Below are 230686 nucleotides of genomic sequence, written 5' to 3' on the forward strand. Positions count from 1 at the left end.
AGTGCGCCAAGGCCCGCGCCACCGCCGCCGATCAGCCCCGAAACCGCGCCGCGATACTTCGGCGCGACGGATTCCGTGCCGATGGTATGCGTCGAAGCCACCACGCCGCCGACAAACACGCCCTGCACGAGGCGCAGCAGCATAAACAGGACCGGCGCGACGAGGCCCACCTGCGCGACCGTCGGCAGCATGCCGAAGGCCGCCGTCGAGAGGCCAACGCCAACGACCGCGACGATCATCGCCCCCTTGCGGCCATGACGGTCCGCGTAGGAGCCGAAAAGCGCGGAACCGAGCGGGCGCATCAGCAGCGTCACCGCGAACGACGCATAGACCGCCGCGAGCGAGAGCATCGCGTGCTCGGATGGGAAGAACAGACGCCCGACCACCGGTGCCACGTACAACAACACGAACAGGTCGAACAGATCGAGCGCCCAACCCATGCACGAGGCCACGACTGCGCCCATGACCTGGCGCTGATTGACGTGAAGCGCGGCGGCACCTTCTTGCGCTGCTACGGACATTTGCATCTCCTTGTATGTCACTGGGCCGTCTTTCGATCGCCCCCGTGTCGCAGGCACGTTGGTCTTTTGGCGTGCTCTTGTTGAGGTTAAAAAATCGTCAGTGCGCGGCGGCGAGCGGCGGCGCAGCGGAGTCGCTGGATGCGCCCGATGCCAAGCTCGCGCGTCGCTGCGCGACCATCGCGTGGGCGATCTTCTCGGCGATCATGATGGTCGGTATGTTGGTGTTGGCCGAAGGCAGTCTCGGCATCAGCGATGCATCGACCACGCGCAGTCCCTGCGCGCCGTGCACGCGCCCTTCGGTATCCGTGACGGCGTCGCGATCCTGCGCGCCGCCCATGCGGCATGTGCCGCTCGCATGCCACACGCCGAACACGTTCGCGCGGATGAAGTCGGCAAGCGCGCGGTCGTCGGCCAGGAGCGCGGCCATGTCCAGCCCGCGCGTGAAGAAGCGTTCGATCAGAAAACGACGCAGCGGCGCGGGCGTATCGAGCAGCGTGCCGAGCATCGAAGTCAAAAGCGCGTTGCGCTCGCCGACCTGGCTCAACGCCTTGACGCGCGGAGAAAACGCCGCTGGAAAGAAGTCGCGCGGATCGCGTCCGAGCCCCGACGCCTCGACCACGCTCGCGAGCATCCGCACGCCGGTAGCGAGCCGTTGCAGATCGCGTTCGTCGTCGAGCAGATTCAGGTCGACACGCGCAGCGGCGGCGGTATCGGCGGATACGAGCTGCACGCGGCCGCGCGAGTACGGCCGGTTGCACCACAGGAAGAAAAGGCCCAGCCGGTTGCCCAGCTCGTGCCATGCCGCGCGCGTCGCGCTCGACAGATACAGGTCCGACTCGTCGCAGCCCGCGACGCCGGAGCTCATGCGCGCGGCCATCATGCTGGCGCGGCGTCGCGCGAGCGGCATGCGAAAGCGCGGTTCGAGAAAATGACAGAACGTGAGCGACGGATGATCCTGCAGATTGCGCCCGACGCCCGGCCGATCCACCGCACACGCGATGCCGAGCGCCGCGAGTTCGCGGGCATCGCCGATACCCGCGCGCATCAGCAGCGCAGGCGACTGAAGCGCGCCCGCGCTCAGCACGACTTCGCCCGCCTCGAAACGCACGCGCTCGCCGCTTTGCGCCAGCGCGATCACGCCGCGCGCCGCCGCGCCTTCCATCACGATGTGCTCGACGCGAAGGTTCGAATACACCGTGAGATTCGGGCGCTTGCGCGTGGCTTCGTCGAGATAGGCGATGGCCGTGGACACGCGCTTGTCGTCGATGTTCGAGAACGCGCCGGGGAAAAAGCCGTCGCCAAATTCGCCGTTCTGATCCTGCAATTGCGCGACGCCATTCGCGCGCAAGCCCTTGGCGAACGCATCGCAGAACGGCGGCCAGTCTTTCGGCATGATGCGGCGAATCGGCACGGGGCCGTCGCTGCCGTGCAGTTCGCCGCCCGGAAAGTTGACGTCGCGTTCCAGCTTGCGAAAGTACGGCAGCACGTCACGCCACGCCCAGCCATCGGCGCCGTTCGCAGCCCACTCGTCGTAGTCGCGCGGCAGGCCGCGATTGGCCGATTGCACGTTGATGCTCGACCCGCCGCCCATCACGCGGCCCTGCTCGTAGACGCGCGGCGCGGCGTCCCTGGTGGCTTTCGCCTTCAGGTCCGGCCAGATGTAGGTCTCGCCACAGAAGACGGGCATCGGATAGCTGTCGAGGATGGCGGCGGGCACCGCGCCCGGCGGCGTATCGGCGCCTGCTTCGATCAGCGCGACGCGCAGCGACGGCACGGCCGACAGCCTATGCGCCAACACGCATCCCGCAGAGCCGCCGCCCACGATTACGTAATCGAAGCGTTCCATCCTCTGTCTCCTGTTCTTCTGTGACGCTGCTTATCAACTTCCGCGAAACACCGGCTTGCGCTTGCCATGGAACGCCTCGACGCCCTCGCGGAAATCGTCCGATGTGCGCAGCCGGCTATAGCAATGCCCTTCAAGTTCAATAGCAATGGAAAGCGGCGCATCTTCCGAATCGTTCAGCAGCTTCTTCGCGGTGCGCTGAGCGAGCGGTGAGAACGCGCGCAGTTCGTCGACGAGCGCATCGGTGGCGGTTTCCAGTTCCGTGTCGGCCACGCAGTCCACCGCAATGCCCCACTCGTAAGCCTGCTTCCCCGGAATGCGGCGCGAGCGCATCACGATGTCCTTCGTCCGGCCGATGCCGACCATCGCCTGAAGACGAGCCGAGCCGCCCGAGCCGGGAATCTGCCCGAGCTTTTGCTCCGGCAGCGCATAGAAGGTCGTTTCGGTGACGATGCGGAAATCGCAAGCCAGCGACAGCTCGAACCCCACGCCGAAGCAGAAGCCGCGATTGGCCGCGATCACCGGCTTCGAGCAACGGGCGGGCGCCGCGATATTCCACGCGAGCTTCGACACGTGCTCCGGCGACGCTTCCAGAAAGCCCTTGATGTCACCGCCGCTCGAAAAGTGCTCGCCCGTCGCGCGCACGACGATCACGCGCACGCGCTCGTCGTCGTCCAGCGCCTCGAAGACGAGGCGCAACTGGTCGCGCGCGCGCATCGAAATGACATTCAACGGCGGCCGATGCAGGATGATGTCGGCGCGCTCGCGTTCGGCGTCGATCTCGACCGAGAAGCCGTCGAGTCCTTGCAGCAGCGTCTGGCCGCGATGGTTCAAATCGCTCATATCGGGTTACTCCTTTGTGGTCTGTGTGGGTTGAACGTTGCCGTCGGATGCGTATTCGCCCGCCGAGAGCTTGCGGCGCAGAATCTTGCCGACCGGCGACTTCGGAATATCGTCGACGAACACGTAGTCGCGCGGGCGCTTGAAGTTGACGAGGTCGGACTGGCGGCACCAGGCGTCGAGCGCCTCGGCATCGACGTATTCGCGGCGCTTGATGAACGCGACCACGCGCTGGCCCCAGCGCTCGTCCTTGACGCCCGCGACCGCGACTTCATCGACGGCCGGATGCAGCGAGAGCACCGATTCGATATCCACCGGCGAGATGTTTTCGCCGCCGCTGATGATCATGTCGTCGACGCGGCCGGTCACGTACAAATCGCCGTCGCGGTCGAAATAGCCGGTGTCGCCGGTGAAATACCAGCCCTCGCGCAGCGACTTCGCGTTCGCGTCCGGGCGGTTCCAGTAGCCTTCGAATGCTTCGTCGCCGAGCAGGTCCGCGATGATCTGGCCTTCCTCGCCGGCCTGTGCGATCTCATCGGGCGACACGGCGTCGAGCTTCACGACGCGCAGCCGCGTGTTCACGCCCGCGCGCCCGGCGCTGCCCGGCTTGCGCGTCGCGTCCTGATCGATGCTGACCGTGTAGACCTCGGACGAACCGTAGTGATTGACGAAGATCTCCGGCTCGAACGCAGCCGACAGGCGCTTGAGCAAACCATCGTTCATCGGCGCACCCGCGAAGCCTAGCTTTCTGACCGACGACGTATCGGTGCTGGCGAACGCGCTGTCCGCGAGCAGATCGTGATAAAGCGTCGGCACGAGATAGAGGCACGTGAGCGCGTACTTCGCGATGGATTCGAGCGCGAGCTTCGCGTTCCAGCGACGCACGCAGACGAAGACACCATCGACGAGCGCCATCGAAAGCAGCGAGCGCACGCCCATCGTGTGATAAAGCGGCATCACGCCGAGCGTGCGTTCGCCGCGCCGGTACAGGTTCTGCGCGACGTGCGCGAGCGCGCCCGCGCGTTCATGCCGATGACGGCGCGGGACACCCTTCGGCTTGCCGGTCGTGCCGGAGGTGTAGAGGATCAGCGAGATATCGTCGGCGGTGGCGTGCGTCGTCTCGCCGGTGCGCGTGCGTTCCGCGAGCAGCGCGTCGAAGGCCATCGTGCGGCCGGGGGCGTCGTCCAGACCGATGCGCGGCACGTGCTGCGCGGCGGCGCTTTCCACGACGGCATCGGCGCAAACGGGTTCGTAGACGATCGCCTTCACGCCCGCATCCGTCACGCAGTACTCGACTTCCTCCGGCTTCGCGCGCCAGTTGAGCGGCACGATCACGATGCCCGAGAATTGCCCCGCCCAGTGCAGCGTCGCCATTTCCCAGCGGTTTTGCAGCACGACGAGCAACCGGTCGCCGCGTTGCAGCCCGAGTTCGCGCAGGGCATCGGCGACATTCAGAATCATGCGATGCCACTGCGCATAGGTCAGTTGCATGTCGCCATCGACGAGCGCGAGCGCGTTCGGGCTGCGCTCGACGCTTTGCAGAAACGTGCGGCCGAGATCAAGCATGTTCGGCCTCCTTCTTGCCGCGCGCCTCGACCTGACGACGCGCTGCCACATCGAGCACGGCCGCGACGATCGGCGTATAGCCGGTACAGCGGCAGATATGGCCCGAGAGCATGTCGCGCACCTGATCCTCGGTCGGATTCGGCACGCGCTGCAGATAGTCCGCACATGACATCAGAATGCCCGCCGTGCAGAAGCCACATTGCAGCGCGTGATGGCGCTGGAACGCCTGCTGCAAATCGCCGAGCGTCTGGTCGGGCGCAAGACCTTCGACTGTGTCGATGCGCCGCGCATCGGCCTGCACCGCGAGCATCAGGCACGAGCGCGCCGCGACGCCATCCACGTGCACCGTGCATGCGCCGCACACGCCATGCTCGCAGCCGACATGCGTGCCGGTCGCGCCCAGTTCGTGGCGGATGAAATCCGACAGCAGTTCGCGCGGCTCGCAATGGCCGCTGCGTTCGCGGCCATTGAGCGTCAGCGTGATGCGCCGCTGCTCCCCTTGCCGCATGATGTTGTCCGATGTGTTGCTGCTCACGTAGCCTCCTCGATCACGCGCCATCCCAGTTGCCGGACGAGATTGCGTCGATATTTCGCGCTGATGTGCGCGTCGTCCTGCGCGTTCAGTTTCCAGCTCAGGTCGTTCAATGCGCCGCGCAGGTCGTCGCCTGTCAGACGCGGCCAGCTTTCCGCCACCGGCCGGTCCGCGACGCCGCCGACCGCGATACGGATCGAATCGTCCGTCACCACCGCCGCGCACGCGACGATCGCGAAATCGCCGTGCCGCGCCGAGAACTCGGTGAACGCATAGCGTTCGCCGGGCTTCCTGAGCGGAAAGCGCACGGCTTCCACGAGTTCGTTTGGCTCGCGCGCGGTCATCAGCATTCCCTGAAAAAAGTCCTGCGCGGCGAGCGTGCGGCGCTTCTTTTTCGAGCGCAGCATCACGTCGCCGCCGAGCGCGGCCAGCACGAGCGGCAGTTCTGCGCTCGGGTCCGCATGCGCGACGGAGCCGCACACCGTCCCGCGATTGCGAATCTGAAAATGCGAGATATGCGGGAACGCCATCGCGAGCATCGGCACTTCGTCGCGCAGCGTGGGACGCCATTCGACGCTGCCTTGCGTCGCCGCCGCGCTCACGACGAGATGGCCTGCTTTGTCATCCACGCGCACGGCGTCGAGTTCGGCGGTGCGCGAGATATCGACCAACACGCGCGGCTGCGCGAGCCGCATGTTGAGCACGGCCATCAGCGATTGACCGCCCGCCAGCACGCGCGCGTCGTCGCCGGTTTGCGCGAGGGCGTCGAGCGCGTCTTGCGTCGTCATGGCGCGCAGATAATCGAACGGCGCGGGCTTCATACGTGCCTCCTGAAGCGGGCCAAAATCCGCGCAATCCACGACTTGCGCTGCTCGACGGGCTGGCCCGCCGCCTGCCGTCCGAGCGATTCGAACAATTGCTTGAGCACGACCTTCGCCGCGCCTTCGAGCATGCGTGCGCCGACCGCCGCCACCTTGCCCGACACCTGCGCTTCATAGTCATAAGTGAGGCGCGTGCCGGTTCCCTGCGGCGTCAGTTCGACGAGACCGTTGCCGCGCGCGCTGCCGAGCGGCGAGATGCCCGCGCCCGCGAGCCGCAGCCGGTGCGGCGCGTCGATCTCCGACAAGCCGATGCGCGCCTCGAAGCGCGCCTTGATCATGCCGACGCCCACCGTCACGTCCGCGCGATACTGATTCGGCGCGGTCTCGTCGAGCGCATGGCAGCCGGGAATAACCTTCGCGAGCGCCTTCGGGTCGAGCAGCACGCCGAACACGGCTTCGGGCGTCGCGGGCAAATCGACCGTGCCGCGCGCCGTCAACGCCTTGCCGCCCGGCGTCGCGGGCTTCGCAGCCGGTGCTTCGCGCAGTTCGGGCCGCGACGGTTCGGGATCGTCGATGCCGATCAGCGCCATCACTTTGGGCGGCGTGAGCGGCAGGCGGATATCGTCGACGCCGAGGGCATCGGCCACCGCATTCGCGATGCACGGCGGCGTGCTCATGTTGTTGCCTTCGCCGAGCCCCTTCGCGCCGAGCGGCGTGAAGGGCGACGGCGTCTCCAGATGTACGATCACCGGGTCGGGCACTTCGCAGGTCGTCGGCATCAGATAGTCGGCGAGCGTGCCGGACTGGAAACTGCCGTCCGCGCCGTAGCGGAACTCTTCCATCAGCGCCGCGCCGACGCCTTGCGCGAACGCGCCGCGAATCTGGCCATCGGCGAGTGCGGGATTGAGTAGCGTGCCGGCGTCGTGCGTCGTCACATAACGGTCGATGCGCACGCGCCCCGTCACGCGGTCTACTTCCACGCCGCACATGTCGAACGCGAAGCCATACGCCGCCGACGTGTTGATGCGATCCTGCTCGTCGGGCGCGTCCATGTGCGGCGGCGACCAGAAGACGCTCTCGCGCAGACCCGGCTCCTCGCCTTCCGGTAACAGCGCGGGCGCCCAGTGCGGCGCATTGCTTGCGGCGCGCGCGAACGGCAACGCGCGCTCTTCGGCACCGTTCGGAAAGACGCGCGCGCCTTCGAAGCGCACGTCGCCGGGCGCGCAGTCGAACTGCTTCGCGAGAATGCGCGCGAGCTTTTCGCGCACGCGGGTCGCGGCCAGATGCACCGTGCCGGCCACCGCGCCCGCGAATCGGCTCGAATAATTGCCCGCCGCGACGGACCACGCGTCCTTGTGCGTATCGAATTCGACGTTCACGACGATGTCCTTCGGGTCGAGCCCGAGCACATCCGCGACGACTTGCGCGCACACCGTCATGTGGCCCTGGCCCGCTGGCGTCGACGCGATGGTGACGACCACGCCGCCGAGCAGATCGACGCTCACCGTCGCGCTGGCGATCGCGCCGTTCTTCGGCCCGGCTTTCTTGCGGGCGTCGGGCGGCATCACAGTCGTGATGTATCCCATGTTCGATACCGACGGCTCCACGATCGCCGCGAAGCCGATGCCATATAGACGCCCAACTTTGCGCGCCGCGTCGCGTCGCGCGACGAGTTCGTCGTAGCCGCCTTCGGTCATCGAGCGGCGCAGCGCTTCCTGATAGTTGCCGGAGTCGAGCAGCGCGCCCGCCGTCGCGCGATACGGAAAGGCATCGGCGGGAACGAAGTTGCGGCGGTACACATCGAGCACATCGAGCCTCAGTTCGACGGCGATACGCTGAATGAGCCGCTCCAGCGCGAAGTAGACCTGCGGTCCGCCGAAGCCGCGCACGAGGCCGGTCGGCGTCTTGTTCGTGAGCACGACGCGGTTGCGCACGACGAGATTCGGAATGGCATATGCGCCCGTCAGGCAGCCGTGCATCCGGTAGAAGGTCGCGGGTTCGGGCGCGCGCACGTAGCCGCCGATATCTTCCAGTTGATCGTAGGAAAGCGCGACGATGCGGCCATCGCTTTCAACGGCCGCTTCGATGGTCGAAAGGCGCGCGGTCGCGGAAGTCGCCGCGCTCAGGTGTTCGAGCCGGTCCTCGACCCATTTCACCGGCGCGCCGGCCCGGCGCGAGGCGAGGCACATCAGCACGACATACGGAAACACCGCCTGCTTGACGCCGAAGCTGCCGCCTGAATCGCGCGGGGCCTTATGACGCAGACGGTTCGCGGGAACGTTGAGCGCCATCGCCATGACGGCGTGCAGCGAAAACGGTCCCATGAAATTGGATGTGACGTCATAGCCTTCGCCGCCCGACAGATACTCGGCGATGACCACGCCGCATTCGATCGGCGCGCACGTGTTGCGCGGATAGTGCGCGACGAGCTTCACGCGATGCGGCGCGTTTTCGAACGCGGCTTCCGGTTCGCCATAGCGGAAACGCCGGTCGCTGATCACGTTGCTGCCGACGCGCTCGTGCAGCACCGGCGCATCGCCCCGCACCGATTGTTCGATGGACGTGACCGGATCGAGCATCGCGTAGTCGACCTTGATGAGGTCGAGCGCGTCTTCCGCTAGCGCGCGGGATTCCGCCATCACCACCGCCACCGGCTCGCCGACGTAGCGCACGCGGTCCATCGCGAGCGCCCACTGCTCCATCGGCGACTTCACGCCGACGACGAAGGGTCGCGACCACGCACGCAGATCGTCGCGCGTGAGCACGGCGTGCACGCCGTGCAGCTTCGATGCGGCTTCGGTATCGATGGAAACGAGTTCCGCATGCGCGTGCGGCGAGCGCAGAATCGCTGCGTGCAGCGTGCCGGGCTTCACGGCGATATCGTCGCCGTAGCGGCCGCGGCCCGTGAGAATCGCGGGGTCTTCGAAGCGCTGCAGCGGCTGGCCGACGTGGCGCTGCGGCTTCGCGGCATCGCTGTCGGCCACGCGCGCGTTGATATCGGCAAATCCGGTTTCGCGCTGATTCATGGCGTCACTCCGTCATCTTCGCCGCGGCTGCCGAATTCATCGGCGAGACCGCTCCAGCGGCGCGCAATCTCGCCGTGCTCGATGCCGAGCAGATCCAGAATGCGCCCGACCGTGTGATCGACGACATCGTCGATGGTCTTCGGATGCGCATAGAACGCCGGCACCGGCGGCATTACGATGGCGCCCATTTCGGTCGCGAGCGTCATGTTGCGCAGATGCGCGAGATTGAGCGGCGTCTCGCGCGCGACCAGCACGAGGCGGCGGCGCTCCTTGAGCATCACGTCGGCGGCGCGAGTCAGCAGATTGTCCGCGAAGCCGTTCGCGACACCCGCGAGCGTTTTCATCGAACACGGTGCAATCACCATGCCTTCGCTGAGGAACGAACCGCTCGCCACGGCCGCGCCGATATCGCGCACGTTATGCACGACGTCCGCGAGTTGGTCGACGTCGCCGCGCGTGAGGCCGAGCTCCTGCGCCGCCGTCACTGCACCCGACGCCGACACGATCAGATGCGTCTCGTGCGTGCCGAGGCGCCGCAGCGCAGCGAGCAGCCGCACGCCGATGACCGCGCCGCTCGCGCCCGATATGCCCACGACGATGCGCTTCTTCCGCTCAGCCATGATCGCGCGCGAGGTAGGCGTCGAGCGCGCTGTTGTCGGCGGCGACGAGCGCGGTCAGATCCGCGGTGTCCTGACCCGGGATGCGCACGCGTGTGAAGACATGCGCCGGATAGACGACCGGGCGCGTCGCGTCGAGTCCCATCTTCGCGCTGATGCCTTGCAGATGCGCGGGGGCGTCGTCGGGCTGGCCGACCGTCGTCGAGGGATCGAGCGGCGAGCCTTGCGCGCCCGCGATGACGACGAGATCGCGGTCGGCCTGAAAGCGCGTCGCAATCGCCCATTCGATTTCTGCGGGATCGTGCACGTTCACGTCCGTATCCACGACGACGACCAGCTTGATGTCGTAATGCGCGCCGAACGCGCAGAGAATCACGTTCTTCGCTTCGCCTTCGCGTTTCTTGTCGAACTGCACCCACAGGTGATAGCGGCACACACCGCCTACCGACAGATGCACGTCCTTCACCGCCGGATGGCTGCGCTGAAGGTGCGCGAGGAGCGTCGCTTCGCGCGGAATCGCGCCGAGCAGCAGATGCTCCATTTCGGCCGGCACGATCGTATGAAAAATCGGGTCGCGCCGGTGCGTCACCGCCGTCACTTCAATGACTTCGCGCGCTTCCTTCGCGCTGTAGTACTTTGGGAACTCGCCGAATGGGCCTTCCGGCTCGCGCACGTTCGGCAGAATGCGTCCTTCTATGACGATCTCCGCGAACGCGGGCACATGCACACCGCTCGTCACGCATTGCGCGACCGGCAGCGGCGCGCCGTGGAGCGCGCCAGCGATTTCGAGTTCGTCGTTATCGATGGGCGTGATCGCTTGCGAAGCGAGCATCGTCAGCGGATCGACGCCAATGGCGACGGCCACGTCGAGCGCATCGCCCGCTTCCTCGGCGGCGCGCTGGAACGCGTAGAGATGGCGCGGCAGCAGCAGTATCGCCATGCGATCGCGGCCATGCACCTGAATGCGGTTGATCGACACGTTCTGCACGCCGGTGCGCGGATTGCGCGCAATCACGAGACCCGCGGTGATGTACGGGCCGTTGTCATGCTCGCTATGCGTGGGAATAGGCAGAAGCGCGTGCAGATCGATTCCGCTCGTATGCGCCACTTGCTGGCACGGCGCGTCCTCACGCGCAATGACTTTCGACGCGAGCGGCTCGGCGGCAGCGGCGGAAAAACGTGCGAGCAAAGCGGCTTCGTCGACGCCCATTGCTTCGGCAATCCACGCCCGCTTCGACATGAATCCGCTCACGACCGGAACCGCATGGCCGCCGGGGCGCGTGAAAAACGCCGCTTGCGTGCCGTCGAGGCGTTTGGCGATAGCGGCGAGTTCGTGTTCGAGCGCAACCGGCTTGTCGATGGTCGCGAGGCGTCCCGTCTTCGCGAGATGCGCGAGCCAGTCGCGCAGCGAGAGCGAGCCCGCCTCCGAGCCTTCCGGGGCCCACGAGAATGAGGAAATGCCGTTCTTTGCGGCATCGCGTATGTTCATCAGCGTCTCCATCTGTGCTGTGCCCGGCAAAGTGATGCCGCAGCGATCGATGGGGTCAAGCGTAGCGATATCGCGCCATAACTTCTAATAGTGTTTTCTGATGCGCTGGATCATTCACTCTTATATCAGTGTTAGCCCCGATGACAGCGTTCTTACGGTTACGTATCAATAGATCCGTCCCGCAACCCGTACTGGCGGGCGCGGGCGGCAACGGCGCGCGGCAGGCACGCACCGTTCGACGTGATAATGCAGGTGGTGGCTATTAGCATCGCTGATGCACGAGGGGTGAGATGGACCTCAAGCAAATTCAGTACTTCATCGCGCTGTTCGAGGACGGCTCGGTTACGCGGGCGGCCAAGCGCCTGAATATCGTGCAGCCCGCGCTCAGCATGCAGATCGCGAAGCTCGAGGACGAACTGCATCAGCAACTCTTCGAGCGCGGCGCGCACGGCATGGCGCCGACCGCGGCGGGGCGGCTGATGTATCGCCTGTTTCTGCCGATCATGCGCGACCTCGCACACGCGCGGCAGCAGATCGTTCAGCGCGATGAAGTCGTGACGGGACACGTCGGCATCGGGCTGATTGCGTCCGTCACGGAGAGCGTGCTCGCGGATTCGCTCTCGCGCTTTCATGCGCAATATCCGGATGTCGAAGTCACGGTCGCCGACGGCTACAGCGCGACTTTCATCGACTGGGTGGCGGGCGGTCAGTTGGAAGCCGCGATCATCAACAAGCCGCGCGCGCGTCTGTCGCTCGACTCCCGCGCGCTGCTCGACGAAGAGATGGTGCTCGCAACCAGCGCCGCGCACGGCCCCGATCTGCCGCACGCCATTGAACTCGCGCAGCTGCCCGAACTGGAACTCGTGCTGCCGACCAAGCGCCACGGCCTGCGCGGCGTGCTCGACAGCGCCGCGCAGCATGAAGACGTGCTGCTCGCGCCGCGCTTCGAAATCGACGTGCTCTCGACCATCCTCAAGCTCGTCGAAAACACGCGCTTTGCGACGATCCTGCCGCGCATCGTGGTCGAGCGCGCCGCGCGGCATGGCACCTTGCGCGCGTGCCCGATTCTCGCGCCGCGCATCGTGCGGCATGTCGTCTGCGTGAGCCATCCGCGAAGGCCGTTGAGCGCGGCGGCCGAAGCGCTGATCGCGATCATCGGCGACGAGCTGCATCAAGCCTCGAATATTTCGTGTAACGAACCATCCCATTCTTTGAAGGAACGCTCCGCATGAACGCATCACGCCGGATTGCCGGCGAATGGACCGGCACGCCTACGTTCGACAGCATCGATCCCGCCACGGGGGAGGCCATCGGCGAGTTCGCCGACGGCGGCGCGGATGAAGCCGATGCCGCCATCGCCGCCGCGCGCCATGTGTTCGATCGCACGACGTGGGCGCAGGATGCACGTCTGCGTTAGGACGTGCTGCGCGGCGCGGGCTCCGGCCATGCGTTTCTGTCGCCGACGCTCGTCGAGCATGGCGATCCGAAGGCGTTCTTCTGTCAGGACGAGATTTTCGGGCTGTTCGTCGCGCTCGAAGTTTTTGAAAGCGAGCAGGAAGCACTTGAGAAGGCCAACGATACGGTCTTCGGCCTGTCGGCCAGCGTGTGGACGCACGACGGCGCGCGCGTTGCGCACCGCGCGGGCGCTGCGCAACGGGACAGTGTGGATCAACGATCACAACAAGCTGTTCGCGGAAGCGGAAACGGGCGGCTACCGGCAAAGCGGGCTCGGGCGTCTGCACGGTTACGACGCGCTCGCCGACTTCACCGAGATCAAGCACATCTGCATGCCGGCGGGCATCGTGGAAGGCGTGGCTCCGCTTCGTTGATGCGCCAAAGGCGCGTCTCGCGTCCGCCGCTATGCGGCATCAACGCGGCAAGCCAGATCGCGACCGCCACCGCGCCGCCGTCGGGCCAACCCACCGCACGCGCGCCGAGATAGCTCGCGCGTCCGGCGCGTGGCGCCATGCTCGCGGTTTCGTCCGCGCCCTTAGCCGTCGAGGCCGCATTCCAGCCCGGAGTAAAAAACCCCGCGATAAGCCGAAAGCAGAGTTGTCGGTCCTTCTGGCGCAGAGATGGGTCATCGCCCGCCTACGCAATCAGCGCTTCTTCAGCCTGGACGACGCGCTCGGTGACTATCTGCCCGATCTCCGGCGACCCGTGCCTCCGCTCGATCCGACGATCGATTTCGCATTCAAATCAGTGGCTTAGGTCGAGATGGGAGATGCGGGATACGGCGGATTTTTTGCGAATCCCGGCCGACCCTCCGCCTCGCTCAAAATACCGGAAGCCGAATCAGCGCGCTGAAAACCTGGCGCTCTCGTTACAACGTAATGGCGGGAATGTTCTATGACGCCGACTTTTGGTCCCTTCTACTCACTACCGATCCTCACTTTTTGAAGCGCGATCGATTACGCATGTGGGTGATGCTTTCACGGCACGCTCACAGCAACTACGGGAGTATCGAATGTCTAAGGCACCGTCCCCTGAAGTCGATATTAGAACACTGCGCAAAGTCATCATGGCTGCCTCGATTGGTAACTTTGTTGAATGGTTCGATTTCGCAGCGTATGGTTTCCTCGCAACTATCCTCACTAGCGAGTTTTTTCCGAGCAGCGATCCATCCGCGGGCCTCCTGAAGACTTTCGCGGTGTTTGCAGTGGCTTTCGCATTTCGTCCGGTCGGTGGCATAGTGTTTGGCGTAATTGGAGATAGGATTGGGCGCAAACGCACGCTGGCGCTGACCATCTTGATGATGGCCGGGGCGACCACACTGATCGGCCTGCTGCCGACCTACGCCGCCATCGGTGCTCTCGCGCCGTTGTTGCTAACCGTGATTCGCTGCGTGCAGGGCTTTTCGGCCGGTGGTGAGTATGCTGGCGCCTGTGCCTACGTAATGGAGCACGCCCCGCAAAACAAACGCGGCTGGTACGGCAGCTTTATTCCCGTGTCGACTTTTTCTTCATTTGCGATCGCGGCCGTCGTCGCGTATGCGCTTGATGCAACGCTTTCGGCTGATGCAATGCGCGCGTGGGGATGGCGCGTGCCGTTCCTCGCGTCCGCACCCATCGGGCTCATCGGGCTGTACCTGCGCATCAGTCTCAATGAAACACCCGCCTTCCGCGCTCTTGAAGGCGAGCACCAGGTGGCGCATGCGCCGTTGCGCGAAACGTTCCGTACGCAGGCGGGCGGCATTCTGAAGCTCGGTGCATTTATTTCAGTGACAGCATTGTCCTTCTATACCTTTACTACCTATTTCGCGACATATCTGCAGGTCGTAGGACACATGAGTCGCGCAACTTCGCTGCTGATCACCGTTGTGGCACTTTTGTTTGCTGCGGCCATTTGTCCGCTTGCCGGCCTGTATTCTGATTTCGCCGGGCGCCGCATGACATTATTCACCACGTGCGCGCTGTTGATTGTAATCGTCTATCCCTCGTTCTCGCTCGCGGGCTCGGGACAATTTCTGTCAGCACTGATCGGCGTGGCAATGCTCGCGACAGGCGCGGTGTTGTCGGGCGTGGTGACGGCTGCGTTGTTGTCGGAAGTGTTCCCAACCAGGATGCGCTATACCGGGTCGGCCATTACCTATAACCTCGCCTACACGATCTTCGGGGGCACCGCGCCGTTGGTCGCTACCTGGTTGATCGGCACGACCGGAAACAATCTGTCGCCCGCTTTGTATCTGATCGCCGTATCTTTCATGGGCCTGATCGGCGGGATGATGCTTCCAGAAACTTCACGAATGTCCTTGCAAGATGTGGGCACTGACAACGACCCAGCTATAGGCGAGATGCTCGGAGCGCAGCGACCGCTCAGGTAGCCCGGATCGTTCGAAGCTTTCCCGAGACTGCCGGCCGGCACGACGCGCGGCTTTGGCGTCGGCGAATTCCGCGAGGTTGGCCGCCTGATCCTCGAAGTGTTCGATGCGCTGGGCCGCCATCCGGATGGGGATGCGGCCACTGAACAGCGCGTACGCCGTGAGATTTTCGCGCTGTGCGAACGCTTTCCGATTTACTGATTCGCCGAATCGCCAAGCTTGCGCACAGCCATAGCGACCCCACACGCCAGAAGCCTATACGGAGGATCGAATGAGCAATCTGCATGAGAACAGCATCATCATCGACGGCCTGAACATTTCGAAATTCGACCGCTCGGTGTTCGAGGACATGAGGAAGGGCGGCATCACCGCGGCCAACTGTACGGTGTCGGTGTGGGAGAGCTTTACGAAGACCGTCGACAACATCTCGTTGATGAAGCAGCAGATCCGCGCAAACAGTGAGTTGCTGACGCTCGTGCGCACCACCGAAGACATCGCGCGTGCGAAGAAGGAAAACCGCACTGGGGTGATCCTGGGCTTCCAGAACGCGCATGCGTTCGAGGACAACCTCGGCTATATCGAAGCCTTCGCCGACATGGGCGTGCGCGTCGTGCAGCTTTGCTACAACACGCAGAACCTGGTCGGCACCGGTTGCTATGAGCGCGACGGTGGGCTGTCGGATTTCGGCCGCGAAGTGATTACCGAAATGAACCGCGTCGGGATCATGGTCGATCTGTCGCACGTTGGTGGCAATACGTCGTCGGAGGCCATTGCGTTCTCGAAGAAGCCGGTCTGCTATTCGCATTGCCTGCCGTCGGGTCTCAAGGAGCACCCGCGCAACAAGTCCGATGAACAGCTGAAGGAAATCGCCGAGGCCGGCGGCTTCATCGGCGTGACGATGTTTGCGCCGTTCCTCAAGCGCGGAATCGATGCGACGGTCGAGGACTACATCGAAGCCATCGACTATGTCGTCAACCTGGCCGGCGAAGATACTGTGGGCATCGGCACCGATTTCACGCAGGGCTACAGCGTCGACTTCTTCGACTGGCTCACGCACGACAAGGGCCGCTATCGCCGTCTGACGAACTTCGGCAAGGTCGTGAACCCGGAAGGCATCCGCACGATCGGCGAGTTCCCGAACCTCACCGCGGCCATGCAGCGCGCAGGCTGGCGCGAGACGCGCATCCGCAAGATCATGGGCGAAAACTGGGTGCGCGTGTTCCGCGATGTCTGGGGCGCATAAGCACCGAAGACCGATCCTCATTCATCGAAACGCGACGGGCGCCGTGACGAGCGCTCGCGCGAACCGAAACTCACCCCTCGGAGCACCCTCGCGATGCAACCGCAACTGCCGATCGACGTCGATCCGAACACTGGCGTCTGGACCTCTGACGCACTGCCGATGCTGTACGTCCCGCGCCATTTCTTCACGAACAATCACACGGCTGTCGAAGAGGCGCTCGGGCGTGATGCCTACGCGGAGATCCTCTACAAGGCGGGTTACAAGTCGGCCTATCACTGGTGCGACAAGGAAGCAAAGCAGCACGGCATCAGTGGCATAGCCGTATTCGAGCATTACGTGAAGCGTCTTTCGCAACGAGGATGGGGCATCTTCACGATCGTCGAAGTCGATCCGGTGAGCGCGCGTGCGCGCGTCGAACTCCGTCACTCATCCTTCGTGCTGGCGCAACCGGGCAAGCACGGCAAGCTTTGCTACATGTTCGCGGGCTGGTTCGCCGGCGCTATGGACTGGGTGAACGACACTACTGAAGCTGGCGAGGGCGCTCCGCGCTCGCAGTCGAAGGAAGTGCAATGCGCAGCGGAAGGCCACGACCACTGCGTGTTCGAAGTGTCGCCAGTCGCGCAATAAACCGTTTTCTCGCAATAAGCTGACCTGAGATGCTGAGAGACGGCGCCGGAGCGTAGGCCATTGCAGTACGCGAGAACGGACATCGTGTCCCTGACGCGACGTACAAGTGCGTATTCGACGGCAAGTCGAGCGCAGATTCCACGCTTGCCCGAGCGCAGATTCCACGCTTGCCCGAGCATGAATTTCACGTGAAGTCGAGCGCTGGAATGTGAGGTAACCACGCGGGTAACCCATGGCACCCTCGACGTTTTTGCGTCGGGAGTGCGAATGCCGAACAACAGGTTATCCATGCGTCAGATCAAGGAAGTCTTACGGCTCTATTAGGTCTATTAGGGGGGCCCCGGTAGGCGCGATTTCCTGTCATAAGCGCCGGGGTTATGTACCATTAGCGACTCCCCCGCAAAAGTGTCATAGCGTGACATATAAAATCCGCTGTGCGAGTAGGGCCGACAGGGTCACGGGAACGAAATCCGGCCCCCGCATTCGCCTCCCTACGGAGCGGTCCGAATTCAAAGCAGATATCCGCGTCGCTACTGAGCACCCTGGGGACTGACCGCTTAGGCCGACAACGTGCTGGCCAATCTGACCGAGCGAATGGCCGTTGCACCTGGCGGATGCCGCCGATCGCCGTCCTTTCCACTCCGCCGTAAAATAGCTTCGCCTGTGACAGCGGAGAGTACAAGGCGCTATGAAAATCCGTACGCGGTTCGTCACCGCAATATTGGCGGTGCTCGTCGCCATCGCGGTGCTCTTTATCCCGTTGCCGCAGCGAATTGCGCTCGACACGCGCATCATTTCGGTTGCGTCGATACAACGCCCTCCCACGGTCGTGTTCGACTATGTCACGACGCCGGCTCACTGGCCAATCTGGCATCCGTCATCGCTCGCGGTCAGCGGTTCGGTGGAACATTCGCTCGATGTGGGCGAGCAGGTAACGGAGGAATTCAGGGTGGCGGGCAGGCGTGGCCGCGTTGTGTGGACAGTCGCGGCACGTGTGCGTCCGAGCAAGTGGGTGATAGCAGGAAAGATTGACGGCAGATCGGCCGGCACCGTCACTTATTCGCTGACATCGACCGTGAGCGGAACCCGTTTCGAACGTGAATTCACCTATCGCGCGCCGTCGTTGTGGTTCGCGATATTGAACTGGTCCGTGCTGCGCGCGCGGATTCAATCTGAATCGGATACGGCAGTCTTGCGACTTAAGAGCCTTGTGGAAGCGTCACCGCAGCATTAGCAACGTCGCTCGGCTGGCGTTGTGACTTGGCGTTTTCACGACCAGACTGAATCCTTGGGTACAAGTCTGCTAGTGGCCATTCGTGAGGGCAATCGAAGCGCAAGAGGGTGCCATATGCGGTCGTTCGCCATTGCCACGATTTGGACATTTGAGTGTCCGTTCACACAGGTTGAATCCGCTATTCATTGGAAAGTCCGCTTCGGATCGCGGGCCTAGACCGCTCGCGCGGCAGGGGCTCCGATAGACGGTGGCGCAATGGAGAGGAAACCGACTCTGTCTTCATGTCGTCGGGCGGGGAAATCCGCCTCGTCTTCCATCGTGGGAAGCATCGACGGCCACATGTCGCCGAGATCGGTGGGGCAGGAGGTGAGCAGAACTTCCTAGCGCCAATCGTCGAGGACGAAGTCGTTAGGGCGGCTGTAGGCAGGCTCGTTAGGCCGATGCATGGTCACCACCTGCATTTGGCTGCGGAAACCGCGTGCCATCATCTGGCGATAGGCTTGCTCGCGCCCGGTATTGACCCCAACCAGGACCCTCGCCATCCCCAATGCGGTGGCGAGCGCGCCGGCGGCGTCGAGCAGCGCGCCGAACCGATCGGAGGCACCCGGACCGGGGCGCACCGCGCCGAATTTGATGAAGAGACAATCGGCACCGGCCTCGCTCGCCGGTCCCCAATGGCAAACCGCGAAGCCGCCCAGCTGGCCCGAACGCTCCCATAACAGCAGGGCGTCGCCGAGGCCGCGCGCGGCGACGGTGCGGATCTCAGCGGAGAGATCGAGGCCGTCGAGGATCTCGTCGCTGAGCGCGCGGCTCGCTTCTTCCGCCGCCCGCCGCTCGCCGGCCGCGAGCGCCGTATAGCGCGCGTCCTGCGGCAGCGGGCCGGACGCCGCCGCCGGCGCCGCCATGATCGCGGTGAGAAAGCGCGGATAGAAGCCGAACTTCTGATAGAGCCAAATGTGCTTCGTGCTTTGGGCGAACGTGCACAGGCCGGCATGGCGCGTGCCCCAGTCCGCGAATTGTTCCGAGACCGCTGCGACCAGCGGCTGGGCGATGCCCTTGTCCCACAGATCAGGGCGAACCGAGAGTGGGCCGAAAAAGCCGACACTGCCCCAGTTGGTGGCGAAGTTGACGCCGGCGAGCGTGCCGTCGTGGTCGGCAGCGAAGGCGGCGGTATGCTCGCATCCGAAGCGGCCATAGACGTAGTCGAAATCGGTCCAGAAATTATCGGGATCGGCGACGCCGAAGAAGGTACCGAAGGCGCGCCGCACGATGCGCTGCCCCTCCGGCAGGTCGCGCTCTTCAAGTGGACGAACGTTGAGCATGTTGGCAATCCCCCGTCCTCGGCCATGACCTGCAACGATCGTAGCATACGGTCGGGTCCTCGCGAATAGGCGGGGCGGAGGTCTGTTGAGGTTTACGGGCGCCCCCGTCAGGCCGAGGTCGTTAAGGTTTATTCGATGCCTGCCATCGGCCGCAGGAATGTGCATGCCTCCGCGCATGTCGGCAGGCGTCGAATAAGCCCGATGGAGGAAACCGCGGAGTGCTCCGATGCGCTCGGAGCTTCACGGCTATGGCGATTGATAGACCGGGATGCTGAGTGGCGTCGGATGCGGCACGGTCAGGCGAGGTGCCAAGCGGGCGCTGACGCCGTGGCGGAGCGGTGCAGTCGTGCATGCGCGAGGATGACGCGCGCGGGCGAAGCGCTTCGCGAAGCGACACGCGCAAACGTCCGCCCCTGGGCCGCGTTGCCGCAGAGCGAACGTTCGACAGGCAGGTCGAGGAACCGTGGAGTTCATGTCTGATCCCGGCGCATTGGCGGTGCACGGATCGGGGCGCTGCGCGCGAGGATGTCGATGACGATCATCGGTGCGCCGCAGTGCCGGCAGATGAAGACGGGGCGGGTTGCGACGATGGCCTCGTCCGGTGACGGGCTGATCTCGGGTGCGACGTGCAGCAGATTGCGCACCCTCGCGAGACTGGTACGGCGCACCGGGTTGGCGAGCAGTCCGTAATGACCGATCCGATGGAAGCCGCCGGGTAGCACATGGAGCAGGAAGCGGCGTATGAATTCGCCGGTTTCGAGGGTCAGGGTCTTGTAGCGGGTGCGTCCCTTCGCACGGTAGTCCTTCCAGCGGAACGTCACGCCACGCTCATCGAAGGTGACCAGGCGCTGGTTGGAGATGGCGACGCGGTGCGTGTAGCGTGAGAGGTACTCGAGCACCGCCTTCGGTCCGGCGAACGGGCGCTTGGCGTAGACCACCCATTCGCAGGTACGTAGCGGCGCAAGCCACCGGGCAAAGGTGGCGGGGTCAGCGAGCCCGGTGTACTCGCCGAAGAACTGCAGGTCGCCACGGTGGTGAACCGACTGGAGTGCCTCGAGGAAGCGGCGCCGGAACAGGCGTGACAGGACGCGCACGGGCAGGAAGAAGCCGGGCCGGCAGGCGATCCAGCGCTCACCGTCAGGCGACAGCCCGCCACCGGGCACGATGCCGTGCACATGCGGGTGATGCGTGAGCGCCGAGCCCCAGGTGTGCAGTACGAGCGTGGCGCCGACCCGGGCGCCGAGGTTCCTGGGATCCGCGGCGATGGTACGCAGCGTGTCAGCGGCGATGTCGAGCAGCAGGCCGTAGATGATCCGTTTGTTGTACCAGGCGATCGCACTGACGGGCGCGGGCAGCGTGAAGACGACGTGGAAGTATTCGACGGGTAGCAGAGCGGCCTGGCGTGCCTCCAGCCAGCGGTGTGCGGCGCTGGCCTGGCACTTCGGGCAATGCCGGTCACGGCACGAGTTGAAGGACACCTCTGTGCTTGCGCAGCCTGAACAGCGCAGCACATGTCCGCCCAGTGCCGCCGTGCGGCACCGTTCGATGGCCGACATGACCTTCAGCTGCCCCAGGCTCAGGTGTGTCGTGGTTTGCCACGCTGGTCCATGGCTGCGGAAGATGTCCGCAACCTCCAGCATGAGGCGTTACAGCGCGCGGGCCTACCCGGCAGGCAGGCGGTCCAGCGGACTGGTGACCTCGTGCAGCAGGTCGGTGGCCACCTGGACGCAGAGCGCGGTGTTCTCAAGCTTCGCATGGCCGGGCAGCACCTGGATCACGCGGATGTCCACCTTCTGTTCAAGCAGGTGTGTCGCAAAGCTATGCCGCAGCGTGTGCATGGACACGCGCTTGTCGATGTTCGCAGCCTCGGCGGCGGCATGAATGGCACGGTTCAACTGTCGCGTGCTTAACGGATCGAGCCCGGGAAACAGCCACCCGCCATCGAGCATCCTGCCCTGCGCACGGGCCACGCGCCACCACACACGCAGACGCTCGAGCAGCACCGGCGAGAGCATGGCGTAGCGGTGACGGCGCCCCTTGCCCTGCTCGATGCGCAGTGTCATGCGTTCGCTGTCGACGTCGGTGACCTTCAGCGTTACCACTTCGCTGGCGCGTAGCCCCGCGCCGTACGCGACCGACAGCGTGGTCTGGTGCTTCAGGTTGCCGGCCGCCTCGATCAGTCGCCGCACTTCATCGGGACTGAGCACGACGGGCAATATGCGGGGCACGCGCACCGGTTGCATCCTGACCATCAGCTCGGGCCGGTCGAGCGTGACTGTGAAGAAGAACTTCAGGCCCCGTTACGCCGCCATTTTCTTCGCTCGATTAAACGGAGCCAGGAGCAGAGACTACACCGGACAGTGTCCGAAACGATCATGCGAGATCAAGGGTACGCACGAACTTCAGCAGTTGATCGCTGACATCGGCGGCGGCCTCATGCTGAACCCAATGCCCCACGTTATCGAGTTCGAGTCCTCCTACAAGGCCCGGTAAGCCGGCGCGAAGGTCGTCGAGGCTAAGCGGATATAGCTCTTTCAGACCGTCCGCCTTGCCCCAGATAAAAAACGACGGCTGAACGATCTTCGCGCCCTTCCACGGAGCGGACAAGGCGAAATACGGCTCCGCCGCGCGGTAGTAATTCAACCCTCCGTGGAAACCGGTACGCTGAAATTCCGCGATGTTATGCGCTACATAGTCTGTTGGGGCCCACGAAGGCAACGGTCCAGGGGCAGTACGATGAAGGCTTCGAGCCGGATCCAGTGGACTCCACTGCTGGCCAGCTGGCGCGGTACCCGATGCCCAATACAGAATGCCGGGAATGGTCACCGCTGCGTTGGCCCAGATTTCGTCGGCGTCGGCCCGAATTTGCTCGAACATATAGAACTTGTCTTGAAGCCCCGCCTTTCGCATTCTGTCGAAAACACTAGCGTCTCCGCGCGGCACGAAAGGGACACTGAGGCAGAACACCGCCGGAAATCTGTCCGGGCGCATCAACGCCGCGTTCCATGCATGGGTCGCCCCCCAGTCATGTCCGACGAGGACGGCGCGGGGAATCGCTAGCGCATCGAGCAGGCCAATCAGGTCGCCTGCCGTGTGCAACGGTGTGTAGAGGTTTGCGTCGACTGGAGCCGAGCTTCGCCCATAACCGCGCATATCCGGGGCAATCGCACGAAAACCCGCCGCCGCAATGGCCTTCATCTGCCGCCGCCACGTATAGGCGGTGTCCGGGAAACCGTGGCAGAACAGCACTGCTGGCCCCTCACCTTGCTCCGTTACGTGCAAGGTAATGCCGTTGGTCGCAATGTCGTATTGTTTGATGCCATCGCTCAAATCTGAAATCACTTCATCGCTGTTCGATGCGCTCATTTCATTCAACTCCTTTAGTCGACCTGCAGGACCCTATCCGGGTCAGGATGTGACCGTGATGGCTACGACAGCCTTTTCGCCTCGAGCCAGGCGCGGATTACCTGGACGAGTTCAGCCTTGCGTTCGAGCGGAAGCCAGTGGCCTGCGCCCAGCGTCGCCACAGACAGATCCGTGCAGGCGTTTCGCATGGGCTCGCCGAGAGCGCTGCGGGTGATATCGCAGATGCCATCAAATTCGCCGTTCACGAACAGCACAGGCTGGCTCAGGCGGCCGCTGTCGGGCGCAATTCGAGCGTAGGCGATGTTGGCGTCATCGTTCAGATACCAGGCGTTACCCGGACGAAAACCGGTCACACGGAACACATTAACCAGCGCGTCGAAGTCAGCCGACGGCCAGAGCGCCGCGTCCGGCGCCACCGTCGGCGCGCGACGTGCCGACCCGAACCAGCCTCCATTGCGCGAGACCAGCGCAGAGCGATAGATGTGGTCCACGGATTTCGGGTCTCCAGACCGATAGATCGCCGCCAGTGTCGCCGCTATGTCGGCATTGAAGTCGGTAACGGTCTGATCGAAATGAGTCAGATAGAAGCGGTAGTAGTCCCATTGCCCGTCCGGATACTGGTCGGCGGGATAGAGCGTGCGATCGACCAGGGGCAGCAGACTGCGCAACCCGAAGCTCTCGGGCATATACGGAACGGAGACGAACACAACGGCACGGCTGCGCTTCGCGTGATGCGCAGCCAGCGCCCCGGCCACCGGGCTTCCGAGGTCGTGGCCGACCCATATTGCCGGACTTGCGCCCAGATGGTCATGAAGCTCGACCATATCGTCAACGATCTCTTTGAGTGCATAGGCATCGGGCGCGCCTGGTGTCGATGAGCCGCCGTATCCGCGCATGTCCGGTGCAATGCAGCGCCAGCCCTCCGACGCGAAAGCCTCGATCTGCGCGCGCCACATCAGACCGAGCCCGGGCCAGCCGTGAAGGAGGATCATCAGTGGCCCCTCGGCGGGCCCGGCCTCCCAATAGCGCGTGGAATGGCGGGGTGAGGCGAACGTGTGGGCGATCATGGCAGGAGCATTCTCCGGTGGTCGGTCGTCCAGAAAGGACGCGGTTTTCGATTCCATTTGCAGCGTGAGTTCGCAAGCGCAGCGTGACTCACTTGCCGCCCGCCTCGAGAACGGCATTCCGCAAAAGACTAGTACGGAATTCTCATCTATCGCCGTTCAGGATTATGACTATACTCCAGCTCAGATCCGGTGACTGAAACGTTCATCACCCTCCCAATTAACGAATGGAGCGGAGCTTTCAAATGGCTTTTCGTAAATTTTTTATCGCAGGCGCGACTGGTGACACGGGCGGAGCAGCGACAACGGCCCTTTTAGCTGCAGGCGAACAGGTACGAACCCTGGTGCGACGCGAGGACGCTCGCTCAGAGCGGCTGCGCGCACAGGGCGTCGAGGTGCTGGTTGGCGATCTCTCGGATATCGACGATGTCGCACGCGCTCTTCAAGGCATCTCATCGGCCTATTTCGTTTATCCGATCGAGGCTGGTGGGATAGCGGCCAGCGCTTCGTTTGCACAGGCCGCCCGTGAGACCGGAATCGAATCGATTGTGAACATGTCGCAGATTTCGGCTCGCCGTGAAGCGAAAAGCCATGCCGCGCGAGACCACTGGATCTCGGAACAGGTGTTCGACTGGGCCGGCACGTCGGTAACGCATCTGCGCCCCACGTTCTTCGCTCAATGGTTGACCTACCCGGGTCAAGTCGCGTCCGTCAAAAAGGACGGGATGCTGCGTCTGCCTTTTGGCGAAGGGCGCCATGCGCCGATTGCAGCCGAGGATCAGGGTCGCGTGATTGCCGCGATCCTTCGCGATCCGGCGTCGCACGCGGGCAAGGTCTATCCGCTCTACGGGCCGGTCGAGATGAATCACCATGAGATTGCGGCGGAGATGAGCAAGGCGTTGGGTAGGACGGTCTCGTACCAACCAGTCGATCTCGATCTGTTCAAACAGCGCCTGAATACGGATGCAAAATTCAGCGACACCTTCACGCAGCATCTCCTGTCGGTTGCCGTCGATTACCAGGAAGGCGTTTTCGCCGGCACCAATTCCTTCATTGAGGATTTGACCGGTACTCCGCCGATGACGGTCCAGGCTTTTATCAGGAAGCACGCGGCACGGTTCGCCTGACCGCGATTCCACAGCAGAGAAGACGAACAAAACAGGAGCTTGTCATGCAGTCCTCCCGCATTGATGCAGCCAGTGAGATCGGGACCGAGGAATACCTCGCCAATCCCGTATGGATCGCTCTGAGCGAAGCGCCTCCGGCCTTCATCGAGCGCCGCGAAGGCGGTGCCCGGTATCGCCCGGAATTTGCGCCGTTCGGGGCCGCGCAAAATTACACCGCGCAAAGCGTCTCTCAAGTTGCAGCAATGCTCCAGCCGGGACAGCGCCTTTCATTCTTCACGGCGGCCAAACCGGACTTGCCGCCCGGCTTCGAAGTGGTGCGCGAGGCTGTTGCAAATCAGATGGTTGCCGCCAACAGGTTCACCGTATCGTCCGATGAGCGGATCATGCGACTCGGTGTCTACGACACACCTGATATGCTCCGACTCGCCGAAATGACGGAGCCTGGACCATTCAACGCCCGGACCAACGAATTGGGTCACTTCTTTGGCGTTAGGGAGAGCGGCCAGCTGGTGGCGATGGCGGGCGAACGAATGACTGCCGGCAAGTACGTCGAAATCAGCGCCGTGTGCACGCACCCCGAGTGGCGCGGCCGAGGGTTGGGTCGACTGTTGATGGAGCACCTGGCGGCAACCATCCAGGAACGCGACAGAATACCGTTCCTTCATGTGTTCACGAATAATGTTTCCGCCGTTCGTCTGTATCGGGAGCTCGGTTTTCGCATTGCCAGGACTTTGCAACTGACGGCAATTGTGAGGTCGTCGGGCGAGAGCTAACCGCTGCTGCGGGAGCACCGGGCGAACGGCATTGCCTCAGGTTGACTCGTAGCACAATGCATCTTTGAGACTGGAAAATGGGGCACTCACAAGCTGGCAAACTGGCCACGCATCAGCGGATTGTGCAGGTCGCCACACGGCGTTTGCGCGAGCGCGGCATTGAGGGAATCAGTGTCGGCGACATCATGAAAGAAGCCGGCTTAACCGTCGGCGGCTTCTACAAGCATTTCGAGTCACGCGATGCGCTCGTGACGGAGGCTTTCATCATGGCATTGCAGGACATCGAGCATATTCAGGCCGCGCTCAAGACGGCGCCTGAGCGCGCGATAAGCACATATGTGTCGGAAAGCCATCGGAACAACCTCGGCAGAGGTTGTCCAATTTCAGCGCTAGTCAACGACGTACCGCGCGCGCCCGAAGCAACCCGCGAGGCATTCACCGAACGTGTCAGTGAGATCATCGCTTTGCTCGCACAGTCTTTGCCGGATACAGAAGACGCCCATGCTAAAGCGGTGATGATCTTCAGCACCTGCGTTGGTTCAATAGCGCTCGCTCGCGCCGTGAATGACCCGAGTCTGTCGAACAGGATAATCGAAGGAGCGCTGGCGGAGATGCTCAAGATGTACGAATGATGTCGATCAGCGGAAAAGGATAATTCGCTGGCTTCGATCATAAGCCGGTTGATGGAGCAGAGCGGACGCTCGAATGTCTGCGCGGATCAGCGGCCGGAGGGCCGCAGTTGGCCGACTGCTGACTCATAAGCCTGCGTGTCGTCCAGTTGAAGCGTACTTCAGCCGGACGTCAGAGCCCGGCGGGGAACGCGTCAGATTAAGGTATTTCCAACGTAAATTGACACCCTCGCTGCAAAGTCTCAGGACCAAATCTGACAGTTTCGCCGTTGACGTACGTAAACGTCCGAATCTTGACGGTACCCCGATTACGAAACGGTCGCCTTTGCCGATCGGCGCGGCTATGACGGCATCGGGCTATGACGGCATCGCCGTGGCGCGGGGGATGGTGGAGCGCGGCCGGCAGATCCTCGGCCAGCTCGAGAAGCGCCTAGAACGCGCGAAGGAGGCCGTGCGCGAGCGGTTCGGCACTGCCGACAACCGCTCGCGCTGCGTCTTCGCCATGAACCTCAACTACGACCCCGACGTCGTGCCCGAGATCGTCGAGGCCGACGCGATCTTGCGCCGCGACCATCAGAAGCTGGCTCCGTTCCGGTGCTATGCCCGCTTATGGCTCGAGCGCGACTACGACGCGGCGGCCGGCAAGGGCGAGGTCATCGTCCAGGGGGACTCAGCCGTAGCGGCGGATCGTTTCCTGCACGCTCGACAGACCTTTGCGCAGGTCATCGGCATTCATGACCGGCACGAGTTCGATCTTGGCGTTCAAACCAAAGAAGAGCCGCTCGGCGGTATCGGCAATCTGCGATGATTCCGCCATGTTCACGATGAAGAAGCCGCCCCGGTCGCCATTCTCGGCGTGGAAATAAGCGGCTTCGGGCTTCAGATCCTCGGTTAGCTGTTGGAAGACTTTTTCTAATTTGCCGGCGCGGATGGCGGAGTTGCCGGCATCAGCGGAAAACGAGAACTTCACCATAACACGCATGACTTACCTCCCTGACGGTTGCCGGGTCGCCCGGCGACGGGCACCCTCGGTGGATCATTCTTAGCCTACGCTCACCCGCCCGCAACTTGGATCGGCGGCAACCCCAGGCGGGGGATTTCGATCGCGGCGCAGCGGTTCATCACCTAAACGGACTTTTCGTACGCTAAGCGCGCTACGCTGGGCGTCTCGAACGTCTCTGCGCGACCCGTTGCCGCCACTCTGTCTCGTGGAGGCTCTACGGCAGATATCCAAGGGACAACTGACAGTGAGCAGAGCACACACGTGCCGACAAGGGGCGCAAAACGCGTAGATTTAGGCGCATCCCGACAACGTCTCCCGCTATTCTTCATACACGGGTCGCGCAGTTCGCGCCCTTTCCTCGCGCGTGCCGACCGTCTTGCGCTTACACGGGGGACGTATGAGCCCTGCTGCTAGATTGTCGCGTCTACGGCGCGCACCTGGAAGCTGTCGGTCGTCGCGAAACATCCCGCTGGTCATCGCGCTTGCACTGACTGAACTGTTTTCTGGGCAACAGGCCTTCGCGGCAGGACCGCTGCCGCAAGGCGGCCGCTTCGTAGGCGGCTCAGGAAGCATTGCTCAGAACGGCACGAACCTGAACATCACGCAAACGGGCTCGCGGGGGATCATCGAATGGGACAGTTTCTCGATCGGACCGCACGGCACGGTTTCGATCAACAACGGCACGGGCGCGACACTCAATCGCGTGACGGGTAACGACTTCTCCGCGATCCTCGGCACGCTGAGCGGCACCGGCAGTATTTACCTTGTCAACCCGCATGGGGTTCTAATCGGGCGAAACGGCGTGGTCTCGACGGGCGGGCGCTTCGTCGCTTCGACGCTCGACATCCCCAACGACACATTTTTGAATCCGCCCGCGATCGGTGGGTCGGTCTACACGGGCAGCTCCACGGCGAATGTGATCAATCTCGGCAGACTCATCTCGTCGGGCGGGGACGTGTTCCTCATATCGGCTAACAAGGTCACGAACGCAGGGACAATCGATGCGCCAACCGGCAATGCCGAACTTGCCGTGGGGCGTCAGGTCCGTCTGCTTGACGGCACGGATCAGCAAGTTTTCGTGGACGTCGGAAGCGGCGGCACGGTGACGAACACGGGCTCGGTGCAGGCGGCTATCATCAATTTGCAGGCGGCCGACGGCAACATTTTCGCGCTCGCGGGTCATTCGGGAGCGCTGCGCGCCACCGGCACTGCGTCACGCGCCGGCCACGTGTGGCTCGTCGCGAACACCGATACCGCCACTTCAGTTATCAACACCGGTAGCGTCGACGCGCGCGGGGCGCAGATCAGCGCACGCAATGCGGACGGCAGCGGCGGCGCGGTCGATATGTCCGGCAAGGAGGTCGAGGTCGGCGGCGCGGACGTTCAGGCGAAAACCTGGAACATCACAACGGGGGACTTCATCACGGACGCCTCCACCGCTCGCACGCTGAGTGCAAGCCTGAGCCACGGTGCCTCGATCAACGTGGACGCGAACGGCGGCGACGGCCTGCTAGGGGCGACCGGCGAGGGAGACATCGCTATCGACGCGAGCATTCGCTGGCACGGCGCCGCGTCGCTGACGCTCGACGCGGCGCACTCGCTGACCATTGCGCCGAACGCGACCATCGCCAATCGCGGCACAGGCTCGCTGATTCTCAATGCCGACTGGCATGGCTTCGACAACGGCGGCAGCGTGACCAACCTGGGCACCATCGACTGGTCGCGAAGCACGGGCATCGTCACGGCGCTCTACGACATGAACGGCAGATACACGCCCGGTACGTTGCGCAGCAATCCTTCCTGGAGTGCCGCGCCGTTTAGTGGCCTGGTGACGCAGATCACCGCCTATCAGCTAATTAACTACCTGGCGGACCTTAATGCGGTGAATAACAATCTCGCGGGCAACTATGCGTTGGGCAACCTGTCAATCGATTTCCTGGATCCGGTGAATTTCGGCGGCATCGGCACCGCTGCCACACCGTTCACGGGTCAGTTCGACGGTATGGGCCATGTCGTCACGGGACTCAACATCTCCGGCGACGCCGATACCGGGCTTTTCGGCGTGATCGGCAAAACCGGCGTCGTGCGCAATTTTGATCTCACACAAAGCTCAGCGACCTCCTCCGCAGGACCGGTCGGCTTGCTCGCCGGCACCAACTATGGGCTCATTGTGCAGGTCGGCGTCTTCGGTAGCGTCCAATCCACGGGCGACACAAGCAGCGTGGCCGGAGGGATCGTCGGCGAAAATCGCGGCCTCGTCGAACAGTCGTTCGCTGCGGTGCAAGTCAGCGGCGCGGGCATGGTCGGTGGCCTTGCCGGTACGAACGATGGTTGCATCGAACAGTCTGTGGCCGAACATAGGGCGGGTGCCGGTGCGAAAGCCACGATCGGGGGACTCGTCGGCACGAATCATGGCGGCATTAACCAATCGAACGCAATCGAAATCTTGACGGGCGGCGCTGTGGTCGGCGGACTGGTCGGCAGCAATGCGGGCGTTATTCGCGAGTCCTATGCCAAGTCGACACTCGCGCCTGATCCGGGTGCAACGACAGGCGGTATCGCGGGCACGAATAGCGGCCGGATCGCCGCGGACGTGTTCTGGAACAGCGAGTCGTCCGGGGCGACGGCAGGCGTCGGCTCGGGCACACCGGTGGCGAGCTCAAGCGGACTCACGGACGAACAACTGACCGAGCCGGCGAGCTTCGGCCCGACGTGGGACTTCAGCGCGAACGGTGTTTGGGTCGTCGGATTTCCCTACCCGACGCTCCGCTGGTTGAGCGGATCCTGATATCCGGGCACTCGACTACAGTTCTGTGTAAGGCTTAGTGCCAGTTTCGAGCGACTCCGTTTCGTGGACTGGCAACCATATCTCGACTGGGCGTCACCGGCAAAGCGCGCAGCCGGCGCGGTTGGCGCAAGTCGACCCGATACGGCCCTTCAAGCTGCCTGGCAGCGGTCGTTCAATCGCTGGGAAAGCGGACGTCATATACTGGCTGCAGGAGAAGCCGATGAAACGCACATGGACAATCATTGGTGTTGCTGATGTGGCCCGCAGCTTCAAGTGGTATCAGTCGCTGTTCGGACAACCGGAAACGCTGCCAGCGCATGACTACTTCGGGCAAATCGTCGACACGGATGGAACGGTCTTGCTATGCCTTCACCAGTGGGGCGCGCACGAGCATCCTCCGCTGGCTAGTCGCTACCGTGCGGAACCTGGCAACGGATTGCTTTTGTTCTTTCGTATCGATGATTTCGACGATGCGCTGCCGAGAGCCCGCGCGCTTGTCGCCGGACTCGAAGAGGAGCCCAACGTGAACCCCAACACCGGAACCAAAGAGTTTGCGCTCCGCGATCCTGACGGGTACTACGTCATGGTGAGTGCGCTCGACCCGCCCTAACACTTCCATCAGGCGGTCGCGCGGCCAATGGCTACTATCGAGCATTTGCGCCTTCGCTGCGCAGGTCCGCAACCGGCCGTTCAGTGCCTCATGCAAGCGGCATAGCACGCCAAGGCAGCGCGATGCAGCGATCGACAGCAGCCGGACCCGCTCCGGCCAGTCAATCCCCTCCGAAGCAGCCGTTCAACGTTTCACATGAGTCGCGTGCGCGGCTTGTCCGCGACTCGCCGCTCGATGAAGCGATGAAGAAGAAATCGGATTGCCATACGTGGAGCCGGCGAGCGGCGTGGTGCCGCTTGTTCCTGGAGAGCGCTGCCTAGTTCAAGACAAGCCATCCGCAGCCCATTATGAGATCGCGGAATTCTCAATCCGCTCCGTGGGATCTTCCTGCTCAACGTACAAAGGCCGGTCTGGACGAACTCGGTAAACAGTGTGCGTGAGGAGCAGCCGGTGAAGCTGGTTACGTACCTGCCAATCCGGCCGCCGAACTCATACGGTGCCAGTCGCAAGGCGAAGTTACTTCAGGTGAATGAGGACTGATCCCTCCGATATTTCCGGCGCGGCTGCGCCCGTGTTTCCGGCGTTTTTCGCGATCCAGTCCTTCGCCTTTTGCACGCTTTCATCAATGCCTGCCTTGTCCTGGCAAACAGTTACCGAGAATCCGCCATCGCCGCTGCGCGCGAGGGTGTAGCCGACAAAGCCTTTGACCGAACGCAGCAGTTCTTCGACGTCAGTCGCTCGGTTCTCCAGCAGATCGAATAATTCCTTTGCACCCTTCCCGGAATATGTCCTTATAACAGTTTGCATGATTGGATCCTCCTGTTTGATGGACCAACGAGACGAGCACGCCGCACAAAATAATGTGGAGGCTCGATCTGCTCTTTCCGACAGCGTGTAGTGCGTGCAACTAATTGAGAAGGCCGCCCCACCTGATATCCGCGACCCTTACCTATCAGTGTAGTAACTGTGCCGTCGTAGTAAACGCAACGCCCGCAAATGGCCGTTTACTGCACCATGCACGCGGCCACACCCCCGAACCGCGCAGGGCAGCGGTCGACAGCCCTCGACCCCTAGTTGCCGTCGGACCCGGCACCAAGTCAACGGCAGATTTTAGGATCCAACGGCCATCCATGAGCCTGGTGCGGCCGGCAGGTTCTCAGCTTTTTGCTGGTTGGCGAGCGCACGGTTTTCGGTGACTCGACTATGATGAACTGGTAATGGCCTCGATTCCGCAGTAATACAGCAAGATCTCGAAACGGCGATTGTGGGAGGCGCAATGAGCGAGCAACAAAATGTTCAATTGGTGCAGCAAGCATACGATGCTTTCAGCAAGGCCGACATCGGGGGCGTCCTGAAAACGCTCGCCGAAAATGTCGACTGGTTCATACCTGGGCCTACGGAGATCATCCCATTCGCTGGTGGAAGGCACGGCCCTCAGGAGGTCGCGGAATTCTTCAGTGCGCTTGCGGCGACTCAGACTGCCGAACGGTTCGAACCTCTCAATTTTATTGCCAGCGAAGACAAGGTCGTCGTGCTTGGGGTGCAGCGCTGGCGCGTAAATTCAACTGGCATTACGTATGAGGATGAGTGGGCTCACGTCTTCACGATCGAAAACGGAAGAATCACGAAATTCAAGGAATACCATGACACTGCGGCTGAAGCGGCGGCCCATCGGCGATAGAAACATTGGTCTACCTTGATTAAAGCCGAGGCAACGTTCAGCGACCGCGAGTTTGGCCCTCATGTCGATTTTCTTCGGTAATTTTCTTCGGTACCACCAGCGGCGGCGTGCATCGATCCGCAACATCGTCCCCTCCCGCACGCGCCTGGATGCCTCGTGTGGGTCACCGCAACGCTTCGCTTGACGAATAACGCGCTCGGGGCATTCTCTTTCGTCAAAGGCCCGCCCCGTTGCGCCACTAGCCCGCTTTTCGCGTGGGACGGATCTGGGCGCCGGATTCGGCCCTGTCCCGGCGTTTCAGCGCACCGGAGAAGGCTATCCGCCTGCGCCTCCTGCATCGCACGACAGGCCTTGTAAGCATGTCTTTATGCTGAAGTCCAGTTATCGAATATCGCCAAGAGAGCTGGCAAGATCCCTCTTGGGCTCGCATCACGAATGACAGCCTGAGTTTGTCGTCAAGCCGTCATTAGGCCATCCTCGAACGATTCGATAAGATCGGCGGGGACGACACGATAGACCGCAGCTCAGGGACCGGCTCGGACAGTGCTTTAAGATCCGGCGCAGGTCGCCGCAGCGCGTCGTCCGTAGCAAATGCCGCTTCGAGCGCCTCCGAAATGTCCAGCAACCGCCCGTCTCCACGCGCTGGGCCGACCAACTGCACACCAAACGGCATGCCGGCATGATCGACCCCGCACGGCAGCGACAACGCCGGATTGGTCATCAGCGAAACGAGGTAAGTCAGTCCCAGCCAGCGATAGTACGTATCGAGCGGCTTGCCATTGATCGCTTCGAGATGCCATTGGGACCACGGAAATGGCGTGACGGACACCGTCGGCGAAACGATCACGTCATAGTGCTGCACGAGCGACTGGAAGCGTCGATACAGCGTCGTTTGCATCTTGTGCGCCCAAACGGCGTCGCCGAGCGTCATCGATGCGCCCAGCTCGAAGTTCGCGCGCGTATTGGGTCCAAGCTGCGACGGATCGCGCTCATAGATTTCCGCGAACTGCGCAACGAAGTTCTGCGCGCGCACTACGTCGAAGCATCGGTCGATGCCGCTCATGTCGATGCATACCGGTTCGCACACCGCCACGTGCCGTGCGATCTTGTCGACCTTCGCGCGGAACGTCGCGCGGGATGCGTCGTCGAGCGCGCATACCCCGAAGTCATCGGTAAAGCCGATGCGCAGCCCCGACGCATCGATCGGACGGCGCTGCGCAAGCGCGGCCGAATCGACGTCGTAAGATAGCGGATCGCGCGCGTCGAAGCCAGCCTGCGCGGCAAGCAGCAACCGCACATCGCCGACGGTACGTGCCATCGGGCCGCTCACGGTAATCGGCGCCCACCCGAGTTCGCGCCGGTCGCCCGGCACGAGTCCCGGCGATGGCCGCAGTCCCACAATCCCGCAGACCGCGGCTGGAATGCGCAGCGATCCGCCCGTGTCCGAGCCGGTGCAGAGCGGGAGCATGCCGGTTGCGAGCGCTGCGGCCGATCCGCCCGACGACCCCCCCGCGTTCAGCAGCGGCGCAAAGGGGTTGCCCGTCGCGCCCCAGACGTCGTTGCGGGTGTTCGCACCCGCGCCCATTTCGGGCGTGTTGGTCTTGGTTGTCACGATGGCGCCCGCCGCCCGAATGCGTGCGACCATCCCGTTGTCCTCGTCCGGAACGTTTGCGCGGAAGAGCTTCGAGCCATACGTCGTGAGTACGCCGGCGGTCTCTTCCAGATCTTTCACGCCGATGGGCACGCCATGCAGCAAGCCGAGCGGCTCGCCACGCATCACCGCCGCTTCCGCGCGACGCGCTTCGTCGCGCGCACGTTCGAAACACGTCGCCGCCATCGCGTTGACGGCAGGGTTAATCGCTTCGATGCGCGCGATGCACGCGTCAAGCAGTTCGACTGGCGAGACACTGCGATCGCCGATCAGTCGGCGCGCATCGACGGCGGAGAGGGAGACGAGAGAGTCGTGCGTCATGGGCATCGAGGAGGAATCGGATAAGAGCTCAAGCCGCCGCTGGCGAAGGCAAGGCCTGCTCGACACAGGCGATGATCGCATCGCGCGTGTTCTCGAGATGCGCGTACGTCTGCTCATGCACGGCGCGCATATCGCGGGCGCGGTAGGCGTCGAGGAGATCGGCATGCTCGCGGTTGTTGCTGTCGAGGATATCGCTTTTGACGTGCATCGAGAGGGACACGTAAGGCCGCGCGACCAGCGACAGCCCTTCGACCAGTTCAAAGAGACGCGTGCCGGCGGCGCTCGCCATCAGATGCTTGTGGAACTCCTCATTGAGGATGGCCCACCTCTCGGACGACAATGTCGCGCACATTTCATCATGCACCTTTTCGGCGGAGGCGAGCTCGCCATCGGTGGCATGCGTGCAGGCGCGTTGGGACAGCATCGGCTCGAGCACCATGCGCAGTTCGTAGATTTCGCTGACGTCCGCGGCCGTGAGCGCGCGTGTGACGACGCCCTTGTTGGGATCGATCGAGACCAGCCCTTCCGCGCGCAGGTCGCGGAACGCTTCGCGCACCGGCGTCGTACTGACGCTGAGGCGTTTGGCGATCTCTTCCTGCCGCAGCCGCGTGTTCGGTGGATACACGCCGTTGAGAATCTCGGCGCGCAACGTGCCGAGCACGTATTGCTGAATCGTACGAAAGGGCTGGCTCATGTTCGTCTCCGTGAGCGGTTGTTATCGTATGTTGCGCATTTCGTCGATCAAATGGTGACGGCGCGTCTTTCGAACTTCAGCATGCTTTCGATGCGCGCGGCAACGCGCAGCAGCTTCGCATCATCGCCGAAAGCGCCGACGATCTGGAAGCCGAGCGGCAGATTTGCATCGCTCCAGCCGGAAGGCACATTGACGGCGGGCGCCCCCATCAGGCTCCAGGGTGCACAGAAACGGGCGTCGCCCGTATCGGCTTGTCCGTGGGGCGCTTCACCGCTGGCGGGCAAGGTCACGAGCGCGTCGCAGCCTTGCAGCAGCGCGGCAGACTGCGAGCGCACGTGCGCCTGCAACAGCAAGGCTTGCTGATAGCGCTCGAGCGGCATCGCCTGGCCTTCGGACAACAGCACGCGCATGTGTTCGCTCATCAGCGCGGGCGCGCGTGCGGCTACATCGCCGACGGCGCGATACGCCTCGACCGCGAGAATCGTCAGTGTCGCTTCGCGCATTTGCGGCAGGTCCGCGCCGTAGTCCAACTCGACGATGCGCGCGCCGCCTTCGCTCAGCGTCCGCAGCGATGCATCGAAATTGGCGCGTTGATGCGGCGCGATGAGTTCGTCCCAGAACGGCGTGCGAACGACGCCCAGCGTGAGCGCGGAGGTGCCGCGCGGAAAGTGATCGCGCCACGCCGCTTCGCTTTCGACCGCCTGAAGAGCGCCTTCGACGAACAACGCATGCGCGACGGCGACATCGTCGACGGATCGCCCGAAGAATCCGACGTGATCGAGCGACGCAGCCAGCGGATGCACGCCTTCGCTCGGCACCGCGCGATACGACGGCTTGTAGCCGACGATGCCGCAATACGCGGCCGGGCGAATGATCGATCCGACCGTCTGCGTGCCGATGGCGAGCGGCACGATGCCCGCTGCGACGGCCGCCGCCGATCCGCTCGACGAGCCGCCCGGCGTGTGCGCACGGTTCCACGGGTTGACGGTCGCAGCCGGTCCGCGCCAGGCGAATTCGGTCGTCGCGGTCTTGCCGAAGACCGTCCCGCCGAGCGCGCGGATCATCGACACGATGCGCGCGTCGCGCTCGGGCCGATGCCCGTCGTAAGCCGGCGAGCCGTAGCCCGTGGGCATGTCGGCGGTATCGGCGAGATCCTTGACTCCGATGGGCACGCCCACGAGCGCACGCGCCACGGCGCCGCGCACGGCGTACGTATCCGGCCGATGCACGAAGGCCCGAAGCCACGGCTCCAGCGCATCGGCGCGGGCCTGCGCGTCCAGCAGCGTCGCGCGCGCGGCGGCTTCGTCGTGACGATTAGCGAGCAGTGTCGTGAGCAATGATTGATCTGATCGATTCATCGTTACTTGCTCGCGGCTGCGGCGAACGTGTTGTCGACGCCATTGGCATAAGTGATTGCGCCGGGTTTGATGTTGCCGATCGACTCCTGCAGATCGAGCGCATTGCGGAAGGCCTGCTCGGAAATATCGGGCGTGGCCGCATAGATCTTCTGATCGATGAGACGCTGCACCGCCGAATCGACGATCTTCGGATCGAGCGATGGGAATTCGGCGCGCGCGACGCTCTTCGCCGTGTCGTGCGATTGCTGAATCAGAGCTTCGGCTTCACCGATCGACTTCACGAACGCGGCTACCATCTTCGGCTTGCTCTTGACGGTGAGAGAGAGCGTGTCGATGGTCGAGAATGCATAGCCGCCCGGATACGCCTTCGGGAACGCATACACGATGCGATAACCCTGCGCGAGCCCCGTTTCCGCTTGCGGCATATAGAGCGCGGCGGCTTCCGAGCGCCCCGCCATCACCGGCGCGAGTTCGGTGCCGATCTGCACGGTGTTCATCTTCACGTCCGCGAGCTTCTGTTCGCTGATGAGCCGTTGCAGCAGATACGTGCTCGTCGACGGCGGCAGTGCGGTCGAGACGCTTTTGCCTGCGAGATCGCCGACGCCCTTGACCGTCGAATCCTTCGGCGCGATCACCCACACCGGCACGCCGGCGACCACGTTGGCCACGTTCACGAGCGATGCGCCCTTGAGGTTGGCGAGCATGGCGGTCATCGGGTCTTGCAGCGAGAAGTCCGCATGACCGCCGATCACCGCTGCAACGCCCGCCGCGCCGCTGCCCGCAGTGACCTTCTGCACGGCAAGGCCGTTCTTCTCGAAGATGCCTTTGTCGATAGCCACATAGAGCGGCAGGTACTGGATCGACTGAAATGCCTGATAGATGACCACCGGCTCGGCGGCCTGAGCGCTCGTCGCGCCGATTCCGGATGCGACCAGACATGCGGCCGCGATACTATTGAGCAGAGCGTGTGTCTTCTTCATTTTTTCTTCCAGGAAATGATCTTCGCTTCCGCGAGTTGAACGATCCAGCTGAGAACCGAGGCCATCAAGGTCAGCACGATGATGCCGAGCCAGACGGTATTGAGATCGAAGAGCGAGCCCGCGACGAACACCGCGTGACCGAGCCCCGACTGCGATGCAATGTATTCGCCGACGACCGCGCCGATCAACGCGAAGCCGATGTTCACGCGCAGCGTCGAGAAGATCCACGGCAGCGCGCTCGGAACGATGAGCTTGGTGAAGATCATCGACGGCTTCGCCTTGAACGAATGGAAGAGATTGAGCAGGTCCTTGTCGACTTCACGCGCGGCGGCGCAGGACGAGATCATCGCGACGGCGAATGTGGAGATGCCGGCGAGCCATATCTTCGACGAGGCGTCGGAACCGAACCAGATCACGATGAGCGGTCCGAGCGCAATCTTCGGAATACTGTTGAGGATGACGGACAATCCTTCGGCGACACCCGAGACTGTCGGCAGGAACCACAGCAGCAGGCCGAGACCGATCCCGAGGCCGCTGCCGATGGCGAGACCCGCCAGCGTTTCATAGAGCGTGACCCAGGTGTCGGACACGAGCGTGCCCTGCGTCAGCCCGATGACGGCGGCCTCATAGATGCCGGACGGCGAGCCCAGCAGCTTGCCGTTGATCCAGCCCGCGCTAACGGCAAGTTGCCAGGCAAGGACCAGCGCAACGACGATACCGAAGACGGCGCCCGTCGTGCCGAACTTGCGGCGCGTACGGCGTACGGCTTTCCTTGGCGTGACGTTGGTGGACAGAACGGCTTCAGTCATGGACGGCTCCTGCAAGGATGCTCGATGGAGCGACTTCATCTGCGTCGCGCGAGGTGACGTGTCCGCGCAAACCGTTCCAGACACGCGCGTGATAGCCGCGGAACTCGGGCGCCTCGCGCGCGGAGACGGCATTGCGCGGTCCGTGCGTCGTCAGTTCGATGTCGATCTGGTCTTCGATGCGTGCGGGACGCCCGCCAAGCAGGATCACGCGATCGCTCATCGCGATGGCTTCTTCGATGTCGTGCGTGACGAGCACGACACTCGTGCCGCTTTGCGTACGCAGCGCGATGATGTCGTCCTCGAGTGCGAGACGCGTTTCGTAGTCGAGCGCGGAGAAGGGTTCGTCGAGCAGCACGAGCGTCGGATCGACGAGCAGTGTGCGCGTGAGCGCAACGCGCTGTCTCATGCCGCCTGAGAGCGAATGCGGATAGGCATCGGCGACGGCGCCCAGCCCGTAGCGCGCGAGCATCTGCCGCGCACGGGCGACATCATCGGGCCGGACCTTGCGATACAACTCAATGCCGAGCAGCGCGTTTTGCAGCACTGTGCGCCACGGCATCATCAGGTCCTTCTGCAACATATAAGCGATGCGGCCCGCTTCCCCATCTGCGCGTCTGCCGACCGATATCTCGCCTGACTGCGGCGTGAGCAGGCCTGAAATGAGATTGAAGAGGGTGCTCTTGCCCGCGCCGCTTCGTCCGACGATGGACACGATCTCGCCATGTCCCACGGAGAAGTCGAGCCGGTCGAAGATGGTCACGGTCGAGCGATCGGGCGATTGAAATCCGTGACTGAGCTGCCGCACGCGCAGCGGTTCCGCGAACGTGTTGACTGTTGCGTTCGATCCCTTCATGTCGTTCCTCGCAAGGTCTCGTACTGGTGAAGTAGTTGCTGCAATGCATAATGCACAATCAAAAATCGGAAGCTGTCCTCGTCAAAAAAGTTTTTTCTCGGTGGACTCGCATGGGATGCGTCGGTGCGCAAACTTGGTGCCGCTGCGCCTCTGCAGTGCGCGTCGCTGTGCGAATCGGTGCATGTTGCGATGAAACTGTGCGGGGCGAGGCGTGAATTCAATGGCACATTAATCGCTTCGTGCAAGTCTCTTGAACGACGTTCATTCCGTTGGAAAGCCACTGCAAAGAGCGATTGCAAAGACAGGAAGTGTTCGATCCGTGCACGAGCGATCAGCCGATAGCCGCCCGAATCGTCAGCTTGCTCGACGGCGACAGCCTTGATGCTGTCTATCGCGACTGGCCGCGTTCGGACGCCGCACCGATGGCGCGTGTCTCGAGAAGCGCTGACACCGCGAGATCGCGGCTGGGAGACTTACGTCGACGATTGCGCGAACCTGTTCTTTCGTCGCAACTGTCTCGAGGATCTGCCACCGGTCCTGACCGGCAATCGATACACAGCCCGCAGGCGGACGCCTGGACGGCGCTTACGGCGGGCTGGCAGGGCTCGAAGTGCTTCGCGCGCTGGATCGAGCGGGCATCGCGACACGGCATCCTGTCGAGGTCGTCGCGTGGACGAACGAGGAAGGCAGTCGTTTTGCGCCCGGCGCGGGGGTTCGAGTGCGTTCTCGATCCCGCATTGCTCGCGGGCTACCGCGAATCGCGCGACGCCGGAGGCATCCGGTTTGGAGATGCGCTGGATGAAGCGCTTGCGGCAACGCCCGTCATTGCGGTTACGTGAAGACCCGCTATCGTGGTCTGATGAAGAACATCGCCCAGATCACCACGCTTCGGGGAAGTCGAAGGACGCGATCGGACAGCAGCTCGCCGGTGAGAAATGCGACGGGAATAACGCCTGCCCACGCGAAATGACGCCTAATGCTATCAGCAACCTCCTTGCCAGTGGCTCCGTCGCGCCGCCGGATATCGGTGACGATGAGATCGGGAATGCGGCTGTCATCGGCGAGGATGACGTCAAATCCATCCATCGATTCTGCGGCGTGCACGAACGCGCCCGCGCTCGCGGCACGTTTCAGTGGAATGGTGACGAGCAAACCGACGACATACATCATCGGCACCATCGTGGCGTGCGCAATCACCGACTCCACGCGCGCGTCGACGCTCTGGCCGCTGGGCTTGAAATAGAGCATGACCAGGTAACTGACAACGCATAGCCCGATCAGCCACGCCGCCGTGATCCCTCGGAGCCGGAATGCCATGAATATCATGAAAAGGGAAAACGTCAGGATCGGATAGGCTTGCCGCCAAGCCAGGTCGCCCGGATAGATCTGCACCATTCTCAGGACCGCGCACCAGCAACTGATCGTCCAGACACTGAGCAGCTCGACGGCCCTCCGCTCGACGAAATAGCATCGTTGAGATCCAGAACTGAGGGATCTATACACGCCGACGACGGTGAAGGTGACGGTTCGATAGTCGAAACATCCTTCTGGCCCGCGCCCCTCACCTAGCTGCCTCGGTAAAGCTCGACCATCTTCGCTGCTTCGCCATTTTTCTGGAAATCCTCCAGCTCGCGCATCACCTGCTCGCGTGTTTTTCCGGGGAGAACAGGATCTGCCGATGTGGCAGCCGGAACCGCGACCGCCGGAGCCTGCTGGGTGCTGCCAGCCGCTACGGACTCCTGCTGGTTGGTCGCTGATTGGGCGAAGCATCCATCTGCTGTCACTCCAGCCACCACGACAAGACAGACGGTAACCGATTGATAAAGTTTCATGAGAGTACTCCTTCGAAGTTTAAGAGATCGGCGTGTTCACTCTCTCGCCGACCCACAGCATTCTTCGCACGAGCCAACGCAGATTCGGCCTCCTTGCGACGATCAGCCGATCCAGGTGCACTCGATGACTGCCCTGTCAGCGTTGCTGTCATATTCATTCTTGGCCAGCCGAAACGCCATCGCAACGCACATGCGTAGGCGATGAACAACCACCGTCGGCGAAAGATGTATGCACTGTCGATGTCCGATCCCAATCCCGATCCCGATGACGTGTCGGACATTCGCCTCCCGACGGCGGTCCTTCCTGAACGGTCCAGCTGCGGGCACGTCACGTCGCTGATACATTTGTGGCTGATGGTAGGGATGGCGACCTGCTATTCTGTTTTTATCGCACCGCGGCTACGGACGAGGGCGTTGTGCATCCGTGGCCTTCGACATCGCTTTCGCTGCAATTCGCCGCATTGCTCCGTTAGCCACGATCGGTGGAGATCTTTCCAGCCAGTGTTGCGGCGATAAAGCTCATCGATGTGGAGCACTATCCCACGGTGATTTTTCTGGTCCGGCAGGCCTTATGAAATTGTCAGGCTTCGTGGTACGCAAGTTTGCCTCGGCAGATCTCGAGCGCGCGTTCCGTACTGACTATGCGCGCCGCTACGCCGGCCAACGCAGGCTGGCTGGCGCCGCCAGCCTCCTGCTGTGGATCCTGTTTGCTCGCCGCGATTGGTGGCTGCTGACCCGGGTCGATCCCAGCATCATCTTTCACGTTGGCTATCTGCGGCTCGCAGGTGCCGTGGGTATGGCTGTGCCGATATGTTTGATGTGGGGACCGCGTGCCTTCGACGAACGCTGGGTGGTCGGATTGCTTTGCGTATGGATGCTGAGCTGCTGGTTCACCCTCTTGCAGTTGATGGAGCTTTACCCGGCGGCCTTGGCTTTCCGGGAAGTATTCCCCGAATTTTTACTTGTCCTTTTCACGATATTCACATTGCTCCGACTTCGAGCAATCACGGCAGCGTGGTTAGTCGGGCTGGGCGTTGTAAGCTTTCACCTTACCCTTTCTCTCTGGCCACGGACGGGCGCTTCCACGGTGGGCGCTGGCTGGGCGTCCCGTGGGTCTGTGTTGGCCATCATGTATTTTATGGGCGTTGTCATCTGCATTCAGTTTGAACGCGCTGCCCGCCGTGAATTTATGTTCAGGCGGACATTGCGCGCAGCAAACGCACGCGTTCAGGCGGCGTCCTCCGCTGTCAAACGGCAGAATGAACGCATGAGAGAGCTGGTCAGAGAGAAGGAACGGTTCTTTTCATCGGCCTATCACGACATCCAGCAGCCGCTCGCCGCAATCAACCTCTTCATCCGCAGCGCGCGGACAAAGCTCGAAGCTGGTCACGCCGCAACGCATGATCTCGACGTCATCGAGGAGACGGCAGGCGACATCCTCGACATGTTCAAGAACATTCAGGACTACAGCGAACTAGGTTCGTACGTTCCAAGCCTGTCGCCGATCGATACACAAGCCGTGCTGGCCGATGTTTTTGAACAATATCTTGAACCGGCGAGATCGCAGGGCATCGAAATCAGAAGCACCATGCGCTTGCGCCGCCCGCCGCCCATTGAAAGCGACCGCTCGCTGTTCAAGCGGGTATTGTCCAACCTCGTATCGAACGCGATCAAGAACACCCGCATGGGAGGCGTCGTTATCGGGTGGGTGGAGGTCGGCGAACGGCTTCGTATCGACGTCTGGGATACGGGCGTCGGTATCTCGCCCGCACATCGGGATGCGATATTCGCCGAGTACTATCAGATTGACAACCCGGGCCGCGATCGCTCGAAAGGCTTGGGGCTCGGGCTGTCCATCGTCCAACGGGTCATTGGGATTCTGCCGGGGCACAGCTTGAGGTTCTATTCGGTCGAAGGGCGCGGGTCGCACTTTTCCCTGTACGCTCCAATTTCGATAATGACGCCGGTCATCGGGACGGAGGACCGAAAGGATGATGCATACACGTCCGTGCTCAAGGGCAAATACGTCCTGCTTTGCGACGACGAACCGACCGTTCTCGAAGGTCTGCGGCGGCTGTTTATCAGCGCGGGCGCACTCGTGGATACTGCCGGGTCAATGACGGGCTTCGAAGCGATTCTGGCCGATGAAGGCCGCGCACCCGACGTCCTCGTCACCGATATACGGCTGCGCGAAGGGCCAAACGGCATTGAGCTTGCCGAACGGATCAGGCGGCGTTTCGACTGGGCGGGCGCGCTGCCCGTTGCGTTCATCACGGGCGAGCTGATTTCCCCGCCCTCACTTCGCGATTTTTCCCAGCCTTTCGTGTTGCTGCGCAAGTCTTCCGCGCCAGAAAACACGCTCGTTGAAGTCAGCCGGTTCGTTGCCGCCCAACAGCCGGCAGACTTTTGTCATGTGCGGGATCCGTGACTGGCGGAACGCCAAGTTTGATCCCTCTATCTGCAAGCATCACGATCAGTTCCGTACGGCGCCGCAGATTGAAATGCGCGAGCAGATGACTGATGTATTTCCGTACGGTAATGTCCTCGAGCCCCATTTTCAGCGCGATGACCTTGGATGGAAGCCCGCGCACCAGCCACGCCAAGGTTTCGAACTCTCTCGGAGTCAGTCCCAGTTCAGATGCGGTGCTCATTTCTGAGTTGCCTCCCGACTGGTGGTGCCGAGGTTCATCCGCGGGGGCGTCGTCTGTGCTCATGTCACGCCTGAGCGTCGCGATGCTTGACGCAGGCAGGAATACGCCGCCGGCCAGCACCGCGCTTATCGCCGCATGGAGCGCTTCAGGAGATGACGATTTGGGCACGTATCCCATGGCGCGAAGTTCGATGCATCGGCCAATGGTTTCCACGCTACCGTCGGCCGAGATCACAATCACCGGTAAAGACGGGCGCGACTCCTTCAATTCGGCAAGCGCGTCGCAACCGTGACCATCGGGAAGGTCGAGGTCGAGAAAAACGATGTTCAGGAATTCGCCGAGCGCATGATTCAAACCTTGTGACAACGTACTCGCGTGCAGCAACTCGATGTCCGGAAAGATCTGTCTCAGCAGAAGCGCCAGTCCGGCTCTGAACAGTTCGTGATCGTCGACGATCAGTACGCGCATTCCATCGTCTCCCTGAACCGCTTTCGAAGCGGGCCGCAATGACGCAGCGGATGATGCTACATCCGTGGCGGTCTTGCGTTGTGTCAGACCAATAGTACATGCAGTGTACCGATGCCCCGGACGGCGACGGCTGACCAATAGGACATTTCCTCGAATGTGGCGGTTTTTGCCCGTCGTCCGGCGATTCAAGCCTACCGGAATGGGGATAAACTCACGAGCGGACGCTTCAACTTGACCTGCTCGCGCAGCGGTTGGCGCAAGAAATCTCCCTCTGGCACCGGCGTCTTCGGGCCAATCCCCACTTCGTCAAAATTTGCAGGATTCGTGCGGCAATATGCACGCACCATGTAAATCACGCAACTCCATTTCCGCATCGGATTCTTGCTGCGTAAGCCGCTGAGAGTTGTTCGGGAACGCCTACTTGGGCAGAGCGATGTTGGCACTCAATTGCGCGAATTCAGTTTTGCTCATCGATAATTAGCCGTTAGGCGGCGAAGACGGTCAGGTTCACGGCGGGGCAAGGCGTTCAAGGATGCCGTGAACGGCGCCTGACAGCGGGCTGACAGCCGGCCATGATCTGTTCGCGCGGCAGACCGCGGTGACGGATGGCTCGTCGCCGTCCGGCGTCGCCGGAGAACGTTTTCCGCATCTTTCGTTTGGCCATGCGCAGTCGACCACCTGGACCGGTCGCCTCGGACCTGGCAGGACCGCCGGCCGAAAGTCAATCCGGCCAGCGGCGTGGCAACTGCCTGAACACCAGTTCGCTAAGCAAAAGGAACGATCAGGAGTCCGCCGGCAAGCGCCGCCGATCGGCACGCTGCTGCGCTACCAGGCGCGCATCGTCCGGGTCGTCGCCGGCGCAAGGCCAGCGCGCGATGATCGAATCATGCGAACTTGGGGTCGTAACTCCGGTGCTAGTCCGAACTGCTCCAGGAACCCGGCAGCAGTTGGCGTTCGCGATGAATGCTAGCGAAGTCCATTAGCACCAGTCGCTAGCTCCGGCATCAATCGACGTGCTGGTCAGCACGGTGGACTGCGTCGTTTGGGAGAGATTCTTGGTATGTAACGAAAGAGGAACGGCGATGGGGAGCCACGCTGGAGAGGCTGCCATCGCCGACTCTTTGCGTCAATAAATATGGAATGCGTAGCAAAAGTCTCCAGTGCTGCGGCACAGTGCATCAATGACCGATCAGTGCCGGACCGGCGCGGCCGCGTCATCGGCCGCCTCGTGGGTATTGCCCAACTCATGCAACGAAATGCCGCCGTAAAGAGAAGCAAACTTATCTTGACAGTCCGGTTCCTGATACGTTTTTTGCAAATGCATCCGTCGCTCACACAACTAAATCTGTTAATAGGGTTCAACTATTTTTGTTAGCGCTCGCGCCTCTTGCCATCGCGTGCATGCCTTCCATGCGTATGCGCCAGAAGAGGGCTTTCGGCTTGTGCGCCATGATCGCATCTGGCCGCCCATTCCTTTACAACATTGGTTGAAATCGTTCAGCGAATAATAATCTAATTGCCGGCGCGACTGCGATGCTTACAAATCTAGTTGAAGTCGGATCTGCGTTCCGGGCCTCATGCAGCGGTATGCAGGCGATGCTGCGGTCGCGCAAGGATGATTACAAAATCAGTTGCGGGAGCGGCCACTTCAGTCTTGTCGCATGCGCGCAACCAATGCGAGCAAGCGCGAATTCATTTGCTCGGCCGGCAATTGCGCGAACCAACTGTGACCGGGAAGCAACCAACCATTCGAAGCGATACATGGCCAGCCTGCTCAGCGAATCGGTGAGCTCCGTCCATGAGTACCAGCACGCGTCCCTGAACGCGACGAGGTCCTTCTTGAGTGGGCTCCAGGCAAGTGAATCACCCGAGAACATCACGCGATCATCAAGCAGGTACACGACGCTACCCCGAGTGTGTCCGGGTACAGGGATCGCGCGAACGTTGATCGCAATGTTCGTTGCTGACCCGTCGTCGAGCAGATCCGTAGCATATGGGGCAGCCGACGCGTCCTCCCGATGAATCCAGACGCGAGCACCGAATCGACGCGCGTATTGGTCAGCGTCTGCGACGTCGTCACTATGCGACAGCAGAATGTGCGCAATACCGCCGGCGCCGTCAAACCATTCCACCAGCTCCGCCGCATAGCGAGGGGAGTCGATCAGCAGATTGCCTTCCGGACGCGATGCAAAATAAGAATGTGTGTAGATTGTCAATTACGATGGCCGCCCGCCAAGGTAATTGTCGTTCTCTAAATGTGCTCCGAACGACGTCCGCGCGTTGAATCCACAGCGCCACACGTCCGAGGTGAACGGCTGTGGAAAAATCGCGGCGTTCGGGCGAGGCTGTTTTGTTTCACTGCGTACCGATGCCGTAGGACACACAAGCATCGCACGCCAGGCATTAAGTTGCTCTTCTGGCGTCGCCGGCTGCCGAACGAAGACACTCTTGTCGTTTCGTTCAACAATCAGCTCTGGCGCGACGTGACGCGATGCACCGCAATTGATGCACGCAGTATCGATGTACCACTCGCCTGAAACAGAGTCGCTATTACGTATGGGCTTCATTTGGTGCTCCCTGGCCGATGTGCACATCAGCCGGCTCGACGATCGTCCGCGTGTCGCGGTCCTCGGAGGGTTGTTGCGACCATTAGACTACGATGACCCGCATGGTCCATGCCTAGTTTCTGCAGCCGTGTTGGTGTTCCCCAGCCTGACGCGCGCTCTTTCGGTAGTCAAACGGCACTTACCGCGCCCGATGCCTGAATCCAGCCTTCAGCGCGTCCACGAAGAGTTGCACCGCTCGTGACGATTTGCGCCGGCTCGGATAGCAGACGTGATGCCCGACAAAGGTCGGAAAACGGTCTGCGAGGACCCAACTCAGCCGGCCAGCCTTGACGTGACCGTCGATGAGATCCTTGGGCACGTATGCAAGCCCGAAGCCGCCCAGCGCTGCGTCAGACCATCTGATAAACGTTATTGAACGTGAGCTGGCCATCGACTCGGACCTGCAATTCTCGCTGTCCTTTACAAAGTTGCCAAGAAAACAGCGAATCCCGCGTCGGCAGTCGCAGATTGATGCAGTTGTGCAGGGTCAGATCATGTGGCGTCTTCGCAGCAGGTCTTGACTGCAGGTAGTCTGGCGATCCTACGATCGCCATCGTCATGTCCGGCGCAATGCGTACAGCGACCATGTCTTTGCCCACCTGGTCGCCAAGCCGTACGCCGATGTCATAGCGATCCGCGCGGGCGGTTCGCTGCAGGCCGGCTGGGCTGTCGGATACGGCGTCGCGGTGCTGCTTTCGACGCTCATCTTCAGCACGCTCGAGCCGTCGCTCGCGTGGCGTGTATGCGGCAATGCCGGCCGCGCGTTCGCATCGTTGGCTGGCGTGTATCAGGGTCAACGCAGACGGACTCTGTGCTTGACGCGCTGAACCGGGCTTTGCATGAACGTAGGCGATCCGACAGCCGAATTTTGTGTAGCGTACACCACAGGCTTTTGGAAACGGTGCCAGCGTCCGTATTCCGGCTATCGAATCACCTCGATGCCGCGCATCGTGCGATCAGCCGTTACCGCGAAAAACGCCTGTCGCGGGGTGCCGGCCACCTGCGCTAGCAAAATTAACGGACAACACTAGCGCCCTAATGGACACCGCTAGCAAAATTAACGATCTTCAACAGCAAACGCGGCAACCAGACAAATGCCGAATGTGAGACAGCCAATCTTCAACGGGATGTTGGTGGACCCCGGGGGCGCGACGGCGACAAAAAGCGACGGCAGCAAGGCACACACAGTCGTCCCTACGTTCTGTCCAATCGCCATGCCGGTGACACGCACGCGCGTGCGGAACAGTTCGGGGAAAAGACTCGGGAAGACGCCGTTGAAGCCTTGGTAAGCGACGCCCCACATGAGCACCGAGAAGACCAGTGAGAGCAAGATACTGTGGATGCTGATGGCGTACAGGTAGCCGAAAGCGAAGCTCCCGGAGCTCACAACGCCGACGATAACGGGGGGCCTGCGACCGATCTTGTCCGAGAGGTTGCCGACGAGCGGGATCAGTATTACCGAGCAAAGGTTGCCGAGGACCGGCACCCACAGAAAGACGCCGGCAGGAAAGCCAATACCGTACGCCGGCTGGACGGCATAGGTCGCGCCGAAGACGGTCGCCAAAAGCGCGGTGACCGCGGCAAGTGCCATGCAGACAACGCGCAAAACGTCGCTCCAACTTTGGCGAAGGACCTCGATGACCGGGGAAGGAGGAACTTTTCCGTGTGCCTGCTCTTCGGAAAAAGCTGACCTCCGACACACGCAGGCCAGCGGCGTATGCAGTCATCAGGATGGCACGCTGCCTCAGGCTGGGAATCGACTCGAAGAAACGTGTGACTTCATCGAAGCTGAGGATGACCGGAAGCTTCACGGGCCGCCTGGGCAAGGGAAAGTCCTCGTCGCTCCAGTCGCGTCTGAGCGAGGTTCGTTACAGGAAACGCAACGCGCCGACGGCCAGTTGCACACTCGCTGGCGCAAGCTTGCGTTCGTTGGTCAGGTGGATGATCCAGGCGCGAATCTCGTCGGGGCCGAGCGCCTCCGGTGAACGCTGGAAGTGTCGGGCAAAACGGGAAACCTGCTGGAGATAGGTCTTCTGCGTGTTCAGCGCAAGGTTGCGGAGCTGCATGTCGTGCAGCATGCGTTGGCGCAGCGGCGTCATGGCGAGCCTCCTGGAACAGTGGATGGAATACCCGGTCGGGCATCTCCATCCTGTTCCTGGTGGCCTTCCCGCCAGTTCGCTGTGGTTCGGCATCAGGCAACCGCACGAGGCGAACGCGAGGCACTGACTCCTGCTCTCCCCCCACTACCGCCTCAGCGGTTTAGTACAACGACCCCTATGCTCAGGTCGCAACAATGCGCAGATGGCCGGTCGCTGACTACGCCGACCCAAGCATGGCAAAGCTCGAGCAAGGCGGGCGAGTAAGGAACTGGACATAGTTCTCATCTGTAGATGCAGTGGTGGTCCCACTTCTGGAGATCACCATGGGCATCGTTCGCCGCTCCCACCGCACTGACAAAGACGGTTTCGCCGACGGGCCGATCGGACCATACGTTGGTGCATCCAAGCAGTACGTGAGCCAACGCCGGATCCCTGCGAAGATGCTCGATGTATGAGGATCGTGGCAGTTGCGCAGGGCGTTGTGCTCCGTTGTGAATTCGAACCCAGCAGCCTCGACTTCCAGCCGAACGGTATCGGGATCGATCCGGTGCGACTCCTTCGTTGCTCCGGCAGACGCGACGTCATCGACGATCACATAGGCGGTGCCGGACTGGAAGGCTACGGGTCCCGTCCATGAACTGGCCGTCATCGACGCTTTCGCACGCCGCGGTCGGCGCCGCCCCGCGAAGCTTGCAGGAATCCGCGACGCCGAAAGTGGATGGATGAACTCGTAGCGGCGTCCGCCTGGCCGAAGCGGGTCAGGGCATCTCCAGCGCCAGTGCCAGCCATTTTTCTTTCACGGGCGCCTTCAATATCGACGGATGGTCCTGACCGAACCGCGAGCGTCGCAGAAAAACCATCAGTCCTTGCCAGTGCGAGTAGATGAAGGCGCCGCGAATCCGTGTCTCCTCGACGGTGAGTTTTGGATTGATCTGTCCGACCAGATCGCTGAACAGCGAGTGATAGGTCTCGCTCACTTTTTCCATAAGCTCGCGCATCCATTCGTGCCGCTCTGCCAGCGACCAGCATTCGAACGCGAACGGACTGACGAGCGATTCAGGCGCGGTAAAGGTGTCGAACGTGTGATCGATGAACGCCTCGAGCCGGCCGGTCGGTGATAGCTTCGAGTGCAGCACGATCTCGTGCGAAATGGCCATGTATCGACGTGAGCTCTCTTCGATGGTCGCCTTGAGCAGCGCCTCACGACTGTCGAAGTAATGCTGCAAGGTGCCGAGCTGAGTGCCCGCTTCAGTCGCAATCCTCCGCTGCGTGAATCCGATATCGCCGCTTGTGGCGAAGACCTGTATCGCCGCGTCAAGAATCGCGGGCACCCGCGTCGTGCGGTTGCCACGGCGTTTGGTCGAATACGCCCGTTCTCTTGGTCGAGCCTGACCGTCGATGTTCGGTGTATCGGTGCTCATAGTGCTCCCTGATCGCCAAATAACAAGTCACGTGAACGATTATAAACCACCCGCTGCTCAAGGGAAATCGACTCCTGAGTCCCATGTTTGCGCCCTCGACAGCGTTTCCGCGCGTTTTCCCTGATCCTTTCGTCATTGATAACAAGTCAACCGACCTGCTATTATTGGTCGCCTGACTTGTTACTTGCCAGAATCGGAGAGATCACCATGTCAGTAGACAACCTCTGGAACCGTGAAGTCGATGTACTCGTCCTAGGAGCCGGAGCGGGCGGCATGACGGCTGCGCTCATCGCTTCGATCGAAGGTCTTCAACCCCTGGTGGTGGAGAAGACCGATCTGGTGGGCGGCACTGCCTCGACTTCCGCCGGTTCGATCTGGATCCCGGGCAATAAGCAGAGCCTCGACGCCGGCTTCAAAGACGATCCGAAGGATGCCGAATGCTACATGCGCGCCTTAGCGGGAACAGACGAGCGTGACCCGATCCGCGATGCTTATCTCGCCACCGGTCCGCGCGTCGTGGACTATTTGCGCGAACGCTCCGAAGTGCGCTTCGTCCCCTGCGGCAAGCATCCGGACTATCGCGACATGCCGGGTTCGGCCGTGTATGGCAGAGCTTTGGTCCCCGAAACCTTCGACGGCCGCTTGCTTGGCTCGGCGTTCGAAAAGGTTCGCCCGCCCATTCCCGAGTTTCTAGTGCTCGGTGGAATGATGGTCGGCAAGGCGGACTTGCCTCCGCTACTCGGCCGCTTTCGCTCGATCAAAAACTTCGTTTATTCGGGACGTCTGGTTTCGCGATACCTGCTCGATCGAATGCGCTTCAGTCGCGGCACGCGTCTGGTGATGGGCAATGCACTCGTCGCGCGCCTGTTTCATAGCCTTCGTAAGCGGGACGTTCCGTTCCTGTTCAACGCTCACGCGACACGCCTGATCATGGATGGCAATGCCGTAATCGGAGCGGTCGTGGAGTCCAGCGGCGCAACCGAGCGGATTCGTACACGAAAGGGCGTGGTCATCGCCACGGGCGGCTTCGGTCACAGCGCGGCCTTGCGCTCGGAGCTTATGCCGACGAACCCCGCAGACTATTCGCTCGCCTGCGCGGCCAATACGGGCGATGGCATAGAACTCGCGCGCAAGTCAGGTGCTTCGATTGCCGCCAAGGAACATGGCCGGGGCGGATTCTGGACGCCGATGTCGGTGGTGAAGCGTGCCGACGGAAGCTCGGGCCTGTTCCCCCATCTGCTGCTCGATCGTGCGAAGCCGGGGTTGATCGCCATCAATGGAAAGGGACGGCGCTTCGTGAACGAGGCCTGTTCTTACCACGATTTCGTCGATGCCATGCTCTCCGACAACGGCCCCGCACGCGGCACGCCAGCCTATCTCATCTGCGAAGCCGAATTTGTCGAGAAGTACGGTCTCGGCGCGATCTATCCTGAAACGCGCAACCTCAAGCCGTTCGAACGCAGCGGATATCTTCACATTGCAAATTCGATTGAAGAACTCGCGCTCAAGCTCAAGGTGAGCGCATCCGAGTTGACAAACACCATCGGCCGCTACAACGAACTTGCGCGACAGGGAAAGGACAGCGACTTCGGTAAGGGCGAGACCGAACTCAATCGATTCAACGGCGACGCTGCCGTGAAGCCAAACCCGTGTCTCGCCGAAATCAAACAGGGACCGTTCGTCGCGCTCGCCGTTTGGCCCGGTGACATCGGAACCAGCGCGGGCGTGCGCACGAACGCGGACGCGCAGGTGATCGACGAGAACGGCGAGGTGGTAACGGGCCTTTATGCCTGTGGCAACGACATGGCTTCGGTGATGCTCGGCACCTATCCCGGGCCCGGCACGACCTTGGGGCCCGCGCTGACCTTCGCCTATCGCGCGGTCATGCATGCGGCGGGCAAGTCGGACGTCGCGCTCTTCGCCAACGCCGCTTCAAGCCTGAATCAGCTCGGCTGATACCCGATCGCTTCCACGATTCGTCGCGTAAACCACAAAGGACGCAACATATGTTCAACCCGATGCCAATGATGTTCCATCCAACCGTGCTCGTCGATAGTCTGAACCAGACGACCGAGTGGTTTGCTCGCGTGTTCAATCGCCCGCCGGTGCGCTGGGAAGAGAAGTGGAATGTCGAATGGCTCAACCCGACGTATCCGCTGAACTACTCGTATTTCTATGTGATCGCGGACGTGTGCCTGGATGCATTGTGCCCGCCGCTTCTGAAGCTGCCCAATGGAAAAAAGGCGGTGTATCCGGAGGTTCGCCAGCTCGTCGATATCGCGTGGTACACGGACGACATCAAAGCGGTTTCCATCCAGCTCGAAAAACACGGTTTTCGCACGCGCAATCAGGAAGGCGCTGTCATCCGCAACGGCGAGGTGCCGCCGTCGAACATGGTCGCGGATTGCCCGATGATCTGGTCCATTCCCGAAGATACAGGCCTGACCTACGAGTTCTTCGAAATGGGCCGCAGGCACTGGGACTATTACTCGGAGAAGGGCGATCCGCGTCTCGCTGCGAACTGGGAAGACGGCTGCGTGGACGCGAACGATCCGCTGGGCATCGTGCGATCCGCGTATCACCACATCCTGACGCAAGACCGCTGCCGCGCCATTCGCCTGTATGTCGATGTGCTCGGCGGCAAGATCGTCGATGAAGGTCACGACGAATCGTTCGACTCCGACTACGTGACGATCGCTTACGCGAAATCGAATCTGCGATTCGCTACACCGCGCAGCGGCAGCATCGTGGATATCGATGGCGCAGCGGCCAAGAGCGATCGCTACGTCGGCCTCACCTTCGAAGTCGAAGACCTGGTAAAGACCGCAGCGCATCTCGAAGCGCAGCGCGTGCCGTTCGAGCGCGCAAAAGAGGGCTTGTTTACTGATGCCGCCCAAACCCTCGGCATCCGCTGGGGATTCTGCCCAGCCAAACCTTAAGCCTTAAAACGAAAAGAGTGAGGAGACGTCCATGGAGACAACATCGGCAAGCGCCGCTGCAATCGGACAGACATGCAAGCTTCGCCCCTGGCTGTATGTGCTGACAGGATTCGTTGCGCTGATCTTCGGCGTCAACGTGGTCAACGTGCTGTTCAACGTGCTCACGCCTTCGCTGGTGAGCACCTTTGGGTGGAATCGCCTGCAGATTTCATCGGGGCTGTCTATCTTCACGGTGTGCGACGGCATCGGGTTGCTGGCGCTGGGCTTTCTCGTCGACCGATACGGCATTCGCATTGCCACACCCATGGCAATTCTGTTCGGCGTTGGCATCATGGTGCTGTCGCTGCTGCCGCCCAGCCTGATGGTGCTCTATGTCATCTGCGCCTTCATCGGCCTCGGTGCGGGCGCGGTGACGCCGACGGTCTATTCGATCGTGGTCACCGCGTGGTTCGAAAACAATCGCGGTCTTGCGCTCGGTATCCTGAACGTCGGGCTCGGGCTTTGTGGAACGCTGACGCCGTTCATCATCTCCTTCATATTGAAGGAGCACGGATGGCGCACCGTCTTCGTGGCGATGGGCGCGATCGGCGCCGTGCTTCCCGCGCTGGCTTACATCTTCGTATTGCGCATGCCGAAGGCATGGGAACGCGAGCGGCTCGCGGCGAAAGCGCAAGGCCATTCCGCGGGCGTGCCGATGCGCACCGTATTGAGCCATCGCGCGTTCTGGCTCATCTGCTTTGCAGTTTTCTTCGTATCGGCGTCCACCTACGGAATGATGTCGCAGATGGTCTCAATGACCATTGATCGCGGCTTCGTGCCGGCGACGGCCGTGGCGGTGCTTTCTGCCGTGAGTCTCAGTTCGATCGCATCGCGTTTCGTGGTCGGCGCGCTGCTGGACCGCATGTTCGCACCAGTGCTAACAGGGGTCATCTTTGCGATCTGCGCCGCAGGCGTGATCGTGCTCAATACCACGAATTCGCTGAACATGCTCTATGTCGGCGCGTTGTGCATCGGGTTGGGTCTGGGCGCGGAGGGCGATATCGTGGCGTACATCACTAGCCGCTATATCCCCAGGCAATTATATGCACGCGTGCTCGGCGTCGCGATGTTTCTCTTCGCGCAGGGCGGGGCGTTCGGCATCTTCGCATTGAGTTCCTCGTTCACGTTGACTGGGTCGTACAAGGTTGCCATCGTGGGCATCGCGATTTCAGTGGTGATCGCGGGCGTGCTCGTGCTTTGTCTCGGGCCGTACAAGTACGAGTCGGACGGAAGCAAGATGCACGGATAGAAGCGCCATTCCGCAACATTCAAATCACCTTGATTCAATTTCCTGAGGTTGCCGATGACTCGTCCGCCATTGACACATGAACTTCCAGCCGCATTGCAGTCACTTAAAGCCGCACCCTTGTTTATCATTCAATTAGCGGTGAAACCGCCCATTGTCGTGGGCCAGACAGTCGGGCCGGATCGCCGTATCGGCGTGGTGTCCTCGGGTGCGTTCAAAGGCGAGCGCATCGCCGGCGAAGTTCTGGACGGTTCGAGCGACCTGCTTTCGGTGCGCAGCGACGGCAGCACGACGCTCGATGCGCGCCTCATTCTGAAGACGGACGACGGCGAGCATATCGCAATGTCGTATTACGGTATCCGCCATATGCCGGATAAGATCAGGACCCTCATGGATCAGGGCGACGATGTCGATCCCGCGAGCTATTACTTCCGAATTGGGCCTACGTTTGAAGCGCCGCGTGGAAAGTATGAGTGGTTGAATCACTTGCTTGCTGTCGGCGTGGGTCACCGCCTGAGCACGGGGCCGGTGTACAGCGTGTTCGAAATATTGTGAAAGCGGAGACTACGATGAAACTCACCGGAAAGGTCGCAATTGTCACGGGCGGAGCGCGGGGCCTGGGGCGTTCTTATGCGCTATGCCTCGCAAAACTCGGCGCCGATATCGCGGTGGTAGATATCGATCTCAATGCCGCCCGCGAATTCGGCGAGACGTTAAGCGCGGCATCAGTGATGGATGAAGTGAAAGCGATCGGATGAAGAAGCATCGGTATTGCTGCCGATTTGACCGATCGCAGGCAGGTCGACGCAATGGTGCAGAATGTCCTCGCCGAATTCGGCAGCATCGATATCCTTGTCAACAACGCGGGCGGCGCAGTTACACCCGCCGAACGCAGCGCCGCAAGCGAAATCCCTGAAGAAGACACGCGCTTTCTTATCGATCTGAACTACATGAGCGCGGTGTTTTGTTGTCAAGCCGTCGCTCAGGTCATGAAGCGGCGGGCGTCCGGAGTCATCGTCAATACATCGGCGCAAAGCGGAATCACGACGTACAAGGGCGGCAAGCTCTCGGGATACGGTGCAAGCAAGGCCGCTGTCACGACCTACACGCGTTATCTCGCCGCCGAACTTGGTCCGTTCGGCATTCGCGCCAATTGCATCTCGCCCGGCCTGATGATGACGGCGCGCATCGCTGCAAAAGCGCTGGAGCGCGGCGTGGGGACCGCGGACGAGATGGCTGGCATTCCGTTGCGGCGCTTCGGCGTGGCGGAAGATTGCGCCAACGTGCTGGAGTTCCTTGCGACCGATCTGTCTCAGTATGTGACCGGGCAGGTGATTTCGGTGTGCGGCGGCGCAGTGCTGACGCCTTACTGATGAATTTCCCGGATCGCGAGGCGTGGGTATTTTCGGCTAAAACCTACGGTGCCGCGCTGCTCGCCATGTTCATTGCGCTCGCTGCCGGACTCGACCGACCCGGATGAGCCGTGACCACGGTGTACGTCGTGTCGCAGCCTTTCGCCGGCGCGACCGCGTCGAAGTCGCTGTATCGCGTGGCCGGAACGATACTCGGTGCGGGGGCGGCAGTTGTGATGGTTCCGGCCCTGGTGCAGACGCGCGAGTTGCTTTGTCTCGCGCTCGCGCTGTGGGTGGCGGGCTGCCTGTACATTTCGTTGCAGGATCGCTCGCCGCGCAGCTATGTTTTCATGCTCGCCGGTTACAGCGTGGCGTTCATCGCTTTTCCTGGTGTCGATCAACCCGAGAATATCTTCAACACCGCCATCGTGCGTGTCGAGGAAATCACACTGGCGGTGGTATGCAGCGCGTTGGTACATGGCCTCGTGTTTCCAAAAAGCGTAATCGATGCAGTACGCTTGCGTGTCGATGCGTGGCTACATGACAGCAAGCGCTGGGCGGCCGATGTGCTTCGACAGTCGGCTTTTTTATCAGCAGGTGCTGCGCCGACTATGAGTTCGATTGCGAAGCATCCGGTCGATCTCGATTCGCTTCTGTCGAACCTCGCGTATGACAGCTCGGAATGGCGCGACAAGGAGACGACGCTTCGTTCGCTGCAATGGAACCTCGAGCGGCTGCATCCGATTCTGGCATCCATCGACGATCGCCTCGCTTTCCTGCGCGCGCAAGATCTGGAACTTCCCGTCAGGCTGTCCGTCTTTATCGGCTCACTGAACGCGTATCTGGACGAGGAGACGGGCTCACCGACGCTCAAACGCCTGTACGAAGAGGTAATGGAGATTCGCAGTGACGAGTTGGCGGCCGACGCACACAGTCGGCTGCCGTTCCTCGGTCTCATCGAGCGATTTCGCGAACTGCTCGAAGCCATGCGAGCCTGCGAGTCGTATCGCGAGCGTCTGTTGCAACCCGACGATAGAGGCAAGCAGTTCAAGCAACACAGGGACTTCCGATTCCAGCGTCACATTGATCGCAGACTAGCCCTTCTTTCCTGTGCAACGGCCGTGGTGTCGATTCTTGCCGGGTGCCTCGTGTGGATTTGCACCGGTTGGGCCGACGGTGCCTCTCGGTTCCGATGATTGCCGCCGTCGCATGTTCGTTCTTCGCGACTCAGGACAGCCCCTTGCCGTCGATGATGAAGTTTGGCAAGTTCGCGCTCGTCGCGGTGATCATTAGCCTCGTCTACTCAACCGCGATACTCCCGGCGGCCACGACATTTGAAATGGCCGCGCTCTTCATGGCACCCGCGTTTCTTTGGCTCGGTCTGCTGATCGCCAGCCCGTCCACGAATTTCGTCGGCATGGTCACCTCAACGAACGTGTCGACGCTCGTCGAATTAAATAATGAATATGTCGGTGATTTCGCCTCCACGCTCAGTTCCGGGCTAGCCCTTCTGGTCGGCGTCTTTCTGACCGCCTTCATCATGAGCATCATGCGGGCGCGATCTTCGCACTGGAGCGCGAGCCGGATCGAGCAAGCTGCCAGACAGGACCTGATTCGCGTGCTGCAAGCCTCGGGCCGCGCGGCCTATTCCACGAAGGCTCGGACGGATTTCGTTCGAAGGATGCTCGACCGCTTTTATCTCGTGTCGTCGCGGCTTTCGAACATCGATGAGGCACATGCGTATCGACTAGACAAAAGCGTGCTTCAGGCGCTGCGCGTAGGCGCCAATGCCATCGATAACCGGCGGCTATCGCGAACTCTTCCGCCGTCATCGGCCGAAAAATTGAAGCGGATATTGTCGGATGTCGAGCACGCATTCGCGAACCCGGATGCCCAGTCGAACGCCATGCCTTCAGCGGTTCGCCATCAGCTCGACGACATCCTGTCCGAACTATTGGCGTTCTCGGAAGGACGCGCCAGCGCGCTTAGCCCGGCACTGTCCGGCGTGCGCCTCGCGATGTTCCCCGAGGACGATACGCCGCCTTAGTCGATAGCTGTTCTTCCCCTGAATGGACGTCCATCCATGTGCGAACTTGATTGTTGGTCTTCGATGTCAAGCAGCGTTGGCATGGACGCAACAATCGTGACGCGGCCGACCGGTGGCTGAGCGGTCTTCCGGCGGATTTGTTTCTAGAAAACTACTAGTGATGTTCGGGATCACCGGACGAAATTTCGTCCGGTGATTCGTGACGATCAGAACTTGTGCCGGATGCCGATTCGAACCAGCACAGTCTTGTTGTTGGATGAGTCGGCCTGATTGTCGATGTTCGCCACTGCCCGCGTTCCCACTGACGAGGTGCCGGATGCACGTTGCCATCCTGCGCCGCCATAAATATCGGTACGCTTCGAGAGGAAGTAATCGACGAGAAAGCCGATTTGATTGTAGTGCTGATTTCCGACGATACTGCCGCTCGATGTGGTCACCGCGCGCGCATTCATGTAGTCGTATGCGATGCCTGCGAACAAAAAAGGGGTGAAACGGTAGCTGATGCCGAGATCGTAGTTATTGAAGACCGCGGTGCCGTTGTTGAATGAAGCGCCCAGATTCGCATATTGCACGTTCGAGTATGAAGCGGCGACGGTGAAGCTGCCGATCGCATAGTTCGCGCCGACGACTGCGGACTGGTAAGCCTGCGCGGTGACGTACGCCTTGTTTAGTGAAAAGGCGAGCGGAGACGCGCCATTTGCATTCGCCGTAAAAAATCCCGTGCCGGGTGTCGACGTGGGATTTTTGAAATAGTCGAAAGCCGCCGCGATCTTGAATGGACCGTTCGCGTATCCCGCGCCGACCGAGTAGCCACTCTTGGACGTAAAATCACCGGCCACCCCTCCCAAGCTGTATTCCGCTCCGAACGTGACTCCGCGGAGGTCTGGGCTCATGTAGCGCACGGCGTTGTTGAAGCGTATGGTATTGCCTGCGTTGTCGAAGTCGCCCGGGTGGGCCGTGACCGATGCACCCACGAGTGCGTTGGCCGTCAGCGGCTCGGGGAAGTACCAGATCATGTCGTACTGCCGACCCAACGTCAGCTGGCCATAATCCTTGCTGCCCAAGCCGACGAACGCTTGTCGGCCGAACTCCGTTCCGCCCTGACCGAACTGCCCATTTCCGAGACTGATACCTGATTCGAGCGTGAAAAGCGCCTTGATGCCGCCGCCGAGATACTCTTCGCCTGTCATGCCCCATCGGCTGCCGACGATGCCGGACAGCGAATCGAACCACACGCGCTTCCCGGGCCCTGCATTAGTCTGATACTGAATACCTTGATCGAGCACTCCATACAAGGTGACACTATTCTGTGCCTGCGATGTCGAACAGACCGTCCCCAGCATTGTGCCCATGAGGAGGGCGCGTTTGCGATTCATACTGTCTCCGATTTCTATTGATTGCTTCGTTTGATTGATCTTCGAATGATCTGGGCTTGTTAAGTTATCGGGCAAGCCGATTCGTTAAGGCATTGCTATTCGAGCGAAATCATGTATCGCAGTTGATGCAACCGGTTCGATAATCCAATTCGATTTCATCGATACTGTAGTTGCGACTGCACAACGTGAAATTTCTTTAGTGTTGTTGGTCGACGGAATATTTATAAGGCCCGACTACGGCAATCAACAACGCTGCCACGAGAACCAACGCAACGATCAGATACAATGCCGCCGTGTACGAACCGAGCGCGCCATATGACTTTCCAAGCACAAAGACTCCGAGGCCGCCGCCTTGCGCAAACAGGAACATGACGAGGCCGAAGGCGCGGCCATAGCTCGCCTTGGGAACATATCTGCTCAGGATATAGGCCGCGATATCGCCCTCGGCGCCGAGGCCCACGCCCACGAGCAAAGCAGCCAGATAGATACCCCAGACGTCGTTCGTGTGATTCAGCAGCATTACGCCGGCCGCGGTAAATACAAAGATAGCCGCCGCGAGAAACGGCGCGAAGACTCGGTCGAGCAGGGCGCCGACGACGATCCGCGAACAGACCGAGCTGAGGCTGATGGTCGATAAGGCGGTCAACGCAACCGACATGACGATACCCTTATCGACCGTGACCAGGACCATTTGCGACAGCAGGCCGTAGGTGGCAGCCGAAACGAAAAAGATCGAAAGCGCGATCAACCATAAGTGCTTCGATTTCGCTAGCGTCCAGAGCGAAGCGCCCGCGAGCTTGCCGTGGCTGCGCGCATTGCGTCGCTCGCCCTCCCACCCGGCCGGCATGCGAAGCACGAAAACAAGGTTGATCAGCGAAAGAGCCATCGATATACCGCCGACAGTGATGACGGTGCCACGCCAGCCTCCGTTCTTGAGCAGATAGGAGAGGAAGAACGGTATCAACGTGCCGCACAGCCCGAGGCCTACGTTCAAGATGCCGAGTGCGAGACCGCGCTTCGCATCGAACCATGCGGTGATGACGATGGAATAGACCGTCGGCGCAACCGCGCCCGCACCGAAGCCGATGATCGCGCACAGCACATACATCCACTCAATCTGTGGCGGCGTGAACGCAAGCAAAATGAGGCCGCCGCCGAAAGCGAAGGCCATCGGCACCACGGACTTGATGCCCTTCCTGTCGACGAGCGCGCCGACGGCAAGCATGCTCAGGCCGTCGCAGAAGGTGAACACCGCGAGCCCGGTCGAAATCTGCGGACGCGTCCAGCCAAATTCCGCTGTCAGCGGCGCGCCTAGCAGATTGAACATCACCGGCACGATGTTGACGCCAAATACCAGTGCGAAGAATCCGGCAATAACATAGCGCCACGGACTGCCTGCCGGATTGCCTGCCGTGTCTGATGCGGTTAACGGAGTGGTCATGCTTGTCCCCTTGTGGCCTTCTTGATCTTTGCAACACTGGATATGAAACGACCCGTCCGTTTTTGGCAGACGGGTCGGATGCAGGGGTGGAACGACTTACTTGCCCGCGAAGGTGCTGAGAACGTAAGTGGGCATGCTGAGGGCGCCGTCGATGACGATATCCTGGCCCGTTACGTAGGCTGCTTCGTCCGATGCGAGATATAGCGAGAGGTGAGCGACCTCGTCCGAGGAGCCGGCGCGGCCCATCGGAACGCTTTCGCGCAGGGCTTCCAGATAAGGTTGCCCCTCGTTAAACTCGTTCTGGATGAAACCCGGGCAAACCGTGTTGACGCGAATTTTGTCGCCGACGAACTCGCGGGCCGCGATCTTTCCCAGTCCTCGCATCGCCCATTTGCTGGAACTATAGGCGGCGTAGGGCGTGCCGGTAACGCTCGACGTCGAGCCGATATTGATGATGGAACCGCCGCCTGCCCGACGCATAAGCGGTACAACTGAACGAATGCCGAGGAACATCGTGGTCGCGTTCGTTTCAAGCGTGTTGTTCCAGTCAGCCAGTGTGGTGGCCATGATCGAGTTTCGATCGTTGATGCCGACGTTGTTCACCAGCACATCGAGCTTGCCCTTGGCAACGTCGATATGGCTGATTGCTTGGGTCCAGTCCTCCTCGCGTCGCGCATCGAGGTGAAAGTAATGCGCTTCGCCGCCTTCCTCGACAATGCTCCGTGCCAGCGCTTCACCGCGTTCATCAAGTATGTCGGCGATGAACACGATCGCGCCTTCACTCGCGAAGAGCTTCGATTCGGCCGCGCCGATTCCGCGCGCGCCGCCGACGTTGAGAACTATTTTGCCTTGCAGTCGTTTTGTCATGATTAGGTATCCTATTTGCTGCCTATACAGTGCGCTGTCCTATCCAATGGAGCAGGTTCAACCCATGAACGCGCCGCCGTTCACATCCACGGTCACACCCGTGATGTACGCGGCTCCGTCCGAGCACAGGAAGGCGACCGTTTCGGCGATTTCCTGCGGCGTTCCCACCCGCCCGAGCGGAATATTCTTCATGGATTCCGCGATGATTTCCGGCGATTGGCGATCGGCCAGCGGAGACGTGATGCGCCCGGGTGCGACGCAGTTCGCGGTGATGCCAAACGGCCCGCATTCGCCCGCGAGCATCCGCGTCATGCCGATAAGCCCGGCCTTCGACGCCGAGTAGTGTGCGTTGCTCGCCGGAATGTAGGTGCGACCCGCGCGGGACGCGATATTCACGATGCGGCCCCAACCGCGCTCCTTCATGCCTTGAATGAAGCCGCGGCACAGCAGGAACGGCGCGCGCAGATTCACGTTCATCATGAGGTCCCAGCTAGCGTTGTCGATGTCCTCGGTGAACATCTTCGAGCCGTCCGGATTGTCGAGATTGATGCCCGCGTTGTTGACCAGCACATCGCACGGGCCGAACTCGGTGATTGCCGTCGCTATGAACTGCTCGACCTGCTCGCGGCTCGACAGATCGACCTGAAATCCCCTCGAGCTTTTCGTCGCGCCGCCCAGTTCGGCGGCCAGTTCCTCGACTCGGGAATCCTTGTCGAGCAAGAGCACGGTCATTCCCGTCTCGTGCAATCGCTTTGCGATGGCAAAGCCCATTGCTCCGGCACCGCCCGTTACAACGGCTGTTTTGGGGGCGCGATTTACAGCACTGCCAGCGTTCATTTAGAAGTCTCCAAGAGTCGTGGTGATGTTGCTCTCGTCGTCGCTGCCGCATGTGAAACCTATTCGGTTCACTTCCCCGCGCGGACGACATCATTAGCGGGACGGCAAAACCAAGTCACGTGACCGATAATATAAGTCACGTGACTTGGATTCAAGCGTTTGTTGGTTGGGGAAAACACTAAGAGGGCATATGCGCACCCAAAGCCGCGACCACGAAGCCGGGTCAGGATGCGCTTACGCTCGGAGTAAGCGCTGACGACTGACGACGGATTGAACTCCAACCTTGAATCGGTCGTTTGACTTGCTAATTTAATAAAGAGGCGGCGATCCCGGGTCTTGGCCAGACGAGTGCCCGACAGATCGAGATTTTCTTCGAGGCCCATCCGCGATTGACGGAACGAGCGCGCGCTAATCGCTACGGCCTCTCCAAGCCTGGTCGTGTCGTGGGAGCGGTTGCGTGCAGCACATCGCCCAGCTATTTGACCGCAATCACTCGTCAGTACAGGGAATTCTGGCGCAAACTGGAGGAATCCAGCCTGCGCCACGCCGATGATCGAGGCTGGCGCTGACGCTTGCCGAACGCGAGGAGATTTCGCGAGGCCTCGTCGCGGGCGATTCGATTCAGTCAATCGCCCGGCGACTGTCGCGATCACCGTCCACGATCTGTCGCGAGATCAAGCGCAACAGTGGGCAGGCCGGCTATCGGGCCAGCCACGCCGACCAGCTTGCATGGGATCGGTCGCTGCGCCCGAAAGTCTGCAAACTGGTCGAGCACCGGATGCTGGCTCATATCGTGGCCAACAAGCTCCGGTTGCAGTGGTCGCCCCAGCAGATTGCTGGATGGCTCAAACGCGCCTGGCCAGGCAGCGAGGACTACCACGTGTCACACGAGACCATCTATCGCAGTCTTTTCATTCAGGCACGGGGTGCACTGAAGAAGGAGTTGCTGGAGCATTTACGGCGCACCCGGGCCATGCGGCGCTCGCGCCATCACACGCAGAAAACGGACGATCACGGCAGGATCCGTGACGCGGTATCAATCCGTGAGCGCCCCGCCACTGTGGAAGACCGAGCGGTGCCGGGGCACTGGGAGGGAGACCTCCTGTGTGGCAGCGGCGGCAGCCAGATTGCAACGCTTGTAGAGCGTCAGACACGCTATGTAATGCTGGTGAAGATCGCGGCCGGCGCTGACGGGCTTGCCGCCCTCGCGATCGACGTAGAAGGCGACGGCACCTCCGACGATATCGAACGAGCGGATATGGATCGGCTGATCCGCGGTCGTCGCCGGCTGGTTCACGAGATCACGACGACGCCTGAATTCCAGCGCGTTGTAAGTGATCGGATAGTCGATCATCTGCGTATCGGCCTGAACCACAAGACGGATGCAGTCGTGGCGCACGCCCGTCAGTTCCACTCCAATGATCTTGTTCAGAATGACGTCCAGAGCGTTCAGAAACTCGGTGCGCTGCGGCCGCGTGGGCTCGTTGGCTATGAGGTGAACGATCGCGCGGACCAGCCTGGAATTTTTCGTGAGCGCTATGCGGTATCGCGTGACGCGGGGTCCCGGTTCTGCGCCGGGTAGATGATGTCCTTGAGCGCGCTTTTATAGATCATGGCTGAGTCCCGGAAAGGTGGCCGTACCCCGTGTACGGTTCTAACACCAGGCTACTCGTCGGTGGCCAAAGTCAAGGAACCGCCCCGGACGTACGCAGCCTATGCGGCGCTTCCGACCTCGTCCTCTCTCTCTGCTGACCGCCCATCTCACCGGCATTGGAAATAGTCTCGCGCAACCGCGTAGCCGTCCTGTGGCTGGACAGGCCCATCAGGTTACTCACCTGTTCGTTGGTCTTGCCTTCAAGGAGATGCCTGCGACCATACGTATTACGCAGCAACCGGGGACTTTCGTCGGCCGCCGCAGCGCCGGCAGCGCGTAACGCACTCCGAACGCACTGCCCGAGGGTGGCGGGCTTCATGGGCTTGCCGCCTGCCGTTGCCATGAATAGGAGACCGTCCGGCGCCGGCAGCGCAGCGCGCGCTTTCGCGTACTTCCGCACGATCTCGAGCGCGAACGCGTCGACGGGCACGCGGCGCGCGATGCGCGGCCCGCGTTTTCTGACGAAGGCACTGGCTCTTGATCGTCCTGTGTCGAGATCGTCCACGGTCAGCGCGCTGAGTTCGGCCGCCGTGATGCCAGTGGCAAGCAGCAGCGCGACGATCGCCCGATTACGCAGTTCCTTGAACGACTCGAACGTCGCCGCGCGGCAGACGTCCTGAAGGCGCGCATCTTCGTCCGGCCAGAGAAATACCGGCAACGGTTCATCGTCTGGCCAATGCTCGCGTGGCAGGAGGTTTGCAGCAGGGTTGTCGGTGCGCAGACCGAGCAACAAGAGGTGGCGCGAGAGCCGGTCCATCAGCTTCAGATAGCGCAGGCGCGTCGACGTACCCGGCTCGCAGTCGCGAGCGAGGTCAGCGAAGAAGCCGCCGACGTGGTCAGTGCTGAAGTCCATCACCGTGATGCCACGGCTCCCGAGATACCGATGGAAGCGGGCGAACATCGAACGGTGCTGAACGATGGAGCGCTCGGCAAACGCGCGCCTGTCGTCCATCACACTGGACAAGGTGTCGTGCAGCAGTTGTGCCACCGTCATGTAATCCTGCCGGTGGCGCTTCAAATGGTCTCTGGCGATGAGATGTCTGAAAGCATGGGGCCTGATACCGTCGCCTTCTGGCAGATAGCGAGCCGTGACCACCTCTACCCGCCTTGCCAGACAGTCTGCAGTCCAGTTTCCGGCCGGGTCAATTTCAAGCTTTGCGTACCCGGCTCCCCTTTTATGTCCTTGAACGCAGGGCAGAAACAAATAATCCGTCTCTCCGTCGCGCTCAGTGGCGTTCTTGGCCCCCTGGTCGAGCGCCTCGTGTCTCCTCTATACATCGGAGGCGCGCTTCAGATTGCCTCTCGGCCTTTTCGACGTTTTTGATTTCGTTGAGGGCTGACGCTTGGCCTTTGCTGGAGTCGAAATTGACGTCAATACCGGTGCCGTGAGCATTCCGACCATGGAATCGACGAAATTCCCGAAGGGGTCAACCTTGTGCCAGACCGATTCTGAGTTCGCCTCTGAGTCGACGTATGCCTCGTACGCTGTCAAGAATCCCGTGAGCGACCAGAAAAAGAAGATGACTCGCTGTGCGATGACGTCTTCCGGCAGGTCTTTGAGGAACCGTCGGATATAGAGAATTGCGCGGTCGTATTCCTTGTATTGCATCTCGCGCGTCAGCGAACGAACCATTTGACTTCGCGTCTGAACTGCCATCGCGAGGAATCGAGCGGTATGAGATACGCTGCCGTCGAGCGGCTCGGAGAGTGGCCAGGTCACAAGCGCCTCGACGATTTCGCGCAAGGCCGTAGGACCACCCCGGTCCTCGATGGCCTTGAGCCGCATTCCCCAGATTTCGTTGGCCTGACCCATCGCGTCGACTATGACCTGACGAATCAGTTCCTCTTTCGAGCGAAAGTAGTAATTCAGCGAGCCTGGGTTCTTAAGTTCTGCTGCCGCAACAATGTCACGGACCGTCACGGCTTCAACGCCAAGTCGCGCGAAGAGCCGCACAGCAGCAAGTTTGATTCGGTCACTGGTTTCCATCAAGCCAATCTGTTTAACAAAGTTATGGGCCACAGGCACCGCGGAACAAGCGACGTAGTAAATAGGGCGGTCCATCTGCTGGGCGCCTAATGTGCAGCGCCTGAGTCGGTTGCAGGATTCTACTGCACCGCAGCGAGCCCCACGAAACAAGAGAGTGAGCGGTTTCGCATCGCCGTGCAAATAGGGGTTTATAGGAACATGTGATTTAGTCATTTGTTCTTGACGCTTGTTTTAACGATGCCTATATTGACCTACAGCAGGAGCAATGATGAAAACAGCCCCAACATGAAGACACGGATGAAAAATCATGATTTCTTTCGAACTTACTGAAGAGCAGACAATCGCGCAGTCGACTGCTCGCGAGTTCGCGGCCGAGGTGCTCGCGCCGAAAGCTCGGCAGGCGGACGATGCTACGCAGTTCGCGCCTGAAACCCTGGAGCAGGTGTGGTCGCTCGGCGTCGTGCAATCGCGTCTGGAATCGGATGACGAAGAGGGTGGCGCGCTGATGGGCGCACTTATCCTTGAAGAACTGGCGCGCGGCGATGCATCTGCTGCCGCGGCCGTTGCTTCGTCGCTTGGCTTCGCGGCGGCCATCCGTGAGTTCGGTTCGCCTGAACAGGTCGAGCGTTTTCGTTCGCTGTTCGGTGACGACAGGTTCCATGCGGCGAGCGTCCTGCTCGTCGAACCGACCCCAGCTTTTGACCGTACCAAGCTGCGTATGAAAGCCGAGAAGGCGACCGACGGCTACGTGCTCACTGGCGTCAAGAGCTTCGTGCCATTCGCCGAGACCAGCCAGCACTTTCTCGTCGTCGCGTTGCTGCGTGGTCAAGAAGAGGCTTTCATCATTGATGCTGGTTGTGCCGGGCTCGAGGTGAAGAAGCGCCATGCGACGCTGGGATTGCGCGGGCTGGCCGCGGGCGAAATCGCTTTCAACAACGTGTGGATTCCCGAGAGCAACCGGCTGCCAGGAGCTGCCGGCGAAATCGTGAATCGCCTTGTTGATTCATCCCGGGCGTCACTCTCCGCAATCCTGACCGGCGTTAGCGGCTCGGTGCTGGACTACGTCATTTCCTACACGAAAGAGCGCGTTGCCCACGGTTCGGAACTTGCCAAGAAGCAGGTCATCGCGTTCCGAATCGCCGAGATGCACATGAAGCTCGAATGCATGCGGTGGATGTACTGGCGGGCGGCATCGACCCTCGACCGTCGGAATTCTGCCACGCGCTTCTCGTGCCTTTCGCAAATCTACGCGAACAAGCACGCGATGTGGGTTGCCGACGAGGGCCTTCAGATGCTCGGGGGACACGGGTTCACGAGAGATTTTCCGCTGGAGATGTGGTATCGCAATGTCAGGACCCTCTCGGTCCTGGACGGCATGGTCGGTATCTAGGCGCAAAACAGCAACGTACACGGATGGTTGAGATGATTGACTTTGAATTGTCAGACGGCGACAAAATGCTCGTCAACGAGGCGAGGGAACAGGCGCTTCTCGCTCGCAACTATGCGCGTTACTATGACCACAACGAGAACGAGGTTCCCCCGCGCGAACTGAAGGAAGCGGCCGGCCGCCCCGACCCGTTCATGCAGCGCCTCGAAATGGGTGAGCAGATTAGTGGCAAGGCGATTGTCGAAGCGCTCCTTCACATGGAGTTTTTCCGCGGCGACGTGGTGCCGCTGCGCGTGCCGCAAATCAGTCTCGGAAATTATGTGCTCGAGAGCGTCGGCTCCCCTGAACAGCTCGAGCGCTGGGGCAAAGCGCGGATTGCCATCGGCATCACAGAACCCGGTGCAGGTTCGGACCCTGCACGAGTGACGACGAATGCGGTCTACGACGCGGAGCGAGACGAGTGGGTCATCAACGGCGAGAAAATTTTCATCACCTACGCAGAGGACGCTGACGCAGTCATGCTGTTCGCGCGGGCCAAGGATGCGACCGGAGATTTGGGTCTGACGACCTTCCTGGTCGAGAAGGGCACGCCTGGCTTTACGGTCGGCCCGCAGGTCAAGAAAATGGGCATTCGTGCTGAAGACACGGCAGGCCTGGTTTTTCAGGATTGTCGCCTTCCGGCGTTCAATCATGTAAAGGCCAATTTCAAGACCGTCTTCGAGGTCTTCAACTTTTCTCGCCCCATCGTCGCCGCTTTCGGCTTGGGGACCTCCCGTGCATTGCTGGACTTCACGATAGAAAAGCTCGCCGAGGTCGGCGTCACGCCAGACTACCGCGGCGGCATGGGGAACCAATCCGCTCTCGTAGAGCGTTTGCTGGACCTCGAGGCGGAGTACGAGGCTGCATGGCTTAGCGTAGTGCGCGCAAAATGGCTTGAGGACAAAACGGGCGGCGTGAAGGTTGAAGCGTCGACCGCTAAGGCGATGGGCGGCATGGCCGCGCGCAACATCACCCAGGGTTGCCTCAAGCTACTCGGGAATTGCTCGCTGACCGAAGCCGACCTGGCGGAGAAGTGGTTCCGCGATGCTCGCATCTCCGACATCTACGAAGGACCGGGTGAAGTACAACGCCTCATCATCGCTCGTCACCTGCTGGGGTACGGCCAGAAGGACTTGCGTTAAGCATTTGCCTTCCTCGCGCCGACGGCGCGCGCCCCCTTGCAGAAAACAATGATGAGGCTGAGGAGACAGTAAATGAGTGGTATTCCACTTGATGAGCATTTGCTTCTTTCGAGCGTGCTCTCCTATGCATCACGATGCCACGGCGATACCGAGGTCGTAGCTCGGGAGATATCTGGCGAAATTCGTCGCGAAACGTATGCTGAAGCTGAGCTGCGCTCACGCCGTTTGGCGTCGGCATTGGTGGCGCGTGGTTTCGGACCTGAGTCCCGACTGGCAGCGCTCGCATGGAACACGATTCGGTATTTCGAATTGTTCTACGCAGTTCCGGGGACGGGTGCCGCCCTGCACACCGTCAACCCGCGACTCTTTGCGTCGCAGGTCGAATACATCATCAACGACGCAAACGACACAGTGCTGTTTTTTGACAGCGAGACGCTTGCGCTCGTGGAGGAAATCGCGCCGCGACTGAGAAGCGTGCAGGTCTACGTTGCGATGGGGCAAAAGGGTGACGTACCCGACGCGAAGCTGCCCAATGTGCTTTACTACGAGGATCTCGTCAACGAAGGGGACCAGACCTTTGTGTGGCCGGTTTTCGATGAACGCGCGCCGGCGGTGATTTGCTACACCTCGGGTACCACAGGCGACCCCAAGGGCGTCACCTACACCAATCGGTCGTTGCTGCTTTCCTCGCTCATTGGCACGTCAGCGAACATGCCCGGCGGCCCCAACGGTGAGCAGCAAGTTCTCCTGTCGCTCGCGCCGATGTTCCACGCGAATGCGTGGAATTTCCCCTTCATGGGCCCGCTGACGGGTTCGAAGGTGGTGTTTCCTGGCCGCGACATGCAGCCAGCGAGTCTCTACGAGCTTATCGAGTCCGAACGCGTCACGCGTGTCGCCGGTGTGCCTTCAATCTGGCAAATCCTTGTCGATTGGCTCGACCAGAACGACAAGCGATTCTTCACGCTACGTCACGCGTTCTCTGCGGGCTCACCTCTCCCCGCGAAGCTGCTGAGCGCACTCATGCTCCGCTATGGCCTGGACGTGGCCCAGTCATGGGGTATGACCGAAGTGCCGAATGCGAGTAGCGGGACGCTCAAGCCAGGTCATGACAAATTGCCCGAGCAGGAAAAGATGGCCTATCGCACCAAGACGGGTCGCGAAATATTCGGCATGCACCTGCGCATTGTCGACGAACATGGTCGAGAGTTACCCCGCGATGGGAAGACGGCTGGGCATCTGCGCGTGAGTGGTTTGTGGGCGCCCCACACGTACATCAACCAACCCGACCGCGCCGCATTGGATGCTGACGGTTGGCTGGTGACCGGCGACATCGCGACGATTGACCAATACGGTTATGTCCAAATCGTCGACCGCGCGAAGGACGTCATCAAGTCTGGTGGGGAATGGATTAGCTCCGCCAAGCTTGAGGCCGTGGCCATGCGCCATCCGGACGTTGAACGCGCGGCTGCAATCGCCGTGACCGATGAGCGTTGGGGCGAACGGCCGATGCTGCTAGTCGCTCTGCGTCCTGGCGCCACGCTGCAAGGCAAGGAGATTATCGAATTCATGCGTCCCCACATCGCACGTTGGTCGCTCCCGGAGACGGTGAGAATCGTCGAAGATATTCCGACGACGGCCACGGGCAAGGTCAATAAGGTCGCACTAAGGAAGCAGTTTTTGTAACGGGAAGGCGGGGACAGACTTTCTGTCGTTTCTGATTAATTAGAAATGCTTAAGGAAATGAAATGAAGATATTGGTTGCCGTGAAGCGAGTTGTGGACTCGAACGTGAAGGTTATGGTGAAAACGGACCAGACCGGTGTCGAGCTGGGTAACGTGAAGATATCGATGAATCCGTTCGACGAGATTGCCGTCGAAGAGGCTGTGCGCCTGAAGGAAGCGGGCGTAGCGACGGAAGTCATCGCCGTGTCGGCGGGCGTAACGCAATGTCAGGAAACGCTGCGTACGGCGCTGGCTATCGGCGCGGACCGCGCGGTTCTCATCGAGTCGAACGAAGACCTGCAGCCGCTCTCGGTCGCGAAGTTGCTCAAGGCGATGGTCGACAAGGAGCAGCCGCAGTTGGTGATTCTGGGTAAACAGGCCATCGACGACGATTCGAACCAGACGGGTCAGATGCTCGCCGCCTTGGCAAATCTGCCGCAGGCGACCTTCGCTTCGAAGATTTCCATCTCCGATGGCAAGGTTACCGTCGCGCGTGAAGTCGACGGCGGAGCAGAAACCCTGTCGCTGAGGCTCCCCGGCGTGGTCACGACGGACCTGCGCCTGAACGAGCCGCGTTATGTGACGCTGCCGAACATCATGAAGGCGAAGAAGAAGCCGATGGAGACCATCAAGCCCGAGGACCTTGGAGTCGACGTTACGCCGCGCCTGATGACTTTGAAGGTGGCAGAGCCGCCGAAGCGAGTCGCGGGGAGCAAGGTTCCGGACGTGAAGACGCTGGTCGAGAAGCTGAATACTGAAGCGAAGGTGCTGTAAGGAGCGAATGAAACATGACGAATCTCGTAATCGCCGAACACGACAACGTGTCCATCAAGGCAGCGACGCTTAACGCCGTCGCGGCTGCGCAGAAGATTGGCGGCGACGTGCACGTGTTGATCGCGGGCCACAATGCGCAGGCCGCTGCGGACGCGGCCGCCAAGCTTGTTGGCATCTCGAAGGTACTTCTTGCCGACGCGCCGCAGCTCGAAGCGGGTCTCGCTGAAAACGTGGAAGCGACGGTGCTCTCCATCGCGGGCGCGTACTCGCACATCCTGGCGCCGGCGACGGCCGCGGGCAAGAACGTCACGCCGCGTATCGCAGCAAAGCTCGATGTCGCGCAAATCAGCGAAATCACAGCCGTGCACAGCGCCGATACGTTCGAACGACCGATATATGCGGGCAACGCCATTGCGACGGTACAGTCTGCTGACCAGGTCAAGGTCATCACGGTGCGCATGACTGCATTCGACGCGGTCGCTTCAGAGGGCGGGACCGCTCAGATCGAGAAGATTGAAGCGGCCGCCGATAGTGGCCTTTCGAAGTTTGTCAGCCGCGAAGTGACGAAGCTCGACCGTCCGGAACTCACGAGCGCGAGGACTATCGTCGCCGGCGGACGCGGCCTGGGCAGCGCAGAGAACTACACCAAGGTCCTCGAGCCTCTCGCGGACAAGCTCAACGCCGCACTGGGCGCCTCGCGCGCGGCGGTCGATGCAGGTTACGTGCCGAACGATTACCAGGTAGGTCAGACCGGCAAGATTGTCGCGCCCCAACTGTACATTGCGGTGGGCATCTCGGGCGCAATCCAGCACCTTGCCGGTATGAAGGACTCGAAGGTCATCGTCGCAATCAACAAGGATGAGGAAGCTCCCATCTTTGCCGTCGCTGACTATGGTCTCGTGGGTGACCTGTTCACCGCAGTGCCAGAGATAGTCGCCGCAATTTCTGCCCGTTGACGGCAATGTCGAGGCCTGACCAATTCAGCCTCTCCCTACAGTGCAACACAATTCCAATCGAATTCCCCAAATCCGGGAAGGTCAAGAGATATGACGAGGCAGAAACGACAAGGTGAGGAAGAGCACGCATACCCGCATTGGTCTACCGACACGGTGCGTTGGTCCGACACGGACCAGCTTGGGCATGTCAATCACCTTGCAATCGGCGCTTATTTCGAGACAGGACGTTCACGATTCGTGTCGGAAATCGAGGAGAGAGGCCAAATCTTCGTCACAGCATCACTGACGATAGATTTTCTCCGGGAACTGCACTGGCCAGACCCGGTGACAGTCGGGACGGCAGTTCTTGATGTTGGGAAGACGTCATGCAAGCTGATACAAGGCCTTTTCTCGGATGGAATATGTGTCGCAGTCGCTGCCGTGATTCTGGTTCTGATTGACGGCGAAAGCCGGAATCCGGTTGAAATTCCGCACCCGCAGCGTGCGCGAATGACCGAGCGTCGGCTTCGTTGACCGACCCTCTTTGGGAAATGGTAGATAGCGGGACACGGTGCTGGTCGACGGAAGTGCTTAACCGATCTCGGATATCAACCCGAAACCCTGACGATGAAGTGGTGTAGACGATGGAATATGCTGAAAATCGCGAGTTCATGGAATACGACGTGGTCGTCGTCGTCGGCGCCGGGCCGGCCGGCCTGTCCGCGGCAATCCGCCTGAAGCAGCTTGCACAAAAGCGAGGTGTCGAGACCAGCGTTTGCGTGCTGGAAAAGGGCTCGGAAGTCGGCGCGCATATCCTCTCGGGCGCAGTCATGGACCCACGGGCGCTCAATGAACTCGTCCCTGACTGGAAGGAGCTGGGCGCGCCGCTGAACGTGCCCGTTACCGAAGACAAGTTCCTATTCCTTACCCAAACTAGCGCGAGACCCATCCCGAACTGGGCCCTTCCGGATAACTTCAAGAACCACGGGAACTATGTGGTCAACCTCGCGAATGTCACGCGCTGGCTCGGCCAGCAGGCCGAAGCGTTGGGCGTCGAAATCTTTCCGGGCTTTCCTGCGACCGAAATCCTCTGGAATGGTGATGGCACGGTCAAGGGTGTTGCTACCGGAAACATGGGTGTCGGAAAGGACGGCGAGCCAACCGAGAACTTCCAGCTCGGTATGGAGCTACATGCGAAGTACACGCTCTTCTGTGAGGGCGCACGTGGTCATCTCGGGCGTCAACTCAACGAGAAGCTCGCGCTTGGCGAGGACGCTGACCCGCAGGTCTATGGCATTGGAATCAAAGAGGTTTGGGAGATTGAACCAGAGAAGCATCGCCCGGGCCTCGTCATTCACACCGCAGGCTGGCCGCTCGACAATAACACCTATGGCGGCTCGTTCCTCTATCACATGGACAACAATCAGGTGATGGTTGGCTTCGTCGTGGGGCTCGCCTACTCGAATCCGTATCTGTCGCCATTCGAGGAGTTCCAACGCTACAAGACACATCCGGCGATCCGCGAGTACCTTGAAGGTGGCAAGCGGGTGTCATACGGTGCGCGCGCGACTACCGCAGGTGGGCTGATATCTCTGCCGAAACTCGTGTTCCATGGTGGCGCACTCGTCGGCGACGATGCAGGCTTTTTGAACGCATCGCGCATCAAGGGTAGCCACGCCGCTATCAAGTCCGGCATGCTCGCCGCCGAAGCAGCATTCGAGGCGGTCCATGCCGGGCGAAAGAGCGACGAACTCACGGCATACCCTGAAGCGTTCAAGGACTCGTGGTTACATAAGGAACTGTATAGGGCGCGCAACTTTAAGCAGTGGATGAGCAAGGGTTTGTATATAGGCACTCCGATGGTGTTCATCGAACAGAAGCTGCTCAAGGGCAAGGTGCCGTGGACGCTGCATCACAAACATCGTGACCATGAGATGCTCAAACCAGCGTCGCTATGCAAGCCCATCGACTATCCGAAGCCTGATGGGAAGCTCACGTTCGACCGCCTCTCCTCGGTCTTTATTTCAAACACTAATCACGGGGAGAATCAGCCCGTACATCTGACGTTGAAAGACGCGAGCTTGCCTGTCAAGGTGAACTTGAGTACTTATGCCGGTCCAGAGGCGCGCTTCTGCCCGGCAGCGGTCTACGGGTTCGTGAAGAGCGACGACGGCAGTGACTGCCTGCAAATCAACGCGCAGAACTGCGTGCACTGCAAGACTTGCGACATTAAGGACCCTTCGCAAAATATCGTGTGGGTTCCTCCAGAGGGTGGAGGAGGGCCAAACTACGCGAACATGTAGATACGGAAGGTCACGGTATCGTGCTGAGAAAGTGCTCGCGGAGCTTCTCGGTTCGGTAGCTTTCAAACTGTCGTTCGAGCTGCAGTAATTGTCGGTCAGAGGACCACTGCGATATCCGGCAATCAAGGCAATAAACGTAGTACTACATATTAATAATCTACTGAGAATCCGGGTGATACGCTACCAGCGTAGCTGGGGCTGTGCAATTTATACAACGGAGGAGACGATGTTCAATAACGCTCATAACAGGTGGTGGAGCGTAGCTGGCGGGACACTGGCAATGTTGCTGGGGTCGAGTACTATCGCGGCCTTTATGTTTGGCATCTTCGCTAAAGCGATAGGACAGGAATTTGGATGGTCGAGGACATCCGTTGCGCTCGGTCTTACTGCCTATACCATCGGCAACGGATTTGGCATCGGTTTTATTGGAGCCGCAATAGACAAATGGGGCGCCCGATGGACGACCGGGTTGATGATTTCGCTTTTTGGACTGTCCATAGCCGCAGTGTCGCTCATTCCGCCAAGTTTCCCGATTTTTCTAGCCATCTTCGTAGTTATTGGGTTCTTCGGCTCGGCGGCTGTCATGGTTCCATACGCTGTCGCCGTCTGTGCCCAGTTCGACAAACAGCGCGGCTTGGCTCTCGGAATTATCAACTCCGGAAACGGAATTGGTGGCATGCTTGTTCCGATTATTGCCGTTCCGTTGCTCGAGAAATTCGGCTGGCGAACCGGGTACGTGTCGTTTGGATTGATGGCAGCTCTCATTCCGGTGTTTTGCCTGCTTCTGCTGGTGCGCGTTCCGGAGGGATTTGAGGCCGAACGCAAGAGCAAAAGCGCAATCGACGCGAGTCAGTCTTTTCAGTTCCTTCGCAACCGGAACTTCTGGCTCCTCTTCACTGCAATCGGGCTTATCTCGTTCTCAACGTTCGGCGTGACGTCGCAGATTCTCCCAATTCTCACTGACCGGGGCTACGCTCCCGCGGTCGCAGGCGGGGTTCTCTCAACGGTCGGTTTCAGTTCCGTGTGTGCACGCCTTGGGACTGGCTTCTTCGTCGACCGCATCTTTGCTCCGTTCGTCACATCCGTAATTTTCGTTGCGGCCATGGTTGGCATCTGGTTGATAGTCCATGGCGGAGCGCTGCCAATCATCACGACTGGAGCAGTGCTACTGGGCATAGGACTGGGCGCCGAAGGCGATGTCATCACCTACCTCGTAAGCCGCTATTTCCCTATCCATTCGTTCGGGCGCGTGACCGGCTCCGTATGGATGACTTTCGCATGGGGCGGGGCCGCTGGCACGTTGCTCATCAGCAAGAGCTACGACACGTTCAAATCGTATGACGGCGTGGTCCTCGTGCTCATGGGGCTCATCGCTGCAGGAATTGTCTGCGTGTTGAGTCTCGGTTCCTACATATTCCCTCCTACTCATGGGGCCAGGGCGCCAATCAATGCGGCGCGCGAGCAAGCGGTGGCTCTCCATGGAGAGCGCCCATAGAGCGCGTCGCCGCGATGAAGAAGAAACTGCTGCCTGCTGCAGGCAGCAGCCCTCAATCACTTTCAAGAGACGTTATCGACGTGAGGGGTCGCAGTTATATGCCGTAGTAGTGCGAGCCCACGAGACGACTCGAGGCATACATTTGCATCGAGGATGGTCACGGTTTGACTATTCAGCAACCCATATTGTCGATGTTCGCTTCCAGAGAAATCGTCGTCTGTAAATGGCTCGAACGTTATCGAGAAAATCGAATGTGTATATCGAAGCGGTTGTATGGACTCGCATTCATGGATACGGTCAAATTGGTGTGATGCATCTTCGATTCGGTGCATCCGTTGGAGACCAAAAACTGTACCGCTGATCGCGTAGCTGTCCAGAAGATACAGCGCATCAAGTCGGTGGGGACTGCGGAAATTCGACCGAATAGGTCTAACCCATAGCCGTCAACGAAACAACCGATGCTAACCAGCGTGACAGATGGTGAGAGAATCGGCAGAGCGTCACGCTCGGCGCGGCGACGGTATTAGAAATCGGAGACGAAATGAAAAGGAAAGTAGCGCTCTTGGTAGGCACACTGGTTTGTACAGTGTGTTCATCGGCGCATGCTCAGAGCAGCGTCACTCTGTATGGCTGGCTCGACCAGGGCATCCAGTATCAAACCAATTACAATGGCGGGAGAAGAGTCTGGTTCGACTCGGCCTCCGGTATTGTCGGTAGTCGATGGGGTCTTACCGGCAAAGAAGATTTGGGCGCAGGGTTGAGCGCAGTCTTCACCCTTGAGTCCGGCATTAATCTTCAAAATGGCTCGTCTGGCCAAGGCGGTCTCTTGTTCGGACGTCAGGCTTTCGTAGGGCTCAGCAGTGTTGACTACGGTGCCGTGACGTTTGGTCGCCAGTACGACATGATTTGGTACTTCCCCGAATTCCTCACGGCAAACGCTGTTGTAGGTGCTTCGGTGTCGGCCCACCCGGGCGACTTCGATAACGCAGGAAACTCGGTACGTCTTAACAATGCTGCACGGTACATGAGTCCCGACTTTAGGGGCTTCACCTTTGGTGCGGAATACAGCTTCGGTGGCGTCCCTGGAAACTTCACCTCGACTTCGGGGTACTCGGTCGGCGCCGGCTATACGCACGGACCCTTCAAGATTGCGGCTGCGTTCGACTATTTCAAAAACCCCACATCAACGGCCGGGAGCGGGTTCTTTACAGCATACGGAAACGGTGCGAGTCCACTCGCGTTCTCGCTAAACAAAGCCTACTCAGTTGCTCAAGCTTACCAGTCGGCAGTCGTTGGCGCGAACTATGTAATCGGTAACCTGACGTTAGCGGCATCGTATTCCAACGCGCAATACGCCAACCTTGGCGCTGAGTTCTCCAATGGGACAGCCATATTCAATAACTTCGACATTGGATTCAACTATCGATTCACGCCCGCTCTGTCGGCCGGCATTGCGTATGACTATCTCAATGCTCGAGCCGTGACGACTTCCAAAGGTAGTATCGTCGGCAATCAGCACTACAATCAGGTCGCATTCCTGGTGGACTACCTCCTTTCAAAGCGGACCGACCTATATGGCGGTGCTGGATGGCAACGGGCATCCGGGACATCTTCGCTCGGCACGCCAGCAGTTGCTAACATCGACAACCAAGGCGATTCCTCGAACAATCACACCATGCTCGTTCGCATCGGTATTCGCCACAAGTTCTAATGTCATACCTTGGACTGCACGAGGGTGCAATGTACCGCTGCTCATGCGGTCAGGCTGTAATAGCAGCTAGTAAGGCATATGGTTCCGATATCGCCCAAGAGAGCGTCACCTGCTGGCGCCGTCGAGGAAAAGCTTGGCGAGAAGTGCCCGCGTCCAGCGATGCGCCGGGTCATGATGGTTCCGTGCATGCCAATGCTGCTTGACATCAAACCTCGGCGCATCGACGGGTGGGCATCAAGGTACGATTTCAGAGTCATCCTTGCGCGTCCCCGTCCACGATTCGATGACGCCAAGACAACATAACGCTGTGCGAAAAACTTCTGCTGATAGAACCCCGCCTCCAGTTGAGGCATGAATCCGACAGCAAGTTCCAGTTCGCCTTTCGCTAAAAGTTGCGGTGTTTCAGCTGAGATGTGGGAAATCTGAACCCGGGCATTGGGTGCTGTGGTTCGAAGCTTGTTCAGTAGCGTTGGAACCCGCTCATCAAGTTCAAGACCAGCACGCAAGTTCGCACCTTCGACCAGACGGCGTCAGGTGTTGTCGTCATCGACCAGCATGGTGAGCGCTATCAGGCCGACGCTGTCATTGGTTGCGACGGAGTCAAGTCCGTCATCCGACAAGCACTCGTTGGCGACCCCCACCGCGTCACGAGACATGTCGTCGATCGTGCCGTGGTCGACGTTCAGAACATGCCAAAGAACCTTCAGATTAACCTGTCGTATGGTGCGGGTCGAATTGCCACTTGGTGCACCACCCACTCCGCGGCGGTCAGCAATACAACGAGCTAACGTCAAGAGTAATGGGATGGACGCGCCTACCCGAAGCGGCATCAATGTGCCAAAACGGACCCGAAATACGCGTGCCGCAGATTAAGGGGGCGGTGTGACCGCCGGATCGCTTCGGGTCGCGTTGTTAACAACATTTGTTGAAGGAGACTTCGTCCTTCATCGGCTCACTGCTTCGGCCTCGTCAAACGGGTCGTTGACAACGGAGGAATCCAAGGCAACGTCTCGATCAAAAATTCGCGAAACCAACGATTGGCCTCGTCCTTCTCGAAGGCCGCGTGCCAGTACACCCTTGACGTGATTTCCGGAAGGTCGACTGGTAGAGGATATATCCTGAATTGCCCGGATTGATTCAGCGCTCGTGCGACGCCGCGCGGCAATGTCACGATCCAGTCCGTATGTTGAAGAATCTGGGGAATCACGGTGAAGTGCGGCACGCGCAAAGCGATGGTCCGGTGCAAGCCATGGGCGTGCAATGAGTCGTTAATTTCGACGTGGCTCCTGTCGGTCGAATCGACAGCGACATGTGATAGCTCAAGAAATTTTTCTCGTGAAAGTTGGCGAGCGGGCAACCCAGGGCGCTTGCGCGTCATGCATACGTACTGTTCGCGAAATAGCAGTGCCGAATTCGCGACGGGCTTCAGCGCAGACAGGTTCCCAATAGCAAAGTCAAGGTGACCTAGCCGCAGACGTTCTTCGACTTCATCCACCGGGACCAGTTGCGCCGCAATCCTGAGTCTGGGCGCCACAACCTGCAACTTCTCACAGATAGGCGGCACGAAGACCTGCACGCCAATATCCGACATTGCCAGCCGGAATTCGCGCGAACTCGTTAGTGGATCGAATTGCTCCCTTTGACTGAGCGTCTCCCGGATTGCCGCGATTGCGTCCCCAAGGGGGAGCGCGAGTCGCGACGCTTTGGCGGTAGGCATCATGCCACCGGGTGTCCGAACAAATAGTGGATCGTCGAACAGCGCTCGCAAGCGCCCCAATGAGTAGCTGACCGAGGGTTGCGACAAACCGAGTTTCTCCCCGGCGCGCGTCAGACTGCGCTCGTCGAGTATCACGCTGAACACCCTGAGCAGATTCAGATCGATTCTTTCAAAATCATTCATATCTATGGGGGACTGCAAATTGATCAATTTGACCGATATTTTACCCACTCCTAGACTGCGTTACATGCATAGGAGACAGTTGTGGAAACGGCAATTATTGATACGACAGATGCCCAGCAAAGCTTTCAGGAGTCGGCGTTTGCGACAGACCGTACCCTCCCGGCGCTGCTCGCCGCGAGGGTGGCGCGGGACGGAAGTCGCCCCCTCTTTTCCGACAGGAGAACAACGTGGACCGGTGACGATGCCATAGCCATTGCCGCGCGCCGAGCCGGATCGCTTGCGGCGCATGGTGTCAAACGTGGCGACCACGTTGCACTGCTCTGCGGCAATCGCACGGAGTTCCTGGAGATCGTCCTTGGCTGCGGCTGGCTTGGGGCTGTCGTGGTTCCAATTAACACGGCTTCTCGAGGGTTTCAACTCGAACACATTCTGCGCAATTGTGGTGCGCGGCTCCTGGTGGCGGAGTCGAGTCTGGTTGACGCCGTTCAAGCCCTCGACGTGCAGGACCTTCCTTTAGAAGCAATTTGGCTGGTTGGAGCTACGGAGCCAGCCGAATCCGTGCCAGCACGAATCAGTGCGAGCCCGATGCCACCGGCTGGCGAACCCGTCGATGCTGCGGACCTTTCAGATGGCGATCCTTTTGCCGTGCTCTATACATCCGGCACCTCCGGACTATCGAAAGGTGTGATCTGTCCGCATGCGCAGTTCTACTGGTGGGGACGGTATACGGCGCGCGACCTTGGCGTTGCTTCGGGCGATGTCTTATACACGTGCCTTCCACTGTTCCACACGAATGCATTGAACAGCTTTTTCCAGGCGTTGATCCACGACGCCGAGCTTGTCGTCGACCGTCGCTTCTCCGCAAGTGGATTCTTCGACGCGCTGGTTGAGACACGGGCGACCGTCACATTCGTTCTCGGCGCGATGGTGCCAATTCTTCTCGGGCGTACCGCAACGACGAACGAGCAGGCACATCGCGTACGTGTCGCGTTAGCTCCCGGCGTTCCGGCGCACTTCCAGTCGGAATTCACCACGCGCTGCGGAATTGGCCTGGTCGACGGATACGGATCGACAGAGACGAACTGCGTGATCAGTGGAGGTATGGGAAACCAAAGGCCCGGTTATATGGGCAAACTCGCGACGGGCTTTGATGCGCGTGTGGTCGACGAGAACGACCAAGAGGTTCCAGATGGAGAGGCTGGCGAACTGATTCTGCGAGCCGACGCTCCATTTGCGTTTGCGAGCGGTTACCTCGGCATGGCTGAAAAAACCGTTGAAGCCTGGCGAAACCTCTGGTTCCACACGGGTGATCGCGTCGTGCGCGACGCTGAGGGTTACTACCGGTTCGTTGATCGTCAAAAGGATGCCATCCGTAGACGCGGTGAAAACGTGTCTTCGTTCGAAGTCGAGCAGGTTTTGCTCAGCCATCCATCTGTCGAAACGGCGGCAGTCTTTGCTGTGGCGTCTCCGCTTGCGGAGGACGACGTGATGGCGGTGGTCGTCCTGAGGGCAGGCGAAGCGCTGGAGCCGCTTGATCTGATTCGATATTGCGAGCCGCGCTTGCCGTATTTCGCAGTGCCGCGTTTTCTCGCGTTTGTGGAGGACATGCCGAAGACTGAGAACGGCAAGATCCAAAAATTCAAGCTTCGGGAAATAGGTGTGACCGAAACGACATGGGATCTCGAGACATCGGGATACCGCTTGAAACGTCCTTGATCCGAGCCGGCTTCTCATCAACTGTCTTCGGTGTGGTTTCGATATCGCTGCAGCATTTGCGAGTCTCAACGCACTAACGATGTACATCTGGAGAATTAGATGGCAACCCCGCATACGTTTTCCGCAGCGACCACTCACCCCGCGAATGCTGCCGATGCGCTCCCTGATCAGGTCGACGCCAAGTCGCTGAAGCGCATCGTTTTTGCGTCCGTCATGGGCAATGCTCTCGAATGGTACGACTTCTTTCTGTATAGCACGGCCGCGGCGTTGGTATTTGGATCGCTATTTTTCCCGAAGGGTACTGATCCACTGCTCGGCACCCTTGCTGCGTTCGCGGGCTTTGCCGTGGGGTTCGCCGCACGGCCGTTCGGAGGCGCGCTGTTTGGTCATATCGGGGACAGGTACGGTCGTAAGACGGCGTTGGTATGGACATTGTCCATAATGGGCGGTGCTACGTTCATGATCGGTGTTTTGCCGACGTACGCACAGATCGGACTTTGGTCACCTGCGCTGCTGCTTGTCTTGCGTTTGTTGCAAGGCGTAGCCGCAGGCGGCGAATGGGGCGGCGGCGTGCTGATGATCAGCGAATCGGCACCCCAGGAGAAACGAGGCTTTTACGCAGCCTGGAGCCAAATTGGTGTCGGCGGTGGTTTCGTGTTGTCGGCGGCTGTGTTCTTTCTCGTGCAGTTGCTGCCGAAAGATGCCTTCATGAGTTGGGGATGGCGCATCCCTTTCCTGCTGTCGATCATGATATTTGGTGTCGGCGTGTATGTCCGCTCCAGGCTGCCGGAGAGCGCCGAATTCGCGAAGGCCGAAGCCGCCGGCAAAAAGGCTCGTATGCCCGTGTTCGAGGTCATTCGCAAGCACCCGAAGGAAATCCTCATGGCCATGGGCCTGCGGGTCGCGGAGAACGGGGGGTCGTACATCGTGCTCGCATTCTCGCTCGTGTACGGCAAGTTCATCGGCATATCCAACAAGGTCATGCTCGCTGGCGTCATCGTGTCCATGAGCCTCGAACTGGTGACGATGCTCCTGTGGGGACGCCTGTCGGACCGGATTGGCCGCAAGCCGGTCTACATGATCGGTGCTGCTGGATTCGTGGTTATCGCATTTCCTTTCTTCTGGCTCATCGACACGCAAATTCCAGCGCTGATCTGGCTTGCGTTTCTGCTCGGCAACGCGGTCTGCCACGGCGCGATGATAGGCACCCAGCCCAGTCTGATGGGTGAACTTTTCAGCACTGAAGTCCGGTACTCGGGTATGGCATTAGGCCACGAAATCGCTTCGGTCTTTGCCGGTGGGTTGTCTCCGCTGGTAGCGACTGCGTTGCTTGCGCACTACCACGCTGCATGGCCGGTCGCGCTGCTGATGATAGGGCTGTCCATGGTGACTGTGGTCTCGCTGCTTTTCACTCGGGAAACACGGCCCAGCGTGTCTGCCAACAAGTGACCTTAAGGATACGTCCATGCAACCCAGCGATTTTGACGACGTTTTGCTCACGGCTGGCGTGGAGATCCAGTACCAGCGTCAAGCGACCACAGAGTCGACCGCGGATCTGCTTGCACAGGCGTTTGCTGCGGCGCTCGGACAGTCGGGATTCTCGGCGAAAGACGTCGATGGTTTGGGCGTGGCGTCTTTCACCCTTGGGCCGGATCATGCCATTGACATGGCATGGCGGCTGGGATTGAGCCCACGCTGGTGCATGGACGACTGCCATGGTGGTGCGAGCGCCATTAACCTGCTTCAGCATGCGATTCGAGCGATACAGCATGGCGACGCGAACGTCGTTGCGCTGGTATCTGGCGATCGCTTCGAGCCGGCCGACTTCAAGCAACTTGTGGAGCATTACAACCTGACGACGCGCAACCTGTTGCGGCCGCTCCAGAATGGAGGTCCAAACAGTCTTTTCTCGATGCTGACGCAGCGCCACGCGAAGCAACACGATTTGACTCGACGGGACTACGGCGCCCTATGTGTAGCACAGCGCGAGTGGGCGACATTGAATCCGCTGGCAGTCTATCGCTCCCGGTTAACGATCGACGATTACCTCGAAGCGCCAATGGTCGCCGATCCCCTATGCCGGTTCGATTGCGTTCCGGTTGTGTGCGGCGCTAATGCAGTGATCGTCTCGCGCGCCGACCTTGTACGTCAATCGGTGAACGTGCGAGTGCGGGGTCTGCAATGCCTCTACAACGCAGACCATCAGGCGGGCGATGGATGCGAGACATCACTTAAAGTGATCGCCGAACGGCTGTGGCAGCAATCGCTCGCAGCGCCCGAAAAGATGGATTTGGTGTCGGTCTACGACGACTACCCCGTCATGGTCCTTGCGCAGCTTGCGGATCTCGGTTTCGCTCCAGACGGGGATCTGCGCTCGTTGATCTCCCGCATCGCGTCGCGCGAGCTTGCTGTCAATACCTCGGGCGGCCAGTTATCAGCGGGTCAAGCTGGCGCCGCGGGCGGCATGCACGGTCTCGTCGAGGCTATTGGGCAGCTACGTGGCGCCGCGGGATCACGGCAGATTCCAGATGCCAGATTGGCGGTCGTGAGCGGGTACGGAATGGTCGAATACCGTTATGGCATGTGTGCCAACGCGGTCGTACTTGAGCGCGAGCTACGAGGTGTGCGATGACACTTAAAGTATTTCAGTGCGAGACGTGTGGATCGACGCTGTTCCCTTCGCGATATTTCTGCCCTACGTGTGGCGGCAGTGACTGGTCTGAACGCGTGGTCCTCGACGGCACCGTAGGAGAGTCGACCGTTGTGCGTCACCGCGTCGGAGCAGACGATGTTCGTGAAGTCTATCTCGCCAGCGTTATAACGAGCGCCGGTCCGGTCGTTGTGGCTCGCCTGGAGCATCCGCTGGAATCTGGCAATTCGGTGCGGCTTGAAATGGACGGCGAGAATCGCATTCTGGCGCATGCGTCGTGAGGTTGGCCGCTATCCGTCTCAAGCGCTGGAACGTGAAGAGAAGGTTTGGAGATAGACATGAAGATTGAGGGATCGGTGGCATTCGTTACTGGCGCAAATCGGGGTCTAGGAGCGTGCTTTGTAAAAAGCCTGCTCCACGAAGGCGCGCGCAAGGTCTACGCAGCAGCCAGAGACATTTCGATGGTCACGCTGCAGGACGCGCGTGTTGTGCCGGTCACGCTGGATATTACGAATCTGGCGCAGGTGGAGCAAGCGGCAACTCTTGCCAGCGATGTCACGTTGCTTGTCAACAACGCGGGCATCAATCACGTCGAGCCGCTACTTGGCGCGCGCGATTTGAATGCCGCGCGGCGCGAGATGGAAGTCAACTATTTTGGAACGCTCAACATGATCCGGGCGTTTGCGCCGGCCATGAAGCGCGAGGGAGGCGCGATTATCAATGTGTCGTCAATCCTCGCTCGGGTTGCATTGCCGTCCATGGCGTCACTGTGTGCATCTAAGGCTGCCGTACTGCGCATGACGGAAGGCGTGCGAGCTGAGCTGACGCCTTATGGTGTGCGCGTGCTCGCGCTTTTGCCGGGTGCGATTGACACTGATATGAGTCGAGATTTTCCGCCTCCGAAGATTCCGGCCGAGCAGGCCATCGAAGAGGCCCTGGCTGCGTTGCGGGACGGTCCCGACGAAGTCTACATTGGGAGCATGGCGCAGCAAGTAGCAGCGGGTTTGGCGGCGGACCGCCGAGCCTTGCAGGAAAGCCTGTCAGGATTTTGAATCCCCACAAATATGGACGTAAAAATACCCCAGACCAAAAGGAAAGCATCATGAACGGCGAATATATCCAGATTAGCGCAGAGGATGGGCAAGCGTTTTCCGCTTACCTTGCAAAGCCCAAAAATGGCTCCGGGCCCGGATTGATCCTGCTGCAGGAAATCTTCGGCATCAACGGCTATATGAAGTCCATGGCCGACCGATTCGCTGAAGAAGGGTATGTAGTCGTGGTGCCCGACCTGTTCTGGCGGATGAAACCCGGTGTCGTGCTCGGCTATAGCGACGAGGACTTTGCAGCAGCGCTTGACTACAACGAGCGACTATCCATTGACCTCGCGGTCGCCGATATCCAGTCCACCGCCAAGGCGTTGCGCGCACTATCGCAACATGGCAGCAAGATTGGGGCTCTAGGCTACTGTCTCGGAGGAAAACTGGCGATGCTTGCGGCGTCAAGAACAGATGTGGACTGTGCCGTCAGCTACTACGGCGTAGGGCTGGACGCCTACCTGCACGAGGTGCCGTCGATCCGCTGTCCGATGGTGTTTCACTTTGCTGGCGAGGACGCCTTTTGTCCCCAGGAAACCCGCGAGAAGATTCAGGCCGCGCTTAGCTCAAACGCTGCGATCGAACAATATGTCTATGCCGGTTGCGATCACGCGTTTGCGACTTCTGAGCGCGAGCATTTCGACAAGCCCGCCGCAATGATGGCGTACTCGCGCAGCCTCTCAATGTTGCGCAGGATACTAGGGCCTATATATGACCTGGATTCGCTATGGGAATCGCACTGTCACTACGAATTTGCCACTCGTGACGTGAACGCCATCATGCCAACGATGATCGCCTCGCCCTACGTCAACCACATTCCGACCATGACGGGTGGCGTAGGCCATGACCAACTGAAGCGGTTTTATAAATACCACTTCGTCGATGCTAACCCGGCTGACACGCGACTCATTCCGGTCTCGCGAACGATCGGTACCGATCGGATCGTGGATGAGTTCGTATTCTGCGCGACGCATGATCGCGAAATCGACTGGTTGCTCCCGGGGCTGTCGCCTACCGGAAAATACTTCGAAATTCCAATGCTCGCGGTTGTGCACTTCCGGGGCGACAAGCTCTACAACGAGCATATCTATTGGGATCAGGCATCCGTGCTCGTGCAGATCGGGTTGCTTGACCCCACGGGGCTCCCGGTTGCCGGCATTGCAACGGCGAAGAAATTGATCGACGAGAGTCTGCCGAGCAATTCGCTGATGCGAAATTGGCAAACCAGCGCAAATAAGCCGATCTAATACCGAGCAAGTATCCGCGCACAAGAATCAAAAAAAATCGATCAGAGAGTCTCCTGGACGATTGCGGTTTCGGCGGATCAAGGTTCGTTCAGCCTCAGTGATTTTCAAACTCACGGTTGAGAAATGGATGCCTATCTGTTGTCCAAAATCTATTAAATGAACTTCGGCGTCCGAACCGTATTTTGGCAAAATTTAAAAAGGGAATAGTCGTGAACAAACGGCTCATTGTTCTTCTAGGTATGTCGCTTGTGAGCAGCGCGGCTTTTGCTCAGAGTAGTGTGACTCTGTACGGGATTATCGACAACGGGCTCACGTGGACGAGCAATCAGGGTGGCAAGAGCGCTGTCCAGATGCAAGGCAGCATTTCCCAGGGCAATCGCTGGGGCCTTAGGGGGGCTGAGGATCTGGGTGGCGGGACGTCGGCCATTTTTCGCCTGGAGAACGGATTCAACGTCAATACCGGTACGCTCAGTCAAGGCGGACGCCTGTTTGGTCGGCTGGCCTATGTCGGGCTGTCGAACGATCGTTACGGTACGTTCACATTAGGCCGGCAGGGCGAAGCGGTGGGCGATTATATCGGAGCACTGTCCGCAAACGGAACGTTGCCGGGCGGCATTCTGTTTCCCCACCCGGGCGACCTGGACAATAACGGCATCGACTTTCGCCTCAACAATGCGGTCAAGTATGTGTCGCCGAAGATTGCTGGTTTGACCGGTGTTGCGATGTATAGCTTCGGCGGTGTTCCAGGTGACTTTAAAAAGACCAGCGCGAAATCTTTTGCTCTTCAATACGTAGGCGGGAGTCTGCAACTGGTCGGAGCCTACACGTCGATCGACCATCCAGCAGTGGCCGTACCTGAAGGCGTATGGACGCCGAATAACACAGTCAATGGCAATTACGGTCTCGCGGCTAGTAGCTACAAGGTGCTTGCTCTTGCGGCCGCCTATACGATCGGCTCCGCCCGATTTACCGCTGATTGGACGCACACGCAATTCGGCGGCCTTGATCCCACACTCGGAGCCAAGATCAATGGCCACGTGACATTCAATATTGCTGAGTTTGTGGCCAGCTATATGGTCACACCAACGCTTCAATTGGGCGCTGCATACAGTTACACACTAGGCAATGTATCGGCAACGGGGAAATCGCCGCACTATAACGAGGTCGATGCCAGCGTCGATTACCTTCTTTCGAAAGCAACGGACGTCTACGCGTCCGCAACATACATGCGCGCGGGTGGCGGCGCCGTAGCCGATCTCGCCCCGGTCCTTTCCCCTTCGAGTTCGCAGAATCAGCTCGCTCTGCGGCTTGGCATCCGGAAGAGATTCTAGCCGAGCCGATAGCCTGAGCTCGTCGCTTGATCAAGAACTTCTGGGGAATCCCACTCCCTCAAACTGGAGAAGCCACCATGGAAATGGTTGAATCACGCCTGCTTCCGCTGGGCATGCCTGAGTCTGACTTTGTCAAGTTTCCGCGCGAAGATGGTTCCCGGGTACCTTACAAGGTATTTAGCTCGCGAGCCGTCTACGACCGCGAGCAGGAACGCGTCTTTCGAGGCCCGACGTGGAATTTCGTTGCACTCGAAGCTGAAATCCCGAACCCAGGTGACTACAAGAGCACCTTCGTCGGCGACACACCGGTGGTCGTCACCCGCCTCGAAGAGGGCAGCCTGTCGGCATGGGTGAACCGCTGCGCACATCGCGGCGCATCAGTGTGCCGCAAGGCGCGCGGCAACGCTACGTCGCACACTTGCGTCTATCACCAATGGAGTTTCGACAACAGCGGTAACCTGCTCGGTGTGCCGTTCCGGCGCGGACAGAAGGGGATGACGGGCATGCCGGCGGATTTCGATCCGAAGAATCATAGCCTTAAAAAGCTGCGTGTCGACAGCTATCGCGGCCTCGTATTCGCCTCGTTCAGCGACGAGGTCGCGCCGCTGCCGGAATATCTCGGTGCGGAAATGCGCCCGTGGATCGACCGTATTTTTCATAAGCCGATCGAGTATCTCGGCTGCACGCGTCAATTCTCGAAATCGAACTGGAAGCTGTATTTCGAGAACGTGAAGGACCCGTATCACGCGAGCATGTTGCATCTGTTCCACACGACCTTCAATATTTTCCGGGTCGGCATGAAGGCACGGTCGATTCCTGATGCAACGCACGGCCTTCACAGCATTATCACAGTGACGAAGACCGGTGAAGATACATCGGCCGCATACAAGCAGCAGAACATTCGATCATTTGACGAAGGATTCGCGCTCGAAGACGACTCGATTCTCGGTCTTGTGTCCGAATACGAAGAAGACACGACGAATCACATCCAACCGATCTTCCCGCAACTGGTGATCCAGCAGATTCACAACACGCTGGTCGCCCGTCAGTTGCTGGCGAAAGGCCCGAACAACTTCGAATTGATTTTCCATTTCTTCGGCTACACCGACGACACCCCCGAGCTGCGCGAGTTGCGGCTCAAGCAGGCGAACCTTGTCGGCCCCGCGGGCTATATCTCGATGGAAGACACGGAAGCCACCGAACTCGTTCAGCGAGGCACGATTCGCGACGCGGACGCCACGTCGGTCATCGAAATGTCGCGCGGCAATCCCGACCAGCAGGACACGGTGATTACAGAGAGCCTGATCCGCAAGTTCTGGGTGGGTTACCAGAAGCTGATGGGCTATTGAACGTCGACGGAGAACACATCATGGATGCAATGAAGCTGTGGTTCGAACTGCACAGGCTGCAGGACCAGTACATCAACAATCTCGACAACGACCGTCTCGAAGCATGGCCGGCGCTGTTTACCGAAGACTGCCTGTACGAGATCGTTCCGAAGGAAAACGCGGACCTGGGTCTGCCAGTTGGCATCATCTATTGCACAAACCAACGCATGCTGCGGGACCGTGTGGTGTCGCTGCGCAATGCGAACATCTATGAAGAACACAGCTACCGCCACATGACATCGGGTCTCACAGTGACCGGTGAGAAAGACGGTGTGATCGAAACGGAAAGCAACTACGTGGTAATCCAGACGCTTTCCAACGGCGAGTCGGGTGTGTATCAGGCGGGCAAATATTACGACCGCGTGGTGCATACACCCGATGGTTTGCGCTACAAGGCGAAGCGCGCGATTTACGATACGTCGCGTGTGCAGACCTTGCTCGCGACGCCGATCTGAGGAGGTTGCAATGGATCAGTTGGTCAACGTTTGGCAGACCCTCGGCGCGCTCGACGACTATACGGAAGGTGAGCCCGTTGCGATTGTCTCTGGCTCGAAGCAGATCGCAATTTTCAGGCTCGGCGAAGAAGTGTTCGCGCTGAACGATCTGTGCACGCACGGTCATGCGCGTTTGTCGGAAGGCTATGTGGAAGATGGTTGTGTCGAATGTCCGCTGCATCAAGGGCTAATCGACATTCGCAGCGGGGCGCCGCGTTGTGCGCCGGTGACGGAAGCCGTGCGCAGTTTCCCAATCCGGATAGTCGACGGCCGGGTGGAAATTCATGTCGAATAAACCTTATGTGATCGTCGGCGGAGGGCATGCGGCGCGGCGCGCAGCGGAATCGCTGCGAGAGCGTAACGCCGACGTGCGGATCGTGATGATCGGTGCAGAGCCGGAGTTGCCGTACGACCGGCCAGTATTGTCGAAAGACGTGCTTACCAGTGGCGAAGGGGAGCGTCGTGCTTTTATCCGCGACGAAGCGTTTTATAGAGATCATCGAATCGAATTGCGACTAGGCTTGAGCGTCGAGTCGATCAATCGGACGCGAAAAGAAGTGACTCTGGCTGAGGGAACCACGCTCGAGTACGAGTGCCTACTGCTTGCAACGGGCTCTCGCGTACGACGCTTCAGCGGGCCAGTCGAGGAGGGCGTAACGCTACACTACGTTCGCACTGTGGCCGATGCTCGCGCGTTGCGTGCAGATCTTGCGCCGCGCCGGCGCGTCGTGGTTTTGGGCGGCGGCTTTATAGGTCTCGAAGTCGCAGCGTCGGCGGCAACGCTTGGATGTACGGCTGTCGTGATCGAGCCGGCTGGCGCGCTGTTGCAGCGATCGATGCCGGCTGCAATCGGGGATTTTGTACTGTCGATGCATCGGGAAAAGGGCGTCGATATCCGGCTGAACGTAAAGCCTCTCGGGATTCGACGTAGTGCGAATGGTGATGGTGCGGTCATCGAAACCGACAACGGCGATATTGAGGCCGATGTGGTGGTGATCGGCATTGGCGTTGTGCCGAATGTGGAACTTGCTGCGCAAGCGGAGTTGGACGTCGAAAACGGCATTGTCGTCGATGCGCAATGCAGAACGAGCGACCCGGCGATTTTCGCGGCTGGCGAAGTAACAATGCACTTTAATCCGCTGATGGCGCGGCACGTGCGCATCGAGTCGTGGCAGGTCGCTGAGAATCAACCGGCGATTGCGGCTGCAAACATGCTTGGCGGTGCGGACAGCTATGCGGAAATACCTTGGCTGTGGTCCGATCAGCACGATTGTAATCTGCAAACGCTAGGTGTTTTTACTGACAGTCAGAGGTTGGTGACGCGAGGCACAGCCGGTGATCGCGCGTTCAGCCTGATGGCGTTGGGCGAGTCTGGGGAGTTACAGGCGGTGGCCGCGGTGAACTCCGGTCGCGACATCAGCGCATGCAAACGACTGATAACCACGCGTAAGCCGCTAGACCCAACAAAACTGGCTGACCCGACTGTTCCCTTGCGCTCATTGCTTTAGGCTATTTCGACGACCCGAAAAGTCTAATTGTGCAAATCATCACGCGTGTGGTTCACAGACATCATCCTCGTTGGTCTCAGTCTCGTACGTGTCTGCACCTTATTCGCGGTGCGTCGATAAAGATGGAGAACGGTGCTGGGTCGGGAAGGATCTGCAGCGTATCCGCTGCGCATCACCTTCATGGGCCTGTTCGATACGGTAGCGTCGGTCGGCGGCCCGGCCCTGCATCTGGACTGGGCGTCCGAACTGGCGATTCCACCAGAGGTCGAGCGGTGCGTGCATTACGTGGCCGCCCACGAGGTCCGGAACGCGTTCCAGCCCTTCGCATTGCCCTTCACCATCGAGTCGACAATGTTCTGCAAAGCGGAGTACGCGATCTTGTCCTTGATGTTGACCGTCGTGCTCGATGCTCAAGGGGCGTGGCGCGTGGTGCCGCACAACCTCAAACTGCGCCAGGAGATCCGCAAGCACGGGGGCAAACGGCGTGGACATGTCGGGGGCGAGGCCAATCCGATCGGAACGTACGTACAGGAAAAGCTCGCGCAGGCGAAAAAGACACGTAAGGCTGCCACACAACTTGCCCATGCCATGCGGCTGCTGGGTTCTGCCCCAACTGTGCGTGCGCCCCGCGCCCCGGTGCGTCCAAAGAAACTTTCCATCGGTACCGGCCAGGTCTTTTAACCCTGTCGTTTGCATGGGAGGCATCATGTCGCTTCAGAAACCACGCCCCATTGATCCGTCGCTGCAGCCACTGGCGTCTGGCAACTACCGCATCGCCACGCCCGCGATCGAGGCGCTCTACGAGCTGGTCGTCCGGTGTCTACGCTACCGGATCATGGAGGCACTGATCTACGGGCCAGCGCGGATCGGCATGACCCGCGCGATTGAGTATGTGCGTCTGCTGCTCGCGCGCAATTATCCGAAGATGACAAGCTATCACGCGCAGTGCGAACACAAGCCGCGGCACGCCGAAGGCCCATTCTTCGCAAACCTGCTCGAGGCCGTCGGCGACCCGGACCCGAACGCCGGATCGAATCCCTCGAAACGCATGCGTCTGTCGCTGAGAATCCGCGAGGCGGCGGCCCGGGCCGGCAGCGGCACCGTGCTCCTCTTTTGCGACGAAGCACAGCGTTACAACGAGAACGAATACGAGTGGCTGCGTGACGTTCACGACGCACTCGACCGGCAGAATATCAAGCTATTCACGTTTCTGGTGGGCCAGCAGGAGCTCCTCGCGCAGAAGACCGCGATGCAGGTCGCCGGCAAGACACAGATCGTCGCGCGACTGATGGTCGAGGAGCTGGCGTTTTACGGCATCCGCAACGCCGAGGACGTGGCGACGTGTCTGAACAGGTACGACCAGACCGGTTACCCGGAAGGCAGCGATTGGAGTTTTACGCGCTTTTATATTCCGCAGGGTTTCGATGCAGGGTATCGGCTGGTCAGTGACGCGGACGCGCTGTGGCGCGCGTTCGAGGCTGCGCACAACAAGGCGAACCTGCCGGGCCGGCTGGAAATCCCCATGGAATCATTTGCGCGCGTTGTCGAGATCGTGCTGAAGGAAAGAGAAGTCAAGGACAGTCTGCAATACTGTCCGGAACCCGCGCTGTGGACTCACGCCGTACAGCACTGCGGCTATGTGCAGTCACGTCATGCAACCGGACGCGTGCTCGTCGCCACCGTGTAACAATCCGGTGCTGCGAGCGCCGAGCTTTCCGATCCTCACGCTCGACGAACGCAGGCTGACGCCCTCGCTGGGTTACGTCTTCAACAGGAAGTGGCTCCATCCCTGCGAATCGCTCATCTCGATCGTCTGGAACTTCGAGAAGGCGGATGCGCTGCCCGGGCACGTCGTCGCGCGTCTGATGGGACCGGATATCGATCCGTACGAAGGCATCGTTCCGCAATTGGGTACGGTCGATATCCAGCGACTACGCGACACGCTCGCCGTGCCGATGAAAACGCTGCGGACATCTCTGTTGCTGCCGTCACATCGACGCCGTTACAGTGGACTGTTTCGCTACTGTCACCGCTGCGTAGCGCGTGGCTACCATAGCGTACTCCATCAGATGGACGGCGTAGGCATGTGCCCGGCGCATCGCCAGCCGCTGGAAACGGCATGTCGCCGCTGTGGTTACGAGGCGCAGTGTCTCGCCAGCGTCCGGCTTCTGGAGGCGCCGTATCGCTGCGCATACTGCCGCGCAAGTTACGGGGTCAGGGGGGCGTTGTCACGTTGACTTGCTGATGGCGCAAAACAGCAGAGCACGCGTGTTGGCTCAGACAGCTGACGGATTTTGGGCGAGCTCGGTGAAACGATGCCATGCGGCAAAGCGTTGGGCGAGTTGCTTGCGAAAGAGCGAAGCGCGCAGCAGATGTCGCTTGAGCGCGAAGTGCTGCCGGATCGGACCGAAGCTTGACAGGAACGCCTGAGTCCGTTTCGGCTCGCGGAAGCCACGCATGCGGCGCTCGCGTTCGCGCGTGGGTTGGTGACTGTTTTCGGCCCGATTATTTACGCGTGCGGCAGCCTTGACGAACACGTGTTTCACGTGCGCCAGTTCGGGGATGTCGGCCTTGGCGGCCGGATAGCTGCGTAATTGATCGGTAACGATCTTGCGCGGGCACAGGACATGAAAGAAGCACTCGCCTGAAGAACCGTTTGGCGGCCGCCTTGTCCCGCCGTTTCTGCAATAGGACGTCGAGTTCTGCGCCGTGCTCGTCAACCGCACGCCATAGCAGGTAAGGCTCGCCGCGCAAGGTCACAAACACTTCGTCCAGATGCCACGTGGTGCCGGGCTTGCGGCGAGCAGCCTTGACGCGAGATGCGAAGTCCGCGCCAAATTTGTCGCACCAGCGGCGAATAGTCTCGTAGCTGACGACAACACCACGCTCGAACAGCAGTTCTTCGATGTCGCGTAGGCTCAGCTGGAACCGGAAGTACCAGCGCACGGCGCAACTGATGACGACCGCCGGAAAGCGATGACCGTAATATAGCGATTTCGTCTTGTTCGTCACGGCATCTTACTCGAGCGCGTCGCCAATGTGACAGTGCCTTATTGATCAATGGACAATCAGACCCGTTCCGAGACGACCCGCAAGAAGGCTATTGAGGCCGCATTCACAATCCTTGCGCGAGAAGGCGTGGGTGGCCTTACATTCGATTCGCTGTCGCGCGAGAGTGGCGTGAGCAAGGGGGGGCGGCTGCATCCGCACCAAGCATGGTGTGCTTACAGCGCTGCTTGATTATCAGCGGCAACAGTTTGAACAGATCCGGCTCGACTACCTGGCGAAGGAAGCAGGCAAGAAAGCCGAACCGAATCTCGCGGCGCATATAGCCGTCTATCGGGAGTCCATCAAGCAGCCGCATTCGGTCGCGCGAGCCGTGCTGGCAGCGTTGGTCGAGAGTCCGGAACTGCTCGACGACTCGAAAGCGGCGGATGCAGACAGGATGAAAGCACTCCAGCGCGAGTCGGGCGACCTCGAGCTTTCATTGCTTCGCTATTTCGCTGCAAGCGGCATAGCGTTCAATTCATTGCTTGGACTGGCGCCATTGCCCCAAACGATGATCAATCGCCTGTTTGACCGGTTGCTCGACGACGACAGCTGGCAGTCCCAGAAGCAGCAGCCGAAAACGCCAAAGCGGGCTGCGCGATAAGGGGTGACCGCCCTGCGTCTAGTTTCGATACGACGGGTCCCGTCGATCGAGAAACCGCAGCATCGCGGGCCACTCCATTTCGCCATAGGGGCGTCGCGTTTCCGGCTTGTACAGATGCGCGGTCTTGTCGATCACATGCTGAGGCGGCAAATGCAGCTCGGTATTGCATGCCATCGCGTCGACTTGCGCGCGGCATGCGTTCTCGAGCCAGTAGATCGCATTGAAGGCTTGCGGAATCGATGCACTCGCAACCAGCAGCCCATGATTGCGCAGGATCATCGCCTCGGCATGGCCCAGGTCTTCCTCGAGCGTCTTGCGTTCTTTGAGGTCGATCGCGACGCCCTGATAGTCGTGATACGCGACAGGGCCAAAGCGCATCGCTGTTTGCGTGAGCGGCAACAACCCACACGAAAGCGCCGAAACAGCGAGTCCGCCACGACTGTGCGTGTGGATCACGCAGTTCACGTCGTGCCGCGCGCTATGCACGGCGCTATGAATCACGTAACCGGCAGCGTTGACACCGTATGTGCCTTCGTTCGGATTGAAAAGAACGTTGCCGTCGATATCGATCGTGATCAGACTCGACGCCGTGATCTCCTCGTACATGTAGCCATACGGATTGATCAGCAGCCGCGTGTCGTCGCCAGGGATGCGCGCCGTGATGTGGTTGTATACGAGATCGCTCAATCCGAAATACGGCATCAGCCGATAACACGCGGCAAGATCGACACGCGTGTTCCACTCGGCTTCGGAAACCATCGACTTCGCATTCGACGGCATCTGTTGTTCCATCAGCATGTTCGTCTCCAGTACTCAACGGATCGCGCGCTCATTGCGGGTCGAACCCGTAGAGCGCGGCAGGGTTGTCCACGAGAATGCGTTGTTGCGCCTGTGCTGAAGGCGCCCATCGCATCAATGCATCGAGCAGCTCGCCGTCGTCGGGCATCGTGCCTTCGAAATTCGGATGCGGCCAGTCCGTGCCCCACACGCACCGTTCCGTCGCGACGCGCGCCAGCAGCGTCGCGAGTGCGTCGACATCGCGAAACGGATAGCCTACGCTCGAACAGCGATAGCCGCACAGCTTCAACCACGCGCGTCCGCCGTCGAGCAGCGCGCGCAACGCCGTGATCGCGGGATGCGCGATGCCCCACGCGGCGGGTATCTGTCCCATGTGATCGATGACGACATCGGTGGGCAGGCGGCGCAGGATCGGCAGCAAATCGGGCAGATCTTCGCCGTTCGCGTAGATCTGCGTGTGCCAGCCGAACGGCGCGATCTTGTCGGCGAGTTGCATCAGATGATCGACGGGCGGGCCGCCCGGCGTCACCAGATTGACGCGCACGCCGCGCGCGCCCGTTTCGTGCATTTGCCGCAGTTGCGCATCGCCGATCTGCGGAGCGACCACCACAACGGCACGGCTGCGTTGCACGCCGAAGTGCGCGACGGCATCCAGCGTGCAGCCGTTGTCGGTGGCGTAGAAACTGGGCTGCACGATCACTACGCGTTGCGTTCCGAGGACGTCCTGCACGTGTTCGTACTGGGCCAGCGTTGCCTCGGGCGGCGTATAGGCGCGGCGCTCGCTCAGCGGGAAACGCTCGAACGGACCGGTGACATGAATATGGCAATCGCACGCGCCGGGCGGTGCCTTCTGGTCGGGCGTCTTGATGGCCGTGCGTGGAGCCTGGCAAGTTGCGGACATGTGTCGGTGGCGTTGGCGGAACGTGTCGGTATCATGATGGCGTATAGCTGTTTGCAGCGCCGCCCTCGGTCTGCAGCGGCGTTTCGGCATCGTCGGGCAACGGTCGGCCGAGCGTTTCGGGCAACAGCAGCACGGCGAGCAGCATGACGGCGTAAGCCGCGATACCGAACGCCGCAATCGCATTGCCCAGTCCCATCACGCTCGTCAGCTTGCCCACCAGCGCGGGAAAGAGTGCGCCGATACCGCGGCCGAAGTTGTAGCAAAAGCCTTGGCCCGCCGCGCGCATGCGCGTCGGGAACAGCTCGGTCATGTACGGGCCCATCGGCGAAAACATCATGAATGCGCAGAGGCCGAGCGGAAAACCGAGCACGAGCATCGCGCCGTTGCTGATCGGCATCAACATGTAGGCGGCGAGAATCACGGCTGAACCGATTGCGCTGACCATGAACGTTCGTTTGCGCCCTATCGAGTCGGCCAGATACGCACCGAGGATAAAGCCGACAAACGCGCCGAGAATCATCACGGTCGTATAGCCCGTGGTGCCGATGATCGACAGGCCGCGTGTCGTCTTGAGGTAGGTCGGCAGCCAGATCAGGAATGTGTAAGAGCCGCCGATCGATCCTGTCGCCAGCGCCGAGACCCTGAGCGTCGTCGCCAGATAGTCGAGGCGGAAGATCGCGAGCAACTGGCGCAGCATGCCGCGGTTGCGCCGCTCGCGTCGGCCCTTCGTGAAGACAGCTGATTCAGGCACGTGCCGGCGCACCCAGAACACCAGCAGCGCGGGTGCGAGGCCGACCCAGAACAGCGCGCGCCACGCGAGTTGCTCCGGCATGATCGAAAAGAACAGGCCGAACAGCAGCGCGGCCATGCCCCAGCCCACGGCCCAGCCGCTCTGCACGATACCGACGGCGCGGCCCCGGTACGCGCCGCGCACCGTCTCGCCGACCAGCACCGCGCCCGCCGCCCATTCGCCGCCGAAGCCGAAGCCTTGCAGCGCGCGGCAGATGAAGAGCTGCTCGTAGTTCTGCGTGAAACCGCACGCGAACGTGAAGACCGCGTACCAGAGAATCGTCGCCTGCAAGACGGCGACGCGCCCGAAGCGGTCGGCGGCCAGCCCGCTCAACCATCCGCCGACCGCCGACGCCAGCAGCGTCACCGTGCCGAGCACGCCTGCTTCGGCAGCCGTGATGTGCCAGCCGACCATCAGCGCCGGAATCACGAAGCTGTAGACCTGCACGTCGAGCGCGTCGAGTGTCCAGCCAAGGAAGCAGCCGGCCATGGTGCGCCGCTCAGTCTTGTCGAGCTCCGTCATCCACATATCTGTCTTATATGGACGCCTCCCGGTTTGCCAGGTGATATTCGGTGTGTGACGGACAGGATGAGGTTGCAGACTTATATCCGGCCTGTGGTGCGGATGGTGATCCGCTGGCCCTGATGGAATCTGCCGGGGAAGTCCTCATCTCCTGCGAGTCCTCGAAGGACAGGACAGAATTCAGGTTTGCTTCCCCGCGGTCCGACCTGTTTCGCCATCACATGTATATCAACCTGCGCAACCTATTAGCGACCACGTCTCCATAGTTAGTTGATCTTCTACGCAGCGTGAGCCACGTAACCAGATTGGTACGTTCGAGCGTGGGCAAGCAGCGCCCAGATCGTGCGTGCCGTTTTGTTTGCGAGCGCGACGACCACTACATTGAACGGTCGTCGCGCGAGCAAACGTTGCAGCGCGTCGCTCAGGTGCTTCGGATGCGAGAGCACTGCGCGCGCGCCGTGAATCAGCAAGGTACGCAAGTACACGTCGCCTCTTTTGCTGATGCCCAGCAGCTTGACGCGACCTCCCGTGCCGCTTTGCCGTGGCACCAGACCGAGGAACGCGGCGAACTCGCGCCCGGAGCGAAACGTACTCGCCTCGCCGATGGTGGCAATGGCGGCAGTCGCCGTGAGCAGGCCCACACCCGGAATGGCGGCGAGCCGCGTGGCCCCTTCATCCTGACGCAACCATGCTGCGAGCCGGTGTTCAATGGCACGGATGTCGCGCGTGAGCGCTTCGATACGCTGCAGTTGTTCGCGAAGCGTGTCGATGACCATGGCAGGCAAAGCGTCGGCCAGCTCGCCGAGCATGCGGGCCGCGTCGCTCATGCTGTGCGAGCCGCGATGCACTGCCGCGCCAAACTCGTACAGCAAGCCGTGCGTCTGGTTAATCTGCATGCGACGCATCTTGAGCAGTTGTGCGCGCACGCGGTGCAGCGTCAGCACCGCTTGCTGCGCTTCGCTCTTCACAGCGACGAAACGCATCTCCGGCCGTTGTGCAGCTTCCCAGATCGCCTGCGCGTCTGCCACATCGGTCTTGTTGCGCTTCACAAACGGTCGGACGAATGACGGCGCAATGAGCCGGACTTGATGACCGAAGCTCGCGAAGCGGCGTGCCCAGTAATGGGCGCTGCCGCACGCTTCCATCGCGATGAGCGCGGGCGCCTGCTTCGCGAAGAACGTCACGAGCTGTTCGCGCTTGAGCTGACGACGGTTGATCTCGCCTGTGTCCATGTCTACCCAGTGCACCTGAAAGACCCGCTTTGCCAGGTCCACGCCAAACGTCGTAGTCTTCATTTCGAGCCCTCCTTACCCTCAGTGGTCGTTTTGACACCACCACTTTGGCACTCTGATGCCGTCGGGTATAGCGAGGGCTCCGCCGTTCCTACTGCCCCTCCTATCCGACGCGGGAGGGAGGCGTCCATACCATCTCCTTGCCGATACGGGTCGTGTCTGATCCGCCGACCTTTACTTTTCGCTATTTCGAAAGTAATTTCGAATATATGGATTGACTATAGAAGCCAGTTTTTGAGGTGTCAAGAAAGGGTCGAGCAGCGAATAACGTCGTCGAAAGCGCGTCAAGAGCTTGTACAGCAAGGCTTCGCAGCTTTCCCGAAGCATGCACCAGGGCTTTCCATGAGCAGCCAGTGCTGGCGCAACCCAGCGTTTGGCCTATACTGAATTTCGAAATAACAAATTATTTTTCGAACATACGAAAATGAAGCCAACCGATCGAGCACTGGGCATCTTCGAAGCATTCGAGGCGGAAGGGCGTCCGATGACGCTCAGCGAACTTGCCGAGGCGGCCGGTTTGCCTGTCAGCACGAGTCACGGCATCGTGCGCGTGCTGCTCGAACGCGGCTATCTGTACCTGACGAGCCGCAGAAAGGACCTCTTCCCGACGCGCCGCCTGTACGACATGGCCGCGAAAATCATCGCCAACGATCCCTACCTCGAACGCATCGAGCCGCAGCTTCAGACGTTGCGCGACGCGACGCAGGAAACCGTGATCGTCGGCAAACGGCAGCATGACGAGATCGTCTATCTGAGCGTGCTCGAAGGGCCGCAGACGATCCGCTACAGCTCGGCGGCGGGCGCGTTGAAGCCGCTGCATTCGACTTCGATCGGCAAGGCGATGCTGAGCCGTGTCAATGCAGGCGAACTTCGACGCTTTCTCGCGCAGGCCGCGCTGACGAGCGTCACTGACAACACCTTGACCTCCGCCGACGACCTGTTCGACGACATCGCGCAATCGCGCGAGAAGGGCTATTTCGTGACGCGCGGCGAGAGCGTCAGCGACGTGTTCGCGATCGCGGTGCCCGTCGATGTGAATCGCGACGTGCTGGGCATTGCCGTCGCCGGCCCGCGCCACCGGATGGAAGACCAGATCGAGCGGATCGGCGCGGTGCTGCTAGAGGCGAAACGTTCGATCGAAGCGGGCGGTCATTGATGAGCGGCGAAATGTCGAGCGAGCGACAGGACGCGACTGAATCGGCTGTCCTGACGAGCGTGCGCGGCGGTGTGCTGCACGTGACCATCAACCGTCCGGACAAGCGCAATGCGCTGAATCGCGCGACGCTCGACGCCTTACGCGAAACCTTCGCCGATGCTGCACATGCCGCGGAGTTACAAGCCGTCGTGCTGTCGGCGGCGGGCGATCGCAGCTTCGCGGCGGGCGGCGATCTGCGCGAATTCGACGCGCTGCGCAGCGACGCCGATGCTGGTGCGCTGTTCGATCACGCGGCCGCCGCGCTCGATGCGATCCGCGCGACGCCTGTGCCCGTGATTGCCGCATTGAACGGCACGGCGTTGGGCGGCGGCGCGGAATTGGCGATCGCGTGCGACTACCGCATCGCGGCAGCACATGCATGCATCGGCTTCGTGCAGGCGACGCTCGCCATCACCACAGGCTTCGGCGGCGCCGCCGATCTGTTCGCGCTGCTTGGCCCGGCGCGCGCAATGCGCGTGCTTGCCGAAGCGCGTGTGCTCGAAGCGAGTGAAGCGCTGACGCTAGGTCTACTCGACGACGTGTGCGCGCAAGGTCAATCGGTCGACGAATGTGTCGCGCAATTCGTGAAGCCGTTCGTTGGCCGCCCGCCGCACGTCATTCGCGCGATGAAGCAGATTGCCGCTGCGCATCGAAGCGCGTTGTCGCAAGCCACGCGCGCTGCCGAACGCGCGGCTTTCGTCGCGACATGGACGGCGCCCGCGCATTGGGAGCAGGCGCAGAAGTTTCTCGACCGGCAGCGCACATCGGCGGCAGGCGGTTCGAAAACCTAGTCCGAGTCGTGCCGTTCAGCCACCGCAAGAAAGGAGCGTCACAGCATGAAGTCAAGCGCAGCCGAACTCGACGAAGCGATAGCGATGCCGCATCCCGACCGCACGCCGTCGGGACTGCATGTGCCCGTCGTGGTCGGTCCCAGCGAAGCGAACGGCACGGACGGCATCGGCGCGCCGGGACAGTTTCCATTCACGCGCGGCATCTTCCCTGACGGCTATCGCGGGCGACTCTGGACGATGCGCCAGTATTCGGGCTTCGGCACGGCAGAGGAATCGAACGAACGCTACCGCTTTCTGTTGCAGCAGGGGCAGACCGGACTTTCTGTCGCGCTCGATCTGCCGACACAGTGCGGCCTCGATCCCGACGATCCGATGGCGCGTTCGGAGATCGGCAAGGTCGGCGTCTCGCTGTCGAACCTGTCCGAGATGGAACTGCTGTTCCAGGGAATCGATCTGAGCCGCATCTCGACGTCGTTCACGATCAACGGCACGGCGGCGATGATCTACGCGATGTACGTCGCGTGCGCGGACAAGCAGGGCGTGCCGCGCGACAAGCTGACGGGCACGATCCAGAACGACATCCTCAAGGAGTACGTGGCGCGCGGCACATGGATTTTTCCGGTGCGTCCTTCGATGCGTCTGATCGCCGATTCGATCCTGTATTCGAATGGAGTGTCGCCGCGTTTCAACCCGATTTCGATTGCGGGCGCGCATATGCGCGACGCGGGGTGCACCGCTGTCGAGGAAATGGCGTACACGCTTGCCAACGGGCTGGCCTATGTCGATACCGTCGTCGCGCGCGGCGGCGATGTCGCGAAGTTCGCGCGCCGTCTGAGCTTCTTCTTCTACGTGCACATGGACCTCTTCGAAGAGGTCGCGAAGTTTCGCGCGGGGCGGCGCGTATGGGCACGGCTCATCCGGGAGCGCTACGGTGTCGACGACGAGAAGGCGCAGATGTTCCGCTTTGGCGTCGTGTGCGGCGGCTCATCGCTGACGTCGGCGCAGCCGTACAACAACGTCGTGCGGGTCGCGATCGAAACGTGCGCGGCCGTGATGGGCGGCGCGCAGTCGGTGTTCACCTGCGCATACGACGAAGCGTTTCAGATTCCGACCGAATTCTCCGCCGAGCTTGCGTTGCGCACGCAACAGATCATTGGCTACGAAAGCGGCATTGCGCGCACGGTCGATCCGCTAGGCGGCTCGTACTTCGTCGAGGAACTGACCGATCGCACGGAGGCGCGCATCCGCGAACTGATGGACGAAATCGACGCGTACGGCGGCGCGGTGAAAGCGATCGAAGACGGCTGGCTGCAATTGCGCATCGCAAAGAGCGCGCTGCAGCGCAAGCGCGAAACGGACGATCAGGAGCGGCTCGTCGTCGGGCAGAACTGCTTCCGGCGCGAGAACCAGGTCGAGCAGCCGGGCGAATTGTTCCATCTGAATCCGCAGGCGAGCGCGACTGTCGTCGAACGTTTCGAGCGGCTGCGCGACACGCGCAACCAGATGGAAGCGCAAAAGTCGCTGGATGCGCTGAGCACGGCGGCCGCGCGCGAAGACGGCAACCTGATGCCGTATCTCGTCGATTGCTGTCATGCGTACGCGACCGTCGGCGAAATGGTGGCGCGGTTGAAAGAGCAATGGGGCGAATTCGAGGAGCCGGTCCATCTATGAATAGCACGAGCAGCAAGTCCGCCGATCCGTCTGCCGCTGCCGGCGCAACAGTCCGCAGCCTGCACGCGCCGCTCAAGGGTAAGCGCATTCTCGTGGCCAAGCCCGGACTCGACGGCCACGATATCGGCGCGAAAGTGATCGCGCTCGCGTTGCGTGACGCGGGCGCAAGCGTGATCTACACCGGCTTGCGCAAGAGCCCAGAGTACATCGCGCGGATTGCCGTCGATGAAGACGTCGATGCCGTTGGACTGTCGATACTCTCGGGCAGTCATAACGAACTCGTCGCGCGCACGGTCGAACTGCTCGCCGACCAGGGCGCGGGCGCGATTCCCGTGTTCGTCGGCGGCACGATTCCCGCCGACGATCGCGCGGCGTTCCTGAAAGCGGGCATACGCGGCGTATTCACGAGCGACATGCCGCTCGACGACGTGATCGATGCCGTCGCGAAGGTGCTCGGATGAACGTGCCCGGTTTCGCCGCACCCGACGAAGCGCCGCAGAGCCGCGCGTCCGGCGGACCGCTCGCGGGGATTCGCGTGATCGAGATCGGGCACATGCTGATGGGCCCGTACTGCGGAATGCTGCTGGCCGACCTCGGCGCCGAGGTGATCAAGATCGAGCCGCCCGAGGGCGACATCGGGCGTTCGATCAGCCCGCATGCGATCGGCCCGCACAACGCGTATTTCGCCAGCCTGAACCGCAACAAGCAGAGCGTCGTGCTGGATCTGGCGAGCGAGACGGGCAAGCATGCGCTCGCGGCGATGGTGCGCGACGCGCACGCGCTCGTGACGAACCTGCGGCCGTCCGCGATCCGCAAACTCGGCCTCACGTACGACCGGCTGCGCTCGCATAACGAGCGGATCGTCTGCGTCGCGCTGACGGGCTTCGGTCTCGACAGTCCGCATGCGGAATTGCCCGCCTACGATTACGTGATCCAGGCGCTGACGGGCATCATGCATCTGACGGGCGACCCCGATGGACCGCCGACCAAGGCCGGCTTCTCGACCGTCGACAACTCGACGGGCATCATGGGTGCCGTCGGCTTGCTGGCGAAGATCGTCGAAGGGCGCGGCGGCCAGGTCGACATCGCGATGTTCGATGTGATGGTGTCGCAGCTCAACTACGTGGCAGGCGCCGCGCTCAACGGCGGCGAGCGGCCTTCACGGCATGCGCTGTCGTCGCATCCATACATCGTGCCGGCGCAACTGTTCCGCACGCGCGACGACTGGCTGATGCTGTTCATCACGCACGACAACTTCTGGCGCATCTTCGCGCAACGCGTCGGGCATCCCGAGTGGATCACGCAGACAGGCTTCGCGACGATGGCGGAACGGCGCGCACATCGCGACGCGGTGATCGGCGCGCTGTCCGCAATGTTCGCGGGAGAGACCACGCAGTATTGGCTCGATGCGCTGGCTTCGTCGGGCGTGGTGGTATCGCGGCTCGCATCGATTGCCGAGGCGCTTGGGAGCGCGCAGGCGCAGGCGCGCGGGCTTGTTGTCGAGATCGAATCGGAAGCGGGGCCGTTGAAGGTGGTCGGCAATCCGATTCATATCGACGGCGTTCACACTCGGTACGGCGTGCCGCCGCTTTTGGGCGAGCACACGGCGGCGTGGTGCGGCGAGGTGTCGACATGAGTGGCGCAACGGATGCCACTGCCGGCGTTGCGCGCCGTCAGTTGGCGCGCGATCTGTCGAAGCTCGCGCGCGCGAGCGTCGCCGAGTCGTTGCGCCTGTTGCGCGACAGTGACATCAAGCCCGCGCGTCGCATCGGCTTCACAGGGCCGCCGGGTGCGGGCAAGAGCACATTGATCGGCCGCGTGGCGAAGGCGCGCGCGGCGCGCGGCGAACCGATCGCGATCATCGCCATCGACCCGAGCAGCCCCACGACATCGGGCGCGCTGCTCGGCGACCGCGTGAGGATGGACGCCGTGCTCGCCGACACGGATGTCTTCATCCGCTCGCTGCCGAGCGGCTGGTCCGCCGATGGCCTCTCGGACAATCTCGCCGACGTGCTCGCCGCCGTCGAAGCCGACGGCTTCGCGGAAATCCTGCTCGAAACGGTTGGCGTGGGCCAAGTCGAAAACGGCGCACGCGCACTCGTCGACACGCTCGTGCTGACGATGGGCCCGCACTCGGGCGACCAGATCCAGGCGATGAAAGCAGGCGTGCTGGAGACAGCCGATATCGTCGTTATCAACAAATGCGATTTGCCGGGCGCCGAGCGCGTCGCGCAGGACATCGGCAACGTGCTCGAACGCAATCGCGCGAACGGGCGGCGCGTTGTGCCCGTCGTGTTGACGCGTGCAAACGATCAAGCATCGATTGCGCAACTCTCTTCCGCAATTGACGCCCACACGCACTGGCGTGCCGAGAATGTGGACACGGCGCGCGCAGAAGAGCTGCGCAAGCGCTTTCACGTGCGCAGTCTGCTGACGCGCCGCGTGGCCGAACTCATCGATACGTTGCCTGCCGACGCGCGCACCGCGTCGGTTGCCGAGCTATATGCGTGCATCGCGAAGCAGATAGGCGGTTCGGGATGACGCCAGTGTAGCGACACCATCCCGCACAACGACAAACCAAGACGGAAGGAGACGCGGATGAAACAACTTCGTTTTTTGATGACGACGCTGGTAGCGGCTGCCGCGTGCACATTCGCCGCGTTGCCCGCCGCGCACGCCGACGACACGATCACGCTGAAGATGGCGCATCAATGGCCCGACGATCCGAACGACTACGTCGTGCAGACAGGCAAGAAGTTCGCGCAGGAAGTGATGCAGCGCTCGGGCGGCAAGATTCATATCGACATCTTTCCCGCCGAATCGCTGGTGAAGGCGCTCAACATGCACACGGCGTTGCGCAGCGGCAGCGTCGATCTGGCGATTTACCCGTACATCTATGCAGCGGGCGCGGTGCCGCAGATGAACCTGATCCTGTTGCCCGGCCTCTGGAAGACACCCGACGACGTCTATCGCTTCCGTACCTCGGCGCCATGGCGCGAACTGGAAGCGAAGCTGGAAGCGTACGGCTTCAAGACATTGTGCTGGATACAGATATCGGGCGGCATGGCGTCGAAAGGAAAACCTGTCAACGTACCCGCCGATCTCGAGAAAACCAAGGTGCGCGGCGCAGGCAAGATGATGGAAGCGGCACTGCAGAGCGCGGGTGCGAGCACGGTGTCGATGGCGTCGTCGGAAACCTATAACGCGATGCAACTCGGTCTGCTGGACGGCTTGTGGACCTCGTCTGGCACCTTCGGCTCGTACCGTCTCTACGAAGTGGCCAAATACTACGACTCGCCCGAGCAGTACAGCATCTACTACACGATCGAGCCGATCGCGATCAGCATGAAAACCTGGAACAAGCTGACGCCCGCGCAACAGAAGATCATGACAGACGTCGGGCAGAGCCTCGAACAGAACGCGTTCGAAGGCGCGAAGGCCGACGACCGCCGCGTCGCGCAACTCTTTGCCAGCCACGGCGTGCAGATCCACAAGATGACGCTCGACGAATGGACGCAGTGGCAGAAGCTGTTCCAGCAGGTCAGCTTCACGAAGTTCCGCAACGAAGTGCCCGACGGCGCGCGGCTGCTCGATCAGAGCGTCGCGCTCTACAAGTAGGAGGACGGCATGCGCGGGCCGCTCGATCGTTTAATTCATCTGCTCGACGTCTTTTTCAAAGGCGTCGCGTTGTCGGCGGGCGTTGCGGTGATCGCGACAGTCGCGGTGATCTCGTACGGCGTACTGGCGCGCGAGGCATTGCATCTGTCGGACGTCTGGGTGACGGAAGTCACGACCTATCTGATGGCGTACATGACTTTCGTCGGTACGGCGGCGCTCGCGTGGCAGTCGCGGCATCTGAAAATCGATGTGCTCGGCCATCATTTGAATGACGGCGGTAGACGCGTGCTTGCGGCGTTTTCGACGGTGGTGATGTCGGCCGTTGCCGTCGTGATCGCGGTGCTGGCCGCGCAGTTCTGGTGGGACGCGTACTCGAGCGGCGAGCGTTCGTGGGGTATGTTCTCGTTGCCGCTGTGGATTCCGTATCTGTGTCTCCTCGCCGGCGCGCTGCTGCTGTCACTCGTGCAACTGGTGCGGCTCGCGACGATCGTCTTCGCGCGCCGCGAACTCACGCACGATCTGTCAGTCGACGAACTCGTGCTCGGGAGAGACAAGTGACCCAGCTATTCATCGGCGCCGGGATGTTCGGCGGGCTGCTCGCGGTATTGTCGTTCGGCGTGCCGATTGCGTTCGCGTTGCTGTTCGTCGCGCTGGTCTCGCTGTTCGTCACGGGCGGCGGCTGGGACGCGTTGAACCTGATTCCGAGCACTTACTGGGGTTCGGTCGCGACGTTCACGCTGACGTCCGTGCCGATGTTCATGTTCATGGGCGCGATCGTGTCGGCGTCGGGCATGGGCGCGCGGCTGTACAGCGCGCTCGCGACGATACTCGATGGCGTGCCGGGTGGTCTCGCCGTCGCGACCACGCTGGCATGCGGCGTGATGGCGGCCGTATCGGGATCGAGCGTCGCGACGGCGGCGGCGATCGGCGGGTTCGCGGTCTCCGAGATGCGCCGGCATGGTTTGCCCGCCGGGCAGGCGTGCGGCTCGGTCGCGGCGGGCGGAACGCTGGGCATTTTGTTGCCACCGAGCATTCCTCTCATCGTCTATAGCGTGATTGCCGAGCAGTCGATCGGCCGCTTGTTCGTCGCGACGCTCGTGCCTGGCGCGATCATGGCGACAGCCTTCGCCCTCTATCAGATGGCGCTCGCGCTGCGGCGCAAAGCGCGCGGCGAAGCACGCACGCGTCCACTCGCGCCGCTTCGCGCGCGCATCGTCGCGCTGAAGGATATCGGCCCGTTCGCGCTGCTGATCCTGATCATCCTCGGCTCGCTGTATCGCGGACTCGCGACGCCGCAGGAGGCGGCATCGCTCGGCATCATCGCGAGCCTGATTCTCGCGGGCGTTGTGTATCGCGAGTTGAACTGGCGCAAGTTTCACGAGATTCTCGTGAGCGCGGCGCAAAGCAGCGTGATGATTCTCGCCGTGATTTCATCGGCGATCGTGTTTGGCTATGTGATGACGACGAGCCAGGTCGCGTCGTCGCTCACGCAGGCAGTGGCGGGCGCGCATGTCGCGCCGTGGGTGCTGTTCGTCAGCGTCAACCTGCTGTTGATTTTTCTCGGCTGCTTCATGGAGACCATTGCGATCATCGTCGTGACGATGCCCGTGCTCGTGCCAGTGGTGCAGGCGTATCACTGGAACCTGATCTGGTTTGGCGTGGTCGTTGTCATCAACATGGAAATGGCGCTGATCCATCCGCCCGTCGGGCTCAATCTCTTTGTCGTGCAAAGCGTGGCGCCGGATGTGCCACTGAGACGCATCGTGCTCGGCACGCTGCCGTATGTGTTCATCATGGCCGGGGTGCTGGCGCTGATCGGTGTATTTCCACAACTCACGAGCCTGCTGTTCAGGGCATCTTCTTCGTGAACCCATAGGAAAGCGTATTGGCCCTGAATGTTGTGTTGCGGTGCGACAAGAACCAGCCTATAACCATCCACATGGATGGTGATAGGAGGGAAAAATGAAAAAGCCCGCAGCACTTGAGCCGATTCGCCCCAAAGGCGGCGAATCGGAAAAAATCACGATCAACCTCGGCCCCGTCGATCTCGGACAAATCGATCTGCTGGTCGAGGAAGGTTTTTATTCGAACCGGACCGACCTGATCCGAACGGCGATTCGCAACCAGCTTGCCCTTCATGCGCAGGTCGTGCAGGACACGGTGACGCGCCGTGCGCTTGTGCTCGGACTGCAGCACTTTTCCAGGCAGGATCTCGAGGCGGTTCGTGCTGCGCGGCAGCGCCTCACCATTCAGGTGCTGGGACTCGCCAGCTTTGCCACAGACGTCACGCCTGAGCTTGCCCTCGCCACGATCGAAAGCATCACGGTGCTGGGAGCCTTTCACGCTTCGCCCGCCGTCAAGGCGGCGCTCGCGGACCGCATCCACTAGCCACGCGACGCCCAAGGCCTACTTCCGCTAACCGGACACATACGATGAAACTCGATGAAGGTTTCATGAATTCAATGCACGAAGCGATGACCTTGCTGCGTACCCGCGGTCCCGTCGAAGCGACAGAAGCCATACAACGCGCGCTGCGAGGAGGCGCCGTTGATGGAATGCGGGACAAGGCGTAAGTTTTCCCGTTCGCCGAGACACAAATAAGCGAAGTCACACCGCACACGTCACGAGAAGACAGCAAGGATGTCGAAGACCGGGGGCACTTCAGCACGCATGCGTATTCGAACGCCGCCGGCGCCCGGCAGTATCGGCTGAATGTGCCGGCGGGCGCAGTCGGCGAACCGATGCCACTGATAGTGATGCTGCACGGCTGCACGCAGAACGCCGACGATTTTGCAGCAGGTACGCAGATGAATGCGCTTGCGAAGCAGCAACGATGTCTTGTCGCGTATCCCGTGCAGCCGCAACAGGCCAATCCGTCGAAGTGCTGGAACTGGTTCAGACCAGACGACCAACGTCGCGAGAATGGCGAGCCGTCATTGATCGCAGGCATCACGCGCGAAATCATCGCGGCCCACAACGTCGATCCTGCGCGCGTGTACGTCGCGGGACTGTCTGCGGGCGGCGCGATGGCGGCGATCATGATCGCCACGTATTCTGACCTGTACGCTGCAGCGGGTGTGCATTCCGGTCTGCCCGTGGGCAGCGCACACGATTTACCGTCTGCGCTCGCGGCTATGAAAGGCGGCAAACGCCGCAGCACGACAGCGCACGCGAAGCGCGCCAAAGACTCGCCGAATCGGCCCATGATCGTCTTTCACGGCGACGCGGACGCCACGGTTCACGTCGCGAATGCTACGCAGTTGGTTCAGGGCTTCGACGCGCGAGTCGATAACTGCAGTGTAGGGCGTCGGACCGATACGGGGCAGCGCAGTTGTACCGTTTCGAAGCTGGCTTCCCCCGATGGTATCGCCGCGGAGTTGTGGACCATTCATGGCGCGCCGCACGCGTGGTCAGGTGGTAACGCACGCGGCAGTTACACGGACCCAAGCGGCCCGGACGCGAGTGCTGAAATGCTGCGATTCTTTCTTGACCATCCCAAACAGGGATGAGGCACGACCAACGCTGCTCTTCGCAGGAAGAGCAGCGTCTACCTTCCGCGTACTTTCAACCTCTGTTAGGTCGACTGTTTTGCCGATGACTGTGCTTTCGGCACAGACCCGGCCTGGACGAGGCGTGCGTCTTCCTGCGTCACAGCGCCGACGTATTTCCAGCCGTCCGGCAACTTCACGAACGTGTAACCCGTGGGCGCATCGACGAACACCGTGAAAACGGGCGAGTCAGCCTTCGCCTCGGAAACTGCTTGCGCGTGCGACACAATCGGCGCGGCCAGCAGCGTGACAGCGAAAAGTGACGAGGAAATCAGCTTCATTGCACAATCCTTGAGATGTTGAACCGCTCGACCATCGAACCTGACAGATGGCCACGATATTTCTGTGACGACCATTACAGATATTGAAGCACAGGCGAAGCGTATGCGTCCATAATTTTGTTATGATCGACATAGAATTCAGTTTTCGTGGGTTCGCGACAATCGCTTGCCAGGAGGAGACATGGAGCCGGCCAGTTACGGCGAAACCAAAGGACGCGGCAGACCAAGAGCATTCGAGCGCGAGGTGGCGCTCAGGCGCGCGATGGACCTTTTCTGGGAAAAGGGCTTCGATATGTGCTCGATGTCGGATCTCGTCGATGCAATGGGCGTCAACTCGCCGAGCATCTACGCGGCGTTCGGCAACAAGGAAAGCCTGTATCGAGAGGCGATCGAGCTATACGTCCGGGCCGAAGGCGGCGCGGCGTTGAGGAACTTCGAATCGCACGCGACGTTGCGCGAAAGCCTCGAAGCCATGTTCGACGCGAGCATCGAGCTTTTCACGGGCGGACAGCGTTCTCGTGGATGCATGATTTTTCTCGGCGGCGCGGGGATTGGCGCCGAGCACGTCGAACTGCGAAACTTCCTTCAGGCATTGCGGCTAAAGGTGGCTCGAACCGTCGAAAAGCGCTTGAAGAAAGCCGTCGAACAAGGGGAACTCGTGCCTGAGGCGGACGCCGCGGCGCTTGCCACATTGTGCATGTCGGTTTTTTCCGGCCTGTCCGTCCAGGCCGCCGACGGCGCCAGCAAACGCAAGCTGCACGCCGGGGTTGCTCAGTTGCTGGCGATGATTCCTTTTCGTCCCGCGTCGCATTGAGCTAAAACCAGTTTGCAGTCGATGAGCGAACGGGTGAGCGCTATCCTGACGGATCGCCAGGTAATCACACGCACTATCGAACCATGGACCTGAACCTGATCGGCCTGTTCGTCGAGATCGTCGAATCGCGCAGTCTTAGCGGCGCGCAAGCTCGGCATGACGCGCGCGAACATCAGTCAGCGGCTCAAGCTGCTGGAACGCGAAACGGGCGCAATTGCTGCGCCGCTCGACCCGACTACGGATCGCTTTGCCGTTGTCTTTACGGAACCGCGCAATGGTCTTGAAGTCCGGTGCAAGGCGGCCTGTAAGCCACTCGCGTTCAAGGCGGCGGCTCGACTGAATACGGTTCAGGTAACCGTAGATATAGATCTTGAGCATCATCTCGGGGTGATACGACGGCCGACCGGTCAATGCTGGTTCGACGCCTTCAAACCCAAGCTTATGCAGATCAAGCTCATCGACAAAGACATCAACTACGCGCACGGGATTGGTGTCCGTCACGTAGTCATCGAGGGCTTCAGGGAGGAGAAATCTTTGCGTACGATTGTCGCCTTGAACGAACCGTTGAGCTTGCCCCCGAAAAACGAATCCCTTGCTGAGCAGTTAAACTCAAGCAAGGAGAAGAACGATGACAGGTAAGGCAAAGCGAGCGCAGTACACGCTCGAATTCAAGCTGGAAGCGGTGCGGCTGGTCAAGGCCGGGCAAAGCATGGCGGCGGTGGCGGCGACACTGGGTGTGGTTGAACAGACGCTGTACAACTGGGTGAAGGCTGACCGGGAAGGCAAGCTTGCGGGAGCAGGCACGAAGCCTGTGAGCCCGGAACAGATGGAGCTGGCGCGGCTGCGTGCCGAAGTGGCTCGCCTGAAGATGGAGCGAGATATTTTAAAAAAAGCCGCCGCGTACTTTGCCAAGGAGTCGATGTGAAGTACGCATTCATTGAGCGCAATCGACGCCACTGGCCGGTCTCGGTGCTATGCGAAGTGCTGGAAGTCAGTCCCAGCGGATATCATCAGCGCCGGCAACGCGCCGCGCAGCACAAGCCGCACCGAAGCCGCGTGAGCAACGACGCACTTCTCACGCACATCAAGGCGATTCACACGCAGGTCAAGGGCGAATACGGCTGGCCTCGCATGTGGAAGGAACTGCTCGCGCATGGCGTGCGCGCGGGCAAGGAGCGGGTCCGCAAGCTGATGGCGCAGCATGGCGTTCGAGCCCGCCACAAGCGCAAGTACATCGCGACGACAAACTCGAACCACGATTTGCCGGTGGCGCCCAATCTGCTGGCGCGCGACTTCACTGCAACTGCACCGAACCAGGTCTGGACGAGCGATATTACCTATCTGGCGACAGCCGAAGGCTGGGTGTACCTCGCGGTTATCATCGATCTGTTCAGCCGGCAGGTAGTGGGCTGGTCGATGCAACCGCACATGAAGGCTGAACTGGTCACGGACGCATTGCGCATGGCGTGGTTCCGGCGCCGCCCTCAAGCCGGCGTTACCGTGCACAGCGACCGGGGTAGCCAGTATTGCAGCGGCCTGTTTCAGGATACGTTGAAGGCCTACGGCATGCGTTCGTCGATGAGCCGACGCGGTGATTGTTGGGATAATGCGCCGACGGAAAGTCTCTGGGGTTCGCTGAAGGTGGCGCGCATGCATGGACGACACTTCGCCACCCGGCGTGCCGCAATGGATGAGGTGATTGACTGGCTGGGCTTTTACAAGTGCGTTTCATACTGCCCAACCTCGCTATGTTGTTGATAAATCTAGAGAGCCCTGTTGTGTCGTTGGTATTGTGGGGTGTCCACGCCGTGCGCGAGCCCGTCCGACGAGTTCGGTAACTGCGTCCCCGGTAAGCGAATTGCGATTGAAGATCCATGGCCCGTTGGGTAACGGATGTTCGGCGGGGATCTTGTTGCGCTCAACTGCGAGCCTGAGCGTTCCGGGGCTCACACCGATGAACGCCGATGCCTCGGTCAACGTCATCCATCCTTCAGCAGCACGTCGTTCGCTCGAATAGACCGGGATCTGATGGTGGCTGCGCAACGCGGTGACTCGCTCCTGGGTCCAGAAGTTACCCCGGCCGGTTCGCAGGTCATTGCGATTGAGTACGCCGGCGATCACCAGATCCGGACAGATACGGACAAGCTGGCGCACGGCATCAATTGCTTCACGTGACGTATGCGTAGTGTTCTCTCCGCGGCGCCGCCGCGGCACGCGAATCTCGGTATGTACTCCGCCCTTCCAGTGAATGACGAGCACGATTTCGCTCGTTGCGTCGTCAACGTCAACGACGACTTCGTGGATCAGGGTGCGCACTATGCGCTTCTTCAGGCGGGCGTCGGCCTGCGGCCAGATCGATTCCAATGCAGTGGCAAGATCGGCAAACTCCTCTGGCTGGGTAGGCGGTATCTGGCCGGATGTGCCCGACTGTTGCTCGATACGCGATTCCAGTTCCTCTACGCGTAGTAGCGCATGATTCCAGCGCCGCTCCAGTTCGTCGGCGACAAGCCGGTTCTCGGGGTCAGCAGCATCGTACTGTTTCTGCGCGCGTTGCGCGGCGTAGCGTGCAGCCTGAAGATCCCGCTGCAACGCGGCCAGCACTTCGTCCTGCTTCAGGGTCTCTTCTTCGCGCGCCACGATTGCTGCCTCAATTGCCGCCGGTTGAACGACCTGCAAGACCGCCTCGGCGATGGCCGCGTCCGCGCGTGTGCCACCGAACGCAATACAACGCGGTTGCTCCTTGTCCATCCAGCCGCGATGACAGCTATAGCGCAAGGCGTCGTGCCTGTTACCCGTGTAGTGTAGCGTCAGCTTGCTCGCGCAGCGCCTGCAGCGCAACAGTCCCGCCAGCAGGGCCTCACCGTTCTTCGGGGCGCCAGCGTGTCCGGCCAGACGCAGGTTGCCGCTAATGGCACACTGGATCCGTTCGAATTCGTCCCAGTCAACGTACCCTTCGTGGGCATTCGGAATGAGCGCAAGCCACTGATCCCGTGGTTTGCGGCGATCACGTTTGCGTGGTTCCCCAGCCTCGTAATGGATCGCGCATTCGGTCTTGCCGTAGGCATACGTGCCACCGTAGATCGGGTTGGTCAGGATCCGGTACACCGTGCCGTAGCTCGGCCGTTTCCATTGGATTTCGCCGCGCGGCATGCATGCCGGCAACTGCAGGCCGTGCTCCAGGAACCATAACAACGTCTGACGCACCGAACCAATCGCGCCGAACTGGCGGAATACCGAGCGGATGGCGTCCTGCACGCGCAAATCCGGATCCTTCTCCAGGCGCTGGTCTTCGGTCTTGCAGTAACCCACCGGCGCCGCGACAATGAGTTCGCCCCGTTTGGCCTTCTCCCGACGAGCTTCGAGCGAACGCTGACGCAAGAGATCCAGCTCGTATTCGTTCAGGCTGCCCTTCAAGCCGAGCAGCAAACGATCGTTGCTCTGCCGTGGTGAGTAGACGGTCTCCTGATCGACGAGCACCGTGTCGACGACGCGGCACACCTCAACCAGTTGCTGCCACTCGCGACTGTTGCGCGCGAATCGTGAAACCTCGCGAGCGGCAACTGCGCCGACGTGCCCAAGACAGACCTCTGCGACCATCCGTTCGAAGCCCGTGCGCGTTTGCGTTCCGGCCGCAGAGCGTCCCAGATCCTCGTCGATCACCTCGATCTCGTTCCAGCCCAACTGATGCAGACGATCCTGCATCGCATACTGCAGCTTCTGGCTCTCCAGATTGTGGCTGACCTGATAGGCCGACGACTGGCGCACGTACAGCATGGCCTTGCGCGCCAGATGCTGCGCCCGAATCTTGTCACTCATCGCGCACCTCCGGCTCGTGTACGGCGGCGAGCAGCCCGCGACGGTGTTGCCGCAGCAGTTGCGCCAGCAAACGCACCGTCTGCTGCCGGACCTCCTGCGGCAGGCGCGCCCATTGTGGTGTCTTCGGAAAGGGACGGAACAGGTCGAGTTGACCGCCCGGTTGGGGGTTTGTCTGGCGTCGCATCAGCACCTCCTGTACGGAGCAAAGGATGGTGCTCGGCTTGTACCATACCGCGCGGCTTGGCAGCAGGCGCCTGCGCCAGCAGGTACTTCAGTTCCCTCAATGCTTCACAGCTGACGGCGGGAGACGTTGCCGAGGTAATGCGACAGCAGGCAACGGGATCGAACATCCATTGCGGCACCTCCAGCAAGCCTGCCGTGTCGAACGGCTCTCGCCCACAGCGCAACACTGACTCGGCGTTCTTCCTCTCTATCGTGGTGAAAATCCATACCGTGTGCCCGTACCACGGATGCCAGCGGTAGAGAACCTCCTTTGATTCGCTGATATGGGCGTTGTGTTGACGGCTTGTACAACGCACGCCGGTTACACTCAACGCTCGACTACGTCAGCCCCATGACATTCGAGAAGAACTGGTTCGCGACTCAGTAAGGCGAAGCCGCATAATTCCCCCAGCTATGGGATTCGTCAAACGGGGGCAAGGTCACGTTTCATCTTGCTCATCCTTCGCTATCGGATGGCAAATTTTAGCGCTCCAAAATGCGTTTTGACACAATCTGGGCCATAAAGAGACAGTGACAATCAGCTCCCGAGTGGCTGCTTCTCTTCCCCGCGTCCGCGTTGATGCTGAGCCGGAGCTTCATCAGCCGCTTCTCCTGGACGTCGAACCGGATCGCGTTCAGGGGGCAAGCAGCCTGCGCAACACAGTCCGTCCGGCAGCTAGCATAGCGCTTGCCGCAGGATGCACCGGATTACGTCGGAGGATGATTGCCTTCGTTGGGTCCCTTTTGCAGGGCCCGCATCACCTTCATCGTTGCGACGCCGGTCGCGACGATCACCGACGCGACCCTCAATTCCGCTTGCACGAACAACAGCGTGCCGGTCTGCCGCACGATACGCGATCGCGCCTCGATGAATGCACCGGGCCGCACGGCCGCGACGAAATGCGTGTCGAGTTGCACCGTCACGCACGGTTGCCGCTCAGTTGCTTCCCACGCCGCAGTGCTGACCGACTGATCGAGCAGGCACGTGATCATGCCGCCGTGGATCATGCCAGCCGGATTCACGTGCTCGTGCGTGACGAGCACGCCGAACACGTAGCGATCCGCTTCGCACCGGCTCCACAACGGCCCGACGAGCCCCATGAAGCCGCGCCGGGCATGCTTGCGCCAGCCGGCGTCGATCAGCAGTTGGTGCGTATCGGCCGCCTCACTCATGCGCTTCTCTCAACGATCGATGACGCGATGTCCGCCGCCGCCTCGCGCAGGTCGTGGCCGAGTTCGGCGACACAGTCCGCATTTAGCTGTGTCGCGATGCCGACCGCCGCGAGTCCATATGCCATGCGTCCCGCCGGGTTGAGCACCGGCGCTGCGACCACCGTGACGCCCGCGATGTAGTTGCCGCGATCGACGCCATAGCCACGCTCGCGCGTCGCTTCGATGTCTTTCATCCAGCTGTCCAGTGAAGGCGCATTCTGCCAGTGCAGCGCTGCGAAGCCCGCTTCGAGTTCAGCCTCGCTGTAGCCGCCGAACGCAGCGACGCAGCGACCCGTCGCGCTAATCAGCGCGGGGAACCGGCTGCCCAGCTCGACATGCAGACTGATCGACAGCTCGTACCGGGACAACGCCTTCACCACCATGTGCCGAAGTCCGCTCGCCTCGACGCCCATCGTGCGTACGCCGTAGCGCGACGCGAGTTCGTCCAGATGCGGCTGCGCAAGCTGGCTGAAGCCGCCGCTCTTCAGCGCACTACGCGCGAGCGCCAGCATGCCGGCGCCGATCGCATAGCGCTTGGTTGCGCGGTCCACCTTGACGAGTTCTTCGTCGACCAGCACCCGCAGGATGTGCAACGCGGTGCTTGGCACCATCTCCAACTGATCGGCGACTGCCTTGACGCCAAGCGGCTCGTCGCTTTCACCGAGCAGCCGCAGGATCGCGATCGCGCGGCTGACCGCCGGCACCGGCCGCACGCGCGGACCGTCGGCTTTCCCGGTCTCGTCGCGGGAGGGGCTTAGACCATCCATCGTTTTTCTCCTTCCGTTTTTGTCTATATACAAAAGCATAACGTATTTGACAAAACTTCGCGAGCTTTCTAAAGTGTCTCTAACGAACTACACGACGAACCGGAGACAACGCAGATGACCAAGTTGACGGCATACACCTCTTATGCCGATGCGCAGCAGCATTTCAGCGTCGACAAGCTGTGGGATCTGGTGGACGGCGACGCTTCGCGGCTCAACATCGCGCACGAATGCGTAGACCGCCACGCGGCAAGCGACCGCACCGCCGTCATCGTCGCTCATGCGGATGGGCGCGACGAAATTCTCAGTTTCGCCGAGCTTTCACACACTTCTTCGCATGTCGCGCATTATCTGCGAGACCAGGGTGTCCAGCCGGGCGACCGCATTGGCGTTATGCTCGATCCATCGCTTGCTTTTTATGCGTGTCTTTTCGGAATCCTAAAGGTGGGCGCGATCGCCGTGCCGCTTTTCACGCTGTTCGGCCCAGACGGTCTGAAGCTGCGCGTCGAAGACTGCAAAGCGCGCATGCTCTTCACGAATGAGCAGAAGGCACCCGTGGCGGCGTCGCTGCCGGGCCTTTCGACGGTAGTCGCCGACGACACCTGGCTGCAATCTCTCGCGCACTATCCCGACAGCTTCGACTGCTCCTCGGGTAGTGACGATCTCGCGATCTTCCAGTACACGTCCGGCACCACGCGCGAATTGCCCGATGCGGTACGCCATACGCACCGCGCGCTCGTTATGGTGCTTCGCGCAGCGCTCTACGGGACCGGCGTGCGGCCCGGCGAAGCGTTCTTCTGCCCGTCGTCGCCGGCGTGGGGACACGGACTGTGGCACGGCACGCTCGCACCGCTCGCGCTCGGCACGACGATCGGCGCGTACTCGGGCAAGTTCGCTGCCGAGCGGCTGTTGCGCGCGCTGTCCGAGCACCGCTTCGACAATATGTCGGCCGCCGCGACGCACTATCGGATGATCCGCAACTCCGGCGTCGCGCATCAATACGACTATGCGCTCTCGAAGCTGTCGTTCACCGGCGAGCCGATCGACAGCGACACGATGGAATTCGTGCAACGCACGTTCGGCTGCATGGTGTGCAGCATGTACGGCACGACCGAAATCGGCGTGATCCTGGTCAGTTATCCGGGCGCCCCCGATTTCGCAGTGCGGCCCGGCTCGCTCGGCAAGGCAGTCCCCGGCGTGCGCGTCGAAGTGCAGGACGCGGACGGTGCGCCTTGCGCGCCCGACGTGACCGGCGAACTCGCCGTATGGCGGCGCGGCGCGTGGATTCCGACCAAGGATCTCGGCCGCGTCGACGCCGATGGCTACTTCTATCACCTCGGCCGAGCCGACGACGTGATCATCTCGGCCGGCTGGACCATCAGCGCGGTCGAAGTCGAAGACGCGGTCCTCAAGCATCCCGATGTACGCGAGGCGGCTGCAATCGGCGCACCTGATCCGTTGCGCGGGCATGTAGTCAAGGTGCTGGTTGTCGCACAGCGCGACGGCGACGATAACTTCACACGCGAAATTCAGGATTGCGTCCGACAAAAGCTGAGCCAGCACGAATATCCGCGCATCGTCGAATACGTCGACGAGTTGCCGCGCAATCCGGCGGGCAAGATCAATCGCAAGGTGCTGCGCGAACGCGCGCGGCAAACCGCAGCCAACGCCGCATAAGAAAACAGGAAACAACACCACACACCACCCGACAACACGTAGACACACTTCGCTAATCAGGAGAAGACGCATGGCCGAAGATCAGCTGATGTTCCCCAAAATCACCGAGCAGGGTCTTGAAGACCTCAAGCGGCGCATCGGCGTGAAGGTTGGACCGACGGTCGAGCCGTGGTGCTACGAAGCCACGCGCGACAACATTCGCCACTACGCGCACGGTATTGGCGACGACAACCCGCTGTGGTGCGAGCCCGAATACGCAGCGCAGACGCAATACGGCGGTCTGATCGCGTTGCCGAGCTTCCTGTTCACGACGAGCCGCATCATCTCCGGCTACGTGGGTGGTCTGCCCGGCGTGCACGCGATGTGGTCGGGCGCCGACTGGAACTGGCACAAGACGGTCCATCGCAACGACACCATCTCCACCGAAGCGCATCTGAAGGATCTGATCGAACACGACACACGCTTCGCGGGCCGCGCGATCCAGCAGATCTATCACGTCGATTTCTACAACCAGCATGGCGATCCGGTCGCCGACGCGGATAGCTGGTGTTTCCGCACCGAGCGCGATCATGCGCGCGAAAAAGGCACGAAGTATGCCGAGGTCAAGTCGCGCGCACCGCGCCTGTACTCCGAGCGCGAACTGGCCGAAGCGTACGAGCTCTATCGGAACGAACCGGTGCGCGGCACGCAAAAGCGCCACTGGGAAGACGTCGCCGAGGGCGAGCAATTGCCGGTGATGCTGAAGGGACCCATGACGGTGACCGGCTTCATCGCGTATGCCCAGGGCTGGGGCGGTCTGTATATCCGTGCGAACAAGCTCGCCTGGCAACTGGTCGACGCGCATCCAGGCGCGGGCATCAAGAACCGATTCGGCATTCCCGATTGCCCGGAACGCGTGCACTGGGAAGAGGAGTTTGCGCTGCGCGTCGGTGCGCCGGGCGCGTACGACTACGGTCCCGAGCGCTGCTCGTGGCTCACGCATCATATGACGAACTGGATGGGTGACGACGGCTTCCTGCGGCGCGCGCACTGCAAGATCCGCCGCCACAATCCTGCCGGCGACATGCTGTTCATCACCGGCAAGGTGCTGCGCAAGTACGTCGAGAACGGCCGCCATCTGGTCGAGATCGAGCAGGAAGCGCGCAACCAGGACAACGAGCTGTCGGTTCTGGGCGGCGGTGTGGTCGAGTTGCCGTCGCGCGGCTGACGGCTTCCGCAGTCGCGTGGCGGCATCGAAAGGCCGGGCACGACGGCCCCTTTCGGACATCGAAACAGGAGACATTGGATGAGCGATTCGTCGGACGCGCCGCATGCATCAGGCCGTTCTCCACGGGGGGCGTTGCACGGGTTGAAGGTCGTCGATCTGTCGCGCGTGCTCGCCGGTCCGTATGCGGCGCAAATACTTGCCGATCACGGCGCAGACGTGCTAAAGGTCGAACCGCCGCAAGGCGACGAGACCCGCGAGCTGGGTCCGCCGTTCGTCGGCGACAGCGCCGCGTATTTTCACGGTTTGAATCGCAACAAGCGCGCCATCGCACTCGACCTCGCGAATGCGGCCGGTCGCGAAGTGTTGCTGCGTCTGCTCGCCGACGCCGACGTGCTGATCGAGAACTTCCTGCCCGGCACGATGCAAAAGTGGGGCCTCGACTATCACGAGACGCTCGCGGCGCGCTTTCCGAAGCTGATCTATTGCCGCATCTCCGGCTTCGGCGCGAGCGGTCCGCTCGCGTCGATGCCCGGCTACGACGCAGTCCTGCAGGCGTTCTGCGGGCTGATGAGCGTGAACGGCCACGCGGCATCGGGCGCAACACGCATCGGCATCCCGATCGTCGATACCGCGGTGGGCCTGTCCTCGGTGATCGGCATCCTGTTGGCGGTCGCCGAGCGGCAGCGTTCGGGGCAGGGGCAACTGGTCGATACGTCGCTGTTCGAAACTGCGCTGAGTCTGCTGCATCCGCATCCGGCCAACTGGTTCGCGTCCGGCGCGACGCCGATGCTGACCGGCAACGCACATCCCAATATCTCGCCGTACGACACGTTTTCCGCCGCCGACTGCGAGGTGTTCATCGGCGTCGTCAACGATGGGGCCTTCCGGCGCTTCTGCGACGTGATCGGCCATCGCGAACTGATCGACGATGCGCGCTTCGCGACGAACCCGCTACGCGTGACGAATCGCGCCGCGCTGCGCTCGACACTTGAACCCATTCTGTGCACGTTCGAAAGTACGCGGCTCTGTGGACGTCTGAGCGAAGCGGGCGTGTCCGCATCGCGTATCCAGTCGGTCGCGGACGTGCTCACGCATGCGCAAACGCAAGCGCGCGACATGGTAGTCGAGCTGCCGGACTATCGCGGCGTCGGCATTCCCGTGAAGCTGTCGCGCACGCCGGGCTCGGTGCGCAGCGTGCCGCCGCCCTTCGCCGCTCATACCGAAAGCGTGCTGCGCGATGTGGGCTACTCGGCGCGCGACATCGATCAATTGCTGTCGTCCGGCGTTGCACCGATAGCGCGTCGCCACAAGGGCTGAGGCTTTCCGCCGACGCGCACCCGCTGTTTGCCGTTTCACGAACGATAACGACGCCGTCCACGAGACGGCCACACGGAGACGAATATGACTGACAACCAGACGGTCGTCACGCGGATGACGCGCGACGACCGGCGCGTTCTGTTCGCGTCGTCGCTTGGCGCGGTATTCGAGGCATACGACTTCTATCTGGCCGGCTCGCTCGCGACGATCATCAGCAAGCAGTTCTTTGCCGGCGTCAATCCCGCCGCCGCCTTCGTGTTCACTTTGCTCAGCTTCGCGGCCGGTTTCGCGGTGCGGCCGCTCGGCTCGATCGTGTTCGGCCGGATCGGCGACAAGGTCGGACGCAAATATACCTTCCTGTTCACGATTTCGGTGATGGGCTTCTCGACGTTCGTCATCGGCCTGCTGCCGAACTTCAGCCAGATCGGCATCGCCGCGCCCATCCTCTTCATCGCGTTGCGTCTGCTGCAGGGGCTGTCGCTCGGCGGCGAATACAGCGGGGCGGCCACTTACGTGGCCGAACACGCGCCGAATGCGAAACGTGGCGCATGGACCGCCTGGATCCAGACACCCGCCACACTCAGCCTGCTGCTGTCGCTGATCGTGATACTCGGCGTGCGCTTCGCGGTCGGCGATGCCGCGTTCGCCGACTGGGGCTGGCGCGTGCCGTTTCTCAGTTCCGCGATCCTGCTCGCGGCATCCGTATGGATTCGCCTGAAGTTGCATGAGTCACCGGTATTCATCCGCATGAAGGCGCAGAATCGTGGTTCGCGCGCGCCACTGACCGAGGCATTCGGCCAGTGGCGCAATCTGCGGCTCGCGCTGATCGCGCTGTTCGGGCTGGTCGCCGGCCAGGCCGTTGTGCTCTATACCGGCCAGTTCTACGCGCTGTTCTTTCTCACGCAGACGCTGAAGGTCGACCTCATGACGGCTAACGTGCTGATCGGCGTTGCGCTGATCATCTGCACACCGTTTTTTATCGGCTTCGGCGCGCTGTCCGACCGCATCGGCCGCAAGCCGGTCATCATGACCGGTCTGCTGGTGGCGGCGTGCGCATATTTCCCGCTCTTCAAAGGGCTCACGCACTTCGTGAATCCTGCGCTCGAAGCCGCGCTCGAGCGCGCGCCGATTCAGGTCGTCGCCGATCCGGCGGACTGCTCGTTCCAGTTCAACCCAACCGGCACCGCGCACTTCGTCACGTCGTGCGACGTCGCCAAGCAGGCGCTCGCGAAAGCCGGCCTCAGCTATACGAACACGCCCGCGCCTGCCGGCACGGTCGCGTCGGTGCGCGTGGGCGACGCCGAGGTGCCCGGCTATCGGGCGACGGATGCGGGCGCCAGGGCCGACGAAGCACGCTTTAGCGCCGCGCTCCGCCAGGCGCTGGCGCAAGCCGGCTATCCGCAACGCGCCGATCCCGCGCAGATCAACTGGCCGATGACGCTCGTGATCCTGGTTGCGCTGGGCCTGCTCATTACCGCTACATATGGCCCGGTCGCTGCCGTGCTCGCCGAAATGTTCCCGACGCGTATTCGCTACACCGCCGTCTCGCTGCCGTACAACATCGGCAATGGCTGGTTCGGGGGCTTCCTGCCGGCAACGGCGTTCGCCATCGTCGCCGCGCGCGGCGACATCTACGCGGGGCTCTGGTATCCGGTCGTGATAGTCGCGGTGACCTTCGTGGTAGGCGTGTTCCTGCTGCCGGAAATGAAAGGGGTGAGCCTCGAAAGCGATCCCGCGCAAGCGCCCGCTTCGCTCGGCGCAGGTGGCCTGGGGCCGGTGCACGCAAGCGCGTCCGCAAAGCACTTGGATTCGTGACCTGAAGACAGCTTCCTGAAAAGAACCTTCACGCAGCATGAATATTTCGTAGTACGAGTTAATCGTACATAGAACAACCGGAGACGACAATGAAGAAGCTGTTATCCCGCGCAGCATGTCTGGGGGGATACGTATGCACCAGCATGTTGCCGCACGCGGCGCTCGCCCAATCGTCGGTGACGATCTACGGGATCCTCGATCAGGGCCTCAACTACATCAGTAATGCGCAGGCGTTGAACGCAGCGGGCGCACGCGTCGGCAAGACGCAGTGGACGACGAGCAGTACCGTAATGGCCGGCAACCAGCTCGGCTTTCTCGGCTCGGAGGATCTCGGCGGCGGCTACAAGGCGGTCTTCAGACTCGAGACCGGCTTCGATATCGGCACCGGCAAGCTGCAGGAAGGCGGCACGTTCTTCGGCCGCCAGGCCTATGTCGGCATGACGACCCCCTACGGCTCGGTGACGCTCGGCCGCCAGTACGACTCGATGGTCGATTTCCTGCGGCCGCTTTCAGCAGCAGCCGTGGGCGGCGGCGGCACCTTCACGGCACACGGCAACGACATCGACAATTTCGCGGACACCTATCGCACCAACAATGCGGTCAAATACACGAGCCCCTCCTGGCGCGGCCTCACCGTCAGCGGCATGTACAGTTTCGGCGGCGTCGCGGGATCGGTCACGCGTAACAGCATCTATTCGTTCGGCGCCTCGTATGGAGCGGGACCCTACAAGGTCGCGGCGGCCTGGCTCAAGGTGCACAACCCGAACCAGTCGTTCTTCGGCAACAATACGTTGAGTTCGCCGACCGGCAACAACGTCGGCGCGGTAACAGGAATTCAGTCGAACCCCGTGTACAGCGGCTTTGCCTCCGCCAGCACGTATGAGGTGATCGGAGCAGGCGCGCAGTATGGCACCAGCAGATTCGTTGTCGGCGCGAACTATTCGAACGTGCGGTTCGGCGATCTTGGCGATCCGAACTCGGGCACGCTGTCGCTCACGAATCCGCTCGGATATCACGGCACCGCGATATTCAACAGCTATGCCGCGTACGTGCGCTATTTGCCGAGACCCGACATCGCGTTGACCGGCGCATACGACTTTCTGACTGGAGGCGCGATTGACGGCAAGCCACCCGCGCATTACAACCAGTTCAACGCGGCCGCGCACTACCTCCAGTCGAAACGGACGGATCTATACGTACTCGCTACGTATGTGATCGCAAACGGCACCGATTCGACGAACCAACCGGCGGTCGCATCGATTTTGACGCTGACACCGTCCGACAACGCGCATCAGTTGATCCTGCGGCTCGGCATCATGCATTTCTTCTGACTTCTGACGTGAGCCGGTCGTCGGTCTACTTGACGGACCCTGAACCGGCCGACCCGCGAAACCCGACTGTATCCGGATCATGGCTTGACGGAAAAGTCCGCTGCGCTTGATCGTCGGTAAGCTTGCAAAGACGGCTCCGGTGCAAATAGCGCGGGGGCGAATCGGTTAAGGTGTCAGGCTGAACGAATTGAGAACCGACGATGAGCAAGCTGAAGAGCCTTGACGAACTGTTCGCAGGCCGTCACTTTGACCGCGATGTGATCATTCTGTGTGTTCGCTGGTACCTGCGCTACAAGCTTAGCCTGCGCGATCTGGTCGAGATGATGGCGGAACGGGGTCTGTCGCTGGCGCACACGACGATCCTGCGCTGGGTGCGGCGCTTCGCGCCGGAGTTCGTGAAACGGTGGAACCGCTTTGGCAGGCCCACCGGGCAGTCGTGGCGTGTCGACGAGACTTACCTCAAGCTGCGCGGCAAGTGGGTCTATCTTTATCGAGCGGTGGATCGGGTGGGCCAGACAGTAGACTTCATGCTCAGCGCCAGGCGCGACGTGAAGGCGGCAAAAGCCTTTTTCAGGAAGGCAATCGAACATCAAGGCCAGCCACCGAAGACCATCACGCTTGATGGTTATGCAGCCTCGCACCGCGCCGTGCGCGAGATGAAGGCCGATGGCTTGCTGCCTGAGGACACAAAGGTCCGATCCTCGAAATATCTCAATAATCTGGTCGAGCAGGACCACCGCAACATCAAGTCCCGGACGAAAGTCATGCTCGGCTTCTAACTTTTCAGGAATGCAGCGATTACTCTCTCAGGTATTGAGTTGGTCCATCGTATTCGCAAGGGCCAATTCATCCTCGCGAAGCTCGGCCTCAAAGATACCGCTGCGCCCGCAGTTTGGGAGGCCGTCCTGTCTGCTTGATGAGGTATCCTTTCTATAACAAAAATCTCGTCCAGACCGCCTATTTGCACCAGAGCCGCTTTAGCCACGCTCAGCACTTCAGCACCGCATTCAAGAAGGCGACCGGCGTGACGCCGTCCGATTTCCGCAGGGCGGCGACGCGCTGATGCGCCACGCAGCCCTTGGTGTCGTTCCCGGATGTCCGCATCAGTGGCCAGATCGGGAGCCGTGGCGCCTGGGGAGCGATGCTTCGATTCTTGCATGCTTGCAGTGGCTGTGCTCGTCGGTGTAGCGTGGGGGCTGGGCCAAGAAGCTGACCGGTGCGACACACTATCAATGTGGGCTCCGTGGACCTGGACGGCGACGTCCTGAACGCCTTTGCTGGCAAGGGATCAAAAGCGGCGAGCGTGCATCGGCTGGTTGAGCGCACGGAACATAACGAGTTCGACCTGATTGCCGTCGGCCGGGCATTGATCGGCGACCCGAACTGGGTCATGAAGATTCAAGCGGGAGCTCACGCGACCTGCAGGGCTTTGATGCCGCCGCACTGGGCGCGCTCGTCTGATCCCAACGCGACGCTGATCGAAGATGACAATCGGCCGTTTTCGAATATCGGCCGACTTTACCTCACGTCGTCAGGATCCCGAAGCGACATCCGGCTTTCTGCGCGCTTCAAGGTGCCCGAGCGGCAGGTGGAACCCATGCGTCGCGTAATCGGGGTCGAAGGGGTCTGGAAGGCAGGCCGCTTCGTCAGCCGCTCGACCGTACAGCGCGCGAGCGTGAACCTTTCGCGCAGCAATTGCCACCAGACCGTGCGCGCGCCGTACACCCGAAAGTTGCGGTCCAAACGCGCCGGAGGTGCTGACCCAGCAACGGATGACGAGGTCGCGGCGGCGCCGGTCGACGCGAATTAGCGCGTCGGGACGCATGTAAGTAATACGTCGACGGGGCGATCGCCAGCACTCTGCAACTCGGGCTCGACCCAATACAAGAAGCGATGCTTGTCAATGAAGCCAATGCGGTGATGCTCTTGCGCCGTGGGTATGGCCTTCAGACCGCGGTCACTCCCAGCCTATCGAACCCAATTTCTTAACGTCTCGCGCAAGCAGTCCATCTTGGCGGCAATCGACTGGATCGCCTCACACTGCGTCGCATACTCCGCACGGCGCTCGAACACCATGCGCACCGCGCGCTCGCGCAGCTCGCAGTCTAAAATCTTCCTATGCAGGTGCGCACGCTCCATTTGAAAGCGAGGGCGTAAGCCGGCTGACCTGGTGGCATCGCGCACATGGATGGAGAACTGGCAGTGCATGCTGTCGTGTATCGTCGCAAACCGCGGCCTCGTGCTGCCCTCGCTGGTCAATGCCATTGAACGCTTCGTCACCGGTCCATGGCAGTTGGTCGCGATTGAGCGCGAATTCTCCATCGGCGATCCATTCTCGTACGTGCGCAGTTTTCGGTTTGTTGGACAACGGCCGCATGTGTGCCCAAAGTTTGCCGAAATGACGCGCTATCTGTTAGCGCCGATGCAAAAATGACCCGGTTGCTTGACTTGGACGTTGACTCGGCGAGGGGACTCTCTGAACGCACGCCCTAGCGGGTGCCGTACGCGTGAGCACTGTTTGGGGTACTACATACGTCGCAGGTGGCACCGCTCCACCGATAAGGAGCTTGGCACGAGGCCACGACGCCATGTCATGTCATGGCACTTTCAAGCAAGTGGTGGCGCCGCGTTGCAATCACCGACGGCGACGTTGGGAGAGACTGAGGGCCTCAGTAGCCCCTCTTCACGGAGACACAACATGCCCATCATTGTTTGCGAATGCAAGGTCGGAATCGAAGCTGGCGTCAAGGCGAGGATCGCCAGCGAGTTCACGAGCGCGATCAAGGAGGTCATCCTCTCGCCGCTCGACTTGATTAGCGTCGTATTCCACGAAGCCACGCCCGAGAACACCTACCGTTCTGGAGAGCCCACTTCCGAAACGCTGATCTTCTGCCACATACGTGATGGGCGAAGCGACGGCGCCGTGCTGTCGCCGGCCAAAAAGGTGAGCGCGATATGGAGCGCGTGCACCGGGGCACCGGAGGACGAAGTCGAGGTTCTGGTCGCACTGTATCCCGCCAAATACGTCGTGCGCGGCGGTGAACGCCTGCCCGAAGCCCCTCGCGTGTGAGGGCGGTGCAGGCGTGCGCGGTGACGCGGGGGCTGCGGCTCGACCCGGTCAAGGGTGAATCGAACGGCTCGGGTGTCTCGCTTGGCCATCCGATCGGCGGGACAAGCGCGCTGATCACAGTAAAGGCGTTCCACGAGCTGAAGCGCGTCCCACGGGTGCTATTCGTTCGTGACGATGTGCATCGATTGGAGGCAGGACATCGCAGCCATATTTGAGGACCTCGAAGAACTCCACGCAAGCAATGATTGCAACGGGAAGAACATGGGAGTCGAAACAGTAGGAATCGTCGGCGCAGGCACGATGGGCAACGGGATTGCGCAGACCGCAGCCATTGCCGGACTGAAGGTCGTGCTGATCGATGTCACCGAGGCTGCGCTAGCGAAGGGGCTGGCGACACTCGAAACCAACCTTGAGCGGCTCGTTGTGAAAGACAAGCTGGACCGGGCGGCGCGCGACGCTTGTCTCGCGCTCATCGAGACCTCGACTGACTATCAGCGTCTTTCGGCCGTTGATCTCGTGATCGAAGCAGCGACCGAAAGCGTCGAACTCAAGCACCGGATTCTGAATCAGATCGAATCGGTGGCGCGCCCCGCCGCAATCATCGCGACGAACACGTCGTCGATCTCGGTCACGGCACTCGCGGCGATGCTTGATGACGCTTCGCGTTTCATCGGCATGCATTTCTTCAACCCAGTGCCCCTCATGCCACTCGTGGAAATCATCCGCGGGCTGCTGACGAGCGACGCCACCGCCCAGGTGATTCACGAGCTGACGCAACGCCTCGGCAAGACGCCGATCGGCGTGAGGAACTCGCCAGGCTTCGTGGTGAACCGGATCCTTGTACCGATGATCAACGAGTCGTTCTTTCTGCTTGCCGAGGGCGTGGCGAGCGCGGAGGAGATCGACGCGGGGATGAAGCTCGGCGCGAATCACCCGATCGGTCCGCTCGCGCTCGCGGACCTAGTTGGGCTCGATGTCTGTCTGTCGGTGCTGGAGGTGTTTCATAACGACTTCGGCGATCCAAAGTATCGCCCTTGCCCGCTGCTGCGCGAATTGGTCGTAGCGGGCCGGCTCGGCCGCAAGACGGCCCACGGGGTCTATCGCTATGGCTGAGCGGCGCGCCGCGAAGCGCTCCGTTACTCCGCGCAACAGGCCTCACTGTATCGCGATTTCTCAAAGGACGGTCAGGTATGGGCAATGGAGTCGCGCTCAATCGATTATGCGATGTCATCGATTGGAGTCTACTGGGCGGGTCGTTCACCATGCCGCGCTCTGCTCTGGCGCGAATATGGCGAGAAACTATGTACCGAAGGAAGCGTCGCGCACGACGTTCGCTAGGCGGAAATAGAACATTCTGATGCAACTCGCTCCGCGGCCGGAGCCCATCGGGCGTGGTTGTGCTTGGGCTATCTAATATGGTCCTTTTTTATCCGCTTAATAGGACCGCTTCTGAGGGGCTATCAGTTTTCATATGAACCGGAGGACATATCATCTATGGTCGAGTATCAATGATCGTAGACTTTGCTACCATGACCCGGAGACGCCGGCGAATGATGACCAGCCTGCAATGACCGTCGCGAAGACGCAAATCGCAAGAAACTGGGCGTGGTCTGCAAACGGCCACTATGACTGGATGGAAGGGCACGCGCCATCATTCACCGATGAGTTTTGCTAAACATCAGGTCCGTCGATCGACAGCGCCAGCGCGGCGCGGGCGACGATCAGCGACTATAAGGAGCAATTGCTGCATCTCGCGCTGGTCGCTGATCCGAAGTATCTGCCTTTGCCGCTACTGATATGACGACGTCTGCGTGCGAAAGATGTTCCCGTTTCGATCTGACGTCGCACTGGGCTTCGTCGCGTCGCAGGAAGCTTCTGTCGCTTTCGCTGCTGCTGGACCGATCGATCTTTCGGCTCGGAACCGTGCAAAGCATTTTCCAAGCCGTGTGAGAAACGATTGCCTATAGCGATCGTTTGCTCGCTGGTCATCCCAGCGCCACCAATCGCAAGAGCGGTCCACGGTCTTAAGGTCATTAACTTCGCAGTTGCGACGCGCCTCAGTGCGTAAGAGAGCGGCACCGGTTCAATTTACGGCGGGCGTTCGGGGAATAAAGGAGTTGTCGTGGCAGTCTCAGCAAGATCATTGAGAGATTTGGTTCAGGATTGGCTGCTGGCCGACCCTCACGGATGTTTTAGAGTCAGTCATGTTGGACGATGGGGTAAAGCACGTTACGTTCGCGTCGTCGCAGATAATGCAGCGAATTCAATAGCAATGTTTTTTTTTCGTCATCGTGACGGCAGGTGGTGCATCTTTCCGCCGGACCCCGAGCGGCCAGCGATGTCAATCGACCGTTGGGTGGCCGCACACGCTCAAGAGGCAGGGCGACTGGTTCTGTTGCATTAAGGCGGTCCGCTATGATGGGCGGAACGACACGAACGACTGAAAGCTAGATGAAGACGATGAATCCTGCGGTGGCCCGGGTACTCAAACGCCTGCACTATCCGCTCGACGTGATCCTGACTTGCGTGCGCTGGTACGTGGCCTATCCGCTGAGCCTGCGGCACCTTGAAGACATGATGGCTGAGCGCGGTGTTTCAGTCGATCATTCGACTGTGCACCGCTGGGCCATCAAGCTGTTGCCGGTGCTGGAGAAAGCGTTTCGCCGCCGCAAGCGCCCGGTGGGTCAGAGCTGGCGGATGGACGAGACGTACATCCGCGTCAAAGGGGAATGGCGGTATCTTTATCGGGCCGTCGACAAGGAAGGCAACACCATTGACTTTCTGCTACGCGCCCATCGGGACAAGACTGCGGCCCGGCGTTACTTTGAGAAATCGATCGCCTGGAACCGGGTACCCGAGACGGTAACCATCGACAAAAGCGGCGCCAATCTCGCCGCGCTCGAAGCGATCAATGCCGGTCGTGAAGCGCCCATCAAGATCCGCCAGTCCAAATATCACAATAACCTGGTCGAGCAGGACCATCGGGCGATCAAGCGACGAACGCGGCCCATGCTAGGGTTCAAGACCTTTCGCTGTGCCCGGATTCTTCTGGCCGGCATCGAAATTATGCACATGATCGCCAAAGGACAGATGGAATGTGCTCGCGGGACCCATCCGTCCGCCGCTCACCAATTCTACGACCTCGCAATATAAGCACTACTTCGTATATCTATCCCGCTCGCTCTTTGAGTCTTATCGCGACAAAGCCGTTGTTGATGTTTCTACTCAACTTTGCGCCGCCATCCAAACGTATTTTTCACCGCCGCTAACAATCGGCGCACGCACGGGCTCGACACCGAGTGCGCGACGTTTCCCCCGCCTCCGTTGGAGAAAACCCTGGAGTAAATTCCCTTGAAGCGACGTAACCTGCTGGTATGATGACATCATGACGGCATAAGTGATGATGGCAACTAGTTCGCGGCCGTTGACTGGTTTCAGGCAGTGCCTTGAGGTTCAACCAGACAGGAGACAGACAATGAAACTATCCAAGCGGTGGCTCGCGCTCGCGCTGACCACATTGACGGTCGTGGGCGCCAGCAGTGCCGCGCAGGCGGCCAATCTGATCGCCATCATCACTCCTTCCCACGACAACCCCTTCTTCAAAGCCGAAGCCGACACGGCGAACGCGCGCGCCAAGGCGCTCGGCTACGACACCATCGTGCTGGTTCACGACGACGACGCCAACAAACAGTCGAACCTGGTCGATACCGCGATCGCACGCGGCGCGAAGGCGATCATTCTCGACAACGCCGGCTCGGAAGCGTCCATCTCCGCCGTGAAAAAGGCCAAGAGCGCGGGCATTCCCTCGTTCCTGATCGACCGCGAGATCAACGCGACGGGCATCGCCGTCTCGCAGATCGTGTCCAACAACTATCAGGGCGCGCAACTCGGCGGGCGCAGCTTCGTCAAGGCGCTGGGCGAGAGCGGCAACTATGTCGAACTGGTCGGACGCGAGGCGGACATCAACGCGGGTATCCGTTCGAAGGGCTATCACGACGTGATCGACCAGTTCCCGAACATGAAGATGGTCGAGCGGCAGTCGGCGAACTGGAGCCAGACCGAAGCGTATCGCGTGATGGAAACCATCTTGCAGAGCCATCCTGACATCAAGGGCGTGATTGCTGGCAACGACACGATGGCGATGGGCGCCTCGGCGGCACTCAAGGCAGCGAAGCGGCCGGACGTGATCGTGGTGGGCTTCGACGGCAGCAACGACGTGCGCGACGCCATCATGCGCAACGAAATCCGCGCGACGGTTCTGCAGCCGGCAGCACTGGCCGCGACTCAGGCGGTCGAGCAGGCCGACAAGTATCTGAAAACCGGCTCGACCGGCAAGCCCGAAAAGCAGTTGATCAACTGCTCGCTGATCACCAAGGCAAACGCGTCGAAGCTCGACATGTTCGCGCTGCGCTAGGCGCGCGCCCGGCGTGCGGGAATGCCCTGCGCATTCCCGCATCACATCACCGTTTCTCATCTGGCGTACCGAGAGGTTATCCATGAGAGGTTGCATGTACGCGGCGATCGTCGTGCTCGTCGCGACTGGAGCGTTGCAGGGCTGCAAACTGGTCAAGCACGACGCACAAACGTCGAAAAATTCACGCGATGCCTATGCGTCCGGTGGCTATGACGCGAACGCGATGGTCGCCTCCATGTGGAGCACGAAGATCGTGCCCGACGTGGAGAAGCGCGCGACCGACTACACCCGGCTGCGCGACGCGATCAAGGCGGACCCGGACGCCGCGGGCAAGCAGTACGGCTATCGCGGCAAGGACGACAGCGCGCCGTGGAATTTCCCGACCACGCTGCACGGTACCATCGTCGAAGTGGATACCCAGTCGAGCCAAGGCACGGTGGGTGTCGACATCGACGGTGACGGCAAGCCGGACGTCGTGGTGGATATCGGTCCGACCGTGCTCGGCACGACCTTGCGCGACACGCTCGATTTCATCTCCTTCACGAGTTTCCGCAATCAGATCGAATACGCGCAGTTCGGCACCGCGCTGAACAGCTACGCCGCCACGCATGTGATGAAGCCGGTGCCGCGCGACGGGCTCAAGGGCAAAGCGATTTCGGTGACGGGTGCGTTCGCGTATGACTCGTCGGCCGAACAACCCGAAGTCGTGCCGCTCGCGCTTTCGCTGGGAGGCAAATCATGAGTGCGCCAGAGAGCTTCGACGACGACGTGATTCTTCACGTCGAAGGTGTGACGAAGGTTTATCCCGGCACGGTCGCGCTGAAAGAGGTCAACTTCGCGGTGCGGCGCGCGTCGGTCAACGTGCTGGTCGGCGAAAACGGCGCGGGCAAGTCGACCTTGATGAAGATCATTGCCGGGGCGGAGCAACCGAGCACGGGCCGCCTGATTCTCGACGGTCAGCCGGTCGAACTGACGAGCAGCGCCGACGCGCTGCGTCACGGCATCGGCATCGTGTTTCAGGAACTCAATCTGTTTCCGAATCTCAGCATCGCGGAGAACGTGTTCATCGCGCACGAGATCACTCGCGCGGGCATCGACATCGATGCCGACGCGCAGCGCAGCAAGGCGCGCGCACTGCTCAAACGGCTCGAACTGGACGTGAGCCCGGATACGCTCGTCGAAGATCTGCGCATTGGTCAGCAGCAACTGGTCGAAATTGCCAAGGCCCTCGCGCACGACGCACGTGTGCTGATTCTCGATGAGCCCACTTCGGCGCTCAGCGCGGCCGAAGTGGACGTGCTGTTTCAGGTGATCGCGGATCTGAAGGCGCAAGGCGTCGCGATCGTCTACATCTCGCACCGGCTGGAAGAGCTGATCCGTATCGGCGACTACATCACCGTGCTGCGCGACGGCCGCATCACCGGCAATCAGCCGATGGTCAACGTGGACGTCCCATGGATCGTTCGTCAGATGGTGGGTCGCGACACCAAGGATTTTTCGCGCCCGATCGGCCACGAGCGCGGTGTCGAAATACTGACCGTACGCGACGTTTCGTTGCCGCGCAAAGGCAGTGGGCTGCTGGTCGATCACGTGTCTTTGTCGCTGCACGCGGGTGAAATCGTCGGCATATACGGGCTGATGGGCGCTGGGCGCTCCGAGCTGTTCGAGTGCATTCTGGGCTGTCATCCGCACGCGACGGGCGAGGTCGTGCTCGACGGGAAGCCTTTGAGCGGCAAGCCGATTGCGCGCCGAGTGGCCCAAGGTCTCGCGCTGATTCCGGAAGACCGCAAGGCCGACGCGCTGATGCCGATCCTTTCGATCGGCGAGAACATGACGCTCTCCAGCCTCATGAAGTTCGCGCGGGGTTTTCATATCAGCACGCAGCGCGAGCAGCGCTCTATCGCGGGCTATATCCAGGACCTCGCGATCAAGGTCGCCGACTGGCGCCTGCCGGTGAGTTCTCTCTCGGGCGGCAATCAGCAGAAGGTCGTGATCGGCCGGGCGTTGATGACCACGCCCAAGGTGCTGCTGATGGATGAACCGAGCCGGGGCATCGACATCGGCGCGAAGGCCGACATCTTCAAGGTGATGCGCGATCTCGCGGTGAAAGGGCTAGGCATCCTCTTTGTCACCTCCGATCTCGAAGAGGTGATGGCTTTGTCGGATCGCATTCTCGTGATGTCGAACGGTCGCGTGACGGCGCAATTCGAGGCCTCCGACGCGACTCAGGATGCACTGGTCGCGGCCTCGGCGGTGGGTCACCGGGTGGGCGCGGCGACCGACGAGCAGCGTGCCGCGGCCTGACGCTCCCGGGTCTGCTCAGCTTCACTGTCAGCCTCATTTTCCAGCCTCACTTCGAGCTTCCTGTTCCAGCCACTCTGGAGACGATTCATGACGATGGCCATCAAAGGCGCGGCGCCCGGCGCGAGTATCGGCGAGGCGCCGCTTCTATTGCTGCTGAAGCTGCGCACGTTCATTGCACTTTTTGCCGTGGCGATCTTCTTTTCGTTCGCGGCGCACAATTTTTTGAGCATCGAAAATCTGCTGATCATGTCGCGTCACGTTGCGCTGAACGCGTTTCTCGCGATCGGCATGACGTTCGTGATCGTCGCGGGCGGCATCGATCTTTCGGTCGGCTCCATTGTCGGGTTGTCGGGCATGGTGGCGGGCGGGCTGATCCTGCATGGCATTCCGCTCGGCGATCAGTACACGCTGTTTCTGAGCGTGCCGGAGGTGATCGTCGTCGCGCTGCTGACAGGCGTGGCGGTCGGCGCGATCAACGGGCTGCTGATTACACGCCTGAACGTCGCGCCGTTCATCGCCACGCTCGGCACCTTGTATATCGCTCGGGGCGCCGCGTTGCTGTCTTCGGGCGGGGAGACGTTTCCGAACCTTACGGGCAACCCCGATTACGGCACGACTGGCTTTCCGCTTCTTGGCGGCGCGACAATACTCGGCATTCCGTTGACCATCTGGCTGCTGATCGTGGTCGGACTGGTGGCCGCGTATATCGCCGCTCGCACGCCGCTCGGCCGGCAGATTTACGCGATTGGCAGCAACGAGCGCGCCGCGCAGCTGTCTGGTGTGCGAGTTAATCGCGTGAAGATGTTCGTGTACATGTTTTCGGGTTTTTGCGCGGCGATTGTTGGCCTGATCATTTCTTCGGAACTCGTCGCATCGCACCCGATGAGCGGTGAGACTTTCGAACTCAACGCCATTGCGGCCGCCGTGCTGGGCGGCACCTCAATGTCCGGCGGACGCGGCAAGATCGGCGGCACGATTGTGGGTGCGTTCGTGATCGGCATTCTTTCCGATGGCCTCGTGATGATGGGTGTCAGCGCGTTCTGGCAAACCGTGATCAAGGGCGTGGTGATCGTGGCCGCCGTCGTGGTCGATCAGATTCAGCGCCGCGTGCAGCAACGCTTTGCACTGCAGAAACAGGCCGCGACGGGAGTGTGAGCGATGAACGCATCGGACATGCAACAACCGCACGGCAGCGAACGCGTGCTCAAGGGCGCGTTAATTGGCTGCGGATTCTTCGCGCAAAACCATCTGCATGCATGGCGCGACATTGACGGCGCGCAAATCGTCGCGCTGTGCGACGCGGACGAGGCACGCCTGACTGCAAGCGGCCGCGCGTTCGGCATCGAGCGGCTTTACACCGATGCCGCCGCGATGCTGCAAGCGGAACGCCTGGATTTCGTCGATATCGCCACGACAGTGTCGAGCCATCGCGCGCTAGTCGAGATGGCCGCCGCTGCGCGCGTCGCCGCGATCTGCCAGAAGCCATTCGCGCAAACGCTCGACGACGCCCGCGCGATGGTCGACGCATGCCGCGAAGCGGGCGTCCCGCTCATGGTGCACGAGAACTTCCGCTGGCAAAGCGCGATTCAGGCGGTAGGCGCCGCTTTGCGCGACGGCGCGATCGGGCAGCCGTTCTGGGGCCGCGTATCGTTCCGCTCGGCATTCGACGTGTTCAGCGGCCAGCCATATCTGGCGAAAACCGAACGCTTCATCGTCGAGGACCTGGGTATTCACGTGCTGGACATTGCTCGCTTTCTGTTCGGCGATGTAGTCCGTTTGAGCGCGACCACGGCACGTGTGAATCCGGCGATTCGCGGCGAAGACGTCGCCACCGTGCTGCTAAGTCATCAAAGCGGCGTGAGCAGCATTGTCGATTGCAGCTACGCGACGCGCTTGCCGCACGAGCTATTCCCGCAGACGCTGATCGAAGTGGACGGCTCGCACGGCACGCTGCGCCTTCTCGCGGATTACCGGTTGCAGATCCATACCGCCGAGGGCACCCATACGCACAATGCCGAACCGCGCAAGCTGTCGTGGGCGAGTTCGCCGTGGGAGGCGATTCAAGGCAGCGTGCTGGAGATCCAGAAGCATTGGATCGAGTGCCTTTGCGGCGCACGCGAACCCGCCACCAGCGGCCGCGACAATCTGCGAACGCTGGCGCTGGTCGAAGCGACGTATCAGTCGGCGAAAGAAGGCCGCAGCATTGCGCTTGCCGGGACCAAAAGCACGGAGGCGGCGCAAGACCAACGCGAAAGGGCGGCGCGATGAACGCCGGCCTCGCGAAGCTCTATTACGGCACGACGCAGGCCGTCCCGCCGGCGCGGCGGCTTTCGGTGGGAGCATGGTCCGCCTCGCTCGCCGATGGTGCGTTACGCGACATCCGCTTTGGGGATATCGAGGTGATCCGCGCCGTGGCATTTCTGGTGCGCGATAAGGATTGGGGAACCTGCCGGCCGGTGTTGAGCGGTGTCGAAATCGACGAGACGTCCGAAGGTTTCCGCGTGGCCTATCGCGCGCGCTGCGAAAACCCGGACGGCGACGTGCTGAGCTACGCGCTGTCGATCAGCTGCACGGCGGCGGGGCCGTTGACATTGCGCGCAAATCTGACGGCGCACAGCACATTTCTCACGGCACGCAGCGGATTCTGCGTGCTGCATCCGATCGAAGACGTGGCCGGTGCGCCGGCACGCGTCGAGCATGGCGACGGCACAATCGAATGTGCGTCGTTTCCGGCGCTGATCGATCCATGGCAACCGTTCAGGAACATTCGCTCGATCGAGCATGATCTGGCGGTTGGCCTCAGCGTGCGTTGCGCATTCACCGGTGACGTGTTCGAAATGGAGGATCAGCGCAACTGGTCGGACGCGTCGTTCAAAACTTACTCGCGCCCCCTCGAATGGCCGTGGCCTTATACGCTCGACGCCGGCGAATCGCTCGAACAAAGCGTAACGCTGAGCGTAGTTCAAAAGACGCCTGGCGCCTTGCGCCGGGCTGACGCATGCGCCGCAAAAACCATCCTGATCGATGTGAGCGAAGGTGCTGAGACCATGCCCGCGCTCGGTGTCGCGATCACCGTGGATGAAGTGGAGGGAGCGCATGCGCATGCTGTCCTTCTGCACGAGCTCGCCCCGCGGCAACTCACTTTCAGCTTCGACCCGACCGCCGGTCACGGCTTAGACGAACTCCAGCGGTTCGCAGCGTTGCAACGACAAAGCGCCACCGACGCCGTGCTGGAATACGCGCTGCCGGGCGTCGAAACGCCGCGTGCCGAATTGCAGATGCTGGCCCGGCAGATCGAATCCGCGCAGCTCGCACTGACTGGCGTGATCGTGAGTCCCGCCGTGCATCGTCAGTCGAATCCGCCGGGCAGTATCAGCCCGCCGTGCCCCTCGCTCGACGAGGTCTACCGCGAGGCGCGGCTGGCGTTGCCGGCGCTGCGCATCGGCGGTGGCGTGCTCAGCTATTTCACGGAACTCAACCGTAAGCGGCCGCCGCTCGAACTGGTTGATTGGGTGACGCACGCGACCTGTCCCATCGTCCACGCCGCCGACGATCTCAGCGTCATGCAGACGCTTGAAGCGATTCCTCATATCACGCGTTCGTGCCGGGCGTTGATCGGCGCGAGGCCGTACGCAATCGGACCGATTTCTATCGGAATGCGGCAAAACCCGTACGGTTCGCGCGTCATGCCCAACCCGGATGCGGAGCGCATTGCGATGGCGGGAGCCGACCCGCGCCAGCAGGCATTATTCGGGGCCGCATGGCTGGTGGGATACGCGGCGGCGCTGGCGGAGGCGGGGCTCGACACGTTCACGCTAGGCGCGTTGACGGGCCCTCGTGGTCTGGCCGAGGAGGGCAGCGGCGGGGCCGTTTCGCGCTATCCGGCGTTTCATGTGGCGCGGGCGTTGGCCGACATGGGCGGGCTCGACCGTCTGCGGGTCGCGGTTGGAGACTCGCGCGAGATCGCTTGCGTGGCGGCCCGCGACGCAGGCGGCGCCATTCGGTTGCTCGCGGCCAACCTGACCGACGCGACGCGCTCCGTTCGCTTCGCATGGAACGGCCCGGCACCCGGCGCTGGCGATGCGGCGATGCTCGATGAGTGTTCGGTTGGGGCGGCGGCCGGGGCGGCAGCGCTTGACGGAAAGCCGCTCGACGTCGCGCGCCCGGTCACGCTTCGTCCGTATGTCGTTGTGATCGCTCGTTTCGAGAGCGGTGCGGTTCTGTAAGGACCGCGCCGAAGCGAAGCCCGAGGGGCTCGGTAGTTAACCCACTGCCAACGATTTAAGCATTGTGGTCTACTCATCACACCAGCGCAGCACATGTGTGATCTGTGGTTTCTCGCCGAAGATCGCGAGTCACGTCGGAGGACGGAATGCAAACCGCAATGCAAAACGCCGGGTCCAGTGAGCTGGAGCGGTCGACCATACGAAAAGTGTCGATGCGGCTCGTACCGTTCGTCGCGCTGATGTTCTTCATCAATTTTCTCGACCGGACCGCGATTTCGTTTGCTGGGCCGAACGGCATGACCAAAGATCTCGGGCTCGATGCTGCGCAATTCGGCTTCGCGGCGGGCGTGTTCTTCATCGGATATATATTTCTCGAAGTGCCGAGCAACCTCGCGTTGCATAGATTCGGGGCGCGCCGCTGGCTCGCGCGAATCATGGTGACGTGGGGCATCGTCGCGTTGCTGTTCACCTGGGTGAGCAGCGTGTCCGGGCTTTATACGCTGCGCTTCTTGCTGGGCGTGGCCGAAGCGGGCTTCTTCCCCGGCGCGATCCTGTTCCTGAGCACGTGGGTTCCGCAGCGTCATCGCAGCCACATCCTCGCGCTGTTCTATCTTGCGCAGCCGCTGACCATCGTGGTCGGCGCGCCGTTTGCCGCGCTCCTGATCGGCGCGCATGGCGTGTTCGGGCTGGAAGGATGGCGCGTGATGTTCCTCGGCGTGGCCATTCCCGCGATCGTGATCGGCATCGTCGCGTGGTTCTATCTGACTGACCGGCCGTCCGAAGCGCGTTGGCTGTCGTCGAACGAGCGCGAATGGCTCACCGCCGAACTCGACGCGGAACAACGCCGGCGCGAAGCCAGCGCCGGTCAGCATCAGTATTCGCATCGCGCGGGCGCCGCCCTGAAGAGCGGCCGCGTATGGATGTTCGCGCTGATGTATTTCGGCCTGATCTACGGCCTGTATGCGCTCGCGTTCTTCCTGCCGACGATCATCGGCGGTTTTGAAGGTCAGTTCGGCTCGCACTTCAACGTGTTCCAGAAGGGGCTCATCACGGCCGTGCCGTATCTGCCCGCGGCCATCGTGCTGTTTTTGTGGAGCCGCAATGCGACGAAGCACGGCGTGCGCAACTGGCATATCGGCATTCCCGCGCTCGTCGGCGCACTGAGCATTCCGCTCGCGCTGTTCATGAAGTCGCCGTCAGCGAGCATCGCTGTCATCACCGTCACTGCCTGCGCGATCTTCTCCGCGCTGCCGAACTTCTGGGCGCTGCCCGCCCGCTTCCTGTCTGGTGCGGCGGCTGCGGCGGGCATCGCGCTCATCAACACGGTCGGCAATCTCGCGGGTTTCGTGGCGCCCTACCTGACGGGCGCGATGAAAGACGCGACCGGCTCGTATCACGCGCCGATGATCGTGGTCGGCGTCTTCATGCTGATGAGCGCCGTGCTCGCGTTCGTGTTCTGCGCCGAGCGTCGCACGGGAATGGCCGACGATCCGGCATCCATTGCACTCGACCCGCACGCTAGCTGACCCTCACGAGCGACACCGAACCCCTGGAAGGAGAGAACCATGAAAGAGAAAATTGCACTGATCGGCGCGGGCGGAAAGATGGGTTTCCGTCTGAGCAGCAATCTGCTGAAATCGGACTACCGCGTTTCGCACGTCGAAGTAAGCGAAGCGGGGCAAAAGCGCTTGAAGGACGAACTCGACGTGGAGTGCGTCCCGCTCGATACGGCAATCGACGGCGCGCAGGTGGTGATCCTCGCCGTGCCCGACACGCTGATCGGCAAGCTCAGTCATGAAATCGCGCCGAAGCTGCCGTCGGGCACGATGGTGATGACGCTCGACGCCGCCGCACCCTTCGCCGGTCATCTGCCGGATCGTCCCGACTTGACGTACTTCGTTGCGCACCCATGCCATCCGCTTATTTTCAGCGACGACGACGATCCGAAAGCCCGGCGCGATTTTTTCGGCGGCGCGTACGCCAGACAGTCGATTACGAGCGCGCTGATGCAGGGCCCCGAGTCCGCATTCGATCTCGGCGAGGACGTCGCCAAGACGATCTATCAGCCGATCTTGCGTTCCTATCGGCTGAGCGTCGACCAGATGGCGCTGCTCGAACCGGGCCTGTCCGAAACGGTTTGCGCGACGCTTCTCTATGTGATGCGCGAAGCGATGGACGAGACCGTCAAGCGCGGCGTGCCTAAAGAGGCGGCGCGCGACTTTCTGCTCGGTCACATGAACATCTTGAGCGCGGTGATCTTCAACGAGATCCCCGGCGCGTTCTCGGACGCATGCAACAAGGCCATCGAATTCGGCAAGCCGCGGCTGATGCGCGACGACTGGAAGGGCGTATTTGAGCGCGAGGAAATCGCGGAAAGCATTCGCCGCATCACCTGAGGCGCAGCGCGGCTTCTCATCATCGACTCTCAACAGGACTGCATCGTGAGCGAACGCATCTACGCGACCTACTGGCTCGAAACGGGCGATGATCCACGCCGTGCCGCCGACATCATCGCGGGCGAACAGTCGAGCGGCACGTTCGTCGCGCTGCCCACGGAGACGCCCGAACTGAAGGCGCGTTCCGGGGCGCGCGTCGAGCGGCTCGACGTGCTCGAAACGGTGGACCGACCTTCATTGGCGGGCGGCCTTGCATCCGGCCGCTATACGCGCTGCACGCTCGAACTGTCGTGGCCGATCGAGAACTTCGGCGCGTCGTTGCCGAATCTGATGTCCACCATCGCGGGCAATCTGTTCGAACTGCGTCAGGTGTCGGGCTTGCGGCTCACCGGGCTGAAATTGCCAGCGTCTTTCGCGGTGGCATATCCAGGCCCGGCATTCGGCATTGAAGGCACGCGCCGTCTGAGCGGCGTGACGCATGGTCCGTTGATCGGCACGATCATCAAGCCGAGCGTCGGCCTCTCGCCCGACGAAACCGCGCAGCAGGTGCGCGAACTCGTCGAAGGCGGCATCGATTTCATCAAGGATGACGAATTGCAGGCGGACGGTTCTCATTGTCCGTTCGACGAACGGGTGAAGGCCGTCATGCGTGTCGTGAACGCGCATGCGCAGCGCACCGGCAAGAAGGTCATGGTCGCCTTCAATCTGACCGGCGATCTCGACCAGATGCGCCGCCGTCACGACCTCGTGCTGGAGCAGGGTGGAACCTGTGTGATGGCGGTGCTCAATTCCGTCGGTCTCGTGGGCTTGCATGAACTGCGGCGTCATTCGCAATTGCCGATTCACGCGCACCGTGCGGGCTGGGGCTATCTCACGCGCGGCGAAGCATTGGGCTGGGACTTCGCGCCGTGGCAGATGCTGTGGCGTCTCGCTGGCGCGGATCACATGCACGTGAACGGACTGCGCAACAAGTTCAGCGAATCGGACGACAGCGTGATTGCGTCCGCGCGCGCTGTCCTTGCGCCCGTGATGCCTGAAGCGCCGATGCCCGCGATGCCCGTGTTCAGTTCCGGCCAGACCGGTTTGCAAGCCGCCGACACATACGCAGCGATCGGACGCGCCGATCTGATCCATACAGCGGGCGGCGGCATCTTCGGCCACCCTCAGGGCGTCGCTGCGGGTGTCGACGCGTTGCGCGAAGCGTGGGTTGCGGCGATCGAAGGCACACCGCTCGAACGGCATGCCGAGCGGCACCCGGCGCTGCGCTCGGCGCTCGGTTTCTGGAAGTGAGCGCGGCATGAGCGACCCATCGAACGAGGTGTTGGGCGACGGCCTGCTGCTCGCCTATTACGGCGACGACTTCACCGGATCGACCGACGCCATGGAAGCGATGACGGCAGCAGGCGTGCCGACCGTGTTGTGCCTGGACACGCCCTCTCCGGATCTGCTGACGCGCTTTCCCGATGTGCGCTGCGTCGGGCTTGCCGGTTCGTCGCGCGGACGCAGCCCTGCGTGGATAAACGATGTATTGCCTGCCGCGTTCGCGGCTCTCGCGGCGCTGGGTGCGCCGGTTCTGCAGTACAAGGTTTGTTCGACGTTCGATTCGTCACCGGAGGTCGGGTCGATTGGCGCGGCCATCGACATCGGCGTGAAGTCAATGTCCGCGCAGTGGTCGCCGATGGTCATCGGCGCGCCGCGTCTGAAGCGCTATCAGCTGTTCGGCAATCTGTTCGCAGCGGTCGATGGTGTCGCCCACCGCTTGGACCGTCATCCAACCATGTCGCGCCATCCCGTCACGCCGATGAACGAGGCGGACCTGCGCGTCCATCTCGGTCGGCAGACTTCGCGGCGCATCGAGTTGGTCGATATGCTGCAATTGCGCGCGGGCGAGGGCGCCGCTCGTGTGCGGTCGTTAAGCGCCGCAGACACGCCCGTCGTGCTGATCGATGTGCTCGATGAGGAAACGCTCATCGAAGCGGGACGGCTCGTGTGGGAGCAACGTGGCAGCGGTGTGTTCAGCGCGTCTTCCTCGGGCATGCAGTACGCGCTCGCCGCTTATTGGCGCGCGCGCGGCTGGCTTCCCGCGACACCGTCGTTGCCGGTAGCGCGCCCCGTCGATCAGATCGCGGCCGTTAGCGGAAGCTGCTCGCCCGTGACGGCTGGGCAAATCGCCTGGGCGCGCGCGAACGGGTTTCATGTGGAGCGGCTCGATTTGCCGCGCGCACTGGATCAGCGGACGAGCGGCGGCGAAGTGCGACGCGCGTTCGAGGCGTCCGCCGATGCAATCCGCCACGGCAAGAGCGTGATCGTGCACAGCGCGGAAGGACCGGACGATCCCGCCGTGCAGGGCTTCGACTCGATTGCACGCGATGCGGGACAGACGCGGCACGAGGCGGCGCGCAATGTCGGCGGCGCGCTGGCCGAGGTGATGTGTCAGTTGCTCGATCGCGTGGCGCTGCCGCGCGTGGTGGTAGCGGGCGGCGACAGTTCCGGAGAGGTCGCGAGCACGCTGGGCATCGATGCGCTGAGCGTGGCTGCGGGACTCGCGCCGGGGGCGCCGTTGTGCCGGGCGTGGTCGTCTTCGGCGCGGCGCGATGGACTCGAAATCGTTCTCAAGGGCGGGCAGATTGGGGGCGCGGATTTTTTCGGGATCGTGAGAGCGGCCGGATAGCTAGTGGTAGGTCGGGGACGGCCTGATCTCGCAAACATCGGGTCGTATATGGTATCGTCATCACACCACAAGCTTGAATGACGAAGACGCAATGGGCGAAATCATCCCGCGCCGCAAACTGTACCAGGAGGTCGTAGACCGTCTGATGGAGCGCATTCGCTCCGGTGAGATCGCGCCCGGCACGCAATTGCCGTCGGAGCGTGAACTCATGGAGATGTATGGCGTCGGCCGGCCGGCGGTGCGCGAGGCCCTTCAAACGTTGGAGCGGTCCGGCATCGTCGAGATCGTGCATGGGGAGCGCGCGCGCGTGGTCGTGCCAACTGCGGATCGGCTGATCGGACAGATTGCCGGCGGGGCCATGCACCTGCTGCGCACGCATCCCGACATGCTGGCGCATTTGAAACACGCGCGCCTCTTTCTGGAAACGGGCACCGCGCGCATGGCTGCTGAACGCGCTACCGAAGAGGACGTTGCGCGACTGCAATTGAGCGTGGCCCAGCATCGGGCGTCGATGGTCAATCTCGAGGAGTTCATCGAGCGCGATATGGCGTTCCATCGTGAGATAGCGATGATTAGCGGCAATCCGATTTTCCCGTCGATCGTCGAATCGTTGTTTCGCTGGGCCGGCGAATACTATCGTCCGCTGGTTCGCGCGCCTGGCGCCGAGGAACTGACGCTATCCGAGCATCAGCGTATTGTCGACGCAATTGCCCGTCACGATGGTGACGGCGCTTCCGAAGCAATGCGCGCGCATCTGACTCGCGCCAACGAACTGTATCGCACGCTGATTACGTAGCGACCCGTCGTGCGGGTTCATCGCAGAGTCGGCATCTCTCCGTCGGGTCGGCTCCGATGACGGCTGCTAGCCAACACTTCGACTCCATCGAGATCTCACGCTGGCCGCGGAGAACCGTTATTCACTGCCTCTCCTGCGTTTCGCGGGGCGCGCCTCGAACCTGGCATTGCAATTGCGGGCAGTGGATGCGTGCCCCCGGGCACCTCCACCGTACGCAGGCCGGCTCAACTTCTACCTTGCGATCGATGTCGTTGGAAACAAAAATCTGCCATCAATCGACCGGATCGAGGCAGAACTTCGCCCGGACACGTACGGGGGGCGCGAGCAACCCTAAAGCCGAGACGAATTTTACATAAAAGAAATGAGCGAAATTTATATTTAGTATGCTTAACTAAATAACACAGAGAGCATTCATGTAGAGATGGACGTAAGACATGACCTGAATGTTGTGGCCTGTAGATTTCCCGGCGAGCTTCTTCGCGGCAGCAGGATCGGTGCCGCGTCGTCACTAGCTACTTCTGACGATTGAGGCTCATTTGATGTCTACACGAGACGGGAGGTAAATAGGGCATCGCTCTGAACTGCAATCGATCGATTCAATTTCGCCTCAAAGACCAGCGCTTTTGAAAAGTTTCGACGGTGGAATGTGTAGGGCGTCAGCAATTCGAATGAGGTTTAGAACAGATAGGTTGCGTTCCCCTCGCTCGATTCGCCCCATATGGCTGCGGTCAATTCCCGTCGCATGCGCAAGGGCCTCCTGTGAGACACCGAATTCCTGCCGACGAGCGCGAACCGTCGCGCCTATGGCGGCTAGGTGTCCCGCATCGTCCATTTTGACCGATACCCTTTGCATCCCATGATGGTCGCGGTATGATGGTCGTTTGGCCACGGCATTTACGACCCATTTTTGAGGGCGATGGTCTTTTTACTTTTGGGTCACGTTTCTAATGTCGGGTTGAAAGCGTCCTCCGCCTCAGTCGGCAACGGCTGGCGCAGTGCGGGCGTGGCGGCGAGCGTAGACGCGGGATAAGTGAATAAGGTGGCGGGAATTTTGTCGGTCGTCTGTCTGTGGGTTCTTTTTCGTCGACTCTTGTCGCGAAGACCACATGCTCGGCGAGCAGTTCGTTGGTAATGAAAGCGTTTGAGGTCGTAGCTGTATGTTTGTAACAAGTGAAATTAACCGTGTGCCTGCGTTGAACGTGCCTTTCGGCGGGTTGCCGGGCAGGGGGGTATGGTCAGCGGTCCAGCAACTGTTACCGCGGGACGTCCTGATTCTCAGGGTGTCGCGGGCGCGCTCGCGGGCCGTCCCGACGATCGTGATGCTGGACCTGCCCGCAACCGCTGCGACGCTCGAGCAGTTCGTCGGAGGGGATGTCGTTCTGCGCGACGCGGCCGTACTGAGTACGAGGCTGGCACGGGAGGTCGGCCAGTGGACGCTCGAACCGCTTTGCGAGATCCGGGTGGGCGCAACCGAGTACGAACATCGCGGCCAGGGCAAGCAACTGCTCACGGTGACCCGGTTCACGACCGCTGCGGGGCGGACGTTGTCGGTGCCGTATGCGCTGGCGACACAGCCCGCGCGCGGCAGGCGGCTCTGGCGCGCGAAGGCGCCAGCCGCACCGGCTAGTGCCTAATCCTGGCTCGCAGGGCGATGCACCGGTGAGGAGAGGGGGCGCCGTGATAATCCGCCTATGGGGTGTCCATTTGACCGGAGTTAAGCGTAGACTGGGGCAATGGAACGCGCCCACGCCAGCATCCACTACCCTAAGTCCCTTGGGGAGTTTCAGGCCTGGTTCCCGACTGATGCAGACTGCCTGGACTACCTCGAATGGCTGCGATGGCCTTGCGGCTTCGTCTGCCCGTCCTGTGGGCATCACGGAGGATGGCGGCTTGGGGACAACCGGTTCATGTGTACTGGATGCGGTAGCCGCACATGGGTGATGGCTGGCACCATCTTTGACCGGACACGTACTCCGCTCACGGTTTGGTTTTCGGTCTGTTGGCATTTTGCTACCGCTAAAGATGGGATCTCCGCGCTGAGTTTGAAGCGGACCTTGGAGATCGGCTCCTACCAGACGGTGTGGGCTATTCTTCATCGCCTGCGGTCTGTTCTGATTCGCCCCGATCGGGAGCGCCTTTGCGGGAAGGTGGAGGTGGACGAAACCTACATCGGAGGCAAAGAATCCGGACTTTCGGGAGGCCGTGCCAAAGGGAAGAAGATCCTGACGTGTATCGCGATCGAGATCGTGGAGCCGAAGGGATTCGGGCGCTGTCGAATGGCGCCCGTGGCGGATGCCTCCTCGGAATCGCTTCGCTCCTTCGTGTTGGATAACGTCGAGCCCGGGGCGACGGTCATCACCGATGCCTGGCAGGGTTACCGGTGGCTGGAGAAGAATGGTTACATCCATGACCGCCGTAGCCAGCGGGCCGCGTCGGCGCGGGGCGAGGACCCCGAAGAACTTCTGCCAGGTGTGCATCGAATAGCGTCCCTTGCAAAACGTTGGCTCCTGGGCACCCACCAGGGAGCGGTGGATTCTGCACACTTGCCCAGTTACCTGGACGAGTTCGTGTTCCGTTTCAACCGCCGCCGCTCACGTAGCCGAGGGATGCTGTTCTATCGGGTCATGGAGCTTGCTGTCGCCCATGGACCGGTTCGTTACCAAGACCTTGTTATGACCCAGCGCCCAAAGGCTGTTCCTCCAAAGCCGCCGGGGCAACGCGGACATCCGCCCAGCTTGGAGCGACCTTCGCCGAGCCGCCCGTGGAGGCAAAACGCTAACTCCGGTTAAATGGACACCCCATATCCGCCTTATCGCGGCCAGCGCACCACCGGCGCATCGGCTGCGGCTTCAAAAAGGGATCGGTATGAGCAGACACAGGCGGGCGATCGAGCTTCCGGACGAAACCTCCGAAACACTGCGCGCGCGGCTGCGGCGCTTCGTGCGTGCGACCCGCGACGACGTAACCGGGGCCGTGCCGATCCCGTTTCCCGCACACGTGACGGTGCTCGCCGGGCCGCTGCGGCGGATCCGCGGCGCGCGCGAACACCGCATGATGCCGGGGCCGGAGGTGCGGGCTGGGTCAGACGCGCGCAGGGATGATGGCGACCAACCCTGATCAGCCCCGGGCGGGTTCGCGCTGGATGACACGGGGCGAGCCGACGGCAACATGACGAAGTAGCGGACATGACGGATACACACTTTCACGGCGCATTGCGCTGGCCACTGCCGGCTGAACCCGAGCCGCAGGCCGGCTGGAACAACCGGTATTTCCTTGACACGGAATTCACCGACTTCCGGCAGTGCCAGCTGCTCAGTCTCGCCCTCGTGGGCGAGAACGGGTACGAGTTCTACGGCGAGCGGACCGATTTCGATCCGGCGTGGTGCAGCGACTTTGTCCGCGCCGTGGTACTGCCGCAGCTCGGCCAGTCCGAGGGGCGCGCGATGCCGTTTGCAGCGCTGCGCGAGGCACTGCGCGCATGGCTCATGGCGGTGCCGGGCGACTCCGGGCCGGTGCTGTGCTACGACTACGAGACGGACCTGGCCCTGTTGCGGTTCCTGCTGGGCGGCCCGCTGCCGCGTGGCTGGCGGATCGAGAACATCGCAGGCACGCGCAACCCGGAGCGACGCGCCGCCTACTACGCGCGCCACGGCGGCGAGCACCATGCGCTGCATGACGCACGCGCCAATGCCTATGCGTGTACCGGTTGAAGCCGGGCGGCTGCCGGCCGGGCCGTCGGCCGGTCCGCGGACGTGCGGACGCATTTCTTCGCTCAGACAGAAACAGCCTCACGAAGGGGATCAGGATGGCCGGGATGCGTGTGTGGATTCCACGATCCGACGTACCGCGGATTGCACAGCGCCTGCGGGACCGACGCAAGGCGTCAGCGATGACACAGGGCGATCTCGCGGTCAGGGTGGGAGTGGCAAGAGTGACCCTGGTGCGCCGGGAGAAGGGAAGGTGGCCGCGCACCGTCGCAGCCGCCACCGTGAACGCGCTGGAGGCGGCCCTGCAGGTGCCGCCGGGTTGGCTGCTCGGTCCCGGGACGCAACCATTGCCGGACCCCAGGTTGCCTGCGGCGGATGCCGCCGCCCGCGCAGACGGCGATCCCCAGTCACGGATCCCCGCCGCCCGGTGCCGCGAGATCGGCCCCCACGCCCGGCGGCTGCGCAGTGAACTGGGCCTGTGCGTTGCGGAGGTGGCGCGCGCCTGCCATGTGTCCCGTCCCACGCTGTTGCAGTGGGAACAGGGGACGTTTCCGAAGGCGCTCACCGTGGCGCGCCTTCGCACCTGGGAGCGCGCCCTGCTGCTCGCGCCCGGGCACCTGCTGGCGCCGCCGGCGTCGCATCCCGGCGTAGGCGATGGCCGCTGGCGCGTGACGATCGGCACGGAAACGCTCGAGGCTGCCATCCATCGCGTCGCGGCGTGCCTCGCCAGCCGCGGACGCAACCTCCTCCAACCGGAGCAGCCGCTCGATGCAACGGCCGCGCGCGATGCCGACCTGCTGGCCCACCGCTATGGGGTGGGCGCGCATCGGCGGCCACTGGTCGACGTGGCCGTCTCATACGGGATCGATCCGTCGCACGCCCGCCAGACGGTGGCGCGCATGGTCGCGCGCGCAGCCGGGTTCGCCTTCAGGATTCCGGTGCTGGATGACATGCTCGCGGTGGGCGCGGCGGGCTTTTCGTTCACGACCGCCGTTGCCGATGGTCGCATGCGTGACCTGCTGGGGCCCTCGCTGTCCATGGAACGCGCTGCGGCATTCGCCGGCGACATACTGTCCCGGCGGATCACCGGTGCGGATCCTGGCAAGGCGGTGGCCGGCACCCGCAGGCCGGCGAAAGCGGCGAACGCTTCGCTGGTCGCGGACGTCGTCTGTGTTGCGAAGGAACATCGCCTCGACAGGTCGTAAGCGGCGCAAGGGGGCGTAGCCCGCGTCGCGCCCGGCCGGCAGGGCGGGGTATGGCGGAAGGAGAACGCGAAAGCCATCGAAAGCGAGAACGCTTGCGTGGCGCAGCAGGGGCTTCCACGCGACGGCTACTGGAAGTTCTGACGGGGCGTTCAGCTGTCCGGGCGGAGCCACCGGGACGACCTGATTTGCTGGGGGGCAGGCGATCGCGGCGCAGGTCCGGGTCCTCGACCCGATGCGCGTCCGCGCAACTGCGGTACCGGATGACAAGATCACAAGGAAAGGCGAATGCTTCGAATCACCATTGAATTGCTGCCCGGTGGACGGGAAGACGGAAAGCGGGTCATCGCGACGGCGGACATCGCGCGCGTGAGTGGCGGCGCACTCGCGGACTACAGGGTGGCCCTGGACGATGCGGTGCTCCGGCAGGTCGGCGAGCGGGCCACGGTGCGCGGCTATCCGAGATGGGCGGGCAGCGTATGGGATCTCGTTGCGCGCTGTGTTGCCGCTGCGCTGAATCAGGGCCGCGAAGCCCTGCCACCGCGCCCCGCGCCACCGCAGGTGACGGTTCACGTGAATGACGCCGGCTACCGTTACGTGCGTCTGGATGAGATTCCCGAGCCGGCCCGAACGTACTTCGACAGGAAACTGGCCGGTTCGGGCATTCCTGACCACGGCTGTGCTTTCGCGCACGACTGGTTCGACTTTCTCAACGGCCAGCGCTGATGCCAGAGCGGTGCGCCGTGCCTTGTAGCAAGTTGCAGCCTCGCACAACATGTCGATCAGATCGAACCAGCCGTCGCCGCACTTGAAACCCCACAGGGAGAAAACCGTTGGGACGGTATCCAGATCATCAGCGACTGTCGGGTTGACGTCGAAGATGAGCGGGTATTTTGCCCGCAGGATGCCTGACCGTTCTCCCGCACCGTTCTCCCGCGCCCATTCCTGTACCGCCATTGCAGCAACGGGATCGATTGTCCCATCGTGAAAGGCTCTCCGGAACCCGAGTGCGGTGCACGGTCAGTGATGGGCGATGATGGCGTTCTGGAATGCGCTGTAAATTTTATAAGCGTCAGGCAGCACGGCCGCTCGGCCAACCTGCTTCTCGCCAGACACCCTATACGCCGGGCATCGGAGATTGCGACAATGGCGCTCCCTGAAGCATATTGCGGTTATCGACGCGAGTCTGTCATGGCCGCATGCAGATCGGCTGCTTCATCCGGAAGAAGGGATAAGGCTGGACCACCTGCGAACCTGTCTGGCCAACCGGGATCGCATGATGAACAGTGAAATGAGAGGCGGCTGTCAGTGACGCCGCGGACCGCATCCAGTATCTGCAGCGATTGGCCGCCGACAATCAGGGCATCGGCGAAACGCTCGCAAAAGGGACAGGGATTCATGAGTACCAGGAACCACATCAAGTATCAGGCGAAAGAGGGTGATCAGCCCGGCTGGGATCTCTACACCGAGATTCTTGAGCCGGACGACGTCGTGTATCTGGAGCTCGACGGTGTAGCCGCTGAAGTCACGATGCTCGGGAACATGGAGCGCGGCCCGGGCACGGTGCTGTTGCGCCTGCCGGTCGACACAGCGAAGCAGCTTGGTCTCGTGCCGCCGGACTGGGAAAATTCGGACTGGGGAAAAGGATAGGTCATGCGCGAATACCGGGACAGGACGGTGCAGGAGGTCGCGGCCTGCACATGCGACCGCTGCGGCCGGCGCATGACGCCCGTTGACGATCAGGGGGAGTGGTACGAAAAGATGTCGCTCGATTGGCGTGGCGGCTTTGGCTCGATTTTCGGCGACGGCGCCCATGTGAGCCTTGACCTTTGCCAGCAGTGTGTCCGCGATACGCTGGGGCGTTGGCTTCGCGTCGATCCGCCGTCCGGACCGGATGGCTCAATGCAAGCCCTGAAGGGCGTCGTGCCCCGACCCAATGCGCCGGTATCTGTCGACAGGATGAATCCCGGGGAATTTCACGAGCGCGACTAGAGGGCTTACCGCCCCATGCGGCTCCGCGCGTCGCTCAGACTGCCGATCATGGATTGCCGTTTCTCATGGGGCATCCCGAACTCATCGTCGCGACACTCAGGCGGCTCGTTACCTTCGGTTGAACAGGTTAGCCTTATCGCTGAACGAGTCTTGTCGACCGCATCGCCGCCGGTGCGACGTTGGGAGTTCAAGCGCAGATAACAAGATGGACCGGTCGTTCATGACGGCGCCTCAGAGGCAGCAGCTCGGCCAAAGCCGACGTTGGGGAGGGCTGGGTTCTACGTCGGCAATGTGAAGGATTGCCGACGTAGCGGCGCCGAGCAGCCGGGCGACAGATTCCGGCATCGCGAACTCACACTCCCGACCCGAAGCGGCCGGTCGAACTCCAAGAGGCGTATGGCCGCTTCCGCCATGTACTGCAGCCGTTGCGGCCACCCATGCGAGCAACGAGCTATCGTCGCTTGCCGACATTGGGACGAACTGGGTTCTAGGTCAGCAATATTGCGGATGCTGACCGTGGCGGCATTGAAGAGCCGATCAGTTTCCACTCACGGTCTTGACGGGCTGCCATTTACCGTCTTTGACCTGATACAACGTCGACATCGGACTCTTCTGGTCGCCATTCGAATCGAATGCAATCTTGCCCGTGATGCCCTCGTAGTCCGTGCTCCGAATCGCCGGCACAAATGCCGCGGGCTTTGCTGACCCGGCCTTCTTCATCGCGTCTATCGCCAGCCATGTGGCGTCGTAGGCAAAGGGTGAGTAAGTCAGGTTTTCGGTGCCAAACTTGTGCTTGTATTTGTCGGCAAACTCGGTACCACGCGGGAGTTCGTTAAGCGGACGCCCGTATTCCCAAGCCAGCGCGCCTTCTGCTGAAGGGCCGGCTACTTGAGTGAATACCGTGTCCGCGACGGCTCCCCCGCCGAGGAATTGCGCACGCATGCCGAGCATCTTCATCTGCTTGATGACCAGACCGGCTTGATTGTCCAGACCACCGAAATACACCAGGTCGGCATTCGAGGACTTCATATGTGTCAGTTGTGCACGGAAGTCGACAGCCTTGTCATTCGTGTATTGCTGATCAACGATCTGGCCCCCGGCGGCCTTCACGGCCTTGATGAATTCCTCGGCTTCGCCTTGCCCGAACGCGGTTCGGTCATCCATGACGGCAATGCGCTCTGCCTTGGTGACAGTAACGGCATAGTTACCCGCGATGCCGGCGTTCTGGGCGTCGGTCGGAATCATGCGGAAAATCGTCTTCATCCCTCGCCGCGTGATTTCGGGATTGGTCGCCGAAGCCAGCATCATTGGAATGCCGGCCGCCGTGAATGCAGATGACGTGGGCAGGCACACCCCGGAATTCAAGGGGCCGATTACGACAGCGACGCCATCGTCAACCAGTTTCTGTGCAACCTGCACCCCGATGCGGGGATCACCCTGATCGTCGACCGAGTCAAGTTCGAATTGAACCGGCTGGCCACCCACCGTCAAATGCTGCGCGTTGGCCTCGTCGATGGCCAAACGCACTCCATTCTCAGTGTCTTTGCCAAGCGCGGCGGTTCCGCCCGTGAGCGGCGCCGACATCCCGATCTTTACCACCTGTACCGCGTTCGCTATCCCGGGCGCGACTACAAATGAAGCCGCCGCTACACCCATTGAAAGCACTACTAAGCAAGCGTTCCTTTTCAACATGGCCAATCTCCTGATCGCGCTCGGAAAATACAGTTTTGAATACAAACGGAACAGAACTCTCCAGATGGATCCTTTACCCGGTTGCCACCTGGAGTTGCAACAACGTCACCGCTACACGCCGATTTGAAGTCTGATTACCTCATCATGCGAAAGGGCCTGCCTCCCCTGGCCATCTTCGATTTCGCGCCGCACGTCAACGACCGACAAGCCCCCCGCCGGTAGACTTCGAGCAGTTCAACGCCACTGCTAAATGACTTCATCCGATCACCGATCATCTGAAGACGATTGTTCGCGTTCCACTGAGAAAGACCTTCTTCTCAATGTGGTAGCGCACAGCTTTTGCCAAGGCCAGGCACTCCAGGTCCCGGCCGACAGCCGCGAGCTCGTTCGCGCTGTATACATGATCGACACGTTCAATGGCCTGCTCGATGATCGGACCTTCATCGAGGTCTGGCGTGACATAGTGAGCCGTCGCGCCGATATATTTAACGCCCCGATCGTAAGCTTGCCGGTAGGGCAAGGCGCCCTTGAAGCTCGGCAGCAGTGAGTGATGGATGTTGATCGCACGCCCAGTGAGCTTTTCGCAAAGATCGTTCGAGACAACCTGCATATACCGGGCGAGTATGATCAGCTCGCTGGACGTTTGCTCGACAATTTCCAACAACTCTGCTTCTCGCTCCGGTTTTGTTTCCGGGGTGACCGGGAGAACATGGAACGGAATACCGTGCCGCTCCGCCGCGGGGCGAAGTGTGTCGTGGTTCGATACGATCGCGCGGATGTCCATCCGAAGATCGCCGGTGCGGACACGGTAAAGGAGATCCTCGAGGCAGTGGTCTGCCTTCGAGACCATGATCAGCACGCGCGGGCGATATTCCTGCCTCTCGATACTCCACCGCATTGCGAACCGCTTCGCAGTCTGCTCGAACGCTTCGCGAAGCGAGTGCAGGGTCTGCGGCGTCTCGCCTCGTGCACGAAAGGCTATACGTGAAGAGTACCGGTCCGCATCCAGGTCGTCGTACTGCGACATTTCCGTGATGTCACAGCAGCGTTCGGTGAGAAAGCTGCCAATCGCCCCGACGATGCCGAGTGCGCCGCGACTCGTGACTGTCAGAACGTACCGATCCGAACCTGCCGCGCCACGACTGCCGGCTTCGGCGATCGGCGCATGCACCGCGATACCTGCGTCAACAACGGACATCTGAAAATCTCCAATTCATGCTTCTCAACGGTGGACGGCTCCGACCTGTTTCGTTGAGCCGCGCGTGGCAAGACAAGCACGATCTACGGCTGACGGCGCTCGTAGATTGGGAAGCGCTCGCAGAGCTGCTTCACTTCTGCGCGTACCTTGGCGGCCACAGCAGACGCGTCTGAGCTCTCGGTGTCGGTTGCCACGGATTTGAGCACCTCGACGATCAGGTCGCCGATCCGTTCAAATTCCGCAACACCGAATCCACGCGTCGTTCCCGCGGCGGTGCCCAGCCGGATTCCGGAAGTGACCGCCGGCCGCTCCGGGTCGAAAGGAATGCCGTTCTTGTTGCACGTCAGGCCCGCACGTTCGAGGGCCAATTCCGCATCCTTGCCGGTCACCCCCAGCCGGCGCAGATCGACGAGGACGATATGGCTGTCGGTGCCGCCCGAAACGATCGTGGCGCCGTGCTGCGCGAGCCGTGCAGCCAGCGCCTTGGCGTTCGCCACCACCGACTCGGCGTACGTGCGGAAAGCGGGCACCAGGGCTTCACCGAAAGCGACCGCCTTGGCAGCGATCACATGCATCAATGGACCACCTTGCAGTCCCGGGAAAACCGCTGAATTGATCTTCTTCGCGAGCGCTTCGTCGTTGGTGAGAATCAAGCCTCCGCGCGGTCCGCGAAGCGTCTTGTGGGTCGTCGACGTCACGATGTGCGCGTGCGGGAACGGGGACGGATAGACGCCCGCCACGATGAGGCCGGCGTAGTGAGCGGCATCGACGAGCAGATGAGCCCCCACGGCATCGGCAATGGCACGGAACCGCGCGAAGTCGATGGTGCGTGGATAACTGGAGCCGCCGGCGATGATCATCTTGGGGCGATGCTCATGGGCGAGGCGCTCCACCTCCTCATAATCGATCAGCGCATTTTCCTGGCGAACGCCATAGCCGACCGCCTTGAACCACTTCCCGGAAAGGGTGGGCGGGGCACCGTGCGTGAGGTGACCGCCCGCGGACAGCGACATGCCGAGAATGGTGTCGCCCGGCTGCAGCAGCGCGAACATGACTGCGCTGTTCGCCTGCGCCCCCGAGTGGGCCTGGACATTGGCGTATTCACAGCCGAACAACCGTTTGGCCCGTTGAATCGCAATGTCTTCAACGACGTCGACGTGCTCGCAACCGCCGTAGTAGCGGCGACCGGGGTAGCCCTCGGCATACTTGTTGGTCAGAACGGAGCCCTGCGCCGCAAGCACGGCCGCCGAGACGATGTTCTCGGAGGCGATCAGCTCGATCTGGTCCTGTTGACGGCCGAGTTCGTCCTTGATTGCGGCGAACACATCCCCGTCCGCAGCGGTCGATTCGCTGATCGCTGCTTGCAGCTCTTCCAAGTTATTCAACATCGCTGTTTCCCTGATCGGATTGAATCGAAGCAATAAGCCAAACCAAAGGCACACCTGAGCGCGTACCCGTGCCAATTTCAGTTCACGCGGCCTGCTATTCCTCGTTCGCGAGCCGCCGAATCGCGCAGAAATCCTGTGAAGTACGCCGAGCGACTGCGCTCGACGCCGAGCGTCCACCGTGCGTCACGATTTCGGACGACCACGACCGGAATACCTGCGAGCAGCGTTCGTTTCGCGTGGCCCGTCTTCAGGCCCGCTATCTCGAGCGAAAGGAACCCGGCCGAGGTCAACAGCGTATGCGCCTCCTTGCCGCCAATTTCCAGCCAGCACAGATAGTCGGAGAACGCCGATGCGTGGACGCGCTTATCGGGAAACGCCGCGTTGATGCGCGCAATGAGCCCGAACTCCTCGGAAACCGGACAAGGGATCAACCACGACCTCGGCGTGAGCCACACGACCGCGCCTGGCCCATTCCCACTCGGGAGGGCGGCGCTCACCGGCACCTCGAATCCCAAGCTGTCGGCGATGGACGACACCACCTCCTTGGTATCGACGGCGCTATTGAGAAGGATGCAGCCGATATCCGAGCGTTCGGTCAGCGTGACGAACGCTCGATCGAAGTCCGGTAGTGGCTTCGACGAATCAAACGGCGAGCCGAATGCCGATTCAGGCCTGAGATTCACGCTTGCAACCTCTCATTGCTCGGGTCATAAAAAGTCGGATCGCCGATCTGGCAACGAATGATTTCGCCGTCGCAGTAGACCGACACCGTCTCTCCGTCGCGCTGAGAGCCTTGCTCGATGAGAGCGAGGCCAATCGAGCGGCCTACGGACGGGCTGACGCAGGCGGACGTAACGTAACCGACGGTCGGGCACGGAACGGACTCGTGGCCCTTCGCCATCACGCGTCCACCGACGCTAAGCGTGCCGTTGAGCGCCGTGAGCCCGACCTGCTGCTCACGCTCCTTGCTGGTCGCAAAGGAAAGTCCGAGAGAGCGCTTGCCGATGAAATCGCCTTTTCGTTTGGAAACGATCGGACCCATGCCCACGTCAAGCGGCGTGGTCCGACCGTTGGTATCGGAACCCAGGTGCAAATACCCCTTCTCGAGACGCAGGCGCAGCCACGCTTCCATGCCGACCGGACGGATCGACAGCGGCTTTCCCTGTTCCAGGATGACGCGCAGCAGCGCGGACGCGTATCGCGCTTGCACCGAAATCTCGTACTGCAGCTCGCCGGTGTAGCTGATCCTCGCCACCCGTGCCGCCACGCCGCAAATGCTTCCCTCACGAAAATCCATGTGCGGAAACGCTTCATGCGAGATGTCGAAATCTGGTTCGAGCTGGCTCAGGAGCTCACGGGCAAGCGGGCCGGCGATCGCAATCGATGCCCAGTTCGACGTGACCGGCGATATGGCGACCCGCATGTTCGGCCACTCGGTCTGACGCCAGCGTTCAAACCAGGCAGCGACCGCCTCGGCGTTGCCGGACGAGGGGCCGGCAAGGAAATGATTCTCGCCGATGCAAGTGACCACGCCGTCGTCAAAAATCACGCCGTCTTCGCGGAGCATGACCGAGTACCGAATTCGGCCCGGCTTCAGCGTCGCGATATTGGACACGTAGAACTTCGCAAGGAACTCCCCCGCGTCCGGACCTGTCACCTCGATTTTCCCTAGCGACGAACCATCGAATACCCCGGCGTGGTTTCGCACGGCCGCCATCTCGGCCGCCACCGCATTCTCGCGATCGTTGCCGTTGCTCTGGTACCAGTCCGGACGTTCCCAGCCGAAATCCTCCATGACGCCGCGAAGTTCGCGATGAACCGCGTCCGCGGGCAAGTAGCGACGTGGCTGATAGCGATCGCCCGTCCGGGCGTTGGCGATCGTGCCCATCCGCACAGCTGTATAGGGAGGACGGAACGTGGTCGTTCCAACCGCACCGATCTCGCGTCCCGTCAGGCCCGCCATCACTGCCAGGCCGTTCACGTTGGAGGTGCGGCCCTGATCGGTGCCCATACCAAGCGTGGTGTAGCGCTTGAGGTGTTCGACCGATACGTAGTTTTCCCGAGCCGCGATCTCGACATCCGACACCTTGACATCGTTCTGGAGGTCGATCCACGTCTTGCTGGCCGATCCGTAGCCGGGCTTCCACATCGGGGCGACCGTTCCATAGCTGCGTGCCGCGACATGAGCACGCGCCGCCCGGGCCTTGACGTTCCGCTGCGCAGCGATCGCCGTGCCGGCCTTCAGCGCTTCGTCGATGGAATCATCGAGATCGACCGTTCCGTTGGCGCCTCCGACAATGAACCATCCGGGCGGCGCTTCGCGACAAACAAACGTGCTGACGTCGTAGTCATACGACGGCTTCACGCCGCGGTGCGCGGCCAGATGGATCAACGGCGTCCATCCGCCGGAAACCGCCAAGCCGTCGCAGCTCACCCCACGTCGTTCTCCCTTGTGATTGCGCACGGTGATTCCGCTCAAGCGTCGATACCCCGAGGTCTTCTCGATCTGGCTTTCGAAGAAGCACGGAATCTTGTGTGTCCGCGCTTCCTCGGCATGCACGGCTTCGCCTACCTTGCGGGTGTCGATAATGGCGACCACCTTGACACCCGCTCGCTGTGCTTCGAGGGCCGTCAGGTAGCCGCTGTCGTTGTTCGTGTACACAGCTAATGCTTTGGCCGGGCTCACGGCAAACTCGCCCATCAGCCGACGGACGGCGGAGGACAGCATGATGCCGGGACGATCGTTTCCCTCGAACAGCATGGGGCGATCGACCATGCCGCTCGCCAAGATGACATGCTGGGCGTTCAGCTTCCAATGGCACTCGCCCCGAACACCCCGGGCATCGCCGATCGATTGCGTGAGCGTAAAAACATTGCTCTCGTACGCGCCGGTGACGGTCGTCGACGACAAGACCGTGAAATTCGGGCGCGAGCTCGCCTCCTCCAGGATCTTCGCAGTCCACGCGCGAGCCGGCTGACCACCGATCTGTGCAGCCTCCCACAGCGCCGACCCGCCAGGCACCGGTTGATCGTCAACGACGAACACGTTCAATCCCGAATCGAGAAGGGCATTGGCTGCCGCCAGGCCGACCGGACCACCGCCGATGATCAGGACATCGCATGAAGCGTGTCTGTGCTGCACATGATGACGATCCGGTGTGGCGTCGGGGCGGCCGAAGCCCGTTGTCCGGCGAACGGCGGGCTCGAAGACTTTCCAGTCGGGCCACTTGAAGGTCTTGTAGTAAAAGCCGGCGACAAGAAACGCGGACCCGAGTTGAGCGATTGCGCCGACGTCGAAATTCGTCGAAGGCCAACCTGTCAACGATTCGGCCTGCATCCCATCCACGAGCCGGATCTGTCCGGCCCGAAGTGCCGGGTAGTACGCATAGCCGTCACGGACGGCCAGCATGGAGTTGGGGTCCTCGAGACCGACGCCATAAAAGCCGCGCGGCCGATGATATTTGAAGCTACGGCCGATCAGGCTTACGCCATTGGCCATCAGGGCGGACGCGAGCGTGTCGCCCGGGTGCCCCTTCATCGTCTTGCCGTTGAACGTGAACTGAAGCGTACGAGAACGATCGACGCCGCCGCCGCAGCTCAAACGATGGCCCTGAAATGACTGGCTCATCGTGCGGGCTCCTCAATATCGCCCGTGGCGTGGTCAAAACGAAAGACGGCACCTAGCTTGTGCGTGACCGTGTCGCGCTCAACCTTGAACCACTGTCCGCATCCGGCCGCGCAGCACCATTGCTCCACCAACGAACCTTTCGGGTTCGTGCGCATGAACAGATAGTCGGTCCATTGCTCGTCGGTCATCGAGTCCGGGTCGAGCGGACGAGCAATGTCGGCCTCTCCCCCATAGACCAGCTCCTCTTCGGAGCGAAGCTCGCTGCAGTAAGGGCATCGAATAATGATCATGTCTTTCTACCGTCAATGTGCGATTCCGGCAGCGGCGCCTTCGTCAACCAGGCGATTGCTGCGGAAGCGGTCCAAGCCGAACTTTTCTGCGAGCGGGTGCGTTCGTCCGGTGCCAAGGGAATGCGCGAGCAACAGGCCGCCCGCCGGGATTGCCTTGAAGCCGCCGGTTCCCCAGCCGCAGTTGATGAACATGTTCTCTACCGGCGTCGGTCCGAGGATTGGCGAGCTGTCAGGCACGATGTCGACAATCCCGGCCCAGTGGCGCATCAGTCGCAGCTGCGCAAAGATCGGGAACATCTCAACGGCCGCGGTGACTACTTTCTCGATCGTCGGAAAGTTCCCCCGCTGCGCGTAGGAGTGGTACAAGTCCAGAACCCCACCCATCACGAGCTCGCCCTTCTGCGTCTGATTGATGTAGACGCCGGTGCCAGGTGAAATCACTACGTGATCGAGCAACGGTTTGATGGGTTCGGAGACCATGGCCTGCAGTGGCCGGCTGGTCACCGGGAGGCGGAAGCCCGCCAGGCTGGCGACGACGCTTGAGTGCCCGGCGACCGCCATGCCGACTCTGTCGCAGGAAATGCGGCCTTGCGTCGTGACGATCTCTGTGATCTTTCCACCCGTCTTGACGAATTCCTTCACCTCGCAGTTCTGGATGATGTCCACCCCGAGTCGATCCGCGGCGCGCGCATAGCCCCAAGCGACCGCGTCGTGACGGATGGTGCCCCCGCGCCGCTGCAGAAAAGCGCCGAGAACGGGGTGCCGCGGATTGGCGTCCATGTTCATGTGGGGCATCATTTCCTTGACGACCGCCCGATCGATGATCTCCCCATCGACGCCATTGCAACGCAGCCAGTTAGCCTTGTGATGGGCCGACTCCATTTGATGCTGGTTGTGGATGAGCGTCACCCATCCCCGCTGCGAAAGCATGATGTTGAAGTTCACATCCTTGGACAGACCTTCATACAGCCGGAGTGCAAGGTCATAGAGCGCGGCGCTTTCCGGAAACATATAGTCCGACCGGACATTCGTGGTGTTTCGTCCGGTGTTGCCGCCGCCGATCCAACCCTTCTCGATAACGGCTACGTTCGTGACGCCATGCTCTTTGGCGAGGTAGTACGCGGTGGCAAGGCCATGCCCGCCCCCGCCGATGATCACCACGTCGTAGTGACGCTTCGGAGCAGGCGAGCGCCATGCGGCCTGCCAGTTTTTGTGGCCCGTCAGCGCTCCGGTCACCAAGGTCGAAAGAGAGTAGTTTTTCCAGTCCATCTGGCTTTCCCTGCAATGAACCACGCCACTCAGGCGTGCTTGAACAGACCCAAATTCGAAATCGTTGGACGGCATGAGCGCGGTGCGCTGCACAGTCACCCGTCTGTTGCCGAGATGGGGCTCGCTCGGCTTCACGACGATCCTCACTTCACCGCCCATCTGCGTGAACCCGCTGGATCATGTGTTCGAGACGAACGCGCACGACACCTTCGCACTGGGACAAGCGCGTCCGGATGCTCCTGGCTTCCCGCTCACCGATTCCCGTCAACACGATGCGTTGATGCACAAGGTCTTCGTCTCGCGTGGCCTGCAAAGTCTTCAGTGCATGGTCGTAACCAGCCAGACACGAGAACATGCGCGAGAGCAGCGAAAACTGGGCGCGACATACTACGTGCAGGGTGTGCACGATTCGAGATCCCGGAAAGAATCCTTCGATCGAATCGCATACCGTTTCGGTATCCTTATTGCAGGTTTCCATGAAAACTTGCCGCGCGCTTACACAGAGATAAAAAGGTTGTTTAGAGCCGCTGGGTGGCTTGCGAGAAAGCTTGCTTGCTGCGCTCCACGGCGGCCCAGTCGATCTCGAAACCCAGGCCCGGTGCTTTCAGAACGGGAAGACTTCCGTTCTTCGGCGTGAGATCCGGTGAGGAGACCAGATCCCATTCGAGGAAACGTGTCATATGCTGATTCGCGTCGTCCAGATTCGGAATCGTCGCGGCAATCTGGTTCGACGCAGCCGTGGTGATTCCCGTCTCGTAGAGACCGTGGAGGCAGACGTTGATCCCCGCAGCTTCGGCAATGTGGGCGACCTTCGACATCCGGGTCAGTCCACCCGTTTCATGAAGTCCGACGACAATCATGTCTGCGGCCTGTTGCCGGCATACGTCGAAGGCGTCGAAAGGCGTGAACACCGACTGGTCCGCCGAGATCGGGATCGGACTGGTTCGCTGCACCTGAGCGAGAGCGGAAATACTCTCGCAGTGAGTCGGCTGTTCAATGACCTCCACATCGAGCGGCAGCAGTTTGCGAGCCATGCGGGCCAGTTGAACAGGCGTCCAGTGTTCGTTCGGATCGACCCTCATGCGGATGTCGGGGCCGATCGCATCCCGGACGGCTTTCGCGGTGTCCAGGTCCAGCGAATCGCCGCGCCCGACCTTGAAGTAGATCACGTCGAAGCCGTCTTCAACCAGGTGTGTCGCGTCAGCCGCGACGTCCCGAGCGGACTCGCCTTGGGCGAATCCGAAGTAGTGGATCTCGTCCCGCACGGCGCCGCCAAGAAGCGCGTGCACGGGCTGTCCCGTAGCCTTTCCCATGACGTCCCACAACGCCATTTCCAGTCCCGCCAGGACCTGCGCTGCGAAACGGGGCGAACTGCAAGTGCCGAGCCCCTGGAACAGACGCTGATAAGCGTCTGCCATGAGGCGCGCATTGGCGAACGGATTGTGTCCGATGCACGTTTTTGCGGCCTCCTGGATGTATGCGGCGATGGACGTCGGCGACGGCGATCCGATGGACTCGCCGTAACCCACCACGCCTTCGTCGGTGTGTACTTCGACGAGGACGACAGTCGCGCCATTGATTACACCTTGCGCCCAGTAGTAAGGGCGCGTGTATGGAACGAGCAGTGGTGTGGTTTTGACGTCGATGATCTTCAAGGTTATCTCCACATCGCATTTCGTGAGCACTGCGCGGGTCGATCCCTGCAGTGCTGGTGTCAATTCGCTAGCTCAGGCCCGAACCAGACGCGCACCCCGCCGCGAAATTGGAAACGGCATGCGGAAGAGTGTTGACATGTTAGAGCGAATGCTATCTAGCCGATAATGGGTTAGTATTGAACGAATCGGACGTCTCGTTGAATATTTCAGACTTTCCGTGTTTTCCCCTAGTGGGTTCTCGATCCGCTTTCCTCCGCAATTTGAGAACAGACCACCATGAGCCGATACGAGGCATTAGCAACCAAGCCCCCGGAATTGCACGGTATCGAACCGAGTATCCGCGCAGCTTTCGTTCTCTGCCCGAAGTTCACGCTTCTGCCTTATGCAGCGTTTGTAGACAGCCTGCGTCACGCAGCAGACGAAGCGGACTACAGCAGACAGATTTACTGTAAGTGGAAGATCGTCGCTGAAGACCGCAAAACGCCTATCGCGGCAAGTTGCGGCTCGTTGGTCATGCCCGACGAAGAGTTCGGAGACGCGAGCGATCTGAATTTCGTTGTCGTCGTCGGCGGATTGTTGCCGGCGTGTCTCGAGTTGAGCGAAGCGGCGAGGAGCTTCATTCGGGGCGCCTACGAGTCAGGCGTCGCGATCGTGGGGCTGTGTACGGGGAGCTTCATCCTGGCAGACATGGGACTGCTGGCGGGGCGACGCTGTACCGTTCACCACGAACATCAAACCGCATTCCGAGCGCTCTTTCCCGACGTGGAGTCGGTTTCGGACGAAATGTACGTCAGTGATCGTGGAATCTTGACATGCCCAGGCGGCACTTCGGCCCTCGATTTGGCGTTTCATCTCATCGACACGCATTGCGGAAAGGCACGGGCCGTGAAAGGCCTTACGTCACTTCTCATCGAGCAGCATCGGTCTACGTCGCGCTTTCCCCATCGGCCGTACGGGCAGCTGGCAGCATGCGGAAATCGAAAGGTCCAGGCTGCGGTTGAGATCATGGAGCGCCACATCGCGACTCCGTATCCCATTAGCGTATTGGCCAATAAGGTGGGCTGCAGCGAGCGTGAACTCTGCCGTCTCTTTATGAAATATGGGAGCGATAGCCCTGGAGACACGTGGCGCAATATCAGGCTCGCGCACGGCCATTGGCTCCTGCTCAATTCGGATCGCGGTATCGCGCAAATTGCCAACGAATGCGGATTTTCAGACGCAGCTCACTTCACCCGGTGGTTCAAGTCGACGTTCAAGGAAACGCCCGACGCTTTCAGGCGCCGTCGTCGGATTATCAAGTAGCCCGCGCGAAGGCGAAGATGCAGCGATAACTCCTCTATGCGGAACTAGCACTCGTGGCTTGAGCAAACAGTCGTTTCCGCGAATCGATGGACAACCTGGCCGTCTGGATCGGCCGATGAAGCAATGTTCGTCTCGACGAATCGAATGGCCGTTTGCTGAGTGAACCCGACGTCCGAACGTCCGAACCATGACGTGGGCGAATGGCGCTTCATGGCCGATATCTTGCATTGGAGCGCGCTTGTCCGCACGAATGCTGAAGACGTTGGCGAACGTCCGCGCGGCGCCCGCCATGCAACGCGCGCCACCCGCCAAGAGATAACTCAGGCGATGACCTTCTGCTCTGCGGCAGCCTGCTCGCGCATGCGACGGGCTTCGTCGCGCAGGAACTGCTGGTAATCGTCCAGATCCCCGTCGAAGGGCTCGACGCCGCCCTTGGTGACCAGCCAGAACTCATCACATACCGCGCGCAGCAGGGCCCGGTCGTGACTGACCAGCATCACCGTGCCTTCGAATTCGTTGAGCGCCATGGCTAGCGCTTCGCGTGTGGCCAGGTCGAGGTGGTTGGTGGGCTCATCGAGTAGCAGAAGGTTGGGACGCTGCCACACGATCATGCACAACACGAGCCGCGCCTTTTCGCCGCCGCTCATCGTGCCAACCGCCTGATGGACCATGTCGCCACTGAAGTTGAAGGTGCCGAGGAAGGTGCGAAGCGATTGTTCGGTTCCACTCTGGCCGGGGGCGCGCATTTGAACCGGCGTGTCCCTGGCAAGGCGGATCATGTGTTCCATCGGCGTGTCGAGCGGGCGCAGCACGTCGAGTTCCTGCTGGGCGAAGTAGCCGATGTTCAGGCCTTTGCCTTCGCTGATTTCGCCGGTAATCGGCGTAAGCGCGTGCGCCACCGTCTTCACCAGCGTGGACTTCCCTTGGCCGTTGGCACCGAGAATGCCGATGCGCTGCCCGGCCAGCACGGAACGGTTGATGCCCCGCACGATGACCGTGGGCGGCGTGCCCGGCAGTGCGCCGGTCGGCGCGGGGTAGCCGAAGGTCGCGTCCAGCATCGACAACAGCGGGTTCGGGACATTGAGCGGCTCCTTGAACTCGAAAGTGAACTCCGCATCGGCAAGCACCGGTGCGATCTTCTCCATGCGCTCAAGCGCCTTGACCCGGCTCTGCGCCTGTTTCGCCTTCGACGCCTTGGCCTTGAAGCGGTCGATGAATTTCTGCAGATGGGCGATCTTGTCCGCCTGCCGGGCCACCGCGGCTTGCTGCAACAGGAGCTGCTCTGCGCGCATCTCTTCAAACTTGCTGTAGTTGCCGCCATAACGCACGAGCTTGGCGTTGTCGACGTGCACCGTCACCTGCGTCACCGCGTCGAGGAATTCGCGGTCGTGGCTGATCACGACCAGGGTTCCTTGATAGCGCTTGAGCCAGGCTTCCAGCCAGACCAGCGCGTCGAGGTCGAGATGGTTGGTCGGCTCGTCGAGCAGCAGCAGGTCGGATGGGCACATGAGGGCGCGCGCCAGTTGCAGTCGCATGCGCCAGCCGCCGGAGAAGCTGTTGACCGGCTGGCCAAGCTGCGCAGCACTGAAGCCAAGTCCCAGGATCAGCGCCTGGGCACGTGCGGGGGCATCGTGTGCACCGGCGTCGTGCAGGGCCATATAGGCGTGGGCCATGCGCATGCCGTCGTCGCTGACCTCAGCGGCAGCTACTTCGGCCTGCGCGGCCAGCAGTATGGCGTCACCCTCGATGACGAAGTCCGTCGCGCTCTGCTCGGTCTCCGGCATCTCCTGCGCGACCTGGCCCATCTTCCACGAAGCGGGAATCGAGAACTCGCCGCCGTCTTCGTGCAGCGTGCCGTTGAGAAGGCCAAAGAAAGACGACTTACCGGCGCCATTGCGGCCGACAAGGCCAATCTTTTCGCCGGGGGTGAAGGTGACGAACGCGCTATCGAGTACGACATTGACGCCGCGGCGCAGCGTGACATTACGGACGGAAATCATAAGGAGCTACTTCGGAGAGGATAGGCATGATAGCCGACCGGACGTACAAGGCGGTCTCTTTCCTGGCCGAACGAGTGAAGAGCCGCTTGCGCTTTGCGGCGCCCACCGGCAACAAAGCGAGGTAGACCATGGTGCACCGGGCGTTCCAGCTACGGAGCCAGCGAACTTGGCGGTGGATGACGGATCTTGGTCGAAAAGCGCAGTTTAGCCGTGGCGCAAGCGCGGCTGGCGGCCAGCAACCTGTCGCGCAGCCACGTCCCGATGTTAGATTTCAGTTTGCTCAGATATTTCGAGGGCATCGTCGACCTCAATCCCGAGATATCGAACAGTGCTTCCAATTTGCTGTGACCAAGCAGGAGTTGAACGGCTCTAAGATTCTTCGTCCGCTTGTAGATCAAGGTGGCCTTCGTCCGGCGCATCGTGTGCGTGCCGTAAGCGGTCGGATCAAGACCGATTGCAGCGACCCACTGATGAACCATCCTGGCGTATTGTCGCGTTGAAATGTGCGGCGAGCGAGAAAGCCGACTCGGGAATAGGTACTGATCGGACCTCAGCTTGGCTTTCTCAATCCATGCAGCAACGGCAGTGCGAGCTGGCTCCGTGACCTCAAACTGCACGGGCCGTTTAGTCTTGCTCTGCATGATCATCGCACGCGGCAGTATCTGATTGCCGTGAGTCACGTCGCGGACATGCAGGTTGACGAGATCGCAACCGCGCAGCTTACTGTCGATCGCAAGATTGAATAACGCAAGATCGCGAACCGCATGCGCGTTCTGCAGGTGAATCCGGATTGCCCAGACGTCTTTTGGCTTCAACGGCGGCTTCTGACCGATCAGCTTGGCCTTGTTCCAAGGCTCCCGGTTTTGAATGCTTCCCATGACAAACTCCCCTTGAGTTGATGGGAAATATATTGTCTGCCGTTATTTTTCCGCCACACCGGTTCCATCCGGTCTTCTTACCCGAATCGGCCTGAGCCGTCATTCGAGCATCGGTGCCGGTCAGACGGGTATGGGGCGCTTTCCTGTCATTCACTGGTCGGTGGTCGCGAATGACTCGTCCCGCGGAAAGTGAACGAGTACTTGCGACCCTGAACCGCCCTTCAGGCATGGAGTAAATCAACGGCAGCTTCCGGGACGCAACGGCCGTTAGGCTAGGCACCCGGTACGACGAGTCATCGGCCGTTTCTGCCGTTGGGAAAGTGCGTTTGGCGGTCCGTTCTTGTCTAGGGAGCGGACGATGTCACAAAAACACTGCAACTTGGCCGTTTTAATATGACATGTACGCCGCTAGGGAAGCGCTGATTTATTCAGCTCGGTGGTCATCGTTGGCGTAGCTGAGGACGTTATAGAAGGCAACTCACGGAACAGACTCACACTGATGAAGAGGCAGATCGGCTTCGCCGAAGCGGAAATTGCAGGCAAGAAGCGAGTGACGAGGCGCCAACGCTTCCTCGCCGAGATGGAGAAGGTCGTTCCGTGGCAGCGCTTGCTGTCGGCAATCGAGCCGCACTATCCGAAGGGCACGCGAGGCCGCCCGCCGATTGGCCTGGAGCGAATGCTGCGAATCTACTTCCTGCAACAGTGGTACGGGCTGTCGGACGAAGGACTGGAAGACGCGCTGTATGACAGCATCGCGCTGCGAGCCTTCGCCGGCATCGATCTGGCAGTTGAGAACGTGCCTGATGCGACCACGCTGTTGAAATTCCGGCGCCTGCTGATCGAACACGAACTGACACGGAAGTTGTTCGACGAGATTGGCATCTCGCTGTGCGAGCGTGGGCTGATGATGAAGGAAGGCACGCTGGTTGACGCAACGATCATTGAAGCGCCGCCGTCGACCAAGAACGCCGGGAAGAGTCGTGACCCGGAAATGCATCAGACGAAGAAGGGAAACGAATGGCACTTTGGAATGAAAGCCCACATTGGCGTCGATGCCGATTCGGGCCTGATCCACAGTGTGGTTGGCACATCGGCCAACGTGTCGGATGTATCGCAAGCGCATGCCCTGCTGCACGGACATGAAGAGCAGGCGTTCGCCGACGCGGGCTACATTGGCGTAGACAAGCGCGAGGAAATGGCGGGCAAGACCGTGAAGTGGCACGTCGCTGCCAAGCGGGGAAAGATCAAGGCGATGCAGGACGGGGCGCTGAAGAACCTGGTAATCGCGGTCGAGCGAACCAAGGCGCAGATCCGGTCGCGGGTTGAGCATCCATTCCATATCGTCAAGAACCTGTTTCACCATCGCAAGACGCGATACAAGGGCTTGGCCAAGAACACCGCGCAACTGTTCAGCCTGTTCGCTCTTGCGAATCTGGTGATTGCGCGAAATCTGTCGCGATCGGTCCATGGGAGCAATCCGTCATGCGTATAAAAAATGCGAGCAGGGAGCCTCGTTTGCGCGTCCAATTCACCGAGTTGAGCATCGATTCGCTTCGTCATCCGGAAAATTCGACGGCATCTCGTCTGCAACTTGGGCAGTTGGTCCATTGATCAGCGCTTCCCTAGCTGGTTCAGCTACTCCGCTCCTGAAACAGTGCCACTATGCGCTGCGCGAGCGGAGATAGATAGGTAAGCACCGGTGCGAAAGACCACACCAATACGTCGGCGCAAGTCGAGTTCATCCGTGCCGATACCGCAGTAGGTAAAAATTTGGTGGTGTCGGTACCGAACGGAACCGCTGTGGGCAACGGTTCGAACGTTTCGGGTCAGGATGGTACGGCAATCGGCACGAACTCGACGGTCACGGCTGCACGCGCAACCGCCATCGGCACGAATTCCAAAGTCACAGGCACGGATTCGACCGCCATCGGCACCAATAGCCAGGCCACCGCGAATAATGCGGTTGCCCTGGGTGCAAATTCAGTCGCGGACCGGGACAACACGGTTTCGGTCGGTGCGCCGGGTGCTGAGCGTCAGATTACCAACGTCGCAGACGGTACGGCTCCGACTGATGCAGTCAACGTGCGACAGCTGAATGGTGCGATCCACAGCGTTCGCGACGACATGTAGAAATACCGCCGTGACGCGAACGCCGGTTCGGCGTGCGCAATCGGCATGGCGAACTTGCCGCAAGCTGTGTTGCCTGGCAAGACGGTTGTAGCACTCGCAGCGGGCAACTACGCCGGACAGTCCGCGATGGCTGTGGGTCTGTCGGTAGCGACGCAAGAGTGGATGGTCAAAGGCTCGGTCACGACGGGCGTTTCCGGTCACGGTTGCGTCGGCGCGGGCGCGGGCGTCGGCTACCGCTGGTAAGTAACCTGGCTGTGTCGCGCTACTGCCGCCGTTGTGCGGCGGCAGCGGGCAGGCGAACGGATTCCTATTCTCTCTACATTAACTGTCCTGCATTTTTAGTGTGGGTTGCTACACGAAATGGAGTTTAAAAAATAGAGAAAAAATTACAGATTTCCTTAGGGATCAGGAAATCCTGACTCCCCTTCTGAGTGGCAATAAGGTGAATAGAACCTGATTGTTGAATCCCGCAATAGCCGGATTTCGCCAAAGGCTTTTTGTAGACAAATGAAAAGACCTATGAGAAAGTTCCCGCGGGCACTGATCTTTCTTTTTGTTACATGACTCAAATAAAAGGGCGCCCCCGCATTCCATGCGGATAGCGTGGCGGCCTTCGTCTCACATAGTGCTCAAGATGTTGCGAGAAAGAGAAACGGTGCGTGTAGCGGGCGCGAGACTAGTTGCCATGCCACGAACCAAGGAAACGTTGCAACAGGCTACTGGGGGCAGTAACGATGAGTATCTCAGTCGGAACAGAGTCGGGCGCTGCCTCGGCGAGGAAATCATATCAATCTGACCGGCGATTGGCGCTCCGCCACGCGATCGCCTTTCCTCTGCGTCTGCCCTTCGGACCTTCATAACCCAGACATTCGTCAAACGTCTCAGCGGCCACCTCGCCGAAAACTGGCTATCTGACCGATCCTCATTCTTTACTTAGACATGCGAATCGCATCGCAGGTGTAGGTATTCGCTCGCGCTCAGGATTCGTGATTCGCTGAGACTGAGAGCGGTTCGCACCCGGTCCAACGCTGAAGCACCTCGTGCCGCAACGGGACGGTTTAAAAGACATAAATAGGCATCCTGAATAAATTGGGATGCATGCACACGCTCGCGTTTTGTGAATTTCGAATTTCAATTACCTCGTGAGGCAACGACATGAACAAAGCATATCGGACCATCTGGAACAAGGCGCTGGGCGCCTTCGTGGCCGCGTCGGAGCTGGACGCGTCGCGCGGCAAGGGAAAGTCGGGAGCGGCTGCTTCCATATGCGACGCACGCTGCGACGAGCAGGGTGCTGCGGCGTCGCATGGTTCGGGATCGCGTGTCGTCACCGTGCTGTTGCTAATGGGTTTCGGGGGATGGGCCGCGCAGGCGCAAGCGCAGGTGAGCTGTTCGGCGGCGCCCTACAACTTCTATAGTGGCAGCACCACGTGCGTGGGCTTTCAGTCCACAGCCTCTGGCGGCGGAACCACCGCGGTGGGTTATGGCGCCAGCAGCACGGGCATTAATGCCTTGTCCTTCGGCTTTCAGGCCATTGCCAACGGTGTCAACACCATTTACGTGGGCGCGCGCACCGCTGCCGGTACTGGAGCGACCGCACAGGCGGCGATTGGCATCGGTACGGATGTCACCGCCAGCGGAGCGTCGGCTATCGGGATTGGCCTTGACGCTGTCTCGAGCGGCAATCGGTCGACTGCTGTCGGCCCATTGGCTGAGGCGACGGGGACCAACGGCGTCGCAATGGGCGCCAGTTCGAGCGCTTCCGCGTCGGGCGCGGTGGCGATCGGCGGCGGAGCCGTCGGCTCCCAGACCAACGGTATAGCCGTTGGCTCGGGAGCCAGCGCCACCGGTGCAAACGCCCTTTATCTGGGCGCGCGCACCGCGGCGGGCACCGGTTCGACCGGAACGGCCTCCATCGCCATCGGCACTGATGTCACCTCGACGGCCGATTATGCTGCGGCGATTGGCTTCCAGGCCGTGGCAAGCGGACCCGCAGCCGTCGGAGTGGGTTATATCGCCGCGGCCTCCGGGACGCATGCTGTCGCTGTCGGCTTCCAGTCCATCGCCAGCGGACTCAACGCCGTTTATCTCGGACCGCGTTCTGTCGCTGGCACGGGCGCGACGGCTGCGGGTGCGATTGGCGTCGGCACGGACGTGACTGCGTCCGGTCCCTCTTCACTCGCCGCCGGCACAGTGTCCAAAGCGACGGCACAGAATGCCGTGGCTTTGGGAGCGGGCGCCGCCGCCTCGGGGCTCAACGCTCTCGGAATGATGAACGGCTCGCAAGCCACTGGTGCTAATTCGATAGCGTTGGGGTCATCCGATACCGTCGCGGAAGGCGGCGCGTCTGCCCCGGCGACGGTGGCAGGCGCCGCGGCGTCGGGCATTCGCGCCATTGCGATCGGCTCCGGCGCGAGCTCGGCGGGTTCCTCGTCCATCGCAATAGGCGATTCGGCGCTGACGGGCGCCAGCACAGATGCCCTCGCCATGGGTACCTCCGCAACGGCAAACGCGGCTAATGCTTCCGCCATCGGCAATGCGGCAAGAGCGCTCGCCGCCTCCACGGTTGCGATCGGCGACGGCAGCACCGTCGCCGCGGCAGCCGGCGCGGGTTCGTTCGCCGGCGGCCATAACTCCCAGGTACTCGGCGGGACGGGCGCAGTAGCGCTCGGTCAGGCGCAGACCGCCAGCGGCAACGGCGCGGTCGCGATTGGCGATCCCAATACCGCGACTGGCAATGGTGCGGTCGCCGTGGGCGCGAACAACACCGCCACGGGCGATGGCGCGGTAGCGCAGGGCAACGGCAATACCGCCAATGGCCAGGGCGCGGTCGCACTAGGCAACGCGAGCAATGCGAACGGCGCGAGCGCGCTGGCATTCGGCGATTCGGCGGTGGCCAACCAGACCCATGCGATCGCGCTGGGTGCCGGCGCGTCCGCCAGCAACGCGAATGACGTCGCGCTGGGTGCGGGCAGCACAACCGCAGCGCCCCACACGGGCACTACGGCGCTATACGGCGGCACGGCGGCCGGCATCGCGAGCGCGGCCAATGGCGTGGTGTCGGTGGGCTCCGCTGGGAAGGAGCGGCAACTGCAGAACGTGGCAGCCGGCGTGATTTCGGCCGCCAGCACCGACGCCATCAACGGCTCGCAGCTGAATACGGTTGTCGCCGGTATCAATAATCTCGGCGCGTCGACAGCGGGCACCCTGGGCGGCGGCGCCAGCTATAGCGCGGCGACCGGCAATCTCACCGGCTTTAGCCAGCCGGTCAACACCGTTAGCACTACCGGGGCGGTAAGCGGACCCACCGCGCAGACGACGGTTGCCGGTGCCTTGACCGCGCTGAATACGAATATCGACAACACGGCCAACATTGCGGTCAAGTACGACGCGGCGGGCGGAACGAAGATCACGCTCGGTGCGACCGGCGGGGCGGGAGCCGGATCTCCGGTGACCATCACCAACATGGCGCCGGCTGCACTGAACGCGACAAGCACGGACGCGGTGAATGGATCCCAGCTGTTCGCCACCAACCAGCAGGTGGCGACCAATACCACAGCGATTGCCAACATCAACAATGGCGGCGGGATCAAATATTTCCATACCAATTCGGTATTGGCTGACAGTGTTCCTACCGGCACCGATGCGATCGCGGTGGGACCGGTCGCCAATGCGTACGGTAACGATTCAATCGCCCAAGGCCTGAATGCGGTGGCCGGCGTAAACGGCGCACCGACCACCGCTAACGACATAGCGTTGGGCAACGGTGCTCAAGCCACGGGTGGCGATTCGATCGCTCAGGGCACCGGTGCCATCGCGAACACGGCCGGCGCCATTGCGATCGGCCAGACGGCAACTGCCACCGGCGGCAAGGCGGTGTCGATCGGCGTGGGCAATACCGCGAGCGGTAACGGCGCGGTCGCTATCGGCGATCCGAACTCGGCGATCGGGACCGGCGCGATAACCATGGGCGCGAACAATACGTCCAACGGGCAGGGCGCGGTGGCGCTCGGCAATGCGAATGCAGCGACCGGCCAGGGCGCCGTCGCGCTGGGCAACGCATCGCAAGCGAACAATGCCGGTTCTGTCGCGTTCGGCGACGCCGCAACGGTGTCGGCCGCAGCGACGCAAGGCGTTGCGATCGGCTCCGGCGCCACGGTCACCAACGCCGGCGCGGTGGCCCTGGGTGCGGGAAGCACGACTGCCGCCGCGGTGGGGACGCCAGGCGCGACGATCAATGGGACCGCGTACACGTTTGCCGGCACCACGCCGGCGAGCGCGGTCAGCGTCGGCAAAGTGGGCGCCGAACGCACCGTGACGAATGTTGCCGCGGGCCGGTTGAGCTCGACCAGTACCGACGCCGTGAACGGCTCGCAGTTGTACGCGACCGATCAGGCCGTCGACGCGCTGTCCACGACGGTAACCGCCAACAAGACGCACTACTACAGCGTCAACGACGGCGGCTCACAGGGTGCCAACTACGCCGACGACGGCGCCACCGGTGTGAACGCGCTGGCTGCGGGTGTCGGCGCCCTGGCTTCGGGGGTAAGTAGTACGGCGCTGGGCAACGGTGCCCAGGCGCTGGCGAACAACGCACTGGCATTCGGACTGCAGGCGAGTGCCTCGATCGTCGGCGGCGTGGCGATCGGGTCGGGATCGGTTTCAGATCGCACGGTTCTGCCCGCGGCGGGATCGATCGCCAACGGCTCCCACGCGATTCCGTTCAATACGTCCGATGAGACCTTGCTGGGTGCGGTATCCGTCGGCAGTAGCACGGCCTACCGTCAGTTGACCAATGTGGCCGACGGCACGCAGGCACAAGACGCAGTCACCGTCAGGCAACTGGCGGGCGCATTGTCGTCGTTTTCGGTGACGGGCACGAACTATTTCCACGCGAATTCGACGGCGGCCGATTCGCTGGCCGTGGGCGCGGAGTCAATCGCGGTCGGACCGACGACCGTCGTCAACGGCGACAGCGGCGTCGGTGTCGGCAACGGGGCGGTGGTCGATGCAACGGCGCCGGGCGGTGTCGCGATCGGCCAGCAATCGCATTCGGCCGCGGCCGACGCAATGGCGCTTGGCAGCGGCGCGGTCGCGAGCGGCGCGCAATCGATTGCGCAGGGCGCCAACGCGAGTGCCGCGAACCAGGGCGGCGTGGCAGTCGGCTCCGGCGCGCAAAGCAGCGCAACCGACGCCGTAGCGCTTGGTGCCGGAGCCAGCTCGACGTTCGCCAATAGCGTGGCGCTGGGCAGCGGTTCAACAACAGCCGCGGCGGTGGCCACGCCGGGTGTCACCATCAACGGGACGGCCTACACCTACGCGGGTACGGCTCCGACCAGCACGGTCAGCGTGGGCAGCGCGGGTCACGAGCGCACGGTGACCAACGTGGCGGCCGGGCAGGTGAACGCAGCGAGCACCGACGCGGTGAACGGTTCGCAACTGTACGCAACCGATCAGGCAGTCAGCAGTCTGTCCGCGACGGTAACGGCCAACAAGACGCATTACTACAGCGTCAACGACAACGGTACACAGGGTGCCAACTACGCCGACGACGGCGCCACCGGTATCAATGCGGTGGCGGCCGGCGTAGCTGCCACGGCGGGCGGCGCCAACAGCACGGCGCTGGGGCAGGGCGCGGTCGCGAATAACGCCAATGCGGTCGCGCTCGGCAGCGGCTCGATCACGGCCGCGGCGGTGGCAACGACCGGCGCCACGATCAATGGCACGGCCTACACGTACGCCGGTACTGCTCCGACCAGCACGGTCAGCGTGGGTAGCGCGGGTCACGAGCGCACGGTGACCAACGTGGCGGCCGGGCAGGTGAACGCGACGAGTACCGATGCCGTGAACGGTTCGCAGCTTTATGCGACGGATCAGGCGGTCGACAACCTCGCCGGGGTAGTGACGGCCAGCAAGACGCACTACTACAGCGTCAACGACGGCGGCACGCAAGGCGGCAACTACAACAACGACGGCGCCACCGGCGTCAATGCGCTGGCGGCGGGCGTGGGGGCAACGGCCGCCGGCGTGAGCAGCTTTGCCGGCGGCAACGGCGCTGCCGCGCAGGCGGACAACGCGCTTGCGCTGGGTGCCCTGTCGAGCGCAACGGTGGCCGGCGGAGTCGCGATCGGCTCGGGATCCGTGTCCAATCGCGCGGTCCTGTCCGGGAGCGGTTCAATTGCGAATGGCACCCATGCGATTCCTTTCAACACGTCGGATCAGACCTTGCTTGGCGCAGTGTCTTTCGGCAGCGCGGCCGGCAACACCTATCGCCAGTTGACCAACGTCGCGGACGGCACGCAGGCACAGGATGCGGTCACCATCAGGCAGCTTGCGGGCGCGCTATCGTCGTTCGCCGTTACCGGACAGATGTACTTTCACGCGAATTCGACGGCGGCGGATTCGCTCGCGGTCGGCGCGCAGTCGATTGCGGTCGGACCGACGACAGTGGTCAACGGTGATAACGGCGTGGGCATCGGCAACGGCGCCATCGTCGATTCGACGGCACCGGGCGGCGTCGCGATCGGTGAAAGTTCGAATGCGGCACAGGCCGACGCGATTGCGCTCGGCAGCGGCGCCATCGCCAGTGGTGCCCAGTCGATCGCACAAGGGGCGAACGCAAAGGCTGCGAATGCAGGCGGCATTGCTATCGGTTCGGGGGCGCAAAGCAGCGCCATCGATGCGGTCGCGATGGGCTCAGGCGCGAGCGCGTCGATGGCAAACAGCGTTGCGCTAGGCGCGGGTTCGGTGACCACGGTTGGCGCGTTGAGCAACTACATCGCATACGGGTTGAGCAGTCCGCAGTCGTCCGCGGGTGAGGTCAATATCGGTAATCGGCAGATCACCGGCGTGGCAGCCGGCAAGGCCGGAACCGACGCGGTGAACGTCTCGCAACTGGACGCGGTGTCAACCCAGTTGACCACGCTGATCAACCAACGGACCACGAACAGCGGCGGCAGCTTCTCGTCCTCGCCCGGCACGCCGACGCCACCGGCGTCCACGGGATCGAATTCGTCGGCGGGCGGGCAAGGCGCATCGGCATCCGGGTCGAATAGCACGGCGGTCGGCAACAGTTCGCAAGCCAGCGCGACGGGCGCGACCGCCGTGGGGGTCGGCGCGGCCGCGAGCGGGAATAACTCGGTGGCGCTGGGGGCCGGTAGCACGGACGGAGGCCGCAGCAACGTGGTATCCGTCGGCTCGCTTGCCGACACGCGGCAGGTGGCGAATGTGGCTGCGGGAACCCAGGGGACGGACGCAGTCAACGTGGACCAGCTCAATGCCGGGCTCGCGCAGGCCAATGCCTATACCGATCAACGGGTGGATCAGCTGCAATCGGGCATCAACTCCGTCGCGCGCAATGCCTATTCCGGCATCGCCGCAGCGACCGCATTGACGATGATTCCAGAGGTCGACAAGGACAAGACCTTGTCATTTGGCATCGGCACGGCGGGCTTCCGTGGCTATCAGGCCGTGGCGTTGGGCGGAACCGCTCGTCTCACTGAGAACATCAAGATGAAAGCAGGCGTCGGCATGAGCCCCGGCGGCACCACCTTCGGGATGGGCGCGGCCATGCAATGGTAGGGCGCGGATGCCTTCGCTCAAGTGCGGACAACCTGACCGTGCGCCGAACCGGGCGTACAAAAAATCAGTACGGAGAACATAATGAATCAGCTTTCTGGATGGAGTTTATCTCTGAGCCTCGCGTTGCTCGCCGGATGTTCGAGTGCCTCGGGGCCTACGTTTAATGCTTATACGGTTACAGCCGCCGACGGTTCCACGCTTCATCAGGTGGAATGTCACGGGCTGTTCGAAGGACCGGCTACCTGCATGAAGGTAGCCGAGCGGATCTGCCACGGCGAACCGGTTCGCCCGGTGCAGAAAGTCGGGCGCCTGCTGCCGGACAATGACCAGACCGATGTCACGCGACGACTGACATTCGCGTGTGGTGACGCGCCGGATACCCCGGCTTCAACGGGCTCGCAGCCGGTCGCACCTGCGGCGCAAACGGTCGATGAGTTCGTGCTGCGAAGCGATGCCCTGTTTGCTTTCGGGCAGTCAAGCCGCGCTTCGATCTTACCGGGCGGAGCGGCCGCTCTTGACCAGGTCACTACGCGTATCAGGCAGAGTCGCGGCGTTCAGTCCATTTCGGTCGTAGGTCACACCGACCGTCTTGGGCCCGAAGCGGTCAACTACCCGTTGTCCCTCGCGCGCGCCCAGACAGTGAGGGAGTACATGATCGATCATGGACTGAACGGTGAGTTGATTCATGCAACCGGCGTGGGCTCCCGCGATTCGACAACGCAATGTCCGGACGGCGGCAGCAAGTCGCTCATCGCTTGCCTGCAACCGGACCGGCGGGTCTCCATCGAAGTTCGGGCGCAGTGAGATGGCCCAGCGCCGAACGGACTCGCAATGACCGAGCGAACGTCGGCGCTGCGGCGTGCACGCGTGGCCCCGCCAGGGTGCGCATGCGTCAAGCTTGCGCGCACGTCTCGCAGCAGTGTGCGCGACGTCGCAAGCCATCCTGCACATGCCCGTCACCATGGTCGTCCGTGACCCTTCGTTCCTGTGCATGCCGCAGCATCTAGCCTGCGACGATCTGATCGCAGCGTCGGAGGAAATCGAGCACTGGCTGAGTCTGCAACCGGAAGCGAACTGTCGGTCCGCAGGTTAGGCTCCAAGTATTTCGACGGTCAGCTTCAGGTCGGTGTTGTTGGAAAAGTCGCTGACCGTCTTTCTCGCGAGGGTGCAAGGGTCTTCTTACCCTTGACTGATGTTCTCGAGCGGTTTGTAGGCCGATCTGCGAGGTCGATTTTTTCGGTGGCAGATGGGAAACGCCGCGCAGCGACTTTTTCAACAGCATCGGACGGTACGACTCACTCGGATACTGTCGCAGCCGACCTTCGTTGGCCCTTGATTGCCAGCGGCAGCAAAGTAACCTTCAGCCGCCGCACGGCGCCCGAACGACGAACGTCCGCAATGCCCGACAAGCAACACTTCAACATTGCGATTTGAATGGCCGGTTCCTGAGTGGACCCGACGCCTGAATGTCTGAGCGACGGCGCGAGCGAATGACGCTTCATGGCCGACAGTACTCATCCACAGAAGCCGCCCGAAAGCGGCCGTCGACGATTTTCAACGGTCGCTCTACAGGACCTTCATTGAACTGGTGCTCTCGGCCACAACTTGCCGTTCAGCGAGCCGGGAAATCTGCCGTTGGAGCGGCCGCATTACTCCGGAACCTGACGGACGAGCTACCCGCACAATTCGGCCAAAGCCGACGATCGCCAATGGGATGGCGTGCGGCTGCTGCCCGTCGCATTGCTGACACTCGCAAAAGGGTGCCGGCGAATGTCAGCTCCCGCTACTAACGAATGAGTCGTCTCGACCCGCAAGAGACGCTGGAGATCGAACGCCGGCTGAACGGTTCCATCGAACTATTGCATCGACCGGTTGAATCCGCCATCTGCAAGCGGACGTTGTAGCTTACAACGACTTGTCCGTTCTCCAGGCCAGCTTCGAGGCAATCTCCGGTACGACCGCGCTACGCAACAACGCGGTTAGCATTGAGGATGCCAGCAGGATCGAGAAGCGCCTTGAGCTGTTTCATCAGTTTCAGCTCGGCGTCTGAGCGACTCAAACGCAGGAATGGCTGCTTGATGACCCCGATGCCATGCTCCGCCGAGATGCAGCCCCCTGCCGTGTCGACCGCCGTGTAAGCCACTTCTTCGACGCGATGAAGCGCTTCAGCACTCGCGTACGGCCCCGAAAGCACATGAAGATTTCCATCGCCCAGATGGCCGAAGAACAGATGCGTCTGATCAGGAAACTGCTCGTCAAGCGATATGCGTACGCTCTTGACGAATCGGTCCATCTGGTCCATCGGTACACCGACGTCGAATGCGGCGTGCGGTTTGAGCTTCGACAGCAGCTCACCCACTGTCTCACGGTAAGCCCACAACTGGCGCGAATGATCGATCGACTGCGCAACGATTGCGTCCTGCACGACCTCCTGCTCAAGTGCGCTTTCGAGCAACCGTTCCAGCGCGCGCCGATCATCCTCCTCCGATACGCCCAGCGTCTCGACGAGCACATAGACCGGATAGGGCTGCGCGAACGGAGCCTTCAGACTGGCTATGTCCATCGCCGCACGCATGAAGTCATCCCACATGACCTCGAACGACGAAAGACCCGGTAGCGTTGCCCGCATGTCCTTGAGCAGCCGCGTTGCGGCGTCGAAGGAACCCAGCGCACACAACGCGGTATTGGCGGCCGTGGGCTTCGGTTCGAGCTTGAGAACGAGACGGGTGATCACACCCAGCACGCCTTCCGAACCGATGAACAGCTGCTTCAGGTCGATACCCGTTGTGTTCTTCGTGACCTTGTTCATCATCGACAACACCGTACCGTCGGGCAACGCGACTTCCATGCCGAGAATCAGGTCCCGCATGGTTCCGAAGCGGACCACCCTATTGCCGCCTGCATTCGTCGCGGCGTTGCCGCCGAGTTGGCATGTGCCCCGTGCTCCGAGATCGAGCGGAAAAAACCAGCCCTCCGATTCAACGTAAGCCTGTAGCTGCTCCAGCGCCAGTCCCGCCTGGACCGTAATCGTCCCACCGATACGGTCGAACGCTTCGATCGCGTTCATCTTCGACAGCGACAACGCCACTTCTCCCGCCTGCGGCGTCGCGCCGCCCGCCAGTCCAGTGAGCCCGCCCTGAACGACAACTCTTTGCTGGAATCCGGCGAGGGCGCCCAGTGCGCGTGCGACTTCGTCCGGCGTGCGCGGCAGCACGATCATCGTTGGCCGGACCCGGGTTGCGTCGCTCCAGTCACCGGCGTGCGCATCGAACGCGGTCGGGTCGACGGACACGCGGTCGTCGCCGAGTTGACCAACGAGTGCGCGATGCAGAGCCGCGAAGTTGTCTGATTGATCTTTCATGTTCTCTTTATTCCTGCGCGCCTGTCCGGTTGACCTGTCCGCTGAATCGCCGAAGCCCAGTGCGGGCAATCAGCGCAATGAGCGCGACGCCAGTCAGGAAGATCCCGGGTGCGGCAGACGAACCCGTACGATGCAATAGTTGCGTGACGAGAAGCGGCGTGATGCCTGTGAAGACCACCGTCGCGAGATTGAGCGAGAGTGCGATGCCGCTAAAGCGGACATTCGTTGGAAACAGATCCGCGAGAAGGAATGCGTAAGCGCCGTTCACGAATCCGCCGACAAGGCCAATGATGGCGAACGCGACAAGCGGATCCAGCCCGTGTGCGGCGACAAGTCGATAGAACGGATAGCTGCCCAACAGCATGATGAGTGAACCGATGCGGTGCCAGTGACGGGCTGGCATGTGGTCCCCAAGCCACGCGAACAGCAGCAGCGATGCCGACATTGTCGCAATACCGACGTTCTGGCCCGCGCTCGCCAGACTCGACGAATAGTGCAGCACAGTCGTCATGTACGACGGCAGCACCACGAAAAGGAGACTGTTCGATGCGTTCACGATGCCAGCCACGCCCACGCCGATTACGATCTGCTTCGGGTAATCGGTCAGCACTTTTCTGAACGGCCGTTTGACCTTGTGGCTCTTGAGGCGCTGAAATTCACTGGATTCTTCGAGCGACGTGCGTAACCAGTAAGACACAAGTCCGATCACGCCACCGAAGATAAATGCCATGCGCCATCCGTAAGTCACGACGTCCGACGCGCTTAACGTCGAACGCAGTACGAGACTGATCAGCGTTGCCGTCAGCACTCCGGAATTCAGACAAAAGATGACGAGGCCACTCACCAGACTCGCGCGAGCCGGTATCTCTTCGACAACATAGGTAATCGAGCACGGCAATTCGCCCGCAAGGAAGAACCCCTGCGCAAGACGGAGCAGGATCAGCAGCGCGGGTGCCAGCACACCAATACTCGCGTACCCCGGTATCAATCCGATCCCGATCGTCGACGCGGACATCGCGAGGACCGAAACAAGAAAGATGACCCGTCGGCCAAAGCGGTCGCCAAGGCTGCTCAGCACGATTCCGCCCAGCGGCCTCGACACGTAGCCAATCGCAAACACGCTGAATGTGCTGATCAACGAGGCGATCGGGTCCGCGCCCGGGAAGAACTGCCGTGCAATCTCACGCGCGAACACGCCGTAGATGATGAAATCGTAGATCTCCAGCGAGCCGCCAAGACTCGCCAGAATCACCGTCTTCCACTTCTGTCTGAGCGCGGGTCCTTGCGTCACCGCAGTCATGTCGGCTGAGGCCATCAGTTGTCTCCATCAATGATTTTTATGCTGTCTTTTTACCGCTCGGGCGTCATTCGACCGGCACCGGCGTGGCTGCTGGTGTCCCCGTCTTCAGCGCTGCATCGCGTCCACCGAATGCCTCGATGAGCCTGTCCTGATCGAGCTTCGCTGCCGCATCGACGGCTTCGGGGTCGACCAGGTTACGTAGCCGCTCTTCGAATAACGACAGCACGGCTGCATATTCCGGCAGTCCTGCGACGTCGTTCAGTTCGTCGGGATCGCGTCGCAAGTCGAACAGTTCGGGCGGCAGGCCAACGTAGTGGTGGTATTTGTAGTCGGCGCTCGCAAGCATATAGGCCGCACTCTCCGAACCGACTGCGTGGTACTCGCTAAAGGCGAGATGCTCATGCAGATCGGGCGCGTTCGCCAGTTCCGCGAGCGATTGACCGGGACCGGACAACATCTCCGGACTGCAGCCCGTTTGCCCGAGAATCGTATTCTGGATGTCGACCAGCGACACCGGGGTTTCGCTGACCTTCCCCGCGGGAATGTCGGGCCCTGAGATGATCATCGGCACACCGGTCGATTCGCGGTACATCAGACATTTGTTCCACATGCCCCGCTTGCCCAGGTTGTCGCCGTGATCGCTGCTATAGATGACCGTCGTGCTGTCGTCGAGACCGTTTTCGCCTAGCGCGGAAAGTACTTTGCCGACCTGCGCATCCAGGAACGACACGAGCCCGAAATAGCACGCGATAGCGAGCCGGCGGCGCTCGTCGGTGCCGATCGCGGCGTCGTGATCCATGTGCAAGGCCTGCCGCTCGACCCATGGATGGCGTACATAGCCCGTCGATGGCTGGAGGGGCGGAAGTTCGATCGTAGCCGGATCGTACAGATCGAGGTATTGCTGAGGCACGATCAATGGGAAATGCGGCGCGACCAGCCCGACAAAGAGAACCCACGGCTCAGCGTCGCCGGCATGGTCGGTCAGCCAGTCGACGGCCGTGTCGGCGACGCGCGCATCGAAACGGTTGTAGTCGGACGTGCCTGGGCCGATCTTGTCATACAGCGGCGAGCGTCCCATCGTTCTGGGCAGGGGATTGCGCACCGATCCCCAAACCTGACCGATGCCATCAAGAATGTGAACGGGGTGATGCTGGCGCCGGAAGCCGACGGGTGAAGACTCCGATTTGTAATGCAGCTTGCCGATCGACTCGGTGAGCAGGCCGCTTTCGGACAGATATTGAGCCCACCCAGGATACGCGCCGTCATACGCGATCGCGTTGTCCCAGCAATGGATGTCGTGCACGTAACGGCCGGTGGCGAGACTCGCGCGCGCCGGCACGCAGATGGGTGACGGCGTGTAGGCGTTGCAAAAGCGCGTGCCGCGCTGCGCGAGCGCATCGAGATTGGGCGTCTGGATGAACGGATGGCCCGCACAACCCATCAGGTTGTGCTGATGTTCGTCGGACAGGATGAAGAGGACGTTGCTGGGTTTCATAAGTCTGTCTTTCGCTGCAGTTGCGATGCGCCGCGTCTCCTGAAGCCATATTGGTATCGGGACGCATGAGAAGCAATTGACATTTTTTGCCAGGCGAATAACTATTGGTTATTCGCTGAGGTAGAGCATGGATCCGATCGAACGTTTCTTTCAGGCCGGGCTGAAACTCAGTCATCTGCGTCTTCTGACGCTGTTCGACAGCCTCGGGCAGATCCGACTCGTGGCGGAAAAGCTCAACGTCACACAGCCTGCCGTGTCCAAGCAGCTCGCTGAACTGGAGGCCGGGCTGGGCGTACCTGTACTGAGGCGCACCGGAAACCGGCTCTATTTCACTGCCGTCGGCGAGACGTTAATGAAGCGCGCAAGAGAGGTGTTCCATCAGCTCGAACAGGCTCGCTACGAAGTCGACGCGCTGACGAGCGGCCTTTCCGGAAAGATCTCGGTCGGCGCGGTGGCGACGGTCATGCCCGTTTTTGCGCCCGAACTCGTCCTGGAACTGAAGAAGCGCGCGCCGCACGTCAACGTATCCTTCTATGAAGCCACCAGCGACAGACTTTTCCCAATGCTTGCCACCGGGGCGCTTGACTTTGTCCTGAGCCGGACCGCGCCACCGCAGACCCATGCGTCCGAATTCGAGTCCCGAGCTATCGTTGAGGATCCGATTGTCGTCGTCTGTGGACGTGATCATCCGCTTGCCGCCCGGCGCACCGTCAGCGCGTCGGACCTGGCCGGCCTGCCCTGGATACTGCCGCCGCGGGAGGCGCCGACCTTTCTTGCACTGGAAAGCTGGTTGCGAGGGTCAGGACTGACATTCCCCGACGGTTGCGTGCAGTCGATTTCCCTACAGGCCAACGAAGCGATGCTGGCGAGTTATCCGTTCCTCGCCCTGATGCCGCTCACCGTCGCGCGGCGTGGCGCGAATCGCGCCGCACTGTCCATCCTTCCGCTGCCGGGCGCGCGTTTCCTCGAGACTGTTCAGCTGTTTTACAACGACGCGTCAGCAAATCCGGTGATACCGGCGGCGCTGAGCTGCGTTGCAAGTGTGGAAGAGCGACTATCGAACTCACTACACGCATGAAAAGAATAGCGGCCGGCCGCGGCGTGAATGCAGCGGACCGTCGATGGTTGATTGGGCTTTCACCTGGCGCGAGCGGCCGGTGTAGGCCCGCTAGCTGACCCACCGGTGTCCTCATGCAAAGACCGCAGTTGGCCGACCGCTGCCTGATGCATCTGATGCATCCCGACCCAAACCCGTCCCCTACGACACCACCAACGAATGACCACTCGTCATCATTCAGGCGCGCAGTGGACGTCGAATTTGATGAGCTTCGTCGGACCGAATGTGTTGCTGATCGCAACGTCGGCGGCATCGCGGCCGCACGCCATCAGCACACGACCGATACGCGGCACGTTGTTGCGCGGATCGAAGGTCCGCCAGGAGCTGCACACATAGGCTTCAAACCATGCCGCGAAATCCATCGTGCTCCACGGCGGCGGCACACCGACGTCACTGATGTAGCCCGTGCAGTAGCGAGCCGGAATATTCATCGCGCGGCATAGCGCCACGGCCAGATGAGCGAAGTCGCGACACACGCCCTTGCGTTCCTGCCACGCCTGAAACGCGGTCTTGGTCGGCCGTGCAAATTCGTATCCGAACGTGACATGGCGATGCACGTAGTCGCAAATCGCCTGCACCCGGTGGCGGCCCGGAGGCGTATTGGAAAACAGTTTCCAGGCAATGTCGGACAGCAGATCGGTTTCGCAATAGCGGCTGCCGAGCAGGGCGGATTCAACCGGTCGATGCAATGGTTTGCTGGAACCGTTCGGCAGGCGTTTCGTAGCCCAGTGTCTTTCTCGGACGCTCGTTCAATCGTCTTGCCACGGCATTGAGCTTAGCCTGCGAATACGCTGACAGGTCGGTGCCTTTCGGGAAGTACTGCCTTAACAGCCCGTTTGTATTTTCGTTCGATCCACGTTGCCATGGATGCTGGGGGTCGCAGAAGTAGACCTGGATATCAGTGGCGACGGTGAAACGTTTGTGCCCAGCCATTTCCGTTCCCCGGTCCCATGTCAGCGATTTGTAGAGTTCCTGCGGCAACTTACTGGCATGTTTGATGAGCGCATTGATGACCGTTTCGCTATCCTTGCTGGCTATCTTGACCAGCATGACATAGCGTGTCTGACGCTCAACCAGCGTCGCAATCTGGCTGCTCCCGCTGCCGCACAGCAGATCACCTTCCCAGTGGCCCGGTACCGCCCGGTCTTCAACGGTCGCAGGGCGTTCGCTGATCGATACCGTGTCCCGAATTCTCCCGTGATCGTCAGTTTTCTGCGTATGGTGGCGCGAACGACGCATGGCCCGGGTGCGCCGCAAGTGTTCCAGCAATTCCTTCTTCAAGGCACCACGAGCCTGTATGAAGAGACTGCGATAGATGGTCTCGTGGGACACGTGGTAGTCCTCGTCGTCTGGGTATGCACGCCTGAGCCATCCGGCAATCTGCTGCGGTGACCACTGCAGTTGGAGCTTGCCTGCCACGATGTGCGCCAGCATCCGGTGCTCAACCAGTTTACAGGCTTTGGGACGCTGTGCCCGATCCCATGCAAGCTGATCGGCGTAGGTCGCCCGGTAACCGTCTGGTCCGCTGTTACGTTTGATCTCACGACAGATGGTGGAAGGCGCTCGCGAAAGTCGTTTTGCAATTGACTGGATCGAATCGTCAGCCACAAGCCCTCGCGAGATCTCTTCGCGCTCCTCCAGCGTCAACGCCAATCCAGAGCGGTGCCTTTGTGGCGGCTGGATCCCGCCTGTCTCAGCCAGAATCCCCTGAACCGACGAGTGGTTACGATCAAAGAGCTGGGCGATCTTCTGCAGAGATTCGCCGTTGCGCCAACGTTCCCACATCAGCGCTTTCTGCGTCTCACTGTAATAAATCCGGCGTCTCTGCTTCATGTGCAACACCCCTGCCGCTTGCGCAGTCTTCAGTGTGTTGCATCGACCGGTTGAATCCGCCAGGAACACCAGACATTCATCCGGAAGCGTTTCGACGGCATGCTGATAGTCGAACGGCTCGCGCGTCTCGGGTTGATCGGAGACGTTGAGCAGCGCGGTGGTGGAGAGCGAAATCAGCCCCTGCGGCGCGACGATGCGGCTGCACAGATTGCCGAAGCTATCGCGATACTGCGTGATCGCCACCGGCGGATCGACCACCAGCAGATCGGCCGACAGGACATCCTGCACGCGGGAAAAATGCGTGTTCAACATCAACATCATTGGTGTCGGCTGCGCGCACTCGTAGATCAGTTCATAGCCCACGCGAAGTTTCATCTGACCATCCTTCCATTGATAAAGTCGTAACGCGCTGAGCGCTCAGGCGTCTTCGGTCACGCTCACGTCGACCTCAAGACTGCGGAACGAATGCATCGCGCCGTGCCATGTGCCCCAGAGCGGCAGCGCCTGATCGTGATTCCACGCTACCGCCACACGAATCAGATGCCGGTTGCCGACGATGCTGTTGGTCGGATCGAAATCGACCCAGCCTGCACCGGGAAGATAGATCTGCAGCCATGCGTGGGTCGCGCCGCCGCCCAGGGTGGTGTCGTGGTCCGGCACGAAGATATAGCCACTGACGAACCGGGCCGCGAGGCCAAGCGAGCGGACGGCATCCATCATCAGCACCGCGAAATCGCGGCAACTGCCGCTGCGCAGGCGTAGCGTGTCGGCAGGACGATTGACGCCCTTCTCGACGCGCCGCACGTACATGAAGTTGTTCTTGATCTCGAGCGTCATGCTGCGCAACAACGTCATCGTGCCCGTCGTGCCGCCGGGGTCGATAAAGCGTCGCGCCCACAGGTCGACATCCTCGTTCGGAAACTGTCGGCTTCGCGCGTTCACCAGATCAGAGGCTTCCTCGCTCGTATACGCGAAGGGCCAGGTCGACGCATAGGCTTCCAGCGAATAGTCAGGCAGCGGCGCCTCGTAATGTTCGAGCGTCACCTCGCTTCTGAAGAGCAGCTCGGATGCTTCGACCGAAAACGTGGCGACTGCGACCGAGTTGTCGAAGACATCGTGCAACCAATACAGCCGTTCAGGTGTGGGCGTGATCAGCAACTGCGCGGTGAGAAGCCGCAGATCATGACTCGCACGCGGGCGGAACATCATGCGATGCTCGCCGAAGCGCACTGGCTCCCAGTAGTGGTAGACGCTCTGGTGCCGCACGGTTAGACGTTGCGGCGCGCTCATTGCGTTTCGCCGCGAACAAACTTGCTCACCATTTCGCCCCCAAAAGGAAAGCCCACCGCGACAGCACGAACCGGGGCGGCAATCGGTCACGACTCAGACACGCGCTGAAAACGATCAGCAATGAGAGGCAACAAGGTGCAGCCCGAATTGCAATGACGCTCTTTCTACCGGGCCGCTGCTACACCTTCGTCGAAAGTGCGCACAAGCAAAGTGAAACGACCGCGCCTCACATGCGCGTGTCGGTTACTTCTTCGTCACGCCGCTCGACACAGGAGTCTTCGGGGTAGACGTCTTGAACAGACCTGCTCCGGGAGATGGTAACTTTTTAGGTTGTTTAGGCTTCTTTGCCTCGCGATTACTACGCAGTTGACCTTTTGCCATTGCGCTCCCCATTTAGGTGCCCACGGAAGGGTCCGCTCTGCGACTCATTCTGGGCGCATTTTTAATTACTGTCGCGATCTATTTAAAAGACCCGATCACACACCTTAAGGGGTAAGTGCACAAGTTTACTGATAGTGCGCAAGTTTGCTGATAGTGCCTGCTCTCTTCATGCACCCAGCCGCCGGTTTGCCGATTGTTCTTGCTTTGTCGCGCCATGCGGCGCACTCTCGGATAGCCAACTTGAGTGCGCAAGCGGCTTTCATCGACTCGCCACTCGTGTCCGGCTCGCCAGTACCGGCGGGAATACGCGTTGAATCTCGCACGCGAATGAGCATTGCGACCTTGATGTGGCGCGTCGCCGTGCTCAAGCGTGCTTTCTGGCCTCAGGCCACTGCCTTGAAGTTGCACGCTCTTTTTGCAGGCGTTCAGATGCTGAAGCGAACCCCAATGAGCCCGATCATGTCGGGCAGACCGGAAGACTATGTGGCGACCCAGAAAGCTCGCGTCGAAGCCTTGCGGCAGGCGGAGTCCGACCGCGCCCAGAAGCGGCTCGACGATGATGCTCGCATCGATATCAACGCCGCGAAGTGGCGCTACGTCTCTTCGAGAGATTAGATGGCAAAAAGCAAGATCGTGCTCAGCTTCCCAAATCCCAGTCGCTCTTACGACACCTCCCAGGCATCGTGTATGTTTCTGGGGCTACGACAATTCTCGCGAGATCGCGTTTCTCGTCGATGGTCAAATGCTGACGAAGCTCAACCCCGGAATCCGTAGCGAGGAAACCGACCTGCTCGCGGCGTTCGATCGTAATCGCGACCGGATACTGGAACTGGCCAAAACGTGATATAAGGGTGGCCCGCAGATCAGGTAGACGATCTCCTGAATCGAAGATTCGGGCGCGATCACTTTTTAGTTGCGGGGATGCGAGGCGCGAGCAGGGTTCGAACACGCAGCCAATATTACTCGGCCCGAACGCCCCTATACGTTCAATATGAAGCAGGCAGCAGATCGCCCAGCGCCTGATACACTGCTTCACGAAAAAGCGCAACCGCTGAAGACTGGCCAAACTCCACGGTGCGATCGACAATCTTGCCTGTCGCCTGATCCGGGCCGAGCGACACTCGCGATGTCGTGAACAATACATAGGCGGTCGGCGCCCTGGGGTAAAAAGCTCACCTGAGTAGCAGTCCCGCAACGCGGCCGCGACGTGGAAGCGGTGTTCGGAGCGACCTGGCTACATTTGCGGGAGCGCCACGAGCACGCTCACACGCACGAGACACCGGAACCAAACCACCGAGGTCGCCATGACGAGCACCATCAGCACGTTCATGACTTCCCGTGGGACGGGCAGGAACCACATACCCCCACATAAGCGTGAACCCGTAACACACAAGCATCGCCACCATCGTCATTGACTTCGCGTGATTTCAATGTCCGCAGCAGCGCGATTATCGGTCGCTCACTCTATCGCTTTGATCGACTCCTAATGGCCGGGTCCTGCCCGATGCGGTCGGCGGGAGTCGACCGGATATAGCCTTTCAACATTCACGTTAGCGGCCTGTCATGACCGAATGGTGCTAGGAAGCCTCAATACGAGATTTCGAAATGTGATTTCCGCTGAACCATATGTGCGAGTTCGAAGGTCGAGTCGTTCAGACGATTTTCGTGAAACCGTCGGCGCTCCAGCGTTCGCTCCCTACGCCGTGATGAACGAAGAACAAACCATCGGGATCATACTGATCCTTAATGGCGAGCAGCCTGCTGTAATTTGAGCCCCAGAAGGACCGCTGCCAGTCCGCGTCGAAAAAATTGCTTTCCGCCACGTAGGAACCGGCGTCTGGAACCAGCTTGCGCACCTCGGCCATTGCACGTCCGATGGCCTGCCGGTCCCGGCGCGCCAGCGCGGTGTCGGGCTCGTGGCCCTGAATGCCGGGATACGCGGGCGGCCCCTCCGCCCCGGCGATAAGCAACGCGAAGGCGTCCAGCGCGGCCGGGTTCGTGGCGGTGTTTCTCGCGGCAGCGACAGCCTCCGCCGGTGCACCCGCCAAGCCCTTGTTGACGTGCAGCGACACGCTCCATTGACGGGTCGCCGCAAACAGCGTGTCGGCCAGGGTTTGACGCCGGTCATCTTGCAGCAAGGCCGCGGGGAGCCACGCGGACTCGTAGCCGTGTAGCACTTGTCCCGCCTCTCCGCGATTACCCGACCAAAAGATATTGTCGTCGGGTGCGCCCGGCCGGTCGTCGGTGCTGATGAAGCCGAGGAGCTTCTTGAACAGGGTTGGAGCCCAGAAACTGCGGGCCGAGATGGCGACAATCTTCAGTGGCGAGAACTCGACCTTGAAATCGTCCGGGGACGCGGCAAGCGTATCCATGAACGGCTGCCAGATCGCTTGCGCTTCACTGCGACTGAGCCCCTGGAACACCATCGAGATAGTGAGGACGTTGTCGCGGCGAAATCTAATCTGTTCGCCCCAGTGCGGGTTCATCAGGTTCTGATTATAGAAGTCGATGATCACGCCAATCAGCCGGCGAAACGCAGACGTCGATGTCGCCTTGATTGTCATGTTCACCGCGCCGAAAGTCTCGGGCAATTCGTGAACCCGCAGCGTCAGCCGGGTGACCACGCCCAGGCTCCCGCCGCCGCCGCCTTTCAGCGCCCAGAATAGATCGGGATTCGTGCAGGCATTGGCGATCCGGACGGCGCCATCTGCCGTCACAACTTCCGCTTCGAGCAGGCTTCCCGCGGCCAGTCCGTAGGCCTTGGAAAAGCTGCCGAAGCCGCCGCTTTGGATCAGGCCAGCCACGCCGACCGTCATGCAGCCGCCACCTTGCACGTAACCGCCCGCCTTGGTAGTGACCGCATCGTAGACGTGCGCCCAGAGCGCGCCGGCACCGGCCGTGACCGCCCTCACCGGTGCCGCATGTCCCTCGCATCCTGTGCCGACAAACGCGTCCTGCACGGTGATGTTGTTCATTTTTCGCGTCCAGACCAGCAGAGAGTCCGGCGCATTCGATGTGCCTTGATAGCTGTGGCCACCGCCCTTCACCACGAGGCGGAGATTGTTCCGACGTGCGAAGTTAACGGCGACGACGACGTCATTCGTGTTGCGGGCAGCCACCGCGTAGACGCTGGGTGTCGATGTCCACGCGTCAACCCAGCCGAGGGTTTGCGTTAGGCCCACCTCGTCGCCGAGAAAATAGGGGTTCTTGAGCTCCCTGAATAGTTGCCTGCAGTCGTCACTATCGGGCGCGTTCAGGCAAGCCACCAGGGGCGATTGCACTTTCACCAGTGCATTGCCGACCTGCTGGCTGAGTTCGTTCCAATGCGCCTCGGACGGCCAGCCTGGATCGCCCGGACGCACGCGAGTGAACGCTCCGGATACCACCGCTTGCGCCGAAGCGAGCATCTGTTTCCGAGCACTATGCAAAAATGTGATTCCGACCGCAGATTGCAAAATACGTCGTCTTTTCGAGGACGTGGTTTTGTTTGAAGGTTTCATCGGCATGCGTGAAATCTCAATATGGTTGCAACCCGGATGACTGAGAAACCGGCGGAACTCTTCGAATAATGGGGTGACCGGAAGACGTGCATCAAGCGTTCGAAGTCCGCCAACCGTGCACCGCAAATCGTTAGCCCCCAGCCCACCGCCGGACAGATTTTCAACGACTTAGCCTTCGGGGTCGATTGGCCGAAACCTGTCCCACGACGACGCGCTGAGCTCGACCCGCAAGAGGTTAAGGCAACTTGGAAAATGGCAACGACGTGCGCGGCGAGGCGACGTATGTCATCGCTGGCTCGCGTGTTGGGGGGTGTGCGCGTAATCAATGGTACGTCGTCGTAGACGACTGCAGCTTCGTCAGCACGCCGCGTTTGAACTGGAACCAGCCTTGCGAGCTTTGCATCACGACTTCATCGCCTTGCCAGAACACGCGCTTGACCGTCATGCGCTTACCCGAGCGTTGCACAAGCGGCGGATGGTGGCGAAAGTCGTACAGCACCGGGCCGGAATCAGTCTGCACGAGCGTGCGCGTGACGCTGTCATTTGCATTGCCTACGTCGTCGAAATGCGTGAGCATGCTCGCGCTAAAGCGATCGAAAATTTCCTTGTCGAGCATCCCCACGAAATCGCCGTCGACGCGCACGAATTGCAAGTTACCCGAGGGCGTGACGAGCGGGCCAGACGCGTTGCTTTGCGCATGAACGCAAGTCACGAAAGAGGTGGCTGCGAGCCCAGCGAGGAACAGTCGTCTCATGTTTTCCTTTTAGATTCAGCGGCGTCTCCGACGACGGAGCACGACCCGCAATCTTTCCTTGGGAACATTGTCGTCAATTTTGGCCGAGACGTCGAAGGTCTTTAACTGGCCGACCTCTGCCAGATGACGCCACGGGCCTGAATTCGCGAGCTGCGTCTCGCGCGAAAGGCCGAGGCCGACCGCTTGAGACACTCGTGACTGACAGCAATAGGGAATCGAAAATGGTGCAATGAGGTTGTTCCGGCAAATTCATCTTCCGTAGAAACGCCTTGTAGCGCAGATGGATTTCAGATTTTTAGCAGCGGATGTTATTCATCGACTAACTCGCTTGGAGTCCGTGATCCAGCGTCTCGCGGTAGGCAATTCAGCAAGCGAGAACAAGCGGACAACGCCATGAAAAAAGGGTTTTAGCATACCAACCATAACCCGTAGCCATGCGAGATCCGTAACCACTGCGATGTGGCTGAAATCGTGCCAGTGCCTCAGCCCGAACGCGCCGTCATCCCAAAGCGCTCCAACCTCAAATCCCGTGAACTCTTTCCCGACGACATAGAGCATCTTGATCGGCCCCTTGCCCATCATCGCCTCAGCCTTGGGTATGAGTGTACTTTTGTAGTCGTCGTGCGTAACCTTGCCCGTGGCTTCGATCGCGAGCACATCTTGCGGTAACCCATCGATGAATTTGAACATCGCCGTCCCCCATTGGTTCTCCGCAGTGCAATTCGGTGCCTGCGGCCGCGATGATGCGTTCCTATTGTAGGCTCATGAGCGACCGCTTCGGGTAACAGTTCTCGCAGGGTCAGTGACCGCTCATGGCCGGCCGACAAGAGGCGGACACGAATGCGCAGCCGGCAACCTGCGTCCACCGCTTAGCGTGCTTTATTGTCGGAAGGAATTATGAAGCCGCCCCTTCATGCGCGGCCGGGGTGCCGGAGCCGGTTCGGCATCAGCCAACTGTTCCAGCAGGCTCGCGATGTCGTGATCGATGGCCGAAAGGATGCGTTGCTTGGGGTGCCCGTCGAGATTCGGTTTTTGTCGCCCCGACGGCATGCCGTGTCCCGCCCCACCCGGGAAGGGACGCACGAGTCCCGATTGGATTGAAGGTTAGAATCCCGCGCGTGTGCGCCGCGCGCTCGAATAATTACCTGTGGGCACACACCGGAACGAGCGCATGGCAATCGTCAAGGGCACGCCCGGGTTCGCCGAGCGCCGGGTCGCGGACTTCGACTACAGCATGTTCAGGAAGGCGACATAACCGCCGTGCCGTTTCGGACTAGAATCCTCTGAGGAGGAGTCAGTGATGTCAGCTCTCAAGCGCATCGATCCGGGCCATTCCGCCTATCAGGCCGCGCTGAACAGGACGACCCGCTACCCTGCGGAGCACGTCACATTGACGGCTAGCTCAAGGAAGAGGCTGCGCCCCTGTGTGCCTCATCGAAAGGTCGGGCGCGGCAAGGTCGGCATCGGCGGCAAGTAGGCATCCGCAACCCTTGTATGGCGTCGGGCTTTAGAAGGTGGCTTGACGTGAATTGGCTGTCCGGCGCGAGCACGGATGAGACGTGGTTCGTGACCGACAATCTTGCGATATAGGTAGCCTGCCCCGCATTCGGTGATACTGGTCACAGCTGGGCAGGTACCTGCCAGCAGAGGCGGGACAGGTCGTCCAGAAGCGGCGTTTCGAATGTCGCTGATCGACCCGAAGCCGTCTTTCGGTCGCTCTAATTTGAATGACCGCTACGCGTCGACAACGCGCCACCTAACACCTACAAAAAAACAGCGGCGGCGGGTCCGCGTCATTCATGACAACCCGGGCCGCCATACCCGGAAAGCCGGAAAAGCCGTCGCTGCAGTCCATCAGCCAGCGCCGTTGCACCCTAAGCGGCCATCCAGTCTAGGCGTCACAACGTTCGTTTTTCCGCAACCATGCTTTCGCCCAGCCCGGCTTCTTCTAGACAGCGGGAAGCACGACTATACGTCCACGCCTCGACACATCGTCGCGGCCTCTTCCAAAAGGACGAGCAATCAAAGTGGACACCATTCATCGATATCGGATCGGCAGTGCGACCGTGACACGGGTCGCCGAGCTCGTTCTTCCTGAGATTCCTTCGGCCTACCTGTTTCCCGACCGGGATCGCACGATCCTTGCCAACGATCCGCCGCCATGGATCGGCCGCGAGAACGTCTCGCAAGACGGTGAAACGCTCGCGTTGAGCGTGCATAGCTGGATCGTGCAGACGGAGGGCAGAACCGTCCTGATCGACACGGGTGCCGGCAACGGCAAGCATCGACCACTGAACCCCGTGTTCAATCAACTCGATACGCCGTACCTCCAGCGCCTTGCCGCAGCCGGCGTTCAGCCGGCCGACGTCGACTTCGTGCTGATCACGCATCTGCACGTCGATCACGTCGGCTGGAACACGGTGCGCAAAGGTGACGCGTGGCGCCCGACATTCGCCAATGCGACCTACGTGTTCTCGGGTGCCGAGTACCGTTTCTATGCCGACGAAGTGCACGTGCAGACACCGAGCGTCGGCGTATTCGAGGACAGCGTGCAGCCGATTATCGATGCGGGCCAGGCCCTGTTGATCGACGCACAAAGCCAGCCCACGCTCGAAGGCCTGGAGGGGTTCACGTTTTATCAAACCAAAGGCCACAGCTTCGACCATCTGTCGTTCGGCTTCACTTCTGAAGGGCAGCATGCGCTGTTTTCAGGCGACGTCATGCATCACCCGATTCAGATAGCCAAGCCCGAGTGGAACTCGACTTTCTGCGAGTTTCCCGACGATGCCGAGCGCTCGCGGCTCTGGGCGTTGAACCACGCCGCAGACCGGCACTCGCTGTTCTTCAGCAGTCATTTCCCTGGGACGTCCGTGGGCGTCGTCGAAAGGCAGGCCGACGGTTTCGCCTGGCTGCCCCGCTAAACCTCTCCACCAAGAGAGCAAACATCATGGCAACGCAAGCACCGATTGAATCCCGCGACTTCATGATCCCGAGCGATACGCCCGAGATCGAGCTTCACATCCGCAACAAGCGGCCGGCAGGCCGCACCGACTTTGGCGAAGCACGCACCGTGATGTTGATGCACGGCGCCACCTACGGATCCGGCAGCCTTTACGACACGCCGATCGGCGGTTATTCGTTTATGGACTACCTCGCTCGCGCTGGCTTCGATGTTTACGCCGTGGATGTGCGCGGCTATGGTGAGTCGACACGACCACCGCAAATGAGTGTCGCCGCTGCGCAGAGCGAGCCGCTGGGGCGGACCGAATCCGGCGTGCGCGACTTCACGAGCGCCGTGAACTTCGTGCTGCGCACTTCAGGAATCGCGCGTATCAATGTGATCGGAATGTCCTGGGGCGGCAGCGTGACTGGTGCCTTCACGGCCCGCAACGGTCACAAGGTTCGCAGGCTCGGGCTCGTTGCACCACAGTGGGTCAGCGACAAGCCAATCCCACTTGACGCAGGTGGCCCGCTGGGTGGTTACCGGGTGGTGCGCGCGGTTGATGCGCGCGAGCGCTGGGTCAATGCCGCCCCCGAGTGGAAGCGCAACACACTGATACCGGACGGCGGCTTCGAAGCATGGCTCGACAATACGGTTCGCACCGAGCCCGACGAGGCGTTGCGCAAGAACCAGTCGATCCGTGTCGCGAACGGGCCGACTCAGGACATTCGCGAGTACTGGGGAGCAGGTAAGGCGTTTTATGACCCGGGCCAGATCGAAGTGCCGGTCCTGCTGATTCATGGAGAATGGGATGTCGACGTGCCGCTCGCGCTTGCGCAGGATTACTTCACGCAACTGAGCGGGTCGCCGGACAAGCGTTGGCTCGAACTGGGCGAAGCAACCCACATGCTCATGCTCGAAAAGAACAGGGGGCACGCATATCAGGCATTGGTCAGCTTCCTGAGCGAGGCTTGATGGCGGCGCAAGCCTACCGGCGACCGACTCTACGACACGCTTTCAGCGCCGGCGCCGTGCGAGAATGCCGCAGCACATCGCATGCATCCTCGCACGACGCAAATATCTGTATCGACCCGCGACCCGCATGCATCCCAATCTGACAGGACTGATGCATGGATAAGCTGGCCGCGATGCAGACCTTCGTTCGTGTCGTCGACTCGGGCACTTTTACGCGTGTTGCAGACCTCATGAATGTGCCCAAATCGTCCGTCACCCGCCTCATACAGGAACTCGAAAAAGAACTGGGGGTGAGGCTACTGCACCGTACAAGTCGTCAACTCACGCTGACGCAGGAAGGCCAGATCTATTATGAGGGCTCGATTCGCGTGCTTGACGAGGTTGGCTCGCTGGATGGCAGCGTCCTGAGCGCAATCCGTTCGCCGAAGGGGAAAATCAGGGTGGAACTGCCCGGCTCGTTGGCGTACCAATTGGTCGTCCCGGCCATGCCGGACTTCTTTGCGCGCTATCCCGATGTCCAGGTCGAGCTGAGCGTCGGTAACCGGTCGGTTGATCTCATCGCCGAAAACCTTGACTGTGTTCTGCGTCTCGGGCCATTACTCAGCGACTCGCTGATCGCGCGCTCGGCCGGTACGCTGCCGCTCGTGACGTGCGCGTCGCCTGCCTACATTCAGCGCCACGGGCTACCCCGCGAGCCCGCGGACCTCATGCAAGGCCATACGATCGTCCGCATGAATTCGCCGCGCTCGGGGCGAGACTTCGTCTTCCAGCTCCATCGGGACGAACAGCTCTTCGAAATCCACGGCAATCATCGGTTAAGCGTCAACGACTCGTGCGCCGCGCTAGCGGCTGGACTTGCAGGGCTCGGCGTACTCACCACCTATGCGTTCCTCGTCACCCCGCACCTTCGCTCTGGTGCACTCGTGCGCCTCTTTCCCGATTGGCGCGGCGATGACATCGCTGTGCATGTTGCCTATCCGGCCAATCGGCATCTCGCCTCCAAGGTGCGCGTATTCGTCGAATGGGCGATCGAACTTCTCAGGGCAAGCGAACCCGCCTAACTCTTCGCGTCGTTCCGCTTCGCGCGGCGTCGGCCTGACGAACCCGTGGTCGGCTGCATCCGATCCCAATACGGCGGATCGCCGATGTGCTCACGCACGTGCTCAACGAACAGACGCGCGCGGGTCACGTGGGAGCGTCCGGGCAGGCGCACCGCATGAATCGCCGATGCCCCCTTTCCCGGGCTGCCGTCATTCTCGGGAAAGAGCGACACGAGTCTGCCATCACGCAGACAATCGCCTACCAGCCAGCTCGCCAAATGAACGATGCCCAAGCCCGCAACCGCCGCGTCGACCAAGGTCTCGGTATCATCGCATTGAAATCGCCCGTTGACCTGCAACGGTGCGCCCCGGTTGAGCCCCGGGAAGGTCCACCAGCCCGGCGGAGTCGGCTTCGACGAGACCGTCAGGCATTCATGTTCCAACAACTGCTCTCGCGTTTCCGGCTGGCCCGCCCGCGCCAGATACGAAGGTGCGGCGCATACCAGTCGTCGCACCGGCGCAAGACGCGTCGCAATCAGATCGCCACTCAGATCGCGTCCGATCCGAATCGCCAGATCGATGCGTTCGACCGAAAGATCCGTCAACCGATCGCTCAGATGCAGGTCGACCTGCATCCGCGGAAATTTCTCGAGAAAGGTATGCACCGCCGGTGCGATATGGCGCCTGCCAAACGATGCCGGCGCGGTGATCGTCAACAGGCCGCGCGGCTCCTGATCCCGACTCGATAGCTCATCGCGCGCCTCCGTCAGTTCCCCTAGTACGTTGCGCGCAGTACCGAGAAAGTGCTGCCCGGCATCGGTCAAGACCAGCTTGCGGTTGCCACGCAGGAACAGCGCGCAGCCTAGTTCCTCTTCCAGCCCGTCGATCCGGCGCGTGATCGACGACACCGCGACATCGAGCGCGCGCGCGGCCAGCGAGAAATTGCCGGCTTCGACGACCGCAACAAATACCTCCAGATCCTTGAGCATTGCCGCCTCGCATTTTGCGTTTATTGCAAACGTAGTTTGCATTGGCGCTAATTGTTTAGCGAATACAGCAAAAGCACAATCCCTCCCGTCACATCACCGGCCTGGTGCCGAAAACAGGAGAACCTCTATGACAACGCCAAAACATCGCAAGCGTCCAGCACAACTTATCAGTGGCATGACGCTCGCGGCTGCCTTGCTCGCACCGAATCTCTCCAGCGCGGCAGACATCACGTTCACGGCCCCGCAGGCCTTTCCGGAGAGCATCACCTGGTCGGCCCGTCAACATGTTTTCATGGTGGGCTCGGTGCGGCACGGTACCGTGGGCAAGATCACGCCCGATGGTCACTACTCGGAATTCATCCATGACGACCGTCTGATCTCGACGCTGGGTCTGTTCGTCGATGATCGCCGCAACACGCTTTGGGTCACCAACTCGGACCCGGGTGTCGGCGAGCACACCAATGCGGCCACGAAGGGCAAACTTGCGGCCATCGCGACTTACGACGCGACTACCGGTGAGCCACGCGCCTACTACGATCTGTCGTCGATCAATCCGGGTGCGCATCTGGCCAACGATCTGGCGGTCGACGCCGATGGCAACGTCTATGTGACCGACAGCTTTGCACCGATCGTCTACCGCATCGACACGCGTGGGCAGATGTCGGCATGGGCCCGGGATCCGCGTTTTCACACCGGCGAGGGCTTCAACCTGAACGGGATCGCAATGCACCCGGACCGCTATCTGATCATCGGCAACTACAACTCTGGCGCGCTATTCAAGATCGATATTCATGAACCGTCGAGGATCGAGCAGATCACGTTGCCCGAAGCACTGAAAGGCGCGGACGGATTCGATCTGGTGGATTCGCAGCACCTGGTCGTGGTGCAGAACGAGGGCATCGATCGCACGGTCGAACTCGTCTCCACCGACGGCTGGCGAACCGCCACCATTGAGCGTGTACAGAAGAGCGAGCGCTCGATGCCGACTGCGGCCGTGACGGAAAACGGCAAGACGTACGTGCTCAATTCGCGAATCGACACGCTGTTGAAGCCGGGCTCGCCGCAGATCGATCAATTCGTTTTGCAGCAATTCTGAATAATTCGATCCAAAGGAAACACTATGCCGACACTTTATTTTCATCCCACGCCGAACGGCAGCAAGGTCGCCCTGATGCTCGAGGAGCTGCAGCTGCCGTTCGATATCGAGGTCGTCGATATTTTCCGCGGCGAGCAGCATCAGCCGGAATTTCTTGAGATCAATCCGAACGGCAAGGTGCCGGCCCTGGTCGATGACGGCATCACGGTGTTCGATTCGCACGCGATTCTGCTGCATCTGGCAGAAAAGCACGGTGCATTCATGCCGACGGATCCGGCCGGGCGTGCGGCCGCACTGTCCTGGCTGCAGCTCGTCGCGACGGGGCTGTCGCCGTTCAGCGGCCAGGCCGTGCACTTTCTGCACTACGCGCCGGAACCGCTGCCTTATGCCCGCAATCGCTACTTCAAGGAGGTCGAGCGGCACTACCGCGTGTTCGATCAGCGTCTGGCGAAAGTGCCTTACCTGGCCGGCAGCACATACTCGATTGCCGATATCGCGCTGTGGGGCTGGGCCTGTTCGGCAGGCTACATCTTTGGCGAGCGTGGATTGACCGACTATCCGCACGTGCAGCGCCTGGTCGATGAGATCTCTGCACGTCCGGCGGCGGCGCGGGTCATCGCACTGAAGCAACGCATGACCCTCAGCACCGAGATGAACGAGGGTGCCCGTCGCGCCTTGTTCCCGCAAAACCAGTAACGACCGACTGGACCGTCGCGCAGCGTCGGGTCTGGATTGCTGCGCGACGCGGTTGGCGTGAGCGCCGAGAACGGTGGGCTTTGATGCTTCGAAGGTAGATTGGATGCAGAAGAAATCGAGACGTCGAAGGTCGGTTGGCCGACACTGAGCGGCCGTTCGAGCGTCCGTGTGCGTTCGCAAGCGAGTGTCGGAAACTGGCCGCCTGCTGCCTTCTCGCGCTCAAGGCAGGACCGCGTCGCCACCGAGGATCTGCATCAAGGTCTTGGCGTTGCGCTGCCCTTGGTCCTCCCAATTGTTGTTCTCTACACCGACAAGCGTTACCGGCGACAACGCAGGACCGTGGACGACCCTGAGGCGACATCCAGGGCGCTGAATTGCTCGCCGCATAGCCGACATTTGCGAGGTGGAAGCTCAGCGTCGGTCGATGAGTCGATGAAGCGAAGAATGCGCTTGTTGTTTTAGCTGAACTGACATCGCGCGCACTACTTGCCCGCCAACTTGGCGCTCGCCGCGGCTAACCAGCCACACCCCTCTCGAAGCCCTGCCTAGCGTGGCTTTTTCCGTTCTCGCCGCGCTTCTTTATCCGCTTGGCGCCGCGCGGCCCTGTTCATTGGCATGCCTCCCTCGCCAAGGTAGCTTGGTGGGGATTCGACGAACCGGAACGGGCCAGCAAATTCGGGCTCGGTGTGCCGAAACAGCTTCATTTCGGTCTTCGGTCGCAGAATGTCGAGTTCGTCCGCTTGCTTACGCCATCCCTTGAGTTCCTCGTCCGACATCTCAGACAGGTCGACGTGCATGAAATCTTGGGACGCCGTTCCCTCTGAGAACGGCTCACTGGCCACCCCGATGGCCTCCTCCAGCGTTGGCATTCCGTGTTTGACGGCGTGGCAGTAGACCATGAGGGTGTGCATCCGCCGGTGCCGGTAAGTCGTGTCGTAGTCCTCGCCTTCTGTCCTCGGGATGGTGAGGAAAACAAAGGCTTGGTCGGGTGGACGGCCGGTCATCTTGATGCGGGCGAACATGCGGCCCGGGTCGCTGCGGTGCATCGCAACCTGAAGGTCCGTAGACAGGCTGCGCCGGGCGAGACGCGGTTGGGCGGCGAGGGCTCGAACGATGCGCTCGTGATTAACGCCGTCCATGATCGGCTGCCAGGGCACGGTGATGGCTTTGCCCGAGCGGATGAACCCGCTCTGGTGTTCGATGAGCGCATCCCACATGTAGCTGATTTCGTTCGCCTTTTGCTTGGCCTTCCATTGGGGACTTGCTCGATACACTCCCCAGTCGCCCTCGGGAAGAGCGACGAAGTTGACGCCATTCGGTGTCTTGGGGAACACATGCTCCTCGTCGCGCATCGTGGACATATATCGAGCGAGTAGCTCCTCCTCGCCCGGTACGGAGACGATGACACCCGGCTGCTGCATGAACTCTTCTTTCTTCTCCAGGTATCCAACCAAGTCGGGCACCGTGTCGAGCTCCTCGAGCAGCAGGTCAACCGTCATCTCGTCAAGGACGTGGACAAAGCGGCGGCTCTCCAAGGGGAAGCCGATGTGGAAGGGCGTTTGTGCGTGAGCGGCCTTGCCCACCAGCTCGTTGAGCAGCATGACGCTCCCTGAACTTCCGCCACCGAAGAACTGTCGCGCGGGGAAGTGCGACCCTCGTGTCACAGCGATGAGGTAGTAGCGCGCTACGCTGGCGTCGGGGAGCTCGATGGGCAGCGGTGACTGACAGGCCTTGTCCAAGAAGATTCGCTTCGGGAATGCCTTGATGAATTTCTCGGCTCCCGCGAGTTGCTTGGCCGACTTGTCGATTGCGCTTCGGTACCACCGGGGCCAGGCGACCGCCACATCCACGTTGCTCCGGTAGGCGCAATCTTTGTCTGAGAACAGCAGCACGTCGTTTCCGAAAACAACCAACAGGTCGCAGAGCTCCTTGCCATCCCCTTTGCCATTGACCCGTCCCTCGTCCGTGAAGACGTCCGGATAGCTCCATAGGGTCGGGAACGCTTTGCGCGCGAGGCTGGCGAGCGCCCGCTCTGACGGCGTCGTTCCGTCTGCCGAAGCTGCCTTTTCCCAAGCTGTCTCTTCTGTCATCGCGTCCTCGCTGGTCCCACCCTTCGCCGCACGCTTACGTTGCCCGCGCGTCGCTTGCCCCTCAAGCGGTCATTGGCGAGTGACTGGTTGTGGCCGGTCCCTGTCTGATGCGCCGAACGCGTGTCGCGTAAGACGCCGCGTCAAAAACTCGCTGAGACCACGCCAAGACTGCATCGCGCGACTGTCGGTGCCCAAATCTTTGGGAGCACCGCGGTGCCTCCACGGCCTTTTCTGTACGTCCGGTAATGTAAGCTTCCCTGACCTTCGCGAGGCCAATATGCACCTGACCAGTTTCCTCTGGAATTATGCGATTAACGATGACGAGTGGGTCGGGTTGCTGTTTTTCGGGCCCCTAGCCGATCATGGGCCGTTTCAAGCCGCCAGAATCCGTCGAAGCACTCTCAAGCAGGTCATCAATCACGTCGCAAATAAGCGAGAACTCGGCTGGGTGCTTGCAGACGAAGCAAACCGAATTATTGGAGGTAACGACGTCGATGACCTCGTCATCGAGGATGTCGATCATATTATGTCGCGCGCGCCCAGCCCCAAATTTAGTCTATCCCGCGCAAGCCTCGATTCTGCAATTGCTCGGCTCGACGCGATGGATTTAGCGACAGTGGACTTCCAGCATGTGCTCAAAGAAGTTAAGGGGATGCTGAGAGGCGCGGGAACAATCACAATGGCCCCGCCTGGAAGCATAGGGTACTTTAGGGCGCGCCGTAATCCGCCGCGCCGGCCGAGATACGTTGCGGACCTATTCGCACCACCAGCGAAATTCATCACCAAATTTCAGCGCTGCAACGCCCCCGGCGTGTCGATGCTTTACTGTTGTGACAATGTGCAGGCTGCGCTTGGAGAGGTGCGCGCAGAAGTGGGCGAGACTGTGTATCTTTCGGTATGGGAAGTTCGCCGGCCATTTCACACTTTCTCCATGCCACCGGGACGGGCGCCGACGCAAGACGTGGAGACATTCGAGATACTCGCGTCGTACATCGACCGCAAATTCACAGAGCCTATCGGTGAAGCGCAATCGTCCCGTTACAAAATTACTGCAGCATTCGCAACTCTTTACGCGCATGGGCGGATCGACCCCGACAATCCTCACCTCACACACCCTCTGGCAGGTGTCTATTATCGATCAGTAGCTGATCCGCGCGCTGAAAACCTAGCCATAGAGGCAAAACAGGCGGCTCGTTGCATGAGGTTTCACGCTGGGTTCGAACTAAAAATCACGGGCGAGTCAGCAGCCGGCGCCTTCACCTTCGAGCTTTCTGCCGCCGCTAAACGACCCATCGACTACGGTGCTGACCCTCTTCAACACGTGATTTGGTGGAGCCAGGACGATGAACTGGAACGTGGGAAGCAGATTCTTTCGTGGTACCTAGCGCGACCGGTAGTTACCTACTATGGTGAGGAACGATTTATGTTTCCGGATCTGTTTGACGAGGATTGACGTCATAGGTAGGACGCAGGTAGTCGTCGACCTAGGTAACTGATGCGCCCGCCATCTATGTCGCGAAGTCGTGGCCCGCGCCGGCCTTGTCGCACCGGAGCGCGCAAGAACCTGTGGGAAGAGCAAATGCCTGTCTGATGAGACGTGAGAATGAGATTGTCGTCGATTCTGACGTCTGAGTCGAACGTCGCAAAATGGCCGAGAGCACCAGTTCAATGAAGGTCCTGTAGAGCGACCGTTGAAAATCGTCGACGGCCGCTTTCGGGCGGCTTCTGTGGATGAGTACTGTCGGCCAGCAGCGGCCATTTGTGAGAAAAGCTCGAATGGCTGAAGACAAGCTGAGATCGGACAACCCGCCCCGCGTGGCGTTCGTTCCGCCGAAGATATGTCCGCATACCAGAAGCGGCACGGTACGATGGTGGCCCTGAGGCAACCGTCAGTCTCTTGACCTCGCATACATCGTTGATGGGCGCAGCCCTGTGAATATGCCCCAGAGGAGTAGCCCATGCCGTCCGAGCACGCCGATGTCTTGTCACAGGTACTCAGGCTGATTCGCCTTCGCGGAGATCATGTTTTCCACGGCGAGCTGGGCAGTTCCACCGAAGTGATTTTTCCGCCAGGGCCGGCAACGTTTTTGCATCTGCGTGCCGGCGAACTGTCGGTGTCTCAACGCAATGGCCCCTCCGTGACGCTGCGGTCAGGCGACTTCGTTCTTTTGCCACATGCGGACGGACATACGATTCGAAGCAAACCGGGCCGGAAAGCACATCAACGCTTCGAGGCGGCGGTGGACTTTACCCCCAGCAGAGATGCTCAGACGTTCAAATGGGCGGCTGATGACGGCATGGCAGGATCCTTTCTCGCAGGATCATTCTATTTTGACGGGGCGCCGTTACGCTCTTTGCTCACCGGGCTTCCCGGTCTGATTCATCTGACATGCGACAAAGTCAGCGAGCCCCCTTGGCTGGCCTCTATCTCGCATTTCCTTGACGTGGAATCGCGTAGCGCCGGCCCAGGGTCATCGCTGATGATCTCGCGGCTTATTGATCTACTCGTTATCCGCACCTTGCGGATGTGGGTCAGCCAGCAAGGCGATCGGCTCGGCTGGCTGTCCGGACTTAGCGACGAACGCGTAGGCCGTGCGTTGAACGCAATGCATCTGGAACCTGACCGTGCATGGACGGTCTCGGCCCTCGCCGAGACGGCGATGATGTCGCGATCGACGTTCTCGGATCGCTTCACGGCGGTGGTGGGACTTCCACCGTTGCGTTACCTGACACGCTGGAGATTGACAATCGCAGCAGACTTGCTAAGCGGAGGGACCCTGAAGGTGACCGAAGTGGCCCACGGTGCCGGCTATGGTTCGGAGGCTGCCTTCAGTCGCGCCTTCAAGGAGGAGTTTGGCTATCCACCGCGTGACGCGCATCGAATCGCACAGACCGGGGCCTTTGTCGCGCGAAGTGCGGAACTCCTTTGAGAGTCCTCTTTACACCGTTGGCTTGATTCGTCAGTTGAAACTGTCATTGCGGCGGTTTCCTTTCAATGGCATCGCGTCGGTCCCCAGGCGGCGCCGATCTGCTCGCTTGTCCGAGTGCGTCGATCGTACGATGGATCATGCAAATCAGACGCCGAGATATGGTCAGTCTCGAATACATTCTTTAGAGTGGATAGCCAAGGTCCTCCGGTATCTGAATAGGAGGAAAGGCTCTCACGCACTATGGTTCGGATCTCTCATGCTCAGGCAGCCCAGACGGTTTGCGATAACACTTCTCGTTGCAGCACCCACGCTTCCGTCATGCGTCTGGATCGGAAGCTGGAGCGGAGCCGCTAGCTTCACCGTCGTATAGGCGGCATGAAGGCCGGGCATGCCGCGATGCATAAGTAACGTCGGCTGATCTCGGGCAATTCGTCGATCTGGTGCCGTTCAGTTCCGCCCCAACATAATAGAGTTCTGGATTCCTAAACGGAATCGAGAGATCGAGGCATGCCCACGGATCTTTCAAATGCAGGTTTCAATTCACGACATCGGCACCGATGTCTCTTCAAGGAAGCAATGTAGATGAAACTCATCCTCGCTGTTCTCGCCATGTCAGCATTCGCCTTTGGTACCGGTGCGATGGCTGCGGAAAAGCCCCCTATCGTTCTGGTCCACGGGGCTTTCGAAGACGCCCAGGTCTGGGGTTATGTCACATCCAGGCTTCAAACCGACGGCTTTAAGGTGGTGGCTGTTGATCTGCCAGGGCGTCCGGGCGCGCCAGCCACACCGGACAAAGTCAGCCTTGACCTCTATCGCGACACCGTGGTCGCCGCGCTGAACAAATCCCATCGCCCGGCCGTCGTGGTCGGTCACAGCTTCGGCGGCATCGTCATCGCCGACGCCGCGGAGACGGCACCGAAGAAGATCAAGACTTTGGTCTTTGTTGCTGCCTACCTGCCGCAAGACGGCGACTCGCTCGTTTCAATGGCCAGTAAGGATGCCGACGCCAAGATCGGCCCGCACCTGCATATCGATAAGGAAAAGGGCATTGCCTCCATCGAATATCCGGCACGTGCCGATCTGTTTGCCAATGGAGGTCCTGACAAACTACGCGAGGCAATCGCGGATCTGATCCTGGATGAACCCGTCGGCCCGCTGGCTACGCCTGTACACGTGACTTCCCCCAACTTTGGTCAGGTCGACAAGGTCTATATCCACACAGCCATGGACCAGGTCATCAGCCCCTCGTTCCAGGCCGAGATGGTTGCCGCCACCCCCGTGAGAGCCGAGTACTCCCTGCCGACCGGTCATACGCCGTTCCTCACCGATCCCGACGGTCTGGCAAAGGCGATCGAGGCCGCTGCGAAATAGGCGGCTTACGGTCGGTCCGGGGAAGCGAAGGCGGGAGGCTTCGTCATCCCGCGCTTTGCCTTCGAGTGTGTTGCTCTGGGCAGAGGGCTGCGGTATCCGGGCTTCCGCGCACCGTCCTGCAGGCCGCTCTTCGATGGTCTGTGCCGGGATGCTCTTTCCAATAGAAGCATACGCGTCCGTTGTCTTCGACAATTTCTCGTGTTTTCAAAAGGCAGAACCGATATGTCCCGTCTTCAGATACCCGCCACGATCGCAGATGCACCAGCTGCTTCTCAGCCCTTCCTGGAGGCCGTCAACAAGAAACTGGGTGTTGTACCGAATCTGTTTCGTCTGATAGCCAATAGCCCCGCGGCGCTAGAGGGGTACCTCGGTCTGGCCGGAGCCTTGGCAAAAGGTGCACTTCCAGCACAAACCGGCGAACGTATAGCTCTCGCCGTCGCCGAAATCAACGGCTGCGACTATTGCATGTCGGCGCACAGCTATTTAGGAAAGAACGTGGCGAAGCTTGACGATGCGGAAATGTCCGCCAATCGAAATGGCGGCTCGAATGAACCAAAGGCTGCCCCTGCCGTGCAGTTCGCCGCGAAGGTCGCGCACGAACGTGGCCGCGTATCCGACGAAGATCTGCGCGTCCTCAAGGAGGCCGGCTACACTGATGCGCAGATCGTCGAGATTGTCGTGCACATCGCACTGAGCGTCTTGACGAACTACGCCAACGTCGTTGCAAACACGGAGATTGACTTTACCGTAGTGCGTACATATCAGGGCCTGAACAACGGGACTCGCACGCTTCTTGATACGTGATGCGTTGACCGAACTGATCGATTGCGTCAATGCATCGTACGCAGGACAAGCATCCGCGAGCGTATCGAGCCTCAACCGACGAACGTCGTTCGGTGTATCGGACGGTTGAGCTCACTGCATCGCGCTAATTTCATCAGGCCAAGTCCATTTCCTTTTCACGTTACGTTGAGCCCGAACATGAACGTATCCGAACGCCTCGCGCAAGCGGGCCTAAAATTGCCATCGCCCATCAACCCACTTGGGTCCTATCGAACGGTTTCCGTTTCGGGGAATCAACTGTATGTATCGGGGCTCGGCCCTTTCGAGGATGGCAAGCCAATCGTCGGAATGGTCGCCCGCGATATTTCTCTGGAAAAGGCTCAAGACGCGGCGCGCCTAACGATGCTCATGATCTTGGCCTGTGTCGAACAGGCCTGCGGACTCGACAACGTCCGGCGATGCAGCCGGCTAACAGTTTACGTGCGTACAGCACAGTCGTTCACCCAGCATCCGCAAGTGGCCAATGGCGCCAGTGATCTGTTGCTGACGCTGTTTGGGCAAGACAATCTGCCGGCTCGAAGCGCGCTGGGAGTGCATTCGTTGCCGATGGGCATCCCGGTTGAGATTGACAGTATCTTTGAGTTGAAGGAGTGACGGGCATGGCTCGACGCCGCGCACATACGAGCGCAATGACGCGAAATCCGCATCCCCAGCGGGAGGAGTTAAGCGCACGCCAGAAAACGGACGTAGCGAATTTAAAGATTTCCGATCAGCCGATCGAATATGCTGGGCCTTGTGTCCCGAGGTGGTCGTCCAACTCTACGACGCGATGCTCGAACTCTACCCCGACCACGCTAATCCGGGCTCGCTCTGGGGCGCGGCGAACTCCGCCAGGAAGGCCGCGTAGGATTGCTCCGCACCACAACGAAGCTGTGGAATCCCCAAAGGAATGCTGACCATGCACAGGACGTTATTGGCCGCTGCCATCACCTTGACCGTCTCCGCCGGATCTCTCGCGGCTGCTCCTGGCGCTTACAAGGAGCCGCTGGACGCTCAGGCCTTGAACACGATCAAATCAGAGTTCGGCGAGCTCATGGAATTAGCCAACCGGCACGATTTCAAGGCTCTGCACGAGATGTTCTGGCAATCCCCCTCGGCCCTTCTCGTTGCCAAAAGCGCAATTCCCTCCGAGGGGAACTGGGCAGGCTTCTGGGGCAACGAGGCAATCGATCGGAAGCTGCACGACATCGGCACCTCCGGCCCGGTCGTCCTCCGACCGGATTACTCAAAGCTCAAGGTCGTCGGCTTGACGCCGGACGTAGCGCAATCCTACGCGCCGGTGAACATCACGGTCTCGTATGCAGGGCAGGACGGAACTCCCAAGCCGTTTCTGATGATCATCAACTGGATAAAGGTCGGGAAGGACTGGAAGGTTGCTTCTGAGATCATCCTGCCCGTACCTCCTGCACCCGTCGCAAAGGGTTAGGCCTTCGCGTGCCGGTGTGCGGAATCCAGACTGAGACCTGGCTGCTGGCAGCAGGTCTCGCTCTATTTGACGTCCGTGAGCTGCAGTATCGAGCGACGGCTCAACTCCGATACCCGCCGTTGCACCTCTGACCGCTCGACTGTCAGCAATGGGGTCGCAAGTACTCGTTCACGCCAACGATATCTGACATTCGCATTAACGACGGAGCGAACGGCGGCAATGCGCCTATGAACTGCCTCACAGCGGCCGACACTCCAACGGCCGCAATGGCCGAATTTTTGTCATTGACCGGGAGTACCGGGTGACTGCCGGACTCTGATGCCCGGCGTCTGACCTCTCGCGTCGCGAGGGGCGGCAGTGGGTCCGGCGCCCGCCTGATCAGTCCGGAGATGACGCCAATACCTGCGTCGCCCCCGCGTTCCGACGCCCGGCAAACAAAAAGGCCCGCGCGCGGCGGGCCGGAATCCATGTGGAGACACGGAGGAGACGGCTTAAGTATAAACCCTGACTCAATTCTATGCACGCCCGGGGCGCCCCGACCGCGCCACGCACCCGGCCGGCGGCGTCGCGGCCGGTTGGGGCCTTGCGGGGCGGCGCAACGAAAGCGGGGACCGGGAGCCTCGACCGCGGCGGGTCCGGCGAGGGTGGCGGGCTGGCCGCGATAAGCGGCGTATGGGGTGTCCATTTAACCGGAGTTAGCGTTTTGCCTCCACGGGCGGCTCGGCGAAGGTCGCTCCAAGCTGGGCGGATGTCCGCGTTGCCCCGGCGGCTTTGGAGGAACAGCCTTTGGGCGCTGGGTCATAACAAGGTCTTGGTAACGAACCGGTCCATGGGCGACAGCAAGCTCCATGACCCGATAGAACAGCATCCCTCGGCTACGTGAGCGGCGGCGGTTGAAACGGAACACGAACTCGTCCAGGTAACTGGGCAAGTGTGCAGAATCCACCGCTCCCTGGTGGGTGCCCAGGAGCCAACGTTTTGCAAGGGACGCTATTCGATGCACACCTGGCAGAAGTTCTTCGGGGTCCTCGCCCCGCGCCGACGCGGCCCGCTGGCTACGGCGGTCATGGATGTAACCATTCTTCTCCAGCCACCGGTAACCCTGCCAGGCATCGGTGATGACCGTCGCCCCGGGCTCGACGTTATCCAACACGAAGGAGCGAAGCGATTCCGAGGAGGCATCCGCCACGGGCGCCATTCGACAGCGCCCGAATCCCTTCGGCTCCACGATCTCGATCGCGATACACGTCAGGATCTTCTTCCCTTTGGCACGGCCTCCCGAAAGTCCGGATTCTTTGCCTCCGATGTAGGTTTCGTCCACCTCCACCTTCCCGCAAAGGCGCTCCCGATCGGGGCGAATCAGAACAGACCGCAGGCGATGAAGAATAGCCCACACCGTCTGGTAGGAGCCGATCTCCAAGGTCCGCTTCAAACTCAGCGCGGAGATCCCATCTTTAGCGGTAGCAAAATGCCAACAGACCGAAAACCAAACCGTGAGCGGAGTACGTGTCCGGTCAAAGATGGTGCCAGCCATCACCGATGTGCGGCTACCGCATCCAGTACACATGAACCGGTTGTCCCCAAGCCGCCATCCTCCGTGATGCCCACAGGACGGGCAGACGAAGCCGCAAGGCCATCGCAGCCATTCGAGGTAGTCCAGGCAGTCTGCATCAGTCGGGAACCAGGCCTGAAACTCCCCAAGGGACTTAGGGTAGTGGATGCTGGCGTGGGCGCGTTCCATTGCCCCAGTCTACGCTTAACTCCGGTCAAATGGACACCCCATAGCGGCGTTATCGCGGCCCTCTTGGCAATGGCCTTCTGTTGCCATTTACGGGGCGGCGCTTGAGGTACTTCGCCATCTGCTTCGTCCATTTGGCGCGTTCGAATTCGGCAAATTCCGCCAGGCTGGACATGGGGGAGTCGAAACGCTGCAGTAGCCCGTGCGCGCGGCGAGTCTTGCGATCAAATTGAAGCAGCGTGGCTCTCGTTTCTGGGGAACCGTACGGATTCCGAGGGCGAACGTTGGGTGGCAAGACCACTGTCATGCCGTACGCTGTCGGAAACACCCGTGCAGCGAGTTCGGGCCACATTAACGCCCGGTAAGTGGGTGCAAGCCCGAGGCGCAGTCGCTCGACCGCGCCGTCGCGATCCCCCATGGCTGCTTCAAGCAGGCGAAACCATGGATCCCCAAACTCCGCAAGAAACGATTCAGGAGGTCGCTCTCCTGAGCGCATGAGGCGCGCAGCCTTGATCCAGAAGCGCTTCCTGTACGCGCGGGCTTCGTCTGAATACCCTGGCGCCACGTGGGTGACCGTGACCTGGACATTCTTCATGCGCCTGATCGGCGAATCACTTCTGAGTACCACGGAGGGTTCCAGCAACGTGAGCATTGCCATGTAAGGCTCGAAGATATAGCGGAAAACCGGCTCTGCGTCGTAGAGCGGTCGATGCAATTCCGCGATTTGAGACGCTAGGACCGCGCGCTCTTCCTGAGTTCCAAGCCATAGCTGTGCCAGCCGGAATTCAGCCCACGCACGAACATATTTGTCCAGCGGTCCGGTGTTCCCGCCGGACGGCATCGCCTCGAGGACCTGCTGGATCTCATCTGGTGTCAATTGCGCTTCGACGAGCTGCCAAAGGGGAAGATTCAGCCAGACTTTCGCGCGTTGGGCTCCGGGGTATCGGTCGACCTCCGCGACGAGATCGTAGCCATACTTGCCGCGTGCACCGGGGATTGGCGCACGTAATCCACGCAGATACTGATAGAAAATTTTGCTGCTGTGGGCCGCCGTGCAAGGAGTTCCGTTCGCATACCTGGTCGGACGAAAAAAAATGGTGGCCTTCGACGCTGTCATGCCCGTTCCCATCAACGCGGCGCATGCCCATGCCATGCCTCGGAGGCCGCTCATTCGACGCGCCACGGGCACCTTGCATCGCTCCTGAACGTCGGCCGCAGGTGGCCAAAGTAGTCCGAGCCAGCGGCCATCGGTTCGGGAATCGTGTCCCAAGCCGCTAGGATCTCGCTTCATGTGTCCGAATACACCAGTTTTTTTACCCAGAAAAGAGGGCTCAATTTACGCTTTGCCAGCTTCTTCAGCAAGAATCCAATATTCGGCGGCGCATCCTGGCAGGCCGGAAGCGCTCGCTCAAGCGCCTAGCGCAGCAAGCGGTCCTTGTCTTGGGAAACGCCAGGTTCGGGCAACCAGAGGCTGACAGACACCAGACGAAGAATTACCAAATTGAAAGGAAGCCTTTCGTCACAGGAGGAATCAATGAACGAGCCCTGATGCAGACGGGCTGCAAAAAGGAAAAGGCCTCCCGGGCGGCAACCCGGCAGGCCTTTATTGGACCGCATCGAACTGAACTGATGTGTCGACCGGTTCATCCTACTCAGCCTATTCCCCCGTGTCAACCGAATGGCGGCCTCGCTCTGCGAGGTCGAAGTTCGCGCACGTCCCGACACATTGCCTTCTCGCATGCGCGCGCAGCGAGGACGGAGCAATCGCTTTCGGACGTATAGACCAGCCGATTGTACGTCGAGGACGGCCCTATACGTTTGGCGCTTCCGTTCGTCCCTGCTGATGTTAGCAGCGGGCTCCGGCGATGCTCGGCCGAAGTCAGCCGATTCTGTGTAGGAAAAAACATGCTTTCAACCCACGAGTTTGAAAAATACGCCGCAACACTTGGATTGTCCGGGCGACCATTAAGTGTCATCGAACATATCCGCGAACGCACCGCCGACATGTCCGTTGATACGCGCCAGCGTGATAACTCAGTTGTGTACCTGACATCGAAGAAAATGCGTGGGCGACAGATCAGGACGCGGAGTCGCTCCCTGCATGCGAGCGCTGTAAAGTGGCACGAGTTCAATAAGTCAGTGCTCGAGTATCACACGAACGTCCATACGTTCGACCTTGCTAGTTGCGACGAGAACGGCCGGGTTCGCAATCGCCAATCACACACGGTCCAGTTGCTGGTACTCGGTGACAACGCTTACTTTGAAGACTGGCGAGAGGAACGCGATCTCATTGAAGCGGAAAGGAGGGATGCAGAGCGCTTCGTCAAGTTGACACGCTATTACTCTGACGGAGGCGGCCGCTGGCACGATCGCGTGCTCGAGGAAAAATGCGCGGAGCTTGGGATAACACATCGGCTCCGAACCAGTCGGGATATTCCCCGCGTTTTTGTTGAAAATATGCGGATACTGGATGATTTTCTCGACACGCGGAATCCGTTGCTGTCGTCCGATACGGAAGTGCGCCTTCGTGAATTGGTGGAGCGCGAACCTGTACGGTATGTCGATGTGCTTGAGAAGGACGGCTTGAGTGCCGACGTACTTCTCTCCGCGATTGCCACGGGGATAGTCTATGTCGACCTGTCGAGTATTCCGATCCGGGATTTCGATCATCTCATGCTCTTCCGTGATGAGGGAATGAGCAAGGCGTATACGTGCATGTCCGATAGCCTGCTGCCTCAGGAGTCGTTGCCACTGCCTGGAATTGGAAATCTGAAGCTGGGCATGATTGTGCATTTCGACGATCAGCAGTGGGAAATCATTCACGAACGGCTGGATGACCAGCCCGAAGTGCTGTTCCGGACGAAGGAAGGGCATCAGATGGTAAAGCCGCGACACGAAGCTCTGCAGCTCGTGCTGGCGCAGGCGGATCAGAAAGAGCGGCGCGAAATTCTCGATGCAGAAAAGCGGCGCTCATTGAGCGATCTGAGTTCGGACGCTTTAAAGAAAGCTGCCGCCAAATACTCCGCTATCAGGGATGGAGCGGCGAAGTTTTCCAAATCTACGCTTTGGCGAGCCCAGCAGGCCATTCGCAATGCCAGCTCGATTACCGACGCAATCCTCGCGCTGGCACCACGCGACGCGGATAAGGGGTCGCGCCTTCCTCGTCTTCCTTCTGCTGTGGAAACGCTGGCGAAAGAGCTTATCGAGAAGGAATATAACGCGCCAAAAGCACCCAGCGCCCAGCAGGTGTTTAACACGTACAGCCTAACGTGCGCAAAGCGGGGATTGCGCCCGATGTCGTATGTCACATTTCTCGTTCGGGTGAAGGCGCATCGTTCTATTCATGACCGGCAAGGTAAGCGTGTCGCGTATCGTGATTCCGATATTCCGTTGATACTAGATATACGGGAACCCGTTCATGGACTGTTTCCGCACGAGGTTGTCTATATTGATCACACTCAACCTAACTTAATGACGGCAGGTACGCACGGTGAAGACTGGGGGAAAGTATGGCTGTCGGTGGCAGTGGATGCACACATTCCTATGCCACGGGCTTCTTATGTCAGCTATGACCCACCATCGGCATGGGCCGCCCTCATGGTCTTGCGCGACTATGTTCGGCGATGGCGGCGCCTGCCACGTGTTGTCGTCGTCGACGGTGGAAAAGAGTTTCGCTCGCATGCTTTCCAGCTGTTTTGCCAGATATTTGGCATGGAAATACGTTACCGTGGACCGGGCCGACCGCGCGGCGGCGCGCCGGTCGAGCGAATGTTTGGTGTGACGGAGCAGGAGTTCTTCACAGGACTTGAAGGAAGTTCGTTGCAACTGAAAGACGCCCGCATGACGACCAAGTCTGTCTCGCCTAATCAGTTCAGGAAGTGGACATTTCCGGCCCTTTGCCGGGCGCTCGATCACTATTTGTTTCAAGTGCGCCCCTTGGACGTCCACCCCCGACTTGGCATATCGCCACGCGAATTTGAAGAGGCCAGACTCCAGCAGACGGGATTGAGGAAGCACACATCCATCGAGTTCGATGAAAACCTGCTGCTTCTGACATGCCCAGCCCCGCCACAGCCGCAACATCGCGTATACCCGCATCGAGGAGTCTGGGAGAGCGGCCGGTACTACTGGCACAGCAGCTTCTCTACGCTCGGCGGGAGAAAACTTGAAGTGAGAATCGAGCCGTGGCTGGCGCAAATCATCTATGTCTATACCGGCTCTCGTTGGGAGGTTGCGACGGCCCGGGACGTGGAGCCACTCCGCGGGCGTACACGATACGAACTCAATCAGGCCATCCGGGAGAGGGAGCGATTTGCTCGACTACAGGCCGCAAGAGAGCGCCGCAAGCCTGAGCGTGCCGCCCGTCTTGTCGAAGCACGTGAACCGCTCAACTTCGACGAGGCGATCGCGGCAAAGCAGCAGGTCATGAGCGACTACTATCGATCGCTTGGTCTTTCAGTGGCGAAATACGAAGCGATGCCATTGTTGGATGAACCTTACAACCAGCCTCGACCCTCCGAAGAATCTCAAAAAAACATGGCTGTCGAATCCGGCGCCGCGACTCAGGTAGCGCCGCAGGTCGCTGACGAAACACTTGACGTCTCACAATACATCGGAGAAATCGATGACGAAACCGCAATGCTCTGATCACGTTCGTCGTCTATCAATCGAAGAACGCCTTTATTACGGACGCTTGTCGCGGCATCAGGCCGTAACACTTTCTCCCGAGGAGAAAAGACGTTACTTCTACTCGCTTCAGGTAAAGCACAGGAAACTCTCGAGACTGGAAAAGGAGATCACCCGTTATATCAGCGGCAACACAGATACAACAATCTTAACCCTGATCGGTCCGCCCGGGGCGGGGAAGTCGTCGTTCATCGAAAATGTCCTCGCTAATCGTCTCAAAGGTACTGAGATTGGACAGATCCCGTTTATCACCGTGCCGACGCCCGCGCACGGCAGCAACAAGATTCCATGGAGCGAGATGTACAGAAAGATACTGCTCGCCGGAGGCGAACCGCTAGTGAACAACAAGCGTGTGACCGAAGTGACAGGCGATAAGGTAAAAGTGAGGAGCAATTCAATGGGTAGCCTGTCGGCTTTGCGAGATGCGGTAACGAGTATGTTGATTCATCGCAAGACGATGATTCTGGCGCTGGACGAGGTTCTGCATATGTTGCGGTTCGGAAATCATCCGGCGCTGATGGATACTTTCAAGAGTTTGGCCGATGAAACGTCATGTCAGATACTACTGATCGGATCTTATGATCTATTCGATCTTGCGACGACCTATGGCCAGGTAGCACGCCGCGAAGAGATATTCTATCTCGGCCGATACCGCAGCAACTTTGATGCAAAAGAAAAACCCGACAAACACGCGGACGAAATGGACGTCGAGGAATATAGGACTGTCATTGGAAAGTTGCAGGATAAGTGGCCACTCGAAGACGTCCCGCAGTTCTCGTCGCTGGCGTCAGATCTTATGGACATGACGCTTGGAATCGTCGGTTTGCTGAAGGAGTTTATGACGCAATGTCTTGTACTGCAGATTGAGAATGGTGGGAAATGGAACAGTGATTTTGTTCGTCGTGCGATGAAGAAACCGTATGTGCTTAAGAAGATACGAAAAGAAGTGGAGAATGGTGAGAAGCATATGCGGGACGACGGCTTTTTCGATGACACGGCTCCGTCGTTTGCCGGAGCGATTCGTTCGATCCCGCGGGCGGCATGAAGACAGGTTCTGCCCCAAGCCATCGCGCTGAGGAGACCACGCAAGAAGACCGCCCAATACTGGGCGGTTCTTCGGATACCGCTTTGTACTCGCTGGAACCCGAGGCTGTCGGGACGCCACAATGTGAGTCTGCGGTAAGCTACCTTTGTCGACTGGCCTATGCCCATCACGTTCCCGTCGACTTGCTTGTGAACCAAGTCCTCAGGAGATTCTTCGATGATGATTTCTCCATCTGGCGGCACTTCTCGATGTGGAAAAAGAGCGCCGCAATAAACATATTCACACACCAAAGAACTCCACAATTGCTCTCCGCGTTGAGGGCCGCAACCGGCAGGGTGGAACTGGATCAACTATCGTTGTCTACGCTCGGTGACGTTCTCGACCTGCGTGGATCGTCATCAGAGATTCCACGTCACTGCCCGCTGTGCTATAGCAGGGATATTGATCTGCCGGCGCGCGTCAAGCAAGTTGTCGCCTCACTCATGCAGCCAGAGGCTGTTTATTTGCGCTGATCGACGCCATCTCGACGACTGAGTCGCGTTCGGGGTTAAGCGTCACGGCACCAACCGGTGTCCAGTTGCGCGTGTGGCGCGACCAGCGGGCCGGATTGCGCTCGCGGGCCCTCTCGTACAGTGCATGCCGAGCGGCGAGAAGCGCACGATCGTCACCGGCGTGACGCTGCGCAGGCGTCACGTAGTGGATGCCACTATGACGATGCTCGAAGTTGTACCACTGCACGAAGCCGGCAGCCCAGGTGCGAGCAGCGTTCAGGTCCTCGAAGCCTGTGACCGGAAACTCCGGCCGGTACTTCGCGGTTCGGAACAGCGCCTCGGCATAGGCGTTGTCGTCGCTGACCCGGGGGCGCGAGTACGACGGCTTGATGCCCAGCCAGTGCAGCATCGCCAGCACGGTAGTGGCCTTCAGCGTCGCCCCGTTATCGCCGTGCAGCACCGGCCGGGCCTCACGGGCGGCAATGCCTTCGGAGAGCGCCGTACGACGTACGAGATGAGCAGCGTGTTCGGCCGCGTCGCTGTCGTGCACCTCCCAGCCGACAATCTTGCGGCTGTACAGGTCCAGAATCAGGTACAGGTGGAACCATCGCCCTGTGACCGTTGCCGGCAAATAGGTCATGTCCCAGCACCACACCTGGCGCGGCGCGGTTGCAACGTGCGTGGTCGGCGGCCGGCCGCTCGAAGGAGTTCTGGCACGGCCACGGCGCCTCATCTGCCCATGCTCGCGCAGCACGCGTGCAAAGGTCGATTCGCTGGCGATATACACGCCTTCGTCAGCCAGCATCGGCACGATGCGCGCCGGTGGCATGTCGGCAAAGCGCGGCTCGCTGGCTACGCGCAGCACGTTTTCCCGCTCCTGCGGGCTCAAGGTGTGCGCGGGCAGCAGGCGCATCGCGCCGGGCCTGGCGTCGCCAGTGACGAGCCCTTGATTGGCCCTCCAGCGCTGCAGGGTACGCACGTCGATTCCGGCCACCTCGCAGGCCAGGCGCAACCGTGCGCCAGCCAGTCTTGCCGAATCGATTTCCCGGGCCAGGAACTGGCGATCTTCGAGGCCGATCATTCGTCCTCGCCCTTGTCCGTGTTGAAGATCGCCCCGAGTTTTTTTGAAAGAACCAGCAATGCGGCTGCCTCGGCCAGTGCTTTCTCCTTGCGCCGCAGTTCGCGTTCCAGTTCCTTGATGCGACGCTGGTCCTGCTTCGTCTGCTGTGGACTCGCACGGGCCTCTTCGGGCTCGGCCAGCGCCTGCGTGGCCGCTTGCCGCCACTGCGCCAGTTCCTGCGGATACACGCCATGCTCGCGGCACCACGCATTGCGGGCCGTCTCGTCCATCGCTGCCGTGCTCAACACCGCTTCGAAACGCGCGGCCGCTGTCCAGGCCCGCTCGCGAGCGGGCATGGACAGCGCATCACTGCGCCAGCGCTCCAGCGTCTGCGCGCCCACACCGATCTCTCGCGCAACCTCTTCCACTGATGCGCTCTCCGGCGGCAGCAACCGCGCCACTGCCCTGTCCTTGAATGTCTTTCCGTAACGCGCCAACTTGTTCTCTCTTTATCGCCCCCAGATTCCAATTTTATCCAGGCGACAACCATTGTGACGCGGGGGGCGGCGACGAACTCATCGTCCTCTGCTTTGGGATCTGAAACTGGTTCGAATCTGTCCAGATCACAAGGTGGCTTTGGTGCCTTCGGTATGTGGAGCACCACCATCTCGGCGATTGTCCCTGTGGAGCCGGCCGCATATGCCGGGTGCCTGTTCGACGTGCGGAAGTATCGGCTACAGATGCACCGCGACATCGGACGTGTCCGTCAGTGACCCCGACATTTGGGTCGCTCAGGAATTAGGAATCGTCGTGGCCCGAGTGACTGCGGGCGAGCGTTTTTTGGCAAACGACGTTTTCGGAAGCGTCGTTCAGCTCGCATCCCTGATCGGGGATGGTCATCCCTATCGTGCGGCCGCTGTTTGCGGAATCAGTAAAGCTCGGCTTTTTGACTGGATCAATGGAAGAAAGCTCGTGCGTCTTTCTCCTCTCGTCGCCTTATGCGCGGCTGCAGGGGTAGGCCTGCTGGAGGCGCTCAGGGGCGAAATTGTGAAAAGTAACCAGCGCGTTGACCACAGATACTCTCCCCTTCGTGGAAAAGAACATGCAGCCTCGTCTTCAAAGCGGAGTGAGGCGATGCGCAGAGCTGCTCGTGATGTCACATGTCCGTCTTTGTCCAGCGTTGCAGATTCCCTCGGCTTGAGCACCAAGTATCTCTCCCAGTGTTTTCCAGCTGAGTCTCGGGAAGTCGTGCGCCGTTATCGCGACGCCCAACATCTCCGGACAGCACGGCGGCAATTGGAAGCTGACGAGCTAATCGCAAGGCTGGCGACTGAACTTCAGACAGAGGGGCTGCGACTCACAAAGCGAAACGTCTGGCTACGTGCAAAAGTTATGGTGACGAGTCAGTCGCGGTTTGAGAAGGCGTGGTTGAAATTTCATGGAGCGTGCGTTGATGGCGGAGCCATCGAACAGCCTGCAGAAAAACATTCAAGATGACAGATCTAAATAATAAGCTATCGAATACGACGTACGCGACAACATCGTTATATTCTTTTGCCCCGAAGGGAGTTGGCACACAGGAATGTGAAAGCATTCTCAGTTTCATGGCCAGATTGGCGGCAGCGCACAATGTATCGCTAAATGCCTTATGTGATTTTGTGCGTGCGGAGACGCCGGACGCAGATTGGGCATCGTGGAAAAACCCTGTTGTGAATCTTTCGGTCCGGGTGCCAGACGCGTTCATCGGAACTGTCGTTCGATTGACCGGAAATTCGTTGCTGCAACTATGTTCGCTTGATAGGATTAAAGCCCTCGTGCACCTGCACAAGTCGAAGAATTTCCGGGTGCAGCGACATTGTCCGATTTGCGTGAAGCAGGCGCCGTACCCTGGTGGCTGGAATCGTCTTCTATGGACGATCGACGTCGTGGAGGCATGCCCCGAACATGGCATTGTGCTTTTGGATTCAAAATGCGGCGCCGACTGCAAAGAGTGGGTTTATCAAAGTGATCGTGCTTACCTCCCGGGCGTTTGTCGGAGTTGCCGCAAGAACGCCTTCGCTTGTATCCGCGCTAAAGGGAAGAAGGCTTCGGCACAACAGATGTGGGTGGCCACACAAGTCGGCGTTTTGATTGCTGCTGTTTCTAAGGGCGAAGAGTTTAAAGCGGAACGTTTGCGGGCCGGAATCAATCGCATTATTCAAAATCGATGGCGAAATACCAACCAGGCAGCGAAGTCTCTTGAACTGGCATTCTCGACTCTTTCCCTAGCTGCGACAGGTGATGCGCCGGTGAGCTTAAGACTGCTTCTCTCGCTGTGCTCTGCAGTTGATATAAGACTGATAGATCTCCTGCGAGGTAAGCGCCCGAAGCTAGGGAATCGGAATCCGATCGTGTTCACACGGTATTTCGGATCACAGAGGCGACCGCGGGATGAGGGAGGTTTGCGACGGGCAGTTCGCCGCATAATGGAACGGGAGCCCGATATCCGGATAGGGCAACTTGCTGACCGTGTTGGCGTGCAAAGCAGCGTCTTCTACCGAGAGCTTCCTGACGTAGTACAGAAATTACGGGACGACCGGCTGAAGCGGGAGGCCTCAGATCGCTGGAAGGCCCATCTGCAATTCGCCCGGAAGCTCCGAACTGCCAAGCGTCAGTTGGACGAAGCCGGACGCCGATTCACAACGGTGAGCGTTTTTCGATGTGTTAGCATTGTGGCACGATCCGATGCGGAGATCCGCCTGTTCCATTTCGTGCGAGACTATTTTTAGTGCATGACGAAGCTAAGCGTCGTCGTGAGGATAAATTAAAGCGTTTGCTGAAACAATAAAGCACTTCGTGAAAAAATTTGCACTAAAGCGGAAGCTGGATTTTGTCTTCATCTTCTGCTTTATTCCTCATCACCCGCACACACCGAAACCCCGCATACACATACTGATAATGCGGCTGAAACCAGTTGCGAAATTCCGGCCGCAGCATGCACAGCGCGGTACGCGCCGAGCCGCCCTTCAGCACGTAGTGCTGCCCATCGAAGAAGTTGGCCGAATAGCCGGGATAGAACGGAAACGCTTCGAAGCCCGGCAGCGCTTCGAAAAGTGTCGAGGTCCATTCCCAGCCGTTGCCGAACTGACCTTCCGCGCCGAACGTGCTGACGTTGTCCGGATGCGCGTCGACGGGCCGTGGATCCCAACTGCGGAAATCGAAGTTCCCCGACGCCGCTTGCGGCGCACCGTGCGCCGCGCGTTGCCATTGCGCCTCGGTCGGCAGGGTTTTGCCGGCCCAGCGCGCGTAGGCGCTCGCTTCGGCGTGGCTCACGTAGACGGGCCAGTCGAGCGGCAAGGGCACGTCGTCGAACATCGTGCGCAGCGTCCATGCCGGGCGACCGTCTTGCGCCGTGGGTTGCGACCAGCCAGCGGGATGCTCGATGCGCTCCGCTTCCTTCCATGCCCAGTCCTTCGGCGACCACCACTTCGGCTCGCGATAACCGCCGTCTTCGATGAACTCGAGGAACGCACCGTTCGTGACCATGTATCGATCGATCTCGAACGCGGGCACGTCCACGCTCATTTCGCCGAACTCATTATCCCAGCCGAAGCGGCCGGCCTCGCGCGGCATGCCGAGCACGGCCGTGCCGGCCGGCACGCTAACCATCGACGACAACGCGTCGCGCTGCTCATCGCTCGTCACCACCGGCTCGCGCAACGCGGTGTTCTTCTGCGCGAGAGGCAACTGATGGAGCATGTACGCGAGCGTTTCCGCATGCATCAACCGATGCTCGATCGCGACGTTCAGCAGTTGCACGGCCGCCTTGTCGTGCGCCGCGCTGCCGAGTTCGTCGAGCGCGGTGTCGATCTGCCGGCGCGCGCGCGTCGCATACTCGCGCACGGCGGCGAGCGACGGCCAATCGCTGGGTTGATCGGTGGGAAAGCCGCCGTCTACCGGATCGATGCCGAAGGCGAACAACTGGTCGAGTTCCGGCGCGAAAGCCGGCAGATCGAACAGACGCTGGTCGAGCAGATTGCGATCGAACGCTTCGAGATGGCCGATGTAGAACACGACGCGGTGACGCTCGCGGATCGGCCGTTCATAGAGGTAGTCGGGTTTGACGATCGCAAACAGGTCGTCGGTGACTTGACGCGCGTCGAGCAGGCGCTGCACGAGCGGATGATGCGGGACAGGGTCGCGATTCATTGGGGCCGGGTCTCCATGCAACACGGTTGCCGTAGGGGGACGGTCTGAAAACTCTACCCGCTCGCAGGCGGCGTGCCAAGACTAACAGCGCGACCGTCCAGGCCAGCCCGGCCGCTAGACCTGCCGCAAGCCTTGGAGATCGACGATGTGAATGTGCTTGCCCCGCGTGTCGATCAGGCCGCGTTTTTGAAATCTTGACAGGGTACGGCTGACCGTTTCGAGCGTCATGCCGAGGTAGCTACCCATGTCCTCGCGCGTCATACGCAGATTGAACTCCGACCACGAGTAGCCGCGCTGCGCATTGCGCTGTGACACGTCCAGCAGAAAGGCGGCGACGCGTTCGTCGGCGGACAGCGAGCCGAGCACCATCATCTGCGCGGCTTCGCTGACGATCTGCGTGCCCAGTAGCTTGTGCATGCGTTCCTGGATCGAACTGATTTCGCGACACAGCAGCTTCAGCGCGCTATAGGGAACGATGCACACCGTGCTGTCTTCCAGCGCGACGGCGCTGCACGCATGGAGGTCCGCGCTGATGCCGTCGAGCCCGAGCGGCTCGCCGGCCAGACGCAGCCCGGTGACCTGCTCGCGGCCGTCGCGGTGGACCATCACGGTCTTCATCGAGCCGGAGCGCACCGCGTAGATATTGTCGAAGCGGTCGCCGCTGCGATACAGCGCTTCGCCGCGCGGCACCGAGCGCGCCGAACAGATCAGCGTTTCGAGCTTCGGCAGTTCCTCCGCCGACAGCCCCTGCGGCATGCAGATCTCACGCATCGAACAGCTGGAGCAGCGCGCGGCGGTACGTGCGGCTGCGCGTGCCGCCACGGCCTCGCGGTTGCCGGCGGAGCGGGTCGAGGAACGGGTCACAGCAGTAGGATTCAGCATGTTCGATTATTGGTAGTGGTGAAATTGTCCCACCCGCTATGACCCGCAACTGGCGGCAAAGTGACGCGTTCGCTGCTCGGCAGTCCGAGCAACGGCGGTGCTCTGACGAAAGTGAGAAGGTGAGCCGCCGCGGCCTATATCGACGTCGCCCGTCGACGGGTAGCGTGGCTCGATTCCGGCAAGGCAGGGCGTGGCGTGCCGCCCCGCGCCTGATGACAGAGTCAGGCGGGTTCCTTGTCGGTGCCCGCGGCGGACGGTACCAGCAGAACCGGAAGAGTGGCCTGGCGCACGCAGCGTTCAGCGACGCTGCCGAGAATCAGCCGCTGAAAGCCACGCCGGCCGTGCGTGCCCATCACGAGCAGGTCGGCGTTGAATTCGGCGGCGGCCTGCAGCACGATCTCGGCGACATCGCCGAGCGACGAAGCCTCTGAGACCGCCGGGTCGCCCTTCACACCTTGCTCGGCCATCGCTTTCGAAAACTCGGCACGCAGCTCCTGGCCTTCCTCGATCAGGCGGTTGCGCAGGATCGACGGGTCGTAGCCGGGCGCCTCGAAGTACATCGGCGTGTTTTCGACGACATAAAATGGCCGCAACACCGCGCCATTCGATTTGGCGAGATCGAGCGCCGCTTCGAACGCACGGCGCGAGGTATTGCTGCCGTCGACCGCTACAAGGATGCGAGTGTACATATCGGCTCCGAGTCAAAAATGCGTCTGCCACATTGCTAACCGCGGCAGGTTTATTGATCTTTTATACCAATGAAGCTTAGATGATTGCCGGAAAAGATGCACCGGACCAGGATGTAAATCAAACACTGGCCAAATATTCCGGCGCGGCGCGGACAAAATGGCGGACGCGGCGGCGTGCGCGAAGCAGCCTGGCATGCTTACAACCCGTAAAACTTTGCTGAAGCCGAAACAGGGTTGGCCTTACAATCAAGCCATATTCAGACAAGCTGACCAGTCCGCTGATGAACGATCGAAAAACCAAGGGCTTACCCGACCAGATCTACGGCGACATTCTCAACCGCATCCTCGAAGGCGAGTACAAGGAAGGCGAGCGATTGCCGACCGAGCACGCGCTGGCGGAGCGTTTCGCCACGTCCCGACCGACCGTGCGCGAAGCGCTCGCGCGATTGCGGGCCGACGGCATCATCTCGACGCGGCACGGCTCTGGCACGACCGTCGCGCGGCGCCCCGATCCGGACGTACGCCGCTTCGCGCCGCTCGAAACGCTGTCCGATATCCGCCGCTGCTATGAGTTTCGCATCGTGACCGAGGCGGGCGCGGCCGCGCAGGCAGCGCTGAAGGCCGACGCCGACGACATCGCCGCGATCCAGCACGCGTGGGACGAGCTCGAGCGCATCATCGAGGCGCAGGGGATCGGCGCGAAGGATGACTTCCTGTTTCATCAGGCGGTCGCGCGCGCGTCGAAGAATCCGTTTTTCATCACGGTGATGTCGTTCATCGAGGAGCAGATCCTGTTCAGCATGAACCTGTCGCGCAATCTGTCGCTCGTCAAGACGGTGGAGCGGCAGCGGCTGGTGCAGGCCGAACACATGGCGGTGCTCGACGCAATCCGCCGCAAGGACGCGGCGGGCGCTGGCGCCGCAATGCGCGCGCATCTCGAGAACGCGCTGGAACGGATGTTCGGTTCCTGAGTCCGCGCGCGGGTGAAGGCGTCGCGACTTTTGTCAGGCCGCGCTTCGGCGCGGCTCAAGCAGCGACGGCGACCGGCCCGAACAGCGAGGTCAGCGTTTTCGCGCTCACCGCGACGTCGAGCGCGACGGCCCGCTCGATGCCAATCTGCAGCGGCGGCCCGAGCCGGCTGATGTCGAGGCCGGCTCGGCGCAGCATCCTCTCGATCGGCGTGGTGGTCACCGTGACGTAATGCGTGATGCCCATGTGCTGCGCGAAGCACATCACTTCCTGAATTGCGCGGATTGTCATATCCGTGAAACCAAACGACTGTTCCTCACCGCCGGTCTCGATCGCCCAGCGGCTCAGTTCCCAGATATGTCGCCCGACCGGCGCGGCCGCGCCATGCAGTAGCTGCGGGAAGGTGTCTTTCAGCATGTTCGGACCTTCGGTCGGCATCAGGCGCCAACAGCCGCGCAACCGTTCGTCTTCGCCCTGAATCAGCATGTAGTACGGCCCGAGCGCGTCGTAGCCGTCTATCTCCATTCCCGCGATGGTCGGAATTTCCCAGCCGAGCCGGCCGTGAAAGACACGGGCGCGCAAGCGGTACATCTCGTTGATCAGTTCGTTGTCGAATTCCTGCCGGAGTCCAATTCGGATCGTGGTTTGCATGACGTTCTCCTGTACGCGTTGGGGGGCTGCCAGATACGCAGGAAAACTTATGCATTCTGAATCTTTGCGCCACCTACCTACCTGGATAGGTGTGGATGCTTATCGGGTATATCAGAATTCAGACACGTCTCCGCCCCCAACCTACAAGGGTCCAAAATGGAACTCCTCGACAATCACTGGCAACCGCAAACCCACCTCCAGGCGCGTCCTTCGGAGGTCTCTTCGGCAGTGGATCGCGTTCTGATCATTGCCTATCGGAAGAAGAAAAAAGAGAGCCAGCGCCGTTTCTGGGCTCGCTTTGGCGTCACGCAATCGCGCGGCAGCCGCTTCGAGTCGGGCGCGGAGATCCCGGCGCCGGTGTCGATCCTGCTGGGTCTGTACTTCATGAAGACCGTGTCGGACGCCGATCTGGGTCGCGCCGAGCGTGTGATGTACAGCCGCGACGCGGCCGCGCTGCTCAACCCGGGTCAATAAGCCCAAGCTGCGCCGCGATCACGGCTGCCGCACGCCGCGAATTCACGCCGAATTTCGCCCTGATGTTTTTCATATGGAAGTTCACCACCGCTTCCGAGCAACTCAGGATGTGAGATATCTCCCACGTGGATTTGCCGCGTGCGGTCCATTTCAGACATTCTCGCTCGCGCGGCGTGAGCTTTGGCATCAAGGTCTGCGCATGTGAATTCAGATGCTGTTTGCTGGTGTCGATCACCAGGTCGCGCAACAGCACGAGGTTCGGCAACGCGGCGTTCACATGGCGCCTGAACCCGTCTGACGGCTTGTCGTCATTGACGAAGCACATCATGCCGGCTTCCTGATTCGGCCCATGAATTGGCAGCGTCACGCCCGCGCTCAGGCCGTACGAGCGAGCTTCCTCATACAGGGATTGCTGCGCCGGGCTGGCGAAAATCTCGGGCGTCCAGACCAGCGGCGATGAGCGTGACAGGCAGTGTGCGACCGTCGGATCGATATGCACCATGCCTTGCTCGTCGTACGTCTGGCGCCATGCCGGTGCGTAAGTGCTGCGCAGGTAAGCGTCCTCGAGACGCATGGTTGGCCGCGGCAGCATCGCGACCAGAATCTTGTCGAAGCCCCACGTTTCGGCAAAGCCCGTAATTACGCCGAACCATTCCGCCTCGTCGGCGGCGTCCAGTAGCGGTGCCATCTGCTCGATAAAGTGTAGCGGCAATTTTTTGGCTCTCTCAGGCTCGCAAACATCCCGTTCGCGGTTATTGGCAGACAAACTTCGGTCCGCTCTTTTGGTCCGCATAATCTATCACTAAAAACTCGAACGCAATGCGCCGGTGCTCCGCGGGGTAAACGATAGCCGCCACGTGATAGCAACGCCGGCGTCGCCTATTATTATGCTGATTGAAATAAATCTTTAACCCGGCCGGGCTTCTCGGGTGCGCGGCGCGGCTAATCGGCATCCGGCGACAGATTTTAATATGTTTCGTTGACGGCATTATTTCGTCGCGCTTTAAACTAAATCGTATTTACTCGATTATCTCGGAAAGCGGGTTATTGCTCGCCGTGTCCTTGTTGCCAAAAAAAGCCTGCGCCGATTCCGCTGGCTGCGGGCCCGCTTCATTGTTATACAAAAGGAAATTTCGTGATCGGCTCCCGCGCAATTCGCCGCCGACGGCATGCTGGGCGATCGTCACGCGCAGGTTGTTTGACAACATTGTGATGCCGATGCTACCGTGAAACCTCCGCCTAGCGCGTTTCCGCGTCAACCATCATGAACGAATCACCGCTTAGCGACGGCGAGTTCGCCGCGTCGGTCATGGCCGTGCCGCCGCTCGCGCGCCGGGCCGACTACACGCTCGACCCTGCCCAGAATCTCGCGCTGATCCGCCATATCGAAGCGGGCGGCGTACGCACGCTACTGTATGGCGGCAATGCGAACCTTTATCACGTCGCGGTCAGCGAATACCGCGAGCTGCTGGACCTGCTCGCCGAGGCTGCGGGTCCCGGGACACGGGTGATTCCGGCGCTGGGTCCCGACTACGGCAAGATGCTCGATCAGGCGCGCATCCTCGCGCAGACGCGTTACCGCACGGCGATGGTGCTGCCGCTCGGCGGCTTCACGACGTCCGAGGGCGTCGAGACGGGCCTCACGCGGATCGCCGACACGGCCGGCACGCCGCTCACGCTGTATATCAAGAGCGAAAACTACGTCGCTGTCGATACACTCGCGCGGCTCGTCGAGCGTGGGACGCTGAGCGCGGTCAAATATGCGATCCCGCGCGACAACCCCGCTCACGATCCGTATCTGCGCCGGCTGCTGCAACGCGTGCCGGCCGCGAAGATCGTATCGGGCATGGGCGAGCGGCCGGCGCTCGTGCATCTGCGCGAGTTCGGACTCGCAGCGTGGACGACCGGAAGCGGCTGTATCGCGCCGAGCATGGTGATGGCGCTGCTGCGCGCGGTGCAAAGCGGCCGGAGCGCCGGTAGCGCCGTTAGCGCCGATCACGACACCGCCCAACGTCTCTACGATGCATTCATGCCGCTCGAAATGCTGCGCAACGACATCTCGCTGATCCGCGTGCTGCACGATGCAATCACGTTCGCGGGCCTCGCCGACATGGGGCCGCTGCAGCCGCTGCTCAGTTCGACACCGCGCGAGCATCATGCGAAGATCGCGCAGACCGCGCGCACGCTGCTCGCTCTCGAGCGCGAGTTCGCGCCCACCCAATCGAACCGCTCCGACACGCAGACAACCCCATGACCGATCACAGCCGACGCTATCCCGATCCCTCCATCCGTGTGTTCGATCCGCGCTTCAAGTCGTTGATCATCGCGTCGGCGTCGGTCGAATGCTTGTATCAGGGCACGCGCTGGTCGGAGGGGCCGGTGTGGTTCGGCGACGGCCGCTATCTGCTGTGGAGCGACATTCCGAACGACCGCATCCTGCGCTGGGACGAAACGACGGGCGCTGTCAGCACGTTCCGTCAATCGTCGAACAATGCGAACGGCCATACGCGCGATCGCGAAGGGCGTCTCGTCAGTTGCGAGCACCTGACGCGGCGTGTGACGCGCACCGAGTACGACGGCTCGATCACCGTGCTCGCCGATCGCTACCAAGGCAAGCGCTTCAATTCGCCGAACGACGTGGTCGTCAAATCGGACGGCTCGATCTGGTTTACCGACCCGACCTTCGGCATCGAAGGTTTCTACGAGGGCGAGCAGCAACAGTCCGAGCTGAAGGCGTGCGTGTATCGGATCGACGGCCAGTCGGGCGAGGTGTCGATGGTCGTCGACGACGTGCTCGCCCCGAACGGTCTCGCGTTCTCGCCGGACGAATCGCTGCTGTACGTGGTCCAATCGCGCGGCGAGCCGCGCAAGATCCGCGTATTCGATGTCGAGGCCAATGGCAAAGGCACGACGCTGTCGAACAACCGCGTGCTGATCGACGCGGGTCCGGGCACCCCGGACGGTTTTCGTGTCGACACGCATGGCAACTTGTGGTGCGGGTGGGGCATGGGCACCGACGAGCTCGACGGCGTGCGCGTGTTCAGCCCGCAAGGCGAGCCGCTCGGCCACATCGCGTTGCCAGAGCGTTGCGCGAACGTTTGCTTCGGCGGACGGCATCGCAACCGTCTGTTCATGGCGGCGAGCCACGGGTTGTATTCGCTGTTCGTCAATACGCAGGGCGTGCGCGGAGGTTGAGCGGTTGTCCGCTAACCAGACAACATGTATTGCTATCGCGGCGAGGGCTCGGGTTTGCCCTTAACCCGCGGTGCCGGGCATTGAACGACAAGGATTTCAGGTTAAACGAGCCATTTTCTCGCCCGACCCACATCTCGACTATTTGCTTGACATCGGCTGTTGCGCTTCGCTATGTTCCCTTGGTAGAAAGACACCGCCCGCAACGCATCGACCAGCGGGCTTCCATACCAAGAAGCGAGGAGACGCAATGACTGTTTCGCACAGGTTGTCGTTCAAGCTGGTATCCGTCTGTATCGCCGCGAGCGCGGCGTTCACCCTTGCCGCGCACGCGGCCGATCCGGTCACGATCAATATCGTCGACGTGGCCGGCGATCTTCAACTCACGCAGAAGGGCTTCGAGGCGTTCAAGGCGAAGAATCCGAATCTCGTCGCGAACATCACGTTCACGAACGCGCCCGCGCCGCAATTGCCCGGCAAGATCAAGGCGATGCAGGCCGCGGGCCGCTCCGACATCGACCTCGTTTTGACCGGCACCGACGCGCTCGCGGCCGGCATCGAACAGAACCTGTGGATCAAGCTGCTGCCCGACAACGCGGCGCAGTTCCCCGGCGTGCTCGACAAGTACGCGCCGGGCCCGCGCAAGATGCAGGATCTCGCGCAAGGCTACGGGCTCGAGGTCGCGTATATGCCGGCTGGTCCGCTGCTCGAATACAACCCGGCCAAGGTCAGCGATCCGCCGAAGACACCCGAGCAACTGCTGCAGTGGTGCAAGGCCCACCCCGACAAGCTGATCTACGCGCGGCCGGCCAATTCCGGTCCTGGCCGCACGTTCCTGATGGGCTTGCCCTACGTGCTCGGCGACAAGGACCCGCAGGACCCGGTGCACGGCTGGGACAAGACGTGGGCGTTCCTGAAGCAGTTGAACGACTGCATACCGTACTATCCGGGCGGCACCTCGGCGGTGATGAAGGAACTGGGCGAAGGCACGCGCGACATGACCGTGACCGTGACCGGCTGGGACATCAATCCGCGCGCGCTCGGCATCGTGCCGGCCGAATTCCGCGTACAGCCGTTCGACAACATGACGTGGGTCAACGATGCGCACTACATGGTGATTCCGAAGGGCGTGCCGAAGGAAAAGCTCGACGTGCTGTACAAGATGATGAACTTTATGCTGGAGCCCGCGCAGCAGGCGCTGACCTATGACGACGGCTACTTCTATCCGGGTCCGGCGATCAAGGGCGTCACCGTCGAGCAGGCGCCCGCGCACAGCCAGGAGGTGCTGAAAAAGTATGGCCGCCCCGAATACGCGAAGATGTTGGCCGATCATCCGCATGCGTTGCCGCTGAACGCAGCGGCGATGGTCGCCGCCTTCAAGAAGTGGGATAGCGAGATCGGCGCGCAGAAGACCCAATAGGCCTTCACCAATGCGACGGGGAACGGGGCAAAACGCAGCGCGGCGTGAGGTTCCGCCGCGCTGCGTGTTTTCAGCGATCACGCGCGTCTCGGCTTGAGTGCCTGATGCGCCGCGCCCACCGCAAGCGCGGCACTCGCGACATCCGTCGCCTCACGCGGAGCAGGGAACCGCCATGAAGCATCACTTTGAGCAGTTGCGGCTCGATTCGGTGAGCCGCAGTTTCACGAACCCGCAAGGCCACGCGATCGCCGCGCTGCAGGGTCTCGATCTGACGATCCGGCGCGGCGAGTTCATCGCGCTGCTGGGGCCGTCGGGTTGTGGCAAATCGACGGCGCTGAACTGCATCGCCGGATTGCAGCCGCTCACCGGCGGCGGCATCTGGCTCGACGAGCGGCGCATCGACGTGCTGCCGCCGGAAAAGCGCGGCTTCGGCATGGTGTTCCAGAACTACGCGCTGTTCCCGCATATGAGCGTGCTGGAGAACGTCGGCTTCGGGCTGAAAATGCGCGGCGTCGGCAGAAGCGAGATCGCGCGCCGTGCACGCGAGGCCTTGAAACTGGTGCAACTGACCGGTCATGAGCACAAGCTGCCCGGCCAATTGTCCGGTGGCCAGCAGCAGCGTGTCGCGATCGCGCGTGCGATCGTGATCGAGCCGCCGCTGATCCTGATGGACGAGCCGCTGTCCAATCTCGATACGAAGCTGCGCATCGAAATGCGCGCGGAAATTCGCCGCATCCATACGCAGCTCGAACGCGCGACGCTGTACGTGACGCATGATCAGGACGAAGCGCTGTCGATGGCCGATCGCATCGTCGTGATGAGGGAGGGCGTCGTGCAGCAGGTCGCGACGCCGAAGGAGGTCTATACGCGGCCGCGCAATCTGCATGTCGCGCGCTTCATGGGTTATCGCAATGTCGCCGAGTTCACGCTGGAGGGCATGCAAGGCGATGGCGTCGTGGTCATTGCGAACGGCGTGCGGCTCATCGGCACGCCGATGGCCGGCTTCGACGGCAAACGCGTGAGTGTCGCGCTGCGCCCCGAAGACATGGAGCGCGCCGAGCCCGGCGCCGACAACGCGTTCGAGGCGCTGATCGACGCGGTCGAATACGGCGGCCACGATTCGCTGCTGCGCGTGAAGACCGCGTTCGGCGACGTGTGGGCGCGCGTGACCGGTGAATGCGCGGAGGGCGAGCGCATCACGCTGCGCGTGCGGCCGTCGTGCGTGCTCGTCTACGACGCCGAGGCCGCATGAACACGCCGACGCTCGTCCCCCCGCTTACGTCCCGCGCGCCGCGCGATGCCAAGGCCTGGCTCGTCGCGCCCGCGCTGCTCTTTATCGTCGCGCTGTTCATCTATCCGTTCGCGTATGGTCTCGCGCTGTCGTTCCGGCCGATGAACGGCGGCGGCGTGTGGGCCAACTATCTGACGTTCTTCACCGACACGTCGATGTGGCCGACGATTTTCGTTACGCTGAAGCTGTCGGTGCCGGCCACGCTGATCAACGTCGGCGTGTCGGTGCCAGTCGCGTTCGCGCTGCGCCGCTACTCGCGGTATCAGAAGATCGTCACGACGCTGTTGGTGATCCCGGTGACGCTCGGCACCGTGCTGATCGCCGACGGCATGCTCACGTACTTCGGTCCGCACGGCTGGCTGCCGCAGGCGTTGCAGGCGCTGCATCTGTACACGCAAGAGGTGCGGCTCACGCACAACTTCACGGGCGTGTTGCTGTCGCTGATCGTGTCGGGCTTTCCGTTCGCGTTTCTGCTGACGCTGTCGTACGTGACCGGCATCGACCCGACGCTCGCAAGCGCGGCCGCGACGCTCGGCGCGAGTCCGTGGCAGCAG

At 61.0% G+C, this 230686-nt stretch carries 182 protein-coding genes and 28 pseudogenes (2 of these 210 running past the window's edge); 129 read left to right on the plus strand and 81 right to left on the minus strand.

Going from position 1 to position 230686, the window contains the following annotated elements; translation table 11 throughout:
• The 9 genes from OKW37_RS25560 to OKW37_RS25600 form a co-directional block, all read right to left on the minus strand.
• Positions 1-521, minus strand: partial view of an MFS transporter gene (locus tag OKW37_RS25560; RefSeq protein ID WP_184063153.1) — the beginning only. Its footprint begins 856 nt before the window's first position; only the first 521 of its 1377 coding nucleotides appear in the window; its start codon is at positions 519-521; the stop codon falls past the left edge of the window.
• 97 nt (positions 522-618) lie between these two features.
• Positions 619-2367 carry a GMC family oxidoreductase gene (locus OKW37_RS25565; RefSeq protein ID WP_429364365.1) on the minus strand — a complete coding sequence of 583 codons (1749 nt, stop codon included), beginning with the start codon at positions 2365-2367 and terminating at the stop codon, positions 619-621.
• Between the two features lie 33 nt (positions 2368-2400).
• Positions 2401-3207, minus strand: a complete 807-nt coding sequence (locus tag OKW37_RS25570; protein ID WP_184063157.1) for an enoyl-CoA hydratase/isomerase family protein — start codon at positions 3205-3207, stop codon at positions 2401-2403.
• A 6-nt stretch (positions 3208-3213) separates the two neighbouring features.
• Positions 3214-4770 (minus strand): AMP-binding protein, encoded by a 1557-nt coding sequence (locus OKW37_RS25575; RefSeq protein WP_429353023.1) that lies wholly within the window; start codon positions 4768-4770, stop codon positions 3214-3216.
• Positions 4763-5278: a (2Fe-2S)-binding protein gene (locus OKW37_RS25580; RefSeq protein WP_260321345.1), complete on the minus strand. Its 516-nt coding sequence runs from the start codon at positions 5276-5278 to the stop codon at positions 4763-4765. The genes OKW37_RS25575 and OKW37_RS25580 overlap by 8 nt, the downstream gene beginning before the upstream one ends.
• Positions 5279-5301: 23 nt before the next feature.
• On the minus strand, positions 5302-6123 hold the full coding sequence (locus OKW37_RS25585; protein WP_090807402.1) for an FAD binding domain-containing protein: 822 nt from the start codon (positions 6121-6123) through the stop codon (positions 5302-5304).
• On the minus strand, positions 6120-9149 hold the full coding sequence (locus tag OKW37_RS25590; RefSeq protein WP_429509971.1) for a xanthine dehydrogenase family protein molybdopterin-binding subunit: 3030 nt from the start codon (positions 9147-9149) through the stop codon (positions 6120-6122). The genes OKW37_RS25585 and OKW37_RS25590 overlap by 4 nt, the downstream gene beginning before the upstream one ends.
• Complete coding sequence (locus OKW37_RS25595) at positions 9146-9769, minus strand: UbiX family flavin prenyltransferase (RefSeq protein ID WP_090807398.1); 624 nt, start codon at positions 9767-9769, stop codon at positions 9146-9148. Before OKW37_RS25595 ends, OKW37_RS25590 begins: the two co-directional genes overlap by 4 nt.
• On the minus strand, positions 9762-11255 hold the full coding sequence (locus OKW37_RS25600; RefSeq protein ID WP_184063165.1) for a UbiD family decarboxylase: 1494 nt from the start codon (positions 11253-11255) through the stop codon (positions 9762-9764). Before OKW37_RS25600 ends, OKW37_RS25595 begins: the two co-directional genes overlap by 8 nt.
• Before the next feature lie 290 nt (positions 11256-11545).
• On the opposite strand from OKW37_RS25600, the gene OKW37_RS25605 reads away from it, so the two are divergent.
• From OKW37_RS25605 to OKW37_RS25615, 3 genes and pseudogenes are all read left to right on the plus strand, one after another.
• Positions 11546-12487, plus strand: a complete 942-nt coding sequence (locus tag OKW37_RS25605; RefSeq protein ID WP_429402573.1) for a LysR family transcriptional regulator — start codon at positions 11546-11548, stop codon at positions 12485-12487.
• Complete coding sequence (locus OKW37_RS25610; RefSeq protein WP_429402574.1) at positions 12484-12672, plus strand: aldehyde dehydrogenase family protein; 189 nt, start codon at positions 12484-12486, stop codon at positions 12670-12672. The genes OKW37_RS25605 and OKW37_RS25610 overlap by 4 nt, the downstream gene beginning before the upstream one ends.
• Positions 12673-12675: 3 nt before the next feature.
• Positions 12676-13084, plus strand: a pseudogene (locus OKW37_RS25615) (aldehyde dehydrogenase family protein); the annotation flags it as partial.
• Between the two features lie 31 nt (positions 13085-13115).
• Here the strand turns inward: OKW37_RS25615 and OKW37_RS25620 are convergent.
• Positions 13116-13268 (minus strand): annotated as a pseudogene (locus tag OKW37_RS25620) (DAK2 domain-containing protein); the annotation flags it as partial.
• A 454-nt stretch (positions 13269-13722) separates the two neighbouring features.
• Between OKW37_RS25620 and OKW37_RS25625 the strand changes: the two are divergent.
• From OKW37_RS25625 to OKW37_RS25645, 5 genes and pseudogenes are all read left to right on the plus strand, one after another.
• Positions 13723-15078 carry an MFS transporter gene (locus tag OKW37_RS25625; RefSeq protein WP_429402575.1) on the plus strand — a complete coding sequence of 452 codons (1356 nt, stop codon included), beginning with the start codon at positions 13723-13725 and terminating at the stop codon, positions 15076-15078.
• Positions 15079-15108: 30 nt separating this feature from the next.
• A pseudogene (gene glyA / locus OKW37_RS25630) lies at positions 15109-15276 on the plus strand (serine hydroxymethyltransferase); the annotation flags it as partial.
• 70 nt (positions 15277-15346) lie between these two features.
• Positions 15347-16318 (plus strand): dipeptidase, encoded by a 972-nt coding sequence (locus tag OKW37_RS25635; protein ID WP_429402576.1) that lies wholly within the window; start codon positions 15347-15349, stop codon positions 16316-16318.
• Positions 16319-16411: 93 nt separating this feature from the next.
• Positions 16412-16945 (plus strand): DUF5943 domain-containing protein, encoded by a 534-nt coding sequence (locus OKW37_RS25640; protein WP_429402577.1) that lies wholly within the window; start codon positions 16412-16414, stop codon positions 16943-16945.
• A gap of 688 nt (positions 16946-17633) precedes the next feature.
• A complete protein-coding gene (locus OKW37_RS25645; RefSeq protein WP_184063177.1) occupies positions 17634-18179 on the plus strand; it encodes an SRPBCC family protein in 546 nt (181 codons plus the stop codon).
• Between the two features lie 380 nt (positions 18180-18559).
• Here OKW37_RS25645 and OKW37_RS25650 read toward each other — a convergent pair whose 3' ends face one another.
• From OKW37_RS25650 to OKW37_RS25670, 5 genes and pseudogenes are all read right to left on the minus strand, one after another.
• The gene (locus OKW37_RS25650; protein WP_429402578.1) at positions 18560-19501 is read right to left on the minus strand and encodes a GNAT family N-acetyltransferase; all 942 of its coding nucleotides are present in this window, start codon (positions 19499-19501) and stop codon (positions 18560-18562) included.
• 470 nt (positions 19502-19971) lie between these two features.
• Entirely contained in the window at positions 19972-21141 is a 1170-nt protein-coding gene (locus OKW37_RS25655; RefSeq protein WP_429353032.1) for an IS91 family transposase, read from the minus strand.
• 21 nt (positions 21142-21162) lie between these two features.
• Positions 21163-21798: pseudogene (locus OKW37_RS25660) on the minus strand (tyrosine-type recombinase/integrase); the annotation flags it as partial.
• 76 nt (positions 21799-21874) lie between these two features.
• Positions 21875-22867: an alpha/beta hydrolase gene (locus tag OKW37_RS25665; protein ID WP_184063183.1), complete on the minus strand. Its 993-nt coding sequence runs from the start codon at positions 22865-22867 to the stop codon at positions 21875-21877.
• 62 nt (positions 22868-22929) lie between these two features.
• Complete coding sequence (locus OKW37_RS25670; protein ID WP_429402579.1) at positions 22930-23991, minus strand: alpha/beta fold hydrolase; 1062 nt, start codon at positions 23989-23991, stop codon at positions 22930-22932.
• A 185-nt stretch (positions 23992-24176) separates the two neighbouring features.
• Here OKW37_RS25670 and OKW37_RS25675 point away from each other — a divergent pair, with 185 nt between their 5' ends.
• The 6 genes from OKW37_RS25675 to OKW37_RS25700 all read left to right on the plus strand — a co-directional run bounded on the left by OKW37_RS25675 (position 24177) and on the right by OKW37_RS25700 (position 30861).
• Positions 24177-25058, plus strand: coding sequence for an NmrA family NAD(P)-binding protein (locus OKW37_RS25675; RefSeq protein ID WP_184063184.1), 882 nt, complete (start codon positions 24177-24179; stop codon positions 25056-25058).
• A gap of 44 nt (positions 25059-25102) precedes the next feature.
• Entirely contained in the window at positions 25103-25831 is a 729-nt protein-coding gene (locus tag OKW37_RS25680) for a GNAT family N-acetyltransferase (RefSeq protein ID WP_184063187.1), read from the plus strand.
• 77 nt (positions 25832-25908) lie between these two features.
• The gene (locus OKW37_RS25685; RefSeq protein WP_429402580.1) at positions 25909-26463 is read left to right on the plus strand and encodes a TetR/AcrR family transcriptional regulator; all 555 of its coding nucleotides are present in this window, start codon (positions 25909-25911) and stop codon (positions 26461-26463) included.
• A 340-nt stretch (positions 26464-26803) separates the two neighbouring features.
• Complete coding sequence (locus OKW37_RS25690) at positions 26804-27268, plus strand: hypothetical protein (RefSeq protein WP_429353035.1); 465 nt, start codon at positions 26804-26806, stop codon at positions 27266-27268.
• 592 nt (positions 27269-27860) lie between these two features.
• A complete protein-coding gene (locus tag OKW37_RS25695; protein WP_429353036.1) occupies positions 27861-30251 on the plus strand; it encodes a beta strand repeat-containing protein in 2391 nt (796 codons plus the stop codon).
• 220 nt (positions 30252-30471) lie between these two features.
• Positions 30472-30861, plus strand: coding sequence for a VOC family protein (locus OKW37_RS25700; RefSeq protein WP_184063553.1), 390 nt, complete (start codon positions 30472-30474; stop codon positions 30859-30861).
• 516 nt (positions 30862-31377) lie between these two features.
• Here the strand turns inward: OKW37_RS25700 and OKW37_RS25705 are convergent.
• Complete coding sequence (locus OKW37_RS25705; RefSeq protein ID WP_429402581.1) at positions 31378-31668, minus strand: hypothetical protein; 291 nt, start codon at positions 31666-31668, stop codon at positions 31378-31380.
• Positions 31669-32137: 469 nt separating this feature from the next.
• On the opposite strand from OKW37_RS25705, the gene OKW37_RS25710 reads away from it, so the two are divergent.
• Positions 32138-32542 (plus strand): nuclear transport factor 2 family protein, encoded by a 405-nt coding sequence (locus OKW37_RS25710; RefSeq protein WP_184063198.1) that lies wholly within the window; start codon positions 32138-32140, stop codon positions 32540-32542.
• Positions 32543-33008: 466 nt separating this feature from the next.
• Here OKW37_RS25710 and OKW37_RS25715 read toward each other — a convergent pair whose 3' ends face one another.
• The 6 genes from OKW37_RS25715 to OKW37_RS25740 are packed head-to-tail and all read right to left on the minus strand — an operon-like array spanning position 33009 to position 39208.
• Positions 33009-34514 (minus strand): amidase, encoded by a 1506-nt coding sequence (locus OKW37_RS25715; RefSeq protein ID WP_429402582.1) that lies wholly within the window; start codon positions 34512-34514, stop codon positions 33009-33011.
• 28 nt (positions 34515-34542) lie between these two features.
• Positions 34543-35208 carry a GntR family transcriptional regulator gene (locus OKW37_RS25720; protein WP_429402583.1) on the minus strand — a complete coding sequence of 222 codons (666 nt, stop codon included), beginning with the start codon at positions 35206-35208 and terminating at the stop codon, positions 34543-34545.
• A 47-nt stretch (positions 35209-35255) separates the two neighbouring features.
• Positions 35256-36566 (minus strand): amidase, encoded by a 1311-nt coding sequence (locus tag OKW37_RS25725; protein WP_429402584.1) that lies wholly within the window; start codon positions 36564-36566, stop codon positions 35256-35258.
• 2 nt (positions 36567-36568) lie between these two features.
• Positions 36569-37546, minus strand: a complete 978-nt coding sequence (locus OKW37_RS25730) for an ABC transporter substrate-binding protein (protein WP_429402585.1) — start codon at positions 37544-37546, stop codon at positions 36569-36571.
• A complete protein-coding gene (locus OKW37_RS25735; protein WP_184063209.1) occupies positions 37543-38355 on the minus strand; it encodes an ABC transporter permease in 813 nt (270 codons plus the stop codon). The genes OKW37_RS25730 and OKW37_RS25735 overlap by 4 nt, the downstream gene beginning before the upstream one ends.
• Positions 38348-39208 (minus strand): ABC transporter ATP-binding protein, encoded by an 861-nt coding sequence (locus OKW37_RS25740; protein ID WP_429402586.1) that lies wholly within the window; start codon positions 39206-39208, stop codon positions 38348-38350. The genes OKW37_RS25735 and OKW37_RS25740 overlap by 8 nt, the downstream gene beginning before the upstream one ends.
• A gap of 462 nt (positions 39209-39670) precedes the next feature.
• On the opposite strand from OKW37_RS25740, the pseudogene OKW37_RS25745 reads away from it, so the two are divergent.
• A pseudogene (locus OKW37_RS25745) lies at positions 39671-39914 on the plus strand (M20/M25/M40 family metallo-hydrolase); the annotation flags it as partial.
• Positions 39915-40054: 140 nt separating this feature from the next.
• Here OKW37_RS25745 and OKW37_RS25750 read toward each other — a convergent pair.
• Together OKW37_RS25750 and OKW37_RS25755 are read right to left on the minus strand one after the other, a co-directional pair.
• On the minus strand, positions 40055-40603 hold the full coding sequence (locus OKW37_RS25750) for a hypothetical protein (RefSeq protein ID WP_429402587.1): 549 nt from the start codon (positions 40601-40603) through the stop codon (positions 40055-40057).
• A 170-nt stretch (positions 40604-40773) separates the two neighbouring features.
• Entirely contained in the window at positions 40774-41040 is a 267-nt protein-coding gene (locus OKW37_RS25755; protein ID WP_184063215.1) for a hypothetical protein, read from the minus strand.
• A gap of 424 nt (positions 41041-41464) precedes the next feature.
• On the opposite strand from OKW37_RS25755, the gene OKW37_RS25760 reads away from it, so the two are divergent.
• Positions 41465-43468 (plus strand): hybrid sensor histidine kinase/response regulator, encoded by a 2004-nt coding sequence (locus OKW37_RS25760; RefSeq protein WP_429402588.1) that lies wholly within the window; start codon positions 41465-41467, stop codon positions 43466-43468.
• On the opposite strand, the gene OKW37_RS25765 is transcribed toward OKW37_RS25760, so the two are convergent.
• The 6 genes and pseudogenes from OKW37_RS25765 to OKW37_RS25790 form a co-directional block, all read right to left on the minus strand.
• Positions 43410-44159 (minus strand): response regulator transcription factor, encoded by a 750-nt coding sequence (locus OKW37_RS25765; protein ID WP_429402589.1) that lies wholly within the window; start codon positions 44157-44159, stop codon positions 43410-43412. The genes OKW37_RS25760 and OKW37_RS25765 overlap by 59 nt on opposite strands.
• A gap of 1648 nt (positions 44160-45807) precedes the next feature.
• Positions 45808-46726, minus strand: a pseudogene (locus OKW37_RS25770) (MBL fold metallo-hydrolase).
• 178 nt (positions 46727-46904) lie between these two features.
• Positions 46905-47403: pseudogene (locus tag OKW37_RS25775) on the minus strand (LysR substrate-binding domain-containing protein); the annotation flags it as partial.
• Between the two features lie 434 nt (positions 47404-47837).
• A pseudogene (locus tag OKW37_RS25780) lies at positions 47838-48459 on the minus strand (MFS transporter); the annotation flags it as partial.
• Positions 48460-48633: 174 nt separating this feature from the next.
• A complete protein-coding gene (locus OKW37_RS25785) occupies positions 48634-48864 on the minus strand; it encodes a site-specific integrase (protein ID WP_429402590.1) in 231 nt (76 codons plus the stop codon).
• A gap of 758 nt (positions 48865-49622) precedes the next feature.
• Positions 49623-50285, minus strand: a complete 663-nt coding sequence (locus tag OKW37_RS25790) for a TetR/AcrR family transcriptional regulator (RefSeq protein ID WP_429402591.1) — start codon at positions 50283-50285, stop codon at positions 49623-49625.
• Between the two features lie 207 nt (positions 50286-50492).
• On the opposite strand from OKW37_RS25790, the gene OKW37_RS25795 reads away from it, so the two are divergent.
• The 7 genes and pseudogenes from OKW37_RS25795 to OKW37_RS25825 all read left to right on the plus strand — a co-directional run bounded on the left by OKW37_RS25795 (position 50493) and on the right by OKW37_RS25825 (position 57908).
• Entirely contained in the window at positions 50493-52241 is a 1749-nt protein-coding gene (locus OKW37_RS25795; protein ID WP_429402592.1) for an FAD-binding protein, read from the plus strand.
• A 50-nt stretch (positions 52242-52291) separates the two neighbouring features.
• Positions 52292-53224 (plus strand): VOC family protein, encoded by a 933-nt coding sequence (locus OKW37_RS25800; RefSeq protein WP_429402593.1) that lies wholly within the window; start codon positions 52292-52294, stop codon positions 53222-53224.
• A 31-nt stretch (positions 53225-53255) separates the two neighbouring features.
• On the plus strand, positions 53256-54512 hold the full coding sequence (locus tag OKW37_RS25805) for an MFS transporter (RefSeq protein ID WP_429402594.1): 1257 nt from the start codon (positions 53256-53258) through the stop codon (positions 54510-54512).
• A gap of 54 nt (positions 54513-54566) precedes the next feature.
• On the plus strand, positions 54567-55064 hold the full coding sequence (locus tag OKW37_RS25810) for a DUF3237 domain-containing protein (protein ID WP_429402595.1): 498 nt from the start codon (positions 54567-54569) through the stop codon (positions 55062-55064).
• A 14-nt stretch (positions 55065-55078) separates the two neighbouring features.
• Positions 55079-55882: pseudogene (locus OKW37_RS25815) on the plus strand (SDR family NAD(P)-dependent oxidoreductase).
• Between the two features lie 119 nt (positions 55883-56001).
• Complete coding sequence (locus OKW37_RS25820) at positions 56002-57057, plus strand: FUSC family protein (protein WP_429510057.1); 1056 nt, start codon at positions 56002-56004, stop codon at positions 57055-57057.
• Entirely contained in the window at positions 57054-57908 is an 855-nt protein-coding gene (locus tag OKW37_RS25825) for an FUSC family protein (protein WP_429402597.1), read from the plus strand. Before OKW37_RS25820 ends, OKW37_RS25825 begins: the two co-directional genes overlap by 4 nt.
• Positions 57909-58114: 206 nt before the next feature.
• On the opposite strand, the gene OKW37_RS25830 is transcribed toward OKW37_RS25825, so the two are convergent.
• The 4 genes from OKW37_RS25830 to OKW37_RS25845 form a co-directional block, all read right to left on the minus strand.
• Complete coding sequence (locus OKW37_RS25830) at positions 58115-59260, minus strand: porin (protein WP_429404280.1); 1146 nt, start codon at positions 59258-59260, stop codon at positions 58115-58117.
• Positions 59261-59480: 220 nt separating this feature from the next.
• Positions 59481-60725 (minus strand): MFS transporter, encoded by a 1245-nt coding sequence (locus OKW37_RS25835; protein WP_429402598.1) that lies wholly within the window; start codon positions 60723-60725, stop codon positions 59481-59483.
• A 96-nt stretch (positions 60726-60821) separates the two neighbouring features.
• Positions 60822-61592, minus strand: coding sequence for an SDR family NAD(P)-dependent oxidoreductase (locus tag OKW37_RS25840; RefSeq protein ID WP_429402599.1), 771 nt, complete (start codon positions 61590-61592; stop codon positions 60822-60824).
• Between the two features lie 57 nt (positions 61593-61649).
• Positions 61650-62429 (minus strand): SDR family oxidoreductase, encoded by a 780-nt coding sequence (locus OKW37_RS25845; RefSeq protein WP_429402600.1) that lies wholly within the window; start codon positions 62427-62429, stop codon positions 61650-61652.
• 457 nt (positions 62430-62886) lie between these two features.
• Between OKW37_RS25845 and OKW37_RS25850 the strand changes: the two are divergent.
• Positions 62887-63609 (plus strand): annotated as a pseudogene (locus OKW37_RS25850) (IS30 family transposase); the annotation flags it as partial.
• Positions 63610-64114: 505 nt separating this feature from the next.
• On the opposite strand, the gene OKW37_RS25855 reads toward OKW37_RS25850, so the two are convergent.
• Positions 64115-65179 (minus strand): tyrosine-type recombinase/integrase, encoded by a 1065-nt coding sequence (locus OKW37_RS25855; protein WP_429402601.1) that lies wholly within the window; start codon positions 65177-65179, stop codon positions 64115-64117.
• A 174-nt stretch (positions 65180-65353) separates the two neighbouring features.
• Positions 65354-66145, minus strand: coding sequence for a TetR/AcrR family transcriptional regulator (locus tag OKW37_RS25860; protein ID WP_429402602.1), 792 nt, complete (start codon positions 66143-66145; stop codon positions 65354-65356).
• 232 nt (positions 66146-66377) lie between these two features.
• Here OKW37_RS25860 and OKW37_RS25865 point away from each other — a divergent pair, with 232 nt between their 5' ends.
• The 9 genes from OKW37_RS25865 (at position 66378) to OKW37_RS25905 (ending at position 77577) form a co-directional block, all read left to right on the plus strand.
• The gene (locus OKW37_RS25865; RefSeq protein WP_429402603.1) at positions 66378-67460 is read left to right on the plus strand and encodes an acyl-CoA dehydrogenase family protein; all 1083 of its coding nucleotides are present in this window, start codon (positions 66378-66380) and stop codon (positions 67458-67460) included.
• Positions 67461-67492: 32 nt separating this feature from the next.
• A complete protein-coding gene (locus tag OKW37_RS25870; protein ID WP_429402604.1) occupies positions 67493-68638 on the plus strand; it encodes an acyl-CoA dehydrogenase family protein in 1146 nt (381 codons plus the stop codon).
• A gap of 72 nt (positions 68639-68710) precedes the next feature.
• The gene (locus tag OKW37_RS25875; RefSeq protein ID WP_429402605.1) at positions 68711-70321 is read left to right on the plus strand and encodes a long-chain fatty acid--CoA ligase; all 1611 of its coding nucleotides are present in this window, start codon (positions 68711-68713) and stop codon (positions 70319-70321) included.
• 62 nt (positions 70322-70383) lie between these two features.
• Positions 70384-71133 (plus strand): electron transfer flavoprotein subunit beta/FixA family protein, encoded by a 750-nt coding sequence (locus OKW37_RS25880; RefSeq protein ID WP_429402606.1) that lies wholly within the window; start codon positions 70384-70386, stop codon positions 71131-71133.
• Between the two features lie 14 nt (positions 71134-71147).
• Complete coding sequence (locus tag OKW37_RS25885; RefSeq protein ID WP_429402607.1) at positions 71148-72089, plus strand: electron transfer flavoprotein subunit alpha/FixB family protein; 942 nt, start codon at positions 71148-71150, stop codon at positions 72087-72089.
• A gap of 90 nt (positions 72090-72179) precedes the next feature.
• Complete coding sequence (locus OKW37_RS25890) at positions 72180-72602, plus strand: acyl-CoA thioesterase (protein WP_429402608.1); 423 nt, start codon at positions 72180-72182, stop codon at positions 72600-72602.
• Positions 72603-72712: 110 nt separating this feature from the next.
• Positions 72713-74371: an electron transfer flavoprotein-ubiquinone oxidoreductase gene (locus OKW37_RS25895; protein ID WP_429402609.1), complete on the plus strand. Its 1659-nt coding sequence runs from the start codon at positions 72713-72715 to the stop codon at positions 74369-74371.
• 226 nt (positions 74372-74597) lie between these two features.
• The gene (locus OKW37_RS25900) at positions 74598-75866 is read left to right on the plus strand and encodes an MFS transporter (RefSeq protein WP_429402610.1); all 1269 of its coding nucleotides are present in this window, start codon (positions 74598-74600) and stop codon (positions 75864-75866) included.
• A 541-nt stretch (positions 75867-76407) separates the two neighbouring features.
• The gene (locus tag OKW37_RS25905; RefSeq protein ID WP_429402611.1) at positions 76408-77577 is read left to right on the plus strand and encodes a porin; all 1170 of its coding nucleotides are present in this window, start codon (positions 76408-76410) and stop codon (positions 77575-77577) included.
• Positions 77578-77618: 41 nt separating this feature from the next.
• Here the strand turns inward: OKW37_RS25905 and OKW37_RS25910 are convergent, their stop codons facing one another.
• Entirely contained in the window at positions 77619-78083 is a 465-nt protein-coding gene (locus OKW37_RS25910; protein ID WP_429402612.1) for a LysR substrate-binding domain-containing protein, read from the minus strand.
• Between OKW37_RS25910 and OKW37_RS25915 the strand changes: the two are divergent.
• Positions 78051-78358 (plus strand): annotated as a pseudogene (locus OKW37_RS25915) (FAD-dependent monooxygenase); the annotation flags it as partial. The gene OKW37_RS25910 and the pseudogene OKW37_RS25915 overlap by 33 nt on opposite strands.
• Before the next feature lie 171 nt (positions 78359-78529).
• On the opposite strand, the gene OKW37_RS25920 reads toward OKW37_RS25915, so the two are convergent.
• Complete coding sequence (locus tag OKW37_RS25920; protein WP_429404282.1) at positions 78530-79477, minus strand: LysR family transcriptional regulator; 948 nt, start codon at positions 79475-79477, stop codon at positions 78530-78532.
• Between the two features lie 96 nt (positions 79478-79573).
• Here OKW37_RS25920 and OKW37_RS25925 point away from each other — a divergent pair, with 96 nt between their 5' ends.
• From OKW37_RS25925 to OKW37_RS25990, 14 genes and pseudogenes are all read left to right on the plus strand, one after another.
• Entirely contained in the window at positions 79574-81193 is a 1620-nt protein-coding gene (locus tag OKW37_RS25925; RefSeq protein ID WP_429404284.1) for an ATP-dependent acyl-CoA ligase, read from the plus strand.
• 99 nt (positions 81194-81292) lie between these two features.
• Positions 81293-82642 carry an MFS transporter gene (locus tag OKW37_RS25930; protein ID WP_429402613.1) on the plus strand — a complete coding sequence of 450 codons (1350 nt, stop codon included), beginning with the start codon at positions 81293-81295 and terminating at the stop codon, positions 82640-82642.
• Between the two features lie 16 nt (positions 82643-82658).
• A complete protein-coding gene (locus OKW37_RS25935; RefSeq protein WP_429402614.1) occupies positions 82659-83825 on the plus strand; it encodes a thiolase family protein in 1167 nt (388 codons plus the stop codon).
• The gene (locus OKW37_RS25940; protein WP_429354649.1) at positions 83822-84124 is read left to right on the plus strand and encodes a zinc ribbon domain-containing protein; all 303 of its coding nucleotides are present in this window, start codon (positions 83822-83824) and stop codon (positions 84122-84124) included. Before OKW37_RS25935 ends, OKW37_RS25940 begins: the two co-directional genes overlap by 4 nt.
• A gap of 57 nt (positions 84125-84181) precedes the next feature.
• Positions 84182-84895 (plus strand): SDR family oxidoreductase, encoded by a 714-nt coding sequence (locus OKW37_RS25945; RefSeq protein WP_429402615.1) that lies wholly within the window; start codon positions 84182-84184, stop codon positions 84893-84895.
• A 50-nt stretch (positions 84896-84945) separates the two neighbouring features.
• A complete protein-coding gene (locus tag OKW37_RS25950; protein WP_429402616.1) occupies positions 84946-86184 on the plus strand; it encodes a dienelactone hydrolase family protein in 1239 nt (412 codons plus the stop codon).
• Positions 86185-86393: 209 nt separating this feature from the next.
• A complete protein-coding gene (locus OKW37_RS25955) occupies positions 86394-87515 on the plus strand; it encodes a porin (protein ID WP_429402617.1) in 1122 nt (373 codons plus the stop codon).
• Between the two features lie 77 nt (positions 87516-87592).
• Entirely contained in the window at positions 87593-88864 is a 1272-nt protein-coding gene (andAc, locus tag OKW37_RS25960) for an anthranilate 1,2-dioxygenase large subunit AndAc (protein WP_429402618.1), read from the plus strand.
• 20 nt (positions 88865-88884) lie between these two features.
• Positions 88885-89358, plus strand: coding sequence for an anthranilate 1,2-dioxygenase small subunit AndAd (gene andAd / locus OKW37_RS25965; protein ID WP_429402619.1), 474 nt, complete (start codon positions 88885-88887; stop codon positions 89356-89358).
• 10 nt (positions 89359-89368) lie between these two features.
• Positions 89369-89692 carry an anthranilate 1,2-dioxygenase ferredoxin subunit AndAb gene (andAb, locus tag OKW37_RS25970; protein WP_429402620.1) on the plus strand — a complete coding sequence of 108 codons (324 nt, stop codon included), beginning with the start codon at positions 89369-89371 and terminating at the stop codon, positions 89690-89692.
• A complete protein-coding gene (andAa, locus tag OKW37_RS25975) occupies positions 89682-90905 on the plus strand; it encodes an anthranilate 1,2-dioxygenase system ferredoxin--NAD(+) reductase (RefSeq protein ID WP_429402621.1) in 1224 nt (407 codons plus the stop codon). Before andAb ends, andAa begins: the two co-directional genes overlap by 11 nt.
• A gap of 162 nt (positions 90906-91067) precedes the next feature.
• Positions 91068-91220: pseudogene (locus OKW37_RS25980) on the plus strand (phospholipase effector Tle1 domain-containing protein); the annotation flags it as partial.
• 391 nt (positions 91221-91611) lie between these two features.
• A complete protein-coding gene (locus OKW37_RS25985) occupies positions 91612-92592 on the plus strand; it encodes an AAA family ATPase (protein WP_429402622.1) in 981 nt (326 codons plus the stop codon).
• Positions 92558-93142 (plus strand): hypothetical protein, encoded by a 585-nt coding sequence (locus OKW37_RS25990; RefSeq protein ID WP_429402623.1) that lies wholly within the window; start codon positions 92558-92560, stop codon positions 93140-93142. Before OKW37_RS25985 ends, OKW37_RS25990 begins: the two co-directional genes overlap by 35 nt.
• A 39-nt stretch (positions 93143-93181) precedes the next feature.
• Here OKW37_RS25990 and OKW37_RS25995 read toward each other — a convergent pair.
• Positions 93182-93917, minus strand: a pseudogene (locus OKW37_RS25995) (IS6 family transposase).
• A 48-nt stretch (positions 93918-93965) separates the two neighbouring features.
• Here OKW37_RS25995 and OKW37_RS26000 point away from each other — a divergent pair.
• Positions 93966-94557: pseudogene (locus OKW37_RS26000) on the plus strand (TetR/AcrR family transcriptional regulator).
• A gap of 18 nt (positions 94558-94575) precedes the next feature.
• On the opposite strand, the gene OKW37_RS26005 reads toward OKW37_RS26000, so the two are convergent.
• The 4 genes from OKW37_RS26005 to OKW37_RS26020 form a co-directional block, all read right to left on the minus strand.
• Entirely contained in the window at positions 94576-95355 is a 780-nt protein-coding gene (locus OKW37_RS26005) for a class II aldolase/adducin family protein (RefSeq protein ID WP_429402624.1), read from the minus strand.
• A gap of 31 nt (positions 95356-95386) precedes the next feature.
• Positions 95387-96256 (minus strand): amidohydrolase family protein, encoded by an 870-nt coding sequence (locus OKW37_RS26010; RefSeq protein ID WP_429402625.1) that lies wholly within the window; start codon positions 96254-96256, stop codon positions 95387-95389.
• A gap of 31 nt (positions 96257-96287) precedes the next feature.
• Positions 96288-97574 carry an MFS transporter gene (locus OKW37_RS26015; protein WP_429402626.1) on the minus strand — a complete coding sequence of 429 codons (1287 nt, stop codon included), beginning with the start codon at positions 97572-97574 and terminating at the stop codon, positions 96288-96290.
• Positions 97575-97846: 272 nt separating this feature from the next.
• Positions 97847-98863: an IS110 family transposase gene (locus OKW37_RS26020; protein WP_090806496.1), complete on the minus strand. Its 1017-nt coding sequence runs from the start codon at positions 98861-98863 to the stop codon at positions 97847-97849.
• Between the two features lie 421 nt (positions 98864-99284).
• Between OKW37_RS26020 and OKW37_RS26025 the strand changes: the two genes are divergently transcribed.
• From OKW37_RS26025 to OKW37_RS26075, 11 genes and pseudogenes are all read left to right on the plus strand, one after another.
• Positions 99285-100016: an IclR family transcriptional regulator gene (locus OKW37_RS26025; RefSeq protein WP_429402627.1), complete on the plus strand. Its 732-nt coding sequence runs from the start codon at positions 99285-99287 to the stop codon at positions 100014-100016.
• Positions 100016-100846, plus strand: coding sequence for an enoyl-CoA hydratase/isomerase family protein (locus OKW37_RS26030; protein ID WP_429402628.1), 831 nt, complete (start codon positions 100016-100018; stop codon positions 100844-100846). The genes OKW37_RS26025 and OKW37_RS26030 overlap by 1 nt, the downstream gene beginning before the upstream one ends.
• 45 nt (positions 100847-100891) lie before the next feature.
• The gene (locus OKW37_RS26035; RefSeq protein ID WP_429402629.1) at positions 100892-102517 is read left to right on the plus strand and encodes an acyl-CoA mutase large subunit family protein; all 1626 of its coding nucleotides are present in this window, start codon (positions 100892-100894) and stop codon (positions 102515-102517) included.
• Positions 102514-102978, plus strand: coding sequence for a cobalamin B12-binding domain-containing protein (locus tag OKW37_RS26040; RefSeq protein WP_429354634.1), 465 nt, complete (start codon positions 102514-102516; stop codon positions 102976-102978). The genes OKW37_RS26035 and OKW37_RS26040 overlap by 4 nt, the downstream gene beginning before the upstream one ends.
• A complete protein-coding gene (locus tag OKW37_RS26045; RefSeq protein WP_429402630.1) occupies positions 102975-104153 on the plus strand; it encodes a CaiB/BaiF CoA transferase family protein in 1179 nt (392 codons plus the stop codon). Before OKW37_RS26040 ends, OKW37_RS26045 begins: the two co-directional genes overlap by 4 nt.
• Positions 104150-105058, plus strand: a complete 909-nt coding sequence (locus OKW37_RS26050; protein ID WP_429402631.1) for a GTP-binding protein — start codon at positions 104150-104152, stop codon at positions 105056-105058. The genes OKW37_RS26045 and OKW37_RS26050 overlap by 4 nt, the downstream gene beginning before the upstream one ends.
• A 57-nt stretch (positions 105059-105115) precedes the next feature.
• Complete coding sequence (gene dctP, locus OKW37_RS26055) at positions 105116-106135, plus strand: TRAP transporter substrate-binding protein DctP (RefSeq protein WP_429402632.1); 1020 nt, start codon at positions 105116-105118, stop codon at positions 106133-106135.
• Between the two features lie 9 nt (positions 106136-106144).
• Positions 106145-106693 (plus strand): TRAP transporter small permease, encoded by a 549-nt coding sequence (locus OKW37_RS26060; RefSeq protein WP_429402633.1) that lies wholly within the window; start codon positions 106145-106147, stop codon positions 106691-106693.
• Entirely contained in the window at positions 106690-108003 is a 1314-nt protein-coding gene (locus tag OKW37_RS26065; RefSeq protein WP_429402634.1) for a TRAP transporter large permease, read from the plus strand. Before OKW37_RS26060 ends, OKW37_RS26065 begins: the two co-directional genes overlap by 4 nt.
• 94 nt (positions 108004-108097) lie before the next feature.
• Positions 108098-108523, plus strand: coding sequence for a CopG family transcriptional regulator (locus OKW37_RS26070; protein ID WP_429354628.1), 426 nt, complete (start codon positions 108098-108100; stop codon positions 108521-108523).
• Between the two features lie 44 nt (positions 108524-108567).
• Positions 108568-109644: pseudogene (locus OKW37_RS26075) on the plus strand (extracellular catalytic domain type 1 short-chain-length polyhydroxyalkanoate depolymerase).
• Positions 109645-109709: 65 nt separating this feature from the next.
• On the opposite strand, the gene OKW37_RS26080 reads toward OKW37_RS26075, so the two are convergent.
• Positions 109710-109964, minus strand: coding sequence for a hypothetical protein (locus OKW37_RS26080; protein ID WP_429402635.1), 255 nt, complete (start codon positions 109962-109964; stop codon positions 109710-109712).
• 181 nt (positions 109965-110145) lie between these two features.
• Between OKW37_RS26080 and OKW37_RS26085 the strand changes: the two genes are divergently transcribed.
• Positions 110146-110778 carry a TetR/AcrR family transcriptional regulator gene (locus OKW37_RS26085; RefSeq protein WP_429354626.1) on the plus strand — a complete coding sequence of 211 codons (633 nt, stop codon included), beginning with the start codon at positions 110146-110148 and terminating at the stop codon, positions 110776-110778.
• A 237-nt stretch (positions 110779-111015) separates the two neighbouring features.
• Here OKW37_RS26085 and OKW37_RS26090 read toward each other — a convergent pair.
• Positions 111016-111381 (minus strand): annotated as a pseudogene (locus tag OKW37_RS26090) (transposase); the annotation flags it as partial.
• A 25-nt stretch (positions 111382-111406) separates the two neighbouring features.
• Between OKW37_RS26090 and OKW37_RS26095 the strand changes: the two are divergent.
• Positions 111407-112497, plus strand: a pseudogene (locus OKW37_RS26095) (IS3 family transposase); the annotation flags it as partial.
• A 27-nt stretch (positions 112498-112524) separates the two neighbouring features.
• Here OKW37_RS26095 and OKW37_RS26100 read toward each other — a convergent pair.
• From OKW37_RS26100 to OKW37_RS26115, 4 genes are all read right to left on the minus strand, one after another.
• Complete coding sequence (locus OKW37_RS26100; RefSeq protein WP_429402636.1) at positions 112525-114594, minus strand: recombinase family protein; 2070 nt, start codon at positions 114592-114594, stop codon at positions 112525-112527.
• A complete protein-coding gene (locus tag OKW37_RS26105) occupies positions 114587-114778 on the minus strand; it encodes a hypothetical protein (RefSeq protein WP_429401213.1) in 192 nt (63 codons plus the stop codon). The genes OKW37_RS26100 and OKW37_RS26105 overlap by 8 nt, the downstream gene beginning before the upstream one ends.
• A 746-nt stretch (positions 114779-115524) precedes the next feature.
• Positions 115525-115989: a PaaI family thioesterase gene (locus OKW37_RS26110; protein ID WP_429402637.1), complete on the minus strand. Its 465-nt coding sequence runs from the start codon at positions 115987-115989 to the stop codon at positions 115525-115527.
• Complete coding sequence (locus OKW37_RS26115) at positions 115986-116795, minus strand: IclR family transcriptional regulator (RefSeq protein ID WP_429402638.1); 810 nt, start codon at positions 116793-116795, stop codon at positions 115986-115988. Before OKW37_RS26115 ends, OKW37_RS26110 begins: the two co-directional genes overlap by 4 nt.
• A 114-nt stretch (positions 116796-116909) precedes the next feature.
• On the opposite strand from OKW37_RS26115, the gene OKW37_RS26120 reads away from it, so the two are divergent.
• The 24 genes and pseudogenes from OKW37_RS26120 (at position 116910) to OKW37_RS26235 (ending at position 144016) form a co-directional block, all read left to right on the plus strand.
• Positions 116910-118469: an acyl-CoA synthetase gene (locus tag OKW37_RS26120; RefSeq protein ID WP_429402639.1), complete on the plus strand. Its 1560-nt coding sequence runs from the start codon at positions 116910-116912 to the stop codon at positions 118467-118469.
• Positions 118470-118539: 70 nt separating this feature from the next.
• A complete protein-coding gene (locus OKW37_RS26125; protein ID WP_429402640.1) occupies positions 118540-119676 on the plus strand; it encodes an FAS1-like dehydratase domain-containing protein in 1137 nt (378 codons plus the stop codon).
• Positions 119677-119754: 78 nt separating this feature from the next.
• Positions 119755-120993, plus strand: coding sequence for a CaiB/BaiF CoA transferase family protein (locus OKW37_RS26130; RefSeq protein ID WP_429402641.1), 1239 nt, complete (start codon positions 119755-119757; stop codon positions 120991-120993).
• A gap of 114 nt (positions 120994-121107) precedes the next feature.
• A pseudogene (locus OKW37_RS26135) lies at positions 121108-122721 on the plus strand (MFS transporter); the annotation flags it as partial.
• Positions 122722-122897: 176 nt separating this feature from the next.
• Positions 122898-124139: a porin gene (locus tag OKW37_RS26140; protein ID WP_429402642.1), complete on the plus strand. Its 1242-nt coding sequence runs from the start codon at positions 122898-122900 to the stop codon at positions 124137-124139.
• A 209-nt stretch (positions 124140-124348) separates the two neighbouring features.
• Positions 124349-125056, plus strand: a pseudogene (locus tag OKW37_RS26145) (IS6 family transposase).
• Positions 125056-125202: an AraC family transcriptional regulator gene (locus OKW37_RS26150; protein ID WP_429404286.1), complete on the plus strand. Its 147-nt coding sequence runs from the start codon at positions 125056-125058 to the stop codon at positions 125200-125202. The pseudogene OKW37_RS26145 and the gene OKW37_RS26150 overlap by 1 nt, the downstream one beginning before the upstream one ends.
• Positions 125203-125382: 180 nt before the next feature.
• Positions 125383-125949 (plus strand): hypothetical protein, encoded by a 567-nt coding sequence (locus tag OKW37_RS26155; protein WP_429402643.1) that lies wholly within the window; start codon positions 125383-125385, stop codon positions 125947-125949.
• A gap of 378 nt (positions 125950-126327) precedes the next feature.
• Positions 126328-126573, plus strand: a complete 246-nt coding sequence (locus OKW37_RS26160) for a hypothetical protein (protein ID WP_429402644.1) — start codon at positions 126328-126330, stop codon at positions 126571-126573.
• Positions 126574-126837: 264 nt separating this feature from the next.
• Positions 126838-127209, plus strand: coding sequence for a tautomerase family protein (locus OKW37_RS26165; RefSeq protein ID WP_429402645.1), 372 nt, complete (start codon positions 126838-126840; stop codon positions 127207-127209).
• Positions 127210-127211: 2 nt separating this feature from the next.
• Positions 127212-127425 (plus strand): annotated as a pseudogene (locus OKW37_RS26170) (acetyl-CoA C-acyltransferase); the annotation flags it as partial.
• Positions 127426-127470: 45 nt separating this feature from the next.
• Positions 127471-128322 carry a 3-hydroxybutyryl-CoA dehydrogenase gene (locus OKW37_RS26175; protein ID WP_429404288.1) on the plus strand — a complete coding sequence of 284 codons (852 nt, stop codon included), beginning with the start codon at positions 127471-127473 and terminating at the stop codon, positions 128320-128322.
• Between the two features lie 1338 nt (positions 128323-129660).
• Entirely contained in the window at positions 129661-130362 is a 702-nt protein-coding gene (locus tag OKW37_RS26180) for an IS6 family transposase (RefSeq protein WP_429402646.1), read from the plus strand.
• 322 nt (positions 130363-130684) lie between these two features.
• On the plus strand, positions 130685-131623 hold the full coding sequence (locus OKW37_RS26185) for a D-ribose ABC transporter substrate-binding protein (protein ID WP_429402647.1): 939 nt from the start codon (positions 130685-130687) through the stop codon (positions 131621-131623).
• A gap of 94 nt (positions 131624-131717) precedes the next feature.
• The gene (locus tag OKW37_RS26190) at positions 131718-132365 is read left to right on the plus strand and encodes a DUF2291 family protein (RefSeq protein WP_429402648.1); all 648 of its coding nucleotides are present in this window, start codon (positions 131718-131720) and stop codon (positions 132363-132365) included.
• The gene (locus OKW37_RS26195) at positions 132362-133927 is read left to right on the plus strand and encodes a sugar ABC transporter ATP-binding protein (RefSeq protein WP_429402649.1); all 1566 of its coding nucleotides are present in this window, start codon (positions 132362-132364) and stop codon (positions 133925-133927) included. The genes OKW37_RS26190 and OKW37_RS26195 overlap by 4 nt, the downstream gene beginning before the upstream one ends.
• An 87-nt stretch (positions 133928-134014) precedes the next feature.
• Positions 134015-135082 carry an ABC transporter permease gene (locus OKW37_RS26200; RefSeq protein ID WP_429402650.1) on the plus strand — a complete coding sequence of 356 codons (1068 nt, stop codon included), beginning with the start codon at positions 134015-134017 and terminating at the stop codon, positions 135080-135082.
• A 3-nt stretch (positions 135083-135085) separates the two neighbouring features.
• On the plus strand, positions 135086-136195 hold the full coding sequence (locus tag OKW37_RS26205; RefSeq protein ID WP_429402651.1) for a Gfo/Idh/MocA family protein: 1110 nt from the start codon (positions 135086-135088) through the stop codon (positions 136193-136195).
• A complete protein-coding gene (gene apnL, locus OKW37_RS26210; RefSeq protein WP_429402652.1) occupies positions 136192-138153 on the plus strand; it encodes a D-apionate lactonase in 1962 nt (653 codons plus the stop codon). Before OKW37_RS26205 ends, apnL begins: the two co-directional genes overlap by 4 nt.
• Positions 138154-138299: 146 nt before the next feature.
• Entirely contained in the window at positions 138300-139679 is a 1380-nt protein-coding gene (locus tag OKW37_RS26215) for an MFS transporter (protein ID WP_429402653.1), read from the plus strand.
• Between the two features lie 39 nt (positions 139680-139718).
• The gene (locus OKW37_RS26220) at positions 139719-140549 is read left to right on the plus strand and encodes a phosphogluconate dehydrogenase C-terminal domain-containing protein (RefSeq protein ID WP_429402654.1); all 831 of its coding nucleotides are present in this window, start codon (positions 139719-139721) and stop codon (positions 140547-140549) included.
• A gap of 45 nt (positions 140550-140594) precedes the next feature.
• Positions 140595-141839 (plus strand): ribulose-bisphosphate carboxylase large subunit family protein, encoded by a 1245-nt coding sequence (locus tag OKW37_RS26225; RefSeq protein WP_429402655.1) that lies wholly within the window; start codon positions 140595-140597, stop codon positions 141837-141839.
• 7 nt (positions 141840-141846) lie between these two features.
• On the plus strand, positions 141847-143220 hold the full coding sequence (gene oiaK, locus OKW37_RS26230; protein WP_429402656.1) for a 3-oxo-isoapionate kinase OiaK: 1374 nt from the start codon (positions 141847-141849) through the stop codon (positions 143218-143220).
• A gap of 91 nt (positions 143221-143311) precedes the next feature.
• Complete coding sequence (locus tag OKW37_RS26235; protein WP_429402657.1) at positions 143312-144016, plus strand: transcriptional regulator NanR; 705 nt, start codon at positions 143312-143314, stop codon at positions 144014-144016.
• 607 nt (positions 144017-144623) lie between these two features.
• Here the strand turns inward: OKW37_RS26235 and OKW37_RS26240 are convergent.
• Positions 144624-144869, minus strand: coding sequence for a helix-turn-helix domain-containing protein (locus OKW37_RS26240; RefSeq protein ID WP_187620005.1), 246 nt, complete (start codon positions 144867-144869; stop codon positions 144624-144626).
• 466 nt (positions 144870-145335) lie between these two features.
• On the opposite strand from OKW37_RS26240, the gene OKW37_RS26245 reads away from it, so the two are divergent.
• From OKW37_RS26245 to OKW37_RS26285, 9 genes and pseudogenes are all read left to right on the plus strand, one after another.
• Positions 145336-145650 (plus strand): hypothetical protein, encoded by a 315-nt coding sequence (locus tag OKW37_RS26245; RefSeq protein WP_429353502.1) that lies wholly within the window; start codon positions 145336-145338, stop codon positions 145648-145650.
• A 99-nt stretch (positions 145651-145749) separates the two neighbouring features.
• Positions 145750-146688, plus strand: a pseudogene (locus OKW37_RS26250) (IS1595 family transposase); the annotation flags it as partial.
• 193 nt (positions 146689-146881) lie between these two features.
• Positions 146882-147133 carry a hypothetical protein gene (locus OKW37_RS26255; protein ID WP_429402658.1) on the plus strand — a complete coding sequence of 84 codons (252 nt, stop codon included), beginning with the start codon at positions 146882-146884 and terminating at the stop codon, positions 147131-147133.
• Positions 147134-147201: 68 nt separating this feature from the next.
• Positions 147202-147726: a hypothetical protein gene (locus OKW37_RS26260; protein WP_429402659.1), complete on the plus strand. Its 525-nt coding sequence runs from the start codon at positions 147202-147204 to the stop codon at positions 147724-147726.
• 104 nt (positions 147727-147830) lie between these two features.
• A complete protein-coding gene (locus OKW37_RS26265; RefSeq protein ID WP_429402660.1) occupies positions 147831-148928 on the plus strand; it encodes a helix-turn-helix domain-containing protein in 1098 nt (365 codons plus the stop codon).
• 36 nt (positions 148929-148964) lie between these two features.
• Positions 148965-149069 (plus strand): annotated as a pseudogene (locus OKW37_RS26270) (type II toxin-antitoxin system CcdA family antitoxin); the annotation flags it as partial.
• Between the two features lie 144 nt (positions 149070-149213).
• Positions 149214-149651 carry a hypothetical protein gene (locus OKW37_RS26275; RefSeq protein WP_429402661.1) on the plus strand — a complete coding sequence of 146 codons (438 nt, stop codon included), beginning with the start codon at positions 149214-149216 and terminating at the stop codon, positions 149649-149651.
• A 672-nt stretch (positions 149652-150323) separates the two neighbouring features.
• Positions 150324-150575: a hypothetical protein gene (locus OKW37_RS26280; RefSeq protein ID WP_429402662.1), complete on the plus strand. Its 252-nt coding sequence runs from the start codon at positions 150324-150326 to the stop codon at positions 150573-150575.
• Positions 150576-150578: 3 nt separating this feature from the next.
• Positions 150579-150917, plus strand: coding sequence for a hypothetical protein (locus OKW37_RS26285; RefSeq protein ID WP_429402663.1), 339 nt, complete (start codon positions 150579-150581; stop codon positions 150915-150917).
• Between the two features lie 537 nt (positions 150918-151454).
• Here the strand turns inward: OKW37_RS26285 and OKW37_RS26290 are convergent.
• A complete protein-coding gene (locus OKW37_RS26290) occupies positions 151455-152516 on the minus strand; it encodes a branched-chain amino acid ABC transporter substrate-binding protein (RefSeq protein WP_429510059.1) in 1062 nt (353 codons plus the stop codon).
• Here OKW37_RS26290 and OKW37_RS26295 point away from each other — a divergent pair.
• Complete coding sequence (locus OKW37_RS26295; RefSeq protein WP_429510068.1) at positions 152431-152736, plus strand: hypothetical protein; 306 nt, start codon at positions 152431-152433, stop codon at positions 152734-152736. The two genes, OKW37_RS26290 and OKW37_RS26295, sit on opposite strands and share 86 nt — an antisense overlap.
• A 144-nt stretch (positions 152737-152880) precedes the next feature.
• Here OKW37_RS26295 and purU read toward each other — a convergent pair whose 3' ends face one another.
• The 7 genes from purU to OKW37_RS26330 all read right to left on the minus strand — a co-directional run bounded on the left by purU (position 152881) and on the right by OKW37_RS26330 (position 162037).
• A complete protein-coding gene (gene purU / locus OKW37_RS26300) occupies positions 152881-153807 on the minus strand; it encodes a formyltetrahydrofolate deformylase (protein ID WP_429402664.1) in 927 nt (308 codons plus the stop codon).
• Positions 153808-153890: 83 nt separating this feature from the next.
• Positions 153891-155183, minus strand: a complete 1293-nt coding sequence (gene glyA, locus OKW37_RS26305) for a serine hydroxymethyltransferase (protein ID WP_429404292.1) — start codon at positions 155181-155183, stop codon at positions 153891-153893.
• 89 nt (positions 155184-155272) lie between these two features.
• Positions 155273-155878, minus strand: a complete 606-nt coding sequence (locus OKW37_RS26310; protein ID WP_429402665.1) for a sarcosine oxidase subunit gamma family protein — start codon at positions 155876-155878, stop codon at positions 155273-155275.
• Positions 155875-158823 carry a 2Fe-2S iron-sulfur cluster-binding protein gene (locus OKW37_RS26315; protein ID WP_429402666.1) on the minus strand — a complete coding sequence of 983 codons (2949 nt, stop codon included), beginning with the start codon at positions 158821-158823 and terminating at the stop codon, positions 155875-155877. Before OKW37_RS26315 ends, OKW37_RS26310 begins: the two co-directional genes overlap by 4 nt.
• Positions 158820-159113 (minus strand): sarcosine oxidase subunit delta, encoded by a 294-nt coding sequence (locus OKW37_RS26320; protein ID WP_429402667.1) that lies wholly within the window; start codon positions 159111-159113, stop codon positions 158820-158822. The genes OKW37_RS26315 and OKW37_RS26320 overlap by 4 nt, the downstream gene beginning before the upstream one ends.
• A gap of 12 nt (positions 159114-159125) precedes the next feature.
• The gene (locus OKW37_RS26325; protein ID WP_429510061.1) at positions 159126-160382 is read right to left on the minus strand and encodes a sarcosine oxidase subunit beta family protein; all 1257 of its coding nucleotides are present in this window, start codon (positions 160380-160382) and stop codon (positions 159126-159128) included.
• A 518-nt stretch (positions 160383-160900) separates the two neighbouring features.
• Entirely contained in the window at positions 160901-162037 is a 1137-nt protein-coding gene (locus tag OKW37_RS26330) for a mandelate racemase/muconate lactonizing enzyme family protein (protein ID WP_429402668.1), read from the minus strand.
• 276 nt (positions 162038-162313) lie between these two features.
• On the opposite strand from OKW37_RS26330, the gene OKW37_RS26335 reads away from it, so the two are divergent.
• Positions 162314-163339 (plus strand): GlxA family transcriptional regulator, encoded by a 1026-nt coding sequence (locus OKW37_RS26335; RefSeq protein ID WP_429402669.1) that lies wholly within the window; start codon positions 162314-162316, stop codon positions 163337-163339.
• A 320-nt stretch (positions 163340-163659) separates the two neighbouring features.
• On the opposite strand, the gene OKW37_RS26340 is transcribed toward OKW37_RS26335, so the two are convergent.
• Positions 163660-165339, minus strand: coding sequence for an ABC-F family ATP-binding cassette domain-containing protein (locus OKW37_RS26340; RefSeq protein ID WP_429402670.1), 1680 nt, complete (start codon positions 165337-165339; stop codon positions 163660-163662).
• Positions 165340-165603: 264 nt separating this feature from the next.
• Positions 165604-166217, minus strand: a pseudogene (locus OKW37_RS26345) (tyrosine-type recombinase/integrase).
• A gap of 499 nt (positions 166218-166716) precedes the next feature.
• Here OKW37_RS26345 and OKW37_RS26350 point away from each other — a divergent pair.
• The 4 genes and pseudogenes from OKW37_RS26350 (at position 166717) to OKW37_RS26365 (ending at position 176732) form a co-directional block, all read left to right on the plus strand.
• On the plus strand, positions 166717-167709 hold the full coding sequence (locus tag OKW37_RS26350) for an IS5 family transposase (RefSeq protein ID WP_090812378.1): 993 nt from the start codon (positions 166717-166719) through the stop codon (positions 167707-167709).
• A 260-nt stretch (positions 167710-167969) separates the two neighbouring features.
• Positions 167970-168590: pseudogene (locus OKW37_RS26355) on the plus strand (YadA family autotransporter adhesin); the annotation flags it as partial.
• A 912-nt stretch (positions 168591-169502) separates the two neighbouring features.
• On the plus strand, positions 169503-175928 hold the full coding sequence (locus tag OKW37_RS26360; RefSeq protein WP_429402671.1) for an ESPR-type extended signal peptide-containing protein: 6426 nt from the start codon (positions 169503-169505) through the stop codon (positions 175926-175928).
• A gap of 81 nt (positions 175929-176009) precedes the next feature.
• Complete coding sequence (locus OKW37_RS26365) at positions 176010-176732, plus strand: OmpA family protein (protein WP_429402672.1); 723 nt, start codon at positions 176010-176012, stop codon at positions 176730-176732.
• Positions 176733-177891: 1159 nt separating this feature from the next.
• On the opposite strand, the gene OKW37_RS26370 is transcribed toward OKW37_RS26365, so the two are convergent.
• The 3 genes from OKW37_RS26370 to OKW37_RS26380 form a co-directional block, all read right to left on the minus strand.
• Entirely contained in the window at positions 177892-179148 is a 1257-nt protein-coding gene (locus OKW37_RS26370) for an FAD-binding oxidoreductase (protein ID WP_429402673.1), read from the minus strand.
• A gap of 148 nt (positions 179149-179296) precedes the next feature.
• Positions 179297-180604 (minus strand): MFS transporter, encoded by a 1308-nt coding sequence (locus OKW37_RS26375; protein ID WP_429402674.1) that lies wholly within the window; start codon positions 180602-180604, stop codon positions 179297-179299.
• A gap of 49 nt (positions 180605-180653) precedes the next feature.
• A complete protein-coding gene (locus tag OKW37_RS26380; RefSeq protein WP_429402675.1) occupies positions 180654-182084 on the minus strand; it encodes a sulfatase-like hydrolase/transferase in 1431 nt (476 codons plus the stop codon).
• A 127-nt stretch (positions 182085-182211) separates the two neighbouring features.
• Between OKW37_RS26380 and OKW37_RS26385 the strand changes: the two genes are divergently transcribed.
• Positions 182212-183162, plus strand: coding sequence for a LysR family transcriptional regulator (locus OKW37_RS26385; protein ID WP_429402676.1), 951 nt, complete (start codon positions 182212-182214; stop codon positions 183160-183162).
• A 212-nt stretch (positions 183163-183374) separates the two neighbouring features.
• Here the strand turns inward: OKW37_RS26385 and OKW37_RS26390 are convergent.
• The 3 genes and pseudogenes from OKW37_RS26390 to OKW37_RS26400 all read right to left on the minus strand — a co-directional run.
• Positions 183375-183866 (minus strand): annotated as a pseudogene (locus OKW37_RS26390) (transglutaminase-like domain-containing protein); the annotation flags it as partial.
• 7 nt (positions 183867-183873) lie between these two features.
• Positions 183874-185034 carry an IS30 family transposase gene (locus OKW37_RS26395; RefSeq protein ID WP_429356463.1) on the minus strand — a complete coding sequence of 387 codons (1161 nt, stop codon included), beginning with the start codon at positions 185032-185034 and terminating at the stop codon, positions 183874-183876.
• 417 nt (positions 185035-185451) lie between these two features.
• On the minus strand, positions 185452-186324 hold the full coding sequence (locus OKW37_RS26400; RefSeq protein ID WP_429402677.1) for a transglutaminase family protein: 873 nt from the start codon (positions 186322-186324) through the stop codon (positions 185452-185454).
• A 708-nt stretch (positions 186325-187032) separates the two neighbouring features.
• Here OKW37_RS26400 and OKW37_RS26405 point away from each other — a divergent pair.
• The gene (locus OKW37_RS26405; protein WP_429402678.1) at positions 187033-187320 is read left to right on the plus strand and encodes a hypothetical protein; all 288 of its coding nucleotides are present in this window, start codon (positions 187033-187035) and stop codon (positions 187318-187320) included.
• Positions 187321-187549, plus strand: a pseudogene (locus tag OKW37_RS26410) (DUF1488 domain-containing protein).
• A gap of 142 nt (positions 187550-187691) precedes the next feature.
• Here OKW37_RS26410 and OKW37_RS26415 read toward each other — a convergent pair.
• Positions 187692-187826 (minus strand): hypothetical protein, encoded by a 135-nt coding sequence (locus OKW37_RS26415; protein ID WP_260335711.1) that lies wholly within the window; start codon positions 187824-187826, stop codon positions 187692-187694.
• A gap of 110 nt (positions 187827-187936) precedes the next feature.
• Here OKW37_RS26415 and OKW37_RS26420 point away from each other — a divergent pair.
• Positions 187937-188120 (plus strand): annotated as a pseudogene (locus OKW37_RS26420) (EamA family transporter); the annotation flags it as partial.
• Positions 188121-188357: 237 nt separating this feature from the next.
• Here the strand turns inward: OKW37_RS26420 and OKW37_RS26425 are convergent.
• The 3 genes from OKW37_RS26425 to OKW37_RS26435 all read right to left on the minus strand — a co-directional run bounded on the left by OKW37_RS26425 (position 188358) and on the right by OKW37_RS26435 (position 191649).
• A complete protein-coding gene (locus OKW37_RS26425) occupies positions 188358-190211 on the minus strand; it encodes an FAD-binding protein (RefSeq protein ID WP_429402679.1) in 1854 nt (617 codons plus the stop codon).
• Positions 190212-190527: 316 nt separating this feature from the next.
• The gene (locus tag OKW37_RS26430) at positions 190528-190959 is read right to left on the minus strand and encodes a hypothetical protein (RefSeq protein WP_090807180.1); all 432 of its coding nucleotides are present in this window, start codon (positions 190957-190959) and stop codon (positions 190528-190530) included.
• Positions 190960-191271: 312 nt separating this feature from the next.
• Positions 191272-191649, minus strand: coding sequence for an STAS/SEC14 domain-containing protein (locus tag OKW37_RS26435; protein ID WP_429402680.1), 378 nt, complete (start codon positions 191647-191649; stop codon positions 191272-191274).
• Positions 191650-192259: 610 nt separating this feature from the next.
• Between OKW37_RS26435 and OKW37_RS26440 the strand changes: the two genes are divergently transcribed.
• From OKW37_RS26440 to OKW37_RS26455, 4 genes are all read left to right on the plus strand, one after another.
• Positions 192260-192436: a hypothetical protein gene (locus tag OKW37_RS26440; RefSeq protein WP_167368717.1), complete on the plus strand. Its 177-nt coding sequence runs from the start codon at positions 192260-192262 to the stop codon at positions 192434-192436.
• 550 nt (positions 192437-192986) lie between these two features.
• The gene (locus OKW37_RS26445) at positions 192987-193880 is read left to right on the plus strand and encodes an MBL fold metallo-hydrolase (RefSeq protein WP_429402681.1); all 894 of its coding nucleotides are present in this window, start codon (positions 192987-192989) and stop codon (positions 193878-193880) included.
• A 152-nt stretch (positions 193881-194032) separates the two neighbouring features.
• Positions 194033-194875: an alpha/beta hydrolase gene (locus tag OKW37_RS26450; RefSeq protein ID WP_429402682.1), complete on the plus strand. Its 843-nt coding sequence runs from the start codon at positions 194033-194035 to the stop codon at positions 194873-194875.
• Positions 194876-195030: 155 nt separating this feature from the next.
• The gene (locus tag OKW37_RS26455) at positions 195031-195936 is read left to right on the plus strand and encodes a LysR family transcriptional regulator (RefSeq protein WP_429402683.1); all 906 of its coding nucleotides are present in this window, start codon (positions 195031-195033) and stop codon (positions 195934-195936) included.
• Here the strand turns inward: OKW37_RS26455 and OKW37_RS26460 are convergent.
• On the minus strand, positions 195933-196904 hold the full coding sequence (locus OKW37_RS26460; protein ID WP_429402684.1) for a LysR substrate-binding domain-containing protein: 972 nt from the start codon (positions 196902-196904) through the stop codon (positions 195933-195935). The two genes, OKW37_RS26455 and OKW37_RS26460, sit on opposite strands and share 4 nt — an antisense overlap.
• On the opposite strand from OKW37_RS26460, the gene OKW37_RS26465 reads away from it, so the two are divergent.
• Together OKW37_RS26465 and OKW37_RS26470 are read left to right on the plus strand one after the other, a co-directional pair.
• Positions 196810-198000: an SMP-30/gluconolactonase/LRE family protein gene (locus OKW37_RS26465; RefSeq protein ID WP_429404423.1), complete on the plus strand. Its 1191-nt coding sequence runs from the start codon at positions 196810-196812 to the stop codon at positions 197998-198000. The genes OKW37_RS26460 and OKW37_RS26465 overlap by 95 nt on opposite strands.
• 24 nt (positions 198001-198024) lie before the next feature.
• Positions 198025-198696 carry a glutathione S-transferase family protein gene (locus tag OKW37_RS26470; RefSeq protein ID WP_429402685.1) on the plus strand — a complete coding sequence of 224 codons (672 nt, stop codon included), beginning with the start codon at positions 198025-198027 and terminating at the stop codon, positions 198694-198696.
• Positions 198697-199241: 545 nt separating this feature from the next.
• Here the strand turns inward: OKW37_RS26470 and OKW37_RS26475 are convergent.
• On the minus strand, positions 199242-200786 hold the full coding sequence (locus OKW37_RS26475) for a hypothetical protein (protein WP_429402686.1): 1545 nt from the start codon (positions 200784-200786) through the stop codon (positions 199242-199244).
• Between the two features lie 277 nt (positions 200787-201063).
• Here OKW37_RS26475 and OKW37_RS26480 point away from each other — a divergent pair, with 277 nt between their 5' ends.
• From OKW37_RS26480 to OKW37_RS26505, 6 genes are all read left to right on the plus strand, one after another.
• Positions 201064-202239, plus strand: a complete 1176-nt coding sequence (locus OKW37_RS26480) for an RES family NAD+ phosphorylase (protein WP_429402687.1) — start codon at positions 201064-201066, stop codon at positions 202237-202239.
• Positions 202240-202744: 505 nt separating this feature from the next.
• A complete protein-coding gene (locus OKW37_RS26485) occupies positions 202745-203716 on the plus strand; it encodes an AraC family transcriptional regulator (RefSeq protein ID WP_184061716.1) in 972 nt (323 codons plus the stop codon).
• A gap of 582 nt (positions 203717-204298) precedes the next feature.
• A complete protein-coding gene (locus OKW37_RS26490) occupies positions 204299-205087 on the plus strand; it encodes an alpha/beta fold hydrolase (protein WP_429402688.1) in 789 nt (262 codons plus the stop codon).
• A 222-nt stretch (positions 205088-205309) separates the two neighbouring features.
• Positions 205310-205891, plus strand: coding sequence for a carboxymuconolactone decarboxylase family protein (locus tag OKW37_RS26495; protein ID WP_429402689.1), 582 nt, complete (start codon positions 205310-205312; stop codon positions 205889-205891).
• Between the two features lie 177 nt (positions 205892-206068).
• Entirely contained in the window at positions 206069-206524 is a 456-nt protein-coding gene (locus OKW37_RS26500) for a RidA family protein (RefSeq protein ID WP_429402690.1), read from the plus strand.
• Between the two features lie 295 nt (positions 206525-206819).
• Complete coding sequence (locus tag OKW37_RS26505) at positions 206820-207356, plus strand: hypothetical protein (protein WP_429402691.1); 537 nt, start codon at positions 206820-206822, stop codon at positions 207354-207356.
• An 802-nt stretch (positions 207357-208158) separates the two neighbouring features.
• Here OKW37_RS26505 and OKW37_RS26510 read toward each other — a convergent pair.
• Both OKW37_RS26510 and OKW37_RS26515 read right to left on the minus strand, forming a co-directional pair.
• A pseudogene (locus tag OKW37_RS26510) lies at positions 208159-209097 on the minus strand (IS1595 family transposase); the annotation flags it as partial.
• Between the two features lie 49 nt (positions 209098-209146).
• Positions 209147-210211, minus strand: a complete 1065-nt coding sequence (locus OKW37_RS26515; RefSeq protein ID WP_429402692.1) for a hypothetical protein — start codon at positions 210209-210211, stop codon at positions 209147-209149.
• Between the two features lie 788 nt (positions 210212-210999).
• Here OKW37_RS26515 and OKW37_RS26520 point away from each other — a divergent pair.
• Genes OKW37_RS26520 through OKW37_RS26530 form a run of 3 tightly spaced genes read left to right on the plus strand, consistent with a single transcriptional unit; the run spans position 211000 to position 215337 of the window.
• A complete protein-coding gene (locus OKW37_RS26520) occupies positions 211000-213741 on the plus strand; it encodes an integrase catalytic domain-containing protein (RefSeq protein WP_429402693.1) in 2742 nt (913 codons plus the stop codon).
• Entirely contained in the window at positions 213719-214825 is a 1107-nt protein-coding gene (locus tag OKW37_RS26525; protein WP_429402694.1) for an ATP-binding protein, read from the plus strand. The genes OKW37_RS26520 and OKW37_RS26525 overlap by 23 nt, the downstream gene beginning before the upstream one ends.
• The gene (locus OKW37_RS26530) at positions 214822-215337 is read left to right on the plus strand and encodes a TniQ family protein (RefSeq protein ID WP_429402695.1); all 516 of its coding nucleotides are present in this window, start codon (positions 214822-214824) and stop codon (positions 215335-215337) included. The genes OKW37_RS26525 and OKW37_RS26530 overlap by 4 nt, the downstream gene beginning before the upstream one ends.
• On the opposite strand, the gene OKW37_RS26535 is transcribed toward OKW37_RS26530, so the two are convergent.
• Positions 215306-216873 (minus strand): IS3 family transposase gene (locus OKW37_RS26535; protein WP_429402696.1). Its coding sequence is split into 2 segments (ribosomal slippage): positions 215306-216435 and positions 216435-216873, totalling 1569 coding nucleotides; the frame shifts between segments, so codons are not numbered across the junction. The two genes, OKW37_RS26530 and OKW37_RS26535, sit on opposite strands and share 32 nt — an antisense overlap.
• Positions 216874-217869: 996 nt before the next feature.
• Here OKW37_RS26535 and OKW37_RS26540 point away from each other — a divergent pair.
• The gene (locus tag OKW37_RS26540) at positions 217870-219144 is read left to right on the plus strand and encodes a TniQ family protein (RefSeq protein ID WP_429402697.1); all 1275 of its coding nucleotides are present in this window, start codon (positions 217870-217872) and stop codon (positions 219142-219144) included.
• Between the two features lie 82 nt (positions 219145-219226).
• On the opposite strand, the gene OKW37_RS26545 is transcribed toward OKW37_RS26540, so the two are convergent.
• The 3 genes from OKW37_RS26545 to OKW37_RS26555 form a co-directional block, all read right to left on the minus strand.
• On the minus strand, positions 219227-220564 hold the full coding sequence (locus OKW37_RS26545; protein ID WP_429402698.1) for an SUMF1/EgtB/PvdO family nonheme iron enzyme: 1338 nt from the start codon (positions 220562-220564) through the stop codon (positions 219227-219229).
• 114 nt (positions 220565-220678) lie between these two features.
• Positions 220679-221446 carry a helix-turn-helix domain-containing protein gene (locus OKW37_RS26550; protein WP_429353055.1) on the minus strand — a complete coding sequence of 256 codons (768 nt, stop codon included), beginning with the start codon at positions 221444-221446 and terminating at the stop codon, positions 220679-220681.
• Between the two features lie 221 nt (positions 221447-221667).
• Positions 221668-222135 carry a universal stress protein gene (locus OKW37_RS26555; RefSeq protein WP_429353056.1) on the minus strand — a complete coding sequence of 156 codons (468 nt, stop codon included), beginning with the start codon at positions 222133-222135 and terminating at the stop codon, positions 221668-221670.
• A 281-nt stretch (positions 222136-222416) separates the two neighbouring features.
• On the opposite strand from OKW37_RS26555, the gene OKW37_RS26560 reads away from it, so the two are divergent.
• On the plus strand, positions 222417-223106 hold the full coding sequence (locus OKW37_RS26560) for a FadR/GntR family transcriptional regulator (protein ID WP_090807327.1): 690 nt from the start codon (positions 222417-222419) through the stop codon (positions 223104-223106).
• A gap of 55 nt (positions 223107-223161) precedes the next feature.
• Here the strand turns inward: OKW37_RS26560 and OKW37_RS26565 are convergent, their stop codons facing one another.
• Entirely contained in the window at positions 223162-223755 is a 594-nt protein-coding gene (locus OKW37_RS26565; RefSeq protein ID WP_184063270.1) for an acyl-homoserine-lactone synthase, read from the minus strand.
• 156 nt (positions 223756-223911) lie between these two features.
• Here OKW37_RS26565 and OKW37_RS26570 point away from each other — a divergent pair, with 156 nt between their 5' ends.
• Positions 223912-224229: a hypothetical protein gene (locus OKW37_RS26570; protein ID WP_013092374.1), complete on the plus strand. Its 318-nt coding sequence runs from the start codon at positions 223912-223914 to the stop codon at positions 224227-224229.
• Here OKW37_RS26570 and OKW37_RS26575 read toward each other — a convergent pair.
• Both OKW37_RS26575 and OKW37_RS26580 read right to left on the minus strand, forming a co-directional pair.
• A complete protein-coding gene (locus OKW37_RS26575; protein ID WP_090807322.1) occupies positions 224213-224917 on the minus strand; it encodes a helix-turn-helix transcriptional regulator in 705 nt (234 codons plus the stop codon). The two genes, OKW37_RS26570 and OKW37_RS26575, sit on opposite strands and share 17 nt — an antisense overlap.
• A 331-nt stretch (positions 224918-225248) precedes the next feature.
• On the minus strand, positions 225249-225437 hold the full coding sequence (locus tag OKW37_RS26580) for a hypothetical protein (RefSeq protein WP_429402699.1): 189 nt from the start codon (positions 225435-225437) through the stop codon (positions 225249-225251).
• A 56-nt stretch (positions 225438-225493) separates the two neighbouring features.
• Between OKW37_RS26580 and OKW37_RS26585 the strand changes: the two genes are divergently transcribed.
• The 5 genes from OKW37_RS26585 to OKW37_RS26605 all read left to right on the plus strand — a co-directional run.
• Entirely contained in the window at positions 225494-226483 is a 990-nt protein-coding gene (locus OKW37_RS26585) for a dihydrodipicolinate synthase family protein (RefSeq protein ID WP_429402700.1), read from the plus strand.
• Positions 226480-227424, plus strand: coding sequence for an SMP-30/gluconolactonase/LRE family protein (locus OKW37_RS26590; RefSeq protein WP_429402701.1), 945 nt, complete (start codon positions 226480-226482; stop codon positions 227422-227424). The genes OKW37_RS26585 and OKW37_RS26590 overlap by 4 nt, the downstream gene beginning before the upstream one ends.
• A 247-nt stretch (positions 227425-227671) precedes the next feature.
• Positions 227672-228841, plus strand: a complete 1170-nt coding sequence (locus OKW37_RS26595) for an extracellular solute-binding protein (protein ID WP_429353061.1) — start codon at positions 227672-227674, stop codon at positions 228839-228841.
• Between the two features lie 172 nt (positions 228842-229013).
• Positions 229014-230093: an ABC transporter ATP-binding protein gene (locus tag OKW37_RS26600; RefSeq protein WP_184063283.1), complete on the plus strand. Its 1080-nt coding sequence runs from the start codon at positions 229014-229016 to the stop codon at positions 230091-230093.
• On the plus strand, positions 230090-230686 hold the 5' portion of the coding sequence (locus tag OKW37_RS26605) for an ABC transporter permease (RefSeq protein WP_090807312.1). Its footprint extends 291 nt past the window's final position; the window shows 597 of its 888 coding nt (coding positions 1-597); it begins with the start codon at positions 230090-230092; its stop codon lies beyond the right edge, outside the window. The genes OKW37_RS26600 and OKW37_RS26605 overlap by 4 nt, the downstream gene beginning before the upstream one ends.

The organism is Paraburkholderia sp. MM5482-R2 (assembly GCF_050436125.1).
Lineage (GTDB): Bacteria > Pseudomonadota > Gammaproteobacteria > Burkholderiales > Burkholderiaceae > Paraburkholderia > Paraburkholderia tuberum.

What these genes read in the sequence shown, in the direction of transcription:
- OKW37_RS26275 (WP_429402661.1), top strand. Translation starts at nt 149,214, where the DNA reads ATGCTTCGAATCACCATTGAATTGCTGCCCGGTGGACGGGAAGACGGA.
- OKW37_RS26185 (WP_429402647.1), top strand. Translation starts at nt 130,685, where the DNA reads ATGAAACTATCCAAGCGGTGGCTCGCGCTCGCGCTGACCACATTGACG.
- OKW37_RS26595 (WP_429353061.1), top strand. Translation starts at nt 227,672, where the DNA reads ATGACTGTTTCGCACAGGTTGTCGTTCAAGCTGGTATCCGTCTGTATC.
- OKW37_RS26405 (WP_429402678.1), top strand. Translation starts at nt 187,033, where the DNA reads ATGAGCATTGCGACCTTGATGTGGCGCGTCGCCGTGCTCAAGCGTGCT.
- OKW37_RS26530 (WP_429402695.1), top strand. Translation starts at nt 214,822, where the DNA reads ATGAAGACAGGTTCTGCCCCAAGCCATCGCGCTGAGGAGACCACGCAA.
- OKW37_RS25790 (WP_429402591.1), bottom strand. Translation starts at nt 50,285, where the DNA reads ATGAGCACCGATACACCGAACATCGACGGTCAGGCTCGACCAAGAGAA.
- OKW37_RS26190 (WP_429402648.1), top strand. Translation starts at nt 131,718, where the DNA reads ATGTACGCGGCGATCGTCGTGCTCGTCGCGACTGGAGCGTTGCAGGGC.
- OKW37_RS26590 (WP_429402701.1), top strand. Translation starts at nt 226,480, where the DNA reads ATGACCGATCACAGCCGACGCTATCCCGATCCCTCCATCCGTGTGTTC.
- OKW37_RS26470 (WP_429402685.1), top strand. Translation starts at nt 198,025, where the DNA reads ATGCCGACACTTTATTTTCATCCCACGCCGAACGGCAGCAAGGTCGCC.
- OKW37_RS26115 (WP_429402638.1), bottom strand. Translation starts at nt 116,795, where the DNA reads ATGGATGGTCTAAGCCCCTCCCGCGACGAGACCGGGAAAGCCGACGGT.
- OKW37_RS25755 (WP_184063215.1), bottom strand. Translation starts at nt 41,040, where the DNA reads ATGAAACTTTATCAATCGGTTACCGTCTGTCTTGTCGTGGTGGCTGGA.
- OKW37_RS26485 (WP_184061716.1), top strand. Translation starts at nt 202,745, where the DNA reads ATGCCGTCCGAGCACGCCGATGTCTTGTCACAGGTACTCAGGCTGATT.
- apnL (WP_429402652.1), top strand. Translation starts at nt 136,192, where the DNA reads ATGAACGCCGGCCTCGCGAAGCTCTATTACGGCACGACGCAGGCCGTC.
- andAa (WP_429402621.1), top strand. Translation starts at nt 89,682, where the DNA reads ATGTCGAATAAACCTTATGTGATCGTCGGCGGAGGGCATGCGGCGCGG.
- OKW37_RS25740 (WP_429402586.1), bottom strand. Translation starts at nt 39,208, where the DNA reads ATGAAGGGATCGAACGCAACAGTCAACACGTTCGCGGAACCGCTGCGC.
- OKW37_RS26525 (WP_429402694.1), top strand. Translation starts at nt 213,719, where the DNA reads ATGACGAAACCGCAATGCTCTGATCACGTTCGTCGTCTATCAATCGAA.
- OKW37_RS25565 (WP_429364365.1), bottom strand. Translation starts at nt 2,367, where the DNA reads ATGGAACGCTTCGATTACGTAATCGTGGGCGGCGGCTCTGCGGGATGC.
- OKW37_RS26495 (WP_429402689.1), top strand. Translation starts at nt 205,310, where the DNA reads ATGTCCCGTCTTCAGATACCCGCCACGATCGCAGATGCACCAGCTGCT.
- OKW37_RS25895 (WP_429402609.1), top strand. Translation starts at nt 72,713, where the DNA reads ATGGAATATGCTGAAAATCGCGAGTTCATGGAATACGACGTGGTCGTC.
- OKW37_RS25705 (WP_429402581.1), bottom strand. Translation starts at nt 31,668, where the DNA reads ATGCAAACTGTTATAAGGACATATTCCGGGAAGGGTGCAAAGGAATTA.
- OKW37_RS26400 (WP_429402677.1), bottom strand. Translation starts at nt 186,324, where the DNA reads ATGAGCGCGCCGCAACGTCTAACCGTGCGGCACCAGAGCGTCTACCAC.
- OKW37_RS26125 (WP_429402640.1), top strand. Translation starts at nt 118,540, where the DNA reads ATGGCCGAAGATCAGCTGATGTTCCCCAAAATCACCGAGCAGGGTCTT.
- OKW37_RS26325 (WP_429510061.1), bottom strand. Translation starts at nt 160,382, where the DNA reads ATGGACTGGAAAAACTACTCTCTTTCGACCTTGGTGACCGGAGCGCTG.
- OKW37_RS26320 (WP_429402667.1), bottom strand. Translation starts at nt 159,113, where the DNA reads ATGATCATTATTCGATGCCCTTACTGCAGCGAGCTTCGCTCCGAAGAG.
- OKW37_RS26440 (WP_167368717.1), top strand. Translation starts at nt 192,260, where the DNA reads ATGTCAGCTCTCAAGCGCATCGATCCGGGCCATTCCGCCTATCAGGCC.
- OKW37_RS25645 (WP_184063177.1), top strand. Translation starts at nt 17,634, where the DNA reads ATGAAAATCCGTACGCGGTTCGTCACCGCAATATTGGCGGTGCTCGTC.
- OKW37_RS25570 (WP_184063157.1), bottom strand. Translation starts at nt 3,207, where the DNA reads ATGAGCGATTTGAACCATCGCGGCCAGACGCTGCTGCAAGGACTCGAC.
- OKW37_RS26240 (WP_187620005.1), bottom strand. Translation starts at nt 144,869, where the DNA reads ATGCAAAGGGTATCGGTCAAAATGGACGATGCGGGACACCTAGCCGCC.
- OKW37_RS25690 (WP_429353035.1), top strand. Translation starts at nt 26,804, where the DNA reads ATGACGGCATCGGGCTATGACGGCATCGCCGTGGCGCGGGGGATGGTG.
- OKW37_RS25625 (WP_429402575.1), top strand. Translation starts at nt 13,723, where the DNA reads ATGTCTAAGGCACCGTCCCCTGAAGTCGATATTAGAACACTGCGCAAA.
- OKW37_RS26475 (WP_429402686.1), bottom strand. Translation starts at nt 200,786, where the DNA reads ATGACAGAAGAGACAGCTTGGGAAAAGGCAGCTTCGGCAGACGGAACG.
- OKW37_RS26205 (WP_429402651.1), top strand. Translation starts at nt 135,086, where the DNA reads ATGAACGCATCGGACATGCAACAACCGCACGGCAGCGAACGCGTGCTC.
- OKW37_RS26020 (WP_090806496.1), bottom strand. Translation starts at nt 98,863, where the DNA reads ATGAAGACTACGACGTTTGGCGTGGACCTGGCAAAGCGGGTCTTTCAG.
- OKW37_RS26015 (WP_429402626.1), bottom strand. Translation starts at nt 97,574, where the DNA reads ATGTGGATGACGGAGCTCGACAAGACTGAGCGGCGCACCATGGCCGGC.
- OKW37_RS25840 (WP_429402599.1), bottom strand. Translation starts at nt 61,592, where the DNA reads ATGACAAAACGACTGCAAGGCAAAATAGTTCTCAACGTCGGCGGCGCG.
- OKW37_RS26360 (WP_429402671.1), top strand. Translation starts at nt 169,503, where the DNA reads ATGAACAAAGCATATCGGACCATCTGGAACAAGGCGCTGGGCGCCTTC.
- OKW37_RS25695 (WP_429353036.1), top strand. Translation starts at nt 27,861, where the DNA reads ATGAGCCCTGCTGCTAGATTGTCGCGTCTACGGCGCGCACCTGGAAGC.
- OKW37_RS25810 (WP_429402595.1), top strand. Translation starts at nt 54,567, where the DNA reads ATGACTCGTCCGCCATTGACACATGAACTTCCAGCCGCATTGCAGTCA.
- OKW37_RS26040 (WP_429354634.1), top strand. Translation starts at nt 102,514, where the DNA reads ATGAATAGCACGAGCAGCAAGTCCGCCGATCCGTCTGCCGCTGCCGGC.
- OKW37_RS26500 (WP_429402690.1), top strand. Translation starts at nt 206,069, where the DNA reads ATGAACGTATCCGAACGCCTCGCGCAAGCGGGCCTAAAATTGCCATCG.
- OKW37_RS26395 (WP_429356463.1), bottom strand. Translation starts at nt 185,034, where the DNA reads ATGAAGCAGAGACGCCGGATTTATTACAGTGAGACGCAGAAAGCGCTG.
- OKW37_RS26140 (WP_429402642.1), top strand. Translation starts at nt 122,898, where the DNA reads ATGAAGAAGCTGTTATCCCGCGCAGCATGTCTGGGGGGATACGTATGC.
- OKW37_RS26285 (WP_429402663.1), top strand. Translation starts at nt 150,579, where the DNA reads ATGCGCGAATACCGGGACAGGACGGTGCAGGAGGTCGCGGCCTGCACA.
- OKW37_RS26575 (WP_090807322.1), bottom strand. Translation starts at nt 224,917, where the DNA reads ATGGCACCGCTACTGGACGCCGCCGACGAGGCGGAATGGTTCGGCGTA.
- OKW37_RS26560 (WP_090807327.1), top strand. Translation starts at nt 222,417, where the DNA reads ATGAACGATCGAAAAACCAAGGGCTTACCCGACCAGATCTACGGCGAC.
- OKW37_RS26565 (WP_184063270.1), bottom strand. Translation starts at nt 223,755, where the DNA reads ATGCAAACCACGATCCGAATTGGACTCCGGCAGGAATTCGACAACGAA.
- OKW37_RS25635 (WP_429402576.1), top strand. Translation starts at nt 15,347, where the DNA reads ATGAGCAATCTGCATGAGAACAGCATCATCATCGACGGCCTGAACATT.
- OKW37_RS25590 (WP_429509971.1), bottom strand. Translation starts at nt 9,149, where the DNA reads ATGAATCAGCGCGAAACCGGATTTGCCGATATCAACGCGCGCGTGGCC.
- OKW37_RS25700 (WP_184063553.1), top strand. Translation starts at nt 30,472, where the DNA reads ATGAAACGCACATGGACAATCATTGGTGTTGCTGATGTGGCCCGCAGC.
- OKW37_RS26045 (WP_429402630.1), top strand. Translation starts at nt 102,975, where the DNA reads ATGAACGTGCCCGGTTTCGCCGCACCCGACGAAGCGCCGCAGAGCCGC.
- OKW37_RS25795 (WP_429402592.1), top strand. Translation starts at nt 50,493, where the DNA reads ATGTCAGTAGACAACCTCTGGAACCGTGAAGTCGATGTACTCGTCCTA.
- OKW37_RS25945 (WP_429402615.1), top strand. Translation starts at nt 84,182, where the DNA reads ATGAAGATTGAGGGATCGGTGGCATTCGTTACTGGCGCAAATCGGGGT.
- OKW37_RS25835 (WP_429402598.1), bottom strand. Translation starts at nt 60,725, where the DNA reads ATGACCACTCCGTTAACCGCATCAGACACGGCAGGCAATCCGGCAGGC.
- OKW37_RS26235 (WP_429402657.1), top strand. Translation starts at nt 143,312, where the DNA reads ATGGGCGAAATCATCCCGCGCCGCAAACTGTACCAGGAGGTCGTAGAC.
- purU (WP_429402664.1), bottom strand. Translation starts at nt 153,807, where the DNA reads ATGTCCGTTGTTGACGCAGGTATCGCGGTGCATGCGCCGATCGCCGAA.
- OKW37_RS25905 (WP_429402611.1), top strand. Translation starts at nt 76,408, where the DNA reads ATGAAAAGGAAAGTAGCGCTCTTGGTAGGCACACTGGTTTGTACAGTG.
- OKW37_RS25720 (WP_429402583.1), bottom strand. Translation starts at nt 35,208, where the DNA reads ATGAGCCAGCCCTTTCGTACGATTCAGCAATACGTGCTCGGCACGTTG.
- OKW37_RS25675 (WP_184063184.1), top strand. Translation starts at nt 24,177, where the DNA reads ATGGCTTTTCGTAAATTTTTTATCGCAGGCGCGACTGGTGACACGGGC.
- OKW37_RS25640 (WP_429402577.1), top strand. Translation starts at nt 16,412, where the DNA reads ATGCAACCGCAACTGCCGATCGACGTCGATCCGAACACTGGCGTCTGG.
- OKW37_RS26580 (WP_429402699.1), bottom strand. Translation starts at nt 225,437, where the DNA reads ATGTTGTCAAACAACCTGCGCGTGACGATCGCCCAGCATGCCGTCGGC.
- OKW37_RS26365 (WP_429402672.1), top strand. Translation starts at nt 176,010, where the DNA reads ATGAATCAGCTTTCTGGATGGAGTTTATCTCTGAGCCTCGCGTTGCTC.
- OKW37_RS26585 (WP_429402700.1), top strand. Translation starts at nt 225,494, where the DNA reads ATGAACGAATCACCGCTTAGCGACGGCGAGTTCGCCGCGTCGGTCATG.
- OKW37_RS26460 (WP_429402684.1), bottom strand. Translation starts at nt 196,904, where the DNA reads ATGCTCAAGGATCTGGAGGTATTTGTTGCGGTCGTCGAAGCCGGCAAT.
- OKW37_RS26160 (WP_429402644.1), top strand. Translation starts at nt 126,328, where the DNA reads ATGGAGAACTGGCAGTGCATGCTGTCGTGTATCGTCGCAAACCGCGGC.
- OKW37_RS25715 (WP_429402582.1), bottom strand. Translation starts at nt 34,514, where the DNA reads ATGACGCACGACTCTCTCGTCTCCCTCTCCGCCGTCGATGCGCGCCGA.
- OKW37_RS25950 (WP_429402616.1), top strand. Translation starts at nt 84,946, where the DNA reads ATGAACGGCGAATATATCCAGATTAGCGCAGAGGATGGGCAAGCGTTT.
- OKW37_RS26555 (WP_429353056.1), bottom strand. Translation starts at nt 222,135, where the DNA reads ATGTACACTCGCATCCTTGTAGCGGTCGACGGCAGCAATACCTCGCGC.
- OKW37_RS26385 (WP_429402676.1), top strand. Translation starts at nt 182,212, where the DNA reads ATGGATCCGATCGAACGTTTCTTTCAGGCCGGGCTGAAACTCAGTCAT.
- OKW37_RS26180 (WP_429402646.1), top strand. Translation starts at nt 129,661, where the DNA reads ATGAAGACGATGAATCCTGCGGTGGCCCGGGTACTCAAACGCCTGCAC.
- OKW37_RS25710 (WP_184063198.1), top strand. Translation starts at nt 32,138, where the DNA reads ATGAGCGAGCAACAAAATGTTCAATTGGTGCAGCAAGCATACGATGCT.
- OKW37_RS25845 (WP_429402600.1), bottom strand. Translation starts at nt 62,429, where the DNA reads ATGAACGCTGGCAGTGCTGTAAATCGCGCCCCCAAAACAGCCGTTGTA.
- OKW37_RS25880 (WP_429402606.1), top strand. Translation starts at nt 70,384, where the DNA reads ATGAAGATATTGGTTGCCGTGAAGCGAGTTGTGGACTCGAACGTGAAG.
- OKW37_RS25655 (WP_429353032.1), bottom strand. Translation starts at nt 21,141, where the DNA reads ATGCTGGAGGTTGCGGACATCTTCCGCAGCCATGGACCAGCGTGGCAA.
- OKW37_RS25785 (WP_429402590.1), bottom strand. Translation starts at nt 48,864, where the DNA reads ATGACGCCGCTGCGCCAACGCATGCTGCACGACATGCAGCTCCGCAAC.
- OKW37_RS26105 (WP_429401213.1), bottom strand. Translation starts at nt 114,778, where the DNA reads ATGCGACGCCAGACAAACCCCCAACCGGGCGGTCAACTCGACCTGTTC.
- OKW37_RS25885 (WP_429402607.1), top strand. Translation starts at nt 71,148, where the DNA reads ATGACGAATCTCGTAATCGCCGAACACGACAACGTGTCCATCAAGGCA.
- OKW37_RS25575 (WP_429353023.1), bottom strand. Translation starts at nt 4,770, where the DNA reads ATGCTTGATCTCGGCCGCACGTTTCTGCAAAGCGTCGAGCGCAGCCCG.
- OKW37_RS25670 (WP_429402579.1), bottom strand. Translation starts at nt 23,991, where the DNA reads ATGGAATCGAAAACCGCGTCCTTTCTGGACGACCGACCACCGGAGAAT.
- OKW37_RS25920 (WP_429404282.1), bottom strand. Translation starts at nt 79,477, where the DNA reads ATGAATGATTTTGAAAGAATCGATCTGAATCTGCTCAGGGTGTTCAGC.
- OKW37_RS26255 (WP_429402658.1), top strand. Translation starts at nt 146,882, where the DNA reads ATGAGCAGACACAGGCGGGCGATCGAGCTTCCGGACGAAACCTCCGAA.
- OKW37_RS25725 (WP_429402584.1), bottom strand. Translation starts at nt 36,566, where the DNA reads ATGAATCGATCAGATCAATCATTGCTCACGACACTGCTCGCTAATCGT.
- OKW37_RS25990 (WP_429402623.1), top strand. Translation starts at nt 92,558, where the DNA reads ATGCAACCGGACGCGTGCTCGTCGCCACCGTGTAACAATCCGGTGCTG.
- OKW37_RS26200 (WP_429402650.1), top strand. Translation starts at nt 134,015, where the DNA reads ATGACGATGGCCATCAAAGGCGCGGCGCCCGGCGCGAGTATCGGCGAG.
- OKW37_RS25935 (WP_429402614.1), top strand. Translation starts at nt 82,659, where the DNA reads ATGCAACCCAGCGATTTTGACGACGTTTTGCTCACGGCTGGCGTGGAG.
- dctP (WP_429402632.1), top strand. Translation starts at nt 105,116, where the DNA reads ATGAAACAACTTCGTTTTTTGATGACGACGCTGGTAGCGGCTGCCGCG.
- OKW37_RS25890 (WP_429402608.1), top strand. Translation starts at nt 72,180, where the DNA reads ATGACGAGGCAGAAACGACAAGGTGAGGAAGAGCACGCATACCCGCAT.
- OKW37_RS25730 (WP_429402585.1), bottom strand. Translation starts at nt 37,546, where the DNA reads ATGAAGAAGACACACGCTCTGCTCAATAGTATCGCGGCCGCATGTCTG.
- OKW37_RS25585 (WP_090807402.1), bottom strand. Translation starts at nt 6,123, where the DNA reads ATGAAGCCCGCGCCGTTCGATTATCTGCGCGCCATGACGACGCAAGAC.
- OKW37_RS25765 (WP_429402589.1), bottom strand. Translation starts at nt 44,159, where the DNA reads ATGCGCGTACTGATCGTCGACGATCACGAACTGTTCAGAGCCGGACTG.
- OKW37_RS26035 (WP_429402629.1), top strand. Translation starts at nt 100,892, where the DNA reads ATGAAGTCAAGCGCAGCCGAACTCGACGAAGCGATAGCGATGCCGCAT.
- OKW37_RS26260 (WP_429402659.1), top strand. Translation starts at nt 147,202, where the DNA reads ATGACGGATACACACTTTCACGGCGCATTGCGCTGGCCACTGCCGGCT.
- OKW37_RS25865 (WP_429402603.1), top strand. Translation starts at nt 66,378, where the DNA reads ATGATTTCTTTCGAACTTACTGAAGAGCAGACAATCGCGCAGTCGACT.
- OKW37_RS26480 (WP_429402687.1), top strand. Translation starts at nt 201,064, where the DNA reads ATGCACCTGACCAGTTTCCTCTGGAATTATGCGATTAACGATGACGAG.
- OKW37_RS25610 (WP_429402574.1), top strand. Translation starts at nt 12,484, where the DNA reads ATGAACGCATCACGCCGGATTGCCGGCGAATGGACCGGCACGCCTACG.
- andAb (WP_429402620.1), top strand. Translation starts at nt 89,369, where the DNA reads ATGGATCAGTTGGTCAACGTTTGGCAGACCCTCGGCGCGCTCGACGAC.
- OKW37_RS26600 (WP_184063283.1), top strand. Translation starts at nt 229,014, where the DNA reads ATGAAGCATCACTTTGAGCAGTTGCGGCTCGATTCGGTGAGCCGCAGT.
- OKW37_RS26545 (WP_429402698.1), bottom strand. Translation starts at nt 220,564, where the DNA reads ATGAATCGCGACCCTGTCCCGCATCATCCGCTCGTGCAGCGCCTGCTC.
- OKW37_RS26220 (WP_429402654.1), top strand. Translation starts at nt 139,719, where the DNA reads ATGAAAGAGAAAATTGCACTGATCGGCGCGGGCGGAAAGATGGGTTTC.
- OKW37_RS25805 (WP_429402594.1), top strand. Translation starts at nt 53,256, where the DNA reads ATGGAGACAACATCGGCAAGCGCCGCTGCAATCGGACAGACATGCAAG.
- OKW37_RS25735 (WP_184063209.1), bottom strand. Translation starts at nt 38,355, where the DNA reads ATGACTGAAGCCGTTCTGTCCACCAACGTCACGCCAAGGAAAGCCGTA.
- OKW37_RS26425 (WP_429402679.1), bottom strand. Translation starts at nt 190,211, where the DNA reads ATGCCGATGAAACCTTCAAACAAAACCACGTCCTCGAAAAGACGACGT.
- OKW37_RS25600 (WP_184063165.1), bottom strand. Translation starts at nt 11,255, where the DNA reads ATGAACATACGCGATGCCGCAAAGAACGGCATTTCCTCATTCTCGTGG.
- OKW37_RS26455 (WP_429402683.1), top strand. Translation starts at nt 195,031, where the DNA reads ATGGATAAGCTGGCCGCGATGCAGACCTTCGTTCGTGTCGTCGACTCG.
- OKW37_RS25940 (WP_429354649.1), top strand. Translation starts at nt 83,822, where the DNA reads ATGACACTTAAAGTATTTCAGTGCGAGACGTGTGGATCGACGCTGTTC.
- OKW37_RS25800 (WP_429402593.1), top strand. Translation starts at nt 52,292, where the DNA reads ATGTTCAACCCGATGCCAATGATGTTCCATCCAACCGTGCTCGTCGAT.
- OKW37_RS25900 (WP_429402610.1), top strand. Translation starts at nt 74,598, where the DNA reads ATGTTCAATAACGCTCATAACAGGTGGTGGAGCGTAGCTGGCGGGACA.
- OKW37_RS25825 (WP_429402597.1), top strand. Translation starts at nt 57,054, where the DNA reads ATGATTGCCGCCGTCGCATGTTCGTTCTTCGCGACTCAGGACAGCCCC.
- OKW37_RS26130 (WP_429402641.1), top strand. Translation starts at nt 119,755, where the DNA reads ATGAGCGATTCGTCGGACGCGCCGCATGCATCAGGCCGTTCTCCACGG.
- OKW37_RS25685 (WP_429402580.1), top strand. Translation starts at nt 25,909, where the DNA reads ATGGGGCACTCACAAGCTGGCAAACTGGCCACGCATCAGCGGATTGTG.
- OKW37_RS26070 (WP_429354628.1), top strand. Translation starts at nt 108,098, where the DNA reads ATGAAAAAGCCCGCAGCACTTGAGCCGATTCGCCCCAAAGGCGGCGAA.
- OKW37_RS26110 (WP_429402637.1), bottom strand. Translation starts at nt 115,989, where the DNA reads ATGAGTGAGGCGGCCGATACGCACCAACTGCTGATCGACGCCGGCTGG.
- OKW37_RS26175 (WP_429404288.1), top strand. Translation starts at nt 127,471, where the DNA reads ATGGGAGTCGAAACAGTAGGAATCGTCGGCGCAGGCACGATGGGCAAC.
- OKW37_RS26150 (WP_429404286.1), top strand. Translation starts at nt 125,056, where the DNA reads ATGAGGTATCCTTTCTATAACAAAAATCTCGTCCAGACCGCCTATTTG.
- OKW37_RS26520 (WP_429402693.1), top strand. Translation starts at nt 211,000, where the DNA reads ATGCTTTCAACCCACGAGTTTGAAAAATACGCCGCAACACTTGGATTG.
- OKW37_RS25665 (WP_184063183.1), bottom strand. Translation starts at nt 22,867, where the DNA reads ATGAGCGCATCGAACAGCGATGAAGTGATTTCAGATTTGAGCGATGGC.
- OKW37_RS26085 (WP_429354626.1), top strand. Translation starts at nt 110,146, where the DNA reads ATGGAGCCGGCCAGTTACGGCGAAACCAAAGGACGCGGCAGACCAAGA.
- OKW37_RS25750 (WP_429402587.1), bottom strand. Translation starts at nt 40,603, where the DNA reads ATGGTGCAGATCTATCCGGGCGACCTGGCTTGGCGGCAAGCCTATCCG.
- andAc (WP_429402618.1), top strand. Translation starts at nt 87,593, where the DNA reads ATGGAAATGGTTGAATCACGCCTGCTTCCGCTGGGCATGCCTGAGTCT.
- OKW37_RS26265 (WP_429402660.1), top strand. Translation starts at nt 147,831, where the DNA reads ATGCGTGTGTGGATTCCACGATCCGACGTACCGCGGATTGCACAGCGC.
- OKW37_RS26120 (WP_429402639.1), top strand. Translation starts at nt 116,910, where the DNA reads ATGACCAAGTTGACGGCATACACCTCTTATGCCGATGCGCAGCAGCAT.
- OKW37_RS26380 (WP_429402675.1), bottom strand. Translation starts at nt 182,084, where the DNA reads ATGAAACCCAGCAACGTCCTCTTCATCCTGTCCGACGAACATCAGCAC.
- OKW37_RS26375 (WP_429402674.1), bottom strand. Translation starts at nt 180,604, where the DNA reads ATGGCCTCAGCCGACATGACTGCGGTGACGCAAGGACCCGCGCTCAGA.
- OKW37_RS26080 (WP_429402635.1), bottom strand. Translation starts at nt 109,964, where the DNA reads ATGAAGCTGATTTCCTCGTCACTTTTCGCTGTCACGCTGCTGGCCGCG.
- OKW37_RS26505 (WP_429402691.1), top strand. Translation starts at nt 206,820, where the DNA reads ATGCTGACCATGCACAGGACGTTATTGGCCGCTGCCATCACCTTGACC.
- OKW37_RS26315 (WP_429402666.1), bottom strand. Translation starts at nt 158,823, where the DNA reads ATGAGCCAGTCATTTCAGGGCCATCGTTTGAGCTGCGGCGGCGGCGTC.
- OKW37_RS26060 (WP_429402633.1), top strand. Translation starts at nt 106,145, where the DNA reads ATGCGCGGGCCGCTCGATCGTTTAATTCATCTGCTCGACGTCTTTTTC.
- oiaK (WP_429402656.1), top strand. Translation starts at nt 141,847, where the DNA reads ATGAGCGACCCATCGAACGAGGTGTTGGGCGACGGCCTGCTGCTCGCC.
- OKW37_RS25605 (WP_429402573.1), top strand. Translation starts at nt 11,546, where the DNA reads ATGGACCTCAAGCAAATTCAGTACTTCATCGCGCTGTTCGAGGACGGC.
- OKW37_RS26450 (WP_429402682.1), top strand. Translation starts at nt 194,033, where the DNA reads ATGTTGATGCACGGCGCCACCTACGGATCCGGCAGCCTTTACGACACG.
- OKW37_RS26570 (WP_013092374.1), top strand. Translation starts at nt 223,912, where the DNA reads ATGGAACTCCTCGACAATCACTGGCAACCGCAAACCCACCTCCAGGCG.
- OKW37_RS26350 (WP_090812378.1), top strand. Translation starts at nt 166,717, where the DNA reads ATGAAGAGGCAGATCGGCTTCGCCGAAGCGGAAATTGCAGGCAAGAAG.
- OKW37_RS25860 (WP_429402602.1), bottom strand. Translation starts at nt 66,145, where the DNA reads ATGGACCGCCCTATTTACTACGTCGCTTGTTCCGCGGTGCCTGTGGCC.
- OKW37_RS26335 (WP_429402669.1), top strand. Translation starts at nt 162,314, where the DNA reads ATGAGCCGATACGAGGCATTAGCAACCAAGCCCCCGGAATTGCACGGT.
- OKW37_RS26010 (WP_429402625.1), bottom strand. Translation starts at nt 96,256, where the DNA reads ATGTCCGCAACTTGCCAGGCTCCACGCACGGCCATCAAGACGCCCGAC.
- andAd (WP_429402619.1), top strand. Translation starts at nt 88,885, where the DNA reads ATGGATGCAATGAAGCTGTGGTTCGAACTGCACAGGCTGCAGGACCAG.
- OKW37_RS25595 (WP_090807398.1), bottom strand. Translation starts at nt 9,769, where the DNA reads ATGGCTGAGCGGAAGAAGCGCATCGTCGTGGGCATATCGGGCGCGAGC.
- OKW37_RS26005 (WP_429402624.1), bottom strand. Translation starts at nt 95,355, where the DNA reads ATGCTGATGGAACAACAGATGCCGTCGAATGCGAAGTCGATGGTTTCC.
- OKW37_RS26215 (WP_429402653.1), top strand. Translation starts at nt 138,300, where the DNA reads ATGCAAACCGCAATGCAAAACGCCGGGTCCAGTGAGCTGGAGCGGTCG.
- OKW37_RS26025 (WP_429402627.1), top strand. Translation starts at nt 99,285, where the DNA reads ATGAAGCCAACCGATCGAGCACTGGGCATCTTCGAAGCATTCGAGGCG.
- OKW37_RS26540 (WP_429402697.1), top strand. Translation starts at nt 217,870, where the DNA reads ATGACAGATCTAAATAATAAGCTATCGAATACGACGTACGCGACAACA.
- OKW37_RS26340 (WP_429402670.1), bottom strand. Translation starts at nt 165,339, where the DNA reads ATGATTTCCGTCCGTAATGTCACGCTGCGCCGCGGCGTCAATGTCGTA.
- OKW37_RS26195 (WP_429402649.1), top strand. Translation starts at nt 132,362, where the DNA reads ATGAGTGCGCCAGAGAGCTTCGACGACGACGTGATTCTTCACGTCGAA.
- OKW37_RS25650 (WP_429402578.1), bottom strand. Translation starts at nt 19,501, where the DNA reads ATGCTCAACGTTCGTCCACTTGAAGAGCGCGACCTGCCGGAGGGGCAG.
- OKW37_RS26295 (WP_429510068.1), top strand. Translation starts at nt 152,431, where the DNA reads ATGGCCAAACGCACTCCATTCTCAGTGTCTTTGCCAAGCGCGGCGGTT.
- OKW37_RS26435 (WP_429402680.1), bottom strand. Translation starts at nt 191,649, where the DNA reads ATGTTCAAATTCATCGATGGGTTACCGCAAGATGTGCTCGCGATCGAA.
- OKW37_RS26165 (WP_429402645.1), top strand. Translation starts at nt 126,838, where the DNA reads ATGCCCATCATTGTTTGCGAATGCAAGGTCGGAATCGAAGCTGGCGTC.
- OKW37_RS26100 (WP_429402636.1), bottom strand. Translation starts at nt 114,594, where the DNA reads ATGAGTGACAAGATTCGGGCGCAGCATCTGGCGCGCAAGGCCATGCTG.
- OKW37_RS26050 (WP_429402631.1), top strand. Translation starts at nt 104,150, where the DNA reads ATGAGTGGCGCAACGGATGCCACTGCCGGCGTTGCGCGCCGTCAGTTG.
- OKW37_RS25580 (WP_260321345.1), bottom strand. Translation starts at nt 5,278, where the DNA reads ATGCGGCAAGGGGAGCAGCGGCGCATCACGCTGACGCTCAATGGCCGC.
- OKW37_RS26490 (WP_429402688.1), top strand. Translation starts at nt 204,299, where the DNA reads ATGAAACTCATCCTCGCTGTTCTCGCCATGTCAGCATTCGCCTTTGGT.
- OKW37_RS26245 (WP_429353502.1), top strand. Translation starts at nt 145,336, where the DNA reads ATGCTGGACCTGCCCGCAACCGCTGCGACGCTCGAGCAGTTCGTCGGA.
- OKW37_RS26370 (WP_429402673.1), bottom strand. Translation starts at nt 179,148, where the DNA reads ATGATCGTGCTGCCGCGCACGCCGGACGAAGTCGCACGCGCACTGGGC.
- OKW37_RS26280 (WP_429402662.1), top strand. Translation starts at nt 150,324, where the DNA reads ATGAGTACCAGGAACCACATCAAGTATCAGGCGAAAGAGGGTGATCAG.
- OKW37_RS25930 (WP_429402613.1), top strand. Translation starts at nt 81,293, where the DNA reads ATGGCAACCCCGCATACGTTTTCCGCAGCGACCACTCACCCCGCGAAT.
- OKW37_RS26515 (WP_429402692.1), bottom strand. Translation starts at nt 210,211, where the DNA reads ATGACAGCGTCGAAGGCCACCATTTTTTTTCGTCCGACCAGGTATGCG.
- OKW37_RS25680 (WP_184063187.1), top strand. Translation starts at nt 25,103, where the DNA reads ATGCAGTCCTCCCGCATTGATGCAGCCAGTGAGATCGGGACCGAGGAA.
- OKW37_RS25875 (WP_429402605.1), top strand. Translation starts at nt 68,711, where the DNA reads ATGAGTGGTATTCCACTTGATGAGCATTTGCTTCTTTCGAGCGTGCTC.
- OKW37_RS26550 (WP_429353055.1), bottom strand. Translation starts at nt 221,446, where the DNA reads ATGCTGAATCCTACTGCTGTGACCCGTTCCTCGACCCGCTCCGCCGGC.
- OKW37_RS25870 (WP_429402604.1), top strand. Translation starts at nt 67,493, where the DNA reads ATGATTGACTTTGAATTGTCAGACGGCGACAAAATGCTCGTCAACGAG.
- OKW37_RS25985 (WP_429402622.1), top strand. Translation starts at nt 91,612, where the DNA reads ATGTCGCTTCAGAAACCACGCCCCATTGATCCGTCGCTGCAGCCACTG.
- OKW37_RS26430 (WP_090807180.1), bottom strand. Translation starts at nt 190,959, where the DNA reads ATGAGACGACTGTTCCTCGCTGGGCTCGCAGCCACCTCTTTCGTGACT.
- OKW37_RS25830 (WP_429404280.1), bottom strand. Translation starts at nt 59,260, where the DNA reads ATGGGCACAATGCTGGGGACGGTCTGTTCGACATCGCAGGCACAGAAT.
- OKW37_RS26030 (WP_429402628.1), top strand. Translation starts at nt 100,016, where the DNA reads ATGAGCGGCGAAATGTCGAGCGAGCGACAGGACGCGACTGAATCGGCT.